The sequence below is a fragment of the Methylobacterium sp. BI1 genome (genome assembly GCF_056680125.1).
This window is the reverse complement of record NZ_CM155267.1, coordinates 4,260,257-4,483,369: the sequence shown is the minus strand read 5'-3', so window position 1 is coordinate 4,483,369 and position 223,113 is coordinate 4,260,257. Positions and strand designations below refer to the sequence as shown.

Here is a 223,113-nt window from a genome sequence, read left to right as displayed (position 1 = left end):
GCCGGGGTTGCCATCGTGGAGGGAAGCGCGGTCGAGGCCCTGGATTGGAGCGCCGGGCGGGTCACCGGCGTGCGCACGGCACAGGGTATGAGCCGGGCCGACACCGTCGTGCTCGCCTCCGGTGCCTGGAGCGGGGAGGCGGGGCTCCTGCCCGACCATCTCGCTCTTCCGGTCCGGCCCCTGCGCGGCCAGTCCCTCGCCCTGCGGACCACCGCCCGCACTGGCACCCTCACCCACATGGTCTGGACCGAGCAGGTCCACATGGCACCGAAGAGCGACGGCCATCTCATCGTCGGCGCGACGGTGGAGGATTGCGGATTCGTCCCCGGTGTCACGGCCGGAGGTCTCTACGCTCTGCTGGAGGGAGCCCGCCGCATCCTGCCCGGTATCGAGGAGATGGCGGTGGAGGCGGTCTGGAGCGGCTTCCGGCCGACCTCGGACGACGATGCTCCGATCATCGACGCCCTGGCGCCCGGCCTCGTCGTGGCCACCGGCCATCACCGCAACGGCTACCTCCTGGCCCCCGCCACCGCCGATGCGGTCGCGGCCCTCGTGACCGAGGGCGCCCTCCCGGACTACGCCCGGAAGTTCGGCCGGGCCCGCTTCGCGCGGCTGCCGGAAAGGGCTTTCGCATGAGGCTCACGGTGAACGGCGAGGCCCGCGACAGCACGGCCGCTGACCTCGACGCCCTGTTCCGCGAGGAGGCCGAGGAGACCGGCATCGAGAGCCCGCAGGGCATCGCCATCGCGCTCAACGGCTCCGTGGTTCGGCGCCGGGACTGGGCCACCACCGCCCTCGGCGAGGGCGACCGCGTCGAGATCGTCCGCGCGATGCAGGGCGGATGATCGGGAAGGAGGACACTATGGCAGGAAGGCCCGGAATGACCGAGATCGCGAACGACACGGACACGCTGGTGATCGGCGGTGTGAGCCTCGGCTCGCGCCTGTTCATCGGCACCGCCGGCTATCCCACTCAGAGCATCCTCTTCGATGCGGTGGCCGCCTCCGGCGCCGAGGTGGTCACGGCCTCGATCCGGCGGGTTTCGCTCCAGGGGCACGGCTCGGACACCCTGCGGCGGCTCGAGGGGCACCGGTTCCTGCCCAACACCGCCGGCTGCGAGACGGCGCGCGACGCGATCATGACCGCCGAGCTCGCTCGCGAAGCCCTCGACACGAATTGGATCAAGGTCGAGGTCATCGGCGACCGCGAGACGCTGTATCCCGATGTGGCCGAGCTGCTGGAGGCTTGCCGCCACCTCGTTGACGACGGATTCACCGTGCTGCCCTATTGCAACGACGATCCGGTGGTCTGCCAGCGCCTCGCCGATCTCGGATGCGCCGCCGTGATGCCCATGGGCTCGCTGATCGGTTCCGGCATGGGGGTAGCCAACCCGGCCAACCTCGAACTCATCTGTCGGCGATCCCCGGTGCCGGTGATCGTCGATGCCGGCATCGGCACCGCTTCCGACGCGGTGATCGCCATGGAGCTCGGCGCCGCCGGCTGCCTCCTCAACACCGCCGTCGCCAAGGCGGACGATCCCGTGCGCATGGCCCGCGCCATGCGCAATGCCGTCCAGGCTGGCCGCGACGCGTATCTCGCCGGCCGCATCCCGAAGCGGGGCCGGGCCGAGCCTTCGAGCCCGCAGCTGGGTCTCGTGGGTTCGTGAGCCGGGCCGCGAGCGACGCACCGGCCCCCGGCGCGCGGCGATGAGCGGCCTGCCCGCGCGGCTCCTGGTGGTGACGGACCGCTCGGCGACCGACGCGCCGGAGGTCGCCGCCCGGCAGCTTCGTGCCATCCTCGAACGCCTCCTGCGCGCCGGCGCCTGCTGGGTCTGGTTTCGCGAGCGCGACCTGGCACCGGATGCACGGCGTGCACTCTCCCGGGACATCGCGCATCTCGTTCGGCGCGAGGGCGGTTTCCTCACCATCGGAGCCGATGCGGCGCTTGCGGCCGACTTAAAGGCGGACGGCGTCCATCTGCCCGGTGGGACCACCGCCACCGAGATCGCCCGAGCCCGCCGATGCCTGCCCGGCGGTCGCATCGGCGTTTCGGCGCATACGCCGGAGGAGGTCGCGGTCGCTGCCCGGGCCGGTGCCGACTACGCCACCCTCAGCCCGATCTTTCCAACGCCGAGCAAGCCGGGCTACGGTCCCGCCCTCGGAGTGGAGGCACTCCGAACCGCCGCCGCGTTCGGCATGCCGGTCATCGCCCTCGGGGGAATCACGGTCGATCGCGTAAGCCAATGCCGCGAAGCGGGGGCCGCCGGTGTCGCGGTGATGGGCGCGCTGATGCGCGCCGCGGATCCGGAGGACGGGTTACGCGCCTATCTCGCCCGCCTCGGCGCGGCATCCGACGAACGGTGACGGGCCAGGAGCCAGCGCATGTGGGGTCAGAACCGCTTTCTCGAGCGCGTCGCGGTGCGGCACCCGATCATCCAGGCGCCGATGATCGGGCCGAAGCCGGCCCTCGCCGCCAGCGTCAGTGCGGCCGGCGGTCTCGGCTCCCTCGCCTGTGCGGCGATGACCCCTGACACGGTCCGCACCGAAGCGAAGGCGATCCGGTCGAGGACCGATGCACCGTTCAACCTCAACTTCTTCTGCCACGTGCCGGAAGCGATCGATGCGGCGCGCGAAGCGGCCTGGCGCAGCCGGCTCGCCCCCTACTATGCGGAACTCGGCCTCGACCCGGCGGCTCCGATCGCCATGGCGCAGCGGTCGCCCTTCGACGCGGCGATGCTCGACGCCATCGCGGAGATCCGCCCCGCGGTGGTGAGCTTCCATTTCGGCCTGCCGGAAGCGGCTCTCCTCGACCGCGTGCGGGCGCTCGGCTGCTTCATTCTCTCGTCCGCCACCACCGTGCGGGAGGCGCGCTGGCTCGCCGAACGCGGAGTCGATGCCATCATCGCCCAGGGCGCCGAGGCCGGTGGGCACCGCGGCCTGTTCCTCGGCAACGATCCCGCGACACAGGTCGGCACGATGGCGCTGGTGCCCCAGGTGGTCGATGCGGTGGACGTGCCCGTAATCGCGGCCGGGGGCATCGCCGATCGGCGTGGAATCTCCGCCGCGTTCATGCTCGGCGCCTCCGCTGTTCAGATCGGCACCGCCTACCTGCGCTGCCCGGAGGCCGGTCTCTCGCAGCCGCATAGCGATGCCCTGCGCCGGGCGCGCGACGAGGACACGGCGATCACCAACGTGCTGACGGGTAAGCCCGCCCGCGGTCTCGTCAATCGCGTCATCCGCGAACTCGGGCCCTTGCGCGCCGACGCGCCGGTGTTCCCCACGGCGGCCATCGGCCTGCAGCCTCTACGGGTCGAGGCCGAGCGGCGTGGTTCGGGCGATTTCTCGCCGCTCTGGGCAGGGCAGGGTGCGCCGCTCGCCCGTGAGACGGAAGCGGGTCGCCTGACGAACGAGCTTGCGGAAGGTGCGCTCAGGCTCCTCGGTGGCCCGAGGGCCTGATCATTTCGCCGTCGCCGGGCCGTAGGGCGGCCGGGGGATGGCCCGGTGGGCGGCGCGCAGGGCCGCCGACCAGCGCTCGCGCAGGTCGTGGAAGTAGCTCTCGCCAGCCTCGATCCGGTGGTTCACCTCGAGGTCGAGGGCGTTGCGGCGGGCGACCGCGATGTCGATGGGCAGGCCGACGCCGAGATTCGACCGCATCGTCGAATCCATCGAGACGAGGCCGACCTTGAGGGCGTCGTAGAGGTCGGTCTCGTACTTCACCGCCCTGTCGAGGATCGGCTTGCCGTACTTGTGTTCCCCGATCTGCAGGAAGGGGGCGTCGCCGCTGCACTCGATGAAGTTGCCGGCCGAGTAGATCAGGTAGAGCTTCATCGGGTCGGAGCCGATCTGTCCGCCGAACAGCAGAGAGACGGAGAAGCGCAGGTTGGCCGCCTCGAACCCCGCCTTCTCGATCTCGCGAACCCGCCGGATGGCGCGGCCGACGAGCTGGGCCGCCTGGAACATGGTCGGCGCCTCGACGAGCTTCATCTTCGGCTCGCCGGCATCGCCCTCCACGCCCTCGGCCAGGAGGCTGAGGACCGACTGGGTGATCGAGAGATTGCCAGCGGACGCCAGCATCATTACGCGCTCGCCCGGCACGTTGAAGTGGTGGAGCTTGCGATAGGTCGAGATGTCGTCGAGCCCGGCATTGGTCCGGGTGTCGGCGATCATCACCAGCCCCTCCTCGACGAGGACACCGACGCAGTAGGTCATGGTGCGGTCTTTCTCGCGCGTCCGCCCGCGATCAGGACTGGACGGAAGCCTGTGCCTGCTCGACGCGAAGCGTCACGTCGAGTGTTTCTGTGCCGCCGCCCATGCGGCTGCCGCGGATCGGGGCCGCCCCGAGATAGTCGAGGGCGACGGCCACGCGGATATGCGCCTCGGTGGTGGCGATGCCGTGGGCGGCATCGAAGCCGATCCAGCCGAGCCCCGGGACCAGGGATTCGGCCCAGGCATGGCCGGAGCCCTGATCCGCGTCCCGGTCGGCGTGGTGGTAGTAGCCCGAGACGTAGCGGGTGGGAATCTCCAGGTGGCGCGCTGCCGCGATGAAGAGATGGGTGAGGTCCTGGCAGACGCCCTTCTCCTGCGCGAAGGCCTGCGCGGCGTTCGTGCTGGCACTGGCCGGGCCGGGGACGAAGGCGACCCGCTGGTGCACGGCGGCGAGCAGCCGGTGCAGGCAGGGCAGGGGGGCCGGATCGCCGGCTGCCGCGACCTCCTGGGCGAAGGCCTGGATGGCGTCGTTGGCCAGCGCGAGATCCGAATCCCGCAGGTAGAACACGTCCGGCAGGCGCTCGATGGTGCCGCGCACGATGCCGTGCATCTCGAGCGTGTCGACCTCTCCGGTGACCCGGATCGACAGGGCCTCGGCCGGCTCGTCCGCCGTGAACCAGTGCACCACGTTGCCGAAGCCGTCCTCGCGCTCGCTCACGCGGCCGTCGACGGAGGGCTCGATGCGCCAGCGCCGGACGTACTGGCCGTCGTGGTCGCGAGGGCGCAGGCGCAGGACCTGGATCAGCCCGCGGGCGGGCTGCTCGTAGGTGTAGTTGGTCTCGTGGAAGACGCGAATTCGCATGCGGCGACCTTTGCGCGGCGTCGGGCCGGGGCCGGCCCTATACCAGATATTGCTCGATGACCGCTGCGCCGAGGCGATTGTTCTCGACGATGAACTCCGTCACGAACTCATGCAGGCCGGAGGAGAAGATGCGGTTGATATTCTCGCCCTCCAGGCGCGCCAGGGTGTTGCTGGCGAGGCGCTGGCTCGCGCCGCGCCGCCCGTAGGCGTCGGCGATGAGGTCGAGGTGCTCCACCAGCATGCCGTAGCAATTGGTGAAGGAGCGCGGCATCTGTCGGTTCAGGATCAGGAGGTCGGCCACGAGGAGCGGCTTCACGCTCTCGCGGTAGACCCAGTGATAGGCGTTGAAGGCCGAGACCTCGCGCAGGATCGTGGTCCACTGGAAATAGTCGAGGCTGCCGCCGACCTTCTCCGACGCCGGCAGCAGGATGCGGTATTTCACGTCAAGGATGCGGGCGGTGTTGTCCGCTCGCTCGATGGCCGTGCCGAGCCGGGTGAACCAGTAGGCGTCGTTGCGCAGCATCGTGCGGTAGGCCGAGCCGTCGAAGGCCAGGGAGACACCCTTCACCCAGTCGAGGAAGCGGGTGAACTCGTCGCGATTGAGGTCGCGCCCCTCGTAGTTGCGCAGTTCGAGCCACGCGCCGTTGATGGCGTCCCACATTTCCGTCGTCAGCGCCGTGCGGACGCTGCGGGCATTCTCGCGCGCGGTCTCGATGCAGGAGCGGATCGAGGAGGGGTTGTGGGGGCTGAAGGCGAGGAAGTCGCAGACGGTCGCTTCCGTGACGCTGGCGTAGAGCGGCTTGAACACTTCCGGATCGCCCGCCGAGGCCAGGGCCGAGGCCCACTCGTTGGTCTCGCCGCCGCCGTAGCTCGACGGCAGCGCAGCCAGGCGCAGGGCGGCATCGAGGATGCGGGCGACGAACTCCGCCCGCTCGGCGTAGCGCGAGAGCCAGTACAGGTTGTCGGCGGTCCGGGACAGCATGGGGTTCCATCGGGACGTCGGCCGGCGTCGGAAATGCTGGCCGTTGGGCGGAAAGGACTATGCCGGAGCCGGCATGGGCTTGGAAAGGCACCCGGCACGGAACCTCCGGCCGGATGTCGCGCGATGTCTCAGGCGTCGAGGACCCAGGTATCCTTGGTGCCGCCGCCCTGGCTCGAGTTCACGACCAGCGACCCTTCCTTCAGGGCGACCCGGGTGAGCCCGCCGGGAACGATACGGATCTCGTCCGAGCCGCACAGCACGAAGGGGCGCAGGTCCACGTGCCGGGGCGCGACGCCGGACGCGACGAAGGTCGGGCATGTGGAGAGCGCCAGGGTCGGCTGGGCGATGAAGCCGTCCGGGGCGTGCTTCAGCTTCCGCCCGAACTCCTCGATCTCGCGCTTGGTGGCGTGCGGGCCGACCAGCATGCCGTAGCCGCCGGAGCCGTTGACCTCCTTCACCACGAGGTCGCCGAGATTGTCCATGACGTAGGCGAAGGCCTCCTTCTCGCGGCAGCGATAGGTTGGCACGTTGTGCAGGATCGGCTCCTCGCCGGTGAAGAACTTCACGATCTCCGGCATGTAGCTGTAGACCGCCTTGTCGTCGGCGATGCCGGTGCCGACCGCGTTGGCGAGAGTCACCGTCCCGCGCTCGTAGGCGTTCATGATACCGGGGACGCCGAGCACGGAGTCGGGCCGGAAGACCAGCGGATCAAGGAAGTCGTCGTCGAGCCGGCGGTACAGCACGTCGACCCGGCGCGGCCCCTCGGTCGTCCGCATGTAGACGACGTCGTCCTTGGTGAAGAGGTCCGAGGCCTCGACGAGGTCGACGCCGAGCTTGTCGGCCAGGAACGAGTGTTCGTAGAAGGCCGAGTTGTAGCGGCCCGGCGTGAGCAGCGCGACGGTGGGGTCACGGGTCGCCGTGGAGGGCGCGAGGCTGCGCAGGGTCGCCAGCAGGGCGTCGGGATAGTTCTCCACCGGCGCGACGCGATGGCGGGAGAACAGCTCCGGGAACAGCCGCAGCATGACCTCGCGGTTCTCCAGCATGTAGGAGACGCCGGAGGGGGTCCGGGCATTGTCCTCCAGGACGAAGAAGTCGTTCTCCCCGGTGCGGACGATGTCGATGCCGGCGATGTGGACGTAGAGGTCGTGGGGCACCCGGAAGGCGCGCATCTCCATGCGGTAATGCGGGTTGCGATAGACGAGGTCGGCCGGGATCACGCCGGCCTTGATGCATTCCTGCGCGCCGTAGATGTCCTTCAGGAACGCGTTGATGGCGGTGACGCGCTGCTTGAGGCCCCGCTCCAAGAAGCCCCATTCGGGCTTGGTGATGACCCGTGGGATAATGTCGAAGGGGATCAGCCGTTCGGTGGACTCGTTCGCGCCGTAGACCGCGAAGGTGATGCCGATGCGCCGGAACAGCATCTCGGCCTGGCTGCGGCGGGTGTTGAAATGTTCGGGCGGCGTGGTGTCGAGCCAGTGCTTCAGGCTGTCGTAGGCTTCGCGCACGGCGGGGTTGCTCAGCGCCCCATCGGGCAGCCCGGTCATCTCGTCGAATGCAGCGAGCGCCATTCGCGTCTCCCCCTTGAACACCGTTCTTGTCTAGGCAAGAGGCGCGCCAGCGACCTGAGATCGAAGTGCGCGCCCACCGCCCTTGCGTGTACGGTAGCACGTTCAGATCAACTTCAAGCCTTTGAAGCTGGCGTGACCCTCCCGACCCAGGATGATGTGATCGTGGATCAGGATGCCGAGGGGGTCCAGCACCCCGATGAGCTCGCGGGTCATCCGGATGTCGGCGGCCGAGGGAGTGGGGTCGCCTGAGGGATGGTTGTGGGCCAGGATGATGGCGGTGGCCGAGAGTTCGAGGGCACGGCGCGCGACCTCGCGCGGGTAGACCGGCGTGTGATCGACGGTTCCCCGTCCCTGGACCTCGTCGGCAATGAGGTGGTTGCGCCGGTCGAGGAACAGCACGCGGAACTGCTCGCGCGCCGCGAAGGCCATGGTAGCGCGGCAATATTCGAGCACGGCGCTCCAGGAGGAGAGCAGGGGCCGGTCGGCGATCGCCCCGCGGGCCAGCCGATGCCCGGCCGCCTCGATGAGCTTCAGGTCGGCAATGACCCCGGGACCGATGCCTTCAATTTCAGCAAGTCGCGCCGGCTTTGCGCTCACCACCTCGGCAAAGCTGCCGAAGCGCCGGATCAGGGCCTTGGCCAGGGGCTTCACGTCCCGGCGGGGAATGGCCCGGAACAGGGCGAGTTCGAGAAGCTCGTAATCCGGCAGGGCCTCGGCCCCGCCCTGGGTGAAACGGGTACGCAGGCGATCGCGATGGCCGAGGTAATGCGGTTCGCCGTCCAATGGGTCGGGCGTGGACGGCGGCCGGGCGGTCATGGCCCCGGGATCAGCCCGCCGTTGGCGCGGGCTGATGCAGGCCCTTGGGCGAGAGCGTGAAGATCTCCGCCCCCATCTCCGTCACCGCGACCGTGTGCTCGAACTGTGCCGAGAGCGAGCGGTCCCGGGTGACCGCCGTCCAGCCGTCGGAGAGGACCTTCACGGCCGGGCGGCCGAGATTGATCATGGGCTCCACGGTGAAGAATTGGCCGGGTTGAAACTTCACGTCGTAGCTCGGCTCGACGTAGTGCAGGATGGTCGGGGCGTCGTGGTAGGTCCGCCCGAGGCCGTGTCCACAGAAGTCGCGCACCACGGAGCAGCGCTCCGCCTCGGCATAGGCCTGGATCGCGCGGCCGATATCCGTGGTCGAGCCCCCCGGCTTGATTGCCGCGATGCCGCGCATCAGGCATTCGTGGGTGATCTCGCACAGGCGCTGGGCCTTGCGCGGCACATCGCCGACATAGGCCATCCGGCTCGAATCGCCGTGCCAGCCATCGACGATGAGGCAGATGTCCAGGTTGACGATGTCCCCCTCGCGCAGGGGCTTGTCGTTCGGGATGCCGTGGCAGACCACGTGGTTGATCGAGGTGCAGATCGACTTCGGGTAGCCGCGGTAGAGCAGCGAGGCCGGGTAGGCGCCGTGATCCATCGCGAAGGTGTAGGCGAGCTTGTCGAGATGGTCCGTCGTGACGCCGGGCGCGGTGGCCTCCATCAGGATGTCCAGGGCCTCTGCGGTCAGACGTCCGGCCTTGCGCATGCCCGCGAAGGCGTCCGGTCCATGGATCGGCGGCTGGGGGGCGCGGCGCCCGCTGTCGGACACGGCCTGTTCGTTCTGGGTCATGGGGACGTTTCGCGGAGGAGAACCGGGGGAGAACCGGGGCGGAGCCCGTCCCTATGTACGGTGACGTGCGCGCGAGGCCAACCCTTCGCGCGCTGCGCACTAGGCTTGCGCCGGGGGAGAGGCTAGAGACAGGTCCCGGCAGACCCCGACAACACGGATGCCCGCGCGAGGACGCGTCCTCGACGGGCCGGCAGGCAGGACGAGGCGATGGCTGACAAGGCGGTCCCGCATTTCCACAACGAGCCCGGCGTGGCGGTGATTCACGTCGGCTCCAAGGAGTTCATGTGCATCGGGGCCAAGCCCCCCTTCGACCATCCCCACATCTTCCTCGACATGGGCACGGACGACGAGACCATCTGCCAGTATTGCTCGACGCTGTTCCGCTACCGGCCCACCCTGGCCGCCGGAAACGCCGACCCGGCGATCTGTGTCTGGGACGACCGGACCTCGGCCGCCGCCTGACTCCGCGGAGCGGCTCCGTGCCGGCACTGAACATCGCCATCGTCGGCGCGGGCATCGGCGGCCTGACGGCCGCGCTCACCCTCGATGCCGCCGGCCATGCTGTCACACTCATCGAGCGCCGCACCGGCTTCAGTGAAGTCGGTGCCGGGATTCAGCTCTCCCCGAATGCCAGCCGGGTGCTGATCGGACTCGGGCTCGGTGCTGCGCTACGGCGCGCGGCGAGCGAACCGCCAGCGGTGGTGGTGCGCGCCCTGACGAGCGGGGCGGTCATCGGGGGCGTCACCCTGGGCGCCCACCTGCGCGAGCGCTTCGGCGCGCCCTACTACGTCATCCACCGGGCCGACCTGCAGACCCTGCTCCTCGATGCCGTGCGCAGCCGCCCGGGAATCCGCCTGCTGGTGGGACGGGACGTGACCGGTCTGGCGGAGCGAGCGGACGGTGTCGACCTCACCCTGGAGAGCGGCACGGGCACGCGGACCGAGCGCTTTTCCGCCGACCTCGTCATCGGCGCCGACGGAGTCCGCTCCCGCCTGCGCGGCCACCTCGACGGCAAGGACCTGCGCTCGGGGCGTGCCGCGGCATGGCGGGCGATCGTTCCGCGGGAAGCGCTGCCGCCGGAACTGTCCGGGGAGGCCACGGGCCTCTGGCTCGGGCCGGCGCGCCACGTGGTGCATTACCCGATCCGGGGTGGACAGCACATCAACGTCGTCGCGGTCATTCCGGAACGGAAGGGCAGCGAGGGCTGGGGCCAGCTCGGTGAGCCCGCCGTGCTGCGCGCCCGCTTTCGCGACGCGGCCGCCCCCCTCGCGGCCCTCCTGGCCGTGCCGGATTCCTGGCTGGTCTGGTCCCTGGAGGATCGCGGTGCGGCACGTCCGATGGCGCGCGGACGCTTGGCCCTGATCGGCGACGCCGCCCATCCGATCCTGCCATTCCTCGCGCAGGGCGCCGCCCTTGCGATCGAAGATGCGGCGATCCTCGCCCGGGAACTCGGTGCGGACGACGTCCACCTCGAGGCTGCCCTGGCCCGATACGATGCGGTGCGCCGTGTCCGCGTGCGCCGCGTTCGCCGGGCGGCCCGCGCCAATGGCCGGACCTATCATGCGGGTGCTCTCGTCGGCACGATCCGCAATGCCGTGATGCGCCGTCTCGGCCCGGACGGGATGAACCGACGCTATGCCTGGCTGTACGGCTGGACGCCTTGATCTGCGGAGGCCGCCCCGCTACCGCTGATGCCGGCATGCGGACGTGGCGAAACCGGTAGACGCACGAGACTTAAAATCTTGCGGCTGAAAGGCTGTGCGGGTTCGAGTCCCGCCGTCCGCACCAAACCATTGAAATTGTGAACGGTGCCAGTAAGATGCTGGCAACAAGGTGTTTTTCGGCGCTCCTCGCTACAAAGGGCGCTACAAATGGCCGTTCCGATGACCTCCCTCAGCCGTGCTCCCAATGGGGATTGGTTCGCCCGTAAGGGCATCCCGAAGGACGTTCGCGAATCATACAAGCGCGCGTTCGGCGTCTCTCAGGAGGAGCGTTTCCGTCGCCCTGGGAGCTTATCCACGGGCTCTGCGAAGGCTGAGCTGCGCGAGTGGGACGCGACCGTGACGGGCCGTATCGAGGCGTTGAGAGCTGCTGCAAGGGGTGAGGGGCGCACCCTGAACCACCGAGAGGCTCATGGGCTGGTAGGCCAGTGGTACGCGTGGTTCGTCGCAAGGCATGAGGCTGAAGCCGATCCACCAGAACGGTGGGACGGCCTACACGAAGCGCTGGAAGATGCCCGGTTGCGCTTTGCTGGCCGGGACGACACGCATAGCCCTGACGATCCTGTGGAGAGCCCGGCCGCACGGAGGCACATCCGTGGGGTCGTGGGAGAGCTGGGGCTCATCGCAACGTTCCTCGGGGAGCAGGGCATCTGCCTTACCAAAGAGGCGACAGACGCGTTCCTCGACATTGTCGAAGGCGAACTCCTCGCTGCCGCTTCCACCCTCAGACGACGTGCTGACGGAGATTTCTCGGCTGATGGACGCGTGGAGCGATACCCGGAGTTTCGTCAGGCCGTTCCTGGGAAAGCGGCTGGGCTCACCTGTTGGTCCTTGTTCGAGGCATGGGTCTCCGAGCGCAAGCCTGGGGCAGCGACGGTGGATCGCTGGCGTGCCGTGTTCAAAGGGCTGGACGCCTTCTTCGAGGGCCGAGACATCGCTGCTATCACCGGGGACGACGCCATCGGGTGGAAGAACACCCTTGTTACGGCTGACCGCTCTGCTCGGGTCGTGAATGACGTGTGGCTCCGTGCAGCTCGCGTGGGTTTTGGTTGGGCGCTGGATAACAAGACGATCGCTCTCAACCCCTTCGCTGGGGTGAGCGTGGCTGTCGGTAAGGCGCAGCCGAAGGTGCGCGAGCGAGAGTTCTTGGAGGAAGAATGGCAAACCATCCTCAAGGCCACCCAGAGGCCACCTGAAGGGCGGATGGCATCTCACAATATCGCAGCTCGGAGGTGGGTGCCTTGGATTTGCGCCTACACAGGCTCACGTCCAGGGGAGGTCACGCAGCTCCGTGCTGAAGATTTTACCCAGCATCGGGACGGCTTCTGGCTGATGAAGATCAACCCTGAGGCTGGCACTGTGAAGGGTGGACAGGCTCGAACGGTGCCGCTTCACGAGCACCTTCTTGAGCTGGGGCTGATCGAGTTCGTGACAGGCGCAGGGCAGGGGCCGCTGTTCTATGATCCTGCTGCGAAGCGCGTAGTGCGGGACGATCCGACCAACCCCGTTCAGGCACCTTGGGTAAAGCAGCGTAACAAGCTGGCCGAATGGGTGAGAGGGCTTGGTGTCACCGATACGAACATCAGCCCAAACCACGCATGGCGACACACTTTTAAGCGCCGAGCGGCACGCGCGAAGATCGAGAAGCGCATCCGATTTGCCTTTTGCGGACACGCCTCAGACGATGTGGGCGACGACTACGAGACGCCCACTATCGAGGACATGGCAGCGGAGCTGAAGCTGTTTCCTCGCTACGCTATCTGAAAAGCTATGAGGAACCTCCAACAGCCCGCTTCGTGGGAGGGGTCCTCGTCTATATCCTCGCTCAGGCCCTTACCAAGATAGCTTATCGCGAACGCCGCGCGCCTCGATGATGGCTTGGATTGCTGCACCTTTGTGGGCAGGCAGGCTGTCGAGGAGGACAGTGTCGCCTAGCGTGGAGGTTAAGGCGAACACCTGCTCCACAGGCGAAAGGGCGCCACGAAGATCGTCGTGAGCCAGTGGCCACGCGGGATGCCCGAGCGGAAGCGCTGACCGCGACCACAACGACCTTGAGGTATCACCAAGAGAAACTCTACGTGCTCATCGTGACAGCCGCAGGGCTAATTATATCGTCCAAAAATATCTGCAAATAAAATTCTCAATCGCTATCAATATTCGAAATATCAGAGTACGATGTAGCTACGATTCAAGATGCAGGTCTAGAAATTATTTTTCTTAACTCTATTATTTTTGTGTAGCGGAGGAAGTCAATGCGTGTCGCCCTTAAGTTCGGCCGCAAGGTTACCTTGCCTTCCTCTATTCAAATCAAGCATGACCTGAGGATGATGACTGCTTCTGACAAGCTCGCTATGGCATTGCAGAATGAGGACTGCACACAAAGCGAACTCGAAGACGTAGTTGCAAAAATCTCCGGCAAGTACGGAGTTCCGATTCACGTGGCCCAACAGCTTAGTAGGCGCTTTGAGCGGGATAATAAGTCGGTGTCCTCAAATGTCTCTGAATGGCAAGAATGAACGATTAGCATAATCCAGCATTTGTCTCGGGAGGTAGCCGTGAGCTTGATATTTCTGCTTCGCGACCCTTTTGTCCGCGATGACAAAGGTGCTATCCTTGTAAGCACAGTGACCCTGCTAACTCTTGGCTGTCTACTTCTCGGATTTTTTTGAGGGTTTATCAGGTGCCCTATTTGAGATTCGGTAGATAGATTGCTCAATACATATGTTGCCCGCTGGCATGCCTCCCACCACAGGTACAAATTAACCCTGTTGAACCATGGTATCGGCGAAGCCGTTCCTCGGAGAACATACCGAATCAGCCAGGGGGAGAGCGATGAAAGTCACAGTGAACATCGATTGCAGCCCTCAGGAAGCCCGAGCTTTTCTTGGGCTACCAGACCTTCAGCCCATACAGGCTGCGGTCATGGCTGAAATGGAAAAGCGCATGCTGGCTGAGATGGACCGCTTCTCACCTGAGACCGTGCTGAAAAGCTGGATGTCACTCGTTCCTCAGAACCCTGAGCAAATGCAGGAAGCATTCATGAAGTTGTTCCAGCAAGGCTTTGGCGGACCTAAATCACGCTCGAAGTGATCTCTCGTTTGCCTAGGCTTGCGACGGTCCACGCAGCATCCAAGTGGCCCCGCCTACTACCCCCACCACTTCAATTCCCCTTTGCCGATGTGGCGACCCATGCCCTCGTAGTCCGCCGAATAGTGCCGGACACAAGCCCCGTTGGCGATACCGTGCTACAAGACCGTCCGGTTCACAAAGCGACCGGCGGAAGCCAGCCATGTCGACTGTGTGCGTCGTTGCCGTCAGACCTAGTGGTTATGGCGAGGTCCTGCTCGACGCTCACGTACGTCCCAAGGGTCTCTCACCGCCCTCGAAAATATCCGGCGGCAAGCAATTGATCCTTCTTCAGGTCGCAATTCAAAAGAACTTTCAGAAATTTCTCGATGCCACGGATGTTCTAGATGCCAACTTTCGGGAGCCCTACTCTGCTGAAGGCTTGGGCTTTCTAACTGCCATCTATAACACATATGATAAAATTGTTGACGACGAACACAAGTCTCTGACGATATTTAGTCGGCGCGGAGATGTTCGGTTCATGATTAGTAGTGAGGCGTTCTCTTTGCGAGTCCGGAACACGATCCGGCGAAATGCTGGATACGATCCCCAGTGGTTTCCATACGGCATGAAGACCATTCTTGTAGGGTTTTGACGCTGACTAGCGCATCCGGCCCTCACCAAATGACGTACATCACGAATAAGATGGCGCGGGGTTCGAAGAGAGCGCACGGTGCACCTCAATCGCAGCACGGGATACTCGTTATGGGCGATATCGTGCGACCGGATTTTAGCCCGAAGGCTGGGGTGAGCCCAGCGGTATTAGCCCTTGACCCATGTGAACTGGTGAGGAGTTACGGAAAGGTCGGGTCATACGGTGTGGCGCTCTACGGCATCAACCACCCAGGCTCGTACCGTATGCTGAACGTGAAGCTCACCCACTACGAAACAAACATGAGTTATCCCTTAGCCGTTCTCCCAGCGACGGAGGAGGGAAACTCTGAGGCCCGTGCAATCGCCGGTGCAGTGCTCGAAGCGTTGCGCGTAATGGCCCTTATCGACTCGTGGCCTTGAGACGAAGGCCCCTTCTGTCCTCTCAGCAAGGTACGCGCGCTTAACTCCGTTTGCTCTGGCTCTTTGCGAACCCTGCCAATCCGATTGCCCGACGCTGGACCAGCTTGCTCATACCCGCCTCAATGGCCTCAAGGTCCATCGTCTCAGGATCGAAGGGGCCACCGTACCACTCCAGCATCGCTTTCTTCTCGCGGTGCCGAGGCTTGGTCATGGCCTCTACGAACTCTTCGAAGCCCCAAGTGCCCCCAACGTCCTCAGGAGGTGCCCTTCGCTCGCCCGCTACGAGGCGCGGATAGGCCACCGATGGGTCCGCTTCGGTGACCGCTTCGACAGTCACCGTGTGTTGCCAGTTGTCCCCGAAATCGTAGGTGTAAAGGAACTCTGTCGCCCCGCGCTCAAGGATCAGCCCAAGCTTTGTTGACTTCGCGTCGCGGGTCTCCGGACCATCGAACTCTGGGGCGGGGATGGCATAGCGTCGCTCACCCACTCGGAAGTCGAACAGGTGGTAGTCCTCGAAGGGCATCGCCGCCTGGATGACTTCATGGAGGCCCTTGAGGCTGGTCGTGAGCGGCGCCTCGACAGTGCGCCAGATGGGCGGCTCAGTGTCGTTGAGGGTGATGCGCAGGCGCGCAATGCGATCCACGTAGCTCATGGATGGGAGCTAACCAGGGGAAGGCGTAGGGGCGCAAGGCTTACTGTCAGAACCGTGCCTGAACTCCTCGCCGCAAGACAGGCAGCGTCGCCAGTGACCAGCCCACCAGCACACCAATGCTCCCGCCTGTTGCCTTGAAGAGGAAGTCCCCCATGCGACCGTGGCGCGTGGCCTCCAACAGTTGGAACGCCTCCAGCCCCGCAGCGGCGATGATGACGAGAGCCAGCACCTGCACCGGACGCTTGGGGTAGCCAAAGGCGAACAGGAAGCCCAACACCGCGAACGCACTGAGGCGCTCCAGGCTAACCGGAGCACCCGAAACAGGACGCAAGCCGATGGGAGCGACCGTTACGAAGACGAGAGCGGCCAGAGCGAACCAGCCGAGAAGGCGTGCGATACGGTGCATAAGGCTCATGTGAGAGGGAAGCGCGGCCATACGAAGGCGGCAAACAAGTTCGGGGCCAGAGGGGCTATAGCGGCGCCGCGCCACGCGCGCGGCTGAGTGCGAAACAATCTCGCCGCCCTTGACCGAACCCATCGGCCTGTGGCGTGTTCCTCATCCGTTCTCATTGCGGATCAAAGGGGCATCGTCACGTGGCACCGAGAGAAGACACCCGGCCACCCATCGCCTCCTGTCCTATCGAGGCCATCGCCCAGGCCTACCTCCTGACAACTGCAGGCAACGAGGGACAGGCGCTCCGCATCGCCATCACGGACGCCCTGGCGGACCTCATGGAAGGCGACAGGCGAGCCCGAGCGCACAGCCGCCTCATCTCGCGAGGGTATGTGCGGGGTGGTCTAGACGATGCCGCCGAGGAAGCCTGATGCCGTTCCGAACCTCGCGGCCTATCCGTATGTCGTGGTCCGCGTGGCTTGCACCATGTGCCCGCACCGGACGGGGAGTTACAGGCTCGCGAGGCTGGCCGCACGGTTCGGCCCTGAGACGCCGCTGGAGGATGTCTTGAAGCTCATCGCCCTGGACTGCCCGCATCGGGACCACCCTGGGCGGCGGAAGGGGAATCAGTACGTACCCCGCTGCCATGCACACTTCCCGGACCTAGAGCGAGCGCCCACGCCGCCAGACTTGCCGCCTGGGCTGATGGGCCTAAGACTCATTCAGGGCGGGAGGCGATGAGGAGGAGCCTCACTCCATCGCCTGCATTTCTACGCCAGGATATGCCTCGCGACTGACATCGTGCCCAAAAGATTCGGCACTCGGCTAGCCCAGATTGGCCCGCGCCGCCTCATATGTTTGATGGATTTAGGGCTAAGCAGATTATGGTATCCACCAACGCTGCACCCCGCATTTACGGAAGGGTTGGTTGGATGGAACAGAGTCGTGAATCTCTGAAGACGGCGCATGACAACCTGACCAAGGCGATGGCTGAATTTGCCAGACTCGTCCTATCCTCGGATGCGAGCCGCACCTCTCTTCCCGATGACCTAAAAAGCCTGTCAATCGCTATTACTCAGCCGGGCCAAATGAAGGTGTTTCGCAAAAACGGCTGGTGTTACATCTATGACGATGCACAGGGCGTTTGCCGACAGTGCACGGCTGAAGAAGACCAAGGAACCATCGATCTTCCTCATTAGCTAGCTTTGGTGTCTGGGCGGCGGGACCAGGGTGCCCGTTAGAGACAGCATCTCATCCATCTTCGCGCTCGGTTGGCCTCACGCCGGGGGGCTTTCCGTTTGGGGCAGCGACCTCTCATTCAACTATGGCCTAGACGATGCGAGCCTCACCCGGCTTCAGCTTGATGCGCTTGACGGTTAAGGACCCAAGGGTCCCGACATGCCGAGGGCTTGCGCCGTTGGGCTCTTGGGCAGCCGCTATCTCGACTGCTTCACTCTCGGTCTGCGCCAGGATTGCGTAGGTGTGGTCCGTAGCGTCGGGCTGGCGAATGGCGATTAGGAAAGCCACTGTTGTAGGTGTCTTCGGCATTATTGGCGAGTGCCCCAGGTCACTGCCGAGGTGCCCGGCTGAGGGCAGGCGTCGCGGGATCGTTCGGCTGCGGTGAAGGCGCCCTGGGTGCCTGTGGGGCGGGGTTGGAAGGCGCCTGTTGCTGCGGTGTCTGAGGCTGCACGCCCTGGTCCTCCGCTATCGCCTGATTGGCTTTGTTCTGGAGGCCGTCAGCGGTCTGTTGGGTGATGAGCCCGTAGGACACCGCGATTGCCAATGCGATGGCGATGACCGCTCCGAGTATCGTCCTCTTGAGCTTGTCCGTCATCGATGCAGCCTTTCAGGTTCGATACGTGCGAAGACGACCTACGAGCTGCGACGGCAACAAGTAGCATTCTGCGTCTCGGAACTACCTAGGTCGCGCAGTTGCGTGTGGCGAGGCTGCCCCAGGGCGCGTGAGGCGGCCCTGAGGAGCACACCATGAACATGCTGAACCCCATCCCGCACGGGCTCACGATGTCGAGCCTGGAGATCGCAGATCGCACCGGTAAGCGCCACGCTGACGTGATGCGTGACAATCGAGCCATGCTTTCCCAGCTCGGTCTTAACGAACGCAGTTTTGCGTCGGTCTATCGAGACGCGAAGGGTGAGGAGCGCCCCTGCTATCTCCTCCCCAAGCGCGAGTGTCTCATCCTCGTCTCGGGCTACTCGGTGTAGCTTCGGGCCGCGATCATCGACCGCTGGCAGGAGCTGGAGGCGCATCAGGCACCACGCATCCCCACGCACATCGAGGCCCTCAGGCTGGCCCGTCATCAGCCAAGCAGCGCGGTTGGATGTAAACTGAGCGATCATCCTGTGATTTTTTTCGACCATTCACCAGCGCCACACTTACCGCCACACGGCTCACGATGATCGAGAATGAGCAGCTGGTGGCCCAGGTAGATCAATAATTTGGCTTCGAATAGCTCGACCACACACAGAGACTTTAAGTCTCGTTCATTGAAGCAGGGGCAATGATCTGATGAAATAGCACGCTTGACGTTGCTGCGAGTGGCTGTGACAGATGCGCCTATCCGATCAACCACCTTGTACAGCGGCGTATACGTGAGCCATCCAACTCCCTCAATCGAAGTTGCCAAGCTCATCAGGATCACCCGCGCTGCCAGACATGCTGGGAATGTCAGGCGAGAGGATGGGAGGTGGCTCGACTTAATGACGCCTCATGCGCTTCAGATCGTTCTTGAGATTGCTCAGCAGCCTGGGATCAACATGAAGCAGCTAGGTACGGCAGCGGGGCTTGCACACGCTTCCATCTCAAGGAACCTCATGGCTCTTGGCGAGTGGCACCGTAGGGACATGCCGGGCCTTGGCCTGATTGAGACGATAGACGACCCGCAGGAGTACCGCAGGAAGGTAGCGTTCTTGACGCGGAAGGGGCGAGCGTTCGTGTCGGAACTTGTGTCCATCCAGTTGGGCGAGAAGGTCACCCTATCGGCTCCGACTGCCGTAGAGTTCCTGTCAGGCTGGGGCGGAGACGACAGGAGCACTTTATCCAAATCAATCAGATGATTGTTTCACGGATGGATTGATTTCACTCCTGTAATACCATTTGCGCATTTAAGCTCTATTTGGGAGCCAGATCAATCGAGCTTCTTGCCGCGTGGACATCTTCGGAGCTTATCTGGATAACCGCAGTCGTCCACCGCTGATGTGGCCGAGTGGTAGGGGTGAAAACGATGCTTGTGAAGTTCTTGGGCTGTGAGTTGGAGTTCTGTCTCAGTCGCTGCTACGTAGATGTCCCTCATTTCGGTGAGTTATACGTCAGTCGGACCCCAGATAACTACGGGAGACGGTGGTTTGAGTGTGTCAGGCAGAGCAGCTCCATTCAGCTCCATCTAGGAGCGACACACATCATCCTGTGCCGCCCGTGCAAGCCCACCAGCGGCCTGGATGGTCTTTCCGCCGCCTGACTACCTTCACACCGTTCACGCCCCCTGGTGGGCACTACAGTGGCGCTTGAGATGGGCATCCGAACAGGGTGCCCATTGTCTTTAGGGCTGGACATTCGACTACCCCAGGCTCCCCGCGATCCGCCAGAACGGCATGTACGTCCAGGGCAAAGAGAAGCTCGATCCAAACAGTCTAAGAGCCGAGCTTCGCATCGGAAGGCAAAATGTTTTCCGCAGATTTACGAGGCGGCATCGACACATTCGAGTTCGCCAGTTTCCCCCTCGGCACCCCTCGCGCGGCATGGCGTGGTATCGCCCGCGAGTATCGCGCTCAGGCGCACGTGAGAAGCACGCGCGTAACCGCGACTGGGGGTGATGGCAGGCGGAACGGGCGTGGTCTGATAGGCTTGCTGACAGGCGGATCAGATGCTGCCTCCCGCCACACATGGAGCGTACCGCATGGTGACTGTGCATCACTTCCGGGTATGGGATGCCGCGAAGGACGAATGGGTTTGCCCGCCGCTCAAAAGCCCGAAGAGCCGCATCCGAGATGAAGCGCGCGGCGAAATCCTTCCCGGTACGGCTGAGGACGTTGACGCTTCCACTTTGGATGAGTTCGGGTGCTACGATCCCGCAAGGCTCAACAAGTCCCCTTGAAGCGCAGCCGCTCACACCATTCTACGCGCCTTGACGGTAAGCCAAGCTCAGCATAACAATCTGGCCAACGTTCGTTGACTGGAGTGTGATGGCCATGGCGCAGGGTGCTTTCGTCGCCTACTACCGCGTGAGTACGGCTCGACAGGGCGCGTCAGGTCTCGGCCTGGAGGCGCAGAAGGAGACCGTGGCTCGCTACCTGAACGGTGGTGACTGGAGCATCCGCGCGGAGTTCGTGGAAGTTGAGAGTGGACGCAAGAGCGAGCGTCCCGAGCTGGAGCGTGCCCTCGCCACGGCTCGCCTGCATCGCATCCCGCTCATCGTCGCGAACGTATCTCGGCTTACCCGCTCATCGGCCTTCCTCCATCGGCTTCTTGAGGCAGGCGTTGATGTCCGGTTCTGCGACCTCCCTGAAATCGAAGGACCAACAGGGCGCTTCCTGCTCCAGCAGATGGCCTCAGTGGCAGAGCTGGAAGCCGGGATGATAGCCAGCCGCACCAAGGCTGCCCTCCAGGCTGCGAAGAAGCGTGGACAGAAGCTCGGAGGTAATCGGGGCGTGGTGATGTCGGATGCCACCAGGGAGGCGGGTCGAGCCACTCGGACAGCCAAGGCGAATGGACGGGCTGCTGACCTCGCGCCCATTATCGAGGAGCTTCAGGCCGCTGGAGTGACCTCCTACGGTGCCCTTGCACGAGCCCTGAACGAGCGCGGCATCCCCACTGCACGAGGCGGGGAGTGGTCGCCCATGCAGGTGTCGAGGGTGCTCGCAAAGGTCGCCTAACGCCCGCTGTAGCGATCCTGGGAAACCATGCGGTCCCTCAGGCGCTTGTCAGGCATGTTCTTCTTCTTTTCCAACCGCCTGGGCTGCCTGGGCTCTATCATTATCTCGGCGGTGCTGACGCTGATCGTGCTCGCGCTCATTCGAGGGTTCTAGGCGGCTGTGCGTGCGCTGAGCGTGCCTCGAATATAATCTTTGTTTATCAGTCACTTAGCTACAAAAACCAAGGTTGCCCCGCACACTAGGAAGCAGCAATCGCCAACTGCTACGACCGCCTGTGGGGGATTTACCCGACACACTTGGTAGAGGCCCATCTCGCGGTTGGGTTCTTGCAGCGATTACCCCGCACACTTGCAGGACAGCACCTTGCTACGACAGGGCCTCGGCTCCGATTGTCCCGCACACAGGCAGGAAGCGCATCGCCCACTCCGCAGGGCCATCCTCTGCCTGCGCATCTGTCCCTCAAGGGACGGCCTCAGTTCCCCTTCTAGGCCGACTTAACGCCGCCTCGCGCAGCCCTTACGGCCTCCTACCCAGGATCATCACACATGACAGTCCGATCTTGCCGTGCGCCCGGCTGTGGCGCGCGAACGTCTCGCTATGGGGCGTTCTGCCAGACCCATCGTTCCCGCTCTCGTCGTCACGGCCACCCGGAGCAAGAGAGCATCACCAAGGCTGACCTCACCCAGTACCTGAAGCTCGTCCGAGCACGCATCGCGAGGAACGAGACAAGCCCGCTTTGGGCCGAGTGCGAGGCTCGATGGAACGCGGTGCTGGAGCACGCCCGACGCATCCAGGCAGCCTTCCAGCGTGGTCAGGCAGGCTATCGCCCTGACCGGATCGCAGCCCAGGAGGTGGTCCAGCTTGCGAGCAACGTGGAGCCGTCAAAGGTGGTCGAGACGACCTTCGCGATGTTCCTTTTGCAGGATCGTCAGCCTCGACGGTTCCGGTCAGATGCTGCCTTCCGTTTCCAGCTCGTCAGACGACTGCGTGGGCTAACCGAGCTAAACGCGGGCTCATGGTACAACCACAAGACCGGAAAGACCCACAAAGCCTACCGTGAACTCACGCCGCGTGCCGTCATGGTCTTCGGTCAGTGGGTGGCCGATGCCCTTGGTGGTGTCGGTTTGCACCTCGCAAAGCTCGAACGGGAGCAGGAGGAGGCGAAACAGCAGCGCATGATGTCTCTGGCGGGAGCCCTGGAGGCGCTTCAGTGACGGTGACGACACAGGAGCCGTCACAGCGGCTTCATTGGCTCGATAAGTGGCTTGGGGTGGGCTCCGTAAGGACCATCAGGCTTGTCGAAGAAGCCGCTTCCTTGGTGGCCCAGTACGAGCACCAGACACAGGCACGGAAGCGCCAGCGCAAGGAGGTGGACGAGGCGAACCACAGGGTGATGGTGGAGGCTGTGGTGATGAACCTTGCTCGTCACTCGCTCCTACCACCGTCAGGCAACCTTGCTGTCCTCACGGGCAAGGCCAGGAAGCCACGCACCCGCTACGATCACCCCGCCTTCGGTGACACCTTCGCGAGCACCATCAGCAGCCTGGAGGGCATCGGCTGGCTCACCTTCCATCCGTCACCCGGCATGGGTGAGGCATCAGCCATCGCACCGAGTTCTCGTTTCAGGGTCAAGGTCCACGAGATCGGCATCACCCTTGATGAGTTTCGACATTCTGCGGGGGAGACCATCATCCTCTCGCAGAAGGAGCGGCGCGGGCCTGTCGGAGAAGGCTTCTCACGCGAGCTAGTGGATTACCCAGACACCAGCACCACTCTCGCCATGAGGAGTCAGATGGAAGGGCTGAACGCCTTCCTGATGGGTGCCGACCTGGGCTTCCGATACGATGGCCCGGAGTTCGTAGACACGTTCCAACGCCAGCAGCGGCGGTGCTTCACTGCCAAGGAAGACCACCTCATCAGCCATGATCGAGGAGGGCGGATGTTCGGTGGGTGGTGGTCGAACCTCAACAAGCGCCGAAGGGGCAGCATCAGGATCGAGAATGAGCCTGTTGCGATCCTCGACTTCTCTTCAATGTTCGTCAGACTGGCCTACGCTCATAGGGGTTTGGCACCGCCTGAAGGGGACCTCTACGCGATCCCTGGCCTCATAGGGCATCGCAGAGCTGCCAAGCTCATCGTGAACTGCCTCATGTTCGATGAGCATCACAGGTGCCGTTGGCCGAAGGTGACTGCTCCAGACGAGGTGATGCCCAAGAGCCTAACGATGCCTCATGTCAGGGAGGCCATCCTTCACCACCACCCTGATCTGGCTCCTTGCTTCGGGGAAGGGCTCGGTCACCATCTCATGTTCACGGAGAGCAACATCCTCATGGAGGTGCTGCTGGAGCTGAAGACGAGGGGTGTGGTGGGGCTTGGCCTTCACGATGGTCTGATGGTGCCCTGGTCCAGAGCATCCGAGGTGAAGGTGCTGATGGAAGAGGTGTCCAGGCAGATCACCTCCCATACCATCCCTGTCACCACCGAGTACCCTGCTACCCAGTCACCTTCAGTATCTCTCTCAGCTCCTCCCTATACGAGGGTCATAAGCCCTCAACCGACGTGCCCAAGCTAAGGCGAAGCTATGCTGGGGTACTGAAGTACCAACGAGAAAAGGGCCACCTTTCGGTGACCCCTTTCGCTCAACCAATGCCGACTGCTCAGTAGCCGTTGCCGTAGTAACCGCCGCCACCGTAACCATAGGCCGGGGCGTAGCCGTAACCAACGGGACGGTCGTAGCCGCCGTAGCCACCATTGTAGGCCCCAGCGACTGCTGCACCCGCTGCAAGGCCCGCGATACCAAGACCTACAGCTGCACCAGTTCCGATCCCACGACGCCCGTATCCACCGCCGTAACCGCGTGCAAACCCACCGTGGCCATACCCGCCATGCCCGTAGCCACCACCGTGCCCAAATCCACGGGCCTCTGCCGGTGCTGCGGCAAGCACTCCGAGGCTAAGAACTGCCGTCGAAACGATTGCGAACTTGCGCATTCGGTATCTCCTGCTGAATGACTGATTGCTAAACCAACGGTCTCGGCAGGCACTCGTTCCGGTTTACCGGTTTGCAAAAGGTCGCACGCAGGCATTGGCAGCTGATTCACGCCGATGAACGCGCAATGAACGTCAGCAGGAACTTACGCTGCACGATCTGTATGGCAGCGCATCGATCTTCTAACCTTTGAGCCAATCGGCTCTTCAAACCTTAATCCTTTAACATCGCGAGAACCGCATGAACGATCCCGTCCCGTCACAGGGCGCGAGCGAAGGCACACCCGTGTCCGCTCCTCAGCTTTCCACCAGCTCAAACCGCACGATGAAGGCCCTCGAAGACGAGGCGAACACGATCACAGCCCCTGACGGGACGAAGCACGTCTTCAAACCCACTGTCCCTCATCCGGTGGCCGGGTCGCCTACCCCCGAACCAGTCACCCTCCCGGAGCAGGCCGTAACAGCCCCTGTAGTGGCCCCTGAAGCCCCCTCAGCGCCCGCCAAGCCTACCCCGGCACTCGCCCAGCCTCCTGCCCCGATGCCTGCTCCTGAGGCTCCTACGGGCATCCAGCCGCCCCGCATCGTGCAGCCTATCGTGGCCCCGGTATCGAACGGTCCATGGGAGCCCGAGCTGGAGCGTTCATCCGCCTCAGCGGGTGTTGACGTGAACCTCATGCGCCGCGTGGCGACCACGGAGAGCACCGATAACCCGAACGCTCGTGCCCGTACCTCCAGCGCCAAGGGCCTGTTCCAGATCGTGGACGGGACGTGGAACGACCTCTCAGCCCGCTACCCTCAGCTCGGCCTAAACAACCGGATGGACCCCATCCAGCAGGCCCGTGTGGCCCCGTACTACATGCGGGAGATCAACGAGAACCTCACGCGCGTCCTTGGGCGTGCGCCTACGGCCTCTGAGAGCAAGCTCGGGTGGGTCTTCGGTCCCACGGGTGGTGCCATGATCCTGAAGGCGTCCCCCGACACTCCGGTGGATCGCGTCCTCGACACTCAGGCCATCGCTTCCAACCTCAACATCTTCAAGAACGTGCGGACGGTCGGTGACCTCTACACATGGGCAGGGGGGAAGATGGGCGAGGAGGGGGCTCACCCGAAGCCCCGCATCGACCTCAAGCCCTTCCTGGCTCCCGGCCACGATGCCGAGCACCTCGATAAGATGGACTGGGACCTCAAGTCCCGCCTTGCGAACATGGTCGCGGACATGCCCGAGAACCTTCGGGCCAAGTTCCAGATCAACTCAGGCTTCCGTTCCCCGGAGCGTCAGGCCGAGCTGTTTGCTGCTGCCGTCAAGAAGTACGGCTCGGAGGAGGCTGCACGGAAGTGGGTCGCCCCTCCCGGCAACTCGATGCACAACCACGGTAAGGCTGCCGACCTCAACATGAACGGCGACCCTGCCGTGAAGGAGTGGCTCCACGCCAACGCCGCTAAGTACGGCCTTGGGTTCCCCATGAGCCACGAGCCGTGGCACATCGAGGCCCTGGACGCGCGTGCCTCGAAGATCGCCCGCATGGGCATGACCAGCGACCCGGCCAGCACCTCTCAGCGCATCCCCTTCTCCCGTGAGGATGACCGTCAGCGGGTGAAGGCTGAGGAGGACAGGGCCTACTCCCTCGTCCAGGCTGCCCAGGCATCCGCCACGCAGGACTGGATGATCGCCAATGCCCTGAAGTCCAACAACAAGGCCGTCTACGATCCTGCGTTCAAAGTCACGAAACAGCTCCTTCAGCAGGACGAGATCAAGGAGCTTGATGCACGCTATCTGCCTTACCTCTCGATAGCGTCGTCCGAACAGGACTGGGACTTCCGCGTAAGGCAGGCCCAGGCAGACGCGGAACGAGAGCGTAGGCTTGCCGCCACGAAGTATGGCTCTCTCGTCCGCATGGCAGTTGGGCTAGCTGATCCTGCGGGCCTCGCCATCTCCTTCCTGGCACCTGTGGGCGCGGTGGCAAAGCTCGCTGGCGCTGGACGGGTGGCCCGCTTTGGCGCAGCGGCTGCCGATGGTGCTTTGGGAGCGGTCGCGTCCGACATCCCCGCGATGCTCAACAAGCCCGGTTACGAGACGCAGGACGCGCTCTGGGCTGGCGTGATGGGCACTGCGGGATACCTGGCTCTCAACCGTCATGCCTGGAAGGGCACACACATCGAGGAGACGGCAGAGCAGGCGGTGAAGTCCATGCATACCCTCCGCACCGAGCTGGAGAGTGGAACAGCGTTCGACAACAAATCTGCCGGTGCTGCCGCCGTGCCCTGGCAGAGGGATGCCGTCCGCTCCGACACCTACGAGATGAGCCTCCTTGAGACGGAAGCCACGGGCGACGCCTTCGTGAACCCGATGCGGTTCGACATGGCCCGTCACAAGAACTCAAAGAACCCTCTCGTTGCCGCTCTGACTGACACCCTGGTGCAGGATACGGTGGGCAACAAGAACACCTCCAAGGCCGTCTCCATCCCCGTGGAGGCCCAGGCACGGCAACTTCAGGAGCAGGCCAACACGGCTTGGTCGCGTGAGTACGAGGCTGCAACGGGCGACTACCGGAAGCGGAACAACATCTCGTGGTACGACTGGGAGTTCGGGGGCAAGGAAGTGGAGTTTCAACGCTCCATCTCCTACGCCGTCCGCAACTCCGATCCTCTGGCTTCAGTCGATCCTGCTGTGAAGCAGATGGCGACCGCGTGGCAGAAGCAGTCCGAGAGCTGGCGTGAGTATGCCCGTAACCCTGGCTACAAGCGTGGTGAGACCATGCGCCCCTTACCGGGGGCCGAGGACTGGGCAGACAACCCGAACTACCTCCCGCGCTACACGAACTGGGGGCGGTTCAACGAGCTGAACATGGAGCACGGCAACGAGCTGCGCCGCCTCCTGGGCACCGCCATCGAGCGAAAGAACCCTGACCTCGACCCGAAGTTCGCCGCTAAGCTGGGCTCCTACTACTACGACCGCCTCGCAAAGGTGGACGCAGGGCAGGAGCTGTCCACCATGAAGGCCCTCTCAGGGTCTGATGTGGAAGCCCTACGCTCCGATCTGGTGAAGTACGGGCTCGATGAGGTGGAGGTGAACCAAGCCCTCTATCAGATTGAGCAGAAGTCCGGTGACGGGAAGTCCATCACGAGCCGCCAGAAGCGCCGCACGGTCATGGACGAGAACTTCAAGATGACCCTGGAGGGACGCAACGGGCGTCGTGAGGTCGCCATCGCGGACCTCTGGGAGGACAACATGCACGCCATCGTCCACGCCTACAACAAGCAGATGTCGGGGGCCGTAGCCTTCGGACAGATGCGGATCGAGAACCCGAAGTGGCACCCTGACGGGGACGCTCCGAAGTTCCTCGTGGACGGCATCCACTCCGATGGCGACTGGCAGAAGCTCATGGCCCAGGCACGCGCTCTGGACAGCGACCTTCGCCCTCTAGACCGCGCCAAGACCCTGGAGAGGGAGCTTGGTGACCTCCAGTTCGCCTACGACACGATCCGTGGAGTGCCACAGAGCGTGGACCGGACGCGGCTCGGACAGGCCATGCGGGTGATCCAGAACGTCAACTTCGTGCGCCTGATGTCCCAGGCCGGTTGGTCCTCAGTGGCTGAGTTCGGTCGCATCCTGGGTGAGTTCGGCGTGAAGCACATGCTCCAGACCATCCCTGGCTTCCGTGACTTCATGCGGGACGCCAAGACCGGCAAGCTCCTTCGGGACGAGTTGGAGGACTGGGAGTACGCCTTCACCAGCGGTACGGACCACCTCCGTGGCTCTGGGATCACTTGGCAGGGCAACGACGTGGCCTCTCAGATGGCTGACGGTGCCTCCAGAAGCTCCCGCCTCGATGCCGCTGAACAGATCACCAAGAAGGCTTCACGCTACACCTCGATGGTCTCCCTGGCCCCCATCACCACGTTCCAAGAGCGTTGGGCGATGAAGGCTGCGGTCGCGAAGTTCCGTGCGGCTGCTTTGGAGGATGGTGCCCTTTCAGAGAAGCGGATGCGCCTCATCGGCCTCGATCAGGACATGCAGAAGCGGGTGCTGAAGGAGATCAAGACGCACAGCGCCACCATCAAGGGTGAGAGTGGACGCGACATCCAGATACTCGGTCTGGAGCAGTGGGAGCCTCAGGCTCGCTCTGCCTTCGAGCACGCGATCACGACGTGGACCCGTAGGACCATTCAGCAGAACGATCTGGGCCAGATGAACGCGATGCTGGGTTCGCCCTTCGCCAAGATACTGTTCCAGTTCAGGAACTTCGTCATCGGCGCTTGGTCGAAGCAGACGCTCTCAGCGGTTCATAATCACGAGCTGAACGACCTCTTTGGGTTCATGGCTTCGATGATGTTCGGGGCCATGGCCTACACCGTTCAGACCAACCTCAGCCTCATTGGCATGTCCGATGAGGACAAGAAGAAGGCCGCGAGCGACCGCCTGTCGGATGCCAAGATCGCCATGGCAGGGTTCCAGAGGGCGGGTGCTTCGTCCCTCATCCCTGGTGCCTTCGACTTCGGAGCGGGGATCGCGGGCTTCGACCCGTGGTTCAACACCCGATCCACTCAGAACCCTTCAGCAGGCTTGCTTGCCAACCCCACTGCCGGGCTCGCTGACGACTTCCTGAAGGGGGTCGGTGGGGTCACCAGCTCCTTCCACGAGGGCGGCAAGCTGGTCAGCGGGGACGTTCGCAACCTCTCCAGGGCGCTGAACGTGCTCCACAACTACCCGCTGATGCTCCAGACCATCAACGCCACATCATCGCTCCTCCCGGCCAAGTAACCGGGAAGGGCGCATCACACACGACCAACCGGGAGGGGCTCGCAAGGGCTCCTCCCTTTTTCGTTTCAGAACAGGATCACGGACCATGTCAGACGCGATAACGCAGAGCACACCACGCGAGATCACCATTGCCTTTGACGGGGCCTGTAAGGGTAACCCTGGACGAGGAGGTTACGGGGCCATCCTCGTGAACACCCGCACAGGCGCGGAGAAGATCGTGAAGGGCCGTGAGACCAGCACCACGAACAACCGGATGGAGCTGACGGCAGCCATCGCGGGCCTGGGAGCCCTGAGCCCCGGTGCCGTGGTCACCATGCTGGGTGACAGCAAGTACGTCATCCAGGGCATCACCGAATGGCTACCAGGGTGGAAGGCCAAGGGCTGGAAGGCAGCCGGGGGCAAGCCGGTGGCGAACAAGGAGCTATGGCAGATGCTGGAGATGGCCGTAGCGCGGCACGAGAGCGTTACCTGGGTGTGGGTGAAGGGGCACGCTGGACACGAGCTGAACGAGCGCGCGGACGGGATTGCAAGCAGAGAAGCTGGCAGGGCATAGAGGCTCAGAGTAATATCGCGGACAGGGGGCTGAGCTTATTTTGGAGGGCTTGCATCAACGATTCTTCAGAAGAGATGCGGGTTAACGCTGCAGCCTCATAATCTCCGCGCCCCTGGAATCGAAGCGCTTTCGCGATTGCGTCGAGTGCTCCTGTCTCCCTGACTGGATACCGCGAAATGATTGCGTCGAGGTTTCCCGCAGCAATTAAGGCTTTCAACCGGGACAGTTCCTCCTCATAAAGCGATGGAATTGTTAAATTGATCGGCCCGGCATTAAGCGCCATCATAGCTTCCCTGGATGGCAGAAGCGAAATCAACTTATCTCTTAGCTGCCGCTGAGCTATGCGACTAGCTAAATGCTGAGTGCGGTCTCCATGCACAACTGCAGCCAATGCCTTTGTTTTCGCATCAGCCAAATATGCCTCTGCTACCGCCCTCTGCTCTGCCTCATTTGGCTTAGCCGTTCCAGCCTGCCGGAGTGCAACGGCGGACATAACTTCCGGTGAGTAATATAGACTCTCTACGGCAAATACAGACAATGGAAAGACACCACTTTCCATCAGAGAAGCGGACTGCTCGCCGGACATGCCGTCGTTATCGATCAATCCATATGCCTCCGTATGATGTAGCTCGAATGTTCCTCTCAATCCTGCAACTGCTCTTATTACATCGCGACAGCTTTCTTTCGGGCGAACCGAGATTTTTGGGAAAAGGACAGCATACATTGGGCGATCAAGGCTGTCTGCTTTGCCTTCAATGAATAGAACCTTTCGGCGTGACCCGAGAACATCGCTACGGAGGTCTTCAGGTATGGTCGCCGCCTCGATAACATCTACATCCCACGTAGCAACATTCCCATGCAGCCAATTCGCAGATCTAACGATACAAACTCTCGCATCTCGTACCTCGGCTGGGAGTTCAAGCTCGTGAGTCGATATAATGAACTCGCACAATGGCCGAGTTTTCACGAGAGCTGCAATAAGAGGAACTATGATTGCTCTATGAAGATGAAGTTCGGGCTCATCAATTAGGAATACGGCACCGTCTACCGCAGAGACCACCTCTGCGATGAGTATTAGCGCAATACGCTCGCCGTCAGACATGCGTGCGAAGCTATAAATGCTTCCACTTTGAGCAGCTTTGATTTCAGCATTATCAATTATAATTCGCACAGGCAAATTAGATTGCTCGAGAAGCAGGTTAACCTTGTCCAATGGCGAGTCGTTAGACTGCAGCCTTTCTATGGCTACAGCCGTGTCGCCACCAGCAACTTGATTTGCCAAATCTAGTTTGTACTGTATTTCTGAAGCAGTTAGATCATGTACCGCTTTTTCGTTGCGTTGGTTTCCGACAATTACTTTCCAACGTGTATCTGGAGAGCTGTCCCATCCAAAGAGATTTTGAGCAAATTGACGTCGACTGACTGGCGTCATGCCTAAGCCTTCTCCGTCAAATACTCCAGTCCTCGTTCCAGGGAGATATACAGCCCGTCCCGCTAGCTGCTGCTGCAATGCATGTACTAGCGCAGACTTTCCCGTCCCGTTACGCCCGAGAATGAACAGTGGCTTCGCAGGCAGAATCTCCAGGATAATTTGTCCGGAAGGGCTGGGAATCGTAAGCGTCGACATCGTACCTCATTCGCACAACCTGGGTCTATCAGGAGGAGTTTAGACAAAAAGTATTTTGATTCAAGCGAACAGGCATTGCAGTGCGTTAGTTTCAGCTCGGCATACCGGACCTTCTAAATCTTCCTCTACAGCATCGCAGCTTTCAGCCCTTATCCGTACAACGCATCTAATCCGTATCTATCCGTACGCCAGCTCCCGAGCGCCTGAATATGCCCAGAGCCAATCTTAGCATCCCATAGCGCGTCCAAATGATTAGGCCTGAAGCTGTGGAATAAGGCCTCTCAGAGTGGGTCGAGCTTCCGAGAGGAACGACAGTTGGCGCTGCCGCTTTCCGCGAGAGCTTCCGACCTTGTTAGACGGGGATGCGCTCCTGCGCTTCCTTCATGGTCGCAAGGGTGACCGTTCCGTAAGCCCTTGGAGCGCTATCAGGAGCGTGCCCTACAATGGCTTCCTCAAAGCTGTCGTTGATCCTCAGAGTCCAAGCGAGGGTCTTGAAGCGGTACCGCCACGCGTCGAACGAGTCTTTCCTTGCTGAACCCTCTCTTCTCATCTTACCGGAACGCTCCGGTCACACCTTCGGTTGGCATACCACGACCAACGGAGGACCACGCCATGAAGACCACTTTCGCACTCGCGGCCTGTCTCGCCCTTAGCCTTCTCGCCAACGTGAGCCCGGTGGAAGCCAAGGGCTGCATCAAGGGCGCTATCGTCGGTGGCGTGGCTGGCAAGATGGCTGGCCACGGCAAAGTGGGTGCCGCTGCTGGGTGCGCAGTCGGGCACAGCAAGGCCAATAAGAAGGGCTGAGGGCTAACTGCTGGGCGGCAGGCTGCTGGCCTGCTGCTCAACGCACTTGGCAGACGAACTAGGAGGTCGAAATGACCGACGCTGAGTACCAAGATGATAAGGGCAGGGTGGCTGGGCAGCAGGGCTTCAAGAAGCCGATGCCCGGGATTGAGGGGCCGGTGTTGAAGGATCAATCTAATGATACCCTCAGCACCGTCACAGGTCAGGCCAAGGAGACGCTAAGCGCCGCTACCGATCAGGTGAAGGACGCCGTGAACACCGTTTCAGGCCAAGCGAAGGAGACGCTTCGTAGCGTCAGCGACCGAGCCCCTGAGATGGTGGACGATTTCTTCAGGCGTGGTGCTGACTACTACCGCCAGGGCAGGCGCGCCGTGAGCAACCCCGACAGCACCACGTTGGCCAGCATGTTCATCGCAGGGACTATTGGGTTCGGCATCGGGTGGCTGGTGTTTGGGCAGAAGTCCTACTCAGGCGACTACGTTGCGCGGCGTATGAGCGACAGCAGCGACCGCAGGTACTGACCGAACTGACGCACGAGGTTTGCAGCGTGATTGGACGCTCACCTCGTGCGTCTTAGAAGCCTTCAGTTCGGTCAGTGTCTCTGAATGAGGGCAGCGCGGCTCTGAACTTCCCGCTCAACCCCTCGCCAGCCACTACAAAGACCGCTACAAAGCCCTCCGAAGTTGCCTGAAAAACATCAATGTTTACAATGATCTGGACTGGTACGAAGGGTCTCCCGCCGTCCGCACCAATCCTCTCGATTTTGTCCCACCCTCGGACCACGGCAACGCTCAGCGCTGCGACCGGCGGAGATAGGCGAGCAGCGCCAAGGCGCCCACGAGGGCCATGCCCGCCAGCGTCTTCGAATGCAGGGGTGTGCGGGTGGGTCTCGCGCCGGCCGCCGACAGTCGCTTCGCGGCGCGGTCTCCGTTGAGGATCCAGGCGAGCGAGCGGCGCAGCTCTTCGGTGGCATCGCGGTCGAACCACTGGCCGTGAGCGAAGATCACCCGGTCCGGGTGGAAGGCGACGAGGCGGCGCGCGGCCTGGACCGTGTCCCGATGGTTCAGATGCAGGAGGAGCCGCAGGTAGAGCGGAGCCTTGCCCTCCGGCGCGACGATGCCGAGCAGCCGGGCCAGGGGGCGTGCGAAGACCGGCAGAAGGTCGCCCTCCAAGTTGATGATCAAGTCGGTCAGTAGAAGCGTCCGGCTCGGGCGATGGAAGAGACAGACTTCCTTGAACACGGGTCCGGCGACGAGGACCTGATCGATCTCTTTGGCCCAGACGCGGGGTGGCCGGTCCGTCAATTCTGCATCGATCGCCACGCCCGCTCGGCGCACCTGGCTCCGGTCCTCGAGCCCCGGGACCGCCCAGGTGATCGCGTTGGGACAAGCGGCCTGCCAGTCCCTCAGAAACATCCAGTGCCCGACGCTCGGCGCCACGAGGTGACCGATGCGTCCGAGTTCCTCCACGGCGCACTGGAGAGCCGGATGATGCGGAACAGGCGAATGGAGCAGTAACTCGCCGCCGGCCAAGCGCAAAACCGTCATCCGCAAGGGCAGGGGAATGCCGCCCGCGTGAATCGGTGCGGCATCGACGACCCAGACGCCGTCCGCCACCTCCTTCGGCTGATCCAAGGGCGGATAGCTGAGGTCATGCGCCAAGGTCCGGCACTCCGCATCGACGACGAACACGGTATGAGAACGCCGCGGCGGAACCGGGAGGTCCATCCGCCGAGGGCAAACACGATCGACCTGGGCATTGGGCTCCGTCCGGAATCGCCGGAACTAAAACTTCCGAGGCGGACCTGCCGGGTGCGGATCGCTACGCTTGGCGATACATCACGCATTTCGAGGATTCGGCCGCGGGACCGTGTCCCTTGCGCGGGGGGGAGCGAGAGTATGCGATTCCGGGCATCCCGCACCGAACCCGCCGCGCCCTGGGTCGGCCGCGATCAGCCGTCCGCTTCGTGAGGCGGCACGAGGGCAGCAACCAGCGCCTCCAGGGCGTTCGCCATCCGGTCGGGAAGGTCGCCGTCGAGCGGAGGCGGGAACGAGAGTGCCAAGGCGCGGTCGACACCGACACGGAAGGGAGTCCGGTTACAATTGTCGGGCCGGGGAAAGCAGAAATACGGGTATTCGAAATCCATCTCGACAGTCGGCTGCGGCGCCGTTCGCTGACGGATAGTGTATCTACCCGCGAATAGTGACAACGCCGGTCGGCACAGACGGTTGCGACCCTGTCCGTGACGACGCGCGAAGGAGGCCAGCCGATTGCCCGGCTGGCCCCCGATCGGTCGAACTACCAGCCACCGTGACCGTAGGGGCGCTCACAATCCTGCCGATAGCCATACCGGGCGCGGCGATAGCCATATCCGGCGAATCCTTCATCGTAGTTTGGAACCGAGACACGTGGTCTGCGATAGACCGGGACCGCGTCGTACTCGTAAGGGCGGACTGCGGGAGCCGGCCGGTAGCGCACGACCGGAGCCTCGTCGTCGTAGGCATAGCGGGGTTCGGGATGGCGATGCCCGTACCCGTAGGCGGAAGTGTCGTGCGCCTCCGAGACGGCGGCGCCCAGGAGGGCCCCCGCCGCGAGCCCTCCGATCACCCCGGCCGCGATCGCGCCGCCCTGGCCTCGGGCCTGAGCCTCGGGGGTTCCGATCGTGCCCATCGCGACAAGTGCAACGGCCGTCAAAGCTGCCAACGTCTTCATCGCCCATCCCCTGTTTCGTCGAGGAGGCCGGCATCGTGCACGGTCTCGGTGACCCAACCGGTGCTGTCCCGGCTGTCGAGGGACAGAGTGCCGATTCGGTCATGCATCCCAGCTGAAGCGTTCTGGCAGGCTTCGTTCAGGTCGGTCGGCCGAACGTCCGCCGCAGGAAACCGCCCCAGCGGAACAGTCCGTTTTGCGGTTAGGACACCATTCCCTCTTGTGGGATGTCGCTGCCGGCGCAAGAACGTCGCACGCATCCGCGCCGCGATCACTCCCTCTCATGTCGAGCTCCGCATGACCCCGGAACAAATCGTTCTCGTCCAGGACAGTTTCGCCAAGGTTCGGCCGATCGCCGGCACGGCGGCCGATCTGTTCTACGGACGTCTGTTCGAGATCGCACCGCAGGTTCGCCCGATGTTTCCGGAGGATATGCGCGAGCAGAAGAAGAAGCTGATGGCGATGCTGGGCCTCGCGGTCACGAACCTGCACAAACCGGAGACGGTGGTGCCGGCGCTTCAGACGCTCGGCCGCCAGCACGTCTCGTTCGGAACGCAGGCCGCTCATTATGAGCCGGTGGGCGCGGCCCTGCTCTGGACGCTTGAGCAGGGCCTGGGCCCGGATTTCACGCCTGCAGTCCGCGAGGCCTGGGTGGAAACCTATACGCTCGTGGCGAACGTGATGAAGACGGCGGCGGCCGAGGTTCGGCGGCCGGATCCGGCCGCTGGCACCTGATCCGTGCCGCGCTGGAACCAACGCACGCCGCAAGCGTAGGCGTTCCAGCTTCGTTCGTGGTCTCCGAGGGGTTCGATGCGCACCCGCCTGACGTCACTGGTCTCTGGATTCGCCCTGGCGACGATCCTTTCCTGTCCTGCCCGGGCGGAGGTCCTGATCGCTGTCGACAAGGACGCGCAGCGCATGACCGTGACGGTCGACGGGCAGACCCGTTACGACTGGCCCGTCTCTACGGGCGTGGACGGCTACGACACACCCAGCGGAGCCCATCGCCCGTTCCGGATGGAGCGCACGCATTTCTCGCGCGAATTCGACGACGCGCCGATGCCGAACGCCATCTTCTTTACCGGGCAGGGCCACGCGATCCACGGGACCAATCACACGCGACGTCTCGGCAGCGCGGCCTCTCATGGCTGCGTCCGGCTCGCACCGAAGAACGCCGCGACCCTGTTCGGCCTCGTCAAGGCTGAGGGCATGGGCAAGACCCGGGTGGTGATCGAGGGCAGTTCCGTGATGGCTTCGCATCGCCGCCGCGGTGACGAGGACGGTGTCATGTCCGCCGGTATGCAGATGGGGCGCGAGCCGTACGGAGCCTATCGGGCGGCCGCCGTCGTGCGGCCGGTGCCGCGCCGCGCCCCCGTCTACGAGGTCCGGGACCCGGCCGGGGAGGCCTATTTCGTCGATGACGGTCTCGATTAGACGGTTCGAATCAATCGGTGTTGTCCGTGGGTAGACGTCGTCAGCCGAAGGCGCTGGTTCGAGCCCCGTCGGAATTGGCCGATACCGGTGCCAGAGTCGTGGTTTCCACCCGATTCCGTCCGCCGCGCTTGGCCCGATAGAGGGCATCGTCCGCAGCCTTGAGGAGATCGGCGGCCGTCGTCGCAAGGGATCCCAGGCTTCCATGCGCCGTCGCGACTCCGACGCTGACGGTGACGCAGGCGCCGTCGGGGAGACCCGGATGGGGATAGGCCAGGGCCTGAACCGCGAGGCGCAGGCTCTCACCGATCCGTACCGCCTCCGACGGGTCTGCACACGGCCGGAAGACGATGAACTCCTCGCCCCCGTAGCGCGCCGCCTGGGCGTCGTGACGGGCAGCCGCCGCCGCGAGCGCCTGGGCGACCAGTCTCAAACACCGGTCGCCTTCGGGATGGCCGGCGGTGTCGTTCAGACGCTTGAAGGCGTCGATGTCGATGAGCATCAGCGTGGCCCAGGCGCCGTCCGCGCAGGCGTCAGCCCATCCGGCCTGCACGCGCGCATTGGCGCTGCGCCGATTGCGAAGTCCGGTGAGGCTGTCGGTCTCGGACAGGATCGTCAGGCGCGCATTGGCGGCTGCCAGATCGACGTCGCGGGCGGATTTTTCCAAGGTGAGGAGAAACGCTTCCTTGCAGGTCCACTCGCGGGAATAGGCGAGCTTGATGGGCACGAGGGTGAGGCTCGCGATCAGGAGTGGCAGTCCGGTCGCCTCGCTGCGCGGAAGAACGAATCCGACGACGTAGGCCGCGTAGAGGCTGAAGGCGCTTCCGCAGAGCACGAGGCTGTGCCGGAAGGAGAGCGGCGCGATCATGCCGACGACCATCGGGACGATCACCGCGAGGATCAGGTAGGTATCCGCGTGGGTCTGCGGTGCGATCCGGGCGCTGTTCAGGACGATCACCATGTCCAGCACCGAGATACCGATGACGATCCCGGCCTGACGCCGAGCGCTGGTGATGCCGTGCAGCGCCGCGATCGCCGCGAGACCCGCAGGCAGAAACACACCCAAGGTCAGGAAAGCTGGAACCCCAAACTGCTCCGGACCGAATAGGTCGAAATCCATCTTCAGTGACAGAACATTGAAGACGATGAAGATCAGGAGCCAGGACTGGATGTAGGTCGCCCGAGACCAGCGCGTCGTCTCGGTAAACTGTGCTTCGAGGTCCTTTGGCAGTCGCAGCCGATACCAGGGCCTGCGGCGCGCAGCCTCGATCAGGCTGGAGTTCGTTTCGGGCATGAGGCTCGTTCACCGACGATCGCGGAGAGCTTATACGCTTCTAGCTTGCACGCACGTAAACGGCCTACGTGCTTCGCTTGGAGCGACGGACCCTTCCCGGCGCTGCCTCCGCTCCCATTGCGTCGCGGCATAATCCTGTTATGACCCACCGCATGTTGAAGGATCGAGCCAGATTGTACGCACGGCCCACGCCGCCGTAGCTCCGCTCTCCTCAGCGCCTGCGCTCCATCCAGGCTCCATGTGGCTGTCCCGCGACGCGTGTCGGATGGCCTGTCTCGCATTCCCCGTCTCGATTCCCAGCCGCTCGACCGCGCGCGGGAACGATTGGATTTCTCATTTTCATGACCCTGACCAATCTGCGGAGCCAGTGGGCTCCCAATATCACGCGTGAAATCTTGGCCGGCACCGTCGTCGCCCTGGCCTTGATTCCGGAGGCGATCGCCTTCTCGCTCATCGCCGGGGTGGACCCGAAGGTCGGCCTCTACGCGTCGTTCTGCATCGCGGTGATCACCGCCTTCGCGGGCGGACGCCCGGCGATGATCTCTGCCGCTACCGGGGCCATGGCCCTGGTGATGGTGTCGCTGGTGAAGGAGCATGGCCTCGGCTACCTCTTCGCCGCGACGATCCTGACCGGCCTGCTGCAGATCGCGGCCGGCTTCCTGCGCCTGGGAAATCTCATGCGCTTCGTCTCGCGCTCCGTGGTGACGGGATTCGTCAATGCGCTGGCGATCCTGATCTTCCTGGCGCAGATGCCCGAGTTGGTCGGGCAGGGGACCACCGTCTACCTGATGACGGCGATCGGTCTCGGCCTGATCTACGGGCTGCCCTACCTGACCAAGGCGGTGCCTTCGCCGCTCATCACGATCCTCGTCCTGACGGCGTTCTCGATGGCGATGGGCCTGCCGATCCACAAGGTTGGCGACATGGGATCCCTGCCCACCGAATTGCCGGTCTTCGCGCTGGCTGAGGTTCCGCTCACCTGGGAGACCCTGCGGATCATCCTGCCCTACGCGCTGACGCTGACCATGGTCGGGCTGCTGGAAAGCCTGATGACGGCGGCGATCCTCGACGAAATGACAGACACGGGCTCCGACAAGAACCGCGAATGTGCCGGGCAGGGAATTGCCAATATCGGCGCCGGCCTGTTCGGCGGGATGGCGGGCTGCGCCATGATCGGGCAATCGGTGATCAACGTCTCGTCCGGCGGCCGGGGCCGGCTGTCCACGCTCTGGGCGGGGGTATTCCTGCTCTTCCTGATCGTCGTACTCGGCCCCTACGTGGCGCAGATTCCCATGGCCGCCCTGGTGGCGGTGATGATCATGGTTTCGATCAACACCTTCCAATGGGGCTCCCTGCGGACCCTCCTGACGCATCCGAAGAGTTCGAGCGTCGTCATGGTCGGCACCGTCGCCGTGGTGGTGGCGACCCACGACCTCGCCAAGGGCGTGCTGTTCGGGGTGGTGCTGAGCGGTCTCTTCTTCGCTCACAAGGTCACGCGCTACTTCTCTGTGGCGTCCGAGCGGACCGGTACGGCGCGGACTTATCGGGTGACCGGACAAATCTTCTTCGCGACCGCGGAAGCCTTCCATGGCGCCTTCGATTTTCGCGAGGCCGGTCTGACCGGGGTCGTCATCGACCTCGCGGCGGCCCACTTCTGGGATATCAGCGGGATCAACGCCCTCGACCGCGTCGTGCTGAAGTACCGCCACCACGGCGTGGCGGTGGAGATCGTCGGCATGAATGTCGCCACGGCCACGATGGTCGAGCGCCTGGGCACGCACCACAAGCCCGGCGCAGCCCTCGCGGCGGGAAGTCACTGACGGACGGCTTGGCCCGCAACCTGCAGTCGGTGGTGGCCAGGCCAGCGCCCGGATGCCATTGACGGCGCGTGGGTCGGATTGTCATCAGACCCCGTGATCGCGGCGCTGTCGCGGTGGCGTGATCGGTCGGCGCTGGCGCGGGTCATCGCGCCCGGCGCAAGCTGGCGGCGGGCATTGCCCGGATTCGAGGAGGAATTGGCCATGAGCGCGCTTCACCCGGAAATCGCTGCCGTCACGGCGCGCGTGGTCGAACGCTCCGGACCAACCCGGAAGGCCTATCTCGATCTGATCGCCCGCGAGCGCGACTCGGGTGTCCACCGCCCGATGCTCAACTGCGGAAACCTCGCTCACGGTTTCGCCGCCTCGGGCGAGGACAAGGCGGTCATCAAGTCCGGTCGGGCTATGAACATCGGCATCGTCACCGCCTACAACGACATGCTCTCGGCGCATCAGCCCTACGGCCGCTACCCTGAGCAGATGAAGCTGTTCGCCCGTGAGGTCGGCGCTACCGCGCAGGTTGCGGGCGGCGTGCCGGCGATGTGCGACGGGGTCACCCAGGGTCAGCGCGGCATGGAGCTGTCGCTGTTCTCGCGCGACACCATCGCGCTCTCCACGGCCGTGGCTCTGAGCCACGGCATGTTCGACGGCGCGGCCCTGCTCGGCATCTGCGACAAGATCGTCCCCGGCCTCCTCATCGGAGCGCTTCGGTTCGGCCACCTGCCCATGATCCTGATCCCGGCTGGCCCGATGCCCTCCGGGCTGGCCAACAAGGAGAAGCAGCGCATCCGCCAGCTCTACGCCGAGGGCAAGGTCGGCCGCGACGAGCTGCTCGAGAGCGAGTCGGCCTCCTATCACGGCGCCGGCACCTGCACCTTCTACGGTACCGCCAACTCGAACCAGATGATGATGGACGTGATGGGCCTGCACATGCCCGGTGCCTCCTTCATCAATCCCGGCACGAAGCTGCGGCAGGCCGTGACCCGGGCGGCGGTTCACCGCCTCTCCGAGATCGGCGCCACGGGCAACGACTACCGGCCGCTGGGGCGCTGCATCGACGAGAAGGCCATCGTGAACGCGGTCGTCGGTCTGCTGGCCACCGGCGGCTCGACCAATCACGCCATTCACTTGCCGGCCATCGCCCGGGCGGCCGGCATCGTTCTGGACTGGGCAGATTTCGATCGCCTCTCGGCCGTTGTCCCGCAGGTGGCCAAGGTCTATCCGAACGGCTCCGGTGACGTGAACCACTTCCACGCGGCCGGCGGGATGTCCTACGTCATTGCCAGCCTGATCGATGCCGGTCTCCTGCACGACGATCTCCTCACCGTGGCCGGCGCACGCCTGCGTGACCACGCCCGCGACCCCAAGCTGATCAACGACAACCTCGTCTTCGAGGACGCACCCGACCGCTCGCACGACGAGACCATCCTGCGCAGCCCGGCCAACGCCTTCCAGCCGGACGGCGGCATGCGACTGGTCAAGGGCAATCTCGGCCGGGCCACCTTCAAGACCAGCGCGGTCGATCCGGTGCGTTGGACGATCCAGGCTCCGGCCCGCGTCTTCGACGACCAGGACGACGTCATGGCGGCCTTCAAGGCCGGCGAGCTCGATCGTGACGTGGTGGTGGTGGTGCGCTTCCAGGGGCCCCGGGCCAACGGCATGCCCGAACTGCACAAGCTGACGCCGCAGCTCGGCGTTCTTCAGGATCGCGGCTTCCGTGTCGCCCTCGTCACCGACGGGCGGATGTCCGGCGCGTCCGGCAAGGTGCCGGCGGCCATCCATCTCAGCCCCGAAGCGCTCGGCGGCGGTCCCCTGGCCAAGATCCGCGACGGCGACGTCGTGCGCCTGAGCGCGGAGGACGGCTCCCTGGAGGTCCTCGTCGACCCCTCCGACTGGGAGGCTCGGGACGAAGCCGCCGCGCCGCCGCCTGCCTTCGGCACTGGTCGCGAGCTCTTCGCCTTCATGCGCCAGGGTGCTGATGGTGCCGAGCAGGGCGCCTCAGCCATGCTCGCGGCCGCCGGCCTCTAAGTTCACCGTCTTCCTCCGCCAAGGACGCTGCCCATGACCACCATCGATGCCTTGATGCGCTCCGTTCCCGTCATCCCGGTGCTGGTGGTGGAGGAGGTCGCCCAGGCCGAGCCGATCGCCCGTGCCCTCGTGGCGGGCGGCTTGACCGCCCTGGAGGTCACCCTGCGCACGCCGGCGGCCCTCGACGTGATTCGTGCGATGTCGCGGGTGGAGGGTGCCGTGGTGGGGGCCGGAACGGTCCTGAACCCGCGCGACCTCGATGCGGCGATGGAGGCGGGCGCACAGTTCATCGTGAGCCCCGGCCTGACCGATCCGCTGACGCGTGCCGCGCTCGCCCGCGGCGTGCCCTACCTGCCGGGCGTGGCCAATGCGGCGGACATCATGCGCGGGCTCGACCATGGCCTCGACCGGTTCAAGTTCTTCCCGGCCGAAGCCGCCGGCGGCATCAAGGCCCTCAAGGCGCTTGCCGGTCCCTTCGGGCAGGTCCGGTTCTGCCCGACCGGGGGCATCTCCGAGGCGACGGCCGCTGACTGGCTCGCCCTGAAGCCGGTTCTCTGTGTCGGCGGAAGCTGGGTCGTCCCGCCGGGCGCGCCGGAGCCGGATCTCATTCGACGCTCGGCCGAGGCAGCCCGTCGCCTGCGTGCAGCCTGAGGAGTCCTCTGCCGAGCGACGCCCTCGAAGGCGGCGCTTGATTGTGGCCGGAAAAAGGCTAGCCTCCCTCGACGAGCGCCTCGAGCGGCACGTTCCGGCCCGGAGTTTCATCCCCTGGCCGTTATCGTGACCTCGAGCCTGGCATGCCTCGTGCAGAACCGTTCCGGGTGAACCGAAAACTTGGTTCCTCGAGCGGGGCGGTGGGGAAGAGCGATGCAGTCCAGGCTCACCACGTACATCTTCATTGGGATGTTGCTCGGGATCGCCGTCGGCTATCTCTGCAACATCACGTGGCCCGATCCACAGACCTCGAAGGAGATCTCCGGATACATCGCACTAATCAGTGACGTCTTTTTGCGCCTGATCAAGATGATCATCGCGCCGCTCGTCTTCTCCACGCTGGTCGTCGGCATCGCGCATATGGGTGACACCGCCTCGGTGGGCCGCGTCGGCGGCAAGGCGATGCTCTGGTTCGTGGGTGCCTCGCTCTGTTCGCTGCTCCTCGGCCTGGTGATGGTCAACATCCTTCGGCCCGGCGACAACCTGAACCTGCCGTTGCCCGATGCCGGCGCCACCACCAACCTCAAGGCCGCATCCCTCTCCCTGAAGGAGTTCGTCACCCACCTCGTGCCGAAGAGTCCGGTCGAGGCGATGGCCAACAACGAGATCTTGCAGATCGTGGTCTTTTCGATCTTCTTCGGCGTCGCGCTCGCAGCTCTCGGCCAGAAGGGCAAGCTGCTCGCGCAGGGGATCGAGGGCCTCGCCGACGTGATGCTGAAGATCACCGGCTACGTCATGGGCTTCGCCCCGATCGCCGTCTTCGCCGCGATCGCAGCGACCATCACCACTCAGGGCATCGGCGTGCTCGTGACCTACGGCAAGTTCATGCTGGAGTTCTATTTCAGCCTGGCGATGCTGTGGTGCCTTCTTGCCCTGGCGGGTTTCGCTCTCGTCGGATCGGCGATGAAGCGCCTTCTCGACCTGATCAAGGAGCCGTTCCTCCTGGCCTTCTCCACCGCCTCCAGCGAGGCGGCCTATCCAAAGACCCTGACCAATCTCGAGCGCTTCGGCGTGCCGAACAAGATCACCTCGTTCGTGCTGCCGATGGGCTATTCGTTCAATCTCGATGGGTCGATGATGTACTGCACCTTCGCGGTAATGTTCATCGCGCAGGCCTACAACATTCCCCTGACGCTCGGGCAGCAGCTCACGATGCTCCTGCTTCTGATGGTGACCTCGAAAGGCATGGCGGGCGTGCCGCGCGCTTCCCTGGTGGTCATCTCGGCGACGCTCACCACCTTTCAGATCCCGGAGGCGGGCCTGCTGCTCATCATTGGCATCGACCAGTTCCTCGATATGGGCCGCTCGGCCACCAACGTGCTGGGCAACAGCGTGGCGACCGTAGCGGTGGCCAAGTGGGAGGGCCAGCTGACGCTCACCGACCAGCGTCTGGACCGTGACGTCAGCCCGTTGCCCGAGCCGGCCGAATAGCAAACGGCCGCGTGCGCGTCGCGCGGCGACATCCGGTGCCCGGGCGTCGGTTCTTGGCGAGGTCTCACATGTCAGCACGCTGTGCCATCATCGGGGCCCTGGCCGGTGTCGGGTTGCTGGTCGGCAGCGGCTCGGCACGGGCGATCGACGTTCTCTCCGGTACCCTGAAGACGATTGCCGAAACCGGCACCGTCCGCCTCGGCTACCGGGAAAGCTCCCTGCCTTTCTCCTTCAAGGATTCCTCCGGCCAACCCGTCGGCTACGCTCTCGACCTCTGCCTCGAGGTGGTCGACGACATCGGCAGGGAGATCGGGCGCAAGGATCTGAAGGTGGTCTACGAACCGGTGACGTCGGAGACGCGGATCGCGGCTGTGACGTCCGGCCGGATCGACTTGGAGTGCGGCTCGACCACCGCCAATGCCGAGCGGCGGAAGACGGTGTCCTTCTCGCCCATCACCTATTTCAGCGCGACCAAGCTCCTAGTGAAGCGCGGTACTCCGGTCGGCTCGTTCCGCGATCTGGCCGGTCGAACGGTGGCGGTCACCGCCGGCACCACGAACGAAGGCGCTCTGCGGGCGCTCTTCGCCCGCCTCGGCATCCCCGTCACGCTCGTCACCGGGCACGACCATGCGGAATCGTTCGCGATGGTCCGGGACGGACGGGCCGATGCCCTCGGTCTCGACGACGTCCTGCTCTACGGCCTGATCGCCGCCGCGGGATCTGACGGATCCGCCTACACGGTGCTGCCCGACAAGCTGTCGTTCGAGCCCTACGGCCTGATGTTCCGGAAGGATGACGTGCAATTCGCCGGCCTCGTCACCGCGACCTTCCAGCGTCTCGCCGAATCCCGCGAGCTGCGCTGGATCTTTGAGCGCTGGTTTCTCAAGCGCCTGCCGACCGGCATCCGTCTCAACGTGCCGATGTCGGACGAGCTTCACACCAACTTCCAAGTGATCGGCCTGCAGGATTGACGATCGGGCTGATTCCGGGCGGACGCGGCACGCTTCCCTCATACCCAGCCCGATTCGAACCCGGTCATCGAAAGCTGTCCACTGCCTGGATCCGTTGCGGGTGTGTTTTGAACGGGTGCACAGCATTTTGCGCGAGGTGCCTCGCAGATTAGCGCGGTGTGAACGATTCCGAAAAATGGTCCACGTGCGCCGCGGCGCCGAAATGTGTCAAAAATCACAGATTATTCCGTATTTTCGAGGACTTGCTCGTGCCTCCCTCCATGGGAACAGAGCGTAATTCGGTGCCTGAAGCTCCGAAAACCTGCCCTCAGAACAGTCACTTAGCCGTCTGCTGAACGTTGCAACGCCGCAACAGCGCCTTGGAACCGCCACCTCGATCACGATTCCGAGTTGCCGCCAGGAACCGCCTCGCACAGAGTGATCCTGCGCTGGGGGCAACGCCAGGGCAGCAAGACAATTTCCAGCGGTCAACGCTCGGTCATTCAAGAACAAAGGGCCACGCGACACCGGGATCCATAGAGGTCTCGGGCGCAGTAAGCCTTCCCTCGGGTCTCGAAGCTTTTGGAGATATCAATGAAGCTCTTGAAGAGCTCGCTTCTCGCCTCCGCGGCAGGTTTTGCTGCGGTCGCCGGAGCACAGGCAGCTGACCTCCCGGTCAAGAAGGCTGTTCCGATCGAGTACGTCCGCGTCTGCTCCGCCTACGGCGCCGGCTTCTTCTACATCCCGGGCACCGATACCTGCATCCGTCTCTCGGGCCGCGCCCGCCTCGACGTCGGCTACCAGCCCACTTCGGCGCGCAGCAGCCTTCAGAACCAGGGTGATACCACCGGTTACATCGGCCTCGCCCGCATCAACGTCGATGCCCGCACGCAGACCGCCTACGGCACCCTGCGTGCCTTCGTGCGTCTCCAGTTCGCCTCGCGCACCGGCGCCACCGGCGGCCTCCGCTCCGGCACCCAGGAGCGCATCGGCAACGCCTTCGGCGCCACCGGCCAGGACCAGCTCGGCCGCGCCCAGCAGTTCGTGAACACCGATAAGGCGTTCATCCAGTTCGCCGGTCTCACCGCAGGTCGCGCATCTTCGTTCTTCGACTTCTACGCCCATGACTTCGAGTTCGCTGGCGCGACCGCCAACTCGGACCTGCAGTCCACCAACCTGCTCGCTTACACGAGCAAGCTGGGCGACAGCGGCCTCTCGGCGACGGTCTCGATGGAAGATCCGACTTTCCGCCGCAACACGATCTTCTCTCAGGAGAACGTCGCAAATACCGCAGCGTCGCCGGATCGTGTCCTGATCTCGACGAATGCCGTCGGCGTGCCGACCTTCGGTACGATCGACGCCACGCAGCGTAACCGCATGCCCGACTTCGTCGGCGTGCTCCGCTACGACGCCGCCTGGGGCTCCGCTCAGCTCTCTGCCGCCGTCAAGGAGCTGAACACCAGCAACATCATCGGAAACCCGACCGTTGTCGGTGCCGCCAACGGCTTCGCTCCCGGCCTCGTCGGTCCCGGTCCTTCCGCCTCCAGCGAGTACGGCTGGGCCGTGCAGGCTGGTGTGAAGATCAACATGCCCTTCATCGCTCCGGGCGACACCCTGTACCTGCAGGGCGCCTACGGCGAGGGCGCGACCCTCTATACCGGCTACTCCTCGTACAACGGCAGCTATACTCGTTCGGCGAGCACCATCAACGGCCCCGGCTTCGACCCCTTCATGTCGGACGCCACTCTGAACCCGCTCACCGGCAGGATCGAGCTGTCCAACAGCTGGACCGTCACGGCTGCCTACCTGCACTACTGGTCGCCTGAGTGGCGCTCGGCTGCCTTCGGCAGCTATGGCGAAATGGCCTTCGCTCGCGGCGCTCGCGAAGCCAATGCCCTCGCTTATGCCGGTTCGACCTTCGCCGGCAACGCGAGCTCCACCCTGTTCGTCGGCGCTCCGGGCACCCGTTCGTTCGCTCTCAGCCCCACGCTGCGTGACAACAACCAGTTCGTGGCTGGCGGCAGCCTGATCTGGTCGCCGGTGAAGGACCTCGATATCGGTGTCGAGGGCTTCTACACCCGCGTCGCGCTTCAGAACGGCCGTGTGGTTGACCAGTACAACAACGGCACCCTGACCGCTGCGCAGATCAATGCCGGTGCGGCTGTCCGCACCGTGAACTCCGCGGATACCTTCCAGATCCGCGGCCGCGTCCAGCGCGACTTCTAAGCCGACGGAACGGCGCGATCCGGGCTCCTCGTGAGCCCGGATCTTCATGGATCCAAAACTTCGAGACATGCGATTTGGCCCGGCTGAAAAGTCGGGCCTTTTTGCATGCTGCCGATCTGTTTGTGGGAGTTTGACCTGACGCAACCTCCATAGCGGACCCGTTCGGCACGACCTTTGCCAGGGGCGGGGGCGTTGCCAGCTTGGACAGCGCGAAAACAACGATTGCGGCGGCTCGCGCCGCTGCTACGTTGCCCAAGTCAGTCCTGTCGATCGCCGAACCGTGATCGACCTCCCGGAGTCAGCCCGCAGATGCGTTCGTGTCACCAGAGATCCACCCTGTCCGCCGTTGCCGTCAGCGTCGCGCTGTCCGTGCTCGCGGCAGGGAGCGCCCAGGCGCAAGAGCTCACCGGAACCCTGAAGAAAATCAAGGAAACCAATACGATCACCATCGGCTACCGGGATGCGTCGGTTCCGTTCTCCTACCTCGACGGCGATCAGAAGCCGGTCGGCTACGCCCTTGAGATCTGTCAGAAGATCGCCGAGGCCGTGAAGACCAACCTGAAGCTTCCGAACCTCGAGGTGAAGCTGAACCCGGTCACTTCGGCCACCCGTATCCCGCTGATCGCGAATGGCACCATCGACCTCGAGTGCGGTTCAACGACGAACAACGCCGATCGCCAGAAGCAGGCTACCTTCACCAACACCCACTTCCTGACGGCCACCCGCTTCGTCGCCAAGAAGTCGGCGCATCTCGACAAGATCGATGATCTGAAGGGCAAGACCGTGGTCTCGACCTCGGGCACCACCAACATCCGCCAGATCAACGAGGCGAACACCGCTCGCAATCTCGGCCTGACCATTCTGCCGGCCAAGGATCATGCCGAAGCCTTCCTGATGGTCGAGACGGGCCGCGCGGTCGCCTTCGTCATGGACGACGTGCTGCTGGCCTCGCTGGCCGCGAGCTCGAAGGATCCGGGTGCCTATGCGATCTCCAGCGAGGCGCTCTCCAAGCCGGAGCCCTACGGCATCATGCTCCGCAAGGATGACGCGCCCTTCAAGGCCGTTGCCGATGAAGCCACCGCCAAGCTCTACAAGAGCCCGGAGGGCAAGGCTCTCTATGACAAGTGGTTCACGAAGCCGATCCCGCCGCGCGGCATCAACCTGAACCTGCCGATGAGCGAGGCCATGGTGAAGGCCTTCGCCTCGCCGAGCGACAGCGCGGACCCGGCCGCGTACTAAAATCGACGCACCAGCGCTGCGAGCTTCGACGCCTCGCCCCTCACGGGGCGGGGCGTTCCTTAGTAAGGGCGGGCATGTCCGAATGGTCGGCCGGTTCGATCCGCCCCGCGAGACGCTCCAGCGTCGCGAACAGTACCGGCCACTCGATGGGCTTCGCGACATGTGCGTCCATGCCGGCGGCGCGGCACCGCTCCATCTCCTCCGGCATGGCATTGGCGGTCAGCGCGACGATCGGGATGGGAGAGCGCCCGTCCTGACGTTCACGAGTCCGGATCATCTGGGTCGCCACAAGACCGTTCAGGCCCGGCATCTGCACGTCCATCAGGATCAGATCAGGCCGTTCGGAACCGGAGGCCGCCGCCACCGCCTGTTCGCCATCGTCCACCACCGTCACGGTGTGACCCTTGTGGCGCAAGACCGTGCCGATGATCTCCTGATTGATCGAATTGTCTTCGGCGAGCAGGATGCGCCAGCGCTGTGGAGACGGCCGGCCAAGGCTGGCAAGGCGGGAGCGTTCGGCTTCGTTCTCCGCTTCGGCGAGCCGCAGCGGCACCTCGAACCAAAAGGTAGAGCCTTCGCCAACCTGACTCCGCGCGCCGATCGCGCCACCCATCAGGTGAACCAGACGCTTGCAGATGGTGAGGCCGAGACCGGTTCCGCCGTAGCGTCGCGAAATCGATTCGTCCGCCTGCGCGAAGCGCTCGAACAACTGTGGCAGCGCGTCTTCCGGAATGCCGATTCCCGTATCCTCGAGTTCGATCAGCAGGGTCGATCGATGCCGCGGACCGTCGTCCGGCGCCGGCTTCCAGGCCGCCCGTATGGTGACAGAGCCGTGCGGCGTGAACTTGATGGCATTGGTGGTGAGGTTGAGGATGACCTGGCGTAATCGGGTCGGGTCGCCCAAAACCCAATCCGGAATCTCGGGTCCGATCTCCGTCGCGATGCGGACCTCGCGCCCCTGTGCAATCTCGACACTGAGTTCCCGACAGCCCTCGATCAGCTCGATCAGGCTGAAGGGGAGCGACTCGATCACGAGGCGACCTGCCTCGATCTTCGAAACATCGAGGATGTCGTTCACGATGGTCAGCAGCGAGCGTCCCGCTTCCTGCGCGAGACCGACGAGGCGTGCCTGGTTTCGGCTCAGGCTGGAATCGCCTTGAAGGAGGTCATGCACGCCGAGGATGCCCGCCAGCGGGGTGCGCAGTTCATGGCTCATCGTGGCGAGGAATTCGGCCTTCGCCCGTACAGCAGCTTCGGCCGCGACGCGGGCATTGTGCAGGTCGGCTTCCTGTCTCTGTCTCTGCGTGACGTCGCGGATTGCTTGAATGACCTGGATCTCGCCCTGCTCCTCGATACGCCGAAAGGCAGCCTCGACCCAGAGGTCATGCCCGGAACGATGCCGCATCCGATAGATCACCGACCCCGTCGGCTGCCTGGAGCCGAGCGCGTGAAGGAGAGCCGAGAGGTTTGCGATGTCCTCCCGGTGGACGAGGGTCCGAAGTCCGATGCGGTTCGCCTCCTCCACGGTGTAGCCGAGCATGCTCGTCACCGCGGGCGAGATGTAGAGGTGGCGGCCACTGACATCGTCAAGGACGATGAGGTCCGAGGTATAATCGGCCAAGAGGCGATAACGCGCTTCGCTTTCCCGTAGGCGCTCATCCGGGGGGCGCGGCACGTTCGGCACCACTGGGATCGAAGCCGGTGACTCCTTGGTCGGGCGGTCATCCGTTCGATCCCGCTCCGAGACCGGTTCGGTGTACGATCGAACGTTTTCGCCGGCTTCCTGTCCTCTGACAGCCGCCTGCTTTACGTCGATGGTGGGACGAACAGACTCCGGCGGTGCGGTGTCCGCCAGCTGCACGGGCCCGAGTTCGCGCAGACTGACGAGGACACGTCGAATCGCCTTCGCGTCCGTCGCCCGCAAGGGGACCAAGGTCGCTTCGCAGCCATGCTCCTCCGCCGAATGCGCGGTCTCGGTCCGAATGCGAAGGCTCCTACCGGCCTCGCCCACCTGCTCAACGCCCGCGCGCACCAGCGCCATGAGGCCTGCAGGCAGCAGATCGGCAAGTGCGCGATCGATCGATTGGGTGCGGCCGTAACGGCCTCGTGCCATCGCATTCCAGGCCTCGAGCCGCATCTCGCCACCGGGCTCGACCGCGACGATGAATTGCGGGTCTGGAAAGGCCTCGAACGCGTCCTGCAGGACCTCGGCGTCGTGACGCCCTCGCTCCGCCGCATCACGTCGCCCGCGCAGGAGCATGTGTCTCATCCCTTCGATGGATCGAAGGCCCAGGCGTGCGCCCTTCACGTGACATCTCCCGCCCGCGCCGTGCGTTGCCGCGAGTGGACCCAATCCACAACGTCCGCCAACGGCACGGTGTCCGCATCCGGCAGGGTCGCCGGCGGGTCACCTTGCTTGACCATGACCAAGGCAAGCGGATCGGGGTCGATCATTCCACCGACCATCCGCAGACACCGCATTGCCAGCAAGGACGAGGCCACCAGGGTGACGGCGATGGGCGGCAGGAACTGCGGATGACGGGTATCCATCGAGTCTTTCGGCCGGACGGAGTGACCGGACGGATCGATCGAGCCCGTCCCACTGCGATACGCTATCTCGACGAACACGCACAGCCGGCAAGAGGTGGAGGATCATTGGAAGACATGCAACCAGAGCGAGTGCAGATGACGGGTGAATTTGACCCGTGTCCTGTCCTGGCTGCCTCGGACGTCGCCAAGCGGCCACGCTGAGGACTGCGTCCACCCCAGGCCGGGTGAAACCAGCAATGCGCGCAATCGGCGATATCCTTCCGAGCCACAGCCTGTGGGACGGTGTCCGCGATACCCCCGGCATGTGCATGACCGCCAACAGGAATCGGATCGGTCCGCGCATCTGTGCATGTCTTCTGTGGTCTTCCTGCGCCACCTTCGGAATGGGGTCGCTCGACCAATAGAAACCGCGCGTTCTGCAAGGCTTCGCGCCTTGACTTCGGGTGACGCGGGGTCGCATTGCACAATCATGTGGGATGGTGCTTCCGTCCCGCCGGGATGACATTCCTTTGAAAGCCTCTAAGGTCCCGGCCGGCCCTGACCGCAGGGTTGGGATCAGGGTCGCCCGGCGCAATCATGCTTGGAGTTTGACACTTGGCGAACACGGCAGCCGATCCCGAGAGCTCCCACGGCGCGCCGGACGGCACGCGTCGCGATTTCATGTTTCTCGCGACGGGCGCGGGACTAGCCGTCGGGGCCGGTGCCCTGGCTTGGCCGTTCGTCGCCTCGATGGCGCCCGACGCCGAGACCATCGCGGCCGGCGCACCGCTGGAAGTCGACCTGACGCCGATCCAGGAAGGCCAGATCGTCAACGTGTTCTGGCGGGGCAAGCTCATCTTCGTGCGCAGTCGCTCCGAGAAGGAGATCAAGGAAGCGTCCGAGGTGAAGCTCTCCGATCTCATCGATCCGCAGCCGGACTCGGCACGTGTGAAGCAGGGCCACGCCAAGTGGCTCGTCGTCTACGGCAACTGCACGCATCTCGGCTGTGTGCCGATCGGCCACCAGGGACAGTACGAGGGCTGGTCCTGCCCCTGTCACGGCTCCCTCTACGACACGTCAGGACGGGTGCGCCGGGGTCCCGCCCCGACGAACCTGCCGATCCCCCCCTACGTCTTCGAGTCGGACTCCAAGATCCGGATCGGCGAGGAGGGCGGCAAGGCCGTCGCCTGACACCCTGAAACAGGATTTGGAGCGGGTCGCCCCATGAGCGGACACGGCAATACCTACGTTCCCAAGAGTGCCTTGGCGAAATGGTTCGAATCGCGCCTTCCCCTGATCGGGCTGGTGCATTCGTCCTTCGTTTCCTTCCCGGTGCCGCGGAACCTCAACTACTTCTGGACCTTCGGCGCGATCCTGATCGCCATGCTGGTGTCGCAGATCGTCACCGGCGTCTGGCTGGCGATGCACTACGACCCGTCGGCCGCGAATGCGTTCAATTCCGTCGAGCACATCATGCGCGACGTGAACTACGGCTGGCTGCTGCGCTACATGCACGCCAACGGCGCTTCGATGTTCTTCGTGGCGGTCTACGTCCACATCTTCCGGGCGCTCTACTACGGATCGTACAAGGCCCCGCGTGAGGTGCTCTACATCCTCGGCGTGATCATCTACCTGCTGATGATGGCAACCGCCTTCCTGGGTTACACGCTGCCGTGGGGCCAGATGAGCTTCTGGGGCGCCACCGTCATCACAAACATCCTGGCCGCGATCCCCGTGGTCGGCGACACGATCCAGAGCCTGCTCTGGGGCGGATACTCGGTCGGCAATCCGACCCTGAACCGGTTCTTCTCGCTGCATTACCTTCTGCCGTTCATGATCACCGGCGTGGTGATCCTGCACGTCTGGGCGCTGCACGTGACGGGCCAGAACAACCCGGCTGGCATTCCGATCAAGTCGGGCAAGGACGCGGTGGCCTTCACGCCCTACGCGACGATCAAGGACGTCTTCGCGTCGGTGGTGTTCTTCGCCTTCTTCGCCTACTGGATCTTCTATCAGCCGAACTATCTCGGTCACGCCGACAACTACGTGCCGGCCAACCCGGCCGTGACGCCCGCCCACATCGTTCCGGAATGGTACTTCCTGCCGTTCTACGCGATCCTGCGCGCGGTGCCGGACAAGCTCGGCGGCGTCATCCTGATGTTCAGCGCGGTGCTCATCCTGGCCCTGGCACCCTGGCTCGATACGTCCCGGGTTCGCTCGTGCAACTACCGCCCGATCTACCGTCAGTTCTTCTGGCTCTTCGTGGTGGTGTGCATCGTACTTGGCTGGCTCGGCGCCAAGCCGCCGGAAGGTGGCTATGTCATCGCCGCCCGAATCTGCACCGCTTACTACTTCTTGCACTTCCTTCTCGTGATGCCGCTCGTCGGCCTGTTCGAGACGCCGAAGGCTCTTCCGGGCTCGATCCTCGAGACGGTCACGGGTCCCGGCAAGCAGGTGGGCGGGTCCGGCATGCCGGTCGGCGCCGCAGCCGCACCGTCATCCAAGGGTTGAGGGCAGGGGACTTTTGAGAACCATGAAAACGACCCGCGTCCTCGCCGCGTCCCTGCTCGCGGCCGTCATCAGCGTCACCGTCGCGTCGGCGGATGAGGGAACTCCCCATCCGCCCCGGGAGAAGTGGAGCTTCGCCGGTACCTTCGGCCGCTTCGACCAGGCCCAGCTTCAGCGCGGCTTTCAGGTCTACAAGGAAGTCTGCTCGAGCTGCCACAGCATGAGCCTGGTGCGCTTCCGCAACCTCTCGGAGGAGGGTGGCCCCGGCTTCACCACCGGGCAGGTGAAGGAGCTTGCCGCCCAGTACAAGGTGAAGGAGCAGAACGATGCCGGCGAGGACGTCGACCGTCCCGCCCGTGCCGCCGATGCCTTTCCGTCGCCCTTCTCGAACGAGAAGGCGGCTGCCGCCGCCAACGGAGGCAAGGCGCCGCCGGACTTCTCCGTGCTCGCCAAGGCCCGTACCTACGAGCGCGGCTTCCCGTGGTTCGTCTTCGACGCGATGCCGTTCATCGGCTTCTCCGAGCAAGGCGTCGACTACATCCACGCGCTCCTGAACGGCTACGAGGATCCGCCGGAAGGCAAGGAGATCCCGGCAGGGACCTACTACAACAAGTACTATGCCGGGCACCTGATCGCGATGCCCAAGCCGATCAGCGATGGTCAGGTGACCTACGCCAAGAACGACAAGGGTGAGCCGGTCGTACCTGAGACAGTGGACCAGTACTCGCGCGACGTGGCGGCGTTCATGGCCTGGGCGGCCGAGCCGCACATGATGGCACGCAAGGCTCTCGGCCTGCGGGTGATCCTGTTCCTGCTCGTGCTGTCCGGCCTGCTCTACTACGTGAAGAAAAAGATCTGGGCGAAGGTCGGCGGCGAGGTGCATGGCCTCCAGCCCGAGCTGCACAAGACCTACTGAACTGGTTCGGGCGGTCCATCCGGACCCGCCCGGCCTTCGTTGACACGATCCGCGCCGGCGCCCCAAGGAGGGGCGACCGGCGCGAATGTTATGGAGACCAGGATGACGGCAGCGGTGCTCGGCGTGATGGGCGGGTCCGGGGTCTACGACCTTCCCGGCCTGGAGGATGTCCGCGAAGAACGGATCGCCTCGCCCTGGGGTGAGCCCTCCGACGCCCTGCGCATCGGCCGCATCGGCGAGACCAAGGTGGTGTTCCTGGCCCGCCACGGACGGGGGCACCGCTTCTCCCCCTCGGGCATCAACTATCGGGCGAATATCGACGTGCTGAAGCGGGCCGGCGTCACCGACCTCGTCTCGCTCTCGGCCTGCGGCTCGTTCAAGGCCGAGCTGCATCCCGGGCTCTTCGTGCTCGTCGACCAGTTCGTGGATCGCACCCATGGCCGCGCCAGCTCGTTCTTCGGGGATGGCTGCGTCGCCCACGTCTCCCTGGCGCATCCGGTCGGCCCGGCGCTGCAGGCACGCATCGCTGCGGCGGCGCAGGCTGAGGGCATCGCGATCCATCGCGATGGAACCTACGTCTGCATGGAGGGGCCGCAATTCTCCACCTATGCCGAGTCCACCACCTACAAGGCGCTGGGCTATGATGTGATCGGCATGACCAACATGCCGGAGGCGAAGCTCGCCCGGGAGGCCGAGATCACCTACGCGACGATCGCGATGGTGACCGATTTCGACTGCTGGCATCCGACCCACGATGCCGTCGACGTCGCGGCCGTGGTCGCGGTCGCGCGGGCCAATGCCGACAAGGCCGCGCGCCTCGTCGCCCGCCTCGCCCGCGATTTCCCGGCCGAGCGCGTGCCGTGCCCCGTCGGCACGGAGCGTGCCCTCGACGGCGCCATCATGACGGCTCCGGCGCAGCGCGACCCGGCCCTTCTCGCCAAGCTCGATGCGGTGGCGGCCCGAGTCCTGAACGGCTGAGCGGCCGGTGGCGCCGGTGAATTCGGCGCCGTCCGCCCTTTCCGCGACCCGGTCTTCCCTCTAGAAGGCGGGTTCGTCCCCGAACCGGAACCGGAACCGAACCCGTGACCCAAGAGGCCAAGCGCGCCGCCCGCATCAGCCGCAAGACCGCGGAGACCGACGTGCAGGTCGCCCTCGACCTCGAGGGGACGGGCCGGGCCCAGGTTTCGACGGGGGTTGGCTTCTTCGACCACATGCTCGAGCTGTTCGCGCGCCACGCGCTGTTCGACCTCGACGTGGCGGTGACGGGCGACCTCCACGTCGATCACCATCACACGGTGGAAGATACGGGTATCGCCCTGGGACAGGCCTTCGCCCAGGCCCTGGCCGACAAGCGCGGCATCGGACGCTATGCCGACATCCACCTGCCGATGGACGAGACCCTGACGCGGGTCTCCATCGACATCTCGGGGCGGCCGTTCCTCGTGTTCCGAACCCAGTTCCGGGTCGAGAAGATCGGGCAGTTCGACACGGAGCTCGTTCGCGAGTGGTTCCAGGCCTTCGCCATGAACGCCGGCATCACGCTGCATGTCGAGACGCTCTACGGTGAGAATGCCCACCATATCGCGGAGAGCTGCTTCAAGGGCTTGGCCCGTGCCTTGCGGCAGGCGGTGTCGATCGATCCCCGCGAGGGCGGTCGCGTTCCCTCGACCAAGGGATCGCTCTGACCCGCCGTTCGGGTCGGCAGGAGGATGCGAGACGTGATGCGCACCTATACATTGCACCCCGCGCGGGGCGCCCTCGTCGGCGAGGCTCATGGTCTCGAGCGGGCGCACCTCGTGCCGGACGGCTTCTCCTGGCCGGCCTTCGCCTTCGGGCCGCTGTGGTTCTTCTTCCACCGGCTCTGGCTCGCCGGTCTCGGTGTCCTGGCCCTGCTGGCCGTGGTGGCATTCGGGGGGCGGTTCCTCGGCCTGACGCCGATCGCAGGTTTCCTCATCACGCTCCTCGTCTCGCTCCTGATCGGCCTGGAGGCCTCGTCCCTTCGCCGGTGGACCTATGCCCGTACGGGGCGTCCGGTGCGCGATGCCGTGACGGCCTCGAATGCCGAGGAGGCCGAGATGAAGGCCGCTGCGCGCTGGCTGGACGGCGCTCCCATAGGGCGCGGCGGATCGGCGCCCCATGTCGGCGTTTCGGTGCCGCCGAGCGACCTTGCCATCGGCATGTTTCCCTTCAGCGAGGGTCGGCGGTGAGCGCGGAGACGGTTGCGATCATCGATTACGGCTCGGGCAACCTTCATTCCGCCGCCAAGGCGTTCGAGCGGGCGGCGCGGGAGGCCGGGCTCGACGAGACCCGCATCGTCCTGACGAGCGAGGCCGAGACGGTCGCCAAGGCCGACCGGGTGGTTCTGCCTGGCGTCGGCGCCTACGCCGATTGTCGGCGCGGCCTCGACGCCGTACCCGGCATGGTTGAGGCAATGACCCATGCGGCGCACGCGCGCGGGCGTCCCTTCCTGGGTATCTGCGTTGGCATGCAACTCCTGGCAACGCGGGGACTTGAGCACGATACGACCGCCGGCCTCGACTGGATCCCCGGCGACGTCGGTCCGATCCAGCCGACCGATCCCGGCCTCAAGGTTCCCCACATGGGCTGGAACACCCTCGAGATCGACCGGCCGCATGCCTTGCTGTCCGACATCCCGACGGGGGAAGGCGGCCTGCACGCCTACTTCGTGCACAGCTATGCGCTGTCGCCGGAGCGGCTCGATGATCGTGTCGCCCACAGCGATTACGGCGGGTCCGTCACCGCGATGGTGGCGCGCGACAACGTTGCTGGCACCCAGTTCCACCCGGAGAAGAGCCAGCGGCTCGGGCTTGCGCTGCTCGCCAACTTCCTGCGCTGGCGTCCCTGAGGCGCAGCCCCCACTTTTTGAATCGTCCCACCCGAAAGCGAACCGACGCGTGATCCTGTTTCCGGCCATCGATCTCAAGGAAGGGCGCTGTGTCCGCCTCGTTCAGGGCGACATGGCCCAGGCCATCGTGTTCAGCGACGATCCGGCGGCTCAGGCCGCGGTCTTCGAGGAGCAGGGGTTCTCCTGGCTGCACGTGGTCGACCTCGACGGCGCCTTCGCGGGCGCGCCGATGAACGCGGACGCCGTCGATGCGATCCTGGCCCGGACCAAGCTTCCGGTACAGCTCGGGGGCGGCATCCGCGAGATGCGGACCCTGGAAGCCTGGCTCGCGAAGGGCGTCAGCCGCGTGATCATCGGGACCGCCGCGGTGCGCGATCCGGCCTTTGTGCGGGAGGCGGCCCGCCTCTATCCCGGCAAGATCGCCGTCGGCATCGACGCCAAGGACGGTCGGGTCGCGGTCGAGGGCTGGGCCACCACGTCCAGCATGACGGCCGAGGAACTCGGGCGCCGGTTCGAGGATGCCGGGGTCGCGGCCATCATCTACACCGACATCGCCCGGGACGGCATCCTGAAGGGCCTCAACATCGAGATGACCCTAGGTCTTGCCCGTGCCGTGACAATTCCGGTGATCGCCTCCGGCGGCCTCGCCTCGATCGAGGACGTTCACCGCATCCTGGAACCGGACTGTGCGCTCCTGGCCGGCGCCATCACGGGCCGTGCCCTCTACGACGGACGGATCGATCCGCGCGAGGCCTTGGCGGCCATCCGGCGCGCGACTGGTACGCCCGACGCCGCTCCGTTGGCCTGACATTTCCGAGGCAGCCCGTGCTCAAGACCCGCATCATCCCCTGCCTCGACGTCAAGGACGGCCGCGTCGTGAAGGGCGTTCAGTTCCTGGAGCTGCGCGATGCCGGCGATCCCGTGGAGGCCGCCAAGGCCTATGACGCCGCTGGTGCCGACGAGCTCTGCTTCCTCGACATCACGGCGAGCCACGAGGATCGTGGCACGCTCCTCGACGTCGTTAGCCGCACGGCGGAAGCCTGCTTCATGCCGCTCACCGTCGGTGGCGGCATCCGCACGGTGGCGGATATTCGCACTCTTCTCTTGGCCGGTGCCGACAAGGTTTCGATCAACACGGCGGCCGTGAACGATCCCGACTTCGTCGCCCGCGGCGCCGAGAAGTTCGGCAGCCAGTGCATCGTCGTGGCGATCGATGCCAAGCGAACCTCCGGCCCCGGCGAGCCACCGGAATGGCAGATCTTTACCCATGGTGGGCGTAAGCCCACCGGCATCGACGCCATCGCCTTCGCTCGGACCGTCACGGCACGCGGTGCCGGCGAATTGCTCGTGACCTCGATGGATCGCGACGGAATGCGCTCCGGCTATGATCTCGGCCTGACGCGGGCCATCTCCGATGCCGTCTCGGTGCCGGTCATCGCCTCGGGCGGCGTGGGTGGCCTGGACGATCTGGTGGCTGGAGTCCGCGAAGGAGGAGCCAGCGCGGTTCTGGCCGCCTCGATCTTCCATTTCGGGCAGCACACGGTGTCCGAGGCCAAGACCCACATGGCTGCGGCCGGCCTCTCCATGCGCCTCGATCTCTGAGGCCGACCTTCGCAGCCCTTGCGTCATGATCCATCGTGCCGCACGCTTGGTTGCACGGCACGATAGGCCCGGTTCGCCGGGACCAGGATTGTATGACCCAGTTCACTCTCAGCGATCTCGAAGCCCTCGTCGCGGATCGCGCGGCGGCGTCCCCCGAGACTTCCTATACGGCGAAGCTCCTGGCCGGCGGCCCGGCCAAACCCGCCAAGAAACTGGGCGAGGAGGCCGTCGAAGCGGCGATTGCCGCCGTGCAAGGCGACCGTGCCGGCCTCGTGAGTGAAGCGGCAGACGTGCTGTACCATCTTCTGGTCGTGCTGCGCTGCGGCGGCGTTGCCCTGGAGGAGGTGCTGGCCGAACTGGAGCGGCGCACCGTGCAGAGCGGGATCGCCGAGAAGGCGTCCCGGAGCCCCGCGTGAACGCCGAATCGCCCATCACGATGCCGCCCGTCGCGACGGAACGCCCGACGGCCCAGGGCCAGGACCCAGTCACCGGTCAGGGTTCCGAGCGGCTCTCGCCCTATCGCTTGTTCACGCGCGAGGAATGGGCGCAGCTGCGCGCCGACACGCCGCTGACCCTGGCGGCGGAGGAGGTGGCGCGGCTGCAATCTCTCAACGATCCGATCTCGGTTGAGGAGGTGGAAGCGATCTACCTGCCGCTCTCGCGCCTGCTCTCGCTCTACGTCGCGGCGACCCAAGGCCTGTTCAAGGCGACACAGCGCTTCCTGCTCGCCGAGCACGAGACCAAGGTGCCCTACATCATCGGCCTCGCCGGATCGGTCGCCGTCGGCAAATCGACCTCCGCGCGCGTGCTGGCTGCGTTGCTGGCGCGCTGGCCCAACACCCCAAAGGTCGATCTCATCACCACCGACGGCTTCCTGCTGCCCAATGCCGAGCTGAAGCGGATGGGAGCGATGGAGCGCAAGGGTTTTCCCGAGAGCTACGACACCGCCGCGCTGCTGCGTTTCCTCACCGACATCAAGGCCGGTAAGAAGCGGGTCGCGGCGCCGCTCTATTCGCACCTCGTCTATGATGTGGTGCAGGGCGAGGAGCGGGTCATCGAATCCCCCGACATCCTCATCGTCGAGGGCCTGAACGTCCTGCAGCCGGCGCGCCTGCCCCGCGACGGTACCGCGATCCCGTTCGTCTCCGACTTCTTCGACTTCTCGATCTACCTCGACGGCCACGAGGACGACCTGCACCGCTGGTACGTGAATCGGTTCCTGCGCCTGCGCCAGACCGCTTTCCGCGATCCGCTCTCCTATTTTCGCAAGTACGCCGAGGTGACGGAATCCGAGGCGATCGAGATCGCCGATACGCTCTGGACGACGATCAACCTGCCAAACCTGCGCGACAACATCCTGCCGACCCGGCAACGGGCGAGCCTGATCCTGGCCAAGGGGGCGAGCCACCGCATCGAGTCGGTGGCGCTGCGTCGGCTCTGACCTTTCCGCTGGGGCGCTCCTATCCGAACGGGTAGGCCGCCTCGACCACGTAGGGGCCGCCGCCTCTCGATTCCCTTGCCGAGAAGAGCGCCACCCGCTCGGCCATGAACGTAAGGGGCGTAAACAGGCCGCGCTCACCCAGATAGGCAGCCACATCCTCTGCGCCGGCCTCGCGTCGCAGGCGTGCGAGCGTGACGTGCGGCGTGAACTTGCGCCGTTCCGGCTCGGCCCCGGCTTGGCGAGCCAGGCGTTCCTGTTCGGCCTGAAGGTCGAGAAGTTCCGGGGACGGCAGTACCGTGGCGAGGATCGCGCGCGGCCTGTCGCCGCCGAAGCTCGCCAAACCGTCGAGGGTCACCGCGAAGGGAGACCGGGGTCGCGCCTCGATCAGGCGCTCGTGCACCGCCTCCGCGACCTCGACCTCGACATCCCCAAGGAAGCGCAGGGTGATGTGATAGTCCGAGGGCTCGATCCAGCGGCTTCCGCGCAGCGCGCCGCGCTTCAGGGCCAGCGCCTGCGCAAGGTTGGGTGGAATTTCGAGTCCGGTGAACAGGCGGGGCACGGACTCAGCGCGCCTGCGTGTGAAGACGATCGAGGAAGGTCTCGACCGTCGGCAACATGCCGGCCACGATCGTCTCGACGCCCTTGGCGTTCGGATGCAGGCCATCGTCGAGGTGGGCTTGCCGGTCGCCGACGATGCCGTCGAGGAAGAACGGGTAGAGGACGAGGTCGTAGCGCTTGGCGAGATCCGGGTAGATCGCGTCGAAGCGCGTGACGTAGTCCGGCCCGAGGTTGGGGGAGGCCTTCATGCCCGCGAGCAGGACGGGGATGCCGCGTGCCTTCAGCCGGGCGATCATTGCGTCGAGGGCTTTCTGCGTCACGGCCGGGTCGGTGCCGCGCAGCATGTCGTTGGCGCCGAGTTCGAGGATGACGCCGTTAGTGTCGTCGGGGACCGACCAGTCGAGGCGATCGAGGCCGCCGGTCGTGGTGTCGCCCGAGACACCCGCATTCGCCACCGTGACGGCACGCCCGCGTGCCTTCAGGGCCCGCTCCAGCACCACCGGGAAGGCCGCGTTCGCAGGAAGACGATATCCGGCGGTCAGGCTGTCTCCGAATGCCACCAGCTTGACGGGCGGCGTGTCCGGTGTGGCGCTCAAGGGGACAGGGGCGAGACTGACTGCGGCAAAGAGCGTCATGAGAGCGGCGAGGCCGAGACCGGCATGGCGCACCGCCCATGGGCGGACCATATCGGCGAGGCGTGAGACTCCACACAGACCCATTCGATCACAACCCCGACCCTTGCATTCACCTTGCCCGCCGTCACGACGACGCCAGCTGCACACAGATCGGTCGCCCGTTGAAGTCCGACAACCCCACCGCGCCGACGGCGCAGACCATCGCCCTCTCCGATATCGACCTCAGCCTCGGCCGCGGGGCGGCGCGGGTCCATGTCCTGCGTGGAATTTCCCTCGAGGTGGCGCCGGGCGAAGCAGTGGGTCTCGTGGGTCCCTCGGGCTCGGGCAAGTCGACCCTGCTGATGCTCATGGCGGGCCTGGAGCGGCCGGATTCGGGGCGCATCTTCGTCGAGGGCACGGACCTCGGCAGCCTCGACGAAGATGCCCTGGCGCGCTTTCGCGGGCGCCGCATCGGCATCGTGTTTCAGGCCTTTCATCTCGTTCCGACGATGACGGCCCTGGAGAACGTGGCGCTGCCCCTCGAACTCGCCGACCAGCCCGACGCACATCGCCGGGCACAGGTCGAGCTGGAGGCGGTCGGACTCGGCCACCGCCTGCATCACTATCCGGCCCAGCTCTCGGGCGGCGAGCAGCAGCGCGTCGCCATCGCGCGGGCCATCGCACCCAACCCTGCGATCCTCGTGGCCGACGAGCCGACCGGCAATCTCGATGAGGCGACCGGTCGTCAGATCGTCGACCTCCTCTTCGCCCTGAAGCGAGACCGCGGCGCGACCCTGGTGCTCGTCACCCACGACCCCGGACTCGCACGCCTCTGCGACCGCACCGTCCGCCTCCGCTCCGGCCGGGTGGAACTGCCAGTACCCGTGCAGGCCTGAGCCGATGCATGGCACCCTGCCCAAGCCGAGCGGACGGTCCTCACGGGGGCGCATTCCGCTCACCCTGCGCCTCGCGCTTCGTGAATTGCGCGGCGGGCTGGCGGGTTTCACCGTGTTCCTCGCCTGCATCGCCCTCGGCGTCGCGGCCATCGCCGGCGTCGCCTCGATCTCGCGCTCCCTCACCGACGGTCTCGGACGGGAGGGCGCGCGCATCCTCGGCGGCGATCTCACCTACAGCCTGATCAACCGGGCGGCGACGCCCGAGGAGCGCGCCGCCCTGGACGCGCAGGGTCGCGTCTCCGTGGTGACGACCCTGCGGGCCATGGCCGTGGCCGGCGAGACCGGCGCTGCCCTGGTCGAGCTGAAAGCGGTCGGCGCCGACTATCCTACCACCGGCGAACTCGTCACCGATCCGGCCGAGCCGCTCGCCGATCTCCTGGCCGAGCGCGACGGCGCCGACGGCGCGGTGGCGGATCCGGCCCTGCTCACCCGCCTCGACCTGAAGGTCGGTGACCGGATCACCATCACGGGCAAGCCGTTCGTGATCCGCGCCACCCTCGTGTCGGAGCCCGATCGCATCGCCAACGGCATCGGCTTCGGTCCCCGGGTCCTGATCACGCACGAGGCCCTGGCGGCCTCCGGCCTGATCCGGCCGGGCAGCCTGAACCGCTGGAGCTACCGCCTGCAGATTCCGGGAGCCGGGGACGCCGACCTGGAGACGCGCGCCGCCGCCATCGCAAAGGCCGCCCCAGATGCGGGCTGGGAAATGCGGGCGCGCACCAACGCGGATCCGCGCTTTGCCAAGAGCATCGAGCGTTTCACCCAGTTCCTCACCCTGGTCGGCCTGACCGCGCTCATCGTCGGCGGCGTGGGGGTCGCCAATGCGGTCGCTGCCTTCGTCGAGCGAAAGCGCGGCTCCATCGCAACCCTGAAGAGCGTCGGTGCGCCGGGTGGGCAAGTGGTGGTGCTGTACCTGACTCAGGTCCTCCTGATCGCCGCCCTGGGAATCGCGATCGGCCTTGCGGTGGGCGCGCTCCTGCCCTTCGTTCTCGATGCGCTGTTCCACGATGCGCTGCCGCTGCCGCTGAATCCGACCGTCGCGCCCGGCGAGCTCGCTCTAGCCGCTGCTTATGGATTCCTGACGGCGCTCGCCTTCGCCATCCTGCCCCTGGGGCGCGCCCATGACATTCCCGTCTCCGGGCTGTTCCGGGACGTGGTCGATCCGGGCTCCGCCCGCACCCGGCTGCGCTATCGCCTGATCCTGGCCGCCGCCCTCCTGGGGTTGGTCGGGCTGGCCCTGGTCACCGCCTACGACCGGCGTCTGGCGCTCATCTTCATCGTCGCCGCCGGGCTTGCCTTCGCGCTGCTGCGCCTCGTCGCCCTCGGGTTGATGGCGGTGGCGCGACGCCTCCCCCGCCCGCGCCTGGCGGCCCCCCGCATGGCCTTGGCAAACCTGCATCGGCCGGGAGCGCTCACCCCCGCCATCGTGCTCTCCCTCGGCCTGGGCGTGACGCTGCTCGTCACCCTGAGCCTCATCGATGCCAACGTCCGGCGGACGTTGACGAATTCCCTGCCGGCCAAGGCGCCGAACCTGTTCTTCCTCGATATCCCCTCGAGCGATGCGGACGCGTTCCACGCCTTCCTCGGCGGCCTGTCGCCTGGGGCGAAGATCGAGCGTGTTCCCATGATGCGGGGGCGGATCACCGCCCTGAACGGCGTGCCGGCCGGCGAGATCAAGGCGCCAGAGGACGCCGCCTGGGTGCTCGACGGGGACCGCGGCATCACCTACGCCGACGACCTCCCGGAGGGGTCTTCGTTGGTCGCCGGACACTGGTGGACCGCCGAGGAGGCTCGGACGCCGCTGGTGTCCTTCGATGCCGAACTGGCGGGCAAGCTCAACCTCGACGTCGGCAGCACCGTGAGCGTCAACGTCCTGGGGCGGACGCTGACGGCCAAGATCGCCAACCTGCGCAAGGTCGAGTGGCGCTCGCTCGGCATCAACTTCGTCATGGTGTTCTCGCCCGGGACGTTCCGGGGCGCGCCGCACTCCGACCTCGCGACCCTCACCCTTCCGAACGGACCCGACGCCAAGGCCGAGGCCACGATCCTCCGGGATGTGGCCCGAACCTATCCATCGGTCACCAGCGTGCGGGTGAAGGAGGCCCTGGAGGCCGTGAGCGACATCGTCGCCAAGCTGGTCCTGGCCATTCGCGGCGCCAGTGGCATCGCCGTGGTGGCGAGCCTGTTCGTCCTGGCCGGCGCCCTCGCCGCCGGCCACCGGGCCCGGCTCTACGACGCCGTCGTGCTCAAGACCCTGGGCGCCACGCGGGGCCGGCTGCTGGCGGCCTACACCCTCGAATACGGCGCCCTCGGGCTCGCGACGGCGATCTTCGGGCTCGCCGCCGGCACCCTCGCGGGCTGGGTCATCGTCACCCGGGTGATGAAGCTCGCGTTCACCCTCGACCTGTCGGGGGCGATCGTCGCGGCGGCCCTCGCGGTCGCGTTCGCCATTATCCTCGGTCTCGCAGGGACTTGGCGCATCCTCGGCCAGAAGCCGGCGCCCTACCTGCGCCAGTTCTGACGGTCGTCACAGGACCTCGATGCCGGCGGTTCCCCCTGCGGCGTAGCGGGCGCCGGCGACCGAATCGGGGTGGAACAGCCCGTCGAGATCGGCGATCTCGGGCGGCGTGAGCGCCAGATCCATGGCCGCGGCGTTCTCGGCGAGGCGGTCCACCCGTCGGGTGCCGGGGATCGGCACGACGCCCGGGGACCGATCGACGAGCCAGGCGAGGGCGATCTGGCCGGGACGGGCGTTCCGGCGCGCCGCGATGGCGCCGAGCCCGTCGAGCAAGCGCTGATTCCGGGCCAGGGCGTCGGTTTGGAAGCGCGGATTGCCCCTGCGGAAATCGTCCGCGGCGAGCCGCGCCGGGTCGAGATTCCCGGCGAGGACGCCGCGGCCGAGCGGTGCGTATGCCACGAAGGTGACGTCGAGGTCGCGGCAGGTCTGCAGCATTCCGTCCTCGGGCGCACGGCTCCAGAGGGAATACTCGCTCTGGACCGCCGCGATCGGGTGAATCGCATGGGCGGCCCGCAGGGTTTCGGGCGAGACCTCGGAGAGGCCGAGTCCGCGCACCTTGCCCTGCTCGACCAGGCGCGCCATCGCGCCGATCATCTCGGCCAGCGGAGTCTCCGGGTTGCGGCGGTGGCAGTAGTAGAGATCGATGGTCTCGACGCCGAGTCGGCGCAGCGACGCTTCGCAGGCCGCGGTGAGATAGGCCGGCGTGTTGTCGATCCGGCGCTCGGTGCTGCCCGGGGCGCGGACGATCCCGAACTTGGTGGCGAGCACGACCCGGCCGCGCCGGCCCTTGAGGAAGCGCCCGAGCAGGGTCTCGTTGTGGCCGAGGCCGTAGGTGTCGGCGGTGTCCAGGAGGCCGTAGCCGCGGTCGAGCGCTGCCGCGAGGGTGTTGAGGGATTCGGTCTCTTCGGACGGCCCGTAGAACTCGGACATCCCCATGCAGCCGAGGCCGGGGACGGAGACGGTGAGGCCGGTCTGGCCGAGGGGCTGCTGTCGCATCGCGGTGCCTGGGTTCGGGGTTCGCCGCGCCGGTGTGTCACGGCGCCGGATCGGCGATAAAATCAATGCTCCGGGACGAACCGTTGAGCGAGACTCATCAATGCAGCGTGCCGACCTCGCGGACCTGGCGGCCTTCGCGGCCATTGCCCGGCACGGCAGCTTCCGGCGGGCTGCGCTCGAACTCGGCGTCTCGACCTCCGCGCTGAGCCATGCCCTGCGGGCACTGGAGACCCGGATGGGTGTGCGTCTGCTCCACCGGACCACCCGCAGCGTCGCGGCGACCGAGGCGGGGGCAGCCCTGCTGGCCCGGATCGGACCGGCCCTGGACGAGATCGCCGCGGCGGTCGGGGCCGCGGGCGCGTTCCGCGAGACCCTCGGTGGCGTCCTGCGCTTCAATGCGCCACGCTCGGCCTGCCGCCTCGTCCTGATGCCGCTGGTGGCGCGCTACCTCGCGCGTCATCCCGGCGTCCGCGTCGAGGTGACGGCGGACGATGCGCTGACCGACGTGGTGGCGGCCGGCTTCGATGCCGGCATCCGGTTCGGCGAGCACCTCGCCGGCGACATGATCGCGGTGCCGCTCGGAGGCCCCCAGCGCTTCGCCCTGGTGGGCGCTCCCGCCTACCTGGCCGGGCGCCCGACGCCCGAGGAGCCGGCCGATCTCGTGGAGCACCGCTGCATCCGGCAGCGCTTTCCCGGCGGCGCCCTGTATCGCTGGGAGCTCGAGAAGGATGGCCGCGCGCTGGCGGTGTCCGTCGACGGTCCCCTCATCGTCAACGATCAGGCGATGATCGTGCAGGCGGCCCTGGCGGGGCTCGGCCTCGGACTGGTCTTCGAAGACAGCGTCGCCGACCACCTCGCGTCCGGCCGCCTGGTCCGGCTGATGCCCGAGTGGTGCCCGAGCTTCCCCGGATTGTTCCTCTACTATGCCGGCCGGCGTCAGATCCCGCCGCCGCTGCAGGCCTTCATCGACCTCGTGCGGCGGCCGGAGGCCGGGCTCACGGCCAGACCTTGATCGCGAGATTGCGCCGCAGGAGATCCCGGTCGGAGGTGATGGTGCAGCCCTCGGTGCGCAGGGTGACGTAGGTGAGGAAGGCCGTGTCGCCGGCGTCGTCGAAGTTGCGGCCCCGGGCGTCGGGGTCGAGCAGCGACGGGTAGGCGATCAGTCCGCCGGGCGCCCGGCAGGGATCGTCGTACAGGGTGGCGCCGGCCAGGAGCAGGCGCGGCGCGTCCCAGGCCAAGAGGTCGCGGGAGGTGGTCCAGTAGAAGCCGGATTGTGGAAATCCCGGTTGGGCCTTGGCCATGAAGATCGCGATCCAGGCGCCGCTGCCCCGGTGGCGCACCACGGCCCCGACCGGCGTCGGGAACGGCGCCACGGGCGCGCAGGTCGCCGCCGCCTTGACGGGCTTCGCGTAGGGGTCGGGGAAGGCCGCCGTGAAGCCGGTGCCGGTCCAGGCACGCCAGCTCGCCGGGTCGGCGGGATCGCGGCTGCGGAACAGGCAGACCCCCGCGGACTGGTCGCTGCCCGGCTGGGTCCAGCCCGTCGTGGAGGCCAGGAAGTAGCGCCAGGTCCCGTCCGAAAAGATGTTCGACGGATTGAAGAAGCCGCGATGGCTGCCCTGCCCGACCTCCTGGCGGAAGGGGGCGCCGGCGACCACCACCGGCGGGGCCGCGCGGGTGAAGCTGCGCCCGCCGTCTGTCGAGGCGGCCGCCACCACGCTGTTGTACCAGCAGGCCATGTAGTCCTTGGCGCGGCAGCGCCCCGGATGCTCGTTGGCCCGGTACTCGTGATGGACCAGTGCGGAAACGGCGCGCCCGTCGTCGGTCCAGGTCGCGGTGATCCACGAGGCGTCGTCGTAGGCCGCGGGATCGGCATTGCCGCCGGATTCGAGCACCACCGCGCAGTCCAGTTTCAGCGCGTCCAGGCGGGGGCCGCGGAAGGCGCGGTTCCGGTAATGCATCCCGAACAGGGCGACCGCGCCGGAAGCCTCGCGGAAGGCGCGGGACGAGGCGTCGGGGACGTCGACCCCGTCGCAGGCGTCGCGGCCGGCCTTGAACACCACCACCGGGGGCCCGACCAGGGTCAGGGCGGAGAGCGGCGGCTCGGGCGCCGCCCGGGCCGGGCCGGCGAGGCAGAGGAGGCCGAGCAGGAAGCCGGCCGCGGAGGGAAGGGGGCGCGTCATCGGGTGTGCCTGGACATCGGCGGCAGATTGCGTTTTGAACCGTTACAGTTGGATTGTGCGCAGGCGTTCGAGTCCGGGCCTGTCCACATGTCCCCGTCGACCGTCCGCGAAGGCCTTTCATGCTCCTCCTCATCCTCGGGCTCGTGCTCTTCCTCGGCACGCACGCCTTCTCCATGGCGCGGGCGCGGCGGGCGCGGGTGATCGATCAGGTCGGCGAGGGACGCTACAAGCTCGCCTACACCCTGTCGTCCCTCCTGGGCCTCGTGCTGATCGCCTACGGCTTCCATCTCTATCGCGAGTCCGGCTACATCGCCGTCTGGAACCCGCCGGTCTGGACCCGCCACCTAGCCCTGCTCCTGACCGCCCTGGCCTTCGTCGCCCTGGCCTCCGCCTACCTGCCGGGTCACATCCGCGCCCGGGCCAAGCACCCGATGCTGCTGGCCGTGAAGATCTGGGCCACCGCGCACCTGCTGGCCAACGGCGATCTCGGCTCGATCCTGCTGTTCGGCAGCTTCCTCGCCTGGGCGGTGATGGCCCGGATCAGCGCCAAGCGACGGGCGCTCGCACCCGGGGCCGTGGCCGCGCAGCATGGCGGGCCCGCCGCCGCACCGGCCGGCTGGCGCAACGACGCCCTGGCGGTGGTGATCGGCCTCGGCGTCTGGTTCGTGTTCGCGCGCTACCTGCATCCGCTGCTGATCGGCGTCGCTGCCTGGCCCGGTCAGGCCTGAGGCGGATCCGGAGCCCTCGCGCCGCGCCGAGGCCGGTCGCAACCCGTCGAGGCGGGTAACGCCGTATCCGAGCGGGTCGCCCGCGTGGAAGCCGGTCGCCAACGGCCCGCGCCTGTGATAGGCGCAGGCCTTCATCTTCATGCAGCGGCCGCTCGGTTCCCGATCGGCGTGAGACGACATGGCCGAAAACAACGAGTTCATCCGCGAGGTCAACGAGGACTATCGCCGCGATCAGGTCGCCGAGATCTGGCGCCGCTACAGCGGCGTGATCATCGCCCTGGCGATCCTCGTGGTGGCCGCCGTCGGCGGCTGGCGCTACTGGCAGCACGACCAGCGCGTGCGCGCCGAGGCGGCGTCCGAGCGCTTCGAGGTCGCCAACCGCCTCGCCCGCGAGGGCAAGACGGCGGAGGCCGACAAGGCTTTCGCGGCGATCGAGAGCGATGCGCCCTCGGGCTACGCCCTCCTGGCGCGCTTCCGCTCCGCCACCGAGACCGCCAAGGGCGATCCGAAGGCCGGTGCCGCCGAGTACGACGCCCTGGCCAACGACACCAAGGTGAGCACCGGCCTGCGCGACCTCGCCCGCCTGCGCTCGGCCCTGCTGCGCCTCGACGGCGCGGAGCCCGACGCCGCCCTGGCGACGCTCCAGGGCCTCGCCGCGCCGAACGGCCCGTTCCGCCACACCGCCCGCGAGATGCTGGGGCTCGTCGCCCTGAAGCGCGGCGACTACGACGGCGCCGGCCGCTGGTTCGACCAGATCAACGCCGACCCGCAGACGCCGCAGAACCTGCGCCAGCGCATCGAGGTCTACGCGGCCCTGGTGGCCGGCGGACCCGTCACCGTGACCGCTGCGGCCCCCGCCGCCCCGGCCGCTCCCCCACCCGTCACGCGCTGAGCCCTCGACCCGCTTCTCCCGGACGCCTGATCGAAACGAGCACACCATGGATATGCCGACCGTCGCGATCGTCGGACGGCCGAACGTCGGCAAGTCGACCCTGTTCAACCGCCTCGTGGGCAAGAAGCTCGCCCTGGTGGATGACCGCCCCGGCGTGACCCGCGATCGGCGCGAGGGCGACGTCAATTTCGGTGGTCTCGTCTTCCGCATCATCGACACCGCCGGCCTCGAAGAGGCCGATCCCGGCTCGCTGATCGGCCGGATGCGTGCGCAGACCGAGGCCGCGATCCTCGAGGCCGACGTGGTGCTGTTCGTGATCGACGCCCGCGCGGGCGTGCTCCCGGCCGACCAGCCCTTCGCCGAGATGGTGCGCCGCGCCGGCTGCCCGGTGATCCTCATCGCCAACAAGGCGGAGGGCGGTGCCGGCCTGTCCGGCGCCTACGAGGCGTTCTCGCTGGGCCTCGGCGACCCAATCCCGTTCTCGGCCGAGCACGGCGAGGGCATCGGCGAGTTGCACGACGCGCTGATCGAATCCCTGCCGAAGCCGGACGACGAGGACGAGGACTACGACGACGATCCGTCGAACCGCTCCCTCAAGGTCGCCATCGTCGGCCGCCCCAATGCGGGCAAGTCCACGCTGATCAACCGGATGCTCGGCGAGGAGCGCCTCCTCGTGGGTCCCGAGGCGGGAATCACCCGCGACTCGATCTCCCTCGACTGGGAATGGCGGGGCCGCCGGATCAAGCTCCACGACACCGCCGGCATGCGTCGCAAGGCGCGCATCGACGACAAGCTCGAGAAGCTCGCGGTCTCGGACGGCCTGCGCGCCGTGCGCTTCGCCGAGGTGGTGGTGGTGCTCCTCGACGCCACGATCCCGTTCGAGAAGCAGGACCTGACCATCGTCGACCTGATCGAGAGCGAGGGCCGCGCCCTCGTCATCGGCCTGAACAAGTGGGACCTCGTCGCCGACCAGAACGGTCTCCTGAAGAAGCTGCGCGAGGACTGCACCCGCCTGCTGCCCCAGGTCCGCGGCGTCGCCGTGGTGCCGCTCTCCGGTCTCGCGGGCGAGGGCATCGACAAGCTGATGCAGGCGGTGACCAACGCCGAGGAGACCTGGAGCACCCGCGTCTCGACCTCGCGGATCAACGACTGGCTCAGCGAGGCGCTGCAGCGCAATCCGCCCCCGGCGGTCTCGGGCCGGCGCATCAAGATCCGCTACGCCACCCAGGTGAAGAGCCGCCCGCCCCACTTCGCCCTGTTTGGCAACCAGCTCGACGGCCTGCCGAAATCCTACACCCGCTACCTCGTCAACGGCCTGCGCGAATCGTTCGCGCTGCCGGGCACGCCGATCCGGCTCTCGCTGCGGACTTCGAAGAACCCGTTCGACCGCGAGAACAAGGGCTGAGGCTCGGGCGCACCGCTCAGGCGGTGCCGCAGGTCGTCTCCGACAGCCAGTCCACCACCGCGTCGAGGGCCTGGCGGTTGGAGGTGTCGCCGTTGCGCGTCGCTTCGAAGGTCGCGATCTGGCGCTCGGCGCTGGTGCCGTTCGTGAGGATGCTCCGGGCCTGGGCGACCTCCGGCTCGCAGCCGAGGGCGGCGGCATCCTCCGCGATGAGCGCCAGGAGGGTATCCAGGGCCTGCGCGAAGGGCAGGGCCTCCTCGCTCGCCTCGTCGATCAGCTCGGCCTCGGTGCCGCTGCGCTGCGCCCGCCACAGGTTCTCCTGGGCCAGCGCCCGCGAGACGCCGTCGAGGTTCGCGTTGAGGTCCAGCCGGCGCACCACGAGGCGCACGAGGCAGCGGTAGAGTGCCGCGATGGTGAGCGCGTCCTCCAGCCGGGAGCAGGAATCGGCGATCCGCAATTCCAGCGTCGGGAACTTGATGGAGGGGCGGAGTGACCACCACAGGAAGCTGGCATCCTGGATCGAGCCCGCCCGGGTCATGATGCGGACGTAGCGTTCGTAGGCCGCCGTGTCGGTGAAGAGATCGGGCAGGCCGGTGCGCGGCAACTCGCCGAAGGCGCTCAGGCGATAGGCGCTGAGGCCCGTCGGCTTGCCCTGCCAGAACGGCGAGGAGGCCGAGAGCGCGAGCAGCAGCGGCTGGTAGGGTAGCAGCCGGTTCATCAGGTCGATGCGGGCGTCGGGGTCCGGCACCTCGACGTGGACGTGCATGCCGCAGATCAGGCTGCGGCGCCCGGCGAGGCCGACGTCGCGCAGGATGCCGCGATAGCGGTCGCCCTTGGTGGGGAGCTGGCGCGCCCAGTCGGCCACCGGATGGGTGCCGGCCGCGAAGACCAGGAGGCCGTGCTCGCGCCCGAGCTTGCCCAGGGCCGAGCGCTGGCGGGCGAGGACGTCGCGCGCCTGGGCGAAATCGGTGGAGGGCGGGGTGCAGACCTCGACCTGGCACTGGAGCAGTTCGCGCCCGATCTCGGGCAGTTCCTCGCCGGCCTGGACGTGGAACGGCTTCACCGAACGACGCGGGGTGCCGCGCGTCTCCGCATCCGCCAGGAAGTATTCCTCCTCGATGCCGAAGCGGTAGGGGGCTGAGGTCATCGGGAGCCTTGTGGAATGGTCGCTCCCCTCAACCCGTCAGGAGACGGTTTGTGCCCGCGCGGGGCCGCCCACGAGCCAGGCCGGGTCGAACCAGCGGTCGGCCTCGCCGTCATAGGGCAGGCGGGTGATGTCCCAGTGCTGGATGTACTGGGCGTAGACGTCCCAGACCGCGATGCCGCCGCCCACGAAGATGCGCCGCCCGGGATAGCGCGCCAGCACGGCCTCCGGGTCCTCGTGGCTGCGGATGACGTCGATGGTCCGGTCCTTGAACGCGAAGTCCGGCACCGACGCGACGGTCTTCGGCCCCGCGATCAGGACGTGGCCCATGGTGATGGCGAAGAACCGCGTCACGTCCTCCACGAAGAGCGGATCGGTGTTGCCCTCCCAGGGCAGGTGCCCGTTCAGGCCGAGCTGTCCGCGGAGGCCGATGGCGCAGATGCAGCGAACGTCGATCATGGGTGTCTCGGGAAACGGGAGCAGGGGGGAGCGGCGTCCGGGCGTCAGCTCGCCATCTGCGGCGTCAGGATCCGGTCGCTCGGGAAGTCGTAGATCTTGCCGGACTCCGAGAAATCCGGGCTCGCAAGGCGCACGAAGTGCGGCGCGAGATCCTCCGGGGTCTTCAGGGTCATCGCGTCCTCGCCCGGCATCGCGGCCTTGCGCATCGCGGTCCGCAGCGGGCCGGGATTGAGCAGCATGGCCCGCACGGGCGTCGTTGCGGTCTCGGCCGCGTAGGTCCGCACCAGGGCGTCGAGGGCGGCCTTCGAGACGGAATAGGGCCCCCAGTAGGCCCGGCACTTCTGCGCCGCGCCGGAGGTGACGAAGATGGCCCGGCCCGCATCGGAGGCCCGCAGCAGCGGGTCGAAGGAGCGGATCAGGCGGTAATTCGCCGTGACGTTGATCTCCATCACCTGCGCCCAGGTCTTGGGCGTCACGTGCCCGATCGGCGTGAGGTTGCCGAGGATGCCGGCATTGCCGACCAGGATGTCGAGGCGCTTCCAGCGCTCGTGGATGCCCGCACCCAGGCGGTCGATGGCGTCGTAGTCCGTGAGGTCGAGGGGCACCAGGGTGGCGTTGCCGCCGATGCCCCGGATGGCGTCGTCGAGCTCCTCCAGGCCGCCCTGCGTCCGGGCGACCGCGACGATGTGCGCGCCGGCCTCGGCCAGGGCGAGGGCGGCGGCGCGGCCGATGCCGCGGGAGGCGCCGGTGACGACGGCGAGGCGGCCGGCGAGCGGCTGGGTCGGGTGGCTCATCGTGGGCTCAATCAGCTTCGGCGAGCATGGCGAGGCGGCGCGGCCCCGCGATGGCGAGATCGGTCAGGCCCGTCGGATAGTCGCCGGTGAAGCAATGGTCGGTGTATTGCGGGCAGGCCTCGTCGCGCCGCGCCTCGCCCATGGCCTTGTAGAGGCCGTCGATGGACAGGAAGGCCAGCGAATCGGCGCCGATGTAGCGGCGCATGCCCTCGAGATCGTGGGTGGCGGCCAGCAGCTTCTCCCGCTCCGGCGTGTCGATGCCGTAGAAGTCCGGGTAGGTGATCGGCGGCGAGGCGATCCGGAAATGTACCTCGCGGGCGCCGGCCTCGCGCATCATGCGCACGATCTTCACGGAGGTGGTGCCGCGCACGAGGCTGTCGTCCACGAGGACGATGCGCTTGCCCTCCACCACCGCGCGATTGGCCGAGTGCTTCATGCGCACGCCGAGCTCGCGCACCGATTGGGTCGGCTGGATGAAGGTGCGCCCGACATAGTGGTTGCGGATGATGCCCATCTCGAAGGGCAGGCCGGTCTCCTGGGCGAAGCCGAGGGCCGCCGGCACGCCGGAATCCGGCACCGGGATGACCACGTCGGCCGCGGTGGCCGATTCCCGGGCGAGCTCGTGGCCGATGTTCTTGCGCACGGCGTAGACGCTCTTGCCGTTCACCACCGAATCCGGCCGGGCGAAGTAGATGTACTCGAAGATGCACGGGCGCATCGGCTGCGCCGGGGCGAAGCGGAGGGACTCGATGCCCTCTTCCGAGATCACCACGATCTCGCCGTTCTCCACGTCGCGGATGAACTTGGCGCCGATGATGTCCAGCGCGCAGGTCTCGGAGGCCAGGATGTAGCGGCCGTCGAGCTCGCCGAGCACCAGGGGGCGGATGCCCATGGGATCGCGGGCGCCGATGAGCTTCTTGTTGGTGAGCGCCACGATGGCGTAGGCGCCCTCGATCTGGCGCAGGGCCTCGGTGAAGCGCTCGACGATGCGCGGCGCCCGGGATCGCGCGGCGAGATGCAGGATCACCTCGGTGTCGGAGGTCGACTGGGTGATGGCGCCGTCGCGCACGAGGTCGCGGCGGATCGACAGGGCGTTGGTGAGGTTGCCGTTATGGGCGACGGCGAGGCCCCCGCTGGCGAGCTCGGCGAAGAGCGGCTGCACGTTGCGCAGGATGGTGCCGCCGGTGGTGGAGTAGCGGACGTGGCCGATGGCGGCCGGGCCTTCGAGATGCTCGATGGTCGAGCGGTCCGAGAAGGAATCGCCGACGAGGCCGGGCCGGCGCTCGGAATGGAAGACCGCCCCGTCGAAGGAGACGATGCCGGCGGCCTCCTGGCCGCGATGTTGCAGGGCGTGCAGGCCGAGGGCGACGATCGCGGAGGCATCGGGGTGGCCGAAGATGCCGAAGACGCCGCATTCCTCGCGCAGCGTGTCGCCGTCGCGGTCGAGCCCGTCCACGACCTCGACAGGGGGGCGGGCGCTCGACTTGGCTACAGACATGATGATGTCGTTCCCTGCTTGGTCCCGCGCGAATCCCGGGCGGGCACCGTCAAGAAGCCGTCATGTAGTCGGCCTTCGCGCTGCAACCAAGCGCGCAGACACGCAGATCAGCGTCGCGGAGCAGGCGTGGCTGGGGCTTCGGTGCGGCGCTGGGCCGGGATTTCCCCTTCGGGCGGCTCGACCGGATCGGCCGGTGTCTCGGTCTTGGGCTTCTTGAACTGCTTCAGCAGGCCTTCCGGGTTCTCGGGCAACTGGGCGACCAGGGCCTCGCCGGACTTCTCCAGCATCGGGCGGCTGCGCGCCTCGGAGGCCCAGGGCGGCATCTTGCCCTGCACCAGCCAGGCCAGGAACACCCAGCCGATGACGCAGATCAGGAAGCCGCGGCCGGCGCCGAACAGGAAGCCCAGGGACCGGTCGATCGCGCCGATGCGCGAATCGAGGATCATGTCCGAGACCTTCACGGTGATGATCGAGACGACGATCAGCGTCACCAGGAAGATCGCCGCGATCGAGGCCACCAGGGCGACGGTGGCGTTCGTGACGTGCTGGCTGACGGTGGGCAGCAGGAGGGGATGGAACTTCCACGCAATGGCGGCGGCGGCGACCCAGGCGATGATGGCGAGCACTTCGCGGGTCGCGCCGCGCACGGCCGCCAACAGCGCCGAGACCACGACGATACCCAGCACGACGAGATCGAGAACGGAGAACGGCATCTCTGACGATTGTCACTTCATGGGGCGGAGCGGCGACGATGACCGGATCGTGCGGCTTCCCCCGGCCGCGGCCCTGTATATCGCGCGGAAACTCGGCCGTCACCCTGGCGTGAAGGCCCATTCCGGTCGGGTGCCCGCGCGGTTCCGGCTCGACGCGCCCCCGGCAGGACGGCGTCGCCAGGCCGTTCCGAAAGATCGGCCGGCCGGCCTGGGGCCGGATCGTCCGGCAGAGGACCGGGCGTCGTCTTGTTCCACGGCGAAAAGATCCTCGCGGTCGCGGGCCTGACCTGCCGGGGGGGCGGGATCGTCTGGCGGCGCTCCGTCCGGGCCGGCGTTCTCCGCGCCGAGATCTCCGGGGCAGGCTCCCCCGCCCCGGCCGAGGACCTAATCGTCGTCGCCGTAATCGGGCGGGTTGTGGCCGCGGCGCTGCGCGACCCGGCGAGGGCCGTTGCTGGCGATGCCCGCCACCATGTCGGCGATGTGGCGCAGGGCCTCCGTCGAGAGAGCGCCGTCGCCGCCCTCGCCGCGCCCCTGCGGCGTCACGGCCTTGGCGAAGCCGAGCTTCAGCGCTTCCTTGAGCCGGGCCGGCGCCTGCGCCACCGGGCGGACCGCGCCCGAGAGGCCGATCTCGCCGAAATACACCGTCTCCGGGGGCAGCGTCGCCCCGGAGAGGGACGAGACGAGGGCGGCGGCCACCGCGAGATCGGCCGCCGGCTCGGAGATGCGCAGGCCGCCCGCGACGTTGAGATAGACGTCATGGGTGCCGAGGCGGATGCCGCCATGGGCCTCCAGCACCGCCAGCACCATCGAGAGGCGGTTCGGGTCCCAGCCGACCACAGCCCGCCGCGGCATGCCGAGGGAGGAGGGGGCGACCAGGGCCTGGATCTCGACCAGCAGGGGCCGCGTGCCCTCCATGCCGGCGAAGACCGCGGTGCCGGGGGCGGCGTGGTCGCGCCCCGCCAGGAACAGCGCGGAAGGGTTCGGCACCTCGGCGAGGCCGCCATCGGTCATCTCGAACACGCCGATCTCGTCGGTCGGCCCGAAGCGGTTCTTTACCGCGCGCAGGATGCGGAAGTGGTGGCCCTGGTCGCCCTCGAAGGAAGCGACGGCATCGACCATGTGCTCGACCACCCGGGGGCCGGCGATCTGTCCGTCCTTGGTCACGTGCCCGACGAGGATCACCGCCGTGCCGGTGGTCTTGGCGAAGCGGATCAGGGTCTGGGCGGAGCCGCGCACCTGCGTGACCGTGCCGGGGGCGGATTCCACGGTCTCGGTCCACATGGTCTGGATCGAGTCGATGATGGCCAGCGCCGGGGGGCGCCCCTGCGACAGGGTCTCGACGATGTCCTCGACATTGGTCTCGGCGGCGAGCTCCACGGCCGCCGAGGACAGGCCCAGGCGCTCGGCGCGCAGGCGCACCTGCGCCACCGCCTCCTCGCCCGAGATGTAGACGACGCGCTCGCCGGTCCGTGCCATGGCGGCGGAGGCCTGCATCAGCAGGGTCGACTTGCCGATGCCGGGATCGCCGCCGAGGAGGATCACCGAGCCGCGCACGAAGCCGCCACCGGTGACGCGGTCGAGCTCGTTGATGCCCGACGGGATGCGCGGGGCTTCCTTCACCGCGCCGGTGAGGCCCTCCAGGGCGAAGACCCGGCCGCGGGCGCGGCTCGGACGCGTCTTGACCGGCCCGGATTGCGGGCCGGTGGCCCCGGTCTCCTCGACGATGGTGTTCCAGCCGTTGCAGGCCTCGCAGCGCCCGCGCCAGCGATTGTAGACCGCCCCGCAGGACTGGCAGACGAAGGTCTGTTGGATCTTGGCCATCGCGATTCCGCTGGGAGGGACGTTCCGGCGCCGCCCCGTCCGGCGGGGTTCAGGCCTCAGGTCCTGTCGCCTCGTGTCCTGTCACATAATGGCGAACATAGCGAGAACCCAGCCCCGTCAGGATCTCGTATCCGATGGTGCCGGCGGCGCGCCCGACCGCATCGACGTCGAGGCCGTCGCCGATCAGGGTCGCGGCTGCGCCGCGCCGGGCCTCGGGCGCATCGGTGACGTCGAGGATGATGAGGTCCATCGAGATCAGCCCCAGAATGGGGCAGCGGACGCCGTCGACCAGGGCGACCCCGCGTCCGCTCGCGGAGCGCGGATAGCCGTCGGCATAGCCCATCGAGAGGGTCGCCAGCCGCCGGGGTTCCGGGGCCCGCCAGCGTCCGTTGTAGCCGCAGGTCTCGCCGGCGGCGACGTCGCGGATCTGCGCGACCTGGGCCTCGAGACGCACCACCGGCCGCATCGGATTGGGCTTCCACGGGGTCGGGTTGCCACCGAACAGGGCGTAGCCGGGCCGCAGCAGGTCGTGATGGGCCTCCGCCCCGAGATAGATCCCCGAGGAATTGGCGAAGGAGCCGGGCAGGCCGGGATGCGCGGCCCGGACCCGCACGAAATCCGCGACCTGGCGGGCATTGACCGGGTCGCTCGCCAGTTCGGCGCTGACGAGGTGGGTCATCAGCAGGGCGACGCCAGCCTGCGCGATCAGCGGATCGCCCGAGAGCGCCAGGGCCTCGTCCACGGAGAGGCCGAGACGGTTCATGCCGGTATCGACGTGGAGGGCCGACGGGAGGGCCCGTCCGGCGGCCTGAACCAGGGCGGCCCATTCGGCGAGTTCCTCCCGGCTCCCCAGGACCGGTCGCAGCGCGTGCGCGGCCAGGGTCGGGCCGAGGCCGGGCAGGAGGCCGTTCAGCACGTAGATCGTCGCGTCCGGCAGGACGCCCCGGGCCTCCAGCGCCTCGCTCAGGTGCGCGACGAAGAACGTCCGGCACCCGGCCGCCCACAGCACCGGGGCGACCTGGGTGAGGCCGCAGCCATAGGCGTCCGCCTTGACCACGGCGGCGCAGGTCGCCTCCGGGGCCTCGGCGGCGAGCCGCCGCCAATTCTCCGCGATGGCCGTGAGGTCGATGGTGAGGCGGGCGCCGTGGGTCGCTTCGCGCATCGGGCGCCGTTCCAAATCATTCAGGCCTAGGATGGGTCGCGCGCCTTCTCATCGGCCGCCGGGGGCCAGGAAATCGTGCGGTTCAGGACCGCGTCGATGCCGTAGGGAGACGCCTCCGGAAAAGTCGCCTCCGCGAGGTTCGTTTCGGCCGCCGCCTCGATGCGGGCACGACAATAGGCGCGTTCCAGGAGCGCCTCCATCTGGCTCCCGAGGCTCGGGCTGTCCTCGATCCGTTCCTGGACCGCGAGACGCTGTACACGGATGGACGTCGTCCAACTCCGGGTCCGCAGGTCCGGTTGATGATCCCATTTCAGCATGTGGAGCAGGATGATCCGCAGCGCGCTGGTCAGGGCATGCCGTTCCGCGCGCGCCACCGCTTCCACCTCGTCGATCAGATGCGGAATGTCGAGCTTCGCCCAGGCCCGCCGGCGCAGGTGCGCGGCCTGCTCGGTGGACCAGGCTGCGAGGTCGACGTCATAGGCAGTGCCGGGGCGCGGATCGGCCTCGACGCGCTTGGGATGTGCCACGGTCGCTCCTTCTCGCGTGCGGGTGCGACGGTTCAGGGGTCCCGTCGACCATACGGGATTTCGCGGTCGTCCGCGAGACGCGCCGGCCAGCCCCGACGGAGGCCGCCAGCCTACATCTGCTCCGGCAGGCGGTCGGACTGGGCGAGGTTCGAGAAGCGCGTGATGTTCGCATCGAACTGCAGCTCGACCGTGCCGGTGGGGCCGTGGCGCTGCTTGCCCAGGATGACCTCGGCCTTGCCGTGGACGCGGTTCATCTCGGCCTCCCAGGCGAAGAACTCCTCGGTGCCTTCGCGGGGCTTCTTGTTGTTGACGTAGTATTCCTCGCGGAAGACGAACATCACCACGTCGGCGTCCTGCTCGATCGAGCCCGACTCTCGCAGATCCGAGAGCTGCGGGCGCTTGTCCTCGCGGTTCTCGACCTGACGGGAGAGCTGAGACAGGCCGATGATCGGAACGGCGAGTTCCTTGGCCAGCGCCTTCATGCCGGTGGTGATCTCGGTCATCTCCTGCACGCGGTTGTCGCTGCGCTTGCCCGAGCCCGAGAGCAGCTGCAGGTAGTCGACGATGAGGAGATCGAGGCCCTTCTGGCGCTTCAGGCGGCGGGCGCGGGCGGCGAGCTGCGCGATGGAGATGCCGCCGGTCTGGTCGATGTAGAACGGGATCGTCTGCATGTCCCGGGCAGCATCGGTGATCTTGTAGAACTCCGCCGGCTGGATGTCGCCGCGGCGGATCTTGTAGGACGGCACGCCCGATTGCTCGGCGATGATGCGGGTGGCGAGCTGCTCGGCCGACATTTCGAGGGAGAAGAACCCGACGATGCCACCGTTCACCGTCTTGACGACGCCGTCGGGCCCCTTCTCGCCCTGATAGGCCTTGGCGATGTTGAAGGCGATGTTGGTCACGAGCGAGGTCTTGCCCATGGCCGGACGGCCGGCGAGGATGATGAGATCGGACGGCTGCAGGCCGCCCATCTTGGCGTCGAGGTCGGACAGGCCGGTGGCGATGCCGGAGAGCTTGCCCTCGCGCTGATAGGCCTTGGCGGCCATGTCGACGGCGGTGGTGAGCGCCTCGGAGAACTTCTGGAAGCCGCCGTCGTACTTGCCCGATTCGGCGAGCTCGTAGAGGCGCCGCTCCGTGCCCTCGATCTGGTCGCGGGGGGAGGATTCCACCGGGGCCTCGTAGGCGCCGTTCACCAGGTCCTCGCCGATGGTGATGAGCCGGCGGCGGATGGCGAGGTCGTAGATGGTGCGGCCGTAATCGCCCGCATTGATGACCGTGGTGGCCTCCGCCGCGAGGCGGGCGAGGTACTGCATCACCGTCTGGCCGCCGAGATCGGCATCGCCCAGGTAGGTCTTCAGGGTGATCGGCGTGGCGAGCTTGCCGGCCTTGATGAGCTGCGAGGCCACCTCGAAGATCTTGCGGTGGACGTCCTCCATGAAGTGCTCGGGCAGGAGGAAGTCCGAGATCCGGTAATAGGCGTCGTTGTTCACCAGGATCGCGCCGAGCAGGGCCTGCTCGGCATCAATGTTGTGGGGCGCGACGCGGAATTCCTGCGCGACGGGCTGAAGGTTGGCCGTCAGGGCGTTGGGCAGGGCCATGGGCTGATTCGAGGCTCCGACTCGTCGATTCATCGTCCGCGCGGGGGTTCGCCGCCGTCCGTCGCTATCGCCCGACCATGGCGCCGGCATGGTTAGCCGAACCTTAGCCGATTCGCGCTTTGCGGCCTTCGGCGCCCGCGACGCCGCCTTCTCCCGAAGGGCGCGCGGGCGCGGTCGCACAAACGCCCGCCATCCGGGGGGATGACGGGCGTCCATGCTGGAACAAACGAGGAACTAGTCAACCGCTAAGGGCACTCATCCCCATTGTTCACCGCCGTGTGGCGCGATTACTCGCGGTCGTCGCCGGCCTCGGCGAGGGCGGCACCGACCTCGAGGCCGAGGTCGTCGAGGTTGAAGGCCTCACGCTCGGTGGTGGATTCGCCGCGGGCCTGACGCTCGGCCTCCTCGGGCGAACGGGCGACGTTCACCGTGATGCTGACCTCGACCTCGGGGTGCAGCACGACCGGGACGGTGTGCAGGCCCAGGGTCTTGATCGGCTGGTTGAGGGCGAACTGGTCGCGCCCCACGGTGAAGCCGTCGGCAGTGACGACCTCGGCGAGATCGCGGGTCGAGACCGAGCCGTAGAGCACGCCGGTCTCGCCCGACTGGCGGATGAGCACGAAGCTCTTGCCCTCGAGGGTCTCGGCGACGGACTGCGCCTCGGACTTGCGCTCCAGGTTGCGGGCCTCGAGCTGGGCGCGCTGGGTCTCGAAGTGCTTCTTGTTGCCTTCGGTCGCGCGCAGGGCCTTGCCGCGGGCGAGGAGGAAGTTGCGGGCGTAGCCCGGCTTCACGTTCACGGTCTCGCCCATCTGGCCGAGCTTGGCGACGCGCTCGAGGAGGATGACTTCCATGGTGTTGGTCCTTCGGTTGGGGTGGAGGGTCAGGGTCGTCCGGCCGCGTCGCGGGGACGGCGGCGGTCGAGGGCGGTATCGGCGATGCCGAACAGGGTCAGGGCGAGGAGTGCGACGCCCTGGGTGAAGAACAGGATCAGGTAGAGGCCGAGGAGGAGGGCGAGGCGCCCCGGCCGGCCGCGGCTGCGGTCGTGGAAGGCCGCGAGGCCCTGGATCGCGAAGGCGGCGCTGAGCGCCCCCGCCACGGCGACGCCGAGCACGCCCGGATAGCCCGGCACCAGGGCGAGCACCATGGCGCCCGCCAGCACCGCCAGCACCCGGCGGGGCATCATCGTGGCGGCGAGGTCCGGCCAGGGGCGGAGCAGGCGTCCGGAGATGCGCACGATGCGGGCGGCGGCCCAGAGATAGAAGGTGAGCAGGACCGTGAGGCCGTGGGTGGCGAGGCCGGGCGCGATGGCCGCGAGGGCGTTGGCGACCTCGGTCCGGGTCGCCTCGGCGGGGTCCTGCGGCGCCGACCCGGCCGGGGCCTCGGCGCCGGCCTCGGGCGTGTCCGGCTTCGGGGCGGGCGCCGGCGGGGTAGTGGCACGGTCGGCCCGGACCTGGATCAGAGTCCGGGTCATGCCCCGGAGCTGGGACTGGAAGGTCTCGTAGTTCGGGGCGGCGATCACCGCGATGGCCACGAAGGCGAGCCCGGCCGTGCCGGCGGTCCAGGCGAGCAGGCGCCCGGTCGGGTACCATTCCATGGTGCCGTCGGCGCCGGGGCGGCCGAGCAGCGCCAGGTAGGCGAGCCACCAGGCGGGCAGGGCGAGATAGGCGAAGAAGCCGAGGCCTAGGAAGGGCTGCACCACGAGGGCGAGGGCGAGGGCGCCGGTCACGGCGGCGACCAGGGCGGCCCGGTGGCTCCAGCCGAGGCCCACGATCAGGATCGGGAGCGGGGCGAGCAGGTAGAGCAGGATCGCGAGCGCCGTCGCCTTCAGCAGCACGCCGAAGAGGAGGGCGGAGACGAGGCCCGCGCCGATACCGATGCCGAGAAACTGTGTCATCAATCCCGCTGTCCCACTGTCCCGTCCCGGGCAGGGTTAGAGGCGCGTCCGGCCCCAACGACTCCCGGCCCTCCTGGTGGATCGGCCGGTACGAACCTGTGTGCCGCGCGAGCGGCGTGGCTCCCGGCCCACGCGGGGCGGGCCGGGGGCCGGAGCGCTTACTTGATCACGTAGGGGAGGAAGCCGAGGAAGCGGGCGCGCTTGATCGCCTGGGCGAGCTCGCGCTGCTTCTTGGCGGACACCGCCGTGATGCGCGACGGCACAATCTTGCCGCGCTCGGAGACGTAGCGCGACAGGAGCTTGACGTCCTTGTAGTCGATCTTGGGCGCGTTCGCGCCCGAGAAGGGGCATGTCTTCCGACGACGGAAGAAGGGGCGGCGTCCGCCGCCCGCACCACCACCAGCACCGCCAGCGGCGGGTGCACCGGGTCCAGCACCAAATGCCATGACTTAAGCCTCCCCGCCGAAGCTGCGCTCGGGGCGGTCGCCCCGGTCGCCGCGATCACCACGGTCGCCGCGATCGCGGTCGCCACCGAATCCACCACCGCCGAAGCCTTCGTCGTCACGACGACGGCCGCGCTCACGATCCTTGCGGTCGTCGCGGTCGCGCTTCTGCATCATCGCCGACGGCTCGGACTCGAGCTCCTCGACGCGGACGGTCATGAAGCGGAGGACGTCCTCGGAGATCTGCATCTGACGCTCCATCTCAGCGAGGGCCGCCGGGGGGGCGTCGACGTTGAGGAGCGTGAAATGCGCCTTGCGATTCTTCTTGATGCGGTAGGCGAGGGACTTCACGCCCCACATCTCGATCTTCTCGACCTTGCCGCCATTGGCTTCGATGACGCCCTTGTAGGTCTCGACCATGGTCTCGACCTGCTGGGCCGTCACGTCCTGGCGCGCCAGGAAGACGTGTTCGTAGAGAGGCATTAACGGGCCCTTCATATCCAAAGGGACCCGACGGCACGGGATACGTGCAGGAAAGGGAGCGTCGGGCCGGTTCACACGCGATCGCCCGGCGCCAAGCCCTTCGAGCCGTTTGAAGGCCCGAGCGGTTGATCGAAGGCGGAGACACGGGACGACGGGATCGGCCCTTCGCGGGGCTTGACCCTGTGCCGAACGAATCGGCACCGTCCGTTCAGCCCCCAGCCGGAGCGAACGCGAGGGGTGGCGCATAAACGAGTCGGTGGGGATTGGCAAGGCGGCGGAGGGCCTACGGGTCGAAGGGCCGGCCGTCGCGCGCCATCCGCCGCCGCCCATCCGCCGCCCGATCAAGGCGGGCTCACTTGTCCGGCTTCTCCGAGAGGATCGCGCCGGTCTTCGGGTCGGCGTGGAACTGCATCTTCACGCCGTTCTTCACGCCTTCGCCCTCCCAGTGGCCGTCATCGGCCTCGAACTCGGTGATGCTGGTGTAGCCGGCGGCCATCAGCTTCTGCTTGACCTGATCGGCGGGCATCCAGTCGGCGCCCGGCGTGTCGGCCAGGGCGAGCTGCGCCGGGCCGGTGCTGAGCGCGAGGGCGAGGAGGAGCGTCGAGAAGCGGTTCATGCGGATCACCCGTCGGTTCGGCGTTTGCCGATCCAACAGGCGGTGCAGGGTCCGGTTCCGGGCGGATCAGGCCGCTTCGCCCGCGAAGATCGCGGTGATCTCGGCTTCACCGAGGACCCGGTGTTCGCCCGGCGGCAAGTCGTCCGGCAGGCCGAGGCCGCCGACTCGGTCGCGGTGCAGGGCCGTGACGTGGTTGCCCAGCGCCGCGAACATGCGCCGGACCTGATGATAGCGGCCCTCGTGCAGGGTCACCACGGCGCCGGTCGCGCCATCGGCCTCGAACCCCACCGGCAGGAGCGGCCTCTCCTCGCCCTCCAGCATCAGCGTGCCGGAGGCGAGGGCAGCGCCCTCGTCGCCCCTCAGCGGACGATCCAGGGTGACGCGGTAGCGCTTCGCGACGTTCGCCTTCGGGGCGATGATCCGGTGCAGGAGGGCGCCGTCATCGGTGAGGAGCAGGAGGCCGGAGGTCTCCTTGTCCAGCCGTCCGACCGTGGAGAGGGCGGGGTCGCGCCGGCGCCAGCGCTCGGGCAGCAGGCCGTAGACGAGGGGGCCGGCTTCCTTGTGGGAGCAGGTGACGCCCAGGGGCTTGTGCAGCATCAGGGTCAGGCCCGGCGGCGGGTCGAGGGGCTCGCCGTCGACGGTCATCCGCTGCGCGAGGTCCGGCGTGACCGGGATGCGCTGATCCGCGTCGCGCAGGGGCGCGCCGTCGAGGGCCACCAGCCCGGCGCGGGTGAGGAGGGCGATCTCCCGGCGCGAGCCGTAACCCATGTTGGCGAGGAGCCGGTCGAGGCGCAGCTGCGCGATCTTGGCCGGGCGCGTCATCGGCGCGCCTCGTAGATCTTGTAGCCGCCGGCCGAGGCCTTCAGCTCCACGCTCTTGAAGGCCGCCTTCAGGGGCGCCTCGTAGGGCAGGTGGGTGTTGGCGGTGAGCCAGAGGCTGCCGCCGGGACGCAGGGCCTCCGCCGCGCGGCCGATGAAGGCCTGGCCCAGGGCCTGATCCTCGGCCCCGCCGTCGTGGAAGGGCGGGTTCATCACCACGAAGTCCAGGCGCGTCAGGCCGAGGCCGCCGGCGCGGATGTCGGCCCAGCGCAGGGTGGCGCGCGGATCGCCGACGTTGCGCGTCGCCATCTCGATGGCGCGCCGGTCGAGGTCGATCAGCGTCAGGGCCGTCACCTTCGGCGAATGCAGGACGGCCCGGGCCAGGATGCCGAGGCCGCAGCCGAAATCGGCGCCGGTGCCGGCCATCGGCGGCAGGTTGGCGAGGAGCAGGGCCGTGCCGGGGTCCAGGCGGTCGTAGGAGAAGATCCCGGCCTGGGTGCACAGGGCGAGGTTGTCGATGTGGCGCGGGCCGCCCTCGTGGAGGGCGTCCTCGAGACCGCTCACGGTCTCCGGGCGGGTGCCGACGCAGATCCGGTGATGGCGCCGCGCCTCCTCCTGGACCGTGCAGCCGAATCCGGTGAGCTCCTTGGCGAGGCGGCTGCCGCCGCGATCCTTGGGCGCCAGCGCCGTCAGGCGTCCGCCGGGCCGCAGGGCCTTCAGGCCGAGCGCCAGGACGTAGCGCCGCTCGATCGTCCCGGCCGGGGCCAGGATGTCGAGGCGCTCCAGGGTCCCGGGCTCCAGGTCCTCGAGACGGGCCGCCCCGGGGCTCAGGGGCGAGACCTGGACCGCGTGCGCGGGCACCGCCACCAGTTCCAGGGGCGGCGCGCCGTAGACGGCTTCCGAGACAGGCATGGTGGACATCGTAACGGGATCCGGCGCGACGGCGCGCGCGCCTCGACGGCTCAGGGCGTGACAGGAAATCGGGAGGCTCGGCCAGCGCGCGACAAGAATCGTCGCGGCGTCGATCTCCCTTTCTCATAGCCCATGCTCAGCCGCGCGGGAACTCCAGACCCATCTCCCGGTACCGCGCCGGATCGTCCGCCCAGTTCTCGCGCACCTTCACGTGCAGGAAGAGGTGCACCGTCTGCTCGGCCGCTTCCGCGATCTCGTGGCGGGCCGCCTGGCCGATCGCCTTGATGGTCTGGCCGCCCTTGCCGAGCACGATGGAGCGCTGGCTCTCGCGCTCCACGAAGATGGTCTGCTCGATGCGCACCGAGCCGTCGGGCCGCACCTGCCACTGGTCGGTCTCGACGGTGGAGCGGTAGGGCAGCTCCTCGTGCAGGCGGTCGTAGAGCTTCTCGCGCGTGATCTCGGCGGCCAGCATGCGGATCGGCGCGTCCGAGACCTGATCCTCCGGATAGAGCCAGGGGCTCTTCGGCATCATCCCGGCCAGGGTCGTCTTCAGCGTCTCGATGCCGTCGCCGTTCAGGGCCGAGACCATGAAGGTGTGCTGGAACGGGATGCGCTCGTTCAGGGAGGCCGCGAGGGCCAGCAGGCGGTCGCGCGGGATCAGGTCGATCTTGTTGAGGATCAGCACCTTGGGGCGCTTCACGTCCGGCAGCTTGGCCAGGATCGCCTCGACCTCCTCGGTCACGCCCTTGCGGGCGTCGATGAGCAGGCAGACGGCGTCGGCATCCGAGGCGCCGCTCCAGGCCGAATGCACCATCGCGCGGTCGAGGCGGCGCTTGGGGGCGAAGATCCCGGGGGTGTCGACGAGGATGATCTGCGCGGTCTCGTGCATGACGATGCCGCGCACCAGGGCGCGGGTGGTCTGCACCTTGCGGGAGACGATCGAAACCTTGGTGCCCACGAGGCTGTTCAGCAGCGTCGACTTGCCGGCATTGGGGATGCCGATCAGCGCCACGAAGCCCGCGGTGGTGTTCTCCGGCATCGTCACGGCGGGCAGCGGCTGCAGCGGCGGCGGGGCGAAATCGTCCTCGCCGTCGAAATCGTCGTCGGGCGAATTGTCGTCGGGCAAATCGGCGTCAGGCATCTGGGGTCTGTCCTTCAGCGACGTCCGCCGACGTCTCCTTGGTTCGTGCGGGATCGGGGGTTCGGTCGGGACCGGGGCCGGTGATCTCGCGCTCCAGCACGAGGCGGGCGGCCTCCTGCTCGGCGAGGCGCTTCGAGGGGCCGACGCCGATGCCGGCCTCCAACCCTTCGACGCGGACCGCGATGTGGAACACCGGCGCATGGTCGGGGCCCGAGCGGTCGACCACCTCGTAGAGCGGGATCGGGAGGGCGCGGGCCATGGCCCATTCCTGCAGGGCCGACTTGGCGTCGCGCCCGCGGGGCGCCGCCGTGTCGGTGTCGGGAGTGAAGGCGGCGTTGACGATGCCCTTGGCGACGTCGTAGCCGGCATCGAGGAAAACCGCGCCGAGGATCGACTCGCAGACGTCGGCCAGGATGGTCTGGTTGCGCCGTCCGCCGCTCTGGACCTCGCCGGGTCCGAGGGCGAGGTGGGGGCCGACGTCCCAGGCGGTGGCGACGGCGGCGCAGGTCTCGCGCCGGACGAGCCCGGCGAGGCGCCGCGACAGCTCGCCCTCGTCGGCCTGCGGAAAGGCTTCGTAGAGGAGGTCGCCGATGGCGAGTCCGAGGACGCGATCGCCGAGGAATTCCAGGCGCTGGTAGCTGCCGAGCCGGCCGTTCCCGCCGGCCTTGCTCACGTGGGTGAGCGCCTGGACCAGCAGCTTCGGGTCGGCGAAGACGTGACCGATCCGCGCCTCGAGCACCGCGAGGTTGGGCTTCGGACGGGGCGCGCGCCGCGCCCGGCTGGAGGGACGCGCCTCTTCGGTCACGATGGGTTGCGTCCTAGTGGATGGTCGTGAACAGCCGGTTCCAGCGCACCTTCGCCGGCCAGTTCCAGATCTGCCATGCCGGGGTGCCTTCGTCGATGGAGAAGAAGATCATCTCCGCGCGGCCGACGAAGTTCTCGAACGGCACGAAGCCGACATTGGCGAGATCGCGCGAATCCGTCGAGTTGTCGCGATTGTCGCCCATCATGAAGAACCGGCCCTGCGGCACGGTGTAGGGCTCGGTGTTGTCCCAGTAGCCGTTGTCGCCGTCGCGCTCGATCACCCGGTGGGTGACGCCGTTGGGCAAAGTCTCGAGGTACTGCTCGGCCTTGGCCTGCTCGCCGTAGGGCCCGGTGGTCTCGAAGGGCGCGATCTTCTCGCGCTTCACCGGCACGTCGTTGATGTACAGCAGCCCGGCCTTCATCTGGATCTTGTCGCCGGGCAGGCCGATGACGCGCTTGATGTAGTCGGTCGAGTTGTCCTTGGGCAGCTTGAACACGGCGATGTCGCCGCGCTTGGGCTCGGCGGCCCAGATCCGGCCGTCGGCCGTGAAGGGCAGGTACTCGCTCAGGGGCAGGGAGTACTTCGAGTAGCCGTAGGAATATTTCGAAACGAACAGGTAGTCGCCGATCAGGAGCGTGGGAACGAGGGAGCCCGAGGGGATGTTGAACGGCTGGAACAGGAGCGTGCGCACCACCAGGGCGATCAGCAGAGCCTGGCCGCCGACCTTCAGCGTCTCCTTGATGCTCGCCCAGGTGCCGGTGTCAGCGGCCTTCAGGTCACGCTTCGTCTGCTGGTCCACGCGGGCACGTTCCATCTGGCTGCCATCTCCGGTCCGACGCTCGCACCCGGATTCCGGGCGGCTTCCGTCGTTGACGGTCGACCGGCGGCATAGACCATGCGGAAAGGCGCCGCAACGCACGCCCTTATGAGGTTGGTCCGGGTCGTGCTCCCGGACACGAACCAGCCATTCCGCTAGGCAGCGTCCTGCGCGAGCGGGTAGGGCCGGGCAAGGACGGCCAGGGGCAGGTGCCAAGCGGCGTGGAGAAGGCGGATCTGATCCAGCGTCAGGGCACGCCGCCGATTAAGGATCTCCGAGGCGCGCGAGCGCGACCCGAGCAGTTCGGCGAGTTCGCTCTGGGAATGGCCGAGCTCTCGGATCGCATAGGTCAGGCAGTCGACGGGATCGACGGGGTCGACGGGATGCTCGGCATCCTCATAGGCCTGGATCAGGGTCGCCAGGACATCGAAGCGATCGGCCTCTGGACTGCCCGCAGCCGGCGGGCGCTCGAAGTATGGGGCGATCTCGGTGATGGCCCAAGCGAGATCCTGATCGGTCCGGATCGGACGAATATCCATGATCATACGGTCTCCGGATCGATGCGGTCGTATTCGGCGTGCGTCCCGACGAATTTGATCAGGACGCGGCGATACGCATAGGCGACGTGTACGATGAGTTGAAACTCGTTGTGCCGGATATCGAAGATCAGGCGATTGTCGCCGACAAAGTCGACGCTTCGCCCGAAGAGTTGCTTTACGTCGGCCAGACCTGCCCATTCGGCCTGATCCACGAGGGTGAACCACTCGCGAAGGGGCTGCTCGGCCCGGGGGTGTCGTGCCCAGAACGCCCGCAGCGTCCGCTTCGCAATGATCTGCATCGCCCCGACAATCGCATGTTCCCTAAGTGGGAACAAGGTGTAGATCGGGGTTCAGGCAACCGTCACGTGTTGTCCGCCTGCGCGCTCGGCACCGCCTCGATGATCACGAAGGCCTGCGCCATGGGCGGGTCGTCCGTGAGGGTGATGTGCAGCTTCGGCACGTGGCCGGCCGGGACCATCGCGGCGAGGTGCTCCGCCGCCGCCCCGGTGAGGCGGAGGCTCGGGCGGCCTCCGGGCAGGTTCACTACCTCCATGTCGCGCCAGAAGACGCCCCGGGCGATGCCGGTGCCGAGGGCCTTGGCGCAGGCCTCCTTGGCGGCGAAGCGGCGGGCATAGGAGGGCGCCCGCGCCGCGCGGGCATCGCACTTGGCGCGCTCGCCCTCGGTGAAGACCCGGTGGGTGAAGCGCTCGCCGTAGCGCTCCAGCGACGTCTCGATCCGGCGGATGTCGCAGAGGTCGGAGCCGATGCCGAGGATCATGCGCGGGCCGCGTCCATAGCGGCGCGCATGTCGCGGATGGCCTGGGGCAGGCCGACGAAGATCGCCTCGCCGATCAGCGCATGGCCGATGTTGAGCTCGGCGATCTCCCGCAGGGCCGCCACGGGACCGACGCTGTCGAGGGCGAGGCCGTGGCCGGCATGGATCTCGAGGCCGAGTCCCGCCCCGTAGGCGGCCGCCCGGGTGATCCGGTCGAGCTCGTGCGCGGTGCGCGTGGCGTCGCCCTCGGCCACCGCCTCGCAGTAGCTGCCGGTGTGGAGCTCGACCACCGGCGCCGCGAGCCGGCGGGCCGCCTCCATCACCGCCTCGTCCGGCTCGACGAAGAGCGAGACCCGGATGCCGGCCTCGGACAGGCGGGCGATGCGGGGGCACAGGGCGTCGTGGGCGCCGATGATGTCGAGGCCGCCCTCGGTGGTGCGCTCCTCGCGCTTCTCCGGCACGAGGCAGGCGGCGTGCGGCTTCAGCCGGATCGCCATGCCGATCATCTCGTCGGTGGCGGCCATCTCGAAATTGAGCGGCACCGTCAGGGTGCGGGCCAGGGTCTCCATGTCGGCGTCGCGGATGTGCCGGCGATCCTCGCGCAGATGCGCCGTGATCCCGTCCGCCCCGGCCGCGACCGCCGCGCGGGCCGCGCGAATCGGATCAGGCGCCGTGCCGCCGCGGGCGTTCCGCACGGTCGCGACGTGGTCGATGTTGACGCCGAGCCGGAGGCGGCTCGGCCGGGAGGCGGGGGACGACATCGGTTCGGACTCCGGGCGCGGGCTTGGGGCAGAGGCGTGGCGCCCTGACGGAACGGCGGACGCGCCCCTACATAGGCGAGGCGAGGCTTCAGGGGGATACGGCGCGCGATGGGTTTTCTCGATGGACTGCTCGGCCATGGCAGCGACCTCTCGCCGGCGGAGGTCAACGAGCAGATGGCCGGCATCCTCACCGCGGGCGAGCCGGTCCAGGTCGCCTTCCGGATCCTGCGCGACCTCATCGTCTTCACGGACCGGCGCCTGATCCTGGTGGACAAGCAGGGCATCACCGGCCGGAAGGTCTCGTACCTGACCGTGCCCTACCGGGCGATCACCGCGTTCTCGGTGGAGACCGCGGGCAGCTTCGACCTCGATTCCGAGCTCGCGATCTGGGTGTCGGGCCGGGCCGAGCCGATCCGCAAGACCCTCAAGCGCGGCGCGAACATCCTGGCGATCCAGCAGGCGATCGCGGCCTCGATCCGCTGAGCGGAGTCGCGTCGGCAAACCTTGCCTCGGGGGCCGGGCTCTGTTAAGGCCCCGCCCATTCCACACGCGGAGCCGGCCTCATGCCTGAATGAGGCGTTTCCGGTGGTCGTCTCCCCTTGGGCGCGATCGCTTCCTCCGCGGCGGTACCAACCGGAGAGTACAAAGACATGGCCGTTGATTTCACCATGCGTCAGCTTCTCGAGGCCGGCGCCCACTTCGGACACCAGGCCCACCGCTGGAACCCGAAGATGCAGTCCTACATCTTCGGGACGCGCAACAACATCCACATCATCGACCTCGCCCAGACCGTGCCGGCCCTCCACCAGGCCCTGCAGGCGGTGAGCGACACCGTCGCCAAGGGCGGTCGCGTGCTGTTCGTCGGCACCAAGCGCCAGGCGGCCGACACCATCGCCGAGGCGGCCAAGCGCTCGGCCCAGTACTACGTCAACTCCCGCTGGCTCGGCGGCATGCTGACCAACTGGAAGACCATCTCGGGCTCGATCCAGCGCCTGCGCAAGGTCGACGAGACCCTCGACGGCGGGGCCCAGGGCCTCACCAAGAAGGAGCGCCTGATGCTCGCCCGCGAGAAGGACAAGCTTGAGAAAGCGCTCGGCGGCATCAAGGACATGGGCGGCGTGCCGGACCTGCTGTTCGTGATCGACACCAACAAGGAGCAGCTGGCGATCAAGGAGGCCCAGCGCCTCGGGATCCCAGTGGCGGCCATCGTCGACACCAACTGCAACCCGGACGGCATCACCTACGTCGTCCCCGCCAACGATGACGCCGGCCGCGCCATCGCCCTTTACTGCGACCTGATCGCCCGCGCCGCCATCGACGGCATCTCGCGCGGCCAGGGCTCGATGGGCATCGATCTCGGCGCCTCCGAGGAGCCGGTCGCCGAGGAGCTGCCGGCCAACGACGACGGCGCCACCTCCGTCGAGTCGGGCTCGGTCAACCAGGCCGACGTCGCCGCCCTCGTCGAGTCCACCGAGCACTTCGAGCTGCTCTCGGCTCCCCGCGGCGCGCCCGACGACCTGTCGAAGCTCCACGGCGCCGGCCCGCAGATCGTGCAGAAGCTCAACGAGGCGGGCATCTACCACTACTGGCAGCTGGCCTCCATGAGCGCCGACGACGTCGCCAAGGTCGATGCCGACCTGAAGCTGAACGGCCGCATCGGTCGCGACGGCTGGGTCGACCAGGCCCGCGGCTTCGTCGAGGCTGCCGCTGCCGCCTGATCCCGCTGCAGCGGCCCGTCATCGGGCCGCCATCGCCAGATCGGACACTGCTTCCTGAAGCCCGGTGCTTTTCACGAGCGCCGGGCTCAGTCGCTTCAAATGACTTCGCTTCACTCAACCGTTCGCTTCAGGAGACTTCCCCGGGGAAGCCTTCGCATCTGACAAGACACGGAAAGGACCCGCCATGGCCAACATCACCGCCGCACTGGTGAAAGAGCTCCGCGAGAAGACCGGCGCGGGCATGATGGACTGCAAGGGCGCGCTCAACGAGACCGATGGCGACATCGAAGCCGCGGTCGACTGGCTGCGCAAGAAGGGCCTGGCCAAGGCCGCCAAGAAGGCTGGTCGCGTCGCCGCCGAGGGCCTCGTCGCCGTCGAGTCCGCCGGTCACCACGCCGCCATCGTCGAGGTGAACTCCGAGACCGACTTCGTCGCCCGCAACGACAGCTTCCAGGCCTTCGCCCGCGAGGCCGCCAAGCTCGCCCTCGACACCGACGGCACGCTGGAAGGCCTCGAGGCCGCCACGTTCCCCGGCGCCGCGACGACGGTGAAGGAGAGCCTCGCCAACCTCATCGCCACCATCGGCGAGAACATGACCCTGCGCCGCGTCGCCAAGCTCGACGTGACCAAGGGCGTCATCGCCTCCTACGTCCACGGCCAGGTGGTCGAGGGCCTCGGCAAGATCGGCGTGCTCGTCGCGCTCGAGTCCGAGGGCGACGTCGAGGTGCTCTCCACCCTCGGCCGCCAGATCGCCATGCACGTCGCCGCCACCAACCCGGTGGCGCTCGACGCCGCCGGCGTCGACCAGGCGACCCTCGACCGCGAGATCAACATCCTGCGCGAGAAGAACGTCGGCAAGCCCGAGAACGTGCTCGCCAAGATCGTCGAGAGCGGCCTGAAGAGCTACTACAAGGAGGTCACCCTCCTGGAGCAGCCCTTCGTGCACGACGGCTCCAAGACCATCAGCCAGGTGCTGAAGGAGGCCGAGGGCAAGGCCGGCGCGCCGGTCAAGCTCACCGCCTTCGTGCGCTACGCCCTCGGCGAGGGCATCGAGAAGGAAGAGGCGCCCGATTTCGCCTCCGAGGTGGCCGCCGCCGCCCGCGGCTGAGCCTGTCCTTCCCGCGTCGAAACGCGCAGGAAAGCATCGGTTTGTCAGGAGGGGCGGCGGCAGAAATGCCGCCGCCCCTCGACGTTCCGGCCTGCCTTGGGCTAGACACCCCTCCGCTTCCGATTGGCTCCCCGACCTGATCCAGGCCGGGTTAGAGGGGACTGGCTCGATGCCGGAGACCACACCGTTTCGCCGCGTCCTCGTGAAACTCTCCGGCGAGGCGTTGGCCGCACCGGACGGATACTGGCTGCACCCCCCGACCCTGGCGGGCATCGCCGACGACATCGCCCGCACCCGCGAGGCCGGCGTGCAGATCGCCCTGGTCGTCGGCGGCGGCAACATGATCCGTGGCGCACGCATCTCGGCCGCCGGCTGGATCGACCGGGCCACCGGCGATTCCCTCGGCATGATGGCGACGGTGATGAATTCCCTGGCCCTGGAAACGGCCCTGAACGCCGCCGGCGTCCCGGCCCGCACGATGTCGGCAGTCTCGATGCCGACCATCTGCGAGACCTATGCGCGCCAGCCCGCCCTCCACCACCTCGACAAGGGCCAGGTGGTCGTCCTCGCGGGCGGCACCGGCAACCCGTTCTTCACCACCGACACCGCCGCCGTCCTGCGGGCGGCCGAACTGCGTTGCGACGCGGTGCTGAAGGCCACGCAGGTGGACGGCGTCTATTCCGCCGATCCCAACCGCGACCCCACCGCCACGCGCTACGACCGGCTGACCCATGACGAGGCCATCGCCCGCGACCTCAAGGTGATGGACACCGCCGCCTTCGCCCTCGCCCGGGAGAGCCGCCTGTCGATCGTGGTCGGGTCCGTGCACGCACCGAGCTCGATCCTGGCGATCCTCACGGGCGGTGCCCCGGCGACCCAGGTCGTTCCGTAGGCGCATCCGCGGACGTATTCCCAGCCGCTGCCTTCCTCGTCGGCCCCGTCCTCGGACGTCGCCGGCGGGAATGTCTCGAACGACTCTCAGTCTTCGTTGAGGGTTTGCGGGTTTCCTGCCGTGCCGAGCCGCCGGCAATTGGGTAGAGCGGTCGCCGGGCACCGCCATGTCCCTCTCGCAGATTGTCTTCTACAGTCGCAACCTCCTGACGTTGCATGGTGGGACCATGCGTGAATTGGTCCGGGACATCCTGGCATCCTGCAATCGCTATGATCGGGCGTCCGGATTCACGGGTGCTCTGGTCTTCAACGAAACGTTCTTCCTTCAAGCCATGGAGGGAGACCCGGTTGCCCTCTCGGACCAGCTCTGGACTCTTGCGGCGGATAGCCGCCACAGCGGCATGGTGCTGATCGCCGCGCGCGCGATCGAGCAGCGCGACTTCCGCGGCTGGACGGTAGGGTATGCCGGGCACACCGAGCCCCTCGAGACGCTCTATCTGCGGTACGGCGCCAAGCCGCGGCTCGATCCGACGCAGATGTCCGTGGCCGGGGCGGTCGCCCTGCTGCGGGCCTTCACCGAAGTCGAGGGAAACCACTGCGTGCAGCGCTCCGGACCGGCTGCGGCGGGCGCGGCGAAGGTTTAGGCGCGCAGCGCACGCGCCCCGCACGGGCGTTTCCGGCCGAAACGACGCGAACGCCATTTGCGACCCACCGGATTTTGGTTCATTGAGGCCCACGAACGGGCCCCGGCGGCCCGACCCATTCCCTCAAGTTCGCGTCGGGATAGTCCAGCATGGCAGCCATTCCAGAATTCGACCTGAACGACCTCAAGCGTCGCATGCAGGGCGCCGTGACGTCGCTGAAGGGGGATCTCGGATCGCTCCGCACCGGCCGCGCGACCCCGAGCATCCTCGATCCGATCCAGGTCGATGCCTACGGCGCGATGATGCCCATGGCGCAGGTGGCGACGGTGAGCGTGCCCGAGCCCCGCCTCCTCAGCATCTCGGTCTGGGACCGCGGCATGATCGCGGCGGTCGAGAAGGCGATCCGCGAATCCGACCTCGGCATGAACCCGCAGACCGAGGGCCAGACCATCCGCCTGCGCGTGCCCGAGATGAACGAGCAGCGCCGCAAGGAGATGGTCAAGGTCGCGCACAAGTACACCGAGGAGGCGCGCGTCGCCGTCCGCCACGTCCGCCGGGACGGTCTCGACCATCTGAAGAAGCTCGAGAAGGACGGCGCGATCAGCGAGGACGATGAGAAGCGTCAGGCCGGCGAGGTCCAGAAGGCCACCGACCAGTTCATCGCCGAGATCGACGGCGTGCTCGCCGCCAAGGAGAAGGAGATCATGCAGGTCTAGGATCCCGGAGCGGGATCGGGACCACGTGTGATCGGCACGAGAGACGGTTGGGGGAGAAGCGCGTTGGGTCGCTCAGAAGGCGCGCGTCAGATCGAGACGGCGAGGGTGCACGGCACGGACGTCGCGCTGGGCGCGGCGGAGGCTGCCGCAGCGGCCTATCCGGGCTCGCCCGTGCCCGCCTTGGCGGCGCCCCCGACGCATGTCGCCATCATCATGGACGGGAACGGCCGCTGGGCCGCCGATCGCGGCCTGCCGCGGGTCGAGGGGCATCGGCGCGGCGTCGAGGCCGTCCGGCGCGCGGTGCGCTCGGCCATCGAACTCGGCGTGCGCTACCTGACGATCTACAGCTTTTCCTCCGAGAACTGGCGCCGGCCGCCGGCCGAGGTCGCGGACCTGATGGGTCTGATGAAGCTCTTCGTCCGCCGCGACCTGGCGGATCTCCACGGCAACAATGTCCGCATCCGGATCATCGGTGAGCGCGAGGGCCTGCCGGCGGACATCGCCGCATTGCTCGACGAGGCCGAGCAGCGCACGCGGGCCAATACCGGCCTGACCCTCGTCGTGGCCTTCAACTACGGCGGCCGGCAGGAGATCCTGCGGGCGGTCCGGAGCCTTGCCCGCGACGTGGCGGCCGGACGGCTCTCGCCCGAGGCCATCGACCTGAACGTGCTGACGGGCGCCCTCGACACCACCGGCATCCCAGACCCGGATCTGGTGATCCGCACCTCCGGCGAACAGCGCCTGTCGAACTTCCTCACCTGGCAGACGGCCTATGCGGAATACGTGATCGTGCCGGAGTTCTGGCCGGATTTCGACCACGCCGCCTTCCGCGCCGCCGTGGACGAGTATCACCGCCGCGACCGCCGCTTCGGCGGGCTCAGCGGCAAGGTCGGCTGATCATGGTACCTGGAGAGGCGGCACCCGCCTCGCAGCGCGGCCTCCTCGCCAGCCGCGAGTTCCACACCCGCCTGGTGTCGGCCATCCTGCTCGGTGCGATCGTGCTCTCCGCCCTCGTCCTCGGTGGCTGGCCCTTCGCGGTGATCTGGCTCGCCGCCGGGATCGTCTTCGCCGCCGAATGGATCGGGATGAGCGCGGTCGCGCCCCGGCGTCTCGTCCTGTCGCTCACGGCCGCCACCCTGTTCGGCCTCGTCCTCTGCCTGCACAGCGACGTGGCACCCGGGATCAGCCTCGGGGTCGGTGCCGTGGGGGCCGTTCTCGTGGCGGCCGTGGCCCGCGGCGGGGCGGGACGCGGGCGGGCGCTCGCGGGCTTGGCGAGCTCGGCCGTGATCGCCCTGGTTCCAACCGCCCTGCGCGACGATCCGGCCATCGGTATCCTCGGACCCGCCTGGATGTTCGCCGTGGTCTGGTCCACCGACGTCATCGCCTACTTCACCGGGCGGACCTTCGGTGGTCCGAAGCTGATGCCGAAGGTCAGCCCGAAGAAGACCTGGTCCGGGGCGCTCGGCGGCCTCGCGGCGGGCACGCTGGCCGGTGTCGCCCTGGTGATGGTCGCCCGCGACCATGGCTGGAGCGACCTCGCCACCACCCCGCTCGCCCTCGTGGCCCTCGTCAGCGCCGCCGCCTCCATCCTGAGTCAGGGCGGGGACCTCGTGGAATCCGCCCTCAAGCGCCGCTACGGGGTGAAGGATTCGGGCCGTTCCATTCCGGGCCATGGCGGCGTCATGGACCGCCTCGACGGCTTCTTCGCCGTGGCCGTCCTGGCCGGCTTCTATCTCATCGCCCGCCGCCTCGTGGCGGCCTGAAGGACCCATCCGTTGCTGACCGTCACCATCCTCGGCGCCACCGGCTCCATCGGCCAATCGACCATCGACCTGCTGCTGCAGCATCCCGAGCGCTTCCGCATCGGCGGCCTCGTGGCCGGGCGCGACGTCGAGGCCATCGCTCGGCTCGCCGGCAACCTGCAGCCCGATTTCGTGGCCCTGGCGGACGAAACCGCCGGTCCGGCCCTGCGCGACGCCCTGGCCCATACCGGCATCCGGAACGGGGCGGGGGAGGGCGCCGTCCTCGAGGCGGTCGCCCGGGACGCCGACATCGTGGTGGCCGCGGTGAGCGGGGCCGCCGGCCTGCGCCCGACCCACGAGGCGCTGAAGCTCGGCCGCACCGTCGCCCTCGCCAACAAGGAGAGCCTGGTCTGCGCCGGCGACGCCTTCATACGCGATGCCAAGCGCTACGGCGCCACGCTGCTCCCGGTCGATTCCGAGCACAACGCCCTCGCGCAGGCCCTGGGCGACGGTCGCCTCGACGACGTGGCGAAGATGACCATCACCGCCTCCGGCGGTCCGTTCCGGACCTGGACCCGCGAGCGCATCGCCGCCGCCTCGCCGACGGAGGCCGCCGCCCACCCGACCTGGTCGATGGGCATGAAGATCAACATCGATTCGGCCTCCCTGATGAACAAGGGGCTGGAGCTGATCGAGGCGCACCACCTCTTCGCCCTCGAACCCGAGCGCCTGGACGTGATCGTCCATCCGCAATCGATCGTGCACGGCCTGGTCTACTGGCGCGACGGCGCGGTGACCGCGGGCCTCGCCATGCCGGACATGCGGGTGCCGATCGCCCATTGCCTGGGTCTCGGCGAGCGCCTGACGATCGCGCGCGGCCGCCATCTCGACCTCGCCGCCGCCGGCAGCCTGACCTTCGAGGCTGCCGACGAGGCGCGCTTCCCCTGCCTGCGCATCGCCCGTGCGGCGCTCGCCGCCGGGGGCGCGGCCCCGACCGTGATGAACGCGGCCAACGAGATCGCGGTCGCGGCCTTCATCAAGGGTGCGATCGGCTTCTACGGCATCGCCGACCTGGTCGAGCGCGCCTGCGAGCACTTCGCCGGACAGTACCGGACCGCGCCCGCGGATGTCGACGAGGCCCTGGCCATCGATGCCGAGGTCCGTCGCTGGAGCAGCCAGGCCGTCGCGGCGGCCTGACGCGGGCTCAGGCCTCGGGGCTGTAGCCGGCCAGGAACACGCGGACGGCCTCGCCGACGTTGTGCTCGATTTCCGCCTGGGAGACGCCGTCGCCGGCGTTGAACAGCAGGCGCGTCAGCAATCCGGCCTGGCAGATCTGCAGGAATTGGCGCGCGGCGAGATTCGTATCCGCCGGACGCAGGCGCGAAGCCGCCACCTGCGCGTCGAGATAGGCGGCGAGGCGCGTCGTGCCCTGCACCGGACCGGCCTCGAAGAAGGCCTGTCCCAGGCGCGGGAACTTCTCGCAGGCGCCGATCACCATCCGAATCACCGTGACGTGCTCCGGCCGGATCATCTCCGCGAGGTAGCTCCGGCCGAGGCGGGTGAGGACCCCCCGCACGTCGGGATCGTCGGCGTCGAGCCGGAACAGCACCTCCGCCAGACCCCGCTTCTCGGACAGGGCCAGATCCTCGAATAGGGCTTCCTTGCTGTCGAAGTAGACGTAGAGCGTGCCCTTCGAGACGCCCGCGGCCTTGGCGATCTCGCCCATGCTCGCCCCGTCGAAGCCGGAGGCCATGAAGACCGCGCGCGCGCCGTCGAGGATCTGACGGCGCTTGTCCGTTTCCCCCGATGTGCGGTCCCGCGCATCGAGCGCGGCCTCTGCGGTCGCCATGGTCTTCATCCTTATTGACCGAACGGTTCGGTCATAATATCTCATTGCCCCGGGCCGCGCCAGCGTTTGCGGCTCCGAAAATGACCGAACGGTTCGGTCAATGCTTTCGAAGAGCCGGATCGAGCCCATGAGCCTGCGCGAGGACGACGAATTTCGAGCGGAGTCGGCCCCGGGCGACTCCTCCCGGGTCGACACCGGCGGCGGGTCGACCTTCTCGGCGCCGGCCGCCGCCGTTCCGGCTCCGGCGATGACGCCGGCGGTCATCGCGACGCCAACGGGTGAGGCGCGTCCCAGGCCCCGGCGGATGCGAAAGGTCGTGCTGGCGACCCTGCTCCTCGCCGCCCTCGGCGGGGGCGCCTACAAGGCGCATGCCTGGTGGACCGTCGGGCGCTTCTTCGTCAGCACCGACGACGCCTACGTGCAGGCCGACATCTCGGTGCTGGCCGCCAAGATTCCCGGCTACCTCGCGGCAGTGCCGGTCGTGAACGGGCAGATGATGCACAAGGGCGATGTGATCGCCCGGATCGACGACGGCGATTACCACCTCGCCGCGCAGGCCGCGCACGATAAGCTGGTGACGCAGCAGGCGGCCATCGCCCGCATCGCCCGGCAGGTCGAGGCCGCCCAGGCGCAGATGCTGCAGGCCTCGGCCCAGATCGACGCCAACCGGGCCGATGCAGTCCGCGCGGCGGCCGACTATGCCCGTCAGCAGCAGCTCGAGAAGGTCGATTTCGTCGCGAAGGCGCGCATCGAGCAGGCGCGGGCCGATCGCGACCGGACGGACGCCGCCGTGAAGGGGGCCGAGGCCTCCCTCGTGGCCATGCGGGCCAATGTCGAGGTGCTGCGCGCGCAGGGCAAGGAGGCGGAGGGGCTCGCCGCCGAGCTGCGCACCGCCGAGGCACGGGCCGCGCGCGACGTCGCGTTCACGACGATCCGGGCGCCCTTCGACGGCGTGATCGGCAACAAGGCCGTGGAGGCCGGCGCCTATGTCTCCCCGGGCTCGCGCATCGCCGCCCTGGTGCCCCTGGAGAGCGTCCGCATCGACGCGAACTTCAAGGAGACCCAGGTCGAGCGCATGCATCCGGGCCAGCGCGTGCACATCGCGGTGGACGCCTACCCGGACCGCGACATCGTCGGCGAGGTCGAGTCGCTCTCGCCCGCCTCCGGCTCGGTCTTCAGCCTGCTGCCGCCCGACAACGCCACCGGCAACTTCACCAAGATCGTCCAGCGCCTGCCGGTGCGGGTCCACGTGCCGGCCGACGTCGCCCGCGAGGGCATCCTGCGTCCCGGCCTCTCGGTGACCGTCCGGGTCGACACCCGCGAGACCGGCGAGACCGCGGCCGTGGACGACCGCCTGCGCACGGCCTCCCGGCACTAGGCGCCGACGATGGCCGCGACAGCCACCCTGGGACAGGCCGCACCGGCCGCCGAGCCGCCGCTCGACCGCCGCCGCATGGTGGCGTTCGTCTGCATGGTGTTCGGGATGTTCATGGCGATCCTGGACATCCAGATCGTCTCGGCCTCGCTGGCCGAGATCCAGGCCGGCCTGTCGGCCTCGGGCGACGAGATCCCCTGGGTCCAGACCAGCTACCTGATCGCCGAGGTGATCTCGATCCCGCTCTCCGGCTTCCTGTCGCGGGTGGTCTCGACGCGCTGGATGTTCGTGATCTCGGCCGGCGGCTTCACGCTGATGAGCCTGATGTGCGCCACCTCCACCTCGATCAACGAGATGATCGTCTGGCGGGCCGCCCAGGGCTTCATCGGCGGCGGCATGATCCCGACCGTCTTCGCGTCCGCCTTCACGATCTTCCCGCCGTCCAAGCGCTCCATCGTCTCGCCGATGATCGGCCTCGTGGCGACGCTCGCGCCCACCATCGGGCCGACGGTGGGCGGCTACCTCACCGACCTGTTCGACTGGCACTGGCTGTTCCTCGTCAACGTCGTGCCGGGGATCTTCGTGACCGTGTCGACCTACCTCCTGGTCGATTTCGACGAGCCGAACCTCGCTCTGTTCAAGCGTTTCGACTGGTTCGGCCTCGTGTTCATGGCGCTGATGCTCGGCTGCCTCGAATACGTGCTGGAGGAGGGGCCGAACCACGACTGGCTCGCCGACGAGGCGGTCCTTGCCTGCGCGGTGGTCTGCCTGACCGCCGGCCCGGCCTTCTTCTGGCGGGCCTTCACGGCCGCCGAGCCGATCGTCGACCTGCGCGCCTTCTCCGACCGGAACTTCACGGCCGGCTGCATCTTCAGCTTCGTCCTCGGCATCGGTCTGTACGGCCTGACCTATCTCTACCCGGTCTATCTCGGGCGCGTGCGCGGCTACTCGGCGCTGCAGATCGGCGAGACGATGTTCGTCTCGGGCCTCTGCATGTTCGCCACGGCGCCGATCGCCGGGCGCTTCTCGGGCAAGGTCGACCCGCGCCTGATGATGGGGCTCGGCTTCCTCGGGTTCGCCACCGGCACCTGGATGGTCACCGGCCTGACCAAGGACTGGGACTTCTGGGAACTCCTGGTGCCGCAGATCCTGCGCGGCTGCTCGCTGATGCTGTGCATGATTCCGATCAACAACATCGCCCTCGGCACCCTGCCGCCGGCCCGCATGAAGAACGCCTCCGGCCTCTACAACCTGACCCGGAACCTCGGTGGAGCCGTCGGGCTCGCGCTGATCAACACTATCCTGAACGACCGCTGGGATCTCCACCTCGCCCGCCTGCACGAGCGCTTCACCTGGACCAACACCGCCGTCCTCGAGCGCCTGGAGATGACCCGCCGGCAATTCGAGGTGCTCGGCGGCAATGCCGACGCGATGGCGCTGAAGGCCTTGATGAACACCGTGCGCCTGCAGGGCCTCGTGATGGGATTCACCGACGTGTTCCTGGTGCTGACCTTCCTGTTCGTGGCCATGGCCTGCGCCGTCCCCTTCATCCGGCGGCCCCGTGCGGCGGCCGGCGCCGGCGGCGGTCACTAGCCGGTCCGTTCGCCGGTCCGAAGCCGGCGCGGTTCTTTACCCTGACCCCGGGAATGCGGGGACAGCCCGGCGCGAAACGCCCCCCTGCGACCGCAAAACCCCCGTCAAGGGTTTGCGTTCGCGTTCCACGCATCCGATCTGCTACAGCGGAACGACGGCCCCGGGGGAGGCCGAGAGGATCGACCAATGGACTTTCTGAACGCCATGGGCGGCACGGCGAGCGGCTTCTTCGGCGCCGTGATCCCCTTCCTGATCGTGCTGAGCATCGTCGTCTTCGTGCACGAGATGGGACATTTCCTGGTGGGGCGCTGGTGCGGGGTCGGCGTCCACGCCTTCTCCCTCGGCTTCGGACCGGAACTGTTCGGCTTCAACGACCGGCATGGGACGCGCTGGAAGCTCTCGGCGATCCCCCTCGGCGGCTACGTGAAGTTCCACGGCGACGCCAACGGCGCCAGCGTCCCGGATCCCGAGGCCGTGGCCCGGATGTCTCCGCAGGAGCGGGCCACCAGCTTCCCGACCCAGTCGCTCCCGAAGCGCGCCGCCATCGTGGCCGCGGGGCCGATCGCCAACTTCATCCTCGCCATCGCGCTGTTCTCCGGCGCCATCTATTTCGGCGGGCGGTACGAGACGCCGGCCCGCGTCGAGGCCGTGATGCCCGACAGTGCTGCCGCCCGGGCCGGCTTCGAGCCGGGCGACGTGATCCGTGCCATCGGCGGGTCGCGGGTCAACAGCTTCACCGACATGCAGCGGACGGTCTCGGGGGCGGCCGGCTCCAGCCTGACCTTCACGGTCGAGCGCGGCGGCGAGACCCGCGAGCTCGTGGCCGTGCCCGAGCGCAAGGAGGATGTGACGCCCTTCGGTCGTCACCGCTTCGGCCGTCTCGGCATCCAGGGTCCGAAGGCGAGCGAGGCCAAGCTCGTGCATTACGGTCCGGTCGAGTCCCTCGGCCTCGGGACCTACGAGACCTACTTCGTGGTCGACCGGACGATCGACTATATCGGCAAGCTGGTGACCGGCCGGGAATCCCCCGACCAGCTCTCCGGACCGATCGGGATCGCCCGCGTCTCGGGTGCCGTGGCCCAGAGCGGCGGCCTCGGGGGCCTCATCGGCCTGATCGCGCTGCTGTCGGTCTCGATCGGCCTCCTCAACCTCTTTCCGGTGCCCCTCCTCGATGGTGGCCACCTGCTGTTCTACGCCTTCGAGGCCGTCCGCGGCCGGCCCCTGAGCGAGCGGGCCCAGGAGATTGGCTTCCGCATCGGCCTCGCCCTGGTTCTGTTCCTCATGTTGTTCGCCGCCTGGAACGACATCCTCAATCTCGGTGCGTCCTGGGGTGCGCGCGGAACCTGAGCACCCGCCCGGGTTTCGCGGGACGGTCCCGATCCGGGACACGCAACCGCCTCGATCTTAACCACAATCCCAGCCGCGCGCGGAACCTCCGGGTTTCGCGCGCAACCGTTTGTTGACCCTGTTCGACGATCGGCCCGGGGCGTTAAGTGACCGGAAGGCCACGTCTCCCCAAAATCCCCAGTGAGCGGGACCCCCCAGCGTTTGCTTAACGTGGGAATCCCGATAGAAGCTGAGCTTGGGACCAGATGTCAGGACGCCCGGAAAACGGGCGCCTGATTGCGGGTGCAAACTCGCGCTGAAGATATAAAGAGACGGGCGATTACATGATGTCGATGACGGGGAAGCGCCGGCGTAAGTCGGCGGAACAGACCATCGTCCTAGTCGCCGCGGCGGCCGCTGGCCTCGTTCTCGGTGGAACCGCTCAGGCGCAGCAGATCGTCGTCCAGGGTAACAAGCGTGTCGATGCCGACACCATCCGGTCCTACGTGACCGGCACCGCCTCCGGCTCGCCCGAGGAAGCCCGCCGCAACCTGCTGGCGAGCGGCATGTTCTCCGACGTGAAAGTCTCCCGCAACGGTGCCAGCACCGTCGTCAGCGTCCGCGAGAACAACCTGATCAACCGGGTGGTGTTCGAGGGCAACAAGAAGATCGAGAAGGCCACCCTCGAGGGCGAGGTCGAGGCCAAGGCGCGCGGCGCCTTCAGCGAGGCCGTGATCCAGGCCGACATCCAGCGCATCAAGGAAGTCTACCGCCGCGCCGGCCGCGGCACGGCGAAGGTGACCTACCGGACGGTCGATCTGCCGAACGGCCGCCTCGACGTGATCTACGTGATCGAGGAAGGCGACAAGACCGGCATCAAGGCGATCAACTTCGTGGGCAACAATGCCTACTCGTCGTCGAAGCTGCGCGAGCTGATGTCCTCCTCGGAGATGAACTTCCTCAGCTTCATCAAGACGTCCGACGTCTACGATCCCGATCGCATCACCAACGACCTCGACATCGTCCGGCGCTACTACCTGAAGAACGGCTACGCCGATTTCCGCGTGGTCAATGCCGATGCCCGCTACGTCGAGGGCGAGGGCGATGCCGGCTGGGTCATCACCGTCACCGTCGACGAGGGTGAGCAGTACCGCGTCGGCGCGGTGGCGATCGATTCCCGCCTGCCGGGCCTCGACACCCAGAGCCTCGATGGCGAGATCCGCGCCCAGGTCGGCGACGTCTACAACGCCGAGGACGTGGAGCGCACCCTCAACGGCGTGACCAACCAGGTCGGGCGCCAGGGCTACCCCTTCGCCCAGGTGCGTCCCACCGGCCAGCGCGACCGCGCCACCCACACCGTGGCCCTGGGCTTCGTGGTCGAGGACGGACCGCGCGTCTACGTCGAGCGCATCAACATCCGCGGCAACACCCGCACCCGCGACTACGTCATCCGGCGCGAACTCGATATCACCGAGGGCGATGCCTACAACCGGGTGCTGACCGACCGGGCCGAGCGGCGCCTGAACGGCCTCGGCTTCTTCAAGAAGGTGCGCTTCTCCAACGAGCCGGGCTCCTCGGCCGACCGCGTGATCATCAACATCGACGTCGAGGATCAGCCCACGGGTTCGTTCTCGGTGGCAGGCGGCTACTCCACCCAGGACGGCATCATCGGCGAAGTCTCGATCTCGGAGTCGAACTTCCTCGGCCGCGGCCAGTACGTCCGCGTAGCGGGCACCGGCGGCCAGTACTCGCGCGGCTTCGACTTCTCGTTCACCGAGCCGTACTTCCTCGGCTACCGCCTCGCCGCCGGCTTCGACGCCTTCTACAAGTACAGCGACCAGACCCGCTACTCGCGCTACGAGACCACGGTCTATGGTGGCCAGCTCCGCGTCGGCCTGCCGATCACGGAAGAGTTCGGCATCACGATGCGGTACTCGCTCTACAACACCGAGCTGAAGGTCCCGAACACGGTCAAGCGCCCGTACAACGACTGTTCGAACCCGATCCCGGGTTACACGGTGTTGACGAATGGTGCCCTCGCGACCGGTGCGGCGGGCGAGCAGGCTGCCTACCCGAACTGTGCGTTCGACGGCGAGGCCTCGATCGCGCTCAAGGGTTCGCAGGGCAACACGCTGACCTCGCTGGCCGGCCTGACGCTCGCCTACTCGACCCTCGACAACCTGGGCTCGCCGCGCAACGGCCTCTACGCCGAGCTGAAGCCCGACGTCGCCGGCCTCGGCGGCGACTCGAAGTTCTTCCGCGTGACTGGCGATGCCCGGTACTACAAGGAGCTCTACGAGGACGTGGTCGGCTTCGTCCGCTTCCAGGGCGGTCACATCACGGCCCTGAACGACCAGCCCCTGCGCATCACCGACCAGTTCTTCCTCGGCCCGTCGCTGGTCCGTGGCTTCGCGCCCAACGGTATCGGCCCGCGCGACGTCGGCATCAGCGACAGCCGTTCGAACGCCATCGGCGGCTCGACCTACTTCGGCGGCACCCTCGAAGTGCAGTTCCCGCTCCCCGGCGTGCCGCGGGATCTGGGCCTGAAGGGCGCGGTGTTCGCCGATGCCGGTACGCTGTTCGGTTATAATGGTAAGACCCAGTTCAACGTGAACGGCGATGCCTTCATCAACGGTATCGCCCCGGGCGGCGCCTGTAACTTCAACCAGAACACCATCGGCGTCGAACCCGAGTGCGTGAACGTGCGTGACAAGATGACGATCCGGTCCTCGATCGGTGCGTCGATCCTGTGGAACTCGCCGCTGGGCCCGATCCGCTTCGACTACGCCTACGCCCTCTCGAAGGATGAAGGCGTGAAGGCCTACGATGCGACGGGCAACTACCTCGGCCGCGTCGGCAAGGATCAGCTGCAGGCCTTCCGGTTCTCCGGCGGCTCGCGGTTCTGACCCGGAGCGCTGCCTCCTTTCGGGGAGGCAGCGCGTTGTGACGGCATGTCAGATCCGATCTTCTTCTCCGCGACCACCACCCTCAGCCTCGGCGCCATCGCCGAGGCTGCTGGCGTTTCGCTCCCCGAGGGCACGAACCCGGACGGCGTGATCACCGGCGCCGCGCCGCTGGAATCCGCGACGCCGACCGACGTCGCCTACATGGACAACGCCCGTTACGGTGACGCGCTCGCGGCGACCCGGGCCGGGCTCTGCCTCGTCTCGCCCCGCTTCGCCCCCCGGGTCCCGGCCGAGACCGTGGCCCTCGTCCTGCGCGATCCCTATCGGATCTATGCCGGCCTGCTCGCCCGGCTCCACCCGGAGGCGATGCGGCCCGCCTCGCTCTTCGGCTCGGCCGGCATCGCCCCGGGCGCGCATATCCATCCCGAAGCCCGCCTCGAGCCCGGCGTGCAGGTGGATCCGGGCGCCGTCATCGGCCCTGGCGCCGAAATCGGCTCCGGCACGGTCATCGGCCCGAATGCCAGCATCGGCCCCAGGGTCCGGATCGGACGCGACTGTTCGGTCGGTGCCGGGGCCACCCTGACCCATGCCCTACTCGGCAACCGGGTCATCATCCATCCGGGCGCCCGCCTCGGCCAGGACGGCTTCGGCTTCGCCATGGGGCCCGGCGGACACCTGAAGGTGCCCCAGATCGGCCGTGTGATCGTTCAGGACGACGTCGAGATCGGCGCCAACACGACCATCGATCGGGGCGCCAGCCGCGACACGATCATCGGTGAGGGCACCAAGATCGATAACCTCGTGCAGATCGCCCACAACGTCGTCATCGGACGCCACTGCGTGATCGTGTCCGGGGTGGGCATCTCCGGGTCGACCACCCTCGAGGACTACGTCGTCCTGGGTGGTCAGGTTGGCGTCGTCGGCCACCTGCGAATCGGGATGGGCTCGCAGATCGCCGGATCGTCGAACGTGAACCGTGACGTGCCGCCGGGCAGTCGGTGGGGCGGGACGCCGGCCAAGCCCGTGCGGGCCTGGTTCCGGGAATTGACCACGCTCGCGCGCCTGGCCGAGCGCTCCACCGGCGGGGACGAGCCGAAGGCCTGAAAGCCTCAGCCGCGCGGGTGCCGATCCTCCAGGTGGAGGTAATCGCCCCCGAAGCCGGCAAGCGCCTTCAGCCCGCCGGGATCGCGGATCGCCAGCATCCCGTCGGTCTGTGCGACGAGACCGCGGCTGGTGAGGTCCTGGATCGCCCGCGTCACGTGCACGCTGGAGAGGCCGGTCGCGTCCGCGAGGTCCATTTGCGTCAGGCGCAGCGGGAAGCCCTCCGGGCCAGCCAGCCCGACGACCTCGAATCGGGCCTGCAATTCGCAGAACAGGTGCGCGACCCGCTCGATCGGCCCGCGCGACCCGAGACCGACCAGCCATTCGCGCAGGGTCGCTTCGTCCACCAGGGTGGTCTTGCGCAGGGCGGCCGCGATGTTGGGATGGTCGCGGATCAGGTCGAGCACGGTCGCCCGGTCGAGGCGAGCCACCCGACTGTCCGTCAGGGTCATGATGGTGTGGTCCATCCGGCTGAGCAGGGCGACGTCGAGGTCGCAGAAATCGCCCGGAAGCAGGTAGGCCGTGATCTGGCGGCGATCCGGGCCGATCCGCCGATAGCGGCAGGCCATGCCTTCCAGCATCAGGAACACGCCGCCGGGGCGGTCGCCCTCGCGGATCAGGTCGGTCCGGGCCGGAACCGCGACGGTCTCGTCCGTCAGGCGCTGCAGGTGCCCGCGATCGGCCGACGAGAGCGGTACGAAGCCGTGCAGCTTGCGGATGAAGGGGTTCGCATCGGCCTGCGCCGGCGCGCTGCGACGGGCCGCGCGGGCGGGCTTCGCCGTGGGCGCCTGCGCCGCGTGGCCGGACCCCCTCAGCGCCAGGACGACCAGGCCGGCGAATTGCTGCAGGATCCGGGCGTCTTCCGCATCGAACCGCGCGGTCACGTCGTGATGGATCGCCCACAGCACGCCGCGAACCTGTCCGGAGGTGTCCCGTACGGGCGTGAACAGGCCTTCCAGCAGGGGCGCACCCGCCTCGTCGGCGAGGCCGGCGAAGGGACGGCTGACGAGGAGGGTCTCGCCCGCGTCCAGACAGCGGCGCTGCGCGTCGGCATCGTGGGGAAACCGCAGGCCGGCCTGATCCGCAAGGCGGCCGGCGACGCGGCTCCAGACCAGTGCCTCGGTCCCGTCCTCGCGGAGGGCGAGCCCCGCCGAGCCGCATCCGCAGAGCCGGAGGACCGCGTCGAGGATCGCATGGCCGGCGGCGCCGGGGTCCGGCACCAGGCGGGCGGCGACCGCACCGAGGGCCGCGGCCGTGGCGGCGACGTCCGTGGCGCGGGCGGGGCGGTGCGCGAGATCGGCTAAGATGACGACATCGCCAGGGCGCAGCGCCTGAACGTTGTTGCTGGCTGAAACGTCGTTGTTCCCTGGTCTCGCGGCGGCGCTATGAGCGAGCCGATCCTTGTCGGGTGAAACCATCAGGTCTTGTCCTCGGAAAGGGAGGTCTTCGGACAACCGCCGTTTCTGCGTCGGCCCTTTTGGATTCTGGGGCTCGCGAGGGCGACGTCAAGATCGTGTGAATTCTACTCAAACGATAGCCTCCACACCGAGATGACAACGTGGCGATCGGTCGCCCCGAATCCCGGGCGGGGTGGCCGGCCGGGCGCCGCATTCGGGCCTGAGGGCTTGCATCCGCGGGCCATCTGCCGAATGAAGGCGCTTCCTCCAGGACTGGCGGCGAACGGGAACGAGGCGGGGCGGCGGGGGCGCCGACGCGCAGTGGGATCAGACAATCGATGAGCGACATGCCGCGTGAACTCGGCTCGGCTGATATCCAGAAGGTTCTGGAACTCCTGCCGCACCGCTATCCCTTCCTGATGATCGACCGGATCATCGAGATCGATGGCGACCAGAGCTGTATCGGGATCAAGAACGTCACGATCAACGAGCCGCAATTCACCGGGCATTTCCCCGGCCTGCCGGTGTTCCCCGGCGTCCTGCTGATTGAGGGCATGGCCCAGACCGCGGGCGCCATCTGCTGCCGCCACATCATGGGCGACGAGCTGCGCACCAAGCAGGTGTTCTTCATGACCATCGACAAGTGCAAGTTCCGCAAGCCCGTCGTGCCCGGCGATACCGTCCGCTACCACATGACCAAGACGAACCACCGCCGGACCATGTGGTGGTTCCGCGGCGAGGCGCGGGTCGACGGCGTCCTAGTCGCCGAAGCCGAGATCGGCGCGATGCTGGTGACCGAGTGAGCGCCGCCGCGGAGATCCACCCGAGCGCGGTGGTCGAGGACGGCGCGACCCTCGGCGAAGGCGTCCGGGTCGGCCCGTTCTGCCATGTCGGCCCGGCCGTGACACTCGGGGCGGGCTGCGAACTGGTGAGCCACGTGGTGGTGGCCGGCCAGACGACGATCGGTCCCCGGACCCGGCTCTACCCCTTCGCCTCCATCGGCCATCCGCCGCAGGACCTCAAGTTCAAGGGCGAGGCCTCGACCCTGACGATCGGCGCCGACTGCCTGATCCGCGAGGGCGTGACCATGAATCCCGGCACGGCCGGGGGCGGCCTCGAGACCACGGTCGGCGACAACTGCACCTTCCTCGCCAACGCCCATGTGGGCCACGATTGCCGGGTCGGCGACGGCGTCGTGTTCTCGAACAACGTCATGCTCGCCGGCCATTGCAGCGTCGGCGATTACGCGATCCTCGGGGGCGGCGCCGCCGTGATCCAGTTCGCGCGCGTCGGGGCCCACGCCTTCGTGGGCGGCCTGTCGGGTCTGGAGAACGATTGCATCCCCTACGGCATGGCCCTGGGCAACCGGGCCTACCTGTCGGGCCTGAACATCATCGGCCTGCAGCGGCGGGGCTTCGCCCGGGAGGACATCCACACCCTGCGGCGGGCCTACCGGCTGCTCTTCGCCAACGAGGGCACGCTGATGGAGCGCCTCGAGGATGTCGCCGCCGAATTCGAGACCCACCGCGCCGTGGCCGAGATCGTCGCCTTCATCCGCGCCGGCGGCAAGCGTTCGCTCTGCACCCCGCGCGAGACGCCGAGCGCCGCTTGAGCGCGAACCCGGCGCCGGCCGCGCGCATCGCGCCCGCACCGGCGGCGCTGGTCCTGGTGGCGGGCGCCGGCCGCCTGCCGGAACTCGTGGCCACCTCCCTCGACCGGGCGGGGCGTCCGTTCCGCGTCCTGGCTATCCGGGGGTTCGCCGAGCGGGCGATGCGCGCCCGTGCGGCCGCCACCGTCGATCTCCTCGACATCGCCGGCATCCTGGCGATCCTCAAAGCCTGGGGCCCGGTCACCGTGGTGCCGGCCGGTGGCGTGTCCCGGCCGAACCCGGCCGCGATCCTCAACGCCGCCGCGGCCCTGCGCAACCGCGATGCCCTGAAAGCCATCTCCGGCGGGGGCGACGACCGGCTCCTGCGCGGTGCCCTGGCGCTGCTGGAAGAGCACGGCCACGGCGTCGTCGGCGTCCACGAGGTCGCGCCCGATCTCCTCAGCCCCGAAGGCCTGCTCGGCCGGCACATACCCGATGCCGCCGCGCGCGACTCCATCGCCACCGGCCGCGCCCTGCTGGCATCCCTGTCGGATTTCGACGTCGGCCAGGCCACCGTCGTCGTCGGGCAGCGGGCCCTGGCGGTCGAGGGCCCGGAGGGGACGGACCGGATGCTGGCCCGCGCCCGGAGGCTCGGCCGCCGCCCCCTCGGCTACGGCAGCGCGCAGCCCGGGACCGTACTGGTGAAATGCGCCAAGATCGGTCAGGACCTGCGGGTCGACCTGCCGGCGATCGGCCCGCGCACGGTGGCGAACGCGGCGGCGGCGGGCTGTTCGGGCCTGGCCGTCCAGGCGGGCTTCACCCTCATCATCGACCGACCGGCCACGATCGCGGCCGCGGACCGGGCGGGCCTGTTTCTCCTCGGCCTGGGTGCCGACGCGGGCGGTCCTGAGGCGAGAACGGGATCGGGACCATGAGCGAACCGCGCAGCGAGCGGACGATCTGGCTGGTGGCCGGCGAGGATTCCGGGGATCAGCTCGGGGCCAAGCTGATGCGCGGCCTGCGCGAACTCTCGGACCGGCCGATCCGCTTCGGCGGCGTCGGCGGCGAGGCCATGGCGGCGGAGGGCTTCGCCTCGTTGTTTCCCATCGATGACGTGGCGGTGATGGGCTACCTGCCGGTGGCCGCCCGGCTGCGCACCCTGCTGCGCCGCATCCGCCAGACCGTGCGCGACGTGGTCGAGGCCCGGCCGGACGTCCTCGTCATCATCGACAGCCCCGGCTTCACCCACGCGGTCGCCGCGCGGGTGCGCAAGCGGATGCCGAACCTGCCGATCGTGGACTACGTCTCCCCGAGCGTCTGGGCCTGGCGCCCCTGGCGGGCGGCGAAGATGCGCCCCTTCATCGACCACGTCCTCGCGCTTCTGCCGTTCGAGCCGGAGGCGCATCGGCGCCTCAACGGCCCGGCCTGCACCTATGTCGGCCACCCGCTGATCGAGCGGCTCGGGGATCTGCGGCCCGGCTCCGCCGAGGCCGAGGCCCGGATGACGGGGCGCCCGGTCCTAGCGATCCTGCCGGGCTCGCGCCGCTCGGAGATCGAGCGCCTGATGCCGGTCTTCGGCGCGACCCTGGCGCGACTCACGGCGCGCTTCGGGCCGATCGAGGCGGTGCTGCCGGCGGTGACCCGGCACAGGGCCCTGATCGAGCGCCTCGCGCTGGCCTGGGACAGCCCGGTCACCCTCGTGCACGGCGAGGCGGCCAAGCACGCCACCTTCCGCCGGGCCCGGGCGGCCTTGGCGGCCTCCGGCACCGTCACCCTGGAACTGGCCCTGGCCGGCGTGCCGATGGTGGTCGCCTACAAGGTCTCGCGGATCGAGGAAGCCGTGGCCCGCCGCCTCATCCAGGTCCCCACGATCGTGCTGCCGAACCTGATCCTGGGCCGGAACGCCATGCCGGAATTCATCCAGGCCGAGTGCACGGCCCCGCGCCTCGCCGACGCCGTCGCACCGCTCCTCGCGGGGGAGCCGGCGCGGGACGCGCAGGTGGCCGCCCTCGCGCGCATCGACAGCCTGATGCGACTGCCGGACGACGATCCGCCGAGCCGCAGCGCCGCCCGCATCGTCCTCGCCGCCCGCCGGGCGGCCTGACCGGTCACGCCGCCCCGGGGACCGGGCCGTACCGGTTGGCTCCCGGGCTCCCGGTCCGGAACACCGTCTCGACGAAGAACCAGACGAAGAAGCCGAGCATCGCCAGCACCAGGGCGATGACGGGGAGGGGATGGGCGTCCACGGCCCGCTCCAGGGGCAGGACGCTGACGGTTTCCGCCAGGACGTACAGGCCGAGCCAGCCGCCGCTGCGGTCCCGGTCGTGCAGGCGCCGGATCGTCTGGATCGCCGTCGCGCCCATCACCGGCAGGATCCCGGCGACGGCCAGGAACCCGGCCCAGCGCAGGCCGAGGCTCGCGAGCCAGATGCCGAGGCAGAGCAGCCCGAAGCCGAAGAGCAGGGTGCGGATCAGCCAGTGCCGGTAGGCCGGCGCCGCGAGCCGGCCCCGCGGATCGAAGAGGGCAAGGGTGTAGCGCAGGCGTCCGCTCACGTGCCCCTCGGCTTCACCCGGCGGGTCGGCGGCTCGGCGACCGGGTCCTCGGGCCAGGGATGGCGCGGATAGCGTCCGCGCATCTCCGAGCGCACGGCGCTCCACGACCCGCGCCAGAATCCCGGCAGGTCGCGGGTGATCTGGATCGGCCGCGAGGCCGGCGAGAGCAGGTGCAGCACCAGGGGGATGCGTCCCCCGGCGATGCTCGGATGGCGTTCGAGCCCGAACAGCTCCTGCACCCGAACGGCGAGCACCGGCCCGCCCTCGGCCTCGTAATCGAGGGCGATGCGCGAACCGGTGGGCACCGCGACATGGGTCGGGGCCTCCGCGTCGAGCCGGGCGCGAAGGGACCAGGGCAGCAGCGCCTGGAGGGCGCGCCCCAGGTCGTCGGCGTCGATCGCGTCGAGGCTGGTGCGCCCGACGATCTCGGGGGCGAGCCACGCCGCGATCGTGGATACGAGGTGGGCGTCGGACAGGTCGGGCCAGGTCTCGGGATCAGTCGCCCGCAGGAAGTGCAGGCGAGCCCGCCACTGCGTCAGGGCCGGCGTCCACGGCAGGGCCTGAAGACCGATTTCGGCGACGCCCCGCGCCAGGATTTCCGCCGAGGCGAGGTCGGCCGGGACCGGCAGGGTGCGCTCACCTAGGGTGAGGGCTCCGAGGCGCCGCAGGGCACGGGCCCGCAGGGCGCGGGAGCTCCGATCGAAGGCGACCTGCGTCGCCGCCGTGATCGTCGATCCGAACAACGCCTCAATGGCTTCCAGGGTGATCGGGGCCGCCGCGAGGATGCGTCCCTGCGCGGCTGTGCCGGTGAGTTCGGCCACCACGAGGAACGGTGCGCGGGCGAGGGCGGAGGCCGCATCCACGCGTCCCGCCCGGCCATTGGCCATCACGAACTCGCCGTCGCGGCCCCGGGCGCGGGCGACACGGTCGGGATAGGCCAGGGCGAGGAGCGGCCCGGCCTCGCTCATGTCGAGGCCGGCCGGTGCCCCGACCCGTTCAGCGGCAAAGCTCTCCGCCTGCCGGGCCCAACCCTGGGCGAGGCGTCGCATGTCGCTGGCCCGCTGGCCGCGGTCGCGGGTGAAGCGCTCGGCCCGGTGGGTGACGTCGGTGTCGTCCCCGCCGAGGCCGCGCTCCACCAGCACCGCCGCGAGATCCGCCGCCGCGCGGGCCGTGCCGTATCCGGCCGCACCGACGACCATGCGGGCGAGGCGCGGCGGCAGGGGCAGGGCGCGCAGGGCCCGGCCGGTCTCGGTGAGACGCCCGTCGGCCGCGATCGCCCCGAGGTCGCGCAGCGTCGCCTGTGCCTCGGCCAGGGCGGGCGCGGGCGGCGTATCGAGGAAGGCCAGGGACGCGGGATCGGACACGCCCCAGGCGGCGCAGTCGAGCAGCAGGCCCGAGAGGTCGGCGGCGAGGATCTCCGGGCGGGTGAAGGGCTCGAGGGCGTTGGTGGCGGCCTCGGCCCAGAGGCGGTGGCAGATGCCGGGCTCGGTGCGGCCGGCGCGCCCCCGGCGCTGGTCCACGGAGGCGCGCGAGGCCCGCGCCGTGACGAGGCGGGTCAGCCCGAGGCCGGGCTCGTAGACGGGCACGCGCGACAGGCCGGAATCGACCACGATGCGCACGCCCTGGATGGTCAGCGAGGTCTCGGCGATGCTGGTGGCGAGCACCACCTTGCGCCGTCCCGGTGGCGCGGGCGCGACGGCGCGGTCCTGCTCGGCGGGCGTCAGCGCCCCGTAGAGCGGCGCGATCTCGGTGGTGGCGTCGACTTTGTCGGCCAAGAGTGTCGCGACCCGGCGGATCTCACCCTGGCCCGGCAGGAAGGCCAGGACCGATCCCGGATCGGCCCGCAGGGCCCGCAGGATGGCCTCGGCCACGACCTCCTCGATCCGCCGGTTCGGGTCGCGGTCCCAGTAGCGCGTCTCCACCGGGTAGGCGCGCCCTTCCGATTCGATCACCGGCGCCGTGCCGAGCAGGCCGGCGACCCGGGCACCGTCGAGGGTCGCCGACATGACGAGGATCCGCAGGTCCTCGCGCAGGGCTCCCTGCGCATCGAGGGCCAGGGCGAGGCCGAGATCCGCGTCGAGGGAGCGCTCGTGGAATTCGTCGAACAGGACGGCGCCGATGCCGGTGAGTTCCGGGTCGTCGAGGATCATGCGGGTGAAGACGCCCTCGGTGACGACCTCGATGCGGGTGCGGCCGGAGATCTTCGAGCCGAGGCGGACCCGCAGGCCGACCGTGTCGCCGACGCGCTCGCCGAGGGTGGCGGCCATGCGCTCGGCGGCTCCGCGGGCGGCGAGGCGGCGCGGCTCCAGCAGGATGATCTTGTCGGCGGGCCGCAGCCAGGGCGCCTCGAGGAGGGCCAGCGGCACCCGGGTGGTCTTGCCCGCGCCGGGCGGCGCCACCAGCACCGCGGCCGGTCCTCCGGCGAGGGCGTCGCGCAGGGCCGGGAGGGCGTCCTCGATCGGCAGGTCCGATACGGCGTTGGCGGAGCTTGGGTGGGCCATCCCGGTGCTGGTGACGCGATCCAGCGCGAACCGCAAGCCGGGGGACGAGCCCGTGAAGGCCGATGGCCGCCATGCCGAAGCCCCCGGTCGTGCTGGGCCTGGCGATCCGCTATGGCTGTGCCCCGACGAGCGGCGATGCGCGCGGCCAGCCAAACGGGCGGCCCCGAGGGACAGCGACATGACGGTTTCGAGCGACGACGACCTGGCGGCCCTGAAGCGGATCGGGCGCATCGTCGCCCAGACCCTGGACGCGATGGGCAAGGCGATCGAGCCCGGGATGACGACGGCCGAACTCGACCGGATCGGACGCCGGCTCCTCGAGGCGGCCGGCGCCCAGCCCGCGCCGGAACTGGCCTACGGCTTTCCCGGGGCCACCTGCATCAGCGTGAACGAGGAGGTCGCGCACGGCATCCCGGGGGACCGCCGGATCGCACCGGGCGACCTCGTCAACATCGACGTCTCCGCGGCCAAGGACGGCTACTTCGCCGATACCGGCGCCTCGTTCCCCGTGCCGCCCGTGACCCGCGCAGTGGAGCGGCTGTGCAAGGACGGTCGCCGGGCGATGTGGACGGGCCTGCGCCAGGTCGGCACCGGCAAGCCGATCGCCGCCATCGGCGAGGCGGTCGGCGCCTTCGCGCGCCGGAACGGCTACACGCTGGTGCGCAACCTGGCGAGCCACGGCGTCGGCCATTCCCTCCACGAGGAGCCGACCGAGATCGCCACCTGGCCCGACGCGTCCGAGCGCCGGATCGCGACGGAGGGCCTCGTCTTCACCGTCGAACCCTTCCTGTCCCTCGGGGCCGAGTTCGCCGAGGATGGGGACGATCCCTGGACCCTCTACAGCCGGCCCCAGGCGCCCACCGTCCAGTACGAGCACACGGTGGTCGCCACCCGCAACGGCCCGCTCATCGTCACCATGGCGAGCTGACGACGCCGCGACCGGTCCCGCCCGCGGCCATCTCCGGTCAGGGCGTGGGCGTCGTCCCCATGGTCGAGGCCTTCAGTTCCGGGTTCTTCAGCTGGGCGTAGGTAACGCTGGCGAAGCTGCCGATCACCGCGTGCCAGCCGGCCTTGTCGTAGCGGGTGTCGTTCCGCCCGGCCTTGCAGAAGGCCGTCGTCAGGCCGTTGACGATGTCGTCGCCCTTGGCGTCCGGCACGGCGGCCTTGATCTTCGGCAGCAGCGCGTTGACGGTCGGAATGAAGTTCTCGGGGTCGAGCCCGGCGAGGCTCTGAGCTGCTCCCGAATCGGCCACCGCCTTGGCGATGTCGGGCTGGGCGATCTCCGCGCAGGGTGCGGTGCCGGCCAGCATCGTCTCGGTCGCCTTGCGCGCCGTGGCGACGACGCCGCGCTCGCTGATCACCGGGGCGGCATTGCCCCAGGCGTTGCGGACGTAGTCGGTGACGTCGGCCACCTCCTGGTCGGTCATGCCGGCACCGATGGCCGGCATCGGCGCGTAGCCGTTCTGAGCCGAGAGTCCGCCGAGGATGACGCGGATCACCGTCTCGGGCCCTTGCGCCTGCACCGAGGTGTTGCCGGCGAGCGCCGGGATCGCCCCCTCGACGCCCTTGCCGTCCGGCTTGTGGCAGGAGGAGCAATAGCTGAGATAGGTCGCGGCGCCCGGGGCGTCGGCCTGGTTGAAAGCCTGGATGTCCTTGACCTTGTAGCTCTCCTTGGCCTTCTGCGTGCGCAGGTAGGCCACCATCGCCTTCAGGTCGGCGTCGGTCATCTTCGACAGGGATTCCTGGATGGTCTGGCGCATCGGGCCCGCCGCGACGCCGGGCTGGTTACCCGGGGCGGCGCCGGTCTTCAGGTAGGTCACGACCTGCTCGTCGCTCCAGCCGCCGATGCCGGTGTGGTCGTCGGGGGTGATGTTGGGGGCGTACCAGCCGTCGATGACGCCGCCGCCGAGCTTGCCGGCCAGGCCGCTGTTGCCCACGATCTTGTTGGCGTTGTGACACATGCCGCAATGGCCGAGCCCCTCGACGAGGTAGCCGCCGCGGTTGACCTCGGCGCTCGCCTGCGGGTCCGGCTGGAATTCGCCGGCCGTGAAGAACGCGGTACGCCAGGTGATGAGCGCGGTGCGGATGTTGAACGGGAACGGAATCTCGGAAGGCTTGCGCGGCTCGTGCACGGCCGGCAGAGACTTCAGATAGGCGAAGATCGCGTCGGAATCGGCCCGGGTGACCTTCGTGTACCAGGCAAAGGGAAAGGCCGGGTAGAGGTAGGAACCGTCCTTGGTGATGCCCTCGTGGAAGGCGCGGTAGAAGTCGTCCGCGCTCCACGTGCCGAGGCCGGTCTCCGGGTCCGGGGTCAGGTTCGGCGTACGGATCTTGCCGATCGGCGTGTTGAGCACGTAGTTGCCGGCGAAGGGCTTCCCGTCCGGCGCCGTGTGGCAGGCGACGCAGTCGCCGGCCGTCACCAGGTACTCGCCGCGCTTGATCAGCTCGGCATCCTGCGCGGCGGCGCCGTGGGCGGCGAAGCCCAGGACGAGGCCGGTCCCCAGGCGGAGAGCGGTGCGGCGGTGGTCCATGACGTCTCTCCGGATCTGTGGTGACGGGGAATTTCAGGCGCGCGTGTCTCGGGGATCGCGAAGGCGGACTGGCGAGGCGAGGAGGCCGAGGCGCAGCGCCATCTCGGTGAGGTGCGCGAGCCCGGCCAGGGCGAGGCATCCGGCGATCACGGGCCAGCCGGCACCCGTGAGGGCGCCGCGCAGGGCCAGCATCAGGGCGGCGCCGGAGGTCAGGTTGCACAGGAGGGCGAGCGGCCAGACGCCCTGCGCCCGGCGGCTCCACAGGATCAGGCCCAGCGCCTCGACGGCGACGAGCAGCAGGATGGCGTCGACGAGGTGACCGCTGGCAAGAAGTGCCTCCATCGCTCACGCGCTCCGGAACGGACCGTTGAGACGGACGATCGCGCGGTTCAGGCAGGCGGCGACCCCGACCCAGACGAGGTAGGGCAGCAGGAGAAGGGCAGCCATCCCGTGCACCCGCCCTGTGACAATGATGAGCACCCCGATCGAGAGCCAGAGGAACAGAACCTCGACGAAGGCCCAGTCCGGCCGGCGCAGGCGGAAGAACAAACCGCTCCAGGCGATGTTCAGGACGGCGTTCACCGCGTAGGCGGCCCCCAGGGCGGTGCGGAATGCGGGGCTCGCGTCGGCGTTCCAGGCGAGCACGGCCGAGATCGCCGTCAGCGTGAAGATCGTGGTCCATACGGGACCGAAGGCCCAGTCCGGCGGCTTCCAGGCGGGACGCCTGAGGGCCTGGTACCAGGGGCCGGTCGTGGTCAGGAGCCCGCCCGCCAAAGCCACCAGGATTGCGGTGACGGCGGCGATGCCGGCCGGTGCCCATCCACCCGTCCCGTCGAGACCCATCGCGAGATTGCTGGTGACACTCACGGGGAGACCCAGCGGAACAGGTGCGCGAGGTCCTTGAAGAAGATCCGCGCGTGGGCCGCGGGTTTGGCCCGGACCAGCTCCTTGTTCATGTAGGAGTCCCAGGTCAGCTGCTGCACGTCCCGGTCCCGGCAGATCGAGACGAAGCGCTCGCGCAGGCCATCGTTGCGGTACCAGACCGCCTGCATGATCCGCAGGATCAGGAAGACCCGCCCGTGCAGGCGCATGAAGTTGCGTCGCGCCTCCGCCAGTGCCCGGGCCTGGCCGGTGGCGAGGAAGGCCTGGGCCGCCTCGGCGGCGAGGCGTCCGCCGAGCATGGCGTAGTAGATGCCCTCGCCGGACGCCGGCGCGACGATGCCCGCGGCGTCCCCGGTGAGGAGGACGTCGCGGCCGTTGTCCCAGCGGCGCAGGGGCTTCAGGGGCAGGGGGGCGCCCTCGCGACGGACGGTCTCGCCCGCCTCGAGGCCGGTGGAGGCCCGCAGGGCCCGAATCGCGCCCCGGAGGGAGAAGCCCTTGCGGGCACTCCCGGTGCCGATGCTCACCGTGTCGCCGTGCGGGAAGACCCAGGCGTAGAAGTCCGGCGAGAGCTTGCCCTGGTAATAGACGTCGCAGCGGGTGGCCTCGACGTCGTGCGCCACCCCCTCGGGCAGGCGGACGATCTCGTGATAGGCGAAGACCTGCCGCATGGCGGCGTGGCCTGGGATCTCGGCGCGGCCGACGGCGGAGCTCGCCCCGTCGGCCCCGATGACGAGGCGGGCCCGGGCCGCGCGGGGAAAGCCATCCTGGAGGTAGTGCACGCAGGTCCCGTCCGCGTCGCGCTCGACGTGCCGGAAGGTGGCGGGCCGAAGCACGGCGCCCGCGGCGGCGGCGCGCTCCCGCAGCCAGGGATCGAAGTCGGCCCGGTCGACCATGCCGACGAAGCCGTCGCCGATCGGCATGTCCACCCGCTTGTCCTGGGGCGAGACCATCCGGGCCGAGCGGATCCGGGCGACGAGGAGATGGTCGGGGATGGCGAAATCGCGGATCAGGCGCGGGGGGATGGCGCCGCCGCAGGGCTTGATCCGTCCGGGCTTGTCGAGGAGCAGCACGCGCCGCCCGCTGCGGGCGAGGTCGGTGGCCGCGGTTGCGCCGGCCGGGCCGCCGCCCACAACCACCACATCGTAGGTTTCGAGGTCGGTGTCCCGGACGGCTGCCATGATCTCACCTCGTGGAAAGCGAAGCCTCGAACGACGGTTGACGACGCCGGCCCCGCGGCACCTGCGTTGCAGGAGCGTGCGCGATGCGCAGGGCGAGGGCGGCGGCGAACACGAAGAGCAGCGCCTCGGCGGCGAATACGCTGGCATAGGCGTCGACCACCCGCGGCGTGACGAGGCGGGCCAGGTCCACCGCGACGGTGCCGAGGAAGCCGCCGGCGCCGAAGGCGACGCCCTGGGCCGCGCCCCAGACGCCCATCCGCGTGCCGCGCTCGGCCTCGCCGCCGGCTCCGGCCAGCGCCATCATCGAGCCGATCGCCGCCACCGCGAAGATGCCGTTGAACAGGCCGAGGGCGAAGACCGGCACCCGCAGGGGGAAGTCGGCGCCTGCGAGGCCGCCCGCCGCGATGGCGAGGAGCGCCAGGGCCGAGCCGAGGCAGCCGAGGGTGGTCCAGACCTTCAGGGAGCCGAGCACCGGACCGCCGATGCCCATGGTGAGGCCCGCCACCGTCAGCATGCCGGCGAGCACGCCGCCATGCTGCAGGCCCGCGAGCTTGGTGGTCACCCCGGGCGTCATCGCGAAGACGAGTCCGGCGAAGGGTTCGAGGATGAGTTCCTGGGCGCTGTAGGCCAGCATCGCCATGAAGATGAAGATCGTGAAGCGCCGGGATTCCGGCTCGGCCCAGACCCGCGCCAGCACTTCGCGGAACGGACGCTTCTCCGCCGCCTCGGTGCCGCCGGACGCCCCGGCCGCCGGCTCGACCCCGCGCAGCGCCAGCGCCGCCATCGCGAAGGCGAGGAGCGAGACGGTGCCGGACACCGCGATCAACCGCGCGCCGGAGAAGGGATCGAGGAAGTGCCCGGCCAGGGGCGCCGTGATGGCGAAACCCGCGATCATCATGACCCAGACCACGGTGGCGGCGGCCCCGCGGCGGCGGGCGTCCACGCCCGTGGCGAGGAGCACGAGCAGCGAGGTCCCGGCGGCCCCCGCGCCCATGCCGACCGTGAGGAACGACAGCACCGCCAGCGCCAAGCCCGCGGCCTGGTGCGTCTCGGCGAGGGCGGTGGCCACGGCCGCGCCGAATCCGCCGAGGGCCAGGGCCGCCATGCCGCCGACGATCCAGGGCGTGCGCCGGCCGGTGCGGTCCGAGCCGTAGCCCCAGCGCGGACGCAGAACCTGCACCGCGTAGTGCAGGGCGATGAGCCCGCCCGGCACGATCGCCGGCAGCGCGAGCTCCACCACCATCACGCGGTTGACGGTCGAGGTCATCAGGACCACGACGGCACCGAGGGCGGTCTGCACGAGGCCGAGCCGGACGATGGCGAGCCAGCCGAAGCTCGGATTCGGCATCAGAGGCCTCCCTGGACCAGGGGCCGCAGGGCGAAGGCCGCCACCAGCATGCCGAGCACGTAGAGGGTGGTGCCGGTGCCGTTGTACCAGGCGGCGCGCTCGCGGGGCGCGGCCAGGAGGCGCCGCATCAGGATGAACTGCCCGAGCAGCAGGACGCCGATGACCGTTCCGTGCCAGGGCCGGTTCCAGGCGAACAGGCCGAGGATGACGGCCAACTGGGGTGCGGCCATGACGAGGCAGGCGAGGCGGGCGGCCCCAAGCGTGCCGAGCTGGACGGGTAGGGAGCGGATCCCGGTGCGGCCGTCGCCCTCCACCGACTTGAAGTCGTTCAGGGTCATAATGCCGTGGGCGCCGATGGAATACAGCAGGGCGACCAGCAGCACGCGCCCGTCCGGCACGGCCGCGGCCATCACGGCCGCGCCGGTGAACCAGGGCAGGCCTTCGTAGCAGATCGCCACCGCCGAATTGCCCCACCAGCCGTTGCGCTTGAGGCGCAGGGGCGGCGCGCTGTAGATCCAGGCCAGCACGAGGCCGAACAGGGCGGCGCCGAGGATCCACGGACCGAGGGCGGCGGCGACGAGGAGCGACAGCACGGTCCAGCCCGCGGCGACGTAGAGGCCCCAGCGCCCGGGCATCCGGCCCGAGGGGATCGGGCGGTGCGGTTCGTTGATGGCGTCGACGTGGCGATCGTACCAATCGTTCACCGCCTGCGAAGTGGCGCAGACGAGGGGGCCGGCCAGGATCACCCCGGCGGCGATCACCGGCCATTGCCCGGTGGGCGAGGCGCCGGAGGAGACCACGCCGCAGGTGAAGGCCCACATCGGCGCGAACCATGTGATCGGCTTCAGAAGCTCGATGAGGGCGCTGGGTGCAGGCGTTGCCATGGCGACGACGCTAGAGTTTTACAGACACGAGTGTCAAGTTTGATTTACAACATGTTCGTGAGCGCTGGCGTGCCCGACGACACCTTGCCCGAATCCATTCCTGCAGGTGGAAGAGCTTCAGCGCGACGCGGTTCAGTTCGGCGGGACCTCAGGCGTCGTCGGAGACGTCGCGGCCCTCGAGATCGCCGATGCCGTAGCGGTGCATCTTGGCGTAGAGGCCCTGGCGGCTGAGCCCCAGCATCTCGGCGGCCGAGGCCCGGTTGTCGCGGGTGATGCGCAGGGCGGCCTCGATGCACAGGCGCTCGATGAGATCGGTCGATTCGCGCACGAGGTTCTTCATCGAGACGCGACCGACGAGCTCCGTCATCTGCTCGACGGAGCGGGGCAGCTCGCGACCGCCGGCCACGGCCGCCGCCCGCCGGGGCGTCGCCCGGAGGGTGAAGCCGATGCAGGGCTGGCTGCCGCCGGTGACCGAGACGGCGGCGACTTCCACATCCTCGATGCTGCCGTAGGTGCCGCGGATCTGCGTGGGGAAGTGCCGGACGGAGCCGTGCTGCGCCAGGGTCGCGAACAGGGCCGCCGCCTCGGATTCCTCCCGCCCGATCCAGGTGTCGAGGGACTGGCCGCGCACCTGCTCCTCCGTGGCGAGCTGGACCAGATCGAGGAAGGCGGGGTTCGCGGTCAGGACCCGCCGGGCCGGGTCGGTGACGACGAAGCCCTCGGGCAGGTTGCGCAGGACGTCGAGGGCGCCCGCGCCCGTGCGGGCCGCGCTCGTTTCCAGCGGCTCGGGCGAGGCCAGCCGCAGCAGGATGCTGGTGGCGTTCTCTTGCCGGAACAGCGAGGCGGCGACCCGGACGGCGCCGCGCCCATGCCCGAGCCGGGCTTCCAGGTCGGCCGCCTGTCCGGTCATCCGGAGGCCGGCGAAGAGCGATTCGAGGTCGCGCACACAGGCGCCATCGAACAGGTCGACCGCGTCCTGCCCGACGATGCGCTTCTCGGCCCGGCCGATCAGCCGGGAGGCGGCGGGGTTCACCTCCGTTACACGACGGGTCGCGGCATCGACCACGAGCACGGGCTCGGAGCCGAGCTGGAACAGCAGGCGGTACCGGGTCTCGGCGCCGCGCATGCGCAGGTAATCCCGCTCCAGTGCCTGCTGCGTCTCGGCGAGCGTCCGCTGCAGCGAGGCCATGGCGCGCAGGTTTCGCCCCAGGACGAGGATCTGGCCGTCCTTGGCGAGCCGCATGGCGGCGTAGCGTACGGGGAGGTCGGTGCCGGTGGGCGAGACGTGGTTCACCTGGCGCCAGCGCGTGACGGCGCCGGGCGCGGCATCCTTGAGGAGGGCGGCGATCTTCGGACGGCTCTCCACCGTCACCGTGTCGACCCAGGGGCGGCCCAGCCAGGTGTCGCAGCCCTCATCCGCGAGATCGGCGCTGCCGAAGGTCGCTTCCCGGATGACGCCTTCGCCGTCGATGACCAGGGACAGGTCCGTCGCCGCAGCCACCAGCAAGCCCGCCGCCTGCGCGTCGAGGGGTCCGAGTGACTTTTGAAGCGCCGCAAGCGCATGGCTCGCGGCAGGAAGCGCCAGGCTGGTCACGGATCACCACGTCGGGATGTGATCGGGCAGGTCGGATCGGGGAGGGAGGGTAAATCTATCGTGATGTCTTTCAGCAGGGTCTGACCGGCAGATCAAGCAAGCATTCCGCAACGGACAGGGCCGTGCGGGCGTCACCGGCGCTCGCGTCGGCCCCTACGCGCCGGAAGCTGTCGGGATTGGCGGCGAACGCCGGACCTCCAACCAGGACCCGGAGCGCATCGTTCCGCGAATTCCGGCGCAGCGCCGCCACGGTCTCGGTCATCGCGGGAAGCAGGGCCTCGCAGGCGAGGGACAGGCCCACGATGTCGAACCACTCCTCCTGGACGCAGCGGAGGCTGTCCATCCCAGGCTGCGTGACCGACGAGGTCACCGACCATCCCGCTTCCCGAAAGAACTGCTCGACCAGGGTAAGGCCAAACCTGTGGGAATCTCCCGGACAGGGCAGCAGCAGGATCTTCCGGTTCACGGCGGGGGCCGCGGGCTCGTGGCGAAAGCGGCTCGTGATCTCGCGCATGATGCGCTGGATCCGCCCCATGGCGCGGGTCACCTCGACGAAGTCGCAGAGGTCCTCCTCCCACAGAACGCCGAGGTGGCGGGCCGTCGGCGCAAGGAGGTCGAGGAGGAGGCTGTCGGTCCCCAGGCCGCTCGCCAGGAGTTCGGCGAGCCGGCCCTCCACGTCGTCGCCGGCCGGGTCCAGCATGAGGGCCGTGAAGGCCGCGATCTGCGCCTCGCTCGGCAGCACGTCCGTCGGCTCCGGGCTCGGCTCGATCCGGTGCGCCAGCATCAGCCGGGGAATGATCTCGGCCTCCACGACGCGCGCCAAGTCCCGCTGCAGCCGGATCGCCTGCCCGAAGACCGCGAGCTGCGCGCTGATCCCGGATTCGCACAGGTCCGCGACATCCCGGCTGGATGGTTCGTAGCGCAAGCGATCACCGAACTGCCTCACATCATCCATTGGTCCCTCCCAATGTGTCTGACGGCTTTGTCTGTCGGTTCGATCTTGTGCGTCGAATTCCGGGATGTCTGAGCACACGCCTCAGTACCCCGGCGCCGGGGAGGGCCAGCTTGACCGGCCTCTGCAATCAAGCTGCACGATACGCCCGAAACGGACTTTATCAATACGCGTCTTATAACTATTTTGCATTCAATCTGTCATTCGGTTTTGACGTAAAGCTGGCTTGACACATGGGGACCGCCTTCCTAACCTCCCTTCAACGAGACCCGGCGACCTGGTCGCAAGGGGTCTCCGCAAGGGGGCGGACAGCATGATCCGGAGAGCGGACAGGCCCAGACGACCTCTCTACGACGCCGAGCAACGCGCCCGTCGCGATGCCACCCGCTGGACCCTGGTCCAGGGTGTCCTGGCCCCGCTTCAATTCCTCGTGTTTGCCGTGAGCCTCGGGCTCGTCCTGCGCACCCTGTGGACAGGTGAGGGCGCGACCGCCGCCAACGCCTCCGTGGTGGTGAAGACCCTGGTGCTCTACGCGATCATGGTCACCGGCTCGATCTGGGAGAAGGCGGTCTTCGGGCGATACCTGTTCGCGCCGGCCTTCTACTGGGAGGACATGGTCAGCATGCTCGTGCTGGCCCTGCACACCGCCTACCTCGTGGCGCTGGCCACCGGCGCCCTCGACACTGCCGGCCTCATGGGCCTCGCCCTGGCGGCCTACGCCGCCTACGCGATCAACGCCGCGCAGTTCGTGCTGAAGCTGCGCGCCGCCCGGCTCCAGACGATGCCGCCCCGCCTGATGGCGGAGGCCGCGCGATGAACGCCCACGCGCCGATCCCCACCCTGGAGACGGGCTGCGACATCCGCCAGGAACGCGGCCAGCGCGCGGTGTTCTGCGGGCTCACCGGCATCGTCTGGCTGCACCGCAAGATCCAGGACGCCTTCTTCCTCGTGGTCGGCTCGCGCACCTGCGCCCACCTCATCCAGTCCGCCGCCGGCGTGATGATCTTCGCCGAGCCGCGCTTCGCCACCGCCATCATCGACGAGCGCGACCTCGCGGGCCTCGCCGACGCGAACGAGGAGCTCGACCGGGTGGTGCGCCGCCTCATCGAGCGCCGCCCCGACATCCGCCTGCTGTTCCTCGTCGGCTCCTGCCCCTCCGAGGTGATCAAGCTCGACCTCTCACGGGCAGCGCAGCGCCTCTCCCGCAGCGTCCATCCCGACGTGCGGGTGCTGAGCTACTCGGGCAGCGGCATCGAGACCACCTTCACGCAGGGGGAGGATGCCTGCCTCGCCGCCCTCGTGCCCGAGATGCCCCGTGCCGCCGAGACCGGTGCGCCCGCGCTCCTCGTGGTCGGCGCCCTGGCCGACGTGGTCGAGGACCAGTTCGCGCGGATCTTCGCGGATCTCGGCCTCGCCACCGTGGCCTTCCTGCCGGCGCGCCGCGCCGGGGCGCTGCCTGCGGTGGGACCCGACACCCGCTTCCTCCTCGCCCAGCCCTTCCTCGCCGACACCGCCCGCGCCCTCGAGGCGCGGGGCGCGAAGCGGATCCCGGCGCCGTTCCCCCTCGGGGTCGAGGGCACGACGGGCTGGCTCGCCGCGGCCGCCGAGACCTTCGACGTGCCGTCCGAGCGCTTCGCCCGCGTCACCGCCCCGGGGCGGGCCCGCGGCGCCATCGCCCTCGACCTCTACCGGGAGCGGCTCGCCGGCAAGCGGGTGTTCTTCTTCCCCGATTCGCAGCTCGAACTGCCGCTCGCCCGCTTCCTCGCGCGCGAGATGGGTGCGGAACTGATCGAGGTCGGCACGCCCTACCTCCATCGCCAGCACCTCGCCCCGGAACTCGCCCTGCTGCCCCCCGGCACCCGGGTGGTGGAGGGCCAGAGCCTCGACGTGCAGATGGACCGCTGCCGCGCGGCCCAGCCCGACCTCACGGTCTGCGGCCTCGGCCTCGCCAACCCGCTCGAGGCCGAGGGGCTGGCGACCAAGTGGTCGATCGAGCTGCTGTTCACCCCGATCCAGGGCTACGACCAGGCCGGGGACCTCGCCGAACTCTTCGCGCGCCCGCTGAAGCGCCGCGCCCGGCTGGAGGTCTGAGGCTATGCAGCTGACGCTCTGGACCTACGAGGGCCCCCCGCATATCGGCGCCATGCGGATCGCCACCGCCATGCAGGGCCTGCACTACGTGCTGCACGCGCCGCAGGGCGACACCTATGCCGACCTGCTCTTCACCATGATCGAGCGGCGCGACGCGCGCCCGCCGGTGACCTACACCACCTTTCAGGCCCGGGACCTCGGCGCCGACACCGCCGCGATCTTCCAGGATGCCGTGGCGCAGGCCTACGCCCGCTTCCAGCCGCAGGCGATGATCGTCGGCGCCTCCTGCACCGCCGAGCTGATCCAGGACGACCCGGGCGGTCTCGCCCGCGCGCTCGACCTGCCGATCCCCGTCATCGCGCTCGAGCTCCCGGCCTACCAGAAGAAGGAGAACTGGGGCGCTTCGGAGACCCTCTACCGCCTCGTCCGCGCGCTGGCCGGCTGCACCGCCGAACCGCGCGCCGGGCGCCGTCCGCTCTGCAACGTCCTCGGCCCCACGGCCCTCGGCTTCCGCCACCGCGACGACCTCGTCGAGGTCACCAAGATCCTGGCCGCGCTCGGCATCGACGTGAACGTCGTCGCGCCGCTCGGCGCGACGCCCGCCGATCTCGGGCGCCTGGGCGCGGCGGACTTCAACGTCGTGCTCTATCCGGAGATCGCCCGCGCCGCCGGCCTGCACCTGCAGAAGACCTTCGGCCAGCCGATGGTCGAGATCGTGCCGATCGGCGTCCAGGCCACCATCCGTTTCGTCGAGGCGGTGGCCGCCGCCGCCGGGGTCGATCCCGCCCCCGTCCTCGCCGGCGCCCCCTCGCGCCTGCCCTGGTACGCGCGCTCGGTCGATTCGACCTACCTCACCGACAAGCGGGTCTTCATCTTCGGCGACGCCACCCACGCCCTGGCCGCCGCCCGGGTCGCCGCCACGGAGCTCGGCTTCAAGGTGGTGGGCCTGGGCACCTACACCCGCGAATTCGCTCGCGAGGTCCGCGCCGAGGCGGCGCTCCACGGCATCGAGGCCACGATCACCGACGATTACCTCGACGTCGAGGCGGCGATCCAGGCCGCCGGGCCGGAGCTCGTGCTCGGCACTCAGATGGAGCGCCACATCGCCAAGCGCCTCGGGCTGCCCTGCGCGGTGATCTCGGCCCCGATGCACGTCCAGGATTTCCCCGCGCGGCACTCGCCGCAGATGGGTTTCGAGGGCGCCAACGTCCTGTTCGACACCTGGGTCCACCCCCTGATGATGGGCCTCGAAGAGCACTTGCTCGGCATGTTCCGCGAGGATGCCGAGTTCCACGGGGAGGCGACGCCGTCGCACCTGCCCCGTCACAGCGCCGCGCCGGCCGCGACGCTCCCGGAGGTCCTGCCCGCGCACGCCGACCCGATCCTCGTCACCTGGGCGACCGATGCCGAGAAGGAACTGAAGAAGATCCCGTTCTTCGTGCGGGGCAAGGCCCGCGCGAACACCGAGCGCTTCGCGCGGGAACGCGCCCTGCCGCTCATCACCGTCGAGACCTTGTACGATGCCAAAGCGCATTTCGGACGCTGAGCGCCCGGCGCTCCGGGTCGTCCTCGTGACGATGGACAACCATGTGGCGAGCGCCCTGGAGCGCGCCCGCCAGCGTCTCGCGCGCGACCTGCCGGGCCTCGTCCTCGACTTCCACGCCGCGGCTGCCTGGGACACCGACCCGGCTGCCCTGGAAGCCTGCCGCGCCGACATCGCGCGGGGCGACATCGTCATCTCCACCATGCTGTTCATGGACGAGCACGTCCGGGCCATCCTGCCGGCCCTGCTGGCGCGGCGCCCCCATTGCGACGCGATGATCGGCTGCCTCTCGGCGAGCGACGTGGTCAAGACCACCCGCCTCAACCGCTTCGACATGGACGGCAGCAAGCGCGGCGCGCTCGATTTCCTGAAGAAGCTGCGCGGCAAGCCCGGCGCCCAGGGCAACGGCGCCCGCCAGATGGCGATGATCCGGAAGCTGCCCAAGATCCTGCGCTTCATCCCGGGCTCGGCCCAGGACGTGCGGGCCTACTTCCTCACCCTGCAATACTGGCTCTCGGGCTCGGACGAGAACATCGCCAACCTCGTACGCTTCCTGGTCGGGCGCTATGCCGCCGGCCCGCGCGAGGGCTGGCGCCGGATCGCGGCCGCGCCCGCGCCCCTCAGCTATCCCGAGACCGGCCTCTATCATCCGCGCATGGCCGGGCGGATCGGCGAGGACGTGACGAAGGTGCCGGCGCCCGCCGGACCGGTGAAGGGCCGCGTGGGCCTCCTCGTCATGCGCTCCTACGTTCTGGCCGGGAACACCGCCCATTACGACGGCGTCATCGCCGCCCTGGAGGCGCGGGGGCTCGCCGTCGTTCCGGCCTTCGCCAGCGGCCTCGACAATCGCCCCGCGGTGGACGCCTTCTTCCGCCGCGACGGGCGCCCGACCATCGACGCCCTGGTCTCGCTCACCGGCTTCTCCCTGGTGGGCGGCCCCGCCTACAACGATGCCGCCGGGGCCCAGGCGCTGCTCGCCGAACTGGACGTGCCCTACCTCGCGGCCCACGCCCTGGAGTTCCAGACCCTCGAGCAGTGGGAGGCGTCCGACCGGGGCCTCTCGCCGGTCGAGGCCACCATGATGGTGGCGATCCCCGAGCTCGACGGCGCCACCGCCCCGATGGTGTTCGGCGGGCGCTCCAGTCGCTCGCTGGGCACCAGCGCCCGCGACATGGTCGTGCATTCCGAGCGCGCCGACATGCTCGCCGCCCGCATCGAGCGCCTCGTGGCCCTGCGCCGGACCGCGCGGGCCGAGCGCCGGGTCGCGGTCGTCCTGTTCGGCTTTCCGCCCAATGCCGGCAGCATCGGCACCGCCGCTTTCCTGTCGGTCTACCAATCGCTGCACAACACCCTCATCGCGATGAAGGCCGACGGCTACGCGGTCGAGGTGCCCGAGAGCGTCGACGCCCTCCGGGACGCCGTGCTCGCCGGCAACGCCGCCCGCTTCGGCACCCCCGCCAACGTCCATCACCGCATCCCCGCCGACGAGCATGTCCGGCGCGAGCGGCACCTCGCCGAGATCGAGGCCCAGTGGGGACCGGCCCCGGGGCGCCAGAACAGCAACGGCGCCCAGATCTTCGTGCTCGGTGCCCAGTTCGGAAACGTCTTCGTCGGCGTGCAGCCGGGCTTCGGCTACGAGGGCGACCCGATGCGGCTGCTGTTCGAGCGCGGCTTCGCCCCGACCCACGCGTTCTCGGCCTTCTACCGCTATCTGCGCGAGGATTTCCGCGCCGACGCCGTTCTGCATTTCGGCACCCACGGGGCGCTCGAATTCATGCCCGGCAAGCAGACCGGCCTCTCCGGCGCCTGCTGGCCGGAGCGCCTGATCGGCGCCCTGCCACACGTCTACCTCTACGCCGCCAACAACCCCTCCGAGGGCCTGCTCGCCAAGCGCCGCTCCGCCGCGACCCTGGTGAGCTACCTGACCCCCAGCCTGGCCCAGGCCGGGCTGTACCGCGGCCTCATCGACCTGAAGGCCTCCATCGAGCGCTGGCGCGGCCTGGAGCCCGGCGCGGTGGCCGAGCGCCGGGACCTCGCCGAACTGATCCAGGCCCAGGGGGCGGGCCTCGACCTCGTGGCCGCCGAGCCGGCCTGGGATGCCGACCTCGCCGGCCACGTCCATCGCCTCGGCGTGGCGCTTCACGAACTGGAGCACACCCTGATCCCGCACGGGCTGCACGTGGCGGGGGCGGCGACACCGCCGGAGGAGCGGACCGACATCCTCCTCGCCCTCGCGGAGGCCAGCCACGGCCTCGCGCCGGCCCGCGGCGGCCTGGAGGCCCTGGTCGCCGGTGCGGCGATCGAGGCTGCCCTGGCGCAGGGCGGCCTCGCCCTTACCGACGCGAACCGGGACGCCTTCGCGGCCTTGCGCGAGACCGATCTCCTGTTGTCACAGGATTACGAGATCCGGGGCCTGCTGGCGGCCCTCGACGGCCGCTTCATCGCCCCCGTCGCCGGCGGCGACCTCCTGCGCAACCCGGACATCCTACCCACCGGGCGCAACCTGCACGGCTTCGACCCCTACCGCCTGCCGTCCGCCTTCGCCCTCGCCGACGGCGCCCGCCAGGCCGCGCGCCTGCTGGCCCGCTACCGCGACGACGGCGCTCCGCTGCCCGAGAGCATCGCCCTGGTGCTCTGGGGCACCGACAACCTGAAGAGCGAAGGCGGCCCCATCGCGCAGGCCCTGGCGCTGATCGGCGCGGCCCCGCGCTTCGACGGCTACGGCCGACTCTGCGGCGCCACCCTGGTCCCGCTGGAAACCCTCGGGCGGCCCCGCATCGACGTCGTCGTCACCCTGTCGGGGATCTTCCGCGATCTCCTGCCCCTGCAGACCAAGCTGCTGGCCGAGGCCTCCTACCTCGCCGCCACCGCCGACGAGCCGGCGGAGCGGAACTTCGTCCGCAAGCACGCCCTGGCGCTCCAGGCCGCCCACGGCCTCGACCTCGAGACCGCGGCGCTCCGGGTCTTCTCCAACGCGGAGGGCACCTACGGCGCCAACGTCAACGCGCTGGTGGAATCCGGCCGCTGGGAAGAGGCCGACGAGATCTCCGAGACCTTCGCGCGGCGCAAGTCCTTCGCCTACGGCCGCACCGGCGTGCCGACGGCCCAGCGCGCCCTCATGGGCGCCGTGCTGGCCACCGTGGACCTGGCCTACCAGAACCTCGACTCGGTCGAGGTCGGCGTGACCTCGGTGGACCACTACTTCGACGGTCTCGGCGGCATGGGCCGCGCCGTCGCCGAGGCCCGCGGTGCCGCGGTGCCGATCTTCATCAGCGACCAGACCCGCGGCGAAGGCGTGGTCCGGACCCTGACCGAGCAGGTCTCCCTGGAGACCCGCACCCGGATGCTCAACCCGAAATGGACCGAGGGCATGCTCGGCCACGGCTACGAGGGCGTGCGCCAGATCGAGGCGCACCTCACCAACACCATGGGCTGGTCGGCCACCACCAACGGCGTCGCCCCCTGGGTCTACCAGCGCATCACCGAGACCTACGTCCTCGACCCCGCCATGCGCGCCCGCATGGCGGCTCTCAACCCGACCGCTTCGGCCAAGGTGGCTCACCGGCTGATCGAGGCGCACCAGCGCGGCTTCTGGACCCCCGACGCGGAGACGCGCGACGCGCTCGACCGCGCCGAGGAGGAGCTCGAGGACCGCGTCGAAGGCATCACCGCAGGGGTCGCCGCATGAACATCGCCATCCGTAATCCCGTCGCCTCACGCCAGCCCGAGGGCAGCGTCCAGGTCGAGCTCGACCCGAACCTCAAGATCGGCACCGCCAAGGTGTTCGCCGTCTACGGCAAGGGCGGCATCGGCAAGTCGACCACCTCGTCGAACCTGTCGGTGGCCTTCTCCAAGCTCGGCAAGCGCGTGCTGCAGATCGGCTGCGACCCGAAGCATGATTCGACCTTCACGCTGACGAAGCGCCTGGCGCCGACGGTGATCGATGCCCTGGAGGCCGTGCAGTTCCACTCCGAGGAGCTGCGGATCGAGGACTTCGTCGCCGAGGGCTACAACGGCGTGATGTGCGTCGAGGCCGGTGGGCCGCCGGCGGGCACCGGCTGTGGCGGCTACGTCGTCGGCCAGACCGTGAAGCTCCTGAAGGAGCACCATCTCCTCGAGGACACCGACGTGGTGATCTTCGACGTGCTCGGCGACGTGGTCTGCGGCGGCTTCGCCTCGCCCCTCCAGCACGCCGACCAGGCGCTGATCGTCACCGCCAACGACTTCGACTCGATCTTCGCCATGAACCGGATCGTCGCCGCGATTCACGCCAAGGCGAAGAACTACCCCGTGCGGCTCGGCGGCGTCATCGCCAACCGCTCGGCCAAGACCGACGAGATCGACCGCTTCAACGCCGCGACCGGCCTCGAGCGCATCGCCCATTTCCCCGACCTCGACGTGGTCCGGCGCTCGCGCCTGAAGAAGTCGACCCTGTTCGAAATGGAGTCGACGCCGGAGCTCGAAGCCGTGACCGCCGAGTACATGCGCCTCGCCGCCCATCTCTGGGCCGGCGGCAAGCCGCTGAACGCGCTCCCCATGAAGGACCGCGACCTGTTCGAATTCCTCGGCTTCGATTGAGCGGGCGCCGCACCATGACCTCGCACAGCTACGCCGCCCGCCGCTCCCAGCTCACCACCTATTTCGACCGCACCGCGGTCGAGGCCTGGGCCCGGCTGACCTCGGACGCGCCGGTCTCGAAGATCCGCGCCACGGTGCGGGCCGGGCGCGACGCCATGCGGGCCAACCTCCTGTCCTGGCTGCCCGCCGACCTCACCGGCCGCCGCCTGCTGGATGCCGGCTGCGGCACCGGAGCGCTCAGCCTGGAGGCCGCCCGCCGCGGGGCCGAGGTGGTCGCCATCGACGTCTCGCCGACGCTGATCGGGCTCGCCCGGGAGCGCACTACCCTGGCGGGCGCGGGCTCCATCGATTTCCGGGTCGGCGACATGCTTGATCCCGCGCTTGGCCGGTTCGACTTCGTCGTCGCGATGGATTCGCTGATCCACTACGCCACCCCCGACATCGTGCAGGCGCTCGCCGCCCTGGCGGCCCGGACCGACGCCCGCATCCTGTTCACGGTGGCGCCCCGTACGCCGCTCCTTACCCTGATGCATATGGCCGGCCGCGCCTTCCCCCGCGGCGACCGGGCCCCTGCCATCGTGCCGGTCGGCGAGGCGGACCTGCGCCGCCGTCTGGCGGCGGAGCCGGCCCTGGCCGATGTCCGGCTCGACCGGGCGCACCGGGTGAACAGCGGGTTCTACCTGTCCCAGGCCTTCGAACTCCGGCGGGTTCCATGACCCGTCTCGGCGCCTCCATGTCCCGCGCGATCCAGCGCGTCGGCCCCGGCTTCCTCCCCTTCGCCGACGCGGCGACGGCGGAGCTGCCGATGGGGCGGCTGCTGCGGCTCGCCCTGTTCCAGGTCACGGTGGGCATGGCCGCGGTGCTGCTCATCGGCACGCTCAACCGGGTGATGATCGTCGAGCTGGCGGTGCCGGCCTGGATCGTCGCCGTGATGCTGTCCCTGCCGCTGATCTTCGCGCCGTTCCGGGCGCTCGTCGGATTCCGCTCGGACACCCACCGCTCGGTGCTGGGCTGGCGCCGTGTGCCCTACATCTGGTTCGGCACGCTGCTGCAGTTCGGCGGGCTGGCCATCATGCCCTTCGCCCTGCTGATCCTGTCGGGCGACACCACCGGACCGGCCTGGCCCGGCCACGTCGCCGCCGCGCTCGCCTTCGTGATGGTCGGCGCCGGGCTCCACACCACCCAGACCGTCGGGCTGGCGCTGGCCACCGACCTCGCCCCGGCCCATGCGCGGCCGCGGGTGGTGGCGCTCCTCTGCGTCATGCTCCTGGCCGGCATGGTGGTGAGCGCCGTCGCCTTCGGTCTGCTGCTGGCGGATTTCTCGGCCCTGCGCCTGATCAAGGTGATCCAGGGAGCGGCCCTCCTCACCATCGTGCTCAACGGCATCGCGCTTTGGAAGCAGGAGCCCCGCGCCCCGGGCCGTACGGCCCGGGAGCTGCCCCGACCGGCCTTCTCGGAATCCTGGGCGCTCTATGCCGGCAAGGGGCGCGCCCGCCGCCGCCTCGTCGCCACCGGGCTCGGCACCGCCGCCTTCTCCATGCAGGATATCCTGCTGGAGCCCTATGGCGGGCAGATCCTGCACCTGCCGGTGGCTGCCACCACCGCGCTGACCGCGCTGCTGGCCGCCGGCGGCGGCCTCGGCCTCCTGATCGCCGCGCGCTGGCTCGACCGGGGCGGCGACGCCTTCCGGGTCGCGGCCTCCGGCGCCGTGGTCGGCATCGCCGCCTTCTCGGCGGTGGTCTTCGCCGCCCCCCTCGATTCGGCCCGGCTGTTCGCCGTGGGTGTCGGCCTGATCGGCCTCGGCGGCGGCCTCTTTGCCCACGGGACGCTCACCGCCTCGATGGCGAAGGCCGGCCCGGAGGATACGGGCCTCGCCCTCGGCGCCTGGGGCGCGGTCCAGGCGAGCGCCGCCGGCCTCGCCATCGCGGCGAGCGGCATCCTGCGCGACCTCGGCGCGCATCTCGCCGAATCCGGCCGGCTCGGCGAGGCGCTGAACCTGCCCTCCACCGGCTACCTCATCGTCTACCATCTGGAGATCGCGCTGCTGTTCGCGACGCTGCTGGCCATCGGCCCGCTCGTCCGGCCCGAGAGCCGCTCGACTCTCCCGCACTCCCTGCCTCGCTCAGCCTGAAGGAGACCGGCCATGCCGAGAGGTGAAATCACGGGCTACGTCGACGTCGCGCAGCTGGTCCTCTACGCGTTCTGGATCTTCTTCGCCGGTCTCGTCTTCTACCTGCGCCGCGAGGATCGACGCGAGGGCTATCCCCTCGAATCCGAGGCCGCCCGCGGACGGGCGATGCCGCCGGACCCGTTCCTGATCCCGTCGCCGAAGGCGTTTCTCCTCTCCAACGGCCACGTGAAGCACGCGCCCCCGATCGGCCCGCGCACCCCCTGGAACTACCGCGGCCACAAGCACGAGGTCTGGCCCGGCGCGCCGCTCGAGCCCGATACGGATGGCCTGCACGACGCCATCGGGCCCGGCTCCTACGCCAACCGCGAGGACAGCCACGACGAGACTTGGGATCGCGAGAAGCGCATCGTGCCCCTGCGGGTCGCCGATCATTTCGTGGTCCACGAGCTCGGCCCGAACCCCATCGGCATGTCGGTCTTGGGTGCCGACCGGCAGGTGGCCGGGACGGTGAGCGACCTCTGGGTCGATCGCGGGGAATCCATGGTGCGCTACTACGAGGTCGAGCTCGGGGCCGGCGGCCGGCGGGTGCTCATGCCCGCCACCTTCTGCCGGACCGGCCGGTTCTCGCAGCGCGTGACCTGCGAAGCCCTGCTGGCGCACCAGTTCGCCGACGTCCCGACCACCAAGGACCCGGATTCGGTCACCCTCAACGAGGAGGAGCGGATCATGGCGTTCTACGGCGGCGGCACCCTCTACGCGACGCCCACCCGGCAGGAGGCCATCCTGTGAGCCGGTTCACCAGGCGGCCCACGCCGCACCTCGCCAAGACGCGGCCCGTGCCGCACCCCGCCAAAACGCGGACCGTGCCGCATGCCGGGACGAAGCGGCCCGTGCCGCACCTGCCCGCCAACGCCTTCGACGCGCCGCCCGGCCTGCCGGCGCCGCTGCCGGCCGGCGAGAACATCCTCTGGCAGGGACGCCCCTGCGGCTTCGGAATCGCCTTCCGGGCGCTGCACCTGCGGCTCGTCGGCCTCTGGTTCGCCGGACTGGCGCTCTGGGCGGCGCTCCCGGCGGCCCTCGACGGACAGGCGCGGGAGGCCGCCGCCCTCGCTCTGCCGACCCTGGCGATCGGCACCGGCGCGGTGCTGCTCCTCGGCCTCCTCGGCTGGCTCTCGGCCCGCACCACCACCTACACCATCACCAACCGGCGGGTGGTCATGCGGGTGGGCATCGCCCTGCCGATGACCCTCAACCTGCCGTTCGCCCTGGTGGAGGCGGCCGGCTGCCGCCTCCACCGCGACGGCAGCGCCGACCTGCCCCTGCGCCTGCGCCCCGGCAACCGCGTCGCCTACCTCCATCTCTGGCCCCATGCCCGGCCCTGGCACGTGAACCGGCCCGAGCCGATGCTGCGCACGGTGGCGCAGGGGGCGGAGGTCGCGCAGATCCTGGGCCGCGCGCTCGCGGCCCATCGCGAGGCACCGGAGGAATCGGCCGGCCCCGTCATCCTGCGGCCGCGCGTGGCTCCCGGCCCGCGCCTCGCAACGGCGAGCTGATCCGATGACGGTCGCGAACCCGCATCCCCTGGCACGCACCGCCGGCCGCACCTCGCGGAGCCTGGTGGTCGGCGTCGGCCTCCTTCTCGGCTTCGTGGTGGCGGCCGTGACCGTCGGCCGGGTCGAGAGCATCGGCCTGACCCGGATGGAGCCGGCGCGCCCCGTCCAGAGCCTCGCCCTCCGGGTCGACGACGCGGCCGACGGCTCGATCACCCTGCGCGACGCCGAGCACGGCGACCTCGTCGCCACCGTCCGGCCGGGCGCGGACAACTTCATCCGCGCCACCCTGCGGGGCTTCGCCCAGGGGCGGCTCCGGGCCGGCTTGCCGCGGGACGTCCCCTTCCGCCTGACGCGCTTCGACGACGGCTCGCTCCGGCTCGACGACGCGCTCACCGGGCGCAGCGTCGATTTCGGCGCCTTCGGGCCCTCGAACTTCGCCGCCTTCGCCCGCCTGATGCCCCAGAACGGAGCCGCACGATGATGGCCTGGCTGAACGGACGCCGCAGCGTCGACGTCCCCTGCACAGTGGAGATCGAGCAGACCCCCGAGAGCCTGCACGCCCACGTGGTCCTCGACGCCAGCTTCGAGATCGAACCCGGCGACGCCGTGCAGGTGCACGACGCGCCCACCTCGGTGCCCTACGGCGAACGCCTCGTGGTGCGCCGGACCGCCACAGTGATCCGCGCCGGCCGCCTCGAGCGGCTCTGGACGAAGCTCGCGGGCCACCTCGAGCTCACCGAGCTCTACGAAGTCAGCTTTTCCGAGAGGAGGCGCCTGTGACCGCAGCCACCCAGCAGCCCATCGCCCAGCAGCCCAACGGCAAGGCTCCTGCCCCGAAACTGCCCCTCAACGAGGCCACGAAGGCCGCGCAGGAAACGACGTTCCTGTCGCCGCGCTTCTACACGACCAATTTCGAGGAACTCGACCGCACCGACGTCGAGCCCGTCCGGGCCGAGTGGAACAAGCTCATCGCCGAGCTGCGCGCCGACCCGAACAAGCGCCACTTTACCCGCAACGCGGACTTCGACTGCGACATGTCCGGGCTCGACCCGGCCCTGCGCAAGGAATTCATGGACTTCCTCGTGTCGTCGATCACCGCCGAGTTCTCGGGCTGCGTGCTCTACGCCGAGATGCGCAAGCGCGCGAAGAATCCCGACATCCGCGAGCTGTTCGGCTTCATGAGCCGAGACGAGGCGCGCCATGCCGGCTTCATCAACGACGTGCTGAAGGATTTCGGCATCGGCGTCGACCTGGGCTTCCTGACCAAGTCGAAGAAATACACCTTCTTCCGGCCGAAGTTCATCTTCTACGCCACCTACCTCTCCGAGAAGATCGGCTACGCCCGCTACATCACCATCTTCCGCGAGCTGGAGCGCAAGCCCGAGCGCCGCTTCCACCCGATCTTCAAGTGGTTCGAGAAGTGGTGCAACGACGAGTTCCGCCATGGCGAGGCCTTCGCCCTGCTCATGCGCGCCAACCCGAAGCTGACCTCGGGCCTCAACCGCTACTGGATCAAGTTCTTCCTCCTGGCGGTCTTCGCGACGATGTATGTCCGCGACCATTGCCGGCCGGCCTTCCACGAGGCCCTCGGGGTCGATCCGACCGACTACGACTTCCAGGTCTTCCGGATCACCTCGGAGATCTCCAAGCAGACCTTCCCGCTGACGCTGGACCTCGACAACCCGCGCTTCAAGCAGGCCCTCGACCGGCTGCTGGCCTGCTCGGTGGGGATCGCCGACGCGAAGGCGCAGGGCGGCCTCCTCGGTAAGCTGAAGCAGGGTGCCTGGGTCGCCGCCTCGGCGGTGAACTTCGCCCGGCTCTACGCCCTGCCGACCCTCGACAACCCGATGCCGGCGGAGATCCGCCTCGAGCCGGTCTGGTAGGATGGCCGCCTACGCGCTTCCCGCCTTCTACGCGGTGCTGGTCTGGTGGTTCTCCACCGGCCTGATCCTGCTCCTCGACCACCGCCCGCGCGCGACGCACGGGGTCAGCATGGCGGCGGGCACGGGCGTGCTCGCCCTGGCCCTCTGGGCCATCGGCGCCTCGGCCGGGGATGCCAGCGCGGGAAGCGCCTACGTCGCCTTCACGGCGGCCCTGGTGGTCTGGGGCTGGCAGGAGATGAGCTACTACATGGGCTTCGTCTCGGGCCCCCGGGCCGAGGGCTGCCCGCCGGATGCCCGGGGCTTCCGGCGCTTCCGGGCGGCGGCGGCCACCAGCCTGTGGCACGAGGCGGCCATCGTCGCGGGCGGCCTCGCGATCTGGGCCCTGACCTGGCGCCAGCCGAACCTGTTCGCCCTGTGGACCTACCTCGTCCTGTGGGGGATGAACCTCTCCGCCCGGCTGAACCTCTTCCTCGGGGTGCGCAACCTCAACGCCGAGTTCCTGCCCGAGCACCTCGCCTATCTCGGCAGCTACCTCCGGGTGCGGGCCATGAACCCGCTGTTCCCGGTCTCGGTGACGGCGGCCGGCCTCGCCACTGCCGCCCTGGTCCTGGCGGCGTTCGCCGAAGGCGTCACCGCCCACGAGGTCGCCGGCCTGAGCATCCTGGCGACCCTGATGGCGCTCGCCACCCTGGAGCACGGCTTCCTGATGCTGCCGCTGCCCTCGGCCGCGCTCTGGCAATGGAGCCTGCCGAAGCTGGACCGGGGCGGGCCCGTGCCGTCGCCGGTCCCGGCCGCCCGCGGGGAGGGCGCCCGCGCCGGCGAGCCGCGCATCGCCGAAGCCGACGGACGCTGACATCACCCCGGTCCGCGTGCGCGGGCCGGCTCTATCGACGCCGCCGCGGCGGCAGGATGGGCGAGCGGGCCAGAACCCGCCGTGCAACGAGGGAAGGGGACAGGCATGAACTACGAAGAGATCTTCGGCTCTGCTTTGGCCGGCCTGCATCGCGAGGGGCGCTACCGCGTCTTCACCGACCTCGAACGGCAGGCGGGCCGCTTCCCGCACGCCACCCACCACACGCCGTCCGGCACGCGGCCGGTGACGGTGTGGTGCTCCAACGACTACCTCGGCATGGGCCAGAACCCGGTGGTGCTCGACGCCATGCACGAGGCCCTGGACCGCTGCGGCGCCGGCGCGGGCGGCACCCGCAACATCTCGGGCACCAACCACTACCATGTGTTGCTGGAGCGCGAGCTCGCCGACCTCCACGGCAAGGAGGCCGCGCTGCTCTTCACCTCGGGCTACGTCTCGAACTGGGCGGCTCTGGGCACCCTCGGGAGCCAGCTTCCCGGCTGCGCGATCTTCTCGGATGCCGGCAACCATGCCTCGATGATCGAGGGCATCAAGGCGAGCCGCGCCGAGCGCCACATCTTCCGCCACAACGACCCCGAGGATCTCGACCGCAAGCTGCGCCTGGTCGACCCGGCCCGGCCGAAGATCGTGGCCTTCGAGTCGGTCTACTCGATGGACGGCGACATCGCCCCGATCGCGGAGATCTGCGACGTGGCCGAGGCGCACGGTGCGCTCACCTACCTCGACGAGGTCCACGCCGTCGGCCTCTACGGCGCGCGCGGCGGCGGCATCTCCGAGCGCGAGGGCCTCGCCCACCGTCTCGACGTCATCGAGGGCACCCTCGGCAAGGCCTTCGCGGTCCATGGCGGCTACATCACCGGATCGGCGCGGCTCTGCGACTTCGTGCGCAGCTTCGCCTCCGGCTTCATCTTCACCACCTCCCTGCCCCCGGCGGTGGCCGCGGGCGCCGCGGCCAGCATCCGACACCTCAAGGCGAGCGGGGCCGAGCGGGCCCGGCACCAGGAGCGGGTCGCCGCGGTGCGCGCCCGCCTCGACGCCGCCGGCATCCCCTATCTCCCGAACGACAGCCACATCGTGCCGGTGATGGTCTGCGATCCGGTGCTGTGCAAGGCGATCAGCGACACCCTGCTCGACGAGTTCGGGATCTACGTCCAGCCGATCAACTACCCCACGGTGGCCCGTGGCACCGAGCGCCTGCGGATCACGCCCTCGCCGCTGCATTCCGACGACGACATCGATCACCTCGTCGGCGCGCTGAGCACGATCTGGGGCCGGATGGGCGTCCAGCGGGCGGCGGCCGAGTAGGACGCGCATCGTCACTCCCCCCGCTGCGGGGGAGGGACCCCGCACCAGGCGGATGAGACGAAGGCGGGAAACCAGACCCATGATCGTGAACGGATCGATCCGAGCGATGCCCCCGAAACCGGTTTCCGTGGCCGCTGCCGGCGAGGCGCCGATCCTCCGGGCCGCGAGCCCGGCCAAGGCGCCGCGCGCCCTATCGGCGTCCCCGCCGACCTTTCCCTTCTCCGCCATCGTCGGCCAGGACGAGATGCGCCGGGCGCTCCTCATCGCGGCCGTCGACCCCTCCGTCGGTGGCGTGCTGGTCTTCGGCGACCGCGGCACCGGCAAGTCGACGGCGATCCGCGGCCTCGCCGCCCTGTTGCCGCCGATGTCCGCGGTCGTCGGCTGTCCCTATGCCTGCGATCCCGGCCGGCCTGCCGAGCAGTGTCACCAGTGCCGCGAGAAGGCGGTCCTGCGCGCCGAATCCATCCCGGTCCCGGTGGTGGACCTGCCGCTTGGCGCCACCGAGGACCGGGTCGTCGGCGCCCTCGACCTGGAACGCGCCCTGACCCGCGGGGAGAAGGCCTTCGAGCCGGGCCTGCTGGCCCGGGCCAATCGCGGCTTCCTCTACATCGACGAGGTCAACCTGCTGGAGGACCACCTCGTCGACCTCCTCCTTGACGTCGCCGCCTCCGGGGTGAACACCGTGGAGCGCGAGGGCCTGAGCATCCGCCATCCCGCCCGGTTCGTCCTCGTCGGCAGCGGCAACCCGGAGGAGGGCGAGTTGCGACCGCAGCTCCTCGACCGCTTCGGCCTCGCCGTCGAGGTGACGACACCCACCGACCTGCCGACCCGCATCGACGTGGTCCGCCGCCGCGACGCCTACGAGCGCGACCCGGCGGCGTTCTGCGCCGGCTACGCTAAGGCCGACCGCGCCATCCGCAAGGCGCTCACCGCCGCGCGCGCCCGGCTTCCCGCCCTGAGCGTGCCCGACGCCACCCTCGAAGCGGCCGCCCGCCTTTGCCTGGCGCTCGGCACCGACGGCCTGCGCGGCGAACTCACGCTGATGCGCACCGCCCGGGCGCTCGCGGCCTACGAAGGCGCCGAGACCGTGGGCCTCGACCACTTGGCCCGGATCGCCCCCTCGGCCCTGCGCCACCGGCTGCGGCGCAACCCCCTCGACGAAACCGGCTCCACCGCGCGGGTCGCCCGCGCCGTGGAGGATCTCCTCGCCCGATGAGCCCGGCCTGGGCCCGGGCCCTGCGCGTGGCGCACCTCGTGGCGCGCGACCCTCACGCCTGCGGCGGTGTCGTCGTCCGGGCCGGGGCCGGCCCGGTGCGGGACCTCTGGCTCGACGGTCTCGCGGATGCGCTCGGACCCGGCCGGCCCTTCCGCCGGATGCCCGCGGGCATCGCCGACGACCGCCTCCTCGGCGGACTCGACCTCGCCGCGACCCTGGCCGCCGGGCGCCCCGTCGCCCAAACCGGCCTCCTGGCCGAGGCCGATGGCGGGCTCGTGGTGGTGCCGATGGCCGAGCGCCTGTCGCCCGGCACCGCCGCCCGCCTCGCCGCCGCCTTGGATGCCGGCGCGATCCGGGCCGAGCGCGACGGACTGGCCGCGCAGGCGGCGACGCGGATCGGGCTGATCCTCCTCGACGAGGGGGAGGGCGACGAGGCCGGCGTGCCCGAAGCCCTGGCCGATCGCCTGGCCTTCCGCCTCGACCTGACGGGGATATCCTGGGGCGACACGAGAGGGGCGCCGCCCGAGGCCGGGCCGGAGCCGGCGGCTCACGACGTCGATGCCGACGCCGCGGTGGCGGATCTCTGCGCGGTCGCGGCCGACCTCGGCATCGCGTCCCTGCGCGCGCCGCTGCTCGCCTTGCGCGTCGCCCGCCTGCTGGCCGGGGGCGATGCGCGCGCCGCCGCGGATTTCCGCGAAGCCGCCGCCCTCGTCCTCGCCCCCCGCGCCACGCGCCTGCCCCCGAACCCCGAGGCGCGGGACGCAGCGCCCCCCGAGCCCGCCGAGGCGCCCGCGCCGTCCGAGGCCGACCCGTCCGAGGCCGGCCTCGAACCGGGCGCCGAGAGCCTCGTGGAAGCGACTCGTGCGGCGATCCCGCCGGATCTCCTCGCACGGCTGGGCGAGGCCGGCGGAACGCCGCCCGCAGCGAAGGCCGGGCGGGTGGGGGCGGTGATGCAGGCGCCGCGCAGCGGACGCCCGGCCGGCACCCGGCCCGGCTCGCCCCGCACCGGCCGCCTCGCCCTCCTGCCGACCTTGCGGGCCGCCGCGCCCTGGCAGCGCCTGCGGGCCGGGGCGGAGGGTGCCCCGCGGCTGATCGAGGTGCGCAGCGAGGATTTCCGCATCACGCGCTTCCGCCAGCGCAGCGAGACCACCACGATCTTCGCCGTGGATGCGTCCGGCTCGGCTGCCCTGGAGCGTCTGGCCGAGGCGAAGGGCGCCGTCGAGCTGCTCCTGGCCGAGGCCTATGTCCGCCGCGACAAGGTCGCCCTCGTGGCCTTCCGCGGGACCGGCGCCGAGATAGTGCTGGCGCCGACCCGGGCCCTGGCGCGCGCCCGGCGCGGCCTCTCGGCCCTGCCGGGGGGCGGGGGGACGCCTTTGGCCTCCGGCCTCGACGCCGCCGGCACCCTGGCGCGCGCCGTCCGGCGGGCCGGCGGCACCCCGGTGGTGGTGGTGCTCACCGACGGGCGCGCCAACGTCTCGCGCTCCGGTGCCCCCGGCCGGGCCGCGGCCGGCGCCGAGGCCCTGAACGCCGCCGGCCTCCTGCGGGCCGACGCCATCCGCGCCATCCTGATCGACACCGCGGCCCGGCCGCAGGACTCTGCGCGGCGCCTCGCCGAAGCGATGGGGGCGCGCTATGTCCCGCTTCCCTATGCCGATGCGGCGGCCATGAGCACCGCGATCCGCTCGGCCCGCTGAAGGATCTGCGATGCCTGCGCCGAGCGACCGGCCCCAGTGGGAGCGCGACGGCGCGGATTGGCCCAACCGCGCCGCGAGCCGGTTCGTCCGCGCCGCCGACCTGACCTGGCATCTGCAGGAGTTCGGCGCGCCCGACGCTCCCGTCGTCCTGCTTCTGCACGGCACCGGCGCGGCCACCCATTCCTGGGCCGGCCTCGCGCCTTTGCTCGCCGAGCATTTCCGGGTGATCGCCCCGGACCTGCCGGGCCATGGCTTCACCGATCCGCTGCCCGCGGGGCGCCTGTCGCTGCCGGGCATGGCCGCGGCGATCCGCGACTTGCTCCGCACCCTCGACGTGTCGCCGGACCTCGTGGTCGGGCATTCCGCCGGCGCGGCGATCCTGGTGCGGCTCTGCCTCGACGGGCTTGCGCCCCGCCTCCTGGTGGCCCTGAACGGCGCCCTGACGCCGTTTCCCGGCCTCGCCTCGGTGCTGTTTCCGGGGCTCGCCCGGATGCTGTTCCTGAACCCCGTCACCCCGCGGATCTTCGCCTGGACCGCCGACCGTCCGGCGGTGGAGCGCCTGATCCGCGGCACCGGCTCGCGCCTCGACGCCCGTGGCCTCGAACTCTACCGCCGCCTCTTCCGCTGCCCGGGCCACGTGGCCGGGGCCCTCGGCATGATGGCGAACTGGAATCTCGCCGCCCTCGACCGCGACATCGGCCGCCTCGCCGTACCGACGCTGCTGCTCGTGGGCGGGGACGACAAGGCGATCGCCCCCGAGACCGCCTTCGCCCTGAAGGACCGCCTGCCCAACGCCCGCGTCCAGCTGATCCGCAATCTCGGGCACCTCGCCCACGAGGAGGCGCCGGCACGCATCGCCGAAGCAATTCTCGCGGCCTACGCGGCGCAGACGGCCATCCCCGCCCACCCTTCCGCCGGGGCTTGACGCGGGCGCGGCCCGGCCGCACCGACGGGGGCGGGATCTCCGATGCCGGAGGTCCGAAGACGGCGCCGTCCCGGCCTCCGTCACCGAGGTTGCTGTCCATGGCGCTGACGCCCGTCACTCTCTCCGGCCGGCACGTCGAACTCGTGCCGCTCGCGCCCGACCACGCCCCGGCCCTGGCCGAGGCGGTGCAGGACGGCGAGCTCTGGCGCCTCTGGTACACGGCGATTCCCGCCCCGGAGCGGATGGCGGCCGAGATCGAGCGCCGCCTCGGCCTGCAGGACGCGGGCACGATGCTGCCCTTTACCGTCCTCGACGGACCCGGTGGCCGTCCCGTGGGGATGACCACCTACATGAACGTCGATGCCGCCGGGCCGCGGGTGGAGATCGGCTCCACCTGGTACGCCGTGCGGGTGCAGCGCACCCACCTGAACACCGAGGCGAAGCGCCTGCTCCTCGGCCACGCCTTCGAGGCCCTCGACTGTCTCGCCGTCGAGTTCCGCACCCATGTCATGAACCAGGCGAGCCGGCGCGCCATCGAGCGCCTCGGCGCGCGCCTCGACGGCATCCTGCGCCATCACCAGCGCCTCGCGGACGGCTCCCTGCGCGACACCTGCGTCTACAGCATCGTGGCGCCGGACTGGCCGACCGTGCGGACCCACCTCACCTGGCAACTCGCGAAGCCGCGCTAGCGAAAATCCGGCGCGGCTTTCGCCCAGGCCGGCCCCCATCCAGCCCTCTCACGAAACAGGACCCGCGATGCCCGGCACCACGAGCCTCCTCGCCTTCGCGGCGATCGCCCTCGGCATGGCCCTGACGCCCGGGCCGAACATGGTCTACCTGATCTCGCGCTCGATCTGCCAGGGACCGCGGGCCGGCCTGGTCTCCCTGGGCGGCGTCGCCCTCGGTTTCGTCGTCTACATGCTCTGCGCCGCCTTCGGCCTCACCGCCCTGGTCCTGGCGGTGCCCTATGCGTATGACGCGATCCGCATCGTCGGCGGCCTCTACCTGCTCTGGCTCGCCTGGCAGGCGGTCCGGCCCGGCGGGCGCTCCCCCTTCGAGGTCAAGGCCCTGCCGCAGGACGGCCCCCGGAAGCTGTTCCTGATGGGCTTCCTGACGAACCTGCTCAACCCGAAGATCGCGGTGATGTACCTGTCGCTGCTGCCGCAGTTCATCGATCCGGCGCAGGGCAGCGTCTTCGCCCAGGCCCTCGGCCTCGGGGCGATCCAGATCGTCCTCAGCGTCATGGTCAACGCCACCGTCGCGGTCTCGGCCGGGGCGATCGCCCGGTTCCTGACGCGCCGGCCCTCCTTCGCCGTCGTCCAGCGCTGGATCATGGGAACGGTCCTGGCCGGCCTCGCCGTCCGGATGATGACGGAATCCCGGCGCTGAAGTCTGCCGCCGGTCGGTTGCCCGGGGACCTGGCCTGGCACAGCTGACGGGCGCGCGCAGAATCGCGCTTGCACCCGACGCCCGGTCGCGAATAGTGTCAGCTGATGTTGACACTCGCCGACTCGCCGAGCCTCGCGACGACCCGGTCTTCCCGTGCACACGCGGTGGTGATCGGGAGCGGCTTCGGCGGGTTGGCGGCGGCGGTGCGCCTCGGCGCCCGGGGCTACCGGGTGACGGTGCTGGAGCGCCTGGACCAGCCCGGCGGGCGGGCCCGCGTCCACCGCCAGGACGGCTTCACCTTCGATGCCGGGCCGACCATCGTCACGGCCCCGTTCCTGTTCGAGGAACTCTGGAGCCTGTGCGGGCGGCGCATGGCCGACGACGTCACCCTGGCGCCGATGCTGCCGTTCTACCGCATCCGCTTCCCGGACGGCGCCACATTCGACTACAGCGGCGACCCGGAGGCGATGCGGGCCGAGGTGGCGCGGTTCTCGCCCGAGGACGTCCCCGGCTACGAGCGCTTCATGGAGCGCAGCGCCGCCATCTGCCGGGTTGGGTTCGAGGAACTCGGGCACGTCGCCTTCTCGTCGGTCCGCGACATGCTGCGCATCACGCCGTCGCTTCTGCGCCTCGGCGGTCACCGTTCGGTCTATGACCTCGTTGCGCGCCATATCCGGGACGAGCGCCTGCGCACGATCTTCAGCTTCCACCCCCTGCTGATCGGCGGCTCGCCCTTCCGGGCCAGCGCCATCTACTGCCTGATCGCCCATCTGGAGCGCCGCTGGGGCGTACACTTCGCCATGGGCGGCACCGGCCGCCTCGTCGACGGCCTCGTCGGGTTGATCGAGGGGCAGGGCGGCACCCTGCGCTGCCGCGCCGACGTGGCCCGCATCGATGTGGCCGCCGGGGCGGCCACCGGCGTCACCCTCGCCGACGGCACCCGCATCGCCGCCGACATCGTCGTCTCGAACGCCGATTCCGCCGAGACCTACCTGTCGCTGCTCGGCGGGGAGGGCCCGTCCTGGCACCGGGCGAAGCTGAAGGCCTCGTCCTCCTCCATGGGGCTCTTCGTCTGGTACTTCGGCACCAACCGGCAGTTCCCCGACCTCGCCCACCACACCATCCTGATGGGGCCGCGCTATCGCGAACTGATCGAGGACATCTTCGTCCGCAAGGTGCTGGCGCCGGATTTCAGCCTCTACCTCCACCGCCCCACCGCCACCGATCCGCTCCTGGCGCCGCCGGGCTGCGATGCGTTCTACGTGCTGGCGCCGGTGCCGAATCTCGCCGGCGGACAGGACTGGTCTGTGCTGGCGGAGCCCTACCGGAAGGCTATCGCGGACAGCCTGGAGGCCTCGGTGATGCCGGGCCTCTCCGAGTCGATCGTGACATCCCGCGTGACCACCCCGGCGGATTTCGCCGGCGACTTCCTGAGTTTCCGCGGCTCCGGCTTCGGTCTGGAGCCCGTGCTGACGCAGTCGGCCTGGTTCCGGCCGCACAACGCCTCGTCGGCGTTCCGCAATCTCTACCTCGTCGGCGCGGGCACCCATCCGGGTGCCGGGCTCCCCGGCGTCCTCTCCTCGGCCAAGGTCCTCGACACGGTGGTGCCGGATGCGCGTCTGTTCGCCTGACTTGTCCCGGCCTGATTCGGCCCAGGGCGAAACCGCGTTCTTCGACGCCGTCAGGCGCGGGCCGGAACGGCCGCCCCTCTGGGCCATGCCCCATGCGGATGCGGCCGACCATGCCGCCTGCCGGGCCGCGATCCGGGACGGCTCGCGCAGCTTCTTCGCCGCCTCCGCCCTGTTGCCGGCGCGGGTCCGGCGCCCCGCCTACGGGCTCTACGCCTTCTGCCGCCTCTCCGACGATGCCGTCGACGACGCGCTCGCCCGCGATCGTCCGGCGGCCCTGGCACGGCTCGCGACGCGCCTCGCGCGCATCTACGACGACGCGCCCTCCGATTCCCCGGCCGACCGGGCCATGGCCGACCTCGTCGCCGCCCACAGGCTGCCCCAGGGCCTGCCCGCCGCCCTGATCGAGGGGCTAGCCTGGGACGCGCAGGGGCGGCGCTACGAGACCCTGTCGGACCTCACCGCCTACGCGGCCCGGGTCGCCGGTAGCGTCGGCGCGATGATGACCGTGCTGATGGGCGTGCGCGACGCCGCCGTGCTCGCCCGGGCCTGTGACCTCGGCGTCGCCATGCAGTTCACCAACATCGCCCGCGACGTCGGCGAGGATGCCCGGGCCGGGCGGCTCTACCTGCCGCTCGCCTGGATGCGGGAGGCCGGCCTCGACCCCGACGCCTTCCTGGACGATCCGGTCGCGGGGCCGGAGCTGCGGGCGATCGTCGGCCGCCTCCTCGCCGTCGCCGAAGGGCTCTACGCCCGCGCCGAGGCCGGCATTCCCGGACTTCCGCTCGATTGCCGGCCCGCCATCCGCGCCGCCCGCCTGATCTACGCGGAGATCGGCCGCGACCTCGAGCGCCGCGGCCTCGACCCCGTTGCGACCCGCGCCCGGGTTCCCGGCCGCCGCAAGGCCGCCCTGATGGCTCGTGCGCTGCTGCCGCTCGCCGCCGGACCGGACCAGGCCCCGCCCGACCAGACCGCGCCGGCCCTGGCCGAGACCGCTTTCCTGGTGGAGGCCGTCGCCAGCCAGCCGGTGCCGGTGCCCCCCGCCTGGTGGAACGTTCCCGCCCAGGTCGCCCGGGTCCTCGATCTCATCGAGACCCTGCGGGCGCGCGAGGCCGCGTTGCCGGCCGGCCCGTGACCGACCCGCTCTTCGCCGCCTTCGACATCGGCCTCGTCTTCGCGCTCGCCCTCGGGCTGGCGATCTGGCAGCTCGTCGTCCTGAAACGCGGCATCCGGCGCGACCGGGCGGACGCCGAGCGCGCCGCGGCCGAGCGGGCGAAAGGCCCGCCGGCCTGATCCCGCTCACCGCGTCCGGCGCGGCATCCGGAACGGCAGCATCAGGCGCACCAGCGGATGCTGGAAACGCGCCAGCGACAGGCTCTCGTGGACCGGCCGCACCCTCTCGCCGCGGAGCGTCGATTGCAGGTACGAGCGGGCATAGAACGGCGTGTCCTCGAAGGTCCGCGCGACCTCGGCACGCCCATCGTCGCTGCGCGTCTCGCGCGGCATGCGCCAGAACCGCGTCGGCGGCAGGGCGACGCGGCGCGGCGGATCGATGTCGCGGGGCGTTCCGTCCGCGGCAAAGCACAGGGTGAGCGCCTGCCGTGTGCCGTCCGCCCGGTTCACGTCGTAGAGGATCGCGGCTCCCTCGCGCAGGTCGGCCCGGCACCAGGTCCAGTCGCGGAAGGCGGCCTCGAGCGACGTGTCGCCGTGATTGGTGTCGAAATAGGCGGTTCCGCGCCAGGCGATCCCGGGCTCCTCCAGCGCCACCTCGACGGGCGAGGAGGGCGCCATCGGCCACCAGCGGTGCTGGCCCCGGGCGTCGAGGTGGTGCGGGCCCGGCGTAAAGCCGGCCGGGCGCAGGCGCACCGTCCCCCGGACCCGCGAGGGTATTGGGGCCGTCACCTCGTCGAGGCGGATCGTCAGCGTGGTGCCGTCCCAGGACAGGCCGCTCGGGCCGATCCGGATGTGGTCGGCATCGCGGTGGAGGCTCGCGCGCCCGCGCTCGGTCATGCAGAAGCGGTTGGCCCGCTCGCCGTAGAGCACGACGTTGACGGCGCAGTGATCGAAGGGGTCGCGGGCGGGGTCCCAGGCGTAATAGGGCGAGAACACGCTGCCGATGAAGGCGATGATGGTCAGGCCCTGGCGGCCGTCCTCGCTCAGGGCATCGACGTACCACCAGACGTAGCCGTCGCGATCCACCCGCGTATCGAAACGCGGGCGCCACTCCGGTCCCGCAGCAGGCTGTCCGCCGCGATCCGCCCGGACTGCGCCGCCATCGGCACCCCCGGACCCGGATGGACGCTCCCCCCCGCGAGGTAGAGGCCCGGGATCCGTGTGCGGGCGCCCGGGCGCTTGAACGACGCCATCCAGCCGTGGGACGCCCGTCCGTAGAGGGCGCCCGCCGATCCCGGGAACAGGCGCGCGAACTCCGCCGGACCCGTCGTCACCGGTTCCGCCGTCTCCGAGAGGGTCAATCCGCTCGCGCTCAGGCGCCGCCGCATCGTGGTCACGCATGTCTCGATCTCCGAGGGGCTGAAGGTCCGGGCCGGGGCGTTGACGAGGCAGAGCAGGCGCTCGGGCCGGCCCGACGGGGCCTGCGTATCGCTCCGGTCCTGCGCGCAGACGTAGACGGTGGGATCGTCCGGCAGGTGCCCGGCCCGGATGCGCGCGAACTCCGCTGCGTAGTCGTTCGAGAAGAACACGGTGTGCCGCGCCAGCGGAAAGCCCTCCGCCCGGGCCTGCGCGCAGAGCGTCACTGCCGACAGCGACCGTTCGGAGGGCGGAACGCGCTCCGCCGCCCGGGCCGCGTCGCGCCCGAGCAGCCCGTCGGCCAGGGCCGCCACGTCGGCGTTGCAGACCACGGCGTCCGCCGGGAGTCGCTCGCCGTTGTCGAGATCGACACCGACGACGCGGCCGCCCTGCACGGCGATGCCGCGGGCGGCGGTCCCGTAGCGGAATCCAGCGCCGCGCTCCGCCGCCAGTTCGGCGACCGCGCCGGCGAGGCGGCTGAGGCCGCCGGACACGTGCCAGACGCCCTCGCTCTCCACATGGGCCACCAGCATCAGGGTCGCGGGGGCGGCGAAGGGCGAGGACCCGCAATAGGTCGCGTAGCGGCCGAAGAGCTGGCGCAGGCGCGGATCGGCGAAGTAGTCGCCGAGCGCACGCCACAGGGTGGTGAAGGGCTGGATCCGCCAGAGGTCGCCCAGGCCCGACAGGCCGGCCTGGCGGGTCAGGTCGATCGGGCTCGGGCGCGCGCCGCGAATGAAGGGCCCCTCCAGGGTGGCGTAGACCTCGGCCGCCCGGGTGCGGAAGCGGCGGTAGCCGTCGCGCTCGCGCGGCCCGGCGAAGTTCGCGATCGCTGCCTCCGACGCCTCCGGATCGGCGTGGAGGTCGAGCTCTTCGCCCGGCCCCCAGGCATGGCGGGCGAGGATCGCGGCCGGTTCCAGACCGACATGGCCGGCGAGATCCGCGCCGCATTCGGCGAAGAGCTCTTCGAAGACCCAGCGCATCGTGAATACGGTCGGGCCGGCATCGACCGCGGTCTCGCCCACCGGCACCCGCCGCATCTTGCCGCCCGGCCGCTGGCCCTGCTCCAGCACCGTGACGTCGAGGCCCGCATGGGCGAGGCGCAGGGCCGCCACCAGCCCTCCGATCCCGGCCCCGATGATGACGACCTTCACGCGGCTCCCTCCCGTCAAGCGGATCCGTCTTGACGACTGTCAATAAATACTGACACTTTGAGTCGGTAAGAACAAGTGACACGGGAGGTACGGCCAATGGACGCCAACCGTCGCATCGAGCAAGCCCTCGACGCCGCTGTCTCGCACCTGGAGGCACCCGGCGCGCCGCCCCGCCTCGCAGAGTCGATCCGCTACGCCGTCTTCCCCGGGGGGCACCGGATCCGCCCACGCCTGTGCCTGTCCGTGGCGCGGGCCTGCGGCGACGACGATCCGGCGGCCTCGGATGCCGCGGCGGCGGCCATCGAGCTCCTGCACTGCGCCTCCCTCGTCCACGACGACCTGCCGTGCTTCGACGATGCGCCCCTGCGGCGCGGCCAGCCCTCCGTCCACGCCGCCTTCGGCGAGCCCCTGGCGGTGCTCACCGGCGACGCGCTCATCGTCTCGGCCTTCGAGACCCTGGCCCGCGGCGCCGCCCGGAGCCCGAAGCGCCTCGCCGCCCTGGTCGGCCTCGTCGCCCGGGCGGCCGGCTCGCCGTCCGGGATCGCCGCCGGCCAGGCCTGGGAATCCGAGCCCACCGTGGCCTTGACCGAGTACCAGCAGGCCAAGACCGGGGCGCTGTTCGCCGCCGCGACGGTCACGGGGGCGGCCGCCGCGGGCGCGCCGTCGCTGCCCTGGCGCCTCCTCGGTGAATGCCTGGGCGAGGCCTATCAGGTGGCCGACGACCTGCGCGACGTCGCCTGCCGTCAGGAGGAGGTCGGCAAGCCCGTCGGGCGCGATTCGACCCTCGGTCGCCCGAACGCCGCCGCGCTCCTCGGCATGAGCGGGGCGCTCACGCGGCTGAAGCGCCTGGTGCGCGAGGCCGTCGAGGTGATCCCGGATTGCCCCGGCGCCGAAACGCTCCGCGCCGAGATCGAGGCGCAGACGCGGCTCTTCCTGCCGGCGAGCCTCGCACGGGAGCTGGCGTGAGGTGACGCGGGGCGCCGCCCTCGATCCACCGGCTCGGCCCGGCACCGGCGGGCTCCTGGCGCGCTGGTACGCCTTGCGGGCCCGCCTCGTCGCCGATCCGCGCTTCCAGCGCTGGGCGGCCGGCTTTCCCCTGACGCGGCGGATCGCGCGGGCGAATACCCGCGCCCTGTTCGACCTCTGCGCCGGCTTCGCCTACTCGCAGACCCTCTTCGCCTGCGTCCGCCTCGATCTCTTCGGCCTCCTGGCGGACGGCCCGGTGCCGGACGCGGCGCTGGCCCATCGGATGGGGCTCTCCCCCGAGGCCGGGACGCGTCTCCTGAAGGCCGCGGCCTCCCTCGGCCTGATCCGCAGGCTGCCGGACGGCCGCTATCTCCTCGCCGATCTCGGTGCCGCCCTGGTCGGCAACCCGGCGATCGGGCGGATGATCGAGCACCACGCGCTGCTCTACGACGACCTGCGCGACCCCGTGGCGCTCCTGCGCGGCGAGGCCGGGCCAACCCGTCTCGGCGGCTACTGGCCCTATGCCCTCGGAGACGGGGCCGAGCTGCAGGCCGACTCGGTCGCGTCCTACAGCGGGCTGATGTCGGCCTCCCAGGCCCTGATCGCGGAGGACATCCTCGAGGCCTACCCGATGCGGCGGCATCGCTGCCTCCTGGATGTCGGCGGCGGCGAGGGCGCCTTCCTGGCGGCGGCCGGCCGCGTCGCGCCCTCGCTTCAGCTCAGGCTCTTCGACCTGCCGGCGGTGGCCCGTCGCGCCGAGGCGCACATCCTGCGGGCCGGCCTCGCGGATCGCTTCCAGGCCTTCGGCGGCAGCTTCCGCTCGGACCCCCTGCCGCTCGGCGCCGACGCGATCACCCTGGTGCGGGTGGTGCACGACCACGACGACGCCACCGTCCGCGTCCTGCTTCGCGCCGTACACGCGGCGCTTCCCCCCGGAGGCCGCCTCGTCCTCGCCGAGCCCATGAGCGGCACGCCCGGGGCCGAGCCCATCACGGACGCGTATTTCGGCCTCTACCTCCTGGCGATGGGCAGCGGGCACTGCCGCACCGCACCGGACCTCACGGCGCTTCTCTCCGAGGCCGGGTTCCAGCGCACCACCGAGGTCGCGACCCGCCGCCCGCTGCTGACGCGACTCCTCGTGTCAACGCGATAAGACATCCTCACTGTAAGTTTGGCTTGACGTTCTAAAGTGTCTATCTAGGATGACATAAGAGGTTCGAAGCCAAACGAACCGAGTCGCTGGATCGGGAGGGCAGACGCGATGCAGACAGATGCCGTCGTCCTCCATGATCCTGGCCATCTCAGCCTCGAAAGCTTGCATCTCGACGATCCGACCGCGGCCGATGCCGTCGTGGCGATCCGCTGGAGCGGCATCAGCACCGGAACCGAGCGCCTTCTCTGGTCGGGCCGGATGCCGTCGTTTCCGGGCATGGGCTACCCGCTGGTGCCGGGCTACGAATCCGTCGGCGAGGTCGTCGAGGCCGGGGTCGAGAGTGGCGTCCGGGTCGGCCAGACGGTGTTCGTCCCCGGCGCCCGCTGCTTCGGCGCGGTCCGTGGCCTGTTCGGCGGCGCCGCCGCCCATCTCGTCAGCGCCGGCGAGCGCCTCGTTCCCCTCGACGAAGCCTGGGGCGAGCGCGGAACCCTGATCGCCCTGGCGGCCACGGCACGCCACGCCCTGGCGGGGATCGACCTGAGCCGGCCCCTCCTCGTCATCGGCCACGGCGTCCTCGGCCGCCTCGTCGCGCGGATCGCGGAGGCCCTCGGCGCCGCGCCGCAGGTCTGGGAGACCAACCCGGTCCGACGCTCGACCGCCCAATCCTATGCCGTCCTCGCCCCGGACGACGATGCCCGGCGCGACTACGCCACGATCCTCGACGTCAGCGGCGATCCCACCATCCTCGACGCGGGGATCGCGCGCCTCGCCCCCGGCGGCGAGGTCGTCCTCGCCGGGTTCTACGAGGGCCGGCTCGGCTTCGACTTCGCACCCGCCTTCCTGCGCGAAGCCCGCATCCGCGTCGCCGCGCAGTGGCGGCCGGAGGATCTCGCCGCGACCCTCGCGCTCGTCGCCGAGGAGCGGCTTCACCTCGACGACCTCATCACCCATCGGCGCCCGGCCGCGGACGCTCCGGACGCCTATCGCACGGCCTTCGGCGAGCCCGCGTGCCTGAAGATGATCCTGGACTGGAGAGCCGCATGAACATCCAGCTGAAGAGCCAGCAGCTGAACGGCGGCGCCCTGAAGGCCTCCGAGTCCCTGCGCGCCGAGGCCGGCATCGAGCCGGATCCCGTGCCGGTGGTCGCCACGAAAGCCACGCAGATCATCGCGATCTACGGCAAGGGCGGCATCGGCAAGTCGTTCACCCTCGCCAATCTCAGCTACATGATGGCCCAGCAGGGCAAGAAGGTCCTGCTGATCGGCTGCGACCCGAAGAGCGACACCACTTCGCTGCTGTTCGGCGGGCGCGCCTGCCCGACCATCATCGAGACCTCGACGAAGAAGAAGCTCGCGGGCGAGCAGGTTGCGATCGGCGACGTCTGCTTCAAGCGCGACGGCGTCTACGCCATGGAGCTCGGCGGCCCCGAGGTCGGGCGCGGCTGCGGCGGACGCGGCATCATCCACGGCTTCGAGCTCCTGGAGAAGCTCGGCTTCCACGACTGGGGCTTCGACTACGTCCTGCTCGACTTCCTCGGCGACGTGGTCTGCGGCGGCTTCGGCCTGCCGATCGCCCGCGACATGTGCCAGAAGGTCATCGTCGTCGGTTCGAACGACCTCCAGTCGCTCTACGTTGCCAACAACGTCTGCTCGGCGGTGGAATACTTCCGCAAGCTCGGCGGCAATGTCGGGGTCGGCGGCCTCGTCATCAACAAGGACGACGGCACCGGCGAGGCCCAGGCCTTCGCCGCCGCGGTCGGCATCCCGGTCCTGGCCTCGATCCCGGCCGACGACGACATCCGCAGGAAGAGCGCGAACTACGAGATCATCGGCCGGCCCGAGAGCCAATGGGGCTCCCTGTTCGCCGACTTGGCGCAGAACGTCCACGCGGCGGCGCCCAACCATCCGACCCCCCTCAGCCAGGACGGCCTGCTCGGCCTGTTCAAGGGCGAGGCCGTCGGCCGGGGCGTCACCCTGGTGCCCGCCACCTTCGAGGACATGTGCGGCACGACGCAGGTCGTGAAGCCGTCCCTCGAAGTCGTCTACGACGAGGTCTGACGCATCATGGCCGTCACCCTCGACATCGCCGATCTCCGCGCCCGCCGGGAGCGCCCCGCCTCGACCCTGGGACCCGTCACGGCGCCCGCCGAGGTGGTGAACCTGGCCGCCGCGCGCGAGGACGGCCACGGCTGCCACGCCGGCAAGGATGCGATGCGGGCGGCCGCCCAGGCGGCGGGCCTGAGCGAGACCCTTGAGACCTACGCACGGGACTACCCCACCGGCCCGCACGACCAGCCCCAGAGCATGTGCCCGGCCTTCGGCTCGCTCCGGGTCGGACTGCGGATGCGCCGGACGGCGACGATCCTCTCCGGCTCGGCCTGCTGCGTCTACGGCCTGACCTTCACGTCGCACTTCTACGGCGCCAAGCGAAGCGTGGGCTACGTGCCCTTCAACTCCGAGACCCTGGTCACCGGCAAGCTGTTCGAGGACATCCGCGAGGCGGTGTTCCAGGTCGCCAAGCCGGCCGATTACGACGCCGTCGTCGTCATCAACCTCTGCGTGCCGACCGCCTCCGGCGTGCCGCTCCGCCTGCTGCCGAAGGAGATCGACGGCGTCCGCATCATCGGCATCGACGTTCCGGGCTTCGGTGTCCCGACCCATGCCGAGGCCAAGGACGTCCTGGCCGGCGCGATGCTGAAATTCGCCCGGACCGAGGCCGAGCAGGGACCGGTGCAGGCCCCCCGTGCCGGCCGGTCCGAGCGTCCCACCGTCGCGCTTCTCGGCGAGATGTTCCCCGCCGACCCGGTGGTGATCGGCGGCCTGCTGGAGCCGTTAGGGCTCAGCGCCGGCCCGGTGGTTCCGACCCGGGAATGGCGCGAGCTCTACGCCGCCCTGGACTGCACCGCCGTGGCGGCGATCCACCCGTTCTACACCGCGTCCCTGCGCGAGTTCGCGGCCGCCGGACGGCCGGTCGTCGGGTCCGCCCCCGTCGGGCACGACGGCACGGCCGACTGGCTCGACCGGATCGGGGAAGCCTGCGCCGTGCCGCGCGCCACGGTGGAGGCCGCCAAGAACCGGGTCCTGCCGATGATCCGGGGGGCGCTCGGCGCCAACCCGATCCGGGGCCGGATCACCCTGTCGGGCTACGAGGGCTCCGAGCTGCTGGTCGGCCGCCTCCTCGTCGAGAGCGGTGCCGAGCTCGCCTACGTGGGCACCGCCTGCCCGCGCACGCCCCATTCCGAGGCCGACCGGGACTGGCTCGAGGCCCGGGGCGTGACGGTGCGCTACCGGGCGTCCCTGGAGGACGACCTCGCGGCCCTGATGGACGTCTGGCCGGATCTGGCCATCGGCACCACCCCAGTGGTGCAGAAGGCCAAGGCGCTCGGGATTCCCGCCCTCTACTTCACCAACCTGATCTCGGCCCGCCCGCTCATGGGCGTGGCGGGTGCCGGCTCCCTGGCCAAGGTCATCAACGCGGCCCTGGGCAACCGCGCGCGTTTCGACGCCATGCGGGACTTCTTCGACGGCGTCGGCGAAGGCCATGCCGCGGGGATCTGGGAAGACGTGCCAAAGCTCCGCCGCAACGTCGCCTCGGCGACGCGGGCGAAGCCCACCCAAGGAACCTTCGACCATTCGCCGATCGGGGAGATGGCCTGATGCTCGTCCTCGATCACGACCGGGCCGGCGGCTACTGGGGCGCCGTCTACGTCTTCACCGCCATCAAGGGCCTGCAGGTCGTCATCGACGGCCCGGTGGGCTGCGAGAACCTGCCGGTGACCTCGGTGCTGCACTACACCGACGCCCTGCCGCCGCACGAGCTGCCTATCGTGGTCACGGGCCTGGCCGAGGAGGAACTCGGCCGCCACGGCACCGAGGCCGCGATGAAGCGGGCCCACGCCACCCTCGACCCGGCCCAGCCCAGCGTGGTCGTCACCGGCTCCATCGCCGAGATGATCGGCGGCGGCGTGACCCCGGAGGGCACCAACCTCCAGCGCTTCCTGCCGCGCACCATCGACGAGGACCAGTGGCAGGCCGCGGACCGTGCCATGGCCTGGCTCTGGAACGAGTACGGCGCGCGGCGCTTCGCCAAGAAGGGCATCCCGGCCCGGCCCCCGCGCCAGGAAGGCGTGAAGCCCCGGGTGAACCTGATCGGGCCGGCCTACGGCACCTTCAACATGCCCTCCGACCTCGCCGAGATCCGCCGCCTGGTGGAGGGCATCGGCGCCGAGGTGAACCTCGTCTTTCCCCTCGGCTCGCACCTCGCCGACGTGCCCGCCCTGGTGAACGCCGACGCCAACATCTGCCTCTACCGCGAGTTCGGCCGCCTGCTCTGCGAAGCCCTGGAGCGCCCCTACTTCCAGGCCCCCATCGGGATCCACTCGACGACGCGGTTCCTGCGGGCCCTGGGCGAAGCCCTCGGCCTCGATCCCGAGCCGTTCATCGCCCGGGAGAAGCACACCACGATCAAGCCGGTCTGGGACCTCTGGCGCTCGGTGACGCAGGACTTCTTCGGCACGGCGAGCTTCGGGATCGTGGCTTCGGAGACCTACGCCCGGGGCGTCCGGCACTTCCTCGAGGACGAGATGGGCCTGCCCTGCCATTTCGCGGAATCCCGCAAGGCCGGTGCGAAAACCGACAACGCCGCCATTCGCGAGATGATCGCCAAGAACCCGCCCCTGGTGCTGTTCGGCTCCTTCAACGAGCGGATGTACGCGGCCGAGGCCGGCGCCCGCGCGGTGTTCGTGCCGGCCTCCTTCCCGGGGGCGATCATCCGGCGCCACACCGGCACGCCCTTCATGGGGTTCGCCGGCGCGACCTACCTCGTGCAGGAGGTCTGCAACGCCCTGTTCGACATGCTCTTCCACATCCTGCCGCTGGCCCGCGACATGGACAAGGTCGAGGCGACCCCGGCGCGGCTCCATCGCGAGCTGCCCTGGGACGAGGCCGCCCGCGCCCGCCTCGACGAACTCGTCGAGGCCCATCCGGTGCTGGTGCGGATCTCGGCGGCCAAGCGCCTGCGGGATTCCGCCGAGCGCGTCGCCCGCGGCGAGGGCGGAAGTCGCGTGATCGCCGATCATGTCGAGCGCGCCCGCGCCGAGGCCAGCCTGGGAGCCGCCGCATGAGCGCGCATCCCGGCCTCAGCCCCCATTCCCTTTCCGGCTGGAACGGCGCGGCGCCGTCCAGCCGGTCGATGCCGATCCCGCGCGTCCCGACCCGGACGCGTCCCGCCGCGGAACGCCAGGAGGAGACCCATCCCATGCAACGTTCGCTGAATCCGGTGTCGCGCCTGCATCAGGACGAGGTCCAGTTCCGGATCATCCTGGCCAGCACCTATCCGTTCTTCCTCGTCGCGGCCCTCGTGCAGCGCGTGATTCCGCAGGCCCGGACGCCGCTGCCGCAGCGGCGGCGCTCGGTCTTCGCCGAAGCCCGGGCCATGGCCGTCTCGGCCATCCCCTTCGTCTTCATGGGCTGAGTTCGCCCTCGGGTCGAGGCGTTCCGCCCGCCCCCGATCGACCTCCCGTCCGAACAGGCGGGAAGGACCGCCGAGGCCGCACCGAGCGGTCCGGTGACACCCACCGTACCCGGACGTGCGGGCGCGGCTAGTCAAAGCGGAGGTTTGAACCAATGGCCAATGGCATTGTCGAGAAACCGAGCAGCCTGTCCGGGCTGACGGAACCGGAAGCCAAGGAGTTCCACGCGATCTTCTTGACCAGCTTCATCATCTTCACGGCGATCGCCGTGGTCGCCCACATCCTCGTGTGGCTGTGGCGCCCGTGGCTGCCCGGACCGAAGGGCTACGCCGCCCTCGAGACGGCGGCCCAGGGCGTCGCCTCCCTGCTCTCCTGAGAAGGACCCTCATCATGCACAAGGTCTGGCTTCTCTTCGATCCGCGCCGCACCCTGGTGGCGCTCTTCACCTTCCTGTTCATTCTGGCGCTGCTGATCCACTTCATCTTGCTCAGCACCGACCGGTTCAACTGGCTGGAAGGCCCCAAGGCACCGCGCGCCGCCAACGCGCAGACGCTGGTCCTCCCGACGATGCCCGCCTGACGGGCGCGGCCTCGACAACAGAGGACCTCGAACACGGATGATCGGCGGGTGGGCGCCAGGCCCCCCGTCGGTCGTCGCGGAGACTCGTGATGGTGGGCCCGGGAGGTCGCGATGGCGATGCTGAGTTTTGAGCGAAAATACCGCATCCGCGGCGGCACCCTGGTCGGCGGCGACCTGTTCGATTTCTGGGTCGGACCGTTCTACGTCGGCTTCTTCGGGGTCACGACGCTGTTCTTCTCGGTGCTGGGCACGGCGCTGATCATCTACGGCGCCGCGCTCGGACCGACCTGGAACATCTGGCAGATCAACATCGCGCCGCCCGACCTCAAGTACGGGCTCGCCCTGGCGCCGCTCCAGGAGGGCGGCCTCTGGCAGATCATCACCTTCTGCGCCGTCGGCGCCTTCTCGTCCTGGGCCCTGCGCGAGGTCGAGATCTGCCGGAAGCTCGGCATCGGCTACCACGTACCCTTCGCCTTCGCGGTGGCGATCTTCGCCTACGTCACCCTCGTGGTGATCCGGCCGCTGCTGATGGGCGCCTGGGGGCACGGCTTCCCCTACGGGATCCTCTCGCACCTCGATTGGGTCTCGAACACCGGCTACCAGTACCTGCACTTCCACTACAATCCGGCGCACATGCTGGCGGTGACGTTCTTCTTCACCACGACGCTGGCGCTCTCGCTGCACGGTTCGCTGATCCTGTCCTCGACCAATCCGGGCAAGGGCGAGGTGGTGAAGACCCCCGAGCACGAGGACACGTTCTTCCGCGACACCATCGGCTACTCGATCGGCACGCTCGGCATCCACCGGCTCGGCCTGTTCCTGGCGCTGTCGGCCGGCTTCTGGAGCGCGGTCTGCATCGTCATCAGCGGCCCGTTCTGGACCCGTGGCTGGCCCGAATGGTGGGGCTGGTGGCTCAATCTCCCCGTCTGGCGCTGATCTCGGAATCGGGAGGCTCGTGACACCATGGCCTACTACCAGAACATCTTCTCAGAAGTGCAGGTCCGACCGATCGAGCCGGAACACGGCATCCCGGTGGATGTCGACAAGCGCTGGGGCACGCCGTTCAACTCCTACCTGTTCGGCCTCATCGGCAACGCGCAGGTCGGCCCGATCTATATCGGCTATCTCGGGGCGCTGTCGTTCGCCTGCGGGTTGATCGCCTTCGAGATCATCGGCCTCAACATGTGGGCGAGCGTGAACTGGGATCCGGTCCAGTTCGTGCGGCAACTGCCCTGGCTCGCGCTCGAGCCGCCCCGCCCGCAATACGGGCTCAAGATCCTTCCGCCGCTGGCCGAGGGCGGCTGGTGGCTGATCGCCGGCTTCTTCCTCACCGCCTCGATCCTGCTCTGGTGGCTGCGGCTGTTCCGCCGGGCCAAGGCCCTGGGCCTCGGCTACCACGTGCCCTGGGCCTTCGCCTCCGCGATCTGGCTATTCCTGGTGCTGGGCTTCATCCGGCCTGTGCTGATGGGGTCCTGGAGCGAGGCGGTGCCCTTCGGCATCTTCCCGCACCTCGACTGGACCGCCGCGTTCTCGCTCCGCTACGGCAACCTGTTCTACAATCCCTTCCACATGCTCTCGATCGTCTTCCTCTACGGGTCGACGCTGCTCTTCGCGATGCATGGCGGGACCATCCTGGCGGTGAGCCGCTTCGGCGGCGAGCGCGAGATCGACCAGATCGTCGACCGCGGCACCGCCACCGAGCGCGCCGCCCTGTTCTGGCGCTGGACCATGGGCTTCAACGCCACCATGGAATCGGTCCACCGCTGGGCCTGGTGGTTCGCGGTCCTGACGACGCTGACCGGCGGCATCGGAATCCTGCTCACCGGGACGGTCGTCGACAACTGGTACCTCTGGGCCGTGAAGCACGGCGTGGCCCCGTCCTACCCGCAGGTCTATCCGCCGGTCGTCGATCCGTTGAGTGTGTCGCCCACCACCATGCCCGGGGGAGCTCCATGAAGACCTTCTTCGCCGTCCTCGGCGCTTCCATCGCCTTCTTCCTCACGGTGGCGATGGTTGGTCTGACCGATTGGGACCGGCCGCCCCTCGCGGTCCACCAGAACGGCTTTCGCGGCACCGCGATGGCGCAGGTCCATACCCGCGAGGCCGTCGAGGACATCCGGGAGGCCAACCTCGCGCCGGCCCCCGCCGATCCGGCCGAGCCCGGCGAGGAACTCGCCGGCACGACCTACGAGAACGTCCAGGTCCTCAAGAACGTCAGCGTCAACGAGTTCAACCGGCTGATGGCGTCGATGACCGAATGGGTCAGCCCCGAGCAGGGCTGCACCTACTGCCACAACACCGAGAACATGGCCGACGACAGCCTGTATCAGAAGAAGGTCGCCCGCCGGATGCTGCAGATGACGCAGCACATCAACAGTTCCTGGAAGGAGAACCATGTCGGCGGTGCGGGCGTCACCTGCTACACCTGCCACCGCGGGCAGCCGGTTCCGGCCAACATCTGGTTCACACAGCCGAGTCCCAATCGTGCGGGCGGATTCATCGCCCGCAACAACGGGCAGAACATGGCCGCGCCGTCGGTTGGCCTGGCGTCACTGCCCTACGACACCCTGACCGAGTACCTCGCCGACAAGACCATCGACAACAACGCGATCCGGGTGAACGCAACCACGGCGCTGCCCACGAGCAAGGGCAAGCCGATCCAGGATGCGGAAAAGACCTACGGCCTGATGATCCACATGTCGGAGGGGCTGGGGGTCAACTGCACCTTCTGCCACAACACCCGGGCGATCTCGAACTGGTCGCAGAGCACCCCGCAGCGGACCACCGCCTGGCACGGCATCCGAATGGTGCGGGACATCAACGGCAACTACCTCGAGCCGCTGCTCTCGACCTTCCCGCGAAACCGCCTCGGCGTTCTCGGAGACGTGCCGAAGGTCAACTGCACCACCTGCCACAACGGGGTGAGCAAGCCCCTGAACGGTGCGCACGTGGTCGATGCCTATCCCGAGCTCACGGCGTCGACCGAGGTGGCAAGCGCCGCCGATACTAAGGCTCCCGCCACGACAGCCCCCGTCACGACGTCACCCAGTCCGGCATCGCCGAGCCCGACACCCCCGGTTCCGGATCAGCCCGCGACACCGGCTCCGGCGCCGCAGTAAGCCGGCGGCACGGCGCTGAGACGCGAAACGCCGCTGGACAGACATCCAGCGGCGTTTCGACGTTCGGGGTGGTCCGCGACGCGCGACGCGCGGGCCTACTTCTTGGAAGCGAGGTAGGCGATCACGTCGTCGATCTTCTTGTCGTCGGGGTAGCCGGCGAACACCATTTTGGTCCCCGGCACCTTCGCCTTCGGGTTCTTCAGCCACTCGTGCAGATTGGCCTCGTCCCAGGTGATCCCGGAGCCCTTGAGCGCGGCGGAATAGGTGTAGCCTTCCTCCGACGCGGCCTTGCGTCCGACAACGCCCGTCAGGTTCGGTCCGACACCGTTCTTGCCGAAGGCGTGGCAGGCTTTGCAGGGGGCGAACGCCTTCTCACCCGCCGCGGCGTCACCCTCGGCATGCGCGGCCATCGGGAGGAGGGCGGCAAACAGGGCACCGTAGATCGTGTATCGCATGGGGTTTCCTCGCAGATCGTTCTGGTGGCGAGGTGTAGCTAAAGCTCGGCTTTCAAAAGTAATCGGAGGCCTGTCACGTCTCACGTGAACGTGATCCGGCGCGCGGGATTAAGGCCGCGTGCCGTATGGCCGCGATGTCCGACACTCCTACCCTTAAGAGCCTCTGTGCAATCCATCGCCCCAGGTGGGTCATCGCCTCAGGTGGTCATCGCCCCAGGTGGAGCCATGCCGGTCCAACCCGCCGACGTCTGCCAGTTCCTCGATCGCACCGGCTGGAGCCAGGCGCGCCTCGCCTGGGAGCTCGGGATCAACCAGCCGCGGATCTCACGCTTCCTGAACGGAATGAAGAAGCCGAGCCCGGACCTCGTGCGTGTCCTGGAGGCCTTTTTCGCGGACGGTTCGCGGGCCTGCCTCCCAGTGCCGAGAGGCGACGGGGAGCGGCACACCCCTCCGCGTCCGTAGGCATCCTAACCCCGTTGCGCCGGCGCGGATCGATGCCGTTCCGGTATCGATCCATCCAGTCTTTGAGTTGGACGATCGCCCGAGGCGCGCCGTAGCCTTCACCCTGCAAACGGTCGCCGAAGTCCCCGCAGGGCGCTTTCGAGAATGACCGATGTCCACCGAGGCGAAGGCCGGGTGGTCCGCTCTCAGGGAGAGACGCCATGGGCGCCGGTCTGGTCATGACCGCGGCGAAGCGGAGCCGTGTAAGGCTCCTCATCGTCACGATGCTGTTTATCGCCACCACCATCAACTACGCCGATCGCGCGACGCTCTCGATCGCGGGTCCGTCCCTGGCCAAGGATCTCGGCCTCGACGCCGTGTCCATGGGCTACGTGTTCTCGGCCTTCGCCTGGTCCTACGTCCTCGCCCAGCTGCCCGGTGGCTGGCTGCTCGACCGCTACGGCGCGAAGTGGGTCTACGCGGCGGCCATCTTCCTGTGGTCGACCTTCACCCTGATGCAGGGGGCGGTGGGCTTCTTCACCGGTTTCGCGGCCGTGGCGGTGCTCTTCAGCCTGCGCCTCCTCGTCGGCCTCGCCGAGGCCCCGGTGTTTCCGGCCAATGCGCGCATCACGGCGGCGTGGTTTCCCACCTCCGAGCGCGGAACGGCCTCGGCCTTCTTCAATTCCTCGCAGTACTTCGCCACCGTGCTGTTCACCCCGCTCATGGGCTGGGTCGTGCACCATTACGGCTGGCACCACGTCTTCACCCTGATGGGGGCCCTCGGCATCGCCTTCGCGCTGCTCTGGACCCAGGTCATCCATGGGCCGAAGGACCACCCGGGGATCAACCAGGCGGAACGCGACTACATCGAGGAGGGCGGCGCCCTGCTCGACATGGACGGACGCGGCGCCAGCGCCCCCGCCGACGCGGGCAGGACGATCAAGCAACTGCTGTCCAACCGGATGTTGCTGGGCATCTATATCGGCCAGTACTGCATCACCACGCTGACCTACTTCTTCCTGACCTGGTTCCCCGTCTACCTCGTCAAGGAGCGCGGCCTGTCCATCCTGCAGGCGGGCTTCGCCGCCGTGTTGCCGGCCTTGTGCGGCTTCATCGGCGGCATCCTGGGCGGCTGGCTCTCGGACCTGCTGCTCAAGCGCGGCTGGTCGCTGACTGCCTCGCGCAAGATCCCGATCGTCGGCGGCATGCTGCTCTCCATGAGCATCATCGGCTGCAACTACGTCCAGGCGGATGCCGTGGTGATCGGCCTGATGGCGCTGGCCTTCTTCGGAAAGGGCATCGGGGCCCTCGGCTGGGCGGTCGTCTCCGACACTTCGCCGCGCTCGACCGGCGGCCTGAACGGCGGCCTGTTCAACACCTTCGGCAACACGGCCGGCATCACCACCCCGATCGCCATCGGCTACATCGTCCAGCAGACCGGATCGTTCAACGGCGCCCTGGTCTTCGTCGGGCTGAACGCGCTCGTGGCGGTGTTCTGCTATCTCGTCATCGTCGGCGAGATCAAACGGGTGGAGCTGCGCTGACCGGCGGCCCGCCCGCGAACCGACACGCGCAACGCGGCCGTGGGGAGACCCGCGGCCGCATCGTCGTCGCGAGGCAAGATGCTCGATTTCGGCCAACTCCGCTGCTTCGCCGCCGTCGCGGAGGAACTGCATTTCGGTCGCGCGGCGGCGCGGCTGAACATGACCCAGCCGCCGCTGTCCCGGCAGATCCAGGTGCTGGAGCGGGTGCTCGACGTCCAGCTTCTCGACCGGACCAGCCGCTCGGTCCGGCTCACCGCCGCCGGCCGCAGCTTCCTCCCCGAAGCCCTGCGCATCCTGAGACTGGCGGAGACCGCCACCTACGTCACCCGGCAGGTCGCGGCCGGACGGGCGGGTGTGCTGAAGCTCGGGTTCACCGCCGCCTCGGCCTACGACTTCCTGCCGCGCCTCGTCATCGCCTGCCGGCAGGCGATGCCCGACGTCACGCTGTCCCTGCGCGAGATGGTGACGAAGGATCAGGTCGAGGCCATCCTGTCGGGGCAGATCGATGCCGGCTTCATCCGTCCGCCCGTCCATCATCCCGAACTGAAGGCCGAGCGGGCGCTGGCCGAGCCCCTGATCGTCGCGATGCCGGCGGACCATCCCCTTGCCGAGCAGGCGACCCTCAGCCTCGAAGATCTTCGCGGCGCGCCGTTCGTGGGCTATGCGCCCCACGAGGCCAGCTACTTCCACGATCTGCTGATCGGCCTGTTCGCGGGGTCCGGCCTGCAGCCTCGCATCGTCCAGCAACTCACGCAGATCCACTCGATCCTCGCCCTCGTGCGGGCCGGAATCGGCATCGCCCTGGTCCCGGCCGCAGCCGAGCGCCTGCGCTTCGAGGGACTCGCCTTCCGGCCCCTCGCCCTCGCCGCGCCCCGTCCCGCCGAGCTGTACCTTGCCTGGAAGCAGGAGAACGACGTGCCGTTGCTGGCGCATCTGCGCGCGCTCCTGCACGCGCTGACCTGAATGGCGGCGGATCGATGCGTTCCCGGCATCGATCGATCCAGCCTTTGGTTTGGACCGGCATCGTCGGGGGTCCTAGAACCGAGGGCGTCAGACGGCGCGCAGACGCCGCGGCACTCGGTTCGGGAGAACGTCCATGAGCTTCGCTTCGTCCGCCACCTCCACTCGCGGTGCGTCCCGCACCCCGACGGTCACCGCCCTCAAAGTCGTGCCGGTCGCCGGCCGCGACAGCATGCTGCTGAACCTGAGCGGCGCGCACGGCCCGTTCTTCACCCGCAATCTCGTCATCCTCACCGATTCCACCGGGGCCACCGGGCTCGGCGAGGTGCCCGGCGGCGAGCGCATCCGCCAGACCCTCGAAGAGGCCGGCGACCTCGTCGTCGGCCGGCCGATCGGCGACTGGCAGGCCGCGCTCAACGCCATGCGCACGCGCTTCGCCGACCGCGATGCCGGCGGCCGTGGCCTGCAGACCTTCGACCTGCGCGTGACCATCCACGCCGTCGCGGCGATCGAGTCCGCCTTCCTCGACCTGCTGGGCCAGTTCCTCGACGTTCCGGTGGCGGCCCTCCTGGGGGAGGGCCAGCAGCGGGATGCCGTCGAGATGCTGGGCTACCTGTTCTATGTCGGCGACCGCCGCCGCACCGATCTGGCCTACCGGGAGCCGGAGGCCCGCGACGGCTGGTTCCGGCTTCGGGACGAGGAGGCCCTGACCCCGGAGGCCGTCGCCCGCCTCGCCGAGGCGGCCTACGAGACCTACGGCTTCAACGATTTCAAGCTGAAGGGCGGCGTCCTCGCGGGCGAGGACGAGATCGCGGCGGTGACCGCGATCCACGCGCGCTTCCCGCAGGCCCGCGTCACCCTCGATCCGAACGGCGCCTGGTCGCTGGAGGAGGCCATCGCCCTGTGCAAGGGGCGCGGCGACGTGCTGGCCTATGCCGAGGACCCCTGCGGGGCCGAGAACGGTTTCTCCGGCCGCGAGATCATGGCCGAGTTCCGGCGGGCCACCGGCCTGCCCACCGCCACCAACATGATCGCCACCGACTGGCGCCAGATGAACCACGCTATCCAGCTCGGTTCGGTGGATATCCCCCTGGCCGATCCGCATTTCTGGACCCTGGCCGGCTCGGTACGCGTCGCCCAGCTCTGTCGCGACCACGGGCTGACCTGGGGCTCGCACTCGAACAACCATTTCGACGTGTCGCTGGCGATGTTCACCCACGTGGCGGCCGCCGCGCCGGGCCGCGTCACCGCCATCGACACGCACTGGATCTGGCAGGACGGCCAGCGCCTGACGAAGGAGCCGCTCCAGATCAGGGGCGGCCTCGTGCGGGTGCCCGAGCGGCCCGGCCTCGGGATCGAGCTCGACTGGGCCGAGGTGGAGGCGGCGCATGCGCTCTACCGGCGCCACGGCCTCGGCGCCCGCGACGACGCGTCGGCGATGCAGTTCCTGATCCCGAACTGGACCTTCGACAACAAGCGCCCGTGCCTGGTCCGATAAATCGCGCCTCGTGCGCTGAACGCCAAAGTCCCGGAGACGCGACGATGACCGACATCCTGACCAACCGTTTCAAGGCGGCCCTGAACGCCGGACAGCAGCAGATCGGCCTGTGGTGCAGCCTCGCCAGCCCGATCTCCACCGAGGTCGTGGCCGGCTCGGGCTTCGACTGGCTGCTCCTCGACATGGAGCATTCGGCCAACGACCTGCGCGACGTCTACGCCCAGGTGCAGTCGATGATGGAGAGCCGGGCCCACGCCATGGTCCGGGTGCCGAGCGACGAGCCCATCACCATCAAGCGCATCCTCGACACCGGCGTGCAGTCGCTGATGATCCCCAACATCGACGATGCCGACCAGGCGCGCCGCGCCGTCGCCGCCACTCGCTACGCCCCCCGCGGCGTGCGCGGATTCTCGCAGGCGCCCCGGGCCGCCCGCTTCGGCCGCATTCCCGACTACCATGCCCGCTGCGAGGCGGAGATCTTCGTGGCGGTGCAGATCGAATCCCGCCGCGCCCTGGACAACCTGGAGGAGATCGCCGGCGTCGAGGGCGTCGACGGCGTCTTCATCGGGCCCGGCGACCTCTCGACCAGCCTCGGCTATCTCGGCCAGCAGAACCACGCCGATGTCGTGACGGTGGTGCAGGAGACGATCGCCCGCATCCGCGGCACCGGCAAGCATGCCGGCATCCTCACGGCGAACGAGGACCTGGCCCACCGCTACATCGCGGCCGGGACCCGCTTCACCGCGATCGGCTCGGATATGGGCCTCCTCGCCCGCACCTCCGAAGCGCTCGCCGCGCGCTTCCGCTGACGCCACCCCCTGGGAGACGCACATGAACGTCGGATTCATCGGCCTCGGCATCATGGGCGCGCCCATGGCCGGACACCTCATCGCGGGCGGGCACAGCCTCGCCCTCAAGACTCGCCGGCAGGTGCCCGAGGCCCTGGTCTCGGCCGGCGGCCGGGCCTGTGCCAGCGCGGCCGAGGTCGCGGAGCGCTCGGATGTCGTGGTCCTGATGCTGCCCGACACGCCCGACGTCGAGGCCGTGCTCTTCGGCGCCGACGGCGTCGCCGCGGGCGTCCGGCGCGGCGCGGTGGTGGTCGACATGAGCTCGATCTCGCCGATCGCGACCCGCGACTTCGCCGCCCGCCTCGCCGAGCGCGGCGTCGACTACCTCGACGCCCCCGTCTCCGGCGGCGAGGTCGGGGCCAGGAACGCCGCCCTGTCGATCATGGTCGGCGGCAAGGCCGACGTCTTCGAGCGGGTGAAGCCGCTCTTCGACCTGATGGGCAAGACCGTGACGCATGTGGGGGACACCGGGGCCGGTCAGGTCGCGAAGGTCGCGAACCAGATCATCGTCGCCCTGACCATCGAGGCGGTCGCGGAAGGCCTGCTCTTCGCCTCGAAGGCCGGCGCCGATCCGGCCAAGGTCCGTCAGGCGATCACCGGCGGCCTCGCCACCTCGCGCATCCTCGAGCTGCACGGCGAGCGCATGATCAAGCGGACCTTCGATCCGGGCTTCCGCATCGCCCTGCACCAGAAGGACCTCAACCTCGCCCTGGAGGGCGCGAAGGCCCTCGGCCTCGCCCTGCCCGGAACGGCGCTGGCCCAGCAGCTCTTCGCGGTCTGCGCAGCCAACGGCGCGGGCGACAAGGACCATTCCGCCCTGGTGCGCGCCCTCGAGATCATGGGCAACCACCCGGTGGCCGAGGCTTGAGCCTCCGCGGCGTCTCGCCCGGTCAGGTCCGGGCGTAGGCGGCCGCATCCGCCACCTGCGCGTCGGTCGGCGTCACGCCGGTGTAGCGGACGAACTGTTCGAGGCCCTGCAGGACCAGGACCTCGTGCCCGGTGATGACGGGCTTTCCGAGGCGCTCCGCCGCCCGGAGGAACGGCGTCCACGCGGGCAGGGCGACCACCTCGAAGGCCACGGCGCAGGCGGCGATGGCGGCGTCCGGAAAGGCGAGCGCCTCGGCGTCCGGGCCCTCCATGCCGAGGGGCGTCACGTTGACGAGGAGCGCCGCCGTGCGGTCGCCGAGCGCGGTCGCGTGGGCGAAGCCGTAGCGCTCCGCCAGGGCCGCGCCCGCCGCCGCGTTGCGCGACACGATCGTCCCGTTCCGGAAGCCCGCATCGCGCAGGGCCGCCACGACCGCCTTGGCCATCCCGCCGGAGCCCCGCACCAGGAAGTCCGTCGCCGGATCGATCCCGTGCCGGGCCAGCAGGCCGCGCACCGCGACGTAGTCGGTGTTCGCGCCGGTGAGCCGGCCGCCGTCGTTGACGATGGTGTTGATGCTGTCGATCGCCCGCGCGGAGGGATCGAGGGCGTCGAGGAGGGGGATCACCGCCTCCTTGAAGGGCATCGAGACCGCGCAGCCGCGGATGCCGAGGGCGCGGATGCCGCCGATCGCCCCGGGCAGGTCGGTGGTCGCGAACGCCTTGTAGACGTAGTCGAGCCCGAGCAGCGCGTAGAGCCGGTTGTGGAAGCGCGACCCGAAATGGCCCGGCCGCGCCGACAGGGACATGCACAGGGTGGTGTCCCGCCCGATGGGGGGACGCGCGGGCAGCGACCCGTCCGCCTGGTCCGCCGGCCCGTCCACCCTCAGGGCTGCGAGCCGGCGTAGAACTTCGGGTCCAGGGCGGCGAGGGCCAGGAGGGGCGGGGGCATGATGACCCCGGCGACGCGCATGGCCCGCGCGGCCGCGCGGCAGCCGGTCTGGTCGTTGGCCCCGGCGGCCGTCTCCAGCTGGGCCAGGACGGCGGGATCCGGCTTCGGGCTCGGTGCCGGCGCACCGGGCGGCGGCGGCGATTTGGCGGCGGCATTCGCCTGCGCCAGCACGGTGTTGCCGGCGCTGACGGGCGCGCGCGTGTCGCTGGTCGGCGCTTTCGCCTCGCTGGACGGCGCCTTCGCCTCGCTGGACGGCGCCTTGGTCTCGGTGTTCGTCGGCCCGCTCAGGCCCGACTTCTGCTGCGTGTCGCCGGCCCCCGGGGAGGGCTGCCCGTCGCTCTTTCCGGAGGAATTGGAGACGGCGGTGGCCTGCTTCGCCGGCGTGGCGGCCTCCTGCTTCTTCTCCTCCGGCTTCTGCACGAAGGCGACCAGCTCCTGGCACAGGTTCGCCGGACCCTTCACGGGCGCCGGCGCCGGGGCGGGGGCCGCGTCCTGGGCGAGGGCCGCGGGCGCCGCGAGGCAGCTCGACAGCAGCAGCGCGGCGATGGGCAGGCGTCGGATCATCTTCGGTCCCCTGTGGTCCGGGCGCTTCGTTGGGTTCGGCGATCGCAGGATGGATCAGGACCGCTTCGGGTGGGACGGCTCTCCGGTCGCCTTGCCGTGGGCCGATTCGCCCATGTCGTTCGTGCGCGGATCGCCGTTCCACTTCTCGCCGACGAGGTTGGTGCCCGGCTCCGAGACGCGGGCGCCCGAGGTCGCGAAGGCCTGGTAGGCGAACTTCTGATTGCTGGTCAGGGCGTACATGGCGACGACGCCGAGCCCAATGGCCGCGATGACGGCGAGGATGAAGGCTTTCATGGTCGGTTTCCCCGTCGCCGTGCAGGCGTCCTCAGGCAGCTTCGGAAGGTCACTCGGCGGCGGCGGGATGGCGCCCGGAGAGCTGCGGACCGCTCGCGGTCTTGGCCTGCTCCTGCTCCACCCAGAGGTCGTGGTGCGCGCGCGCCCAGGCCAGGTCGACCTTGCCGCTGCCCATGGCGTCGTAGGCGCCCTTCATGCCGAGCGTGCCGATGTAGATGTGCGCCAGGATGCCGGCGATGAAGGCGATGCCGATCAGCGAGTGGATCACCTGCATGACCTGCATGCCGTTGATGTCCAGCAGCGCGAACGGGAACAGCATCATCAGGCCGGTGACGCTCATGGCGACGCCGAAGCCGGCGACCATCCAGAACACGCCCTTCTGGCCGGCGTTGAAGCGGGCCGCGTGGGGGTGCTTGTTGCCGATGAAGCCGCCGCCGGCCTTGATCCAGGCCCAGTCCAGCCGATTGGGGATGTTGTCCTTGATCCAGACCACGAACATCATCGCGACGCCGAACATGAACGGCCAGGCCAGGTAGACGTGGCTGTACTTGGCCCATTGCGCGAGCGCGCCGAAGGCCTCGGGGCCGATCAGCGGCATCAGCAGGCGCTTGCCGAAGATGTAGTTCAGGCCCGAGAGCGAGAGGATGATGAAGCACACGGCCGTCATCCAGTGGGTGAAGCGCTCGAAGGTGTTGAAGCGCAGGATCTTGCGGCCGGATTCCTGGCTGTGCTCCGTGAGGATGCGCCCGCGCCAGAGGAAGAACGCGCCCAGCGCGGCGATCATGCCGAGGATGAAGGCGGCGCCGATCCACGGCAGGTAATGTTCGCGGAACGACTGGTACTCGCGCCCCTGCGGCTGGATCAGGTTCGCGGCCTTCCGGTCCGGGATGCTGATCCGGCCGGTGATCTTGTCCGCGTTCTTGAAGAGAAACTCTTCGTTCACCGAATCCGCCGTGGGCTTGGCGCCCATCGGGTTCTGCCCGTCCTGCGTGATCGGATTCTGGGCCCGGGCCGGTTCGAACGCACCCGGCGCGGCCAGGAGCGTCGTCGCGACGACGAGGGTGCTGAGGAGCGTGACTGCCCGCCGCATCGGCGTTCCTTTCGATGGCGTGTCGTCTTGGAGCCGCCGGACGGCCGCCGGCTCCAGGGGCGAGGGAGCGCTCAGAGCGCCACGGTCTCGCGGTAGGCCGTCTTCCAGCCCCAGGCGCCCGAGCCGTAGCCGCGCTTGATCACGCGCTGCTTGTAGATCTCGGCGATCATCTCGCCGTCGCCGGCGAGCAGGGCCTTGGTCGAGCACATCTCGGCGCAGAGGGGCAGCTTGCCCTCGGCGAGGCGGTTCGAGCCGTACTTCTCGTACTCGGCCACCGACAGGTCCGGCTCCGGGCCACCCGAGCAGTAGGTGCACTTGTCCATCTTGCCGCGCGAGCCGAAGTTTCCGACGCGCGGATACTGGGGCGCGCCGAACGGGCAGGCGTAGAAGCAGTAGCCGCAGCCGATGCAGATGTCCTTGGAGTGCAGCACCACGGCATCGGCCGTGGTGTAGAAGCAGTTCACCGGGCAGACGGCGGCGCAGGGCGCGTCGGTGCAGTGCATGCACGCCATCGAGACCGAGCGCTCGCCGGGCTTGCCGTCGTTGAGCGTGACGACGCGACGGCGGTTGATGCCCCAGGGCACCTCGTGCTCGTTCTTGCAGGCGGTGACGCAGGCGTTGCACTCGATGCAACGGTCGGCGTCACAGAGGAACTTCATACGGGCCATGGTCGATGCGCTCCTCTCACGCGGCCTTGATCTGGCATAGGGTACACTTCGTCTCCTGCATGCCCGTCACAGGATCGAAGCCGTAGGTGGTGACCGAGTTGACGCTCTCGCCGAGCACCACCGGGTCGGTGCCCTTCGGGTAGTAGTCGCGCATGTCCTTGCCGTCGTACCAACCCGAGAAGTGGAAGGGCATGAACGCGACGCCCTTGCCGACGCGGTCGGTGACGAGCGCCTTGACCTTGGCCTTCGAGCTGTTCTCGGCGCCGCTGACCCAGACCCAGGACCCGTCCTTGATCCCGCGCTCGGCGGCGTCGCCGGTGTTGATCTCGACGAACATGTCCTGCTGCAGCTCGGCGAGCCACGGGTTCGACCGGGTCTCCTCGCCGCCGCCCTCGTATTCCACGAGGCGGCCCGAGGTGAGGATGATGGGGAAGTCGCGCGCGACGTTGCGCTCGACGGCCGCCTTCTGCACCGACAGGCCGATGTTCGGCATGCGGAACTGGCGCTCGTCCGGCCGGGTCGGGTACTTCGCCACGAGGTCGGGGCGCGGCGAGTAGACCGGCTCGCGGTGCACCGGCACCGGATCGGGCAGGTTCCAGGCATTCGCCCGGGCCTTGCCGTTGCCGAACGGGATCACGCCGTGGTCGAGGCAGACCCGCTGGATGCCGCCCGACAAGTCGGTGGCCCAGCTCACGGTGTCGGGCTTGTCGCCGCCGATCTTCAGGATCGTGGCGAGCTCGTCCGCGGTCAGGTCCTTGTCCCAGCCGAGCTTCTTGAACACCCCGAAGGTGAATTCCGGGTAGCCGTCGGTCAGGTCGGAGCCCTTGGTGAAGCTGTCCTCGGCGAGCAGCGTCTGTCCGTTGCGCTCGGTGCCGAAGCGCGCGCGGAAGGTGCTGCCGCCCTCCTTCACGTGCAGCGACGTGTTGTAGAGGATCGCCGAGCCGGGATGGCGCAGCTCGGGCTTGCCCCAGCACGGCCAGGGCAGGCCGTAATAATCGCCGCCCACCTCCGGGTCGTCCTTGGGCGCCCGCAGGGTGATGAGGTCGAACTTGTGCTGGTTGCGCATGTGCGCCTTCAGCCGCTCGGGGCTCTGGCCGGTATAGCCGGTCGACCAGCCGCCGCGGTTGATCTCCCGCAGCAGGTCCTCGGCCGACGGGACGTTGTTCTCGACCTTGATGTTCTTGAACAGCGTCTCGGCGAAGCCGAGCTTCTTGGCCAGGAGGTAGAGCACCTCGTAGTCGTTCTTCGACTCGAAGGCCGGCTTCACGATCTGCTCGCCCCACTGGATCGAGCGGTTCGAGGCCGTGCGGGACCCGTCCATCTCGAGGGAGGTGCAGATCGGCAGCAGGTAGGTGTTGTCCTGCCGGGCATCGAGGGCCGCGAAGGTGGTCGGGTGCGGATCGGCGACCACCAGCAGCTCGAGCTTGTTCATGCCCTCGATCGCCTCGGGCAGACGGGTCACGGTGTTGCCGCCGTGGCCGAAGACCATGAAGGCCTTGATCGGGCTGCGCTGGTCGATCTGCTCCGGCGGCAGGTTCACGGCGTCGAACCAGCGCGTCGAGGTGATGCCCGGCGCTTCCATGTTCTCCTTGCGCGAGCGGGCCTTGCGGCCGGCCGCGGCGGGAACCTCGTCGAAGCGGGACTGCAGCCACTCGTAGGGCACGTCCCAGACGCGGGCCCAATGGCGCCAGCCGCCCTCGACGAGACCGTAGTAGAGCGGCAGCGAGGTGACATCGAGGCCGAGATCGGTGGCGCCCTGCACGTTGGTGTGGCCGCGGAAGATGTTCGCGCCGGTGCCCGGCTTGCCGACGTTGCCGGTGGCGAGACACAGGATGCAGAGCGCGCGCACGTTGGCGGTGCCGACCGTGTGCTGGGTCGCGCCCATGCACCAGATCAGGGTCGCGGGCTTCTCCTTGGCGAACTTCTCCGCCACCCGGCGCAGCTGCTCGCCGGGTACGCCGGAGACGCGCTCGACCTCCTCGGGCGTCCACTTGGCGACTTCCTTGCGGACGTCGTCCATGGCGTAGACGCGCTGGCTGATGAACTCCTTGTCCTCCCAGCCATTCTGGAAGACGTGCCAGAGGATGCCCCAGACCACCGGGATGTCGGTGCCCGAGCGGATGCGCACGTACTCGGTGGCGTGGGCGGCCGTGCGGGTGAAGCGCGGATCGATGACGATCATGTTCGCGCGGTTGATCTCCTTGCCCGACAGCACGTGCTGCATGGAGATCGGGTGCGCCTCGGCGGGGTTGCCGCCCAGGATGATCATCGTCTTGGCGTTGCGGATGTCGTTGTAGGAATTGGTCTGGGCGCCGTAGCCCCAGGTGTTGGCGACGCCCGCCACCGTGGTCGAGTGACAGATGCGCGCCTGGTGATCGACGGAGTTGGTGCCCCAGAAGGCGCCGAACTTGCGCATCAGGTAGGCGGCCTCGTTGGTGAACTTGGCCGAGCCGAGCCAGTAGACCGAGTCCGCACCGTTCTTCTCGCGGATGGCGCCGAGCTTGTCGCCGATCTCCTCGATCGCCTGCTCCCAGGAGACGCGCTGCCACTGTCCGCCGACGAGCTTCATCGGGTACTTCAGGCGCCGGTCGGACGAGACCAGCTCGCGGATGGCCGCGCCCTTGGCGCAGTGCGTGCCGCGGTTGATCGGGCTCGCATAGGACGGCTCCTGGCCGACCCAGACGCCGTTCACCACCTCGGCCGTGACCGTGCAGCCCACCGAGCAGTGGGTGCAGACGTTCTTCTTGATCTGCACGTCCGGCCCTGTGGCCGAGGCGCCGGCCGCGCGCGCCTGGCGCACCGACCCGAGCTGGATCGTACCGGCCGCCGCGAGGGCGCCGGCGGTCAGCCCGGACTTCTTCAGGAAGCCGCGGCGGTCGAGCACGCCGGCCGCGAGGCCCGCGGCGACGGCCTGATGCTTGGTGCGGCTCGCCTCGCCGCTCTTGCGCTTGGTCAGCATCGCAGGCTCACTTCTTTCCGGCGTTCGTGCTGTTCTGGAGGGTCTCGTAGCCGTTCGTCCGGTAGAACGCCTTCACCTCGTCCGTGAGGCGGTAGCGCGACCGGGTCTCGTCCGTGCCGGGGTCATAGGCCTGCGCCTCGGTCACCGAGATCGGCGACGCCATGCTGGCCGCGGCCGCTACCGTGCCGCCCCCGAGGGCGCGGAAGAACTGGCGACGGCCGAGCTGGTCCTTCTGATCCTGTCCCATCGCCCAAACTCCCCATGTGGCGTCCGCCCGACCGGGCATCACGCCAAGATCCACAGTGCAGGATGCCGAAGGCATCCATCGATCCACAGCGACGAATGCCTCAGGCATCCATCGCGAAAGCCGCCGCCTCGATCTCGAGGAAGGCCCGTCCCAGAGTCCCCACCGGGCGGTAGAAGCGCGCGGCCTTCGCGCGCTCCAGATCGGCGAAGAAGCGCTCGCCCCACGGCGCGATGTGCCGGAGGAAGAACGCGCGTGACGCCCCCGGCTCCGCCTCGAGGCGACCGGCCGTGAGCCCGGCCATCACATCGAAGAGAATCGCGAGGTGATCCTCGGGTTCGATCGTCGCCGGGTCGCGCTCGATGCCGAGCCCCGCCAGATCCTCGCGAACCCGCGCCAGGGGCCGCTCGTTCAGGAATCCCGTCAGGTAGTAGGAGGCGTAGGGCAGAAGCTCCCCCCGTCCGACACCGACGAAGAGCGCGAAGTACTCCCGCTCCACGGCATCGGCCGGAATCTCCCGGGCGAGGGCGGCGAGCGCTGCCACCTCGCGTCCGAGGACGCTGTCGCCGCCCGCGAGGCCGGCCAGCGCGCGAAGAAGATCTTCAGTCGGAGGGCGACCCAGCAGGACCGCGAGCAGGTCGTATTGCTGCGCGCGCAGGTCATCGACCTCGTCCAGGGCCATGCTTGCCGCCGTGGCCTGGTCGATCCGATCCGTCACCCCGAAGCCCACTTCCCCTGGCGGCTCTGAAAACGGCGCACCGGAACGCATACCACTCCTCGACCCTTGCGGCCCCCGCCGCTCCACCAGAGGTGCGGTCTAGTTTGTATTGATAATAAAAAGCGTTTCGCCGGACGGCAATCGCGTTTCTTCCGATTAGCTCGGCATCGCGCCGCCATGGCGTCGCAGGGGCGAAACAATCGGAGGCGATTGAAATGCGCGCGCGCTATTTTTCGATGGATGAAGATCCCCGACATCGACGTGCATCGGCGGCGCCTCCTGGGTCACGAGCGCGGGCGCGTCCGTGGCCGCTTCGCCCGTGACGGGGGCAGGCGAGGCCGCGACCTCGACGTCACCCTCTGGTATACCGAGGGTCTCCCCGGGCGTCTCTTCAGACGTCACTTCTGGCGGACGGGGGGCGTGCCCCGTCATGATCCGCTCGACCATCGCCTTGATGTCGTCCGTCGGCAGCATCGGTCCGAGACCGGGCACCCCACCCGGCGTATTCCAATCGTAGGCGTAGTCTCGGGCCTCGCTGACGAAGTCGCGAATCGCCGGATCGACCGACCACATCCGCCGCAGGGCGGCCTTGCGCAACGCGGCCGGGATCCCCGCCCGGAGGAACGGCGCGAGCTCGGTCTCCGCCGTCAGATCCTCGATCTTCGGCAACCGCGCGATCGCGTCCGCAAGGCTTGCGTCGTCGAGCGGTTCCTCGGTGAAAACCTCATTGTCGGCAAGGGCTTGCGGTTCGGATTGGACCGTCGGAGCCGACGCTTCCGCGCGCGTTTCCGCGCGTTCCTGCCGGCGGACCTCCTGCTTGCGCCGTGCCCAGCGGGAGAGAAGACCCTCGCTCATTCGCCGCGTCCCTTGCCCTGACCACCCCGCGCCAACGCCTCCGGATCGGCCCGGTCGCGCTTCCGCTTCTCGAACTTCCGCTCCACGTGGAACGCCTCGAAGAAGGCGAGCAGGATGCCCTGGCACTCCGTCGGCATCGGGACCGCCTCCACGATCTCGCCGATGCCTTCCGCCATGGCCTCGCCCTCGTAGGGGTCCGCCGTCACGGTCGCGATCGCGTAGGATTCCTCGCCGAGCTTGCGCAACGAGACCCAGAGCGACGGGCGCCCCGATACGAGATTGTCGCGATAATGCGAGGTCTCCGCGGGGTGGAGGAGGACGTCATACGCACCGGCGTAGAACGTCGATTCCTCTTCGTTCCCAGAGAGTTGGGTCCAGTCTGCGACGGGGGGCGCGGCCGGAAGCGCGGCGACGGGCAGCCACGCGTGGGTCGCCCAGGGGCCGCGCAGACGCCGGCGGGCCACGAGAATTCCCACCTCGAAATGGTTCTGCGGCACGAGCCGATCCTGCACGGGTTCGGGCATCGCCCGCCCGGCCGTATCTTCGTTGCGGGATGTCGGATCGTTCGCCATCAGCAGGCTGCCTGCGCTGTCTTGAGCGGGAGACCCGCGATCAGATTCTGCGGCTTGAGCGTCACGAGGTTCGCCCCCGTGGCCGCCAACAGGAGGTAGACCGGACGGTCGCCGACCGAGTCTTCGAGGCGCGTCCGATCGTTGAACGTCAGGCTGAAGAGCGCGATGACGCGTTCCTGGTCGGTGGTCGAAACCGCTTCGCCGCGCCACAGGGCGTTGCCGATCCGGGTCGCTTCCGCGTCCAGGCCGACGAACCAGCGCCAATCCGAATCCTCGAGCTTCTCCAGGGGGTTGACCCGAACCTCGACGTTCAGCAGGTGCCCGACGAAGGTCTCGATCACCCGCGCCAGCGCCGTGCGGCTGCGTACGCTGGAGCCGAGGTTCAGCGCCATCGAGAAGGCATCGGAGCGGCTCCAGTAGCTCCAGGCATTGTCCTCGTTCAGGACGTCGAGCTCGTTCGCTGCGTCCTTGCCCAGCATGCTCACCAGCGGCGACAGGGGCGCGCTGCCCTCACGCGCCTCGATCACCTCGGCATCGGCCAGGAGGACGGCGCCATCGAGCCGACTGATCCGCTGAGGCCGGAACAGCAGCTCCGCCGCGCGCAGCACGAACGGGTCGTCGCACCCGTCGAGGGCGTTGCGCAGGATCAGGTGGACCAGTTGGTTCAGGAACAGCGAGGGGATGCCCTGTAGGCCCTCTCGGACCATGCCGAGATAGGCCGCCTCGATCGAGCGCGCCGCCAGCAGGCGGTCACGGAAGGCGAGCAGCACCTCCCAGTTCTCGCGCGCATCCGGATCGGCAATGGCCCGCACGGCCTCCGCAGGCACGACGCGGCGTGGCTTGGCGCAGAGGCCGGCATACAGGGCGCGCTCCGCGGCACAGGCGTCGTCGGGTGGCAACACCTCCGGGCGGGCCAGATAGGCGAGGATCAACTCGTCGGTGACGGCCAGCCCGCCGCCCTCGGTGCGCTGCGTGAGGTGGTGGCCGCTGGAGACCCAGAATTCGGTCATGGCAGGGTCTGTCCCGTTACGAAAGCGTCCATCGATCAGGCCCGCGAGGAACCGGGAGCCCGCGCGAGACCGATCAGATCGGCGCGTTCCTCGGGCTCTTCCTCGTCGGTCTCGACAAAGCGGAAGGCGCGGGCATGGGCGTGCAGGCGGTCGGCTCCGGGCGTTCCGGCATCGCGCTGGTGGAGCGTCCGGAAGGCTTCCGCGATCTCGCCGTCCGCCTGGGTCCGGTGCATCGCTACGACGCTCCCGACGGGAATGCCGCAGAGGGAGGCGGCGAAGTCGACTTCCTCGCGGGCTGCGGCTCGCGCGCTCGCCCGGTCCGGGGCACCGAGCCGCTCCTGAATATGCTGTGCCAGAGCCTCGACTGCGGCATCGCGCTCCGCCTCGGAGGCTTCGCTCACCACCACGAGGGTCGAAAATCCGAGCGACGTCACCCCGACGAAACCGGACCGAAAGGCGGCGCGGGCCTTCCCTTCCAGGGCGGAAAGGTCTTGGTCCCAGAAGAGAAACGATCCCGTCACCGCCCATTCTCCGGGCTCGGCCGGGTTGGCGAAGACGAAGGTATCGGAGGGGTCGAGCCGCAGGGTGCGCGGCAACTTGAGCTCCGTCATAGGCGGACCGTCCCGGTCACTGGATCGCGCCACGCGGGTTCGCACAGCAATCGAGCCAGAGGCCAACGCTCGGACTCGCCCAGGATGACGTCGCCGCCCCGATCGATGCGGACCAGCACGCCCGGCGGTGTCGGCAGGTGTACGAGGTAGCGAGCCGCGATCCCGTCGAAGCCGTCCTCGTTCCAGAGCGAGAACGACCGGATCAGATTGCGGGCGAAGCTTTCCACCAGCGGATTGCGGATGTCCGCTGGAAATCCCTCTTCATCCAGCGCCGTCGACCCCGGGGTGAGCCCGGGATCGCCGGCCCCGGCCTTCGAGAGGAGGAGCATCGCCGAGAAGACGAGCCAGTCCGGCGTAGCGTCCTCGGCGCAGGCAGTAGGCCAATCCAACCGTCCGCCGCCGAGCCGTGCACCGTCGAAGACGACCACATCCGGCCAGACGAACGTCAACGGCATCTCCGGCGGACCATGAGCCCCGACAGCGTCGGCGAGGGCGGTCATGCCCGCCAGGAATGCACGACGGGCCGAAGCCAGCGGCTCGTCCGGCGCCAGGATCAGGGCAAGATCGAGCACGTCCGCGCGATCGGCGAGAACGAGGGTGCCCGCCGCGTCAGCCCCATCGCGTTCGGCCAGCGCCCGGGCTTCCGTCAAGGCATCGCGGGCACCCTGCACCAGCCGGCCGGTGAATGCCGGTGGCAGAGCAAGCGCTGGCGATCGGATGTCGAGGTCTGGGACTGTCATCACGGAGGAGGCAAGACTCGCGAAGAACCGGTTGCGGGTGGGATATGCTCACCGACATGTTCTGCCGACGCCCGAGTCACAAGACGCGCGCAGCAAGAAGCGCGCAGGACGTGTCGTCGCTGCGCTCCGGTGTCGGATCGCAGTTTTGAACCATTTGAGTATATGAGATACGCACAACGACGCGAAGAGGCCATCGGTTTTGCCGGCCCGTCGTCTGCCTGCGCTTCCTCCAGATCCATCCAGGGTTCGTCCGTGTCCGATCGTATCGTATTCGCCTGCTCCTGCGAGAAGACGATGTCGCTCGACGCCGAGGCGATCGCGCGCGGGTGCGGCGGGACACTCAAACTCGCCGATCAACTCTGCGGCCGGGAGCTCGACCGCTTTCGCGCCGCTGTGCAGGGGGGCGGTACGGTCACCGTCTCCTGTACCCTGCAATCCCCACTCTTCGACGAGGTCGCCTCCGAGCTGGGCGCCGACGACCGTGTGTCCTATGCCAAGATCCGCGAGACGGCCGGCTGGTCGTCAGAGGGTGACGAGGCCGGCCCGAAGATGGCCGCACTGCTCGCCGCCAGCGCCGAGCCGGTCCCGGATGCTGCCACCGTGGCGATCGAGAGTCAGGGTGTCGCCCTGATCTATGGGCGCGATGCCACCGCCATAGAGGTCGGCCGCCGCCTCGCCGAGCATCTCGACGTAACGGTGCTCTTGAGCCGACCCGTGGCGGTCGAACCGCCCATGCGCAACGACTTCCCGATCGTGCAGGGTACGATCACCGGCGCCGAGGGACGGCTCGGGGCCTTCGATCTGCGCATCGACGACTACGCCCTGCCGGCACCGTCCTCCCGATCCCACCTCCTCTTCGGACCGAGCCGTAACGGAGCCAATTCAACCTGCGACATCGTCATCGACGTCACCGGTGGGACCGCCCTATTTCCAGCCCACGAGGTCCGACTCGGCTACCTGCGCGCTGATCCGCGGGATCCAGCGGCGGTCGAGCGCCTGATCGCAGAGGCGTCACACCTCGTCGGCACTTTCGACAAGACGCGCTTCGTGGATTTCCACGCCGAGCTTTGCGCCCATTCCCGCTCGCGCATCACCGGTTGCACCCGATGCCTCGAGGTTTGCCCGACGGGGGCGATCGCGCCGGCCGGCGATACCGTGGCGATCGATCCCTATATCTGTGCCGGATGCGGAAACTGCGCCTCGGTCTGTCCGACCGGAGCAGCCGCTTACGCGCTGCCGCCGGCGGACGCCCTGATGCGACGTCTGCGGACCCTGATGCTCGCATACACCGTGGCCTGCGGCCGTGACGCCGTGGTCTTGTTCCATGATGGCGACCATGGCGAGCCCCTGATCGACGCGCTCGCCCGCCATGGTGACGGCCTGCCGGCCAACGTTTTGCCGGTGCGCGTGAACGAGATCACGCAACTTGGGCCGGAAGCCTTCGCAGCGTTGTTTGCTTACGGCGCCGCTGGGATCCGTATCCTCGCCCGCGGCCGGCCCAAGCACGACCTCGACAGTCTGCGCCGGGCTATGACCCTGGGCGACACCCTGGCGCGCGGTCTCGGTTACGGCAGCGGGACCTCGGGACCGATCGTCTCCCTGATCGAGACCGACGACCCAGACGTTTTTGGAGCTTCCCTGGCAGGGCACCGGGTCGGGAAAGTCGCCGGCGCGCCCTCTCGCTTCATGCCCATCGGCGGCAAGCGTGAAGTGTTGCGCTTTGCCTTCAACGAGATGCATGCGGCGGCCCCAGAACCGGTGGCGCGGATCCCGCTGGCCGCGGGGGCACCGTTCGGCGGTCTCGCGTTCCGGACCGAGGACTGCACGCTTTGCCTGGCCTGCGTCGGCGCCTGTCCGACCCATGCGCTGTCGGACAGTACCGACCGACCGTTCCTCGCGTTCGAGGAGAGCCTGTGCGTACAATGCGGGCTCTGCGTGAATACCTGCCCCGAGAGTGTCATCACCCTGACGCCCGGCGTCGATTTCGAGGCCTGGGCCGCGCCGCGACGGGTGGTGAAGGAGGAGGAGCCCTTCGCCTGCATCGCCTGCGCCAAGCCCTTCGGCACGCGCAGCACGATCGAACGCGTGGTGGAGAAGCTGCGTGACCGCCACTGGATGTTCCGGGGCGAAGCCGGCGAGGCGCGCGTGCAAGCCCTCATGATGTGCGAAGACTGTCGTGTCGAGGTCGCGGTGAATCAGGGTTTCGATCCCCATGCCGGACCGGAACGCGACCGTCCGCGCACCACGGAGGACTACCTGCGCGAGCGCGCCGCCCGCGGCGAGGCGATCTAGCCGGATCGACTGCCACCATGGGTGCCCGGACGTGAACGCCTGTAAATGGCGGAGCATGAAGGTGGGCGACCTCGGGCAGGTCGTCGCGCTCGCCGACCGGCTGTTCCCCGATCATCCCGAGGAGGCAGGGCATTTCGCCGAACGGCTGGCGCTGGGCGCCGGCCTGTGTCTGACACTGGCGGAGGCTGGCTCGGGCGTCGCGGGGTACGCGGTCGCGTATCCCTGGCCGCTCGGACGTATTCCGCCCCTGAACGGACCGCTCGCGCCCGTGCCGCCGGCGGAGGGCGCGGCCTACCTTCACGACCTCGGCATCGACCCGGCGTTCGGCGGCGCCGGGCATGCCGGCGCCGGCCTGGCCTTGCTGATCGGCCGGATGCGATGGGCCAGGCTCGAAAACCTGGCTTTGGTCGCCGTCAACGGGACAGCGCCGTTCTGGGAACGACACGGCTTTCGGATCTGCGAGCCCAGCGACGCGATGGTGAGGAAGCTCGCCAGTTACGGCGGCGAGGCCCGTTACATGATCCGTAGTTTGTGAGCTGTCTCAGCGCACGGTCGTCGCGCTCTCCAGGAACTTCACCAGCGCCTCTCGATCTTCCACCCGGTTGATCGTCTGCTCCGGCATTCGCGTTCCCGGCGTGTAGCGGGCGGGGCCGACCTCGAACAGCTGGGCGATGGTCCGTGCGTCCCAGACGATGTCCATGCTCTTCAGCGCCTCGGAATAGCGGTAGCCGGGCGCAGTGGCGATGCGCCGGCCCATGATGCCGGCGAGCGTCGGTCCGGCGCGGGGGCCGTCCTGCGGGGTGAGGGCGTGGCACGCGACGCAGGCCCGGAACACCTCGGCGCCGCGATCCCCCTGATAGGCGGCCAGCGTATCGGCCGGGCGCGGCATCGCCAGGGGGCCGATCGGCGCGCCGGTCTCAGCATCCCACCGCCGGATCAGCCTGTCGCTTCCGCCGGTGAGAAGTTCGCGTCCGTCCGGGCGCCAAGCGATCGACCAGACCGGCAGGCCCGGCCCGACCAGCCGGTGCAGGATCGTCCCCGAGCTCCGGTCAATGATCGCGACCGCGCCACCGGCCGTGGCAGCAGCGATCCGGTGGCCATCGGGGGAGGGCGCAAGGGCGATGACCGGGTTTGGCCCGACATCGACCGCGACGCGGACCGATCCGTCCGGGCGCAACAGGCGGACGATCGCATCCCCGCCCGCGACTGCGACTTCGCCGTCCGGCGTGATCGCCAGGGCGTTCAGGATGCTGGGGAGCGTAAAGACGATTGGCACGCCCGCCGGGTCGTCGGCCCGGGGCCAGATCCGGACGGTCGCATCGTAGCCGACGGTGACCGGTCGCCCATCCGGCAAGAAGCTGACGGCGTTGACGTTGCCCTGGTGCCCCTCGAGCACGCGGGCCGGCCCGCCGGCCAGGGGGCGGATGCGGGCGGTTCCGTCCCAGGAGGCCGAAGCCAGCAGCGACCCGTCGGATGAGATGGACAGCGCCGCCACCGGCCCCGTGTGCTCTGCGAAAACGCGCTCGGGATCGGGCCTGCCGGCGCGCCAGAGCGCAATGCGGCCATCTTCCGAGGCCGTCAGGAAGCCGCCTTCGGACAGGGCGGCGACGGCGTTCACGGCTCCATCGTGGAAGCGCAGGACGGTGAGCGCTGTCCCGCTGTCGATCGCCCACAGAATGGCGGCCTGATCGAAGCCGCCCGAGATCGCGAGGGTACCACCCGGCGCGACGGCTAAAGCCCGAACCGGGCCGCCATGCCCGCGCAGCTGCGCAGTCGCCGGTGATCCCGATAGAACGAAGACGAGAAAGCAGAGTGCGAGGGTGCGCAGAGACGGAGCTCGATCGACCAAGGGTTTGCCGGATACCTGCAATGCCTTACCCGCGAAGAACCACCGGGATACCGGTTCGGCATGCAAATCTAGACGATCCCCCAGGGGAATGTCGCGGTGCGAAGACGGGACCCGGTGACGCGGTAGACCCGAGGGGCGCTTGATCATGGCCCGGCGATGGCGCATCGCTCGATGCATGATCGTTTCCGCCCGCAGCACCCTCGAAGAAGAGGCCGGCTCGCCCGCATCGATACCCGGGCAGCGCCGGACCGCATCCTCGGCCCTCATGCCCCTGACGCAGGCCGTTCGGCTGCTGACGGAGCATCTCGTTCCTGTCGCACCGGAGGCTGTGCCGCTCAGTGAGGCCCTTGGCGGGGTCAGCGCGATCGATTGTCATGCGCCGCGGGCTATGCCGGACTCCGCGACGGCCCTCCGCGACGGTTGGGCCGTGCGCGGCGCGGACGTCGTCGGCGCCTCCGCTTTCGCACCGATCCTCGCCGCGCGCCGCCCGCCCTGGGTCGAGGCCGGAACGCGGTTGCCGGAAGATACCGATACGGTCCTGCCGCCCGAAGCAGTCGAGGGATCGTCCGTCGTGGCCGATGCCCCGGTTGGGGAGGGCGTACGCGCGGCCGGTGCCGAAGCCTCCTCCGGCACCCTGCTCCTCGCCGCCGGCCAGCGAGTGACGGCCCTGCACCGGCTGGCTCTTCAGGCGGCTGGGTTCGCAAGCATCGCCCTGCGCCGTCCGCGCGTGACCCTGATCGTCGCGGGTGCGCCCGAGGCCGACACCCTCTCCACCCTTCTGGCCCATTGGATCGCCGAGGCCGGCGCATGCGTGGCCGGCATCATGGCTGCCAACACACCGGACGCGATCGCGGATGTGCTCCGGACACAGGACGGCGACGCCGTCGTGACGATCGGGGGGACAGGCTTCGGGCACAACGATCACGCGTCCGCCGGGCTGACCCTGGCGGGAACGACACGAGCGCACGGCATCGCCCTTCAGCCCGGAGATACCGCGGGCTTCGGTGACGTGGAAGGGCGGCCCGTCATTCTGCTGCCGGGGCGTCCCGACGCGGCGCTCAGCGCCTTCGTCACCCTCGTGCGCCCGGTGATCGCGAGTCTCGCTGGCACGCGACCTCCAGCCGGGACCGGCGCACCGCTCCTCGGCAAGATCGCATCCACCGTCGGAATGAGCGAGATCGTCTTCGCCCGGCGGATGCCCGAGGGGCTCCAACCGCTGGGCGGAAGCGACCTCGCGCTGGCCAGCCTGATCCAGGCCGATGCGGCGATCCTAATCGGACCGGAATCGGAAGGCTATCCGGCGGGTAGCGTGGTTGCGGGCCTCCCGCTGTGAGCGTCGCCGTGCCCACCGGAAGCGCCGCGACGGAGGACGGCTTCCTCAGGCGGCTGGCGCAGGCCGCGCACCAGGAACAATTCCTCACGGTGGTTAGCCGTGAAGAAGCGGTCGAGCGCTTCCGCTCCGCCGTGCCGCACGCGCCCCTGGCGGCGGAGACCATCCTTCTCGCCGACGCCCTCGGGCGGGTCCTGGCCCACGATATCGCGTCGCCCATCGACGTGCCGCCCTTCGACCGCGCTCTCGTGGACGGATTCGCGCTGCGCGCGGCCGACACCGAGGGGGCCGACGAAGCGAAGCCGCGCCGCCTGATCCTGAACCAAGAGGTCCTTGCCTGCGGGGTCGCGCCTGCCCTGTCCGTGGCACCCGGCACCGCGACGCCGATCGCCACGGGCGGAGTCGTCCCGCGTGGTGCCGACGCCGTCGTGATGGTCGAGCAGACCCAGTTCCGCGCCGAAACCCTCGCGATCGACCTAGTCCGACCGGCGCGGCCGGGTCAGTTCATTGGCTATGCCGGCGCCGACATGGCGTCGGGTGAGACGGTTCTCCGCAGGGGTATGCTCATCACCGCGCGGGAGATCGGTATGCTGGCCGCCTGCGGTCTCGGCGCGATCGACGTGGTCCGTCGTCCCCGGGTTGCGGTTCTGTCGACGGGCGACGAACTGGTCGCGCCGGGCGAACCTTTGAAGCCCGGCGGGATCTACGATTCCAACGGGCCCATCGTGGCCGCGACCGTCACGGAGAACGGCGGCACGGTTCGGCCGCTCGGCATCGTTCGGGACGACGAGACCGCCCTCGAATCAGCCCTCCGCGCTGCCGTCGCCGACAGCGACATCGTGGTCCTATCGGGGGGAACCTCGAAGGGGGCCGGTGACGTTTCACACCGCATCCTTCAGCGCCTCGGAGAACCCGGCATCCTCGTGCACGGGGTTGCCCTGAAGCCCGGCAAACCGCTCTGTCTGGCGGTCGCAGGTCAGACTCCCGTGATCGTCCTGCCGGGCTTTCCGACCTCGGCAATGTTCACCTTCCACGATGTCGTGGTTCCGCTGGTTCGTGCGATGGCCGGCCTGCCGCCCCGGGAGGAGACCAGCGTCACGGCGATCCTGCCCCAGCGCGTACCCTCCGAGCGCGGGCGCACGGAATTCGTGATGACAGCCCTGGCCGAAACGGAGGACGGTCTGCGCGCCCTGCCGCTGCCGAAGGGGTCCGGTTCGGTGACGGCCTTCTCACAAGCAGACGGTTTCTTCGCGGTTCCTGCAGCCCGGACGGGTCTGGAAGCGGGGGAGACTGTGTCCGTCACCCGCCTCGGTACCGGCGTCCGGCCGCCGGACCTCACGATCATTGGCTCTCACTGCGTCGGGCTCGACCGGGTGATCGGGCGACTGGCGGAGCGCGGACTTCGCGCGCGGCCCATCTGGGTCGGCTCGGCCGGAGGACTCGCCGCCCTGGCCCGGGGCGAATGCGACCTTGCCGCGATGCATCTCCTCGATGCCGAGACAGGCGTCTACAATCGACCCTTCCTCGCGTCCGGAATGTCGTTGGCAGAGGGGTGGGGACGCCTGCAGGGCGTCGTCTTCCGGCCTGGACATTCGCAGTTCGTGGGCCGCTCGGTGGACGAGGCCGTCGCCGGCGCCTTGGCCGAATCCGAGATTGTGATGGTCAACCGGAATACCGGCTCCGGTACCCGTGCCCTGATCGACGGCCTCCTCAAGGGCGCCCGCCCGCCCGGTTTCTGGAACCAGCCGCGCTCGCACAACGCCGTAGCGGCAGCCGTGGCTCAGGGGCGGGCCGATTGGGGCGTCGCCATTGCTACCGTGGCACGGGCCTACGGTCTCGGCTTCCTGCCGCTCACCGATGAGCGCTACGATTTCGCGTACTGCACGGAGCACCGCCACCGGCCCGCACTGGCCGCCTTCCTTGCCTGCCTGCACGACCCCGAGACCCATGCCCTCCTCATCGAAGCCGGGTTCTCGCCTGCGGAGGCGACATGAATCCCGCCCGGGTCATCGGTCTCGCCGGCTGGAGCGGCGCGGGCAAGACCACGCTTCTGTCGCGGCTGATCCCGCTGCTCGTGGCGCGAGGGCTGAAGGTCGCGACCATCAAGCACGCGCATCACGCCTTCGACGTCGACCACCCCGGCAAGGACTCCTACGTTCACCGCGAGGCCGGCGCGTCCGAGATCATCGTGTCCTCGTCGCGTCGCTGGGTTCAGATCCACGAGATCGGAGAGGAGCCGGAAGCGCGGCTCGGCGACCTGCTGCGTCGGCTCTCATCCTGCGACCTGGTGATCGTCGAGGGCTTCAAGCGCGAGGCACATGCCAAGCTCGAAGTCCACCGCACCGCCAACGGCAAGCCGCCGATCTTTCCCGACGATCCCCGGATCGTCGCGGTAGCGAGCGACCAGACTTTCGCCGATGCGGCTGTACCGGTAGTCGATCTCGACGCTGTCCAGCGCATCGCCGATCTCGTTGTCGCCTTGGCGGAACCGCTGGAGACGACGCTGGCGTACCTGGAGGGGCCATGGCCCAGCTGACAGACGACTGCTTCGCCTTCGGCGGCGCCCTGATGCGCATCGAGGACGCCGTGGCGCTGATCGGCGAGCGCCTGCCGGTCCTGGCCGGAACCGAGTGGCTGCCCCTCGGGCAGGCTGATGGACGCGTCGCGGCCGAGCCTGTCCTGGCCCTCCACGACGTGCCGCCGTTCCCGAATTCCGCCGTCGACGGCTACGCGATCCACCACAGCGACCTTAATCTTGAAGGCGAGACGCGGCTCCCAGTCCGGGGTCGGCTCCCCGCGGGGGCGCCCGCGGAGGGAATCTCGGGTGATGGCGGCGCGATCCGAATCTTCACCGGCGCTCCGATGCCGCCGGGGGCCGATACCGTGTTCATGCAGGAGGACGTGCGCCGCGAGGGCGACGTCGTCGTGCTGCCGTCCGGGCTGAAGCGCGGCGCCAACGCCCGGGACGCCGGCGAGGACATCGCGCGCGGCGCCTGCGCGATCCCGGCCGGGCGACGCCTGCGGCCGCAGGATCTCGCCCTCGCGGCCGCCTCCGGCCACGACCGGATCGCCGTCCGCACGCGCCTGCGGGTCGCCCTGTTCTCCACCGGCGACGAGCTCACCGAACCGGGCGCGCCGCTTCCCTCCGGCGCGATCCACGATTCCAACCGGGTGATGCTCGCGAGCCTTCTCACCCGCCTCGGGGCGGAGGTCGCGGATCTCGGTATCCTGCAAGACGAACCCGAGGCCCTCGCCGAACGTCTGCGGCAGGCCGCCCGGGATCACGACCTCATCCTGACCTCGGGCGGTGTCTCGACGGGGGAGGAGGACCACGTGAAGGCCGCCGTAGAGGCGATCGGCGCGCTGATGTTCTGGCGCTTGGCGATCAAGCCCGGTCGGCCGGTGGCAATGGGCGTCATCGGCGGTACGCCGTTCGTCGGGCTTCCGGGTAATCCCGGAGCGGTCTACGTCACGCTGCTCTTCGTGGTGCGCCCGCTTCTCGCTCGGCTCGGCGGCGCGCTCGACCTCGCACCGCTCGGACAGCCTGTCCGGGCCGCCTTCGCCTATCGGAAGAAGACGGGCCGACGCGAGTTCGTCCGTGTCACCGTCGCCCTCGGGGCCGACGCGGTTCTGGAGGCGGTGAAGTACCCCCGCGAGGGTGCCGGCGTGCTCTCGTCGCTGACCGAGAGCGACGGGCTCGTGGAACTGGACGATGCGGTGACGGTCGTAGCCCCGGGGGACATCCTCACCTTCTACCCGCACGCCGTGCTCTGGTAGCCGAGGGTCATGGACGCCGCCCGTCCGGCAGCCTCCGTCAACGCGGCCAGCATCGCTTCGTCGACGGTGGTGCGGGCCGCGAGGAAGTAGGTTTCCCAGCCCAGGGATTCGAACGCGAGCCCGAAGCGCTCGGCGATCGCGGGTGTCCCCATGCCGACATCCGCGGTTCCGGTGGCGATGAGGGCGGCGACAGCCTGATGGGTGAATTCCTCGGTCTGCGCCCCTTGGATCGCGCGGCTCTCCAGCCCGGCCTCGGCGCAGAGGCGTTCGAACCAGATCCGTGTCCCGGCACCGCGCTGTCGGTTGACGAAGCGCAGGCCGAGGCGGGCGATATCGCGGACGCCGGTGACGCCATGCGGATTGCCGGGCGCGAGCATCAGGCCCTGCTGGCGCCGGAACAACGGCGTGATGCAAAGTTCCGGGTCCCGGAACAGGGCATCGAATGGCTCGGGTGCCGGACCTTCGGAACCATAGTGGAAACCCGCTGCGTCCGCGGTCCCGGAACGCAGGTGCGCGAGCGCGTCGAGGCTTCCGGCGATGGCGAGTTCGACGTCCGACCGAAGCTCGATGACGCCCAGCAATAGGGGGTCGTGACTTGCCGCAAGCCTCAGGAGGGCCGGCCGGTGGATTTCCAGGGCGTGCAAGGCCTCCGTCAAGCGCCTTGCTTCGATGTGCAGAAGGGGGGCGAGGCGATCGTACATCTCCGCCAGCGTCGCATGAACATCGCGGCCATAGGGCGTGAGTACCGTACCGTGGCCTTTCGTCTTGACCGCGATCGGCTGCCCGAGCGCCGCTTCGAGGGCCGAGACCCGGCTCCAGGCCGAACGATAGGATACCCCGAGTTGTCGCGCCGCGACGAGCAGTGAGGTCGACGTGGAGAGAGCCTGGAGCAGGGCGAACGTCGGCTGCAGCGCAAGGCCATTCCAGTCGCCATCGGCCTGCAGCGTGATGGCTGTCGGGTCGCGCATCGGCAAAGCCTTTCCTATTGATCTTTTCGCCTGCCCCGTATCATCCCGCGAGGCCCCGCGCAGCCCGGTGACGATGCTTCAGACCTTTCAGGAGACGATCTCGCGTCTGACGACCCTCGACCGCGACGTTCTCGCGATCGCCTGGCTCTCCCTGCGTGTCAGCCTCACCGCTGTCGGCATCGGCCTCTGCATCGGGATTCCGGTGGGAGCCTTCCTGGCGGTCGCGGGATTTCCAGGGCGATCGGTCGTGGTCGGGCTCCTCAACGCCTTCATGGGGCTTCCCCCGGTGATCGTCGGCTTAGTGCTCTACCTCGTGTTGTCGCGCTCCGGCCCTCTCGGATCGCTCGGCCTCCTGTTCACGCCGGGCGCGATGGTGGCGGCCCAGGCCGTGCTGGCGACACCCCTTGTCGCGGCGCTCACCCGGCAGGTGATCGCCGACGCGGAGGCGCATCTCGGTGAGCAATTGCGCTCCCTTGGGCTGTCGGCATGGCGCCGGGCGCTCGCGCTGATCTACGATACGCGCTTCTCCCTCGTGACGACGGCGCTGGCCGCCTTCGGCCGCGCGATCTCGGAGATCGGCGCCGTCCTCGTCGTCGGAGGCAACATCGACGGTCACACCCGCACGATGACCACGGCGATCTCGCTGGAGACCCAGAAGGGTGATCTCAGCTTGGCCCTGGCGCTCGGGCTCGTGCTGATCGGGCTCGTCATCCTGGTGAATGCGGTGGCTGCGATCCTGCGGGCCCACGCCGCGCGCGCCTACGGCTGAGTCGATGCCCGCGATCGAACTCATCGACCTCGCACTGGCCCGGAACGGCACTATCATCCTGGATGGTCTGAGCGCCCGAATTCCCGCCGCCGGCATCACCGCGCTGATCGGGCCGAACGGCGCCGGCAAGAGCGCGACGCTGCGGGTCGTCGACGGCGTCCTCGCGCCCGATGCCGGGTCGGTCCGGATCATTGGCGATGCTCCGGTGCGGCGTGCCTTCGTGTTCCAGCGACCGGCCCTCCTGCGGGCCAGCGCAATCGCCAACGTCGCCCTCGCGCTGACGCCGCTCCGCCTGTCGCGGAGCGAGCGGACGCGGCGCGCCCAGGCGGCCCTGGCGCGTGTCGGTCTCGGCGACCGAGGCGCGGCACCGGCCACTCGCCTGTCCGGCGGCGAGCAGCAGCGCCTCGCCCTGGCGCGGGCCTGGGCGGTGGAGCCCGATCTCCTCCTGGCCGACGAGCCGACCGCCAACCTCGATCCGGGCGCCACCGACCTCGTTGAGGGCCTGATCGCAGAGATCGCGCGGCAGGGCACGAAGGTCGTGCTCGTATCTCATAATCTCGGACAGGTCACGCGACTCGCCGCCGACGTCGTCGTGCTCGCCCGCGGTCGGGCCGTCGAGCAGGGACCGACCCACACGCTTCTCACCTCGCCCCAGGCCCCTGAGACGCGGGCCTACATCACCGGAGAACTCCCTTGGACATCCTTCGCCGCGGCCTCCTGACCTTCGGCCTCCTGTTCGCGCTCGGTGCCGCCTCCGGCGTCCGAGCCGAACCCGCGTCCATCGTTGTCGCCTCCACCACATCCACTGAGCAGTCCGGCCTGTTCAAGCACCTGCTGCCACTCTTCGAAGCGAAGTCGGGCATCGCCGTGAAGGTCGTCGCCCTCGGTACCGGACAGGCCCTCGACGCGGCCCGCCGGGGCGATGCCGACGTGGTTCTGGTGCACGATCGGCCGGCCGAGGAGAAGTTTCTGGCCGAGGGCTTCGCCACGAAGCGCTGGGACGTGATGTACAACGACTTCGTCCTGATCGGACCGAAATCCGATCCGGCCGGCGTCCGCGGGGGCGACGTGGTCGCGGCGTTCGGGAAGCTCGCATCGGCCAAGGCGCCGTTCGTCTCGCGGGGCGATCGCTCCGGCACCCACAGTGCCGAACTGCGGACCTGGAAGGAGGCCAACGTCGATCTCGCCACCGTCAAGGGTGACTGGTACCGCGACATCGGCCAGGGCATGGGTCCGGCCCTCAACACCGCCTCGGCCGTGAATGCCTACGTGCTCGCCGACCGCGGGACCTGGCTCTCCTTCAAGAACCGCGGCGATCTCACAATCCTGGTCGAGGGCGACAAGCGCCTATTCAATCCCTACGGCGTGATGCTGGTGAATCCGGCCAAGCACCCAACCGTGAAAGCGAAGGAGGGCCAAGCCTTCATCGACTGGCTGATCTCCCAGGACGGTCAGGCTGCGATCGCGAGCTACAAGATCGAGGGCAAGGAATTGTTCTTCCCCAATGCGAGCAAATAGCCCCGAGGCCCGTGTACGGGAGCAGAATCACCTGGCGTCGCCATGGGTCGACCCGCCCTCCGGGCGGGAGGCAGGCACCAAGAGAGCTGTCGGCTCAGGGTTGTGCCCCGCGTGGATGCGACCCGCGGGGCGCGGCGTGAAACTATCAACAGCGGCGCAGGCGGCCGTACTGCGTTCTGACCCTCTTTGGCCTGGCACCCCACCTAGCCCAACACGGCTCCAATCGAACAGCCGCAAAGCCTCCGCAAAAGGCACTCGCGCCATCTCGATCTCTTGCCGCTAACTCGCGACAAGGCCTATCGGTGGGGCATGATCGACTTCATTGAGCACACGGACGGCCAGGAGGTTCTGGAAGACGGCCATGGGGTTCGCTTCATCCTGCCAGCAAGGCGGTTCGACCTTCCGGTCACCCGCGGAGTGTGCTGGGACGTGCTATCGGACGGTCGAAGGGTGCGGACGTTCAGCATTCAGAAGGGGGACGTCTCGGCGAATGAGGCGCGGCACTACGCTGGCCGGCTACAGGATGCGCCGGCGCGGGCGATGGCGGTCTACGACGCGAGCCGACGCGAGATACACCCAGCCGGCCAATTGATGCGGGCGCGTTTCGCAATCAACGTCCACCCGGGCTTGCTGATGACGCACGATTGGTGCGTCGTCGGTCAATACAATGCCCGGCCTAGCCCGGGCGAACGCTGGCGGAACCCGCCCTTCGCGATCGGGGTCAAGCCACAGGCCCCTCACGCTCGGGAGGAAGTGCTCTACATCGATCTCGCGACTTTCCCGACGGCCGGGTCTCAGGACCAGGGCCGCCGCGTCGATCTGGGACCGGAGGCCATCGTCCCATTGCGCCGAGATCGCTCCTACGCAGTCGCCATCGATTTCGTGGACGGGGCCGGGAGCAACGGCCTGCTGAAGGTACGAGTCGATGACAGGCTGATCGTCGATTACGTCGGCCCGACGGGCTACGCCAACTTCGCCGGATGCTTCTTCGCCTACGGTCTCTACCGCTCACCCTGGTGCCCCGGATGCGAAGGTCTGACAGCGAGCTTCACGGACGTCTTTGAGGGCGTCTCAGCGTAAACACAGCGCCGACGTCCGCATCGGATCGACGAATTGCTTCGACAGCGACTCGTAACGCTTGAGGCCCGGGCAGAATCGCGTGCCCGTCAATCTCCTTGAATGGCCGGGCAATCCCGCGACTGCCTGGCGCTGGGGTCCGGTCAGTGCCGATCGCGACGAACGACGGCGGCGCCGTGGTCGGCCCTGGCACGATCCCGACTCACGGCACTCCGACCGACCGCCGCGGCGTGATTGTCTCGGCGCAGACCCGCCGCGTCCTGATTGACGACTGCCTGATCCCGCGAAACGGCCGCCCGGTCTCCGCGCCGTTCGTCGCGTCGGAGAACTGCGCCATCATGATAAGCCCTCGCTCGGTCCGTACCGACGGATCTGCGATCATCGGCGCTCGATTGCTCGGCGCGGTTCAGATCGCGGCGCTCCGCAGCCGCTCGCCCGTTGTCGCGGCGCTGGATCGCCGCTTCAGACTGCGCAAGGGCTGGCAGCACTGCTGAGGCTGAGAGGAGGATTGATAAGGTGGCGAGCGTGACTTTGGATTGGGTCATGTGTTGAACCTCGTCCGATTTCTGAGCCCCTCGGGCCCGGTGGAATGCCCAGAACATCTGCCTTGTGGGCTGTCAGTTCGATGAACGCCGGTCCCCTGTCGCGGAACCGGCGTTCACGAAGTAACGATGGGATCGACGAGCCTCGTACTCTCAGCGGATATTCCCCGATTGCCGGCGCCGGGCGACATACCAGACCGCCAGCGCGACGACCGCGATGACGAGGCTGAGCCAGATCCAGTTGAAATCCGTGGCGGCCGCGTTGGCAGCTGCGGAATTCGAGCCGGCGGGTCCGGTCTCCGGGATCGGCGGCGCGGGATTGGTTTGCTGCGCGAGTGCGCTCCATAGGGTCGCGGTCCACAGGACGGCGCTCGTGGTGAGGGTGCGGGTCATCGGCATCCTGCTCTCCACTGCTACTTGTCGGCCTTGCGGGCCGCCCCGTACCGGAAGGCCGGTGCCGCGTTGAGCTGTGCTTTCGTCATGCGGATCTCGGCCTCGACAGGCACACCGCCGGCCAGCGCCGTGGCGCGATCCGCGGTCGGCTTCCGGTTCTCGTCGACGGTGCCCGTTGTCGCCGTGACCTGGTCGGTGTGCTTGTTCTGGACGGCGCCGAGAACCTCGCGTGTCGTGTCGGCGCCCGGCATCGTCTCGGGCTGGACGCGGGCGGCCGCGTCGATGCTGGGCTTCGTCTCCGGCGTGATCACCGAGGTCGGCCCGCTCGTGAGGGGGACGTCCTCCATGTTCCATGCGACCGTATCGTAGGGGATTGCCACCAGCTTCTCGCCAATGCCGAGGAAGCCGCCGACGCCGATCACCACCGCCTCGACCTTTCCGGCGTCGCCGATGAGCACGTCCTCGATCGACCCGACCCGCACGTGATCCATACCGACTACCGGAAGGCCGATCATCTTGGATCCCCGCATCGCCCCCGGCTGCGGCTGGACAAAACCGGCGCCGCCTCCGTCTGCCGCCGATTGCGCATGGGCCGGTCTCCCGAACGCCACTGGCAGGGTGAAAACGGACAGGGCGAGGAGCAGAGCGCTCCGGCGGCGGATGGACATCGCAAACTCCACGAAAACAACGGGCTTCGCGGAACGCGAACGACCGGTGGACAACGCGCGGTTCGTCTCCGGAGTTCAGGGTCATCCGCTGGACGACCGCTTCGGCGATTTGACTCTCCGTGCCGGGCAGGGCTGATCTCAGACGGGTTCGCCATGCTGTTCACTCACCTGTCCGACGATCTCTTCAAGCCACTCGCCTCTTCGAGCCGGGCCTTCAATGCGGCGCTCCTGCTGCACCTGCACGGCCGCGTATTCGGGGACACCGCCGAACCCCTGCGGAAGAGCGAACTTCTGGCGGCGATCGGTGATTTCGCCGCCGATTTCGTGGACCGCGAGGTGGACGACGACGCGACCGGCACGGTTGAGCCGAGCGAGCGCCGCTCGGTCGTCTATCGCCGCTTGCTCGAGGCCGGCTGGCTGGTGGAGCGGCGGGAGCGCTACGTTCCGGTGGTCGAGTTCGACCCCGAAGCCCGCATGGTCATCGAGGAGCTGGCGCGCCTCGACCGGGGCGAGCGACGCTCCTATGGCGGTGCGGTCCTCGATGTGCTGGGCAGCCTGGAAAGCGCAATCGCCAATCCGGCCGAGCGGTCCGAGGCCCTGGTCAACGCGGCCAAGTCGGCCCGCACCTTCCTGAGCCACCTGCGCAGCCTGGCTGGTTCGATGCGCAAGAGCGAGGAGCGGATCCTGCGCGAGGCCGATCAGGGGGTCGCCCTGCGCCTCTATTTCGAAGAGTTCGTCGCGCGCCACCTCGTCAGCGACTACCGGACGCTGCACACCCGCTTCAATCCGTTCCGCTTCCGATCCGGGATCGTGCGCGAGGCAGGTCGCGCCCTGCGCGACCCCCTCACCCTGCGCGCGCTGACGGATGCGGGTCTCCGGGAGGGCCGGGCACCCGATCGTGAGACGGCCGAGCGCGCCGTCCGCGGCGACCTAGCCGAGATCCTGGCAATCTTCGAGGGGCTCGATCGTCACCTCGACGCGGTCGCCGACATCGTCGCCCGGCTCGAGCGCCGGATCGCCGCAACCCTGCGCTACCTCGACCATCGCGATTCCGACCGAATCGAACGCACGGCCGCGGCCCTGCGGGCGGTGGCCGGCGGCGGTGACGACCTCCCCGGCCTGCCCGATCCACATGTCTCGCTGTTCCGTCCACCGATCGGGGAACCGCATTGCTACGCACCGCGCCTGCGCCGGGCGGCGATCGAGTTCGAGCCGCTGCCCGAAATCGAGATCGACCCGGTCATCGAGGCCTTCATCGCTGCCAAGGACGCGTTCCGCGAGCGCGTCGCGGTTACGCCCGAGCGGATCGTGGCCTTCGTCGAGGCACGGCTGGGACCTGAGCGCGCCATCCGAGGTTCTCAGATCCAGATCACCGACGTCGACGATTTTGTCGTGTTCCAGCGCCTGCGCGAGATCGACGTCCTGTTCGACGGAAGTCTGCGGACCCGCTACCGGCTATCACGCATGGATGGGCGGGTCTCGAACGGCTGGCTCGACTGCCCGGACTTCCTGCTGGAGCGTGCGCCGGCCCTGCGCCGCTAGAACCAAGTCCGACCGCGTTTCGCCGTGGCTATGCTGGATTCTCGGCTGAGATTTCCCGATGACGGCGATCTTTCGCAACTGCTCGATTGATCATCCCGGTTTAATCCCGGGCCTTGGCAAAATACCGTGACGGGTTCATGCTCCGCTCAATTTCATGCGCACGCTGCGACACGAAATCCGAGAAGACTGTGGGAGCGTTCGTCCATGACCAGCGCCAAATGCCTGATCAAATCCGCCTGGATCGCCGCGGAAGTCGGCCGTGAGCGTTGCGAGCGCGTCTTGGTGGTCGAAACCTACATCGCAGTCAGCCCATTGGAGCCGAACTACGATCCATCCCGCTACGAGGCGATCGTGGCCGAGGTCCAGCGCGTTCTCGCGGCGAACCCCTCGCTCGACCGTGCATCGATTCTCAGCATGCATCGTGACACGGCCTGCCTCTCGCTCTTCCGTGCGACCCCGGCCGTCGCGGCCTGAAGGATTTCACGGCACCGGCGACTTCCTTTGGTGGAACACGCGCTCCGGCACGATTTTTGGCCACGACACTGGTCACGACGCTTGGCCCCTGCTCTTGGCGGGCGTCGAAGCGAGGCTCTTGGCGGGCGTCGCCGCGAGGCGCTAGAAACATCGGCCGGCGCGGGAAGACCCCGCGACCGCGAGGCCTGCTATGCTCGAACCCTTTCGCGCCATCGTCGACGGCGAGGACTTGTCGCCGCCCGGAGCCCGCGCGCCTTCGGAAGAGGAGCTGACCCGGGCCCTTCAGGTGCTTCTGAAAAGCCAATGCGTCTATGCCGGAACACCGGGCATCGGGCGTTCCTACGAACTCGCCCGGCACTACGCGCCCTTCTTCCAGGCCTACTTCGCATGCCTCGGCTATCAGTTCGAGGTGATGCACCGCGACCAGATGGTGTGCCTGCGGGTTCCGCCCGAGGGCATCCGGCACGATGCCCAGGCCGAGCGCCTGCGTAAGGACGAGACTTTGGTGCTCCTTGCCCTGCGTCTCGCTTACGAGGAGGGCCTGCGCGCGCACCGGGTCACCACGGAGGGTGTCGTGGAATGCACGACCGACGACATCGTCGAGTCGATCCGCACTGCCACGCGGAGCGACCCCCCGGAGGAGGCGCGACTCACCGAGATCCTACGTCTGTTCGCACGCAAGGGCGGCTTGCGCCTGGGCGAACGCGACAAGGTCGAGAAGATCACGCCCCTGATGGTGATGCCGGGCATCGCGGTGTTGTCGCCGGATGCCTGGATGGATCAGGTCCGGGCCTGGGGGGCCGCGCGGGGCGACGAGGAGGCCTGACGTCTCGTGACTGGAGCCGGACGCGATCGCCCGGGGAAGCGAGGCCACCGGGCGGTTGCGTCGAGCGTCAACCGCTTGCCGCCTCGGTAGGCATGGCTGTCCGCGCGTTTTTCTCGATGCTTGCTGGCGAGCGCCTGTCCCCATCGCCCGGTGTCTCCGCGTCCCCAGGCCGGCGTCCGCGCCGGCTTGCATCCCGGGCGCGCAGCGTTCATGCGAGGGGGCTTCGCGAAATTGGGACCGTCAGCGCCGGCCGTGTACCGCCTTACCGACATCGTCCTCTCCAACTGGTACCTGATCCGCCGCGAGCAGATTCGGATCCGGGGCGCGGCTGCACTGGTGGGGCCGACGGGAGCCGGCAAGTCGACCATCTTCGATGCGGTCGGCACCGTCCTGGCGGGCAACAATGCCAGTCGCCTCGCCCTCAACGCCTCGGCCTCGGGACGCAGCGCCCGGACCGTGCGGGATTACTGCCTCGGCTGGATCAGCGATCCGGCCGAAGGGGGACGCCCCACCCGTGAAGCCTGCGAGACCCTGATCGTTCTGGTCTTTGAGAACGAGACCACCGGGCGCGTGGTGTCCGCCGGACTCGCCATGGCGGCGCGGGCGGAGGACAGTCGTGAGACCACCCTGTCCCGCTTCGTCCATGTCGGCCACCGCTTCGAGATCGCCGATTACGTTCGTGAGGCGCCGGGTGGAAGCTTCGTCGCGCCCTGGGCAGAGATCGCCAAGGATCTGCGCGCCCGCGGGACTACCTTCGACGAGTACCGAGCGTCCGGCGAGCGCTTCACCGCCGAACTCCTTGGAATCCTCCGCGAAGGGGCGGCGGTCCCGGAGCCGCGCCATTTCCTGCGTACCTTCTCCAACGCCGTGGCGTTCAAGCCGATCTTCGATTCGTCGGCGTTCGTCCGGTCCTTCGTGCTCGAACCCGAGCCCTTGGACGTCGCGCGCATCCGGCAATCGGTGGAGACCTGGCGGCGCCTCCTCGAGACCATTGAGGAGCTGGAGCGGCGGCTCGCGCATCTCGCCCGGATCGTCGGGCGCTACGAGACCTGGGCCGAGGCGAGCCTTGCCTCGGCTCTCGGAGAGCTCCGCGCCGCCGACGCGGACCTGCGCCGACGCATCATCGACACCGTCACCGCCCGCCAGTCCCTGAGGGACGTCGCCGAGCGCCTGCGGATCGCGCGTGAGAGCGTCGCCACCAGCCAGGGCTTCGTGCGCGAGATCGACGGTGAGATCGCGGGCAAGAAGGCGCTGCTCGCCGGCACCGCCGCAGAGGGGCGTCTCGCCGCCTCGAATGCCGGCCTCGCCATGCTGGCCCGTGACCGGCGGGATCTGGCTGCCCGAGTCGCCGATCTCGTCGGGATCGTCCTCGACACCGGCAAGCTCGCGGTGATCATCGGCGAGATCCGCAAGGTCTCGCCGGACGCCGCGCGCCTGGTGGAGGCCTGCGCGCGATCGGGCCTGCGCCGCGAGGCCAATCCCGAGGAGACGCTGCGGTCCGACGGACCGCTTACCGCGTTGCTCGCCGGATTGGCCGGGATGACCCCGATCGCCACGCCGCTGGAGCGGGCGGCCGAGGACGCAGCCCTGCGCGCCCGCGCCCTGGAGAACGAGGCGCAGTCCCGGGCTCCGGCCCCGAGCGCAGGGCGGGGGACGGCACCGCGCCTGTCCTCCGACGTGGCGGCGTTCCGCGAGGAACTGTCCCGCCTCGGGATCAACGCGACGCCGATCTGCGAACTCGCCGAGATCGTCGATCCGAAATGGGGCCAGGCCCTCGAAGGCCTTCTCGGGGGCGCCCGCGAGGCGCTCGTGGTGCAGCCGGACCGCCTCAACGACGCCTTCGCGCTGCTCGAGGCCCGCAAGAGCCAGTTCTACCGCTGTCTCCTCGTGAAGACGACGGATACGGCCCGCCGGCGCGGCGGCCGGGACGATGAGGGCCCGCTCGCGCTGATCGAGACGGCCGATCCTCACGCACAGGCCTTTCTCGGCGCGCGGCTCGGCGGCTACGACCTCGCCCCGAACGACGCGGCCCTCGCCCATATGAGCCGGGCCGTGGCCCCGAGCGGGCGGTCGACCTCGGGCATGGCCTATTCGGTGGTGCGCCCGGTCCAGCTCATGATGACCCGCGGCCATCGCGGGCCGACTGTCGAGAGCCGCCAGGATTGGGAGCAGGCGGTCGCCGAGGCGCGCCGGGCCCGGGCCGAGGCGGATGTCCTGCGCGAGGCGGCCCGGATCGGCGCCGCCCTCGCACGCCGCCTGTCCGAGACCAGCCTCGACCTTGCGGAGTTGCGGGCGGAAGCGGACGCGATCGAGGGCCGCCGCCGCAGCCTGACCACGGAGCGGGAGAGCGTCGAGCGCGCCGAGACCGGCGTGCTGGAGGCCGAACTCGCCGAACTCGCCAAGGAGCGCTCGGCGTATCTTACCGAGCTCGTTCAGGTGCTTGAGCCGAAACGCGACCTGCTTCTGGGCGAGGAGGCTGGCCTGAAGGCCAAGGTCGCAGCGAGCCGCGAGGCGGCCCGTGCCGCGCTTCAGGCCCGCAGGGCCGCGTATCAGCGCTGGACCGGTGGCGACAGTATGCGCATCCGGCTCGTGCGTCCGGACGCGTTCGATCCGCAGGCGCTGGCCCAGCTGCGGGCCGAGCGAGCAGATTTCGACTCCAAGGCACTGGCGGGCCTCGCCAATGCCGGGCGCGCGCGAGCCCGTGAGGCGGCGGAGACGGCGCGAACGCAGGGGAGGGCGGCCGAGCGCGACCTCGCCGAGTACTGCGTGCAATGGCGCGTCGAGAATCCGTTGGGGGCAGGCGATGCGCCGGCCTCCTTCGGCTACGGCTGGGCGAAGCGGGCCTATGACGAGGTGGCGGGGCACGAATTGCGGCGCTACCGCGATCAGGCGCGGCGGGCGGAGAGCGAGATGCGCCGCCTGATGATCGAAGATCTGCTGACCCGGCTCGCCGACAAGTTCGAGCGGGTCCGCGCCCGGCTCGAAGCCCTGAACGAGCGCCTGTCGAGCCAGACCTTCACGGGGCAGACCTACGCCTTCGAGGCGGAGGTGGACCGGCGCTACGCGGCGGTCCACGCCCTGGCGACGGAGGTCGCGCGCTCGCCGGATGCGGCTCAGGCTATCCTGCCGGACGAGGGGGGCGCGATCCCCGATGGCCCGCTCGCCGCGGCGATCGACGAAATTACGGCCTTGATCGCTGGCGAGGAGAGTGCCGCGCGCCTCGCGGATTATCGCAACTACTTCGTCTACGAAATCGGAATGCGCGACCGGGCCGGGAATCGCACCACGATGTCGAACCGTGCGCTCCGCGGATCGGGTGGCGAAGCGCAGGCGCCGTTCTACGTGGCCATCGCGGCGTCCCTCGCCTCGGCATACTACCCGGGCGACCGGCCCGGCGACGAGAACCCCGGCCTCGGCCTCTGCCTGCTCGACGAAGCGTTCTCGAAGCTCGACGTGCGCAACAGCCAGGCCTTGGTCGACCTCTACCAGGCGTGGGGGCTGCAGCTCCTGATCGCGGCGCCGGAGGACAAGCGGACGACGCTGACGGAGGTGATGGATACCATCGTCACCGTCTACAAGAGCCCGGACTTGTCCTCCGTGCGGATCGAAGCCGAACATCCCCTGGAGGCGGCCAAGCGCGCGCTCGCGGCAATCAATCCCGAGCGCCAGGGCATCGAGGGCTTTCGGATCACCGACGCCGCCGAGTAGGGGGCGGCGCGCCCTACCAGACCGACTCGGGACCGTACCAGGTGAAGTGCTTCTTGATCGGCTCGATCACGTCCCAGGTGCCGGAAAAGCCTGCCGGCGTGACGAAGGCATCGCCGGCTCGGTAGGTCTTGGAGAGGCCCTCGGCGTCCGTCACCGTCACCACACCCGCGAGCAGTTGGATGAATTCCGCCCGGCCGAAATCGATGCGGAACTTGCCTGGCTGGCAGGTCCAGATGCCGGCGGCGAACAGGCCGTCGGGGCTCTTGTAGACATACGTCGCCGTCTGTTCCGGTTTACCCGACAGGATGTGTGAGCGCTCGGGCCAATACGCGGATTCCTTCGGCTGCACCGCGGGGAAGTCGACGGTCCGCTGGAGCGCTCCCTCCAGAACCGGGGGCGGTGCAGGGCTTTGCCGCCAGGACGGCATCGTTCCGACGAGGGCCATCATGGGGCCGGCAAAGGTATGAAGCAGGCGTGCAATTTCCATTGGCGATCCTCTGACTATCTCGCTTCGAAAATCGCGGATCCACGCACAAATCGCAATCAGTTCATCGGATTTCGGTGCCTGATCTGACACGAAGACTGAATCGATCATTAAATACAGGCTGCGTAAACCAATCCGTCGATTTTATCCTCGATCGGGGGATGATTCACCGACGCGCCCTCCGAGCAATGTGATGGCGACCGCCACAGTCGTGGCTCAGGGTACAATCGCGAAAGAGCATCTGCGCGAAGACGCATGCCCGAGCCTTCATCCATCCTTTCAGCACTACACCCTGAGGTGTCATGCAACGCGGACAGATATCACTGCTTATCAAATGATTGTTGGGTATCGCACACACAGTCAACGCAAGGGATCAGACAGTTGGAAACCCAGGGCTGCACTTGCGTTGATTGTTAAATCGGGTCTTACTTGTGCGCGGAATCTGACGGAATCTGCATCCATCTCGAAACCAGGATCGAGCGATGAAGGAAACCGGAACACCCCGCGTACTGGTCGCGGAAAGCGACGTGATTGTTGCCCTGGACTTGTGCGTACCCCTGCAGGAAGCCGGTGAGCGCGTGGCCGGTCGGCTGGCGAACGTGGCGGCGACCGAAGCGCTTCTGGAGGGTGAACGCATCGAGCTGACCGTCTCCTCGACCCTTTGCTCGAGGACGACGACGTCTCGAGGACCCTCTGGCGCGTCCCCAGGCGCGGCGTTTCCTTCGTTCTGCAAACGACCTGCCATCGCGAGGGTTCAATCGCGCGCGGCTTTGGCGACGCGCCCTGTCTCGCGAAACTCGAGATCCCCTGAAGCATCGTGATCACCCTCGACGAATTTGCGATCGGGAGTTTGTGACTATGGTACAGGCCCTTAGCAGTCAGGCGGTCGGGGACCGTGTCCTCTTCCCCATGGCGGAATCGCCCGCCTCCGCGCTGATTCAGAAGCTCGAAGCGTTTCAGAACCTGTCGTTGGGGGATCGGAACGCGTTGTCGCGCTTCGTGACGTCGGCCCGGGACTACCCCGCTCACTCAGACATCCTGCACGAGGGAGAACCTGCCGAAGGCGTCCTGATCGTCGTCAGAGGATTCGCCTGTCGCAACCAGTTTCGTCAGAACGGTGCCCGGCAGATCACCGCCTACCTGGTGCCCGGTGACCACTGCAACCTGGAAGCCGGCCTGATTGGTCGGATGGACCACACCGTGAGCACGCTCTCACCATGTCGGATTGCACGCGTGAACGCAGAGGCGCTGCAGGCGATTCTGCGGCAACATCCCGCCATACGACAGGCCCTGCGAACGAGCATCCTCGTCAACGAGGCCACGCTCCGCGAGTGGATCGTCAACATCGGATGCCGAACCGCCATCGAGCGCATCGCGCATCTGTTCTGCGAACTTCACCAGCGCTTGAGCGCAGTGGGGCTGACCCGTGGGATGACCTACGAATTGCCCTTCACGCAGAGCGACATTGCCGTCACGGTCGGGTTGTCGAACGTGCACGTCAACCGGTCCCTCCAGGCCCTCCGACGGCAGCGCCTCATCGCCCTGTCCGGCAAGCGGCTGACGATCCTCGATTGGGCCGGCCTGAGCGAATTGGCCGAATTCAATCCGAGCTACTTGCAGCTCGGTCGCCGTATCTTCGACGGATGATCCGAACCGAGGCGGTGTGCCCCGGTTCGGGGTGTGCGTGCCGACGTCGGCGGTTGCTACAGCGCCAGGGGGCTGGCTGGGCTCAGGCTTTCGTGGACGATTGGGGATCGATCGCCCCGGTGTCGCTTTCCGAACGATCGTCGGCAGCCTCATCGAAGGCCTGCAACCAGGCCGCTCTGTCCTCGCTGCCCTCGGCATAGGGGCAGCTCTCACGCTGCTTACCGTAGAGGCGAGCATTTCGGCCCTTGATGAAGGGGCTGTCGCTCGCCGTTGCGCCGTCGCTCATGTCACGTTTCCCGATGGTTGTGCGTGCGCGTCGAGGGGACGTCCCATGACGTCCGTCCGTCGAACGGGCCTGTTGCAGGTCAACCCGGCGCCGGTCGATCCAGTTCATCCGAGGCCCATCACGAGCGAGATGTCACGCATCGCGTCTCTGATCCGGGCCATGCGCCACCGCACGACGGAGAATCCGGGACAGATCCTCGACCGAGTAGGGCTTGCGCAGCAATTCGAAGCCGTGGGTGCCCTGCTCGGCGATGACGTGGCTGTAGCCCGAGGCGAGGACGACGGGCAGGCCGGGATAGCGCGCCCGGATCGCCTGTCCGAGGTCGATCCCGTTCATGCCGGGCATGACGACATCGGAGAAGACGATGTCGAAGGGGCGATCGGGCGATTCCGGAAGGGCGGCCGGCTCCAACACCTGAAGTGCCTGTTCCGCATCCGTCACCCAGCGAGTGACGTAACCGAGTTCCTGCAGAGCCTGCGTCGCGAAGGCACCGACTTCCAGGTTGTCCTCGACGACCAGCACCCGCGTGCCATGACCATCGGCCAGAAAGGCTGGTTCGGGCAGGATGGCCTGGGGCGCGACTGGCGCCCGGACGCGGGGCAGAAACAGGGTGAACGTCGTCCCGCTCCCCAGGGTACTGTCCACCAGCACCTCGCCCCCGGATTGCTTGGCGAAGCCGAAGACCTGAGACAGTCCGAGACCCGTACCCTGGCCGACGCCCTTGGTCGTGAAGAACGGCTCGAAGATGCGATCCAGCATCTCGGGGGGTATGCCCGAGCCCGTGTCCGACACCGAAACCGCGACGAAGTCTCCTCGGACGCGGGGGTGCGCGCGGACGGCCGGGATGGTCAGGGCCCGGTTCACCCGAATTCGGAGCCGACCTTCGCCATCCATGGCGTCCCGTGCATTGACGACCATGTTGACCAGCGCGGTATCGAATTGGCTCGGATCAGCGTCGACCAGATAGGTCAGTGGCGTGCCGTCGGTGGACAGGCCCGGAACGATTTCGGTCTCGACCCGGATCCGGGCCCCCGTCAGGGTGCCGACCATGTCCGCCACGGAGGCGACGCTCCGGGCCACATCGAACACCTCGGGACTCAGGGCTTGCCGGCGCGCGAAGGCGAGAAGTTGCCCGGTCAGCTTTGCCGCCCGTGAAACCGTGTCGGAGATCGCTCCGATGTAACGCTGGCGCCGCTCCTCCGGCAGGTCGGGCCGCTTCAGGAGGTCGGTGGACGACTTGATGACGGTCAGGAGGTTGTTGAAATCGTGGGCCACGCCACCGGTGAGCTGGCCCACCGCCTCGAGCTTCTGCGACTGTCGCAGCTGCTCCTCGAGGGCCTTCCGTTCGGTCACGTCGCGACCGGCGGCGTAGAAATGGTCGCCCTGCGGGATGGCGTTCCAGGAGACCCAGCGGAAATCCCCATCGGCCGTCGTCATGCGGACGTCGAGATTGTCGAGGACGCTGCCCTCGGTCAGGCGGGTGAAGGCGGCGGTCGCCGGCGGGACATCCTCCGGGTGAAGGTAGTCGTCGAACCGCGCGCCGATCAGGGCATCCGCCGGCCAGCCCAGCATCTCGGACCAGGCGGGATTCACAGACCTGTAGACGCCGTCGAACCCACAGATCACCAGGAGGTCTCGGCTGGCGCGCCAGACGAGGTCGCGCTCGACGGTGCGGTCCCGCGCTGTGGTCCGCAACACCGTCTCCGCCTCGCGCCGATCGGTGATGTCGTTGAAGAGGATCGCAACCCGATGCTGCACCGGCTCGCCGACGCGCAGCGCATGGACGTCGAACCAGCGGCCGAGGGCGACCGCACCGCTCTCGAACCGGGCGGGTCGGCCCGTCAGGGCGACCTCGCCGTAGGTTTCGAGCCAGCGCGGCTCGAGATCCGGAATGACGTCGCTGACCCAGCGCCCCACCACGTCGCCGAGGCCGGCCTGGCGCTCGAAGGCCGGATTGATTTCCAGGAAGCGGTAATCGACCGGTCGGCCACCGGAGTCGAAGCGCATCTCCACGATGCAGAAACCCGCATCGATCGCATCGAAGAGGGTCCGATAGCGCGCTTCGCTCTCGGCGAGCTTGCCCTCCTCGGTGCGGAAGCGGGTGACGTCGAGCTGACTGCCGAAAAAATAGATCAGCCGGCCCCCGCGGTCGAAGACCGGGCTGACGTAAAGCTCGTTGCGGAATGCGCTCCCGTCGCGATGGTAGTTGACGATCTCCACCACGACGTCGCGCCGGGCCGCGATAGCGTCCCGCACGCGGGCGACTTCGGCCGGATCGGTGCCGCTGCCCTGCAGGAAGCGGCAGTTCCGTCCGAGCAGTTCCGCCGCTCCGTATCCGCACAGGTCCTGGAAGGCCCGGTTGGCGAAGACGATCGGATTGTCCGGTAAATTCGGGTCCGTGATGATCATCGGCATGCGGGTCTTCTCCGCTGCCGTGAAGAGCAGATCGGGGCTCGCTGCCGAGGTGCGCTGGCCGGGATCAGGTGCCCGAATCCGGGCGTCCCGCTCCGCGTGCAGCGCCGCGATCTCCGCCTCGAGTGCCTGTGCTTTCAGACGAAGCCGTTCAACCGCGTCGTCCATGACCCTCCGAATGCATCCTGAACGCAGCACGTCGTATCGTGATTCGTTCCATGTGCCGCCTCCCTATCCCACGCCCGCCAGCACGTCGATCACGTGCCGTAAAGGAACCCGGTCTAGGAGGCGGAACCATTGCGCGGACCGTGGATTGCGATAGGCGCTAACGTTAGACCTGTGCCTGCAGTGGGTCGGCCTCGTCCAAGGGCCGACCCTGCACCCCCACCGCGTTGTTCACTGGCCAGCGACATCGCTGTCCGTTCCGGGAAACGATCGTTCGTGCCGAGCTTTGGACCGATGCAGACGTTCGATACAACCACGACCACCTTGCCAACCCTGCGGCGCGGTTCGCAGCTGTATGAAACCGAGCGCCGACTCAACGCGGTTCTCAACAACGCCTCGGTCGCCATCTTTCTGATGGATGACCGGCAGCACTGCGTCTACATGAACCGCGCAGCCGAACTGCTCACCGGTTTCAGCCTCACCGAGGTGCTCGCGCGCGATTGCCCGCTGCACGATATCGTCCATCACACGTATCCGGATGGCCGCCCGTTCCCGCTCGCGGAATGCGCCATCGACCGCGCCTTTCCGGAGAACAATCAGGAGCGGGGCGAGGAGGTCTTCGTTCACAAGGATGGACATTTCTATCCGGTGGGGTTCACCGCCAGTCCGATCCGTGACGACGAGGCGCGCATCATCGGAACGATCATCGAGGTGCGCGACATTACCGAGGAGAAGGCGGCCGCCGAGCGTCAGCGCCTCTTGACCAACGAGCTTAACCATCGGGTCAAGAATACGCTGGCGACCGTCCAGTCGATCGCCGCGCAGACCTTCCGAGGCAACACGGACACCGTGGCGCGCCAGACCTTCGATGCCCGGATGGTCGCTCTGTCGAACACGCACAACGTGCTCACGGCGGAGAACTGGGAGAGCGCGAGCCTGCGCAGCGTCGTCGAGGGCGCCCTGGCACCGCACGCTCTGGCCGAGCTCGATACGGCGCGCTTCGACCTCGTCGGTCCGGACACCCGCCTGCACCCCAAGGTCGCCGTGACCCTCGCGATGGCGTTGCACGAACTCATGACGAACGCGGCCAAGTACGGCGCATTGTCGGTTCCGGAAGGCCGGGTCGGCGTCTCCTGGACCCTGGAGCCGGCAGAGGCGGGCGAGCGCCTGGAACTCGTCTGGACCGAGACGGGCGGGCCGCCGGTCGCGGAGCCCACCCGCAAGGGATTCGGCAGCCGGCTGATCGAGCGCCAGTTGCCGATGGAATTCGACGGCAGCGCGGACCTGATCTTCGCGCAGGGCGGAGTGACCTGCCGGCTCCGTATCCCGCTGACGGCTCTCGGCTGGCACGGGCAGGAACAGGTGACCGGACGGGCCGCCCGATGAGCGGCCTTGAGGGACGGCGCGTTCTGCTGGTGGAGGACGAGAGCCTCGTCGCCATGCTCGGCGAGGACATGCTGCTCGACCTCGGCTGCGAGGTGGAGGTGGCCATGCGTCTCGACAAGGCGATCGCCCTGGCCCGCGGTGCGGACCTCGACATGGCAATCCTCGACGTCAATCTCGGCGACGCTTGCAGCTATCCCGTGGCCGACGCCTTGTTCGAGCGCGGCATCCCCTTCATTTTTGCCACCGGCTACGGTTTGTCCGGCATCGAGCCCGCTTACAATGCCATCCCGGTGATGCAGAAGCCCTACCAGATCGCACAGATGGAGCGACTGCTGAAGCACCTGCTCACCTGCGAAACCCCGGCGCCGAGGGGGGCCATGCAGCCCTCGCCGTGCGGGTGCTCGTTCTGGGCGAAGATCGTCGGACCCCACCAGATCCGGGCGGACTGAGGGGGTTCTCTGCGGCCTTCGGTCTCCCGGCGCCAGCGCTTGCCGCCGGAGCTTTCCGACCGATGTTGCGTTCGCTCCCTGCGGTGACGGGCCAACGAACACGAACGCGCATGCAGATACATCTCGACGCCCTCGGCGGCGTCGCCGGCGATATGTTCGCCGCCGCTCTTCTCGATGCGTTTCCGGACCAGGAAGCTGGTGTGCTGGCAAGCATCCGGGCCGCCCTGCCGGGGGTTTCCTGCGAACTCGTCGGACACAATGACGGCATCCTCGCCGGTCGACGCTTCGTCGTCGCGCGCAGTCCCGGCGATCGGGATGGCGGCGCGGCCGGTCACACGCATCGCCGTCACGACCACGCGCACGAGCATGGCCACCGCCACGATCACGAAGGCGCTTCCCATCACGGGCATCGCCACTGGTCGCAGATCCGCGCGGACCTGCGGGCATGTCCGCTCGATCCGGTCGTCAGCGGCCACGCGATCGGGATCTTTACGCGCTTGGCGGAGGCCGAGGCGCGGGTTCACGGCATCGCCGTCGAGGCGGTGGCCTTCCACGAGGTCGGTGCCTGGGATTCGATCGCCGACATCGTGGCGGCCGCCCACCTGATCGCGGCCCTCGACGCGGAGGCCTGGAGCGTATCGGCTCTACCCCTCGGCTCGGGCCGCGTCCGAACCCAGCACGGACCGCTGCCCGTGCCGGCCCCGGCCACGAGCCTCCTCGTCGAGGGCTTCGAGACCCTGGATGACGGCGTGCCGGGCGAGCGCGTCACCCCGACGGGCGCCGCCATCCTCCGCTACTTGAAAGACATCGCACCGCCCCTGCCGGCGGCGCCGCGCGTCCTGAAGGGATCGGGCATCGGCTTCGGCACGAAGGTCCTGCCGGGCCTGAGCAACTGCCTGCGGGCGATGGTGTACGAGGCATCGAAGGCGAGCGGGAGCGGCGAGCACCGCGACCTCGGCGTGATCGAGTTCGAGGTGGACGATCAGTCGGCGGAGGATCTCGGCCTCGGCCTCGATCGCCTGCGCGCGCATCCCGACATCTTCGACGTCGTCCAGATGCCGGTCTTCGGCAAGAAGGGGCGGATGATGACCCATGTCCGGGCGCTCGCCCGCGCCAGCGGGCTGGAAGCGGCGGTGGCGGCCTGCTTCCGCGAGACCACCACGATCGGCCTGCGCCATCGCGTCGTCTCCGGCGCCGCACTCCCGCGCCGGATGCACTCGGTCACGGTCGAGGGTCGGCCCGTGCGGGTGAAGGTGGTCGACCGGCCGGGCGGCCGCACGGCCAAGGCGGAGGCCGACGACGCCGCGGCGCACGAGACCCACGCCAGCCGCGCCGGCCTGCGCCGTGCCGCGGAAGCCCTCGCCCTCCGGGCGGATGCAGAGGACGGAGGGACCGCATGAGCCCCGATCTCCAGCCATGCCTGGACGAGGTCCTCCTGGGGATCGGGCCGCTCGCGGTCGCGGTCAGTGGCGGCGTCGACAGCCTGACCCTCGCCGAGACCGCCCATCGCCTCCTCGGCGCCGACCGGGCGCTGATGGTGCATGCATCCTCACCGGCCGTGCCTGCGGAAGCGACGCGGCGGGTTCGGGACGAGGCGGCGCGGGCCGGCTGGTCCCTGCGCGTGGTGGAGGCCGGCGAGTTCGCCGACCCGAACTACCGTGCCAACCCGGTCAACCGCTGCTTCTTCTGCAAGACCAATCTCTACGGCACGATCCGCCGGGTGACCGACCGGACCATGGTGTCGGGCGCCAATCTCGACGATCTCGGCGAGTATCGCCCGGGCCTCGACGCGGCCCGCGAGCACGGCGTGCGCCACCCCTACGTGGAGGCCGGATTGGACAAGGTCGCTGTGCGGGCGCTCGCCCGCGACCTCGGCCTCGGCGCGGTAGCGGAACTGCCGGCGGCACCTTGCCTGTCGAGCCGGGTCGAGACCGGAATCCGGATCGAGCCCGAGACCCTCGCCTTCATCCATGCGGTCGAGGGCCTGGTGACCCGGACCCTCGAGGCCGGGACCGGTCCGCGCCGGGCCGTGCGCTGCCGCGTCCGGGCCGCCGGCATCGTGGTGGAACTCGACCCCGACAGCCTCGCAGCACTCGACGGTTCGCGCCAGACCGCCCTGGCCGCCGAGATCCGCGCCGGTGCACCCGCGAACCTGCCCGAAGCCCCGGTGCGCTTCACGGCCTACCGCACCGGCAGCGCCTTCCTGACGGGAGCGGCCCCATGAGCGTCGCCGACGAATTCGTCCTCGATTTCGCCCGTCCCGAGCGGATCGGTCTCGAGGAGGCGATCTACGCCGCCGGCAAGTCGCCGATGCAGATCGACGCGATTCTGGACGCCGCCGCGGCGCGCGGAGCGCCCCTCCTGCTGACGCGCCTCGACGCCGACAAGCACGCGGCCCTCGCCGCGCCGCACCGCGACCGGATCGATTATTGCGCCGTCTCGCGCACCGCGATCTTCGGACGGGCCCGTCCGCTCACCGGCCCGGCCCGGATCGGCATCGTGGCCGCCGGCACCTCCGACGTTCCGGTCGCCCGGGAGGCCGAACGGACCCTGGCCTATCAGGGCCACGCCACCACGCTCTTCGCCGATGTCGGGGTGGCCGGACTCTGGCGCCTCACCACCCGGCTCGACGAGATCCGTGCCCATCCGATCCTCATCGTGGCCGCCGGCATGGACGCGGCCCTGCCCAGCGTCGTCGGCGGCCTCGTCGCCAGCGCCCTGATCGCCGTACCGACCTCCGTTGGCTACGGCGTGGCGGAGGGCGGTCGCACGGCCCTCGACGCCATCCTCGCGAGCTGCGCCCCCGGCATCACCGTCGTCAACATCGACAACGGCTACGGCGCTGCCTGTGCCGCGATGCGCCTGCTCCAGGCCGCCCGCGCCCTCTCGGACGTCACCGCCAACGACCGGATGCGCGCCTGACATGCCGCGCGCCATCCGCACCAGCACCGTTCACATCGGAGAGCAGACATGGAACGCCGCAGCTTCCTACAGGGCGCCGCCGCCGGCGCCGGACTCGCCGCCACCACCAGCGCCGGCGCGGCCGTGACAGCGCCCGGCCTGCCCAATACCCGGCCGAAGGATGCGGCCGACCTGCCGTTCGTCACCGATCTCGGTGAGCGCCGGGGCGAGATGCTCTACCGGTCCTTCGGCCGCCATAAGGAGAAGATCTCGGCGATCGGCATGGGTGGATTCCACCTGGGCAAGAATGCGGTCTCCGACGACGAGGCGACCCGCCTGATCCATGCCGGCATCGATCGCGGCATCACGTTCATGGACAATTGCTGGGACTACAACGGCGGTCGCTCGGAGCTGCGCATGGGCGTCGCCCTCTCGCAGGGCGGCTACCGCGACAAAGTCTTCCTGATGTCCAAGATGGACGGGCGCACCAAGCAGGAGGCGATGCGTCAGATCGACGAATCTCTCAAGCGCCTGCGCACGGACCGCATCGACCTCGTGCAGCACCACGAGATCCTGCGCTTCGACGACCCCGACCGGGTCTTTGCCGAGGGCGGCGCCATGGAGGCCTTCGTGGAGGCGAGGACGGCCGGCAAGCTGCGCTATATCGGCTTCACCGGCCACAAGGACCCGCGCATCCATCTGCAGATGCTCGAGGTCGCCGAGGAGCGTGGTTTCCAGTTCGATTCCGTTCAGATGCCGCTCAACGTCATGGACGCGCATTTCCGCTCGTTCGGGCACCTTGTGCTGCCCTACCTCGTGCAGCACGGCATTGCCGCGCTCGGCATGAAGACTTTCGGCGACGGCGTCATCCTGAAGAGCGACGCGCCGATCAAGCCGCTCGAATATCTGCACTTCTCCCTGAACCTGCCGACCAGCGTCGTCATCACCGGCATCGAGAGCCAGCGCGACCTCGACCAGGCCTTCGAGGCGGTGAAGACCTTTCAGCCCATGGACAAGGCCAAGGTCGCCGAGCTCCTCGAGCGCAGCAAGCCCTACGCGCTCCAAGGCAAGTTCGAGCTGTTCAAGACCTCCGCTACCTTCGACGGCACGGCCAAGAACGCGGCCTGGCTCGGCGAGGATGTCGAGAGCGTCAAGAAGCTCGCGCCGACGATGGAGTGAGATTGGATAGCCCTCTCGCGCCGATGAGTCCGTATCGGCCGAAGCCTTTCCGCAGGATCTCGGGTAGCACCCCGTCGTCCCGGGGCCGCGCAGCGGAGTCCGGGATTCAGGACCGCAGGTGCAGGCGTACCTGGCACCATCGGCGGTTCAGAATTCAGGGGTCGCCGACGCCGCCTGGAGTGGCGCGGTGCTCTCCATGCTGGTTTCAAGAGGCGACGTTAGGAATGTCGTCGCGACGCTCAGCAATCCGGTGCAGCCGGCGAACTTCGTGACGATGCACGCCGGTGCATCGATCAGCTTTCCTTGAAACCGTAATCCGGCACGCCTTCCTCATTGCCGTAATACTTGTACGGCAGAAACTTGCCCGACATGTTCATCTTCACCCGGTCGCCCTTGTTGTTGGGCTCGCGCTCCATGGTCATGTTGAAATCGATCGCCGACATGATGCCGTCGCCGAATTCTTCCTGGATCAGCTCCTTCCAGGTGGTCCCGTAGACCATCACCAGCTCGTAGAAGCGGTAGATCAGCGGGTCGGTGGGCGGCATCTGCGCGATCGAGCCGCGGTAGGGCGCCTCGTTCAGCATGCGCTCCTCGGACTGGGAGAGGCCGAACAGGGCGGCGGCCTTGGCGGCCTGGGCCTTGGGGAGCTTCATCTGGCCCATGCAGGCGGCGGTGATCAGGATCGGCGAGATGCCGCCGATCTCGTCCTGGATGTACTTCCAGGTCCAGCCCTTCTCGCGCTTGATGTCGAGGAGCTTCTCGGTGAGGTCTTCGCGCTTCATGACGTACGTCTCCGTGACGGGTGGGAAAGGGAAGGTCAGGCGCGCCGGGCCGGCGCGGTGTCCGCCGACAGGGTGGCGGCATCGGCCTCGCTTAGGCTCGGACGGATCACCGGCGGATGGCGCGGGTCGTAGCCGGCCGGCATCGCGTCGCGCAGCGTCTTCGACCGGCTGACGAGGAAATCCATCAGGTGGTTGCGGAGGGCGTAATAGCCCGGCGCGTGGTGCAGCTGCGTGCGATCGCGCGCCTTCGGCAGCGGGTTCTCGACGATCTCCGCCACTTTGGCCTGCGGGCCGTTGGTCATCAGCACGATGCGGTCGGCGAGATAGATCGCCTCGTCGACGTCATGGGTGATCATGAACACGGTCTGGCCGGTCTCGACGCAGATGCGCCGCACCTCATCCTGAAGCGTGCCCCGCGTCAGGGCGTCGAGGGCCGAGAACGGCTCGTCCATCAGCAGGATCTTCGGCTCGATGGCCAGCGCCCGGGCGATGCCGACGCGCTGCTTCATGCCCCCCGAGAGCTCGGACGGGCGCTTGTGCTCGGAGCCGGCGAGACCAACCGTGGCGATGGCTTTCCGCGCCCGTGCCGTCACCTCGGCCTTTGCCGCCTTCCGCCAGCGCGACGACACGGCATAGGCGACGTTGCCGAGCACCGTGCGCCAGGGCAGCAGGGCGTGCCCCTGGAAGATGACCGCCCGGTCCAGGCTGGTGCCCTCGATCGCCTGCCCGTCGACGATGACGACGCCCTCGCTCGGGGCCTCGAGCCCGGCCAGGATGTTGAGCACCGTGGTTTTGCCACAGCCGGAGTGGCCGATCATGCAGACGAATTCGCCCCGCCGCATCGGCAGCCACAGGTTCTCGAAGACGGTCGTGCTCTTGCCCCCCGGCGCGGGATAGCGCCGGGCGATACCCTCGATCGAGATGAACTTCTCCGAGGACGGCATGGTCTGGGACGACATGCGGGCGTCTCCGGTGGGCTCTGGGGATCGGAAGCGGAATGGGAGCAGCGTCGCCATGGCGCTCACTCCGGGAAGGTGACCAGCGCCTGCGCGCGGGCCAGCAGCTGGTCGAGGATCATGCCCACGAGGCCGATCACCAGGATCGAGGTGATCACGTTGGTGATCGAGAGGTTGTTCCACTCGTTCCAGACGAAGTAGCCGATACCGGTGCCGCCCACGAGCATCTCGGCGGCCACGATGACGAGCCAGGCGATGCCGATGGAGATGCGCATGCCGGTGAGGATGGTGGGCGCCGCCGCCGGCAGGATCACCGTGACGGCTCGGCGGAACGGGCCGACCTCCAGGGTGCGAGCGACGTTGAGCCATTCGCGCCGCGTGCCGGCGACCCCGAAGGCGGTGTTGATCAGCATCGGCCAGAGCGAGCAGATGAAGATCACGAAGATCGCCGACAGGCCGGAATCCTTGATCGTGTAGAGGGCCAGCGGCATCCAGGCGAGCGGCGAGACCGGCTTGAGGAGCTGGATGAAGGGATCGAGCGCCCGGCTCATCAGGGGCGACATGCCGATGAGGAAGCCGATCGGGATCGCCACCAGCACGGCGAGGCCGTAGCCGAGCGCCACGCGTCCGATGGAATAGGCGAGCTGAATGCCGAGGCCCTTGTCGTTGGGGCCCCGGTCGTAGAACGGGTCCTTGAGGTGCTTCCACAGGGTTGCGCCGACATCGAGCGGGCCCGGCATGGCCGACTTGCCGGTGGTGGCGCTCTGACCCATGAGGGCCGCGTATTCGGGGTCCATCGCCTCGGTCTTGGCCGTGCCCCCGACGGCGACCTGCCAGGTGAGCAGGAAGGCGAGGAGCAGGGCCAGGGAGACGAGGCCGGCGCGGGCGGAGAGGCTGGTGGCCATGGCTCAGCCCGCCCGCTTGATCTTGAAGGACTCGAGGTATTCCTTCGGCTTGGCCGGGTCGAAGGTCTTGCCCATGACTACGAAGGTCTTCGTGGTCGTCTCGGGCGGGGTCAGCCCGTTCTGCTTCATCAGCTTGGCGGCATCGGTGGCGAGGTAGACCTTGGATGCCACCGCCGCATAATCCACGTCGCCCTTGATCTGACCCCAGCGCTGCATCTGGGTCATGATCCAGACCGCGAAGGACTGCCAGGGGAAGGCGTCGAAATCGACGCGGTCGGGTACCTTGCGCACACTGCCGAGGCCGTCCGCGAAGGTGCCGGTCAGGACCTGCTCCACCACCGTCACGGGCTGGTTCAGGTAATTGGCCGGAGCGATCTGCGCGGCGATCTCCTTCCGGTTCTCGGCCTTCGACGCGTAGGTGGTCGCCTCGATGATCGCCCGCAGCAGGGCCGCGTAGGTGTTCGGCGTCTGAGTGATGAAGTCCTGCGAGGCGGCGAAGGCGCAGCAGGGATGCCGGTCCCAGATCTCCTTCGACAGGATGTGGATGAAGCCGACGCCGTCATAGACAGCGCGCTGGTTCACCGGATCGGGGGCGAGAAAGCCGTCGATGTTGTCGGCCCGCAGGTTCGCGACCATCTCGGGCGGCGGTACCGCGCGGATCTGCACGTCGGTGTCGGGGTCGATTCCGGCCTCGGCGAGGTAGTACCGCAGCAGGTAGTTGTGCATCGAATAGTCGAACGGTACGGCGAGCTTGAAGCCCTTCCAGTCCTTCGGGTCGCGCCGGTCCTTGTGCTTCATGGCCAGGGTGATCGCCTGGCCGTTGACGTTCTCCACCGCCGGCATCGTGTAGGGCTGCGGGTTCGAGCCGACGCCGAGGGAGATGGCGATCGGCATCGGCGCCAGCATGTGCGCGGCGTCATATTCGCGGTTTAGCGTCTTGTCGCGGATCACCGCCCAGCCGGCGGTCTTCACCACGTCGACGTTGAGACCCTGCTTCTCGTAGAAGCCCATGGGCTTCGCCATGATGATCGGCGTGGCGCAGGTGATCGGGATGAAGCCGATCTTCAGGTCGGTCTTTTCCGGTTTGGCACCCTGCGCGAAGGCTTCCGTGATGAAGCGGGTCGGCAGGAACTGGCTGACGGCGGCGAGGGCCGTTGCAGCGCCGACGCTTTTCAGGAAGGCGCGCCGTTCCGCATCGTGCGGGAAGAGCGCCCGCATGACGGTGCCCTCGACGACCCGCTCGATGGCGGCGTCACCGCTCGGCATGGCCGCATCGTGCTCGCTTTGGGAGCCATGCGCACCGCAGGAGCACCCGCCCCGATGGAGGCGGCGGGATGCATCGAAGGGATTGTCGAACAGGGCCATGGCTGCCTCACCGCATGATCGTCTGCTTCGATCAGCAAGTGGCATGCCAGGTGGCGGCAGCGATTTTTCAGAACAGAAACAGTAGCTTGGTAGAGGGATGGACTTTCACGTAATCTCGTGTTTCACGGAATTCCGTGATCTCGATAACGAGATTTCGTGTTGGAGCATCACCATGTCTCCCAAGCCGCCTGGGCATCCCGAATTCGGGCTTGCCTTCGAGGACAACCGCGAGCCGATGATGATTCTGGATCCGCCGGCGGACCGGATCGTCGATGCCAATCCGGCCGCGGCCGACCTCCTCGGCTATCCACGGGCCTCCCTCAGGGGCATGCCCGCCAGCACCCTGCATCCGGGCCAGCGCGCGGCCCTGATCGTGTTCACCCAGGGGGTGGACGCGAAAGGCCACTGGTGGACCCATGCGCTGACCCCGCGGCATGGCGCCGGCAAGGCGCTGCGGCTCGAGTATGCCGGCTCGCGCCTCGCCGCCGCAGCGCCCCTGATGCTGGTGACCTTGGCCGACCTCGACGCGCGCCGTCAGCGCCACGTGGACGCCCAGGCCGACGCCCATATGCGGGCCGGCCTCTCCGAGTGGCAGCGGATGGAGCGGATCTTCCGCGATATCGAGCGCGAGAATCAGCTCATCCTGCGCGCGGCAGGGGAGGGGATCTACGGCGTCAACGCCGAGGGTGTGACCACCTTCGTCAATCCGGCGGCAGAGCGGATGCTCGGCTGGTCCGCCGCCGAACTCGTCGGCCGCGACATGCACGCCACGGTCCACCACACCCATCCCGACGGCGCGCACTACCACCACCGGGATTGCCCGATCTACGCCGCCTTCCGTGACGGAGCCGTTCACCAGGTCGACACGGAGGTGTTCTGGCGGCGCGACGGACGCGCGTTCCCTGTAGAATACACGTCGACGCCGATCCGTGACCGGGGCCAGCTTCTCGGCGCCGTCATCGTCTTCCGCGACGTCGGCCCCCGCCGGGAAGCCGACGAGCGGCTGCGTCAGGCGCTCGCGGAGGTCGACTCCCTGCGAGAGCGCCTGGAACTCGAGAACGCCTACCTGAAGGAGGAAATCCGCCTCGAGAGCCACCACCAGGGCATCATCGGCCGCTCGCCGGCCATCGAGGCCACCCTCCGCCAGATCGACGTGGTGGCCGGCACCGACGCCACCGTCCTGGTCACCGGTGAATCAGGCACGGGGAAGGAACTCATCGCTCGGGCAATCCACGAGGCCAGCCGGCGGTGCGACCGTCCCCTGATCCGGGTGAACTGCGCCGCTGTCCCCCGCGAGTTGTTCGAGAGCGAATTCTTCGGCCACGCGAAGGGCGCCTTCACCGGGGCTGTCCGCGACCGGGTCGGACGTTTCGAATTGGCCAATGGCGGCACACTATTCCTCGACGAGGTCGGCGAGATCCCCCTCGATCTCCAGGGCAAGCTGCTGCGGGTGTTGCAGGAGCGCTCCTTCGAGCGAGTCGGCGAGGAGCGCACCCGTGCGGTCGACGTTCGGCTGATCGCGGCTACCAACCGCGACTTGCGGGAGGAGGTGCGCCGTGGCCGTTTCCGTGAGGACCTGTATTTCCGCCTCAACGTTTTTCCGATCGCTGCCAGCCCCCTGCGTGAGCGCCCGGAGGACATCCCACTGATTGCTCAGCACTTCCTCAAGGGAGCCGCCCGGCGCCTCAACGTCGCCGAGCCGCGGTTGACGGAGGGGGATGTGCGCCGCCTCAGCCGCTATCCCTGGCCGGGCAACGTGCGCGAGCTGGAGAACGTGATCGAGCGCGGTGCCATCCTCGCGGTGCGTGGCCGGCTCCATCTCGATTTGCCGGAAGTCGAGCCGCCACCTCGGGGCCGAGACGCAGTCACCACCGCAGCGCCGATCCTGAACCCGCTGACGGAGCCCGAGCGGCGCGCCCGCGACCGAGCTGAAATTGAGGGAGCTCTTTCGCTGACTGGCGGCAAGGTCTTCGGCCCGGGTGGGGCCGCCGAACTGCTCGGCCTGCGACCGACCACCCTGGCCTCGCGGATGAAGGCCCTGGAAATCGACGGCCGGAGCTTCCGCGGGAGGCGCTGAAATCGCCTCCTATCGCCCGCCGCTTCGGCGCGTAACGGCTTGGTCGTCGTCCTCGGCTGGCCGTTCCAGGTTTGATCCGTGCGTCAGCAGACGTGTCGAAGCCTGGTACCCGGCCCTAGATGTTCTGGACGCTCGTCTTCACTGGAGCTCGTATCCCGATGAATCCCTCTCGACGCGCCATCCTCGCTGGCGCCGGTCTTCTGCCGTTTTCGGCGGCGTTGGTGGGACCGCATGCGAAGGCTGACACGTTGCGATCCGATGGATTGCGGCACCGACCGATTCCTTCTTCCGGCCAAACCTTGCCGGTGATCGGCATCGGGACTTCGAGACGCTACGAGGTCGAGCCGACGCCGGAGGCCGTCGCGCCGCTGCGCGAGGCGGTGCAACGGTTTGTTGCGCTTGGCGGAACGGTGATCGATACCGCGCCGAGCTACGGTACCGCTGAGGACGTGCTGGGGCTGATCTTGAGCGAGGATGGCCTGCGCGAGAAGGTCTTCCTGTGCAGTAAGGTCGGGACGCCGGGGCGCGCGGCCGGCTCGGCGGAGATTGCGCGCTCCTTCCAGCGCATGAAGACGTCGATGATCGACCTCGTCGCGATTCACAACCTCATCGATCCGGACGCGAACCTTGCGACCCTCCGCGACCTGAAGGCCCAGGGGAAGATCCGTTATCTGGGCGCGACGGTGTGGCGCGATACCCAACTCGCGGACTTAGAAGCCGTGATGACGCGTGAACCACTGGATTTCATTCAGGTGAACTACGCGCTCGACGACCGCAGCGCTGCCGCTCGGATCCTGCCCCTGGCGAAAGAGCGCGGCATCGCGGTGATGGTCAACGTGCCGTTCGGGCGCGACCGCCTGTTTAAGGCCGTCCAAGGACGGACTCTTCCGCAGTGGGCTGCAGACTTCGACTGCGCGAGCTGGTCACAGTTTTTCCTGAAATACGTTCTCGGAAACGAGGCCGTGACCTGCCCGATCCCTGGCATGGCCAAGGCTGCTTATGTCGAGGACAACCTTGGCGCCGCTCGAGGCCGTCTGCCCGACGCGGTACAGCGCAGCCGCATGGAGGCCTTCGTCGATGCACTTTGAGTTCATCACACGCCGCGCGACCCTTGCGCTCGCCGCCGGTGCGGTTGTCGCCTTGGCCACTCCGTGTTGGGCACAGACCCCATCTCAGCCGGTACGCATCGGCATCGTCGGCGCCGGCAATATCGGCGGTACCCTCGGCGGCCTCTGGGCCAAGGCCGGCTTTCCGGTGATGCTGTCCTCCCGGCACCCGGAAGAGTTGAAGGGCCTCGTCGCAAGTCTCGGAGCCAATACCCGCGCCGGAACGCCTGCTGAGGCCATCGCCTTCGGTGACGTCGTGCTGATCGCCGTCCCCTACAGGGCCTATCCGCAGATCGCGCAGGACTACGGCTCCGCTTTAAAGGGCAAGATCGTCATCGATGCCGGTAATGCCACCCAGGCCCGCGACGGTGAGGTCTATGGAGAGGTCCAAGCCAGCGGCATCGCCGCGGTGTCGGCCAAGTATCTGGCCGGCGCTCGCATCGTGCGGGCCTTCAGCGCCGCCAACTACAAGCTGTTCGTCAAGAACGCTCACCGCGAGAGCGCCCGGATGGCGATCCCCCTTGCAGGCGACGACCCTCAAGCCGTCGCGGCGGTGTCAAAACTCGTGATCGATGCGGGCTTCGATCCAGTGGTGGTCGGGCCGCTTGCCAAGGCCGACAGCTTCGCGATGGGCTCGCCCGGCTTCGGCCTCGAAGTCACCGCCCCTGACCTGCGCGCCCGCCTCGGTGTGACGCCTTGAGCGGTGAAACGTCCGCCGGCGCCTCGTCGGAGGCTTCGGCTGGGCAGCCTGCTTCCGGCTGGCTCGCGCGCCTCGTCGATGTGCGGCCGGGCGAGGCACCGGCACTCGCCTGGTCCTGGGCGTACATCTTCTCGATCCTGGCGGCCTATTATGTCCTCCGCCCGATCCGCGACCAGATGGGCGTCGCTGGTGGCATCGAGAATCTACCCTGGCTTTTCACTGGTACTTTGGTCGGGATGCTGGCCCTCAACGTGCCTTTCGCTTGGTTGGTGAAGACGCTGCCACGGGCGCGGTTCGTACCGCTGACCTACCGGTTCTTCGCAGCCAACATTCTTGTCTTCGCCGCGGCTCTGTATCTAGTAGGTCCGGATGGCGGTATTTGGATCGGCCGTGCCTTCTTCATCTGGTTGTCGATCTTCAACCTGTTCGTCGTCTCAGTCTTCTGGGCCACCATCGTCGACGTCTTCTCTACGGAGCAGGGCAAGCGGCTCTTCGGCTTCATTGCCGCCGGAGCGACGCTCGGCGCTATCGCGGGCTCGGCGACGACGGCCATCCTCGCTCGCGACGTGCCGACCTGGGTCCTCCTCATCGGCGCGGCAGCGCTGCTCGAGGCGGCGGTCTTCAGCATGCGAGGGCTCGCGCGATTGTCGGATCGGTTGTGCATGGCACCTGCCGCCGGTGATGCACGAGCGGCCGAGGCGATCGGCGGCAGCGCCTTTGCGGGTATCACGCGGACGCTGCGGTCACCCTATCTTCTTAATATCAGCCTGTTCCTGCTGCTGTTCTCGATCACATCGACGTTCCTGTATTTTGAACAGGCTGGCATCGCGAAGCGTAGCTTTTCCGATCGGGGTGCGCAGACGGCCTTCTTCGCCAGTGTGGATTTGCTGGTGAATGTGCTCACGCTCGGCGTCCAATTCTTCCTCACTGGACGAATCGTGCGCCGGATCGGTGTGGGCCCGTCCCTTGCGCTTCTGCCGGCGGCCAGCATCCTTGGTTTCGCGGCCCTGGCCGTGTCTCCGACGATTACCGCTATCGTGGTTTTCCAGGTTCTCCGACGAGCTGGGAACTTCGCCATCGCACGGCCTATTCGCGAGGTGCTGTTCACAGTAGTGCCGCGAGAGGATCGGTACAAAGCCAAGAATTTCATCGACACGGTAGTATATCGCGTCGGTGATCAAGTTGGAGCTTGGTCATTCGCCGGGATCGCAGCGCTCGGGCTCGGCTCGACCGCTGTTGCCGTGACGGCGGTCCCGTTGTCCCTGGCGTGGCTCTTGAACAGCCTCTGGCTCGGACGCCGCCAGATGGAGCGTCAGACGCGTCAGGAGAACGGCACGCAGGGTCATGAGGGGATCGGCACCTAGCGGCCGAAGCGCAGCATTACTGAGCGCGGTGCCTCTACGCGCCGGATGGGGGGCGCTACGATTCGATATCCGATCGGGCGGCATGGACAACGCTCGGTCTATCTGTCGAAGCCAGATGGTTGTGCGGACGGAAGTGCGTGAGCACAGAAGCAATAAACCCGAGTACGCATTCGGGTCCGGCATGTCTGTTGTGGACATCTCTTATCTGTGATGTGCATGTCAGGCATGTTCACCGGCGAATTTGGCCTTGGGCGCTTGATAAATGTCTACGAATGGGCGATCTGCAGCCTTGGGGGCACAGGGAAAAGAAATCTACGCATGTCCGAAAGCACCGAAACTCAAACGACCGACTTCGTCGATCTCGCTGCCGATATCGTCGCGGCGTATGTATCGAACAACCCAGTCCGGACTGCCGATCTGCCGGACCTGATCCGCAACGTGCACGCGGCACTCAACGGTCTCGTCACCGGAGCCGCACAGACCACCGAGGAGGTCGCGCCCGAGAAGCCGACGCCCGCCCAGATTCGCAAGTCCGTGATGCCCGATGGCATCATCAGTTTTCTCGATGGTAAGAGCTACAAGACGCTTAAGCGTCATCTCAGCAGCCATGGCCTCGATCCGCATAGCTACCGCCAGCGTTACGGCCTTCCCGCCGATTACCCGATGGTTGCCCCATCCTACGCTGCCATGCGTTCGGAGCTGGCGAAGTCGATCGGCCTTGGTCAGGTTGCCAACCGCAACGAGGACGAAGAAGTGCCGCCGAAGACCAAGGGTCGCAAGCAGGCAGCCTGAGTCACGCCTTTGCGCTTGGTCGAGGTCTCGCTGTCACTGGATCGCGCGGGACCTCGACGGTCGTAGTACCGACGCGGTATCTACCCTCTGATCGCCCTTCAAAGCCGACGCTCATCGAGGTCAGTCGCGTTCCGATCGGCGATCGATTGGGTGTTGTTTCCCTCCGCCAAGATCACGAAGTCATTGGGACCGACGTCTCGCGTGGCGTAGAAATTCCCGCGCCTGTGAATAATTCGCGGACCACCGTGCAGACGATAGGGGTTCTAACAACGATCGTTGCAAATCCCGACGTAGTGAACACAAAGGGAATACTCCGCTCTCTCG

At 68.5% G+C, this 223,113-nt stretch carries 218 protein-coding genes and 1 tRNA gene (1 of these 219 running past the window's edge); 136 read left to right on the top strand and 83 right to left on the bottom strand.

The window, feature by feature from the left end; genetic code table 11:
• The 5 genes in view from thiO to AC1MGR_RS21190 are tightly spaced (at most 40 nt apart) and all read left to right on the top strand, a layout consistent with a single transcriptional unit that may run on beyond the window.
• On the top strand, positions 1-636 hold the 3' portion of the coding sequence (gene thiO, locus AC1MGR_RS21210) for a glycine oxidase ThiO (protein WP_480232848.1). Its footprint begins 570 nt before the window's first position; 636 of the gene's 1,206 nt are visible here — the last part of the coding sequence; its start codon lies off the left edge, out of view; the stop codon is at positions 634-636.
• Positions 633-845, top strand: coding sequence for a sulfur carrier protein ThiS (gene thiS / locus AC1MGR_RS21205; protein WP_108034890.1), 213 nt, complete (start codon positions 633-635; stop codon positions 843-845). The genes thiO and thiS overlap by 4 nt, the downstream gene beginning before the upstream one ends.
• A 35-nt stretch (positions 846-880) precedes the next feature.
• Positions 881-1,666 (top strand): thiazole synthase, encoded by a 786-nt coding sequence (thiG, locus tag AC1MGR_RS21200; RefSeq protein ID WP_480232847.1) that lies wholly within the window; start codon positions 881-883, stop codon positions 1,664-1,666.
• 40 nt (positions 1,667-1,706) lie between these two features.
• The gene (locus AC1MGR_RS21195) at positions 1,707-2,363 is read left to right on the top strand and encodes a thiamine phosphate synthase (protein ID WP_480232846.1); all 657 of its coding nucleotides are present in this window, start codon (positions 1,707-1,709) and stop codon (positions 2,361-2,363) included.
• Between the two features lie 18 nt (positions 2,364-2,381).
• Positions 2,382-3,455: an NAD(P)H-dependent flavin oxidoreductase gene (locus AC1MGR_RS21190; RefSeq protein ID WP_480232845.1), complete on the top strand. Its 1,074-nt coding sequence runs from the start codon at positions 2,382-2,384 to the stop codon at positions 3,453-3,455.
• Here AC1MGR_RS21190 and AC1MGR_RS21185 read toward each other — a convergent pair whose 3' ends face one another.
• From AC1MGR_RS21185 to map (AC1MGR_RS21160), 6 genes are all read right to left on the bottom strand, one after another.
• Complete coding sequence (locus AC1MGR_RS21185) at positions 3,456-4,208, bottom strand: proteasome-type protease (RefSeq protein WP_056218845.1); 753 nt, start codon at positions 4,206-4,208, stop codon at positions 3,456-3,458.
• 31 nt (positions 4,209-4,239) lie between these two features.
• Positions 4,240-5,067 (bottom strand): transglutaminase family protein, encoded by an 828-nt coding sequence (locus tag AC1MGR_RS21180; RefSeq protein ID WP_480232844.1) that lies wholly within the window; start codon positions 5,065-5,067, stop codon positions 4,240-4,242.
• 37 nt (positions 5,068-5,104) lie between these two features.
• A complete protein-coding gene (locus AC1MGR_RS21175; protein WP_108034895.1) occupies positions 5,105-6,049 on the bottom strand; it encodes an alpha-E domain-containing protein in 945 nt (314 codons plus the stop codon).
• A gap of 128 nt (positions 6,050-6,177) precedes the next feature.
• On the bottom strand, positions 6,178-7,617 hold the full coding sequence (locus AC1MGR_RS21170) for a circularly permuted type 2 ATP-grasp protein (protein ID WP_108034896.1): 1,440 nt from the start codon (positions 7,615-7,617) through the stop codon (positions 6,178-6,180).
• 102 nt (positions 7,618-7,719) lie between these two features.
• Positions 7,720-8,433, bottom strand: coding sequence for a RadC family protein (radC, locus tag AC1MGR_RS21165; RefSeq protein ID WP_480232843.1), 714 nt, complete (start codon positions 8,431-8,433; stop codon positions 7,720-7,722).
• Positions 8,434-8,443: 10 nt separating this feature from the next.
• The gene (map, locus tag AC1MGR_RS21160) at positions 8,444-9,274 is read right to left on the bottom strand and encodes a type I methionyl aminopeptidase (protein WP_480232842.1); all 831 of its coding nucleotides are present in this window, start codon (positions 9,272-9,274) and stop codon (positions 8,444-8,446) included.
• A gap of 207 nt (positions 9,275-9,481) precedes the next feature.
• On the opposite strand from map (AC1MGR_RS21160), the gene AC1MGR_RS21155 reads away from it, so the two are divergent.
• The 7 genes from AC1MGR_RS21155 to AC1MGR_RS21125 all read left to right on the top strand — a co-directional run bounded on the left by AC1MGR_RS21155 (position 9,482) and on the right by AC1MGR_RS21125 (position 14,716).
• The gene (locus tag AC1MGR_RS21155; RefSeq protein ID WP_055956304.1) at positions 9,482-9,736 is read left to right on the top strand and encodes a zinc-finger domain-containing protein; all 255 of its coding nucleotides are present in this window, start codon (positions 9,482-9,484) and stop codon (positions 9,734-9,736) included.
• A 17-nt stretch (positions 9,737-9,753) separates the two neighbouring features.
• Positions 9,754-10,938 carry an FAD-dependent monooxygenase gene (locus tag AC1MGR_RS21150; RefSeq protein WP_480232841.1) on the top strand — a complete coding sequence of 395 codons (1,185 nt, stop codon included), beginning with the start codon at positions 9,754-9,756 and terminating at the stop codon, positions 10,936-10,938.
• Positions 10,939-10,975: 37 nt separating this feature from the next.
• Positions 10,976-11,062, top strand: a tRNA-Leu gene (locus AC1MGR_RS21145).
• Positions 11,063-11,157: 95 nt separating this feature from the next.
• Positions 11,158-12,759, top strand: coding sequence for a hypothetical protein (locus AC1MGR_RS21140; protein WP_480232840.1), 1,602 nt, complete (start codon positions 11,158-11,160; stop codon positions 12,757-12,759).
• A gap of 488 nt (positions 12,760-13,247) precedes the next feature.
• The gene (locus AC1MGR_RS21135) at positions 13,248-13,511 is read left to right on the top strand and encodes a hypothetical protein (RefSeq protein WP_480232839.1); all 264 of its coding nucleotides are present in this window, start codon (positions 13,248-13,250) and stop codon (positions 13,509-13,511) included.
• A gap of 316 nt (positions 13,512-13,827) precedes the next feature.
• Positions 13,828-14,085: a DUF6489 family protein gene (locus AC1MGR_RS21130; RefSeq protein WP_480232838.1), complete on the top strand. Its 258-nt coding sequence runs from the start codon at positions 13,828-13,830 to the stop codon at positions 14,083-14,085.
• 199 nt (positions 14,086-14,284) lie between these two features.
• Positions 14,285-14,716 (top strand): hypothetical protein, encoded by a 432-nt coding sequence (locus AC1MGR_RS21125; RefSeq protein WP_480232837.1) that lies wholly within the window; start codon positions 14,285-14,287, stop codon positions 14,714-14,716.
• A 459-nt stretch (positions 14,717-15,175) separates the two neighbouring features.
• Here the strand turns inward: AC1MGR_RS21125 and AC1MGR_RS21120 are convergent, their stop codons facing one another.
• Positions 15,176-15,787, bottom strand: a complete 612-nt coding sequence (locus AC1MGR_RS21120; RefSeq protein ID WP_480232836.1) for a plasmid pRiA4b ORF-3 family protein — start codon at positions 15,785-15,787, stop codon at positions 15,176-15,178.
• A 46-nt stretch (positions 15,788-15,833) separates the two neighbouring features.
• Positions 15,834-16,325: a VanZ family protein gene (locus AC1MGR_RS21115; protein WP_480232835.1), complete on the bottom strand. Its 492-nt coding sequence runs from the start codon at positions 16,323-16,325 to the stop codon at positions 15,834-15,836.
• A gap of 56 nt (positions 16,326-16,381) precedes the next feature.
• Between AC1MGR_RS21115 and AC1MGR_RS21110 the strand changes: the two genes are divergently transcribed.
• Together AC1MGR_RS21110 and AC1MGR_RS21105 are read left to right on the top strand one after the other, a co-directional pair.
• On the top strand, positions 16,382-16,612 hold the full coding sequence (locus AC1MGR_RS21110; RefSeq protein WP_480232834.1) for a hypothetical protein: 231 nt from the start codon (positions 16,382-16,384) through the stop codon (positions 16,610-16,612).
• Between the two features lie 501 nt (positions 16,613-17,113).
• On the top strand, positions 17,114-17,380 hold the full coding sequence (locus AC1MGR_RS21105) for a hypothetical protein (RefSeq protein ID WP_480232833.1): 267 nt from the start codon (positions 17,114-17,116) through the stop codon (positions 17,378-17,380).
• A gap of 368 nt (positions 17,381-17,748) precedes the next feature.
• On the opposite strand, the gene AC1MGR_RS21100 is transcribed toward AC1MGR_RS21105, so the two are convergent.
• Positions 17,749-18,015 (bottom strand): hypothetical protein, encoded by a 267-nt coding sequence (locus tag AC1MGR_RS21100; RefSeq protein ID WP_480232832.1) that lies wholly within the window; start codon positions 18,013-18,015, stop codon positions 17,749-17,751.
• A gap of 152 nt (positions 18,016-18,167) precedes the next feature.
• Here AC1MGR_RS21100 and AC1MGR_RS21095 point away from each other — a divergent pair, with 152 nt between their 5' ends.
• From AC1MGR_RS21095 to AC1MGR_RS21075, 5 genes are all read left to right on the top strand, one after another.
• The gene (locus tag AC1MGR_RS21095) at positions 18,168-18,404 is read left to right on the top strand and encodes a Rha family transcriptional regulator (protein ID WP_480232831.1); all 237 of its coding nucleotides are present in this window, start codon (positions 18,168-18,170) and stop codon (positions 18,402-18,404) included.
• 1,691 nt (positions 18,405-20,095) lie between these two features.
• Positions 20,096-20,293: a hypothetical protein gene (locus AC1MGR_RS21090; protein WP_480232830.1), complete on the top strand. Its 198-nt coding sequence runs from the start codon at positions 20,096-20,098 to the stop codon at positions 20,291-20,293.
• Positions 20,294-20,387: 94 nt separating this feature from the next.
• Positions 20,388-21,071, top strand: a complete 684-nt coding sequence (locus AC1MGR_RS21085) for a recombinase family protein (protein WP_480234862.1) — start codon at positions 20,388-20,390, stop codon at positions 21,069-21,071.
• A gap of 767 nt (positions 21,072-21,838) precedes the next feature.
• Positions 21,839-22,285 (top strand): hypothetical protein, encoded by a 447-nt coding sequence (locus AC1MGR_RS21080; RefSeq protein WP_480232829.1) that lies wholly within the window; start codon positions 21,839-21,841, stop codon positions 22,283-22,285.
• The gene (locus AC1MGR_RS21075) at positions 22,282-23,643 is read left to right on the top strand and encodes a hypothetical protein (protein ID WP_480232828.1); all 1,362 of its coding nucleotides are present in this window, start codon (positions 22,282-22,284) and stop codon (positions 23,641-23,643) included. Before AC1MGR_RS21080 ends, AC1MGR_RS21075 begins: the two co-directional genes overlap by 4 nt.
• A gap of 85 nt (positions 23,644-23,728) precedes the next feature.
• Here the strand turns inward: AC1MGR_RS21075 and AC1MGR_RS21070 are convergent, their stop codons facing one another.
• On the bottom strand, positions 23,729-24,061 hold the full coding sequence (locus AC1MGR_RS21070; RefSeq protein ID WP_480232827.1) for a hypothetical protein: 333 nt from the start codon (positions 24,059-24,061) through the stop codon (positions 23,729-23,731).
• A gap of 238 nt (positions 24,062-24,299) precedes the next feature.
• Between AC1MGR_RS21070 and AC1MGR_RS21065 the strand changes: the two genes are divergently transcribed.
• Both AC1MGR_RS21065 and rnhA read left to right on the top strand, forming a co-directional pair.
• Positions 24,300-28,820 (top strand): D-alanyl-D-alanine carboxypeptidase family protein, encoded by a 4,521-nt coding sequence (locus AC1MGR_RS21065; RefSeq protein WP_480232826.1) that lies wholly within the window; start codon positions 24,300-24,302, stop codon positions 28,818-28,820.
• A gap of 85 nt (positions 28,821-28,905) precedes the next feature.
• Positions 28,906-29,373, top strand: a complete 468-nt coding sequence (gene rnhA, locus AC1MGR_RS21060) for a ribonuclease HI (RefSeq protein ID WP_480232825.1) — start codon at positions 28,906-28,908, stop codon at positions 29,371-29,373.
• 4 nt (positions 29,374-29,377) lie between these two features.
• Here the strand turns inward: rnhA and AC1MGR_RS21055 are convergent, their stop codons facing one another.
• Entirely contained in the window at positions 29,378-30,805 is a 1,428-nt protein-coding gene (locus tag AC1MGR_RS21055; RefSeq protein WP_480232824.1) for an AAA family ATPase, read from the bottom strand.
• Positions 30,806-31,612: 807 nt separating this feature from the next.
• Here AC1MGR_RS21055 and AC1MGR_RS21050 point away from each other — a divergent pair.
• Together AC1MGR_RS21050 and AC1MGR_RS21045 are read left to right on the top strand one after the other, a co-directional pair.
• Positions 31,613-31,804: a hypothetical protein gene (locus AC1MGR_RS21050; RefSeq protein WP_480232823.1), complete on the top strand. Its 192-nt coding sequence runs from the start codon at positions 31,613-31,615 to the stop codon at positions 31,802-31,804.
• Positions 31,805-31,875: 71 nt separating this feature from the next.
• A complete protein-coding gene (locus AC1MGR_RS21045) occupies positions 31,876-32,325 on the top strand; it encodes a hypothetical protein (RefSeq protein ID WP_480232822.1) in 450 nt (149 codons plus the stop codon).
• Positions 32,326-32,595: 270 nt separating this feature from the next.
• Here the strand turns inward: AC1MGR_RS21045 and AC1MGR_RS21040 are convergent, their stop codons facing one another.
• The 3 genes from AC1MGR_RS21040 to AC1MGR_RS21030 form a co-directional block, all read right to left on the bottom strand.
• The gene (locus AC1MGR_RS21040) at positions 32,596-33,465 is read right to left on the bottom strand and encodes a DUF4336 domain-containing protein (RefSeq protein ID WP_480232821.1); all 870 of its coding nucleotides are present in this window, start codon (positions 33,463-33,465) and stop codon (positions 32,596-32,598) included.
• 290 nt (positions 33,466-33,755) lie between these two features.
• The gene (locus AC1MGR_RS21035; RefSeq protein ID WP_108034901.1) at positions 33,756-33,950 is read right to left on the bottom strand and encodes a hypothetical protein; all 195 of its coding nucleotides are present in this window, start codon (positions 33,948-33,950) and stop codon (positions 33,756-33,758) included.
• 152 nt (positions 33,951-34,102) lie between these two features.
• On the bottom strand, positions 34,103-34,516 hold the full coding sequence (locus AC1MGR_RS21030; RefSeq protein ID WP_480232820.1) for a hypothetical protein: 414 nt from the start codon (positions 34,514-34,516) through the stop codon (positions 34,103-34,105).
• 294 nt (positions 34,517-34,810) lie between these two features.
• On the opposite strand from AC1MGR_RS21030, the gene AC1MGR_RS21025 reads away from it, so the two are divergent.
• Both AC1MGR_RS21025 and AC1MGR_RS21020 read left to right on the top strand, forming a co-directional pair.
• On the top strand, positions 34,811-35,248 hold the full coding sequence (locus tag AC1MGR_RS21025) for a globin family protein (protein WP_108034903.1): 438 nt from the start codon (positions 34,811-34,813) through the stop codon (positions 35,246-35,248).
• A 75-nt stretch (positions 35,249-35,323) separates the two neighbouring features.
• Positions 35,324-35,947: a L,D-transpeptidase gene (locus AC1MGR_RS21020; RefSeq protein ID WP_480232819.1), complete on the top strand. Its 624-nt coding sequence runs from the start codon at positions 35,324-35,326 to the stop codon at positions 35,945-35,947.
• 40 nt (positions 35,948-35,987) lie between these two features.
• On the opposite strand, the gene AC1MGR_RS21015 is transcribed toward AC1MGR_RS21020, so the two are convergent.
• Positions 35,988-37,238, bottom strand: coding sequence for a GGDEF domain-containing protein (locus AC1MGR_RS21015; protein WP_480232818.1), 1,251 nt, complete (start codon positions 37,236-37,238; stop codon positions 35,988-35,990).
• 341 nt (positions 37,239-37,579) lie between these two features.
• On the opposite strand from AC1MGR_RS21015, the gene AC1MGR_RS21010 reads away from it, so the two are divergent.
• The 7 genes from AC1MGR_RS21010 to AC1MGR_RS20980 all read left to right on the top strand — a co-directional run bounded on the left by AC1MGR_RS21010 (position 37,580) and on the right by AC1MGR_RS20980 (position 47,640).
• A complete protein-coding gene (locus AC1MGR_RS21010; RefSeq protein ID WP_480232817.1) occupies positions 37,580-39,058 on the top strand; it encodes a SulP family inorganic anion transporter in 1,479 nt (492 codons plus the stop codon).
• Between the two features lie 201 nt (positions 39,059-39,259).
• A complete protein-coding gene (gene edd / locus AC1MGR_RS21005) occupies positions 39,260-41,083 on the top strand; it encodes a phosphogluconate dehydratase (protein WP_108034907.1) in 1,824 nt (607 codons plus the stop codon).
• A 33-nt stretch (positions 41,084-41,116) separates the two neighbouring features.
• Positions 41,117-41,734 (top strand): bifunctional 4-hydroxy-2-oxoglutarate aldolase/2-dehydro-3-deoxy-phosphogluconate aldolase, encoded by a 618-nt coding sequence (eda, locus tag AC1MGR_RS21000; protein WP_480232816.1) that lies wholly within the window; start codon positions 41,117-41,119, stop codon positions 41,732-41,734.
• 213 nt (positions 41,735-41,947) lie between these two features.
• Complete coding sequence (locus AC1MGR_RS20995) at positions 41,948-43,225, top strand: dicarboxylate/amino acid:cation symporter (protein ID WP_108034909.1); 1,278 nt, start codon at positions 41,948-41,950, stop codon at positions 43,223-43,225.
• A 68-nt stretch (positions 43,226-43,293) separates the two neighbouring features.
• A complete protein-coding gene (locus AC1MGR_RS20990) occupies positions 43,294-44,196 on the top strand; it encodes an amino acid ABC transporter substrate-binding protein (protein ID WP_480232815.1) in 903 nt (300 codons plus the stop codon).
• A gap of 573 nt (positions 44,197-44,769) precedes the next feature.
• Entirely contained in the window at positions 44,770-46,401 is a 1,632-nt protein-coding gene (locus tag AC1MGR_RS20985) for a porin (RefSeq protein ID WP_480232814.1), read from the top strand.
• Positions 46,402-46,710: 309 nt separating this feature from the next.
• Positions 46,711-47,640: an amino acid ABC transporter substrate-binding protein gene (locus AC1MGR_RS20980; RefSeq protein ID WP_480232813.1), complete on the top strand. Its 930-nt coding sequence runs from the start codon at positions 46,711-46,713 to the stop codon at positions 47,638-47,640.
• 40 nt (positions 47,641-47,680) lie between these two features.
• Here AC1MGR_RS20980 and AC1MGR_RS20975 read toward each other — a convergent pair whose 3' ends face one another.
• Both AC1MGR_RS20975 and AC1MGR_RS20970 read right to left on the bottom strand, forming a co-directional pair.
• Positions 47,681-49,900 carry an ATP-binding protein gene (locus AC1MGR_RS20975; protein WP_480232812.1) on the bottom strand — a complete coding sequence of 740 codons (2,220 nt, stop codon included), beginning with the start codon at positions 49,898-49,900 and terminating at the stop codon, positions 47,681-47,683.
• 44 nt (positions 49,901-49,944) lie between these two features.
• Entirely contained in the window at positions 49,945-50,190 is a 246-nt protein-coding gene (locus AC1MGR_RS20970; protein WP_480232811.1) for a hypothetical protein, read from the bottom strand.
• 594 nt (positions 50,191-50,784) lie between these two features.
• Here AC1MGR_RS20970 and petA point away from each other — a divergent pair.
• The 11 genes from petA to coaA all read left to right on the top strand — a co-directional run bounded on the left by petA (position 50,785) and on the right by coaA (position 59,502).
• Complete coding sequence (gene petA / locus AC1MGR_RS20965; RefSeq protein ID WP_056467436.1) at positions 50,785-51,360, top strand: ubiquinol-cytochrome c reductase iron-sulfur subunit; 576 nt, start codon at positions 50,785-50,787, stop codon at positions 51,358-51,360.
• A 33-nt stretch (positions 51,361-51,393) separates the two neighbouring features.
• Positions 51,394-52,680: a cytochrome b gene (locus AC1MGR_RS20960; RefSeq protein WP_108034914.1), complete on the top strand. Its 1,287-nt coding sequence runs from the start codon at positions 51,394-51,396 to the stop codon at positions 52,678-52,680.
• Positions 52,681-52,702: 22 nt separating this feature from the next.
• On the top strand, positions 52,703-53,593 hold the full coding sequence (locus tag AC1MGR_RS20955) for a cytochrome c1 (RefSeq protein WP_480232810.1): 891 nt from the start codon (positions 52,703-52,705) through the stop codon (positions 53,591-53,593).
• Positions 53,594-53,695: 102 nt separating this feature from the next.
• Positions 53,696-54,571, top strand: a complete 876-nt coding sequence (locus tag AC1MGR_RS20950; protein WP_480232809.1) for an S-methyl-5'-thioadenosine phosphorylase — start codon at positions 53,696-53,698, stop codon at positions 54,569-54,571.
• 104 nt (positions 54,572-54,675) lie between these two features.
• Positions 54,676-55,278 (top strand): imidazoleglycerol-phosphate dehydratase HisB, encoded by a 603-nt coding sequence (hisB, locus tag AC1MGR_RS20945; RefSeq protein ID WP_480232808.1) that lies wholly within the window; start codon positions 54,676-54,678, stop codon positions 55,276-55,278.
• Between the two features lie 36 nt (positions 55,279-55,314).
• Entirely contained in the window at positions 55,315-55,800 is a 486-nt protein-coding gene (locus AC1MGR_RS20940; protein WP_480234861.1) for a DUF2628 domain-containing protein, read from the top strand.
• Positions 55,797-56,459: an imidazole glycerol phosphate synthase subunit HisH gene (hisH, locus tag AC1MGR_RS20935; protein ID WP_480232807.1), complete on the top strand. Its 663-nt coding sequence runs from the start codon at positions 55,797-55,799 to the stop codon at positions 56,457-56,459. Before AC1MGR_RS20940 ends, hisH begins: the two co-directional genes overlap by 4 nt.
• Before the next feature lie 49 nt (positions 56,460-56,508).
• On the top strand, positions 56,509-57,267 hold the full coding sequence (gene hisA, locus AC1MGR_RS20930; RefSeq protein WP_480232806.1) for a 1-(5-phosphoribosyl)-5-[(5-phosphoribosylamino)methylideneamino]imidazole-4-carboxamide isomerase: 759 nt from the start codon (positions 56,509-56,511) through the stop codon (positions 57,265-57,267).
• Positions 57,268-57,284: 17 nt separating this feature from the next.
• Complete coding sequence (gene hisF / locus AC1MGR_RS20925) at positions 57,285-58,061, top strand: imidazole glycerol phosphate synthase subunit HisF (RefSeq protein ID WP_480232805.1); 777 nt, start codon at positions 57,285-57,287, stop codon at positions 58,059-58,061.
• Positions 58,062-58,153: 92 nt separating this feature from the next.
• Positions 58,154-58,477, top strand: coding sequence for a phosphoribosyl-ATP diphosphatase (locus AC1MGR_RS20920; protein ID WP_108034922.1), 324 nt, complete (start codon positions 58,154-58,156; stop codon positions 58,475-58,477).
• A gap of 20 nt (positions 58,478-58,497) precedes the next feature.
• Positions 58,498-59,502 (top strand): type I pantothenate kinase, encoded by a 1,005-nt coding sequence (coaA, locus tag AC1MGR_RS20915; protein ID WP_108035069.1) that lies wholly within the window; start codon positions 58,498-58,500, stop codon positions 59,500-59,502.
• Positions 59,503-59,521: 19 nt separating this feature from the next.
• Here coaA and thpR read toward each other — a convergent pair whose 3' ends face one another.
• Together thpR and AC1MGR_RS20905 are read right to left on the bottom strand one after the other, a co-directional pair.
• Positions 59,522-60,061: an RNA 2',3'-cyclic phosphodiesterase gene (gene thpR / locus AC1MGR_RS20910; protein WP_480232804.1), complete on the bottom strand. Its 540-nt coding sequence runs from the start codon at positions 60,059-60,061 to the stop codon at positions 59,522-59,524.
• Positions 60,062-60,065: 4 nt separating this feature from the next.
• The gene (locus tag AC1MGR_RS20905; protein WP_480232803.1) at positions 60,066-60,746 is read right to left on the bottom strand and encodes an arylesterase; all 681 of its coding nucleotides are present in this window, start codon (positions 60,744-60,746) and stop codon (positions 60,066-60,068) included.
• Positions 60,747-60,856: 110 nt separating this feature from the next.
• Between AC1MGR_RS20905 and AC1MGR_RS20900 the strand changes: the two genes are divergently transcribed.
• Together AC1MGR_RS20900 and AC1MGR_RS20895 are read left to right on the top strand one after the other, a co-directional pair.
• Entirely contained in the window at positions 60,857-61,570 is a 714-nt protein-coding gene (locus AC1MGR_RS20900; protein ID WP_480232802.1) for an ABC transporter ATP-binding protein, read from the top strand.
• 4 nt (positions 61,571-61,574) lie between these two features.
• Positions 61,575-64,151 (top strand): ABC transporter permease, encoded by a 2,577-nt coding sequence (locus tag AC1MGR_RS20895; RefSeq protein WP_480232801.1) that lies wholly within the window; start codon positions 61,575-61,577, stop codon positions 64,149-64,151.
• A gap of 6 nt (positions 64,152-64,157) precedes the next feature.
• Here AC1MGR_RS20895 and AC1MGR_RS20890 read toward each other — a convergent pair whose 3' ends face one another.
• A complete protein-coding gene (locus tag AC1MGR_RS20890) occupies positions 64,158-65,144 on the bottom strand; it encodes an aldo/keto reductase (RefSeq protein ID WP_480232800.1) in 987 nt (328 codons plus the stop codon).
• A 100-nt stretch (positions 65,145-65,244) separates the two neighbouring features.
• On the opposite strand from AC1MGR_RS20890, the gene AC1MGR_RS20885 reads away from it, so the two are divergent.
• A complete protein-coding gene (locus AC1MGR_RS20885) occupies positions 65,245-66,156 on the top strand; it encodes a LysR family transcriptional regulator (protein WP_480232799.1) in 912 nt (303 codons plus the stop codon).
• On the opposite strand, the gene AC1MGR_RS20880 is transcribed toward AC1MGR_RS20885, so the two are convergent.
• Complete coding sequence (locus AC1MGR_RS20880) at positions 66,140-67,324, bottom strand: hypothetical protein (RefSeq protein ID WP_480232798.1); 1,185 nt, start codon at positions 67,322-67,324, stop codon at positions 66,140-66,142. The genes AC1MGR_RS20885 and AC1MGR_RS20880 overlap by 17 nt on opposite strands.
• A 119-nt stretch (positions 67,325-67,443) precedes the next feature.
• Here AC1MGR_RS20880 and AC1MGR_RS20875 point away from each other — a divergent pair, with 119 nt between their 5' ends.
• The 3 genes from AC1MGR_RS20875 (at position 67,444) to der (ending at position 70,349) form a co-directional block, all read left to right on the top strand.
• Complete coding sequence (locus AC1MGR_RS20875) at positions 67,444-68,052, top strand: NnrU family protein (protein WP_480232797.1); 609 nt, start codon at positions 67,444-67,446, stop codon at positions 68,050-68,052.
• A gap of 178 nt (positions 68,053-68,230) precedes the next feature.
• A complete protein-coding gene (locus tag AC1MGR_RS20870; protein ID WP_480232796.1) occupies positions 68,231-68,944 on the top strand; it encodes a tetratricopeptide repeat protein in 714 nt (237 codons plus the stop codon).
• 46 nt (positions 68,945-68,990) lie between these two features.
• Positions 68,991-70,349, top strand: coding sequence for a ribosome biogenesis GTPase Der (gene der, locus AC1MGR_RS20865; RefSeq protein ID WP_108034931.1), 1,359 nt, complete (start codon positions 68,991-68,993; stop codon positions 70,347-70,349).
• A 16-nt stretch (positions 70,350-70,365) separates the two neighbouring features.
• On the opposite strand, the gene AC1MGR_RS20860 is transcribed toward der, so the two are convergent.
• The 23 genes from AC1MGR_RS20860 to AC1MGR_RS20750 all read right to left on the bottom strand — a co-directional run bounded on the left by AC1MGR_RS20860 (position 70,366) and on the right by AC1MGR_RS20750 (position 90,066).
• Complete coding sequence (locus AC1MGR_RS20860) at positions 70,366-71,493, bottom strand: carboxylate-amine ligase (RefSeq protein ID WP_480232795.1); 1,128 nt, start codon at positions 71,491-71,493, stop codon at positions 70,366-70,368.
• A gap of 36 nt (positions 71,494-71,529) precedes the next feature.
• Entirely contained in the window at positions 71,530-71,949 is a 420-nt protein-coding gene (locus tag AC1MGR_RS20855; RefSeq protein WP_480232794.1) for a dihydrofolate reductase, read from the bottom strand.
• A 44-nt stretch (positions 71,950-71,993) separates the two neighbouring features.
• Positions 71,994-72,743, bottom strand: a complete 750-nt coding sequence (locus tag AC1MGR_RS20850; RefSeq protein ID WP_480232793.1) for an SDR family NAD(P)-dependent oxidoreductase — start codon at positions 72,741-72,743, stop codon at positions 71,994-71,996.
• Between the two features lie 7 nt (positions 72,744-72,750).
• The gene (purF, locus tag AC1MGR_RS20845; RefSeq protein WP_108034935.1) at positions 72,751-74,241 is read right to left on the bottom strand and encodes an amidophosphoribosyltransferase; all 1,491 of its coding nucleotides are present in this window, start codon (positions 74,239-74,241) and stop codon (positions 72,751-72,753) included.
• 107 nt (positions 74,242-74,348) lie between these two features.
• Entirely contained in the window at positions 74,349-74,954 is a 606-nt protein-coding gene (locus AC1MGR_RS20840) for a CvpA family protein (protein WP_108034936.1), read from the bottom strand.
• 384 nt (positions 74,955-75,338) lie between these two features.
• Positions 75,339-76,775, bottom strand: coding sequence for a DNA repair protein RadA (radA, locus tag AC1MGR_RS20835; protein ID WP_108034937.1), 1,437 nt, complete (start codon positions 76,773-76,775; stop codon positions 75,339-75,341).
• Between the two features lie 49 nt (positions 76,776-76,824).
• Positions 76,825-77,937: an alanine racemase gene (gene alr, locus AC1MGR_RS20830; protein WP_108034938.1), complete on the bottom strand. Its 1,113-nt coding sequence runs from the start codon at positions 77,935-77,937 to the stop codon at positions 76,825-76,827.
• A 26-nt stretch (positions 77,938-77,963) separates the two neighbouring features.
• Positions 77,964-78,464, bottom strand: coding sequence for a DUF29 domain-containing protein (locus AC1MGR_RS20825; protein WP_480232792.1), 501 nt, complete (start codon positions 78,462-78,464; stop codon positions 77,964-77,966).
• 110 nt (positions 78,465-78,574) lie between these two features.
• Entirely contained in the window at positions 78,575-80,062 is a 1,488-nt protein-coding gene (locus tag AC1MGR_RS20820) for a replicative DNA helicase (RefSeq protein WP_108034940.1), read from the bottom strand.
• A gap of 287 nt (positions 80,063-80,349) precedes the next feature.
• The gene (gene rplI / locus AC1MGR_RS20815; protein ID WP_108034941.1) at positions 80,350-80,913 is read right to left on the bottom strand and encodes a 50S ribosomal protein L9; all 564 of its coding nucleotides are present in this window, start codon (positions 80,911-80,913) and stop codon (positions 80,350-80,352) included.
• A 29-nt stretch (positions 80,914-80,942) separates the two neighbouring features.
• Positions 80,943-81,956: a DUF2232 domain-containing protein gene (locus AC1MGR_RS20810; protein ID WP_480232791.1), complete on the bottom strand. Its 1,014-nt coding sequence runs from the start codon at positions 81,954-81,956 to the stop codon at positions 80,943-80,945.
• Between the two features lie 158 nt (positions 81,957-82,114).
• Positions 82,115-82,402: a 30S ribosomal protein S18 gene (gene rpsR / locus AC1MGR_RS20805; protein ID WP_056173092.1), complete on the bottom strand. Its 288-nt coding sequence runs from the start codon at positions 82,400-82,402 to the stop codon at positions 82,115-82,117.
• 3 nt (positions 82,403-82,405) lie between these two features.
• The gene (gene rpsF, locus AC1MGR_RS20800; RefSeq protein ID WP_055956175.1) at positions 82,406-82,882 is read right to left on the bottom strand and encodes a 30S ribosomal protein S6; all 477 of its coding nucleotides are present in this window, start codon (positions 82,880-82,882) and stop codon (positions 82,406-82,408) included.
• A gap of 352 nt (positions 82,883-83,234) precedes the next feature.
• Positions 83,235-83,498 (bottom strand): PepSY domain-containing protein, encoded by a 264-nt coding sequence (locus tag AC1MGR_RS20795; RefSeq protein ID WP_108035071.1) that lies wholly within the window; start codon positions 83,496-83,498, stop codon positions 83,235-83,237.
• 66 nt (positions 83,499-83,564) lie between these two features.
• Positions 83,565-84,320: a pseudouridine synthase gene (locus AC1MGR_RS20790; RefSeq protein ID WP_480232790.1), complete on the bottom strand. Its 756-nt coding sequence runs from the start codon at positions 84,318-84,320 to the stop codon at positions 83,565-83,567.
• Positions 84,317-85,237, bottom strand: a complete 921-nt coding sequence (locus AC1MGR_RS20785) for a class I SAM-dependent methyltransferase (RefSeq protein WP_480232789.1) — start codon at positions 85,235-85,237, stop codon at positions 84,317-84,319. Before AC1MGR_RS20785 ends, AC1MGR_RS20790 begins: the two co-directional genes overlap by 4 nt.
• A gap of 127 nt (positions 85,238-85,364) precedes the next feature.
• Complete coding sequence (gene era / locus AC1MGR_RS20780) at positions 85,365-86,267, bottom strand: GTPase Era (protein ID WP_480234860.1); 903 nt, start codon at positions 86,265-86,267, stop codon at positions 85,365-85,367.
• A 94-nt stretch (positions 86,268-86,361) separates the two neighbouring features.
• On the bottom strand, positions 86,362-87,174 hold the full coding sequence (gene rnc, locus AC1MGR_RS20775) for a ribonuclease III (RefSeq protein ID WP_108034945.1): 813 nt from the start codon (positions 87,172-87,174) through the stop codon (positions 86,362-86,364).
• A 13-nt stretch (positions 87,175-87,187) separates the two neighbouring features.
• Positions 87,188-87,988, bottom strand: coding sequence for a signal peptidase I (gene lepB, locus AC1MGR_RS20770; protein ID WP_108034946.1), 801 nt, complete (start codon positions 87,986-87,988; stop codon positions 87,188-87,190).
• Positions 87,989-88,146: 158 nt separating this feature from the next.
• Entirely contained in the window at positions 88,147-88,530 is a 384-nt protein-coding gene (locus AC1MGR_RS20765; RefSeq protein WP_108035073.1) for a helix-turn-helix domain-containing protein, read from the bottom strand.
• A gap of 2 nt (positions 88,531-88,532) precedes the next feature.
• A complete protein-coding gene (locus tag AC1MGR_RS20760) occupies positions 88,533-88,829 on the bottom strand; it encodes a type II toxin-antitoxin system HigB family toxin (RefSeq protein WP_480232788.1) in 297 nt (98 codons plus the stop codon).
• Positions 88,830-88,891: 62 nt separating this feature from the next.
• Complete coding sequence (gene acpS / locus AC1MGR_RS20755; RefSeq protein WP_480232787.1) at positions 88,892-89,308, bottom strand: holo-ACP synthase; 417 nt, start codon at positions 89,306-89,308, stop codon at positions 88,892-88,894.
• Complete coding sequence (locus AC1MGR_RS20750; protein ID WP_480232786.1) at positions 89,305-90,066, bottom strand: pyridoxine 5'-phosphate synthase; 762 nt, start codon at positions 90,064-90,066, stop codon at positions 89,305-89,307. The genes acpS and AC1MGR_RS20750 overlap by 4 nt, the downstream gene beginning before the upstream one ends.
• 108 nt (positions 90,067-90,174) lie before the next feature.
• Here AC1MGR_RS20750 and AC1MGR_RS20745 point away from each other — a divergent pair, with 108 nt between their 5' ends.
• The 9 genes from AC1MGR_RS20745 to dxr all read left to right on the top strand — a co-directional run bounded on the left by AC1MGR_RS20745 (position 90,175) and on the right by dxr (position 98,082).
• Positions 90,175-90,549, top strand: a complete 375-nt coding sequence (locus tag AC1MGR_RS20745) for a PH domain-containing protein (RefSeq protein WP_108034950.1) — start codon at positions 90,175-90,177, stop codon at positions 90,547-90,549.
• A gap of 167 nt (positions 90,550-90,716) precedes the next feature.
• Complete coding sequence (locus tag AC1MGR_RS20740) at positions 90,717-91,784, top strand: 30S ribosomal protein S2 (RefSeq protein ID WP_056219011.1); 1,068 nt, start codon at positions 90,717-90,719, stop codon at positions 91,782-91,784.
• Positions 91,785-91,968: 184 nt separating this feature from the next.
• On the top strand, positions 91,969-92,892 hold the full coding sequence (gene tsf / locus AC1MGR_RS20735) for a translation elongation factor Ts (protein WP_108034952.1): 924 nt from the start codon (positions 91,969-91,971) through the stop codon (positions 92,890-92,892).
• 169 nt (positions 92,893-93,061) lie between these two features.
• Positions 93,062-93,784, top strand: a complete 723-nt coding sequence (pyrH, locus tag AC1MGR_RS20730; RefSeq protein ID WP_056219019.1) for a UMP kinase — start codon at positions 93,062-93,064, stop codon at positions 93,782-93,784.
• Between the two features lie 166 nt (positions 93,785-93,950).
• Complete coding sequence (locus AC1MGR_RS20725) at positions 93,951-94,427, top strand: BLUF domain-containing protein (RefSeq protein ID WP_480232785.1); 477 nt, start codon at positions 93,951-93,953, stop codon at positions 94,425-94,427.
• Between the two features lie 149 nt (positions 94,428-94,576).
• Complete coding sequence (gene frr, locus AC1MGR_RS20720) at positions 94,577-95,143, top strand: ribosome recycling factor (protein WP_056219022.1); 567 nt, start codon at positions 94,577-94,579, stop codon at positions 95,141-95,143.
• 171 nt (positions 95,144-95,314) lie between these two features.
• Positions 95,315-96,040, top strand: a complete 726-nt coding sequence (locus AC1MGR_RS20715; RefSeq protein ID WP_480234859.1) for an isoprenyl transferase — start codon at positions 95,315-95,317, stop codon at positions 96,038-96,040.
• 2 nt (positions 96,041-96,042) lie between these two features.
• A complete protein-coding gene (locus AC1MGR_RS20710) occupies positions 96,043-96,906 on the top strand; it encodes a phosphatidate cytidylyltransferase (protein ID WP_480232784.1) in 864 nt (287 codons plus the stop codon).
• Positions 96,907-96,918: 12 nt separating this feature from the next.
• Complete coding sequence (gene dxr / locus AC1MGR_RS20705; protein ID WP_480232783.1) at positions 96,919-98,082, top strand: 1-deoxy-D-xylulose-5-phosphate reductoisomerase; 1,164 nt, start codon at positions 96,919-96,921, stop codon at positions 98,080-98,082.
• Between the two features lie 7 nt (positions 98,083-98,089).
• On the opposite strand, the gene AC1MGR_RS20700 is transcribed toward dxr, so the two are convergent.
• A complete protein-coding gene (locus AC1MGR_RS20700; protein ID WP_108034957.1) occupies positions 98,090-98,743 on the bottom strand; it encodes a TetR/AcrR family transcriptional regulator in 654 nt (217 codons plus the stop codon).
• Between the two features lie 118 nt (positions 98,744-98,861).
• On the opposite strand from AC1MGR_RS20700, the gene AC1MGR_RS20695 reads away from it, so the two are divergent.
• The 5 genes from AC1MGR_RS20695 (at position 98,862) to lpxD (ending at position 107,038) form a co-directional block, all read left to right on the top strand.
• Positions 98,862-100,112: an HlyD family secretion protein gene (locus AC1MGR_RS20695; protein WP_480232782.1), complete on the top strand. Its 1,251-nt coding sequence runs from the start codon at positions 98,862-98,864 to the stop codon at positions 100,110-100,112.
• Positions 100,113-100,121: 9 nt separating this feature from the next.
• On the top strand, positions 100,122-101,702 hold the full coding sequence (locus AC1MGR_RS20690) for a DHA2 family efflux MFS transporter permease subunit (protein ID WP_480232781.1): 1,581 nt from the start codon (positions 100,122-100,124) through the stop codon (positions 101,700-101,702).
• 186 nt (positions 101,703-101,888) lie between these two features.
• The gene (gene rseP / locus AC1MGR_RS20685) at positions 101,889-103,049 is read left to right on the top strand and encodes an RIP metalloprotease RseP (protein ID WP_108034959.1); all 1,161 of its coding nucleotides are present in this window, start codon (positions 101,889-101,891) and stop codon (positions 103,047-103,049) included.
• 323 nt (positions 103,050-103,372) lie between these two features.
• Positions 103,373-105,934, top strand: coding sequence for an outer membrane protein assembly factor BamA (gene bamA / locus AC1MGR_RS20680; protein ID WP_108034960.1), 2,562 nt, complete (start codon positions 103,373-103,375; stop codon positions 105,932-105,934).
• A gap of 45 nt (positions 105,935-105,979) precedes the next feature.
• Positions 105,980-107,038: a UDP-3-O-(3-hydroxymyristoyl)glucosamine N-acyltransferase gene (gene lpxD / locus AC1MGR_RS20675; protein ID WP_480232780.1), complete on the top strand. Its 1,059-nt coding sequence runs from the start codon at positions 105,980-105,982 to the stop codon at positions 107,036-107,038.
• A 5-nt stretch (positions 107,039-107,043) separates the two neighbouring features.
• Here lpxD and AC1MGR_RS20670 read toward each other — a convergent pair whose 3' ends face one another.
• Complete coding sequence (locus AC1MGR_RS20670; protein ID WP_480232779.1) at positions 107,044-108,453, bottom strand: helix-turn-helix domain-containing protein; 1,410 nt, start codon at positions 108,451-108,453, stop codon at positions 107,044-107,046.
• A gap of 326 nt (positions 108,454-108,779) precedes the next feature.
• Here AC1MGR_RS20670 and fabZ point away from each other — a divergent pair, with 326 nt between their 5' ends.
• The 4 genes from fabZ to lpxB are packed head-to-tail and all read left to right on the top strand — an operon-like array spanning position 108,780 to position 112,124.
• The gene (gene fabZ, locus AC1MGR_RS20665; RefSeq protein WP_480234858.1) at positions 108,780-109,235 is read left to right on the top strand and encodes a 3-hydroxyacyl-ACP dehydratase FabZ; all 456 of its coding nucleotides are present in this window, start codon (positions 108,780-108,782) and stop codon (positions 109,233-109,235) included.
• A complete protein-coding gene (gene lpxA / locus AC1MGR_RS20660) occupies positions 109,232-110,044 on the top strand; it encodes an acyl-ACP--UDP-N-acetylglucosamine O-acyltransferase (RefSeq protein ID WP_108034964.1) in 813 nt (270 codons plus the stop codon). Before fabZ ends, lpxA begins: the two co-directional genes overlap by 4 nt.
• Complete coding sequence (locus AC1MGR_RS20655) at positions 110,041-110,955, top strand: LpxI family protein (protein ID WP_480232778.1); 915 nt, start codon at positions 110,041-110,043, stop codon at positions 110,953-110,955. Before lpxA ends, AC1MGR_RS20655 begins: the two co-directional genes overlap by 4 nt.
• On the top strand, positions 110,952-112,124 hold the full coding sequence (lpxB, locus tag AC1MGR_RS20650) for a lipid-A-disaccharide synthase (protein WP_480232777.1): 1,173 nt from the start codon (positions 110,952-110,954) through the stop codon (positions 112,122-112,124). The genes AC1MGR_RS20655 and lpxB overlap by 4 nt, the downstream gene beginning before the upstream one ends.
• A gap of 4 nt (positions 112,125-112,128) precedes the next feature.
• On the opposite strand, the gene AC1MGR_RS20645 is transcribed toward lpxB, so the two are convergent.
• Complete coding sequence (locus AC1MGR_RS20645) at positions 112,129-112,572, bottom strand: DUF805 domain-containing protein (protein ID WP_480232776.1); 444 nt, start codon at positions 112,570-112,572, stop codon at positions 112,129-112,131.
• Positions 112,569-115,073 carry an ATP-dependent helicase HrpB gene (gene hrpB, locus AC1MGR_RS20640; protein WP_480232775.1) on the bottom strand — a complete coding sequence of 835 codons (2,505 nt, stop codon included), beginning with the start codon at positions 115,071-115,073 and terminating at the stop codon, positions 112,569-112,571. The genes AC1MGR_RS20645 and hrpB overlap by 4 nt, the downstream gene beginning before the upstream one ends.
• Before the next feature lie 178 nt (positions 115,074-115,251).
• On the opposite strand from hrpB, the gene map (AC1MGR_RS20635) reads away from it, so the two are divergent.
• On the top strand, positions 115,252-116,001 hold the full coding sequence (gene map / locus AC1MGR_RS20635; protein WP_480232774.1) for a type I methionyl aminopeptidase: 750 nt from the start codon (positions 115,252-115,254) through the stop codon (positions 115,999-116,001).
• Positions 116,002-116,038: 37 nt separating this feature from the next.
• On the opposite strand, the gene AC1MGR_RS20630 is transcribed toward map (AC1MGR_RS20635), so the two are convergent.
• The 8 genes from AC1MGR_RS20630 to AC1MGR_RS20595 all read right to left on the bottom strand — a co-directional run bounded on the left by AC1MGR_RS20630 (position 116,039) and on the right by AC1MGR_RS20595 (position 124,445).
• Positions 116,039-117,604 (bottom strand): c-type cytochrome, encoded by a 1,566-nt coding sequence (locus AC1MGR_RS20630; protein WP_480232773.1) that lies wholly within the window; start codon positions 117,602-117,604, stop codon positions 116,039-116,041.
• 33 nt (positions 117,605-117,637) lie between these two features.
• The gene (locus tag AC1MGR_RS20625) at positions 117,638-117,946 is read right to left on the bottom strand and encodes a hypothetical protein (protein ID WP_480232772.1); all 309 of its coding nucleotides are present in this window, start codon (positions 117,944-117,946) and stop codon (positions 117,638-117,640) included.
• 3 nt (positions 117,947-117,949) lie between these two features.
• The gene (locus tag AC1MGR_RS20620) at positions 117,950-118,447 is read right to left on the bottom strand and encodes a TspO/MBR family protein (protein WP_480234857.1); all 498 of its coding nucleotides are present in this window, start codon (positions 118,445-118,447) and stop codon (positions 117,950-117,952) included.
• Positions 118,448-118,467: 20 nt separating this feature from the next.
• On the bottom strand, positions 118,468-119,664 hold the full coding sequence (locus AC1MGR_RS20615) for a geranylgeranyl diphosphate reductase (RefSeq protein WP_480232771.1): 1,197 nt from the start codon (positions 119,662-119,664) through the stop codon (positions 118,468-118,470).
• A gap of 4 nt (positions 119,665-119,668) precedes the next feature.
• Positions 119,669-121,012: a BCD family MFS transporter gene (locus tag AC1MGR_RS20610; RefSeq protein WP_480232770.1), complete on the bottom strand. Its 1,344-nt coding sequence runs from the start codon at positions 121,010-121,012 to the stop codon at positions 119,669-119,671.
• Positions 121,012-121,896: a chlorophyll synthase ChlG gene (gene chlG, locus AC1MGR_RS20605; RefSeq protein WP_480232769.1), complete on the bottom strand. Its 885-nt coding sequence runs from the start codon at positions 121,894-121,896 to the stop codon at positions 121,012-121,014. Before chlG ends, AC1MGR_RS20610 begins: the two co-directional genes overlap by 1 nt.
• Positions 121,897-122,044: 148 nt before the next feature.
• Positions 122,045-123,490 (bottom strand): transcriptional regulator PpsR, encoded by a 1,446-nt coding sequence (gene ppsR, locus AC1MGR_RS20600; RefSeq protein ID WP_480232768.1) that lies wholly within the window; start codon positions 123,488-123,490, stop codon positions 122,045-122,047.
• Positions 123,491-123,560: 70 nt separating this feature from the next.
• Positions 123,561-124,445, bottom strand: coding sequence for a cobalamin B12-binding domain-containing protein (locus tag AC1MGR_RS20595; protein ID WP_108034974.1), 885 nt, complete (start codon positions 124,443-124,445; stop codon positions 123,561-123,563).
• Positions 124,446-124,755: 310 nt separating this feature from the next.
• Here AC1MGR_RS20595 and bchF point away from each other — a divergent pair, with 310 nt between their 5' ends.
• The 22 genes from bchF to AC1MGR_RS20485 all read left to right on the top strand — a co-directional run bounded on the left by bchF (position 124,756) and on the right by AC1MGR_RS20485 (position 148,542).
• Positions 124,756-125,259 carry a 2-vinyl bacteriochlorophyllide hydratase gene (gene bchF / locus AC1MGR_RS20590; protein WP_108034975.1) on the top strand — a complete coding sequence of 168 codons (504 nt, stop codon included), beginning with the start codon at positions 124,756-124,758 and terminating at the stop codon, positions 125,257-125,259.
• On the top strand, positions 125,256-126,533 hold the full coding sequence (locus AC1MGR_RS20585; RefSeq protein WP_480232767.1) for a ferredoxin:protochlorophyllide reductase (ATP-dependent) subunit N: 1,278 nt from the start codon (positions 125,256-125,258) through the stop codon (positions 126,531-126,533). Before bchF ends, AC1MGR_RS20585 begins: the two co-directional genes overlap by 4 nt.
• Before the next feature lie 4 nt (positions 126,534-126,537).
• Positions 126,538-128,079: a ferredoxin:protochlorophyllide reductase (ATP-dependent) subunit B gene (gene bchB / locus AC1MGR_RS20580; RefSeq protein WP_480232766.1), complete on the top strand. Its 1,542-nt coding sequence runs from the start codon at positions 126,538-126,540 to the stop codon at positions 128,077-128,079.
• Complete coding sequence (locus AC1MGR_RS20575) at positions 128,054-131,764, top strand: magnesium chelatase subunit H (RefSeq protein WP_480232765.1); 3,711 nt, start codon at positions 128,054-128,056, stop codon at positions 131,762-131,764. The genes bchB and AC1MGR_RS20575 overlap by 26 nt, the downstream gene beginning before the upstream one ends.
• A complete protein-coding gene (bchL, locus tag AC1MGR_RS20570) occupies positions 131,761-132,654 on the top strand; it encodes a ferredoxin:protochlorophyllide reductase (ATP-dependent) iron-sulfur ATP-binding protein (protein WP_480232764.1) in 894 nt (297 codons plus the stop codon). Before AC1MGR_RS20575 ends, bchL begins: the two co-directional genes overlap by 4 nt.
• A 14-nt stretch (positions 132,655-132,668) precedes the next feature.
• Entirely contained in the window at positions 132,669-133,370 is a 702-nt protein-coding gene (bchM, locus tag AC1MGR_RS20565) for a magnesium protoporphyrin IX methyltransferase (RefSeq protein WP_480232763.1), read from the top strand.
• On the top strand, positions 133,367-134,785 hold the full coding sequence (locus tag AC1MGR_RS20560) for an MFS transporter (protein WP_108034981.1): 1,419 nt from the start codon (positions 133,367-133,369) through the stop codon (positions 134,783-134,785). Before bchM ends, AC1MGR_RS20560 begins: the two co-directional genes overlap by 4 nt.
• 12 nt (positions 134,786-134,797) lie before the next feature.
• Entirely contained in the window at positions 134,798-135,574 is a 777-nt protein-coding gene (gene puhA, locus AC1MGR_RS20555; RefSeq protein WP_480232762.1) for a photosynthetic reaction center subunit H, read from the top strand.
• Between the two features lie 110 nt (positions 135,575-135,684).
• On the top strand, positions 135,685-136,338 hold the full coding sequence (puhB, locus tag AC1MGR_RS20550) for a photosynthetic complex putative assembly protein PuhB (RefSeq protein ID WP_480234856.1): 654 nt from the start codon (positions 135,685-135,687) through the stop codon (positions 136,336-136,338).
• Positions 136,339-136,342: 4 nt separating this feature from the next.
• On the top strand, positions 136,343-136,819 hold the full coding sequence (puhC, locus tag AC1MGR_RS20545; protein WP_480232761.1) for a photosynthetic complex assembly protein PuhC: 477 nt from the start codon (positions 136,343-136,345) through the stop codon (positions 136,817-136,819).
• Complete coding sequence (locus AC1MGR_RS20540) at positions 136,816-137,118, top strand: hypothetical protein (RefSeq protein ID WP_480232760.1); 303 nt, start codon at positions 136,816-136,818, stop codon at positions 137,116-137,118. Before puhC ends, AC1MGR_RS20540 begins: the two co-directional genes overlap by 4 nt.
• A gap of 20 nt (positions 137,119-137,138) precedes the next feature.
• Positions 137,139-138,221 (top strand): magnesium-protoporphyrin IX monomethyl ester (oxidative) cyclase, encoded by a 1,083-nt coding sequence (gene acsF, locus AC1MGR_RS20535; RefSeq protein WP_108035079.1) that lies wholly within the window; start codon positions 137,139-137,141, stop codon positions 138,219-138,221.
• A gap of 1 nt (position 138,222) precedes the next feature.
• Positions 138,223-139,074: a putative photosynthetic complex assembly protein PuhE gene (gene puhE, locus AC1MGR_RS20530; RefSeq protein ID WP_480232759.1), complete on the top strand. Its 852-nt coding sequence runs from the start codon at positions 138,223-138,225 to the stop codon at positions 139,072-139,074.
• A gap of 105 nt (positions 139,075-139,179) precedes the next feature.
• Positions 139,180-140,397, top strand: a complete 1,218-nt coding sequence (gene hemA / locus AC1MGR_RS20525; protein ID WP_480232758.1) for a 5-aminolevulinate synthase — start codon at positions 139,180-139,182, stop codon at positions 140,395-140,397.
• Positions 140,398-140,503: 106 nt separating this feature from the next.
• The gene (gene bchI, locus AC1MGR_RS20520) at positions 140,504-141,613 is read left to right on the top strand and encodes a magnesium chelatase ATPase subunit I (RefSeq protein ID WP_108035080.1); all 1,110 of its coding nucleotides are present in this window, start codon (positions 140,504-140,506) and stop codon (positions 141,611-141,613) included.
• The gene (locus tag AC1MGR_RS20515) at positions 141,610-143,307 is read left to right on the top strand and encodes a magnesium chelatase subunit D (RefSeq protein WP_480232757.1); all 1,698 of its coding nucleotides are present in this window, start codon (positions 141,610-141,612) and stop codon (positions 143,305-143,307) included. Before bchI ends, AC1MGR_RS20515 begins: the two co-directional genes overlap by 4 nt.
• Positions 143,308-143,317: 10 nt before the next feature.
• The gene (gene bchO / locus AC1MGR_RS20510) at positions 143,318-144,232 is read left to right on the top strand and encodes an alpha/beta fold hydrolase BchO (RefSeq protein WP_480232756.1); all 915 of its coding nucleotides are present in this window, start codon (positions 143,318-143,320) and stop codon (positions 144,230-144,232) included.
• A gap of 98 nt (positions 144,233-144,330) precedes the next feature.
• Positions 144,331-144,921: a GNAT family N-acetyltransferase gene (locus AC1MGR_RS20505; protein WP_480232755.1), complete on the top strand. Its 591-nt coding sequence runs from the start codon at positions 144,331-144,333 to the stop codon at positions 144,919-144,921.
• A 67-nt stretch (positions 144,922-144,988) separates the two neighbouring features.
• Positions 144,989-145,621, top strand: coding sequence for a LysE family translocator (locus AC1MGR_RS20500; protein ID WP_480232754.1), 633 nt, complete (start codon positions 144,989-144,991; stop codon positions 145,619-145,621).
• Between the two features lie 104 nt (positions 145,622-145,725).
• Positions 145,726-147,252 carry a phytoene desaturase gene (locus AC1MGR_RS20495; protein WP_480232753.1) on the top strand — a complete coding sequence of 509 codons (1,527 nt, stop codon included), beginning with the start codon at positions 145,726-145,728 and terminating at the stop codon, positions 147,250-147,252.
• 85 nt (positions 147,253-147,337) lie between these two features.
• A complete protein-coding gene (locus AC1MGR_RS20490) occupies positions 147,338-148,384 on the top strand; it encodes a phytoene/squalene synthase family protein (protein WP_480234855.1) in 1,047 nt (348 codons plus the stop codon).
• Positions 148,381-148,542, top strand: a complete 162-nt coding sequence (locus AC1MGR_RS20485) for a hypothetical protein (protein ID WP_480232752.1) — start codon at positions 148,381-148,383, stop codon at positions 148,540-148,542. The genes AC1MGR_RS20490 and AC1MGR_RS20485 overlap by 4 nt, the downstream gene beginning before the upstream one ends.
• A gap of 6 nt (positions 148,543-148,548) precedes the next feature.
• On the opposite strand, the gene AC1MGR_RS20480 is transcribed toward AC1MGR_RS20485, so the two are convergent.
• Positions 148,549-149,448: a carotenoid 1,2-hydratase gene (locus AC1MGR_RS20480; protein WP_480232751.1), complete on the bottom strand. Its 900-nt coding sequence runs from the start codon at positions 149,446-149,448 to the stop codon at positions 148,549-148,551.
• Positions 149,406-150,929, bottom strand: coding sequence for a 1-hydroxycarotenoid 3,4-desaturase CrtD (crtD, locus tag AC1MGR_RS20475; protein ID WP_480232750.1), 1,524 nt, complete (start codon positions 150,927-150,929; stop codon positions 149,406-149,408). Before crtD ends, AC1MGR_RS20480 begins: the two co-directional genes overlap by 43 nt.
• A 96-nt stretch (positions 150,930-151,025) precedes the next feature.
• Here crtD and AC1MGR_RS20470 point away from each other — a divergent pair, with 96 nt between their 5' ends.
• The 12 genes from AC1MGR_RS20470 to pufC all read left to right on the top strand — a co-directional run bounded on the left by AC1MGR_RS20470 (position 151,026) and on the right by pufC (position 162,216).
• Positions 151,026-151,895: a polyprenyl synthetase family protein gene (locus tag AC1MGR_RS20470; protein WP_108034992.1), complete on the top strand. Its 870-nt coding sequence runs from the start codon at positions 151,026-151,028 to the stop codon at positions 151,893-151,895.
• Position 151,896: 1 nt separating this feature from the next.
• The gene (locus tag AC1MGR_RS20465) at positions 151,897-153,048 is read left to right on the top strand and encodes a methyltransferase (RefSeq protein ID WP_480232749.1); all 1,152 of its coding nucleotides are present in this window, start codon (positions 151,897-151,899) and stop codon (positions 153,046-153,048) included.
• 108 nt (positions 153,049-153,156) lie between these two features.
• Entirely contained in the window at positions 153,157-154,092 is a 936-nt protein-coding gene (gene bchC / locus AC1MGR_RS20460; RefSeq protein ID WP_480232748.1) for a chlorophyll synthesis pathway protein BchC, read from the top strand.
• Positions 154,089-155,105, top strand: a complete 1,017-nt coding sequence (locus tag AC1MGR_RS20455; protein ID WP_480232747.1) for a chlorophyllide a reductase iron protein subunit X — start codon at positions 154,089-154,091, stop codon at positions 155,103-155,105. The genes bchC and AC1MGR_RS20455 overlap by 4 nt, the downstream gene beginning before the upstream one ends.
• Positions 155,106-155,111: 6 nt before the next feature.
• Complete coding sequence (gene bchY / locus AC1MGR_RS20450; protein WP_480232746.1) at positions 155,112-156,704, top strand: chlorophyllide a reductase subunit Y; 1,593 nt, start codon at positions 155,112-155,114, stop codon at positions 156,702-156,704.
• Positions 156,704-158,170, top strand: coding sequence for a chlorophyllide a reductase subunit Z (bchZ, locus tag AC1MGR_RS20445; protein ID WP_480232745.1), 1,467 nt, complete (start codon positions 156,704-156,706; stop codon positions 158,168-158,170). The genes bchY and bchZ overlap by 1 nt, the downstream gene beginning before the upstream one ends.
• Before the next feature lie 134 nt (positions 158,171-158,304).
• Entirely contained in the window at positions 158,305-158,520 is a 216-nt protein-coding gene (locus AC1MGR_RS20440; protein WP_108035083.1) for a hypothetical protein, read from the top strand.
• Between the two features lie 152 nt (positions 158,521-158,672).
• On the top strand, positions 158,673-158,894 hold the full coding sequence (gene pufB, locus AC1MGR_RS20435; RefSeq protein WP_056273133.1) for a light-harvesting antenna LH1, beta subunit: 222 nt from the start codon (positions 158,673-158,675) through the stop codon (positions 158,892-158,894).
• Positions 158,895-158,908: 14 nt separating this feature from the next.
• The gene (gene pufA / locus AC1MGR_RS20430) at positions 158,909-159,097 is read left to right on the top strand and encodes a light-harvesting antenna LH1, alpha subunit (RefSeq protein WP_018043293.1); all 189 of its coding nucleotides are present in this window, start codon (positions 158,909-158,911) and stop codon (positions 159,095-159,097) included.
• Positions 159,098-159,208: 111 nt separating this feature from the next.
• Positions 159,209-160,033 carry a photosynthetic reaction center subunit L gene (gene pufL, locus AC1MGR_RS20425; RefSeq protein WP_055956014.1) on the top strand — a complete coding sequence of 275 codons (825 nt, stop codon included), beginning with the start codon at positions 159,209-159,211 and terminating at the stop codon, positions 160,031-160,033.
• Positions 160,034-160,060: 27 nt separating this feature from the next.
• Positions 160,061-161,053, top strand: a complete 993-nt coding sequence (gene pufM, locus AC1MGR_RS20420) for a photosynthetic reaction center subunit M (RefSeq protein WP_108034999.1) — start codon at positions 160,061-160,063, stop codon at positions 161,051-161,053.
• Positions 161,050-162,216, top strand: coding sequence for a photosynthetic reaction center cytochrome PufC (gene pufC / locus AC1MGR_RS20415; RefSeq protein WP_480232744.1), 1,167 nt, complete (start codon positions 161,050-161,052; stop codon positions 162,214-162,216). The genes pufM and pufC overlap by 4 nt, the downstream gene beginning before the upstream one ends.
• Positions 162,217-162,311: 95 nt before the next feature.
• Here pufC and AC1MGR_RS20410 read toward each other — a convergent pair whose 3' ends face one another.
• Positions 162,312-162,671 (bottom strand): c-type cytochrome, encoded by a 360-nt coding sequence (locus tag AC1MGR_RS20410; protein ID WP_480232743.1) that lies wholly within the window; start codon positions 162,669-162,671, stop codon positions 162,312-162,314.
• A 225-nt stretch (positions 162,672-162,896) separates the two neighbouring features.
• Here AC1MGR_RS20410 and AC1MGR_RS20405 point away from each other — a divergent pair, with 225 nt between their 5' ends.
• The 6 genes from AC1MGR_RS20405 (at position 162,897) to AC1MGR_RS20380 (ending at position 168,830) form a co-directional block, all read left to right on the top strand.
• Positions 162,897-163,133: a helix-turn-helix transcriptional regulator gene (locus AC1MGR_RS20405; RefSeq protein WP_480232742.1), complete on the top strand. Its 237-nt coding sequence runs from the start codon at positions 162,897-162,899 to the stop codon at positions 163,131-163,133.
• A 200-nt stretch (positions 163,134-163,333) separates the two neighbouring features.
• The gene (locus AC1MGR_RS20400; RefSeq protein ID WP_108035003.1) at positions 163,334-164,656 is read left to right on the top strand and encodes an MFS transporter; all 1,323 of its coding nucleotides are present in this window, start codon (positions 163,334-163,336) and stop codon (positions 164,654-164,656) included.
• A gap of 78 nt (positions 164,657-164,734) precedes the next feature.
• Positions 164,735-165,619: a LysR family transcriptional regulator gene (locus AC1MGR_RS20395; RefSeq protein ID WP_108035004.1), complete on the top strand. Its 885-nt coding sequence runs from the start codon at positions 164,735-164,737 to the stop codon at positions 165,617-165,619.
• 133 nt (positions 165,620-165,752) lie between these two features.
• Entirely contained in the window at positions 165,753-167,114 is a 1,362-nt protein-coding gene (gudD, locus tag AC1MGR_RS20390) for a glucarate dehydratase (protein ID WP_480232741.1), read from the top strand.
• A gap of 44 nt (positions 167,115-167,158) precedes the next feature.
• Positions 167,159-167,923 carry an HpcH/HpaI aldolase family protein gene (locus AC1MGR_RS20385; RefSeq protein ID WP_108035006.1) on the top strand — a complete coding sequence of 255 codons (765 nt, stop codon included), beginning with the start codon at positions 167,159-167,161 and terminating at the stop codon, positions 167,921-167,923.
• 22 nt (positions 167,924-167,945) lie between these two features.
• Positions 167,946-168,830 carry a 2-hydroxy-3-oxopropionate reductase gene (locus tag AC1MGR_RS20380; RefSeq protein WP_480232740.1) on the top strand — a complete coding sequence of 295 codons (885 nt, stop codon included), beginning with the start codon at positions 167,946-167,948 and terminating at the stop codon, positions 168,828-168,830.
• 22 nt (positions 168,831-168,852) lie between these two features.
• Here the strand turns inward: AC1MGR_RS20380 and AC1MGR_RS20375 are convergent, their stop codons facing one another.
• The 13 genes from AC1MGR_RS20375 to AC1MGR_RS20315 form a co-directional block, all read right to left on the bottom strand.
• Positions 168,853-169,707 carry a shikimate 5-dehydrogenase gene (locus AC1MGR_RS20375; RefSeq protein ID WP_480232739.1) on the bottom strand — a complete coding sequence of 285 codons (855 nt, stop codon included), beginning with the start codon at positions 169,705-169,707 and terminating at the stop codon, positions 168,853-168,855.
• Positions 169,708-169,709: 2 nt separating this feature from the next.
• Positions 169,710-170,339 (bottom strand): hypothetical protein, encoded by a 630-nt coding sequence (locus AC1MGR_RS20370; protein WP_480232738.1) that lies wholly within the window; start codon positions 170,337-170,339, stop codon positions 169,710-169,712.
• Between the two features lie 54 nt (positions 170,340-170,393).
• On the bottom strand, positions 170,394-170,633 hold the full coding sequence (locus tag AC1MGR_RS20365) for a hypothetical protein (RefSeq protein WP_108035009.1): 240 nt from the start codon (positions 170,631-170,633) through the stop codon (positions 170,394-170,396).
• Between the two features lie 49 nt (positions 170,634-170,682).
• Positions 170,683-171,723 carry a formate dehydrogenase subunit gamma gene (locus AC1MGR_RS20360; protein WP_108035010.1) on the bottom strand — a complete coding sequence of 347 codons (1,041 nt, stop codon included), beginning with the start codon at positions 171,721-171,723 and terminating at the stop codon, positions 170,683-170,685.
• A 71-nt stretch (positions 171,724-171,794) separates the two neighbouring features.
• On the bottom strand, positions 171,795-172,391 hold the full coding sequence (fdh3B, locus tag AC1MGR_RS20355; RefSeq protein WP_056467736.1) for a formate dehydrogenase FDH3 subunit beta: 597 nt from the start codon (positions 172,389-172,391) through the stop codon (positions 171,795-171,797).
• A gap of 16 nt (positions 172,392-172,407) precedes the next feature.
• A complete protein-coding gene (locus AC1MGR_RS20350; protein WP_108035011.1) occupies positions 172,408-175,350 on the bottom strand; it encodes a formate dehydrogenase subunit alpha in 2,943 nt (980 codons plus the stop codon).
• Between the two features lie 7 nt (positions 175,351-175,357).
• Entirely contained in the window at positions 175,358-175,597 is a 240-nt protein-coding gene (locus AC1MGR_RS20345) for a formate dehydrogenase (protein ID WP_480232737.1), read from the bottom strand.
• A gap of 100 nt (positions 175,598-175,697) precedes the next feature.
• Positions 175,698-176,276, bottom strand: a complete 579-nt coding sequence (locus AC1MGR_RS20340; RefSeq protein WP_480234854.1) for a TorD/DmsD family molecular chaperone — start codon at positions 176,274-176,276, stop codon at positions 175,698-175,700.
• Between the two features lie 192 nt (positions 176,277-176,468).
• Complete coding sequence (locus AC1MGR_RS20335) at positions 176,469-177,167, bottom strand: DUF3306 domain-containing protein (protein WP_480232736.1); 699 nt, start codon at positions 177,165-177,167, stop codon at positions 176,469-176,471.
• Complete coding sequence (locus AC1MGR_RS20330; RefSeq protein WP_480234853.1) at positions 177,164-177,691, bottom strand: DUF3305 domain-containing protein; 528 nt, start codon at positions 177,689-177,691, stop codon at positions 177,164-177,166. Before AC1MGR_RS20330 ends, AC1MGR_RS20335 begins: the two co-directional genes overlap by 4 nt.
• 47 nt (positions 177,692-177,738) lie before the next feature.
• Positions 177,739-178,749, bottom strand: coding sequence for a DUF6352 family protein (locus AC1MGR_RS20325; protein ID WP_480232735.1), 1,011 nt, complete (start codon positions 178,747-178,749; stop codon positions 177,739-177,741).
• 35 nt (positions 178,750-178,784) lie between these two features.
• Positions 178,785-179,360, bottom strand: coding sequence for a DUF6505 family protein (locus AC1MGR_RS20320; protein ID WP_480232734.1), 576 nt, complete (start codon positions 179,358-179,360; stop codon positions 178,785-178,787).
• The gene (locus tag AC1MGR_RS20315; protein ID WP_480234852.1) at positions 179,357-180,100 is read right to left on the bottom strand and encodes a biotin/lipoate--protein ligase family protein; all 744 of its coding nucleotides are present in this window, start codon (positions 180,098-180,100) and stop codon (positions 179,357-179,359) included. The genes AC1MGR_RS20320 and AC1MGR_RS20315 overlap by 4 nt, the downstream gene beginning before the upstream one ends.
• A 294-nt stretch (positions 180,101-180,394) precedes the next feature.
• On the opposite strand from AC1MGR_RS20315, the gene AC1MGR_RS20310 reads away from it, so the two are divergent.
• Positions 180,395-182,392 (top strand): 4Fe-4S binding protein, encoded by a 1,998-nt coding sequence (locus AC1MGR_RS20310; RefSeq protein ID WP_480234851.1) that lies wholly within the window; start codon positions 180,395-180,397, stop codon positions 182,390-182,392.
• A 55-nt stretch (positions 182,393-182,447) separates the two neighbouring features.
• The gene (locus AC1MGR_RS20305) at positions 182,448-182,927 is read left to right on the top strand and encodes a GNAT family N-acetyltransferase (RefSeq protein WP_480232733.1); all 480 of its coding nucleotides are present in this window, start codon (positions 182,448-182,450) and stop codon (positions 182,925-182,927) included.
• Positions 182,928-182,933: 6 nt separating this feature from the next.
• On the opposite strand, the gene AC1MGR_RS20300 is transcribed toward AC1MGR_RS20305, so the two are convergent.
• Positions 182,934-184,220: a c-type cytochrome gene (locus tag AC1MGR_RS20300; protein WP_480234850.1), complete on the bottom strand. Its 1,287-nt coding sequence runs from the start codon at positions 184,218-184,220 to the stop codon at positions 182,934-182,936.
• A gap of 286 nt (positions 184,221-184,506) precedes the next feature.
• On the opposite strand from AC1MGR_RS20300, the gene AC1MGR_RS20295 reads away from it, so the two are divergent.
• Genes AC1MGR_RS20295 through AC1MGR_RS20280 form a run of 4 tightly spaced genes read left to right on the top strand, consistent with a single transcriptional unit; the run spans position 184,507 to position 189,348 of the window.
• On the top strand, positions 184,507-185,574 hold the full coding sequence (locus AC1MGR_RS20295) for a molybdopterin-binding protein (RefSeq protein WP_480234849.1): 1,068 nt from the start codon (positions 184,507-184,509) through the stop codon (positions 185,572-185,574).
• 8 nt (positions 185,575-185,582) lie between these two features.
• A complete protein-coding gene (locus AC1MGR_RS20290; RefSeq protein ID WP_480232732.1) occupies positions 185,583-187,565 on the top strand; it encodes a molybdopterin biosynthesis protein in 1,983 nt (660 codons plus the stop codon).
• Complete coding sequence (gene mobB / locus AC1MGR_RS20285) at positions 187,562-188,107, top strand: molybdopterin-guanine dinucleotide biosynthesis protein B (protein ID WP_480232731.1); 546 nt, start codon at positions 187,562-187,564, stop codon at positions 188,105-188,107. Before AC1MGR_RS20290 ends, mobB begins: the two co-directional genes overlap by 4 nt.
• Positions 188,095-189,348 carry a molybdopterin molybdotransferase MoeA gene (locus AC1MGR_RS20280; protein WP_480232730.1) on the top strand — a complete coding sequence of 418 codons (1,254 nt, stop codon included), beginning with the start codon at positions 188,095-188,097 and terminating at the stop codon, positions 189,346-189,348. The genes mobB and AC1MGR_RS20280 overlap by 13 nt, the downstream gene beginning before the upstream one ends.
• Here the strand turns inward: AC1MGR_RS20280 and AC1MGR_RS20275 are convergent.
• Positions 189,324-190,316, bottom strand: a complete 993-nt coding sequence (locus AC1MGR_RS20275) for a substrate-binding domain-containing protein (RefSeq protein WP_480232729.1) — start codon at positions 190,314-190,316, stop codon at positions 189,324-189,326. The two genes, AC1MGR_RS20280 and AC1MGR_RS20275, sit on opposite strands and share 25 nt — an antisense overlap.
• 73 nt (positions 190,317-190,389) lie before the next feature.
• On the opposite strand from AC1MGR_RS20275, the gene AC1MGR_RS20270 reads away from it, so the two are divergent.
• From AC1MGR_RS20270 to AC1MGR_RS20250, 5 genes are all read left to right on the top strand, one after another.
• A complete protein-coding gene (locus AC1MGR_RS20270; protein ID WP_480232728.1) occupies positions 190,390-191,085 on the top strand; it encodes an ABC transporter permease in 696 nt (231 codons plus the stop codon).
• 4 nt (positions 191,086-191,089) lie between these two features.
• Complete coding sequence (locus tag AC1MGR_RS20265; RefSeq protein WP_480232727.1) at positions 191,090-191,806, top strand: ATP-binding cassette domain-containing protein; 717 nt, start codon at positions 191,090-191,092, stop codon at positions 191,804-191,806.
• The gene (locus tag AC1MGR_RS20260) at positions 191,779-192,603 is read left to right on the top strand and encodes an extracellular solute-binding protein (RefSeq protein ID WP_108035025.1); all 825 of its coding nucleotides are present in this window, start codon (positions 191,779-191,781) and stop codon (positions 192,601-192,603) included. Before AC1MGR_RS20265 ends, AC1MGR_RS20260 begins: the two co-directional genes overlap by 28 nt.
• 309 nt (positions 192,604-192,912) lie before the next feature.
• The gene (locus tag AC1MGR_RS20255) at positions 192,913-193,683 is read left to right on the top strand and encodes a polysaccharide lyase family protein (protein WP_480232726.1); all 771 of its coding nucleotides are present in this window, start codon (positions 192,913-192,915) and stop codon (positions 193,681-193,683) included.
• 143 nt (positions 193,684-193,826) lie between these two features.
• Positions 193,827-194,174, top strand: coding sequence for a hypothetical protein (locus tag AC1MGR_RS20250; RefSeq protein WP_480232725.1), 348 nt, complete (start codon positions 193,827-193,829; stop codon positions 194,172-194,174).
• Positions 194,175-194,375: 201 nt separating this feature from the next.
• On the opposite strand, the gene AC1MGR_RS20245 is transcribed toward AC1MGR_RS20250, so the two are convergent.
• Positions 194,376-194,615 (bottom strand): hypothetical protein, encoded by a 240-nt coding sequence (locus tag AC1MGR_RS20245; RefSeq protein WP_480232724.1) that lies wholly within the window; start codon positions 194,613-194,615, stop codon positions 194,376-194,378.
• Between the two features lie 20 nt (positions 194,616-194,635).
• Positions 194,636-195,337, bottom strand: a complete 702-nt coding sequence (locus tag AC1MGR_RS20240; protein ID WP_480232723.1) for a PRC-barrel domain-containing protein — start codon at positions 195,335-195,337, stop codon at positions 194,636-194,638.
• A 99-nt stretch (positions 195,338-195,436) separates the two neighbouring features.
• On the opposite strand from AC1MGR_RS20240, the gene AC1MGR_RS20235 reads away from it, so the two are divergent.
• The 4 genes from AC1MGR_RS20235 (at position 195,437) to AC1MGR_RS20220 (ending at position 201,833) form a co-directional block, all read left to right on the top strand.
• Complete coding sequence (locus AC1MGR_RS20235) at positions 195,437-196,825, top strand: Wadjet anti-phage system protein JetA family protein (RefSeq protein WP_108035027.1); 1,389 nt, start codon at positions 195,437-195,439, stop codon at positions 196,823-196,825.
• A 204-nt stretch (positions 196,826-197,029) separates the two neighbouring features.
• On the top strand, positions 197,030-197,299 hold the full coding sequence (locus AC1MGR_RS20230) for a hypothetical protein (RefSeq protein ID WP_480232722.1): 270 nt from the start codon (positions 197,030-197,032) through the stop codon (positions 197,297-197,299).
• 190 nt (positions 197,300-197,489) lie between these two features.
• Positions 197,490-198,125: a DUF4194 domain-containing protein gene (locus AC1MGR_RS20225; RefSeq protein ID WP_480232721.1), complete on the top strand. Its 636-nt coding sequence runs from the start codon at positions 197,490-197,492 to the stop codon at positions 198,123-198,125.
• A 252-nt stretch (positions 198,126-198,377) separates the two neighbouring features.
• Entirely contained in the window at positions 198,378-201,833 is a 3,456-nt protein-coding gene (locus AC1MGR_RS20220) for an SbcC/MukB-like Walker B domain-containing protein (protein WP_480232720.1), read from the top strand.
• Between the two features lie 13 nt (positions 201,834-201,846).
• Here the strand turns inward: AC1MGR_RS20220 and AC1MGR_RS20215 are convergent, their stop codons facing one another.
• Positions 201,847-202,428 carry a cupin domain-containing protein gene (locus AC1MGR_RS20215; protein ID WP_480232719.1) on the bottom strand — a complete coding sequence of 194 codons (582 nt, stop codon included), beginning with the start codon at positions 202,426-202,428 and terminating at the stop codon, positions 201,847-201,849.
• A gap of 798 nt (positions 202,429-203,226) precedes the next feature.
• On the opposite strand from AC1MGR_RS20215, the gene AC1MGR_RS20210 reads away from it, so the two are divergent.
• Complete coding sequence (locus tag AC1MGR_RS20210) at positions 203,227-203,964, top strand: Crp/Fnr family transcriptional regulator (protein ID WP_480232718.1); 738 nt, start codon at positions 203,227-203,229, stop codon at positions 203,962-203,964.
• A gap of 82 nt (positions 203,965-204,046) precedes the next feature.
• On the opposite strand, the gene AC1MGR_RS20205 is transcribed toward AC1MGR_RS20210, so the two are convergent.
• Entirely contained in the window at positions 204,047-204,250 is a 204-nt protein-coding gene (locus tag AC1MGR_RS20205) for a ribosome modulation factor (protein ID WP_480232717.1), read from the bottom strand.
• A gap of 132 nt (positions 204,251-204,382) precedes the next feature.
• On the bottom strand, positions 204,383-206,830 hold the full coding sequence (locus tag AC1MGR_RS20200) for a PAS domain S-box protein (protein ID WP_480232716.1): 2,448 nt from the start codon (positions 206,828-206,830) through the stop codon (positions 204,383-204,385).
• Positions 206,831-207,121: 291 nt separating this feature from the next.
• Between AC1MGR_RS20200 and AC1MGR_RS20195 the strand changes: the two genes are divergently transcribed.
• The 7 genes from AC1MGR_RS20195 (at position 207,122) to AC1MGR_RS20165 (ending at position 213,049) form a co-directional block, all read left to right on the top strand.
• A complete protein-coding gene (locus AC1MGR_RS20195; RefSeq protein ID WP_480234848.1) occupies positions 207,122-208,213 on the top strand; it encodes a sensor histidine kinase in 1,092 nt (363 codons plus the stop codon).
• Positions 208,210-208,662 (top strand): response regulator, encoded by a 453-nt coding sequence (locus AC1MGR_RS20190; protein WP_480232715.1) that lies wholly within the window; start codon positions 208,210-208,212, stop codon positions 208,660-208,662. Before AC1MGR_RS20195 ends, AC1MGR_RS20190 begins: the two co-directional genes overlap by 4 nt.
• Positions 208,663-208,772: 110 nt before the next feature.
• Positions 208,773-210,062 carry a nickel pincer cofactor biosynthesis protein LarC gene (gene larC, locus AC1MGR_RS20185; RefSeq protein ID WP_480232714.1) on the top strand — a complete coding sequence of 430 codons (1,290 nt, stop codon included), beginning with the start codon at positions 208,773-208,775 and terminating at the stop codon, positions 210,060-210,062.
• The gene (larE, locus tag AC1MGR_RS20180) at positions 210,059-210,886 is read left to right on the top strand and encodes an ATP-dependent sacrificial sulfur transferase LarE (protein ID WP_480232713.1); all 828 of its coding nucleotides are present in this window, start codon (positions 210,059-210,061) and stop codon (positions 210,884-210,886) included. Before larC ends, larE begins: the two co-directional genes overlap by 4 nt.
• Positions 210,883-211,584, top strand: a complete 702-nt coding sequence (gene larB / locus AC1MGR_RS20175) for a nickel pincer cofactor biosynthesis protein LarB (protein WP_480232712.1) — start codon at positions 210,883-210,885, stop codon at positions 211,582-211,584. The genes larE and larB overlap by 4 nt, the downstream gene beginning before the upstream one ends.
• A 48-nt stretch (positions 211,585-211,632) precedes the next feature.
• Complete coding sequence (locus AC1MGR_RS20170; RefSeq protein ID WP_480232711.1) at positions 211,633-212,742, top strand: aldo/keto reductase; 1,110 nt, start codon at positions 211,633-211,635, stop codon at positions 212,740-212,742.
• A 118-nt stretch (positions 212,743-212,860) separates the two neighbouring features.
• Positions 212,861-213,049: a hypothetical protein gene (locus tag AC1MGR_RS20165; RefSeq protein ID WP_480232710.1), complete on the top strand. Its 189-nt coding sequence runs from the start codon at positions 212,861-212,863 to the stop codon at positions 213,047-213,049.
• Here AC1MGR_RS20165 and cynS read toward each other — a convergent pair.
• Genes cynS through AC1MGR_RS20145 form a run of 4 tightly spaced genes read right to left on the bottom strand, consistent with a single transcriptional unit; the run spans position 213,036 to position 216,750 of the window.
• Positions 213,036-213,524 carry a cyanase gene (gene cynS, locus AC1MGR_RS20160; RefSeq protein WP_108035039.1) on the bottom strand — a complete coding sequence of 163 codons (489 nt, stop codon included), beginning with the start codon at positions 213,522-213,524 and terminating at the stop codon, positions 213,036-213,038. The two genes, AC1MGR_RS20165 and cynS, sit on opposite strands and share 14 nt — an antisense overlap.
• Before the next feature lie 35 nt (positions 213,525-213,559).
• The gene (locus tag AC1MGR_RS20155) at positions 213,560-214,540 is read right to left on the bottom strand and encodes an ABC transporter ATP-binding protein (RefSeq protein WP_480232709.1); all 981 of its coding nucleotides are present in this window, start codon (positions 214,538-214,540) and stop codon (positions 213,560-213,562) included.
• A 5-nt stretch (positions 214,541-214,545) separates the two neighbouring features.
• A complete protein-coding gene (gene ntrB, locus AC1MGR_RS20150; RefSeq protein ID WP_108035041.1) occupies positions 214,546-215,385 on the bottom strand; it encodes a nitrate ABC transporter permease in 840 nt (279 codons plus the stop codon).
• A gap of 3 nt (positions 215,386-215,388) precedes the next feature.
• Entirely contained in the window at positions 215,389-216,750 is a 1,362-nt protein-coding gene (locus AC1MGR_RS20145) for a CmpA/NrtA family ABC transporter substrate-binding protein (RefSeq protein ID WP_480232708.1), read from the bottom strand.
• A gap of 172 nt (positions 216,751-216,922) precedes the next feature.
• Between AC1MGR_RS20145 and AC1MGR_RS20140 the strand changes: the two genes are divergently transcribed.
• The 5 genes from AC1MGR_RS20140 (at position 216,923) to AC1MGR_RS20120 (ending at position 222,789) form a co-directional block, all read left to right on the top strand.
• A complete protein-coding gene (locus tag AC1MGR_RS20140; RefSeq protein WP_480232707.1) occupies positions 216,923-218,827 on the top strand; it encodes a sigma-54 interaction domain-containing protein in 1,905 nt (634 codons plus the stop codon).
• 119 nt (positions 218,828-218,946) lie between these two features.
• Positions 218,947-219,915 carry an aldo/keto reductase gene (locus AC1MGR_RS20135; protein ID WP_480232706.1) on the top strand — a complete coding sequence of 323 codons (969 nt, stop codon included), beginning with the start codon at positions 218,947-218,949 and terminating at the stop codon, positions 219,913-219,915.
• Positions 219,905-220,633, top strand: a complete 729-nt coding sequence (locus tag AC1MGR_RS20130) for an NADPH-dependent F420 reductase (protein WP_108035044.1) — start codon at positions 219,905-219,907, stop codon at positions 220,631-220,633. Before AC1MGR_RS20135 ends, AC1MGR_RS20130 begins: the two co-directional genes overlap by 11 nt.
• Positions 220,630-221,997: an NTP/NDP exchange transporter gene (locus AC1MGR_RS20125; RefSeq protein ID WP_480232705.1), complete on the top strand. Its 1,368-nt coding sequence runs from the start codon at positions 220,630-220,632 to the stop codon at positions 221,995-221,997. Before AC1MGR_RS20130 ends, AC1MGR_RS20125 begins: the two co-directional genes overlap by 4 nt.
• 318 nt (positions 221,998-222,315) lie before the next feature.
• On the top strand, positions 222,316-222,789 hold the full coding sequence (locus AC1MGR_RS20120) for a Ros/MucR family transcriptional regulator (RefSeq protein ID WP_480232704.1): 474 nt from the start codon (positions 222,316-222,318) through the stop codon (positions 222,787-222,789).
• Positions 222,790-223,113 lie beyond the last annotated feature (324 nt).

Bases quoted from the DNA above. Each gene is read 5' to 3' on its own strand.
- AC1MGR_RS20940 (WP_480234861.1), top strand. From the start codon at position 55,315: ATGCGCACCTATACATTGCACCCCGCGCGGGGCGCCCTCGTCGGCGAG.
- AC1MGR_RS20380 (WP_480232740.1), top strand. From the start codon at position 167,946: ATGAACGTCGGATTCATCGGCCTCGGCATCATGGGCGCGCCCATGGCC.
- AC1MGR_RS20455 (WP_480232747.1), top strand. From the start codon at position 154,089: ATGAACATCCAGCTGAAGAGCCAGCAGCTGAACGGCGGCGCCCTGAAG.
- AC1MGR_RS21175 (WP_108034895.1), bottom strand. From the start codon at position 6,049: ATGCTGTCCCGGACCGCCGACAACCTGTACTGGCTCTCGCGCTACGCC.
- AC1MGR_RS20410 (WP_480232743.1), bottom strand. From the start codon at position 162,671: ATGCGATACACGATCTACGGTGCCCTGTTTGCCGCCCTCCTCCCGATG.
- bchI (WP_108035080.1), top strand. From the start codon at position 140,504: ATGCCCCCGAAACCGGTTTCCGTGGCCGCTGCCGGCGAGGCGCCGATC.
- AC1MGR_RS20315 (WP_480234852.1), bottom strand. From the start codon at position 180,100: ATGACAGTCCCAGACCTCGACATCCGATCGCCAGCGCTTGCTCTGCCA.
- gudD (WP_480232741.1), top strand. From the start codon at position 165,753: ATGAGCTTCGCTTCGTCCGCCACCTCCACTCGCGGTGCGTCCCGCACC.
- rseP (WP_108034959.1), top strand. From the start codon at position 101,889: ATGGACTTTCTGAACGCCATGGGCGGCACGGCGAGCGGCTTCTTCGGC.
- AC1MGR_RS20335 (WP_480232736.1), bottom strand. From the start codon at position 177,167: ATGAGCGAGGGTCTTCTCTCCCGCTGGGCACGGCGCAAGCAGGAGGTC.
- fabZ (WP_480234858.1), top strand. From the start codon at position 108,780: ATGCCGCGTGAACTCGGCTCGGCTGATATCCAGAAGGTTCTGGAACTC.
- rplI (WP_108034941.1), bottom strand. From the start codon at position 80,913: ATGGAAGTCATCCTCCTCGAGCGCGTCGCCAAGCTCGGCCAGATGGGC.
- AC1MGR_RS20405 (WP_480232742.1), top strand. From the start codon at position 162,897: ATGCCGGTCCAACCCGCCGACGTCTGCCAGTTCCTCGATCGCACCGGC.
- AC1MGR_RS20920 (WP_108034922.1), top strand. From the start codon at position 58,154: ATGACCCAGTTCACTCTCAGCGATCTCGAAGCCCTCGTCGCGGATCGC.
- pufB (WP_056273133.1), top strand. From the start codon at position 158,673: ATGGCCAATGGCATTGTCGAGAAACCGAGCAGCCTGTCCGGGCTGACG.
- AC1MGR_RS21025 (WP_108034903.1), top strand. From the start codon at position 34,811: ATGACCCCGGAACAAATCGTTCTCGTCCAGGACAGTTTCGCCAAGGTT.
- AC1MGR_RS20345 (WP_480232737.1), bottom strand. From the start codon at position 175,597: ATGGGACAGGATCAGAAGGACCAGCTCGGCCGTCGCCAGTTCTTCCGC.
- rpsF (WP_055956175.1), bottom strand. From the start codon at position 82,882: ATGCCTCTCTACGAACACGTCTTCCTGGCGCGCCAGGACGTGACGGCC.
- AC1MGR_RS20955 (WP_480232810.1), top strand. From the start codon at position 52,703: ATGAAAACGACCCGCGTCCTCGCCGCGTCCCTGCTCGCGGCCGTCATC.
- AC1MGR_RS20350 (WP_108035011.1), bottom strand. From the start codon at position 175,350: ATGCTGACCAAGCGCAAGAGCGGCGAGGCGAGCCGCACCAAGCATCAG.
- AC1MGR_RS20980 (WP_480232813.1), top strand. From the start codon at position 46,711: ATGCGTTCGTGTCACCAGAGATCCACCCTGTCCGCCGTTGCCGTCAGC.
- AC1MGR_RS20470 (WP_108034992.1), top strand. From the start codon at position 151,026: ATGGACGCCAACCGTCGCATCGAGCAAGCCCTCGACGCCGCTGTCTCG.
- AC1MGR_RS20820 (WP_108034940.1), bottom strand. From the start codon at position 80,062: ATGGCCCTGCCCAACGCCCTGACGGCCAACCTTCAGCCCGTCGCGCAG.
- AC1MGR_RS20400 (WP_108035003.1), top strand. From the start codon at position 163,334: ATGGGCGCCGGTCTGGTCATGACCGCGGCGAAGCGGAGCCGTGTAAGG.
- AC1MGR_RS20810 (WP_480232791.1), bottom strand. From the start codon at position 81,956: ATGACACAGTTTCTCGGCATCGGTATCGGCGCGGGCCTCGTCTCCGCC.
- AC1MGR_RS20225 (WP_480232721.1), top strand. From the start codon at position 197,490: ATGCTCGAACCCTTTCGCGCCATCGTCGACGGCGAGGACTTGTCGCCG.
- AC1MGR_RS20370 (WP_480232738.1), bottom strand. From the start codon at position 170,339: ATGATCCGACGCCTGCCCATCGCCGCGCTGCTGCTGTCGAGCTGCCTC.
- AC1MGR_RS20975 (WP_480232812.1), bottom strand. From the start codon at position 49,900: ATGCTCCTGCGCGGGCGACGTGATGCGGCGGAGCGAGGGCGTCACGAC.
- AC1MGR_RS20340 (WP_480234854.1), bottom strand. From the start codon at position 176,276: ATGGCCCTGGACGAGGTCGATGACCTGCGCGCGCAGCAATACGACCTG.
- AC1MGR_RS20515 (WP_480232757.1), top strand. From the start codon at position 141,610: ATGAGCCCGGCCTGGGCCCGGGCCCTGCGCGTGGCGCACCTCGTGGCG.
- AC1MGR_RS20885 (WP_480232799.1), top strand. From the start codon at position 65,245: ATGCAGCGTGCCGACCTCGCGGACCTGGCGGCCTTCGCGGCCATTGCC.
- cynS (WP_108035039.1), bottom strand. From the start codon at position 213,524: ATGAAGCGCGAAGACCTCACCGAGAAGCTCCTCGACATCAAGCGCGAG.
- bchF (WP_108034975.1), top strand. From the start codon at position 124,756: ATGATCCGGAGAGCGGACAGGCCCAGACGACCTCTCTACGACGCCGAG.
- bchY (WP_480232746.1), top strand. From the start codon at position 155,112: ATGGCCGTCACCCTCGACATCGCCGATCTCCGCGCCCGCCGGGAGCGC.
- bamA (WP_108034960.1), top strand. From the start codon at position 103,373: ATGATGTCGATGACGGGGAAGCGCCGGCGTAAGTCGGCGGAACAGACC.
- AC1MGR_RS20310 (WP_480234851.1), top strand. From the start codon at position 180,395: ATGTCGCTCGACGCCGAGGCGATCGCGCGCGGGTGCGGCGGGACACTC.
- AC1MGR_RS20670 (WP_480232779.1), bottom strand. From the start codon at position 108,453: ATGGTTTCACCCGACAAGGATCGGCTCGCTCATAGCGCCGCCGCGAGA.
- AC1MGR_RS20500 (WP_480232754.1), top strand. From the start codon at position 144,989: ATGCCCGGCACCACGAGCCTCCTCGCCTTCGCGGCGATCGCCCTCGGC.
- larE (WP_480232713.1), top strand. From the start codon at position 210,059: ATGAGCCCCGATCTCCAGCCATGCCTGGACGAGGTCCTCCTGGGGATC.
- AC1MGR_RS20695 (WP_480232782.1), top strand. From the start codon at position 98,862: ATGAGCCTGCGCGAGGACGACGAATTTCGAGCGGAGTCGGCCCCGGGC.
- eda (WP_480232816.1), top strand. From the start codon at position 41,117: ATGACCACCATCGATGCCTTGATGCGCTCCGTTCCCGTCATCCCGGTG.
- AC1MGR_RS20880 (WP_480232798.1), bottom strand. From the start codon at position 67,324: ATGACGCGCCCCCTTCCCTCCGCGGCCGGCTTCCTGCTCGGCCTCCTC.
- mobB (WP_480232731.1), top strand. From the start codon at position 187,562: ATGAATCCCGCCCGGGTCATCGGTCTCGCCGGCTGGAGCGGCGCGGGC.
- AC1MGR_RS20295 (WP_480234849.1), top strand. From the start codon at position 184,507: ATGCCCCTGACGCAGGCCGTTCGGCTGCTGACGGAGCATCTCGTTCCT.
- AC1MGR_RS20690 (WP_480232781.1), top strand. From the start codon at position 100,122: ATGGCCGCGACAGCCACCCTGGGACAGGCCGCACCGGCCGCCGAGCCG.
- AC1MGR_RS20785 (WP_480232789.1), bottom strand. From the start codon at position 85,237: ATGTCCACCATGCCTGTCTCGGAAGCCGTCTACGGCGCGCCGCCCCTG.
- bchB (WP_480232766.1), top strand. From the start codon at position 126,538: ATGCAGCTGACGCTCTGGACCTACGAGGGCCCCCCGCATATCGGCGCC.
- AC1MGR_RS21130 (WP_480232838.1), top strand. From the start codon at position 13,828: ATGAAAGTCACAGTGAACATCGATTGCAGCCCTCAGGAAGCCCGAGCT.
- bchL (WP_480232764.1), top strand. From the start codon at position 131,761: ATGAACATCGCCATCCGTAATCCCGTCGCCTCACGCCAGCCCGAGGGC.
- AC1MGR_RS21085 (WP_480234862.1), top strand. From the start codon at position 20,388: ATGGCGCAGGGTGCTTTCGTCGCCTACTACCGCGTGAGTACGGCTCGA.
- bchC (WP_480232748.1), top strand. From the start codon at position 153,157: ATGCAGACAGATGCCGTCGTCCTCCATGATCCTGGCCATCTCAGCCTC.
- purF (WP_108034935.1), bottom strand. From the start codon at position 74,241: ATGTCTGTAGCCAAGTCGAGCGCCCGCCCCCCTGTCGAGGTCGTGGAC.
- AC1MGR_RS20985 (WP_480232814.1), top strand. From the start codon at position 44,770: ATGAAGCTCTTGAAGAGCTCGCTTCTCGCCTCCGCGGCAGGTTTTGCT.
- coaA (WP_108035069.1), top strand. From the start codon at position 58,498: ATGCCGCCCGTCGCGACGGAACGCCCGACGGCCCAGGGCCAGGACCCA.
- lpxB (WP_480232777.1), top strand. From the start codon at position 110,952: ATGAGCGAACCGCGCAGCGAGCGGACGATCTGGCTGGTGGCCGGCGAG.
- rpsR (WP_056173092.1), bottom strand. From the start codon at position 82,402: ATGGCATTTGGTGCTGGACCCGGTGCACCCGCCGCTGGCGGTGCTGGT.
- AC1MGR_RS20585 (WP_480232767.1), top strand. From the start codon at position 125,256: ATGAACGCCCACGCGCCGATCCCCACCCTGGAGACGGGCTGCGACATC.
- AC1MGR_RS20255 (WP_480232726.1), top strand. From the start codon at position 192,913: ATGATCGACTTCATTGAGCACACGGACGGCCAGGAGGTTCTGGAAGAC.
- AC1MGR_RS21155 (WP_055956304.1), top strand. From the start codon at position 9,482: ATGGCTGACAAGGCGGTCCCGCATTTCCACAACGAGCCCGGCGTGGCG.
- radA (WP_108034937.1), bottom strand. From the start codon at position 76,775: ATGGCCAAGATCCAACAGACCTTCGTCTGCCAGTCCTGCGGGGCGGTC.
- fdh3B (WP_056467736.1), bottom strand. From the start codon at position 172,391: ATGGCCCGTATGAAGTTCCTCTGTGACGCCGACCGTTGCATCGAGTGC.
- AC1MGR_RS21135 (WP_480232839.1), top strand. From the start codon at position 13,248: ATGCGTGTCGCCCTTAAGTTCGGCCGCAAGGTTACCTTGCCTTCCTCT.
- AC1MGR_RS20615 (WP_480232771.1), bottom strand. From the start codon at position 119,664: ATGGCAGCCGTCCGGGACACCGACCTCGAAACCTACGATGTGGTGGTT.
- AC1MGR_RS21045 (WP_480232822.1), top strand. From the start codon at position 31,876: ATGACCGACGCTGAGTACCAAGATGATAAGGGCAGGGTGGCTGGGCAG.
- AC1MGR_RS21050 (WP_480232823.1), top strand. From the start codon at position 31,613: ATGAAGACCACTTTCGCACTCGCGGCCTGTCTCGCCCTTAGCCTTCTC.
- ntrB (WP_108035041.1), bottom strand. From the start codon at position 215,385: ATGGCCACCAGCCTCTCCGCCCGCGCCGGCCTCGTCTCCCTGGCCCTG.
- AC1MGR_RS20140 (WP_480232707.1), top strand. From the start codon at position 216,923: ATGTCTCCCAAGCCGCCTGGGCATCCCGAATTCGGGCTTGCCTTCGAG.
- AC1MGR_RS20625 (WP_480232772.1), bottom strand. From the start codon at position 117,946: ATGGAGGCACTTCTTGCCAGCGGTCACCTCGTCGACGCCATCCTGCTG.
- alr (WP_108034938.1), bottom strand. From the start codon at position 77,937: ATGCGCGAAGCGACCCACGGCGCCCGCCTCACCATCGACCTCACGGCC.
- AC1MGR_RS20760 (WP_480232788.1), bottom strand. From the start codon at position 88,829: ATGCAGATCATTGCGAAGCGGACGCTGCGGGCGTTCTGGGCACGACAC.
- pufL (WP_055956014.1), top strand. From the start codon at position 159,209: ATGGCGATGCTGAGTTTTGAGCGAAAATACCGCATCCGCGGCGGCACC.
- tsf (WP_108034952.1), top strand. From the start codon at position 91,969: ATGGCCAACATCACCGCCGCACTGGTGAAAGAGCTCCGCGAGAAGACC.
- AC1MGR_RS20385 (WP_108035006.1), top strand. From the start codon at position 167,159: ATGACCGACATCCTGACCAACCGTTTCAAGGCGGCCCTGAACGCCGGA.
- AC1MGR_RS20750 (WP_480232786.1), bottom strand. From the start codon at position 90,066: ATGTCGTCCCCCGCCTCCCGGCCGAGCCGCCTCCGGCTCGGCGTCAAC.
- AC1MGR_RS20305 (WP_480232733.1), top strand. From the start codon at position 182,448: ATGAAGGTGGGCGACCTCGGGCAGGTCGTCGCGCTCGCCGACCGGCTG.
- puhA (WP_480232762.1), top strand. From the start codon at position 134,798: ATGCCGAGAGGTGAAATCACGGGCTACGTCGACGTCGCGCAGCTGGTC.
- AC1MGR_RS20495 (WP_480232753.1), top strand. From the start codon at position 145,726: ATGTTGACACTCGCCGACTCGCCGAGCCTCGCGACGACCCGGTCTTCC.
- hemA (WP_480232758.1), top strand. From the start codon at position 139,180: ATGAACTACGAAGAGATCTTCGGCTCTGCTTTGGCCGGCCTGCATCGC.
- era (WP_480234860.1), bottom strand. From the start codon at position 86,267: ATGCCGGAGAACACCACCGCGGGCTTCGTGGCGCTGATCGGCATCCCC.
- AC1MGR_RS21015 (WP_480232818.1), bottom strand. From the start codon at position 37,238: ATGCCCGAAACGAACTCCAGCCTGATCGAGGCTGCGCGCCGCAGGCCC.
- lepB (WP_108034946.1), bottom strand. From the start codon at position 87,988: ATGGAACGTGCCCGCGTGGACCAGCAGACGAAGCGTGACCTGAAGGCC.
- AC1MGR_RS20855 (WP_480232794.1), bottom strand. From the start codon at position 71,949: ATGATCGACGTTCGCTGCATCTGCGCCATCGGCCTCCGCGGACAGCTC.
- AC1MGR_RS20205 (WP_480232717.1), bottom strand. From the start codon at position 204,250: ATGAGCGACGGCGCAACGGCGAGCGACAGCCCCTTCATCAAGGGCCGA.
- AC1MGR_RS20130 (WP_108035044.1), top strand. From the start codon at position 219,905: ATGCACTTTGAGTTCATCACACGCCGCGCGACCCTTGCGCTCGCCGCC.
- bchM (WP_480232763.1), top strand. From the start codon at position 132,669: ATGACCTCGCACAGCTACGCCGCCCGCCGCTCCCAGCTCACCACCTAT.
- AC1MGR_RS20440 (WP_108035083.1), top strand. From the start codon at position 158,305: ATGCAACGTTCGCTGAATCCGGTGTCGCGCCTGCATCAGGACGAGGTC.
- pufM (WP_108034999.1), top strand. From the start codon at position 160,061: ATGGCCTACTACCAGAACATCTTCTCAGAAGTGCAGGTCCGACCGATC.
- AC1MGR_RS20210 (WP_480232718.1), top strand. From the start codon at position 203,227: ATGGCGGAATCGCCCGCCTCCGCGCTGATTCAGAAGCTCGAAGCGTTT.
- AC1MGR_RS20575 (WP_480232765.1), top strand. From the start codon at position 128,054: ATGCCAAAGCGCATTTCGGACGCTGAGCGCCCGGCGCTCCGGGTCGTC.
- AC1MGR_RS20120 (WP_480232704.1), top strand. From the start codon at position 222,316: ATGTCCGAAAGCACCGAAACTCAAACGACCGACTTCGTCGATCTCGCT.
- AC1MGR_RS21140 (WP_480232840.1), top strand. From the start codon at position 11,158: ATGACCTCCCTCAGCCGTGCTCCCAATGGGGATTGGTTCGCCCGTAAG.
- puhC (WP_480232761.1), top strand. From the start codon at position 136,343: ATGACGGTCGCGAACCCGCATCCCCTGGCACGCACCGCCGGCCGCACC.
- thiG (WP_480232847.1), top strand. From the start codon at position 881: ATGACCGAGATCGCGAACGACACGGACACGCTGGTGATCGGCGGTGTG.
- edd (WP_108034907.1), top strand. From the start codon at position 39,260: ATGAGCGCGCTTCACCCGGAAATCGCTGCCGTCACGGCGCGCGTGGTC.
- map (WP_480232774.1), top strand. From the start codon at position 115,252: ATGACGGTTTCGAGCGACGACGACCTGGCGGCCCTGAAGCGGATCGGG.
- AC1MGR_RS20875 (WP_480232797.1), top strand. From the start codon at position 67,444: ATGCTCCTCCTCATCCTCGGGCTCGTGCTCTTCCTCGGCACGCACGCC.
- rnhA (WP_480232825.1), top strand. From the start codon at position 28,906: ATGTCAGACGCGATAACGCAGAGCACACCACGCGAGATCACCATTGCC.
- pyrH (WP_056219019.1), top strand. From the start codon at position 93,062: ATGCCGGAGACCACACCGTTTCGCCGCGTCCTCGTGAAACTCTCCGGC.
- AC1MGR_RS20365 (WP_108035009.1), bottom strand. From the start codon at position 170,633: ATGAAAGCCTTCATCCTCGCCGTCATCGCGGCCATTGGGCTCGGCGTC.
- AC1MGR_RS20765 (WP_108035073.1), bottom strand. From the start codon at position 88,530: ATGGATATTCGTCCGATCCGGACCGATCAGGATCTCGCTTGGGCCATC.
- AC1MGR_RS20275 (WP_480232729.1), bottom strand. From the start codon at position 190,316: ATGCGCGACCCGACAGCCATCACGCTGCAGGCCGATGGCGACTGGAAT.
- AC1MGR_RS21055 (WP_480232824.1), bottom strand. From the start codon at position 30,805: ATGACGCCAGTCAGTCGACGTCAATTTGCTCAAAATCTCTTTGGATGG.
- thiS (WP_108034890.1), top strand. From the start codon at position 633: ATGAGGCTCACGGTGAACGGCGAGGCCCGCGACAGCACGGCCGCTGAC.
- AC1MGR_RS20505 (WP_480232755.1), top strand. From the start codon at position 144,331: ATGGCGCTGACGCCCGTCACTCTCTCCGGCCGGCACGTCGAACTCGTG.
- AC1MGR_RS20395 (WP_108035004.1), top strand. From the start codon at position 164,735: ATGCTCGATTTCGGCCAACTCCGCTGCTTCGCCGCCGTCGCGGAGGAA.
- AC1MGR_RS21190 (WP_480232845.1), top strand. From the start codon at position 2,382: ATGTGGGGTCAGAACCGCTTTCTCGAGCGCGTCGCGGTGCGGCACCCG.
- AC1MGR_RS21095 (WP_480232831.1), top strand. From the start codon at position 18,168: ATGAACATGCTGAACCCCATCCCGCACGGGCTCACGATGTCGAGCCTG.
- puhE (WP_480232759.1), top strand. From the start codon at position 138,223: ATGGCCGCCTACGCGCTTCCCGCCTTCTACGCGGTGCTGGTCTGGTGG.
- AC1MGR_RS21185 (WP_056218845.1), bottom strand. From the start codon at position 4,208: ATGACCTACTGCGTCGGTGTCCTCGTCGAGGAGGGGCTGGTGATGATC.
- acpS (WP_480232787.1), bottom strand. From the start codon at position 89,308: ATGATCCTCGGCATCGGCTCCGACCTCTGCGACATCCGCCGGATCGAG.
- AC1MGR_RS20850 (WP_480232793.1), bottom strand. From the start codon at position 72,743: ATGAGCCACCCGACCCAGCCGCTCGCCGGCCGCCTCGCCGTCGTCACC.
- AC1MGR_RS20280 (WP_480232730.1), top strand. From the start codon at position 188,095: ATGGCCCAGCTGACAGACGACTGCTTCGCCTTCGGCGGCGCCCTGATG.
- AC1MGR_RS20540 (WP_480232760.1), top strand. From the start codon at position 136,816: ATGATGGCCTGGCTGAACGGACGCCGCAGCGTCGACGTCCCCTGCACA.
- AC1MGR_RS21125 (WP_480232837.1), top strand. From the start codon at position 14,285: ATGTCGACTGTGTGCGTCGTTGCCGTCAGACCTAGTGGTTATGGCGAG.
- AC1MGR_RS20890 (WP_480232800.1), bottom strand. From the start codon at position 65,144: ATGCGACAGCAGCCCCTCGGCCAGACCGGCCTCACCGTCTCCGTCCCC.
- larB (WP_480232712.1), top strand. From the start codon at position 210,883: ATGAGCGTCGCCGACGAATTCGTCCTCGATTTCGCCCGTCCCGAGCGG.
- AC1MGR_RS20230 (WP_480232722.1), top strand. From the start codon at position 197,030: ATGACCAGCGCCAAATGCCTGATCAAATCCGCCTGGATCGCCGCGGAA.
- AC1MGR_RS21065 (WP_480232826.1), top strand. From the start codon at position 24,300: ATGAACGATCCCGTCCCGTCACAGGGCGCGAGCGAAGGCACACCCGTG.
- AC1MGR_RS20745 (WP_108034950.1), top strand. From the start codon at position 90,175: ATGGGTTTTCTCGATGGACTGCTCGGCCATGGCAGCGACCTCTCGCCG.
- AC1MGR_RS20995 (WP_108034909.1), top strand. From the start codon at position 41,948: ATGCAGTCCAGGCTCACCACGTACATCTTCATTGGGATGTTGCTCGGG.
- AC1MGR_RS20145 (WP_480232708.1), bottom strand. From the start codon at position 216,750: ATGGCCCTGTTCGACAATCCCTTCGATGCATCCCGCCGCCTCCATCGG.
- larC (WP_480232714.1), top strand. From the start codon at position 208,773: ATGCAGATACATCTCGACGCCCTCGGCGGCGTCGCCGGCGATATGTTC.
- AC1MGR_RS20200 (WP_480232716.1), bottom strand. From the start codon at position 206,830: ATGGACGACGCGGTTGAACGGCTTCGTCTGAAAGCACAGGCACTCGAG.
- AC1MGR_RS20135 (WP_480232706.1), top strand. From the start codon at position 218,947: ATGTTCTGGACGCTCGTCTTCACTGGAGCTCGTATCCCGATGAATCCC.
- AC1MGR_RS20490 (WP_480234855.1), top strand. From the start codon at position 147,338: ATGCCCCATGCGGATGCGGCCGACCATGCCGCCTGCCGGGCCGCGATC.
- AC1MGR_RS20170 (WP_480232711.1), top strand. From the start codon at position 211,633: ATGGAACGCCGCAGCTTCCTACAGGGCGCCGCCGCCGGCGCCGGACTC.
- AC1MGR_RS21105 (WP_480232833.1), top strand. From the start codon at position 17,114: ATGGAACAGAGTCGTGAATCTCTGAAGACGGCGCATGACAACCTGACC.
- AC1MGR_RS21020 (WP_480232819.1), top strand. From the start codon at position 35,324: ATGCGCACCCGCCTGACGTCACTGGTCTCTGGATTCGCCCTGGCGACG.
- AC1MGR_RS20330 (WP_480234853.1), bottom strand. From the start codon at position 177,691: ATGCCCGAACCCGTGCAGGATCGGCTCGTGCCGCAGAACCATTTCGAG.
- hrpB (WP_480232775.1), bottom strand. From the start codon at position 115,073: ATGGCCCACCCAAGCTCCGCCAACGCCGTATCGGACCTGCCGATCGAG.
- AC1MGR_RS20560 (WP_108034981.1), top strand. From the start codon at position 133,367: ATGACCCGTCTCGGCGCCTCCATGTCCCGCGCGATCCAGCGCGTCGGC.
- AC1MGR_RS20970 (WP_480232811.1), bottom strand. From the start codon at position 50,190: ATGGATACCCGTCATCCGCAGTTCCTGCCGCCCATCGCCGTCACCCTG.
- AC1MGR_RS20215 (WP_480232719.1), bottom strand. From the start codon at position 202,428: ATGATCGATTCAGTCTTCGTGTCAGATCAGGCACCGAAATCCGATGAA.
- AC1MGR_RS20895 (WP_480232801.1), top strand. From the start codon at position 61,575: ATGCATGGCACCCTGCCCAAGCCGAGCGGACGGTCCTCACGGGGGCGC.
- AC1MGR_RS20860 (WP_480232795.1), bottom strand. From the start codon at position 71,493: ATGACCTCAGCCCCCTACCGCTTCGGCATCGAGGAGGAATACTTCCTG.
- AC1MGR_RS21090 (WP_480232830.1), top strand. From the start codon at position 20,096: ATGGTGACTGTGCATCACTTCCGGGTATGGGATGCCGCGAAGGACGAA.
- bchO (WP_480232756.1), top strand. From the start codon at position 143,318: ATGCCTGCGCCGAGCGACCGGCCCCAGTGGGAGCGCGACGGCGCGGAT.
- AC1MGR_RS20960 (WP_108034914.1), top strand. From the start codon at position 51,394: ATGAGCGGACACGGCAATACCTACGTTCCCAAGAGTGCCTTGGCGAAA.
- AC1MGR_RS20990 (WP_480232815.1), top strand. From the start codon at position 43,294: ATGTCAGCACGCTGTGCCATCATCGGGGCCCTGGCCGGTGTCGGGTTG.
- AC1MGR_RS20870 (WP_480232796.1), top strand. From the start codon at position 68,231: ATGGCCGAAAACAACGAGTTCATCCGCGAGGTCAACGAGGACTATCGC.
- AC1MGR_RS21180 (WP_480232844.1), bottom strand. From the start codon at position 5,067: ATGCGAATTCGCGTCTTCCACGAGACCAACTACACCTACGAGCAGCCC.
- AC1MGR_RS21115 (WP_480232835.1), bottom strand. From the start codon at position 16,325: ATGGGTTCGGTCAAGGGCGGCGAGATTGTTTCGCACTCAGCCGCGCGC.
- AC1MGR_RS20595 (WP_108034974.1), bottom strand. From the start codon at position 124,445: ATGGATGATGTGAGGCAGTTCGGTGATCGCTTGCGCTACGAACCATCC.
- AC1MGR_RS20740 (WP_056219011.1), top strand. From the start codon at position 90,717: ATGGCCGTTGATTTCACCATGCGTCAGCTTCTCGAGGCCGGCGCCCAC.
- AC1MGR_RS20700 (WP_108034957.1), bottom strand. From the start codon at position 98,743: ATGAAGACCATGGCGACCGCAGAGGCCGCGCTCGATGCGCGGGACCGC.
- AC1MGR_RS21100 (WP_480232832.1), bottom strand. From the start codon at position 18,015: ATGACGGACAAGCTCAAGAGGACGATACTCGGAGCGGTCATCGCCATC.
- AC1MGR_RS20325 (WP_480232735.1), bottom strand. From the start codon at position 178,749: ATGACCGAATTCTGGGTCTCCAGCGGCCACCACCTCACGCAGCGCACC.
- map (WP_480232842.1), bottom strand. From the start codon at position 9,274: ATGACCCAGAACGAACAGGCCGTGTCCGACAGCGGGCGCCGCGCCCCC.
- bchZ (WP_480232745.1), top strand. From the start codon at position 156,704: ATGCTCGTCCTCGATCACGACCGGGCCGGCGGCTACTGGGGCGCCGTC.
- AC1MGR_RS21030 (WP_480232820.1), bottom strand. From the start codon at position 34,516: ATGAAGACGTTGGCAGCTTTGACGGCCGTTGCACTTGTCGCGATGGGC.
- AC1MGR_RS20360 (WP_108035010.1), bottom strand. From the start codon at position 171,723: ATGCGGCGGGCAGTCACGCTCCTCAGCACCCTCGTCGTCGCGACGACG.
- AC1MGR_RS21120 (WP_480232836.1), bottom strand. From the start codon at position 15,787: ATGAGCTACGTGGATCGCATTGCGCGCCTGCGCATCACCCTCAACGAC.
- AC1MGR_RS20710 (WP_480232784.1), top strand. From the start codon at position 96,043: ATGGTACCTGGAGAGGCGGCACCCGCCTCGCAGCGCGGCCTCCTCGCC.
- AC1MGR_RS20610 (WP_480232770.1), bottom strand. From the start codon at position 121,012: ATGCCGAATCCGAGCTTCGGCTGGCTCGCCATCGTCCGGCTCGGCCTC.
- AC1MGR_RS20320 (WP_480232734.1), bottom strand. From the start codon at position 179,360: ATGACGGAGCTCAAGTTGCCGCGCACCCTGCGGCTCGACCCCTCCGAT.
- AC1MGR_RS20725 (WP_480232785.1), top strand. From the start codon at position 93,951: ATGTCCCTCTCGCAGATTGTCTTCTACAGTCGCAACCTCCTGACGTTG.
- AC1MGR_RS20190 (WP_480232715.1), top strand. From the start codon at position 208,210: ATGAGCGGCCTTGAGGGACGGCGCGTTCTGCTGGTGGAGGACGAGAGC.
- AC1MGR_RS20245 (WP_480232724.1), bottom strand. From the start codon at position 194,615: ATGACCCGCACCCTCACCACGAGCGCCGTCCTGTGGACCGCGACCCTA.
- AC1MGR_RS20265 (WP_480232727.1), top strand. From the start codon at position 191,090: ATGCCCGCGATCGAACTCATCGACCTCGCACTGGCCCGGAACGGCACT.
- AC1MGR_RS21070 (WP_480232827.1), bottom strand. From the start codon at position 24,061: ATGCGCAAGTTCGCAATCGTTTCGACGGCAGTTCTTAGCCTCGGAGTG.
- AC1MGR_RS20950 (WP_480232809.1), top strand. From the start codon at position 53,696: ATGACGGCAGCGGTGCTCGGCGTGATGGGCGGGTCCGGGGTCTACGAC.
- pufA (WP_018043293.1), top strand. From the start codon at position 158,909: ATGCACAAGGTCTGGCTTCTCTTCGATCCGCGCCGCACCCTGGTGGCG.
- AC1MGR_RS20905 (WP_480232803.1), bottom strand. From the start codon at position 60,746: ATGGTCCGCCCATGGGCGGTGCGCCATGCCGGTCTCGGCCTCGCCGCT.
- radC (WP_480232843.1), bottom strand. From the start codon at position 8,433: ATGACCGCCCGGCCGCCGTCCACGCCCGACCCATTGGACGGCGAACCG.
- AC1MGR_RS21035 (WP_108034901.1), bottom strand. From the start codon at position 33,950: ATGGATTTCGAATACCCGTATTTCTGCTTTCCCCGGCCCGACAATTGT.
- AC1MGR_RS21010 (WP_480232817.1), top strand. From the start codon at position 37,580: ATGACCCTGACCAATCTGCGGAGCCAGTGGGCTCCCAATATCACGCGT.
- AC1MGR_RS20795 (WP_108035071.1), bottom strand. From the start codon at position 83,498: ATGAACCGCTTCTCGACGCTCCTCCTCGCCCTCGCGCTCAGCACCGGC.
- AC1MGR_RS21170 (WP_108034896.1), bottom strand. From the start codon at position 7,617: ATGGCGCTCGCTGCATTCGACGAGATGACCGGGCTGCCCGATGGGGCG.
- lpxD (WP_480232780.1), top strand. From the start codon at position 105,980: ATGTCAGATCCGATCTTCTTCTCCGCGACCACCACCCTCAGCCTCGGC.
- AC1MGR_RS21195 (WP_480232846.1), top strand. From the start codon at position 1,707: ATGAGCGGCCTGCCCGCGCGGCTCCTGGTGGTGACGGACCGCTCGGCG.
- chlG (WP_480232769.1), bottom strand. From the start codon at position 121,896: ATGGCAACGCCTGCACCCAGCGCCCTCATCGAGCTTCTGAAGCCGATC.
- AC1MGR_RS20155 (WP_480232709.1), bottom strand. From the start codon at position 214,540: ATGGCGACGCTGCTCCCATTCCGCTTCCGATCCCCAGAGCCCACCGGA.
- AC1MGR_RS20840 (WP_108034936.1), bottom strand. From the start codon at position 74,954: ATGCCGTTCTCCGTTCTCGATCTCGTCGTGCTGGGTATCGTCGTGGTC.
- der (WP_108034931.1), top strand. From the start codon at position 68,991: ATGGATATGCCGACCGTCGCGATCGTCGGACGGCCGAACGTCGGCAAG.
- AC1MGR_RS20270 (WP_480232728.1), top strand. From the start codon at position 190,390: ATGCTTCAGACCTTTCAGGAGACGATCTCGCGTCTGACGACCCTCGAC.
- AC1MGR_RS20235 (WP_108035027.1), top strand. From the start codon at position 195,437: ATGCTGTTCACTCACCTGTCCGACGATCTCTTCAAGCCACTCGCCTCT.
- AC1MGR_RS20620 (WP_480234857.1), bottom strand. From the start codon at position 118,447: ATGGGTCTCGACGGGACGGGTGGATGGGCACCGGCCGGCATCGCCGCC.
- AC1MGR_RS20630 (WP_480232773.1), bottom strand. From the start codon at position 117,604: ATGGACCACCGCCGCACCGCTCTCCGCCTGGGGACCGGCCTCGTCCTG.
- AC1MGR_RS20790 (WP_480232790.1), bottom strand. From the start codon at position 84,320: ATGACGCGCCCGGCCAAGATCGCGCAGCTGCGCCTCGACCGGCTCCTC.
- pufC (WP_480232744.1), top strand. From the start codon at position 161,050: ATGAAGACCTTCTTCGCCGTCCTCGGCGCTTCCATCGCCTTCTTCCTC.
- frr (WP_056219022.1), top strand. From the start codon at position 94,577: ATGGCAGCCATTCCAGAATTCGACCTGAACGACCTCAAGCGTCGCATG.
- AC1MGR_RS20195 (WP_480234848.1), top strand. From the start codon at position 207,122: ATGCAGACGTTCGATACAACCACGACCACCTTGCCAACCCTGCGGCGC.